The 230,686-nt window shown below is 48.9% G+C and carries 222 protein-coding genes, 2 pseudogenes and 3 riboswitches (2 of these 227 only partly in view); of the genes and pseudogenes, 181 read left to right on the top strand and 43 right to left on the bottom strand.

All coding sequences use genetic code 11. From position 1 onward, the window contains the following. The 3 genes from BJP58_RS07130 to BJP58_RS07120 all read left to right on the top strand — a co-directional run. Positions 1-131, top strand: the 3' portion of a protein-coding gene (locus BJP58_RS07130) for a DUF4183 domain-containing protein (RefSeq protein WP_194543385.1). The gene continues 283 nt to the left of window position 1, outside the view; the window shows 131 of its 414 coding nt (coding positions 284-414); its start codon lies beyond the left edge, outside the window; its stop codon occupies positions 129-131. A 292-nt stretch (positions 132-423) separates the two neighbouring features. After that, positions 424-1,920: an amidase family protein gene (locus tag BJP58_RS07125; RefSeq protein ID WP_194543384.1), complete on the top strand. Its 1,497-nt coding sequence runs from the start codon at positions 424-426 to the stop codon at positions 1,918-1,920. A 20-nt stretch (positions 1,921-1,940) separates the two neighbouring features. Then, on the top strand, positions 1,941-2,477 hold the full coding sequence (locus BJP58_RS07120; protein ID WP_194543383.1) for a hypothetical protein: 537 nt from the start codon (positions 1,941-1,943) through the stop codon (positions 2,475-2,477). A 143-nt stretch (positions 2,478-2,620) separates the two neighbouring features. Here BJP58_RS07120 and BJP58_RS07115 read toward each other — a convergent pair whose 3' ends face one another. Then, entirely contained in the window at positions 2,621-2,902 is a 282-nt protein-coding gene (locus BJP58_RS07115) for a CD3324 family protein (RefSeq protein WP_006211013.1), read from the bottom strand. Positions 2,903-3,343: 441 nt separating this feature from the next. On the opposite strand from BJP58_RS07115, the gene BJP58_RS07110 reads away from it, so the two are divergent. The 11 genes from BJP58_RS07110 to BJP58_RS07060 all read left to right on the top strand — a co-directional run bounded on the left by BJP58_RS07110 (position 3,344) and on the right by BJP58_RS07060 (position 17,088). Next, on the top strand, positions 3,344-5,062 hold the full coding sequence (locus BJP58_RS07110; protein WP_194543382.1) for a GAF domain-containing sensor histidine kinase: 1,719 nt from the start codon (positions 3,344-3,346) through the stop codon (positions 5,060-5,062). Further along, a complete protein-coding gene (locus tag BJP58_RS07105; RefSeq protein WP_071220338.1) occupies positions 5,040-5,705 on the top strand; it encodes a response regulator in 666 nt (221 codons plus the stop codon). Before BJP58_RS07110 ends, BJP58_RS07105 begins: the two co-directional genes overlap by 23 nt. Before the next feature lie 178 nt (positions 5,706-5,883). Next, positions 5,884-6,444 carry an NADPH-dependent FMN reductase gene (locus BJP58_RS07100; protein ID WP_194543381.1) on the top strand — a complete coding sequence of 187 codons (561 nt, stop codon included), beginning with the start codon at positions 5,884-5,886 and terminating at the stop codon, positions 6,442-6,444. Beyond that, positions 6,441-8,153, top strand: a complete 1,713-nt coding sequence (locus tag BJP58_RS07095) for a VOC family protein (RefSeq protein WP_194543380.1) — start codon at positions 6,441-6,443, stop codon at positions 8,151-8,153. The genes BJP58_RS07100 and BJP58_RS07095 overlap by 4 nt, the downstream gene beginning before the upstream one ends. A 105-nt stretch (positions 8,154-8,258) precedes the next feature. Then, positions 8,259-8,801: an NADPH-dependent FMN reductase gene (locus BJP58_RS07090; RefSeq protein ID WP_194543379.1), complete on the top strand. Its 543-nt coding sequence runs from the start codon at positions 8,259-8,261 to the stop codon at positions 8,799-8,801. A 119-nt stretch (positions 8,802-8,920) separates the two neighbouring features. Continuing rightward, positions 8,921-10,540, top strand: coding sequence for a response regulator transcription factor (locus BJP58_RS07085; RefSeq protein ID WP_194543378.1), 1,620 nt, complete (start codon positions 8,921-8,923; stop codon positions 10,538-10,540). Continuing rightward, a complete protein-coding gene (locus BJP58_RS07080; protein WP_194543377.1) occupies positions 10,537-12,333 on the top strand; it encodes a cache domain-containing sensor histidine kinase in 1,797 nt (598 codons plus the stop codon). Before BJP58_RS07085 ends, BJP58_RS07080 begins: the two co-directional genes overlap by 4 nt. Then, positions 12,330-13,310, top strand: coding sequence for a substrate-binding domain-containing protein (locus BJP58_RS07075; RefSeq protein WP_194543376.1), 981 nt, complete (start codon positions 12,330-12,332; stop codon positions 13,308-13,310). Before BJP58_RS07080 ends, BJP58_RS07075 begins: the two co-directional genes overlap by 4 nt. Positions 13,311-13,445: 135 nt before the next feature. Further along, the gene (locus tag BJP58_RS07070; RefSeq protein ID WP_194543375.1) at positions 13,446-14,945 is read left to right on the top strand and encodes a sugar ABC transporter ATP-binding protein; all 1,500 of its coding nucleotides are present in this window, start codon (positions 13,446-13,448) and stop codon (positions 14,943-14,945) included. 34 nt (positions 14,946-14,979) lie between these two features. Further along, entirely contained in the window at positions 14,980-15,948 is a 969-nt protein-coding gene (locus tag BJP58_RS07065; RefSeq protein WP_071220346.1) for an ABC transporter permease, read from the top strand. A gap of 114 nt (positions 15,949-16,062) precedes the next feature. Then, the gene (locus BJP58_RS07060) at positions 16,063-17,088 is read left to right on the top strand and encodes an ABC transporter substrate-binding protein (protein WP_071220498.1); all 1,026 of its coding nucleotides are present in this window, start codon (positions 16,063-16,065) and stop codon (positions 17,086-17,088) included. Between the two features lie 223 nt (positions 17,089-17,311). Here the strand turns inward: BJP58_RS07060 and BJP58_RS07055 are convergent, their stop codons facing one another. Further along, positions 17,312-17,857: an AAA family ATPase gene (locus tag BJP58_RS07055; RefSeq protein ID WP_194543374.1), complete on the bottom strand. Its 546-nt coding sequence runs from the start codon at positions 17,855-17,857 to the stop codon at positions 17,312-17,314. A gap of 392 nt (positions 17,858-18,249) precedes the next feature. Between BJP58_RS07055 and hxlA the strand changes: the two genes are divergently transcribed. The 3 genes from hxlA to BJP58_RS07040 all read left to right on the top strand — a co-directional run bounded on the left by hxlA (position 18,250) and on the right by BJP58_RS07040 (position 19,955). Continuing rightward, on the top strand, positions 18,250-18,882 hold the full coding sequence (gene hxlA / locus BJP58_RS07050; RefSeq protein ID WP_194543373.1) for a 3-hexulose-6-phosphate synthase: 633 nt from the start codon (positions 18,250-18,252) through the stop codon (positions 18,880-18,882). A 6-nt stretch (positions 18,883-18,888) separates the two neighbouring features. After that, a complete protein-coding gene (hxlB, locus tag BJP58_RS07045; RefSeq protein ID WP_194543372.1) occupies positions 18,889-19,452 on the top strand; it encodes a 6-phospho-3-hexuloisomerase in 564 nt (187 codons plus the stop codon). A gap of 83 nt (positions 19,453-19,535) precedes the next feature. Beyond that, a complete protein-coding gene (locus BJP58_RS07040) occupies positions 19,536-19,955 on the top strand; it encodes a winged helix-turn-helix transcriptional regulator (RefSeq protein ID WP_194543371.1) in 420 nt (139 codons plus the stop codon). A 144-nt stretch (positions 19,956-20,099) separates the two neighbouring features. Here the strand turns inward: BJP58_RS07040 and BJP58_RS07035 are convergent, their stop codons facing one another. The 3 genes from BJP58_RS07035 to BJP58_RS07025 are packed head-to-tail and all read right to left on the bottom strand — an operon-like array spanning position 20,100 to position 21,320. Then, on the bottom strand, positions 20,100-20,606 hold the full coding sequence (locus BJP58_RS07035; protein ID WP_194543370.1) for an SRPBCC family protein: 507 nt from the start codon (positions 20,604-20,606) through the stop codon (positions 20,100-20,102). 33 nt (positions 20,607-20,639) lie between these two features. Continuing rightward, positions 20,640-20,957, bottom strand: a complete 318-nt coding sequence (locus BJP58_RS07030; RefSeq protein ID WP_194543369.1) for an ArsR/SmtB family transcription factor — start codon at positions 20,955-20,957, stop codon at positions 20,640-20,642. A gap of 24 nt (positions 20,958-20,981) precedes the next feature. Continuing rightward, the gene (locus BJP58_RS07025) at positions 20,982-21,320 is read right to left on the bottom strand and encodes a DUF1801 domain-containing protein (protein WP_194543368.1); all 339 of its coding nucleotides are present in this window, start codon (positions 21,318-21,320) and stop codon (positions 20,982-20,984) included. A gap of 338 nt (positions 21,321-21,658) precedes the next feature. On the opposite strand from BJP58_RS07025, the gene BJP58_RS07020 reads away from it, so the two are divergent. Next, the gene (locus BJP58_RS07020) at positions 21,659-22,867 is read left to right on the top strand and encodes a GTP-binding protein (RefSeq protein WP_194543367.1); all 1,209 of its coding nucleotides are present in this window, start codon (positions 21,659-21,661) and stop codon (positions 22,865-22,867) included. 196 nt (positions 22,868-23,063) lie between these two features. Here BJP58_RS07020 and BJP58_RS07015 read toward each other — a convergent pair whose 3' ends face one another. The 3 genes from BJP58_RS07015 to BJP58_RS07005 are packed head-to-tail and all read right to left on the bottom strand — an operon-like array spanning position 23,064 to position 24,495. After that, a complete protein-coding gene (locus BJP58_RS07015) occupies positions 23,064-23,360 on the bottom strand; it encodes a putative quinol monooxygenase (RefSeq protein ID WP_194543366.1) in 297 nt (98 codons plus the stop codon). A 10-nt stretch (positions 23,361-23,370) separates the two neighbouring features. Then, complete coding sequence (locus BJP58_RS07010) at positions 23,371-24,009, bottom strand: nitroreductase family protein (protein WP_071220352.1); 639 nt, start codon at positions 24,007-24,009, stop codon at positions 23,371-23,373. A 27-nt stretch (positions 24,010-24,036) separates the two neighbouring features. Next, a complete protein-coding gene (locus tag BJP58_RS07005; RefSeq protein WP_194543365.1) occupies positions 24,037-24,495 on the bottom strand; it encodes a MarR family winged helix-turn-helix transcriptional regulator in 459 nt (152 codons plus the stop codon). Between the two features lie 197 nt (positions 24,496-24,692). Between BJP58_RS07005 and BJP58_RS07000 the strand changes: the two genes are divergently transcribed. Next, positions 24,693-24,944, top strand: a complete 252-nt coding sequence (locus BJP58_RS07000; protein WP_113061102.1) for a YolD-like family protein — start codon at positions 24,693-24,695, stop codon at positions 24,942-24,944. 75 nt (positions 24,945-25,019) lie between these two features. Here the strand turns inward: BJP58_RS07000 and BJP58_RS06995 are convergent, their stop codons facing one another. The 3 genes from BJP58_RS06995 to BJP58_RS06985 all read right to left on the bottom strand — a co-directional run bounded on the left by BJP58_RS06995 (position 25,020) and on the right by BJP58_RS06985 (position 28,211). Continuing rightward, positions 25,020-26,129 carry a CobW family GTP-binding protein gene (locus BJP58_RS06995; protein ID WP_194543364.1) on the bottom strand — a complete coding sequence of 370 codons (1,110 nt, stop codon included), beginning with the start codon at positions 26,127-26,129 and terminating at the stop codon, positions 25,020-25,022. After that, a complete protein-coding gene (locus BJP58_RS06990) occupies positions 26,129-27,103 on the bottom strand; it encodes a TIGR03943 family putative permease subunit (RefSeq protein ID WP_194543363.1) in 975 nt (324 codons plus the stop codon). Before BJP58_RS06990 ends, BJP58_RS06995 begins: the two co-directional genes overlap by 1 nt. Before the next feature lie 97 nt (positions 27,104-27,200). Next, positions 27,201-28,211: a permease gene (locus BJP58_RS06985; RefSeq protein WP_194543362.1), complete on the bottom strand. Its 1,011-nt coding sequence runs from the start codon at positions 28,209-28,211 to the stop codon at positions 27,201-27,203. 158 nt (positions 28,212-28,369) lie between these two features. Next, a riboswitch (ZMP/ZTP riboswitch) is annotated at positions 28,370-28,449 on the top strand. Between the two features lie 64 nt (positions 28,450-28,513). On the opposite strand from BJP58_RS06985, the gene BJP58_RS06980 reads away from it, so the two are divergent. The 8 genes from BJP58_RS06980 (at position 28,514) to BJP58_RS06945 (ending at position 37,278) form a co-directional block, all read left to right on the top strand. After that, positions 28,514-29,362: a bifunctional 5,10-methylenetetrahydrofolate dehydrogenase/5,10-methenyltetrahydrofolate cyclohydrolase gene (locus BJP58_RS06980; RefSeq protein ID WP_194543361.1), complete on the top strand. Its 849-nt coding sequence runs from the start codon at positions 28,514-28,516 to the stop codon at positions 29,360-29,362. A gap of 296 nt (positions 29,363-29,658) precedes the next feature. After that, positions 29,659-30,651, top strand: coding sequence for a LacI family DNA-binding transcriptional regulator (locus tag BJP58_RS06975; protein ID WP_194543360.1), 993 nt, complete (start codon positions 29,659-29,661; stop codon positions 30,649-30,651). Between the two features lie 181 nt (positions 30,652-30,832). Next, positions 30,833-32,335: a glycoside hydrolase family 32 protein gene (locus BJP58_RS06970; RefSeq protein WP_194543359.1), complete on the top strand. Its 1,503-nt coding sequence runs from the start codon at positions 30,833-30,835 to the stop codon at positions 32,333-32,335. Next, positions 32,332-33,753, top strand: a complete 1,422-nt coding sequence (locus BJP58_RS06965; protein ID WP_194543358.1) for a sucrose-specific PTS transporter subunit IIBC — start codon at positions 32,332-32,334, stop codon at positions 33,751-33,753. Before BJP58_RS06970 ends, BJP58_RS06965 begins: the two co-directional genes overlap by 4 nt. Positions 33,754-34,023: 270 nt before the next feature. Further along, positions 34,024-34,824: a Cof-type HAD-IIB family hydrolase gene (locus BJP58_RS06960; RefSeq protein WP_194543357.1), complete on the top strand. Its 801-nt coding sequence runs from the start codon at positions 34,024-34,026 to the stop codon at positions 34,822-34,824. Positions 34,825-35,173: 349 nt separating this feature from the next. Next, positions 35,174-35,521 (top strand): PadR family transcriptional regulator, encoded by a 348-nt coding sequence (locus BJP58_RS06955; RefSeq protein WP_194543356.1) that lies wholly within the window; start codon positions 35,174-35,176, stop codon positions 35,519-35,521. A 2-nt stretch (positions 35,522-35,523) separates the two neighbouring features. Further along, on the top strand, positions 35,524-36,540 hold the full coding sequence (locus BJP58_RS06950) for an HAAS signaling domain-containing protein (RefSeq protein WP_194543355.1): 1,017 nt from the start codon (positions 35,524-35,526) through the stop codon (positions 36,538-36,540). Positions 36,541-36,798: 258 nt separating this feature from the next. Next, complete coding sequence (locus BJP58_RS06945; protein WP_233354996.1) at positions 36,799-37,278, top strand: hypothetical protein; 480 nt, start codon at positions 36,799-36,801, stop codon at positions 37,276-37,278. A gap of 241 nt (positions 37,279-37,519) precedes the next feature. On the opposite strand, the gene BJP58_RS06940 is transcribed toward BJP58_RS06945, so the two are convergent. Continuing rightward, on the bottom strand, positions 37,520-38,563 hold the full coding sequence (locus tag BJP58_RS06940) for a glycine-rich domain-containing protein (RefSeq protein ID WP_194543354.1): 1,044 nt from the start codon (positions 38,561-38,563) through the stop codon (positions 37,520-37,522). Between the two features lie 223 nt (positions 38,564-38,786). Between BJP58_RS06940 and BJP58_RS06935 the strand changes: the two genes are divergently transcribed. From BJP58_RS06935 to BJP58_RS06925, 3 genes are all read left to right on the top strand, one after another. Further along, positions 38,787-38,990, top strand: coding sequence for a hypothetical protein (locus tag BJP58_RS06935; protein WP_194543353.1), 204 nt, complete (start codon positions 38,787-38,789; stop codon positions 38,988-38,990). A 28-nt stretch (positions 38,991-39,018) separates the two neighbouring features. After that, positions 39,019-39,294, top strand: coding sequence for a hypothetical protein (locus BJP58_RS06930; protein ID WP_194543352.1), 276 nt, complete (start codon positions 39,019-39,021; stop codon positions 39,292-39,294). A gap of 125 nt (positions 39,295-39,419) precedes the next feature. Further along, a complete protein-coding gene (locus tag BJP58_RS06925; RefSeq protein ID WP_194543351.1) occupies positions 39,420-40,046 on the top strand; it encodes a DedA family protein in 627 nt (208 codons plus the stop codon). A gap of 19 nt (positions 40,047-40,065) precedes the next feature. On the opposite strand, the gene BJP58_RS06920 is transcribed toward BJP58_RS06925, so the two are convergent. After that, entirely contained in the window at positions 40,066-40,275 is a 210-nt protein-coding gene (locus BJP58_RS06920) for a hypothetical protein (protein WP_194543350.1), read from the bottom strand. 241 nt (positions 40,276-40,516) lie between these two features. Between BJP58_RS06920 and BJP58_RS06915 the strand changes: the two genes are divergently transcribed. From BJP58_RS06915 to BJP58_RS06885, 7 genes are all read left to right on the top strand, one after another. Next, complete coding sequence (locus BJP58_RS06915) at positions 40,517-43,375, top strand: Na+/H+ antiporter subunit A (RefSeq protein ID WP_194543349.1); 2,859 nt, start codon at positions 40,517-40,519, stop codon at positions 43,373-43,375. Positions 43,376-43,377: 2 nt separating this feature from the next. Continuing rightward, positions 43,378-43,716, top strand: coding sequence for a Na(+)/H(+) antiporter subunit C (locus BJP58_RS06910; protein ID WP_071220369.1), 339 nt, complete (start codon positions 43,378-43,380; stop codon positions 43,714-43,716). After that, positions 43,709-45,190, top strand: coding sequence for a Na+/H+ antiporter subunit D (locus tag BJP58_RS06905; RefSeq protein ID WP_194544859.1), 1,482 nt, complete (start codon positions 43,709-43,711; stop codon positions 45,188-45,190). Before BJP58_RS06910 ends, BJP58_RS06905 begins: the two co-directional genes overlap by 8 nt. A gap of 5 nt (positions 45,191-45,195) precedes the next feature. Beyond that, positions 45,196-45,675 carry a Na+/H+ antiporter subunit E gene (locus BJP58_RS06900; RefSeq protein ID WP_071220371.1) on the top strand — a complete coding sequence of 160 codons (480 nt, stop codon included), beginning with the start codon at positions 45,196-45,198 and terminating at the stop codon, positions 45,673-45,675. Next, positions 45,672-45,965: a Na(+)/H(+) antiporter subunit F1 gene (locus BJP58_RS06895; RefSeq protein WP_071220372.1), complete on the top strand. Its 294-nt coding sequence runs from the start codon at positions 45,672-45,674 to the stop codon at positions 45,963-45,965. Before BJP58_RS06900 ends, BJP58_RS06895 begins: the two co-directional genes overlap by 4 nt. After that, a complete protein-coding gene (gene mnhG / locus BJP58_RS06890; protein WP_071220373.1) occupies positions 45,949-46,344 on the top strand; it encodes a monovalent cation/H(+) antiporter subunit G in 396 nt (131 codons plus the stop codon). Before BJP58_RS06895 ends, mnhG begins: the two co-directional genes overlap by 17 nt. Positions 46,345-46,540: 196 nt before the next feature. Next, complete coding sequence (locus BJP58_RS06885; RefSeq protein ID WP_194543348.1) at positions 46,541-47,422, top strand: GNAT family N-acetyltransferase; 882 nt, start codon at positions 46,541-46,543, stop codon at positions 47,420-47,422. Positions 47,423-47,515: 93 nt separating this feature from the next. Here BJP58_RS06885 and BJP58_RS06880 read toward each other — a convergent pair whose 3' ends face one another. Together BJP58_RS06880 and BJP58_RS06875 are read right to left on the bottom strand one after the other, a co-directional pair. Then, a complete protein-coding gene (locus tag BJP58_RS06880) occupies positions 47,516-48,169 on the bottom strand; it encodes a TVP38/TMEM64 family protein (RefSeq protein WP_194543347.1) in 654 nt (217 codons plus the stop codon). Positions 48,170-48,357: 188 nt separating this feature from the next. Further along, a complete protein-coding gene (locus tag BJP58_RS06875; protein WP_308116294.1) occupies positions 48,358-49,191 on the bottom strand; it encodes a CPBP family intramembrane glutamic endopeptidase in 834 nt (277 codons plus the stop codon). A gap of 338 nt (positions 49,192-49,529) precedes the next feature. Here BJP58_RS06875 and BJP58_RS06870 point away from each other — a divergent pair, with 338 nt between their 5' ends. After that, positions 49,530-50,138 (top strand): TetR/AcrR family transcriptional regulator, encoded by a 609-nt coding sequence (locus tag BJP58_RS06870; protein ID WP_194543346.1) that lies wholly within the window; start codon positions 49,530-49,532, stop codon positions 50,136-50,138. A gap of 108 nt (positions 50,139-50,246) precedes the next feature. Beyond that, positions 50,247-51,113 (top strand): YitT family protein, encoded by an 867-nt coding sequence (locus tag BJP58_RS06865; RefSeq protein ID WP_100537804.1) that lies wholly within the window; start codon positions 50,247-50,249, stop codon positions 51,111-51,113. Positions 51,114-51,377: 264 nt separating this feature from the next. Here BJP58_RS06865 and BJP58_RS06860 read toward each other — a convergent pair whose 3' ends face one another. Both BJP58_RS06860 and BJP58_RS06855 read right to left on the bottom strand, forming a co-directional pair. Then, positions 51,378-51,590 (bottom strand): hypothetical protein, encoded by a 213-nt coding sequence (locus BJP58_RS06860; protein WP_194543345.1) that lies wholly within the window; start codon positions 51,588-51,590, stop codon positions 51,378-51,380. 49 nt (positions 51,591-51,639) lie between these two features. Beyond that, on the bottom strand, positions 51,640-52,212 hold the full coding sequence (locus tag BJP58_RS06855; protein WP_194543344.1) for a thymidine kinase: 573 nt from the start codon (positions 52,210-52,212) through the stop codon (positions 51,640-51,642). Positions 52,213-52,552: 340 nt separating this feature from the next. On the opposite strand from BJP58_RS06855, the gene BJP58_RS06850 reads away from it, so the two are divergent. The 6 genes from BJP58_RS06850 to BJP58_RS06825 all read left to right on the top strand — a co-directional run bounded on the left by BJP58_RS06850 (position 52,553) and on the right by BJP58_RS06825 (position 64,833). Next, positions 52,553-54,301 (top strand): RNA polymerase sigma factor, encoded by a 1,749-nt coding sequence (locus BJP58_RS06850; protein WP_194543343.1) that lies wholly within the window; start codon positions 52,553-52,555, stop codon positions 54,299-54,301. Positions 54,302-54,449: 148 nt separating this feature from the next. After that, positions 54,450-55,352, top strand: a complete 903-nt coding sequence (locus BJP58_RS06845) for an EamA family transporter (RefSeq protein ID WP_194543342.1) — start codon at positions 54,450-54,452, stop codon at positions 55,350-55,352. 230 nt (positions 55,353-55,582) lie between these two features. After that, positions 55,583-56,326 carry a GTP pyrophosphokinase gene (locus BJP58_RS06840; RefSeq protein ID WP_100537787.1) on the top strand — a complete coding sequence of 248 codons (744 nt, stop codon included), beginning with the start codon at positions 55,583-55,585 and terminating at the stop codon, positions 56,324-56,326. A gap of 534 nt (positions 56,327-56,860) precedes the next feature. Next, positions 56,861-58,255, top strand: coding sequence for a protoporphyrinogen oxidase (locus BJP58_RS06835; RefSeq protein WP_194543341.1), 1,395 nt, complete (start codon positions 56,861-56,863; stop codon positions 58,253-58,255). After that, complete coding sequence (locus BJP58_RS06830; protein WP_194543340.1) at positions 58,255-58,818, top strand: DUF1697 domain-containing protein; 564 nt, start codon at positions 58,255-58,257, stop codon at positions 58,816-58,818. The genes BJP58_RS06835 and BJP58_RS06830 overlap by 1 nt, the downstream gene beginning before the upstream one ends. Positions 58,819-59,610: 792 nt before the next feature. Next, entirely contained in the window at positions 59,611-64,833 is a 5,223-nt protein-coding gene (locus tag BJP58_RS06825; RefSeq protein WP_194543339.1) for an S-layer homology domain-containing protein, read from the top strand. Positions 64,834-64,935: 102 nt separating this feature from the next. Here the strand turns inward: BJP58_RS06825 and BJP58_RS06820 are convergent, their stop codons facing one another. The 3 genes from BJP58_RS06820 to BJP58_RS06810 all read right to left on the bottom strand — a co-directional run bounded on the left by BJP58_RS06820 (position 64,936) and on the right by BJP58_RS06810 (position 67,907). Continuing rightward, positions 64,936-65,886 carry an arabinan endo-1,5-alpha-L-arabinosidase AbnA gene (locus BJP58_RS06820; RefSeq protein WP_199341210.1) on the bottom strand — a complete coding sequence of 317 codons (951 nt, stop codon included), beginning with the start codon at positions 65,884-65,886 and terminating at the stop codon, positions 64,936-64,938. 293 nt (positions 65,887-66,179) lie between these two features. Continuing rightward, complete coding sequence (locus BJP58_RS06815; protein ID WP_194543337.1) at positions 66,180-67,409, bottom strand: aminopeptidase; 1,230 nt, start codon at positions 67,407-67,409, stop codon at positions 66,180-66,182. Between the two features lie 126 nt (positions 67,410-67,535). Further along, complete coding sequence (locus BJP58_RS06810; RefSeq protein WP_194543336.1) at positions 67,536-67,907, bottom strand: MerR family transcriptional regulator; 372 nt, start codon at positions 67,905-67,907, stop codon at positions 67,536-67,538. Positions 67,908-68,112: 205 nt separating this feature from the next. Here BJP58_RS06810 and BJP58_RS06805 point away from each other — a divergent pair, with 205 nt between their 5' ends. Then, entirely contained in the window at positions 68,113-69,699 is a 1,587-nt protein-coding gene (locus BJP58_RS06805; protein ID WP_194543335.1) for an MDR family MFS transporter, read from the top strand. 110 nt (positions 69,700-69,809) lie between these two features. Here the strand turns inward: BJP58_RS06805 and BJP58_RS06800 are convergent, their stop codons facing one another. The 3 genes from BJP58_RS06800 to BJP58_RS06790 all read right to left on the bottom strand — a co-directional run bounded on the left by BJP58_RS06800 (position 69,810) and on the right by BJP58_RS06790 (position 72,945). Then, a complete protein-coding gene (locus BJP58_RS06800; RefSeq protein WP_113061135.1) occupies positions 69,810-70,631 on the bottom strand; it encodes a carbohydrate ABC transporter permease in 822 nt (273 codons plus the stop codon). Positions 70,632-70,647: 16 nt separating this feature from the next. Further along, positions 70,648-71,607 (bottom strand): carbohydrate ABC transporter permease, encoded by a 960-nt coding sequence (locus BJP58_RS06795; protein WP_194543334.1) that lies wholly within the window; start codon positions 71,605-71,607, stop codon positions 70,648-70,650. Between the two features lie 81 nt (positions 71,608-71,688). Next, the gene (locus BJP58_RS06790) at positions 71,689-72,945 is read right to left on the bottom strand and encodes an ABC transporter substrate-binding protein (RefSeq protein ID WP_194543333.1); all 1,257 of its coding nucleotides are present in this window, start codon (positions 72,943-72,945) and stop codon (positions 71,689-71,691) included. A 438-nt stretch (positions 72,946-73,383) separates the two neighbouring features. On the opposite strand from BJP58_RS06790, the gene yqeK reads away from it, so the two are divergent. From yqeK to BJP58_RS06755, 7 genes are all read left to right on the top strand, one after another. Beyond that, on the top strand, positions 73,384-74,019 hold the full coding sequence (gene yqeK / locus BJP58_RS06785) for a bis(5'-nucleosyl)-tetraphosphatase (symmetrical) YqeK (protein ID WP_194544857.1): 636 nt from the start codon (positions 73,384-73,386) through the stop codon (positions 74,017-74,019). A 22-nt stretch (positions 74,020-74,041) separates the two neighbouring features. Next, positions 74,042-74,773: a metallophosphoesterase family protein gene (locus tag BJP58_RS06780; protein WP_194543332.1), complete on the top strand. Its 732-nt coding sequence runs from the start codon at positions 74,042-74,044 to the stop codon at positions 74,771-74,773. A 286-nt stretch (positions 74,774-75,059) separates the two neighbouring features. Beyond that, a complete protein-coding gene (locus BJP58_RS06775; RefSeq protein WP_194543331.1) occupies positions 75,060-76,490 on the top strand; it encodes an SWIM zinc finger family protein in 1,431 nt (476 codons plus the stop codon). Between the two features lie 26 nt (positions 76,491-76,516). Then, positions 76,517-78,379, top strand: a complete 1,863-nt coding sequence (locus BJP58_RS06770) for a HEAT repeat domain-containing protein (protein ID WP_194543330.1) — start codon at positions 76,517-76,519, stop codon at positions 78,377-78,379. A gap of 15 nt (positions 78,380-78,394) precedes the next feature. After that, positions 78,395-79,498: an ATP-binding protein gene (locus BJP58_RS06765; RefSeq protein ID WP_194543329.1), complete on the top strand. Its 1,104-nt coding sequence runs from the start codon at positions 78,395-78,397 to the stop codon at positions 79,496-79,498. Continuing rightward, positions 79,477-81,849: a DUF5682 family protein gene (locus BJP58_RS06760; protein WP_194543328.1), complete on the top strand. Its 2,373-nt coding sequence runs from the start codon at positions 79,477-79,479 to the stop codon at positions 81,847-81,849. The genes BJP58_RS06765 and BJP58_RS06760 overlap by 22 nt, the downstream gene beginning before the upstream one ends. A 3-nt stretch (positions 81,850-81,852) precedes the next feature. Then, a complete protein-coding gene (locus BJP58_RS06755) occupies positions 81,853-83,061 on the top strand; it encodes a VWA domain-containing protein (RefSeq protein ID WP_194543327.1) in 1,209 nt (402 codons plus the stop codon). 164 nt (positions 83,062-83,225) lie between these two features. Here BJP58_RS06755 and BJP58_RS06750 read toward each other — a convergent pair whose 3' ends face one another. Further along, on the bottom strand, positions 83,226-83,402 hold the full coding sequence (locus tag BJP58_RS06750; RefSeq protein ID WP_181469919.1) for a hypothetical protein: 177 nt from the start codon (positions 83,400-83,402) through the stop codon (positions 83,226-83,228). Between the two features lie 234 nt (positions 83,403-83,636). Between BJP58_RS06750 and pxpB the strand changes: the two genes are divergently transcribed. From pxpB to BJP58_RS06730, 4 genes and pseudogenes are all read left to right on the top strand, one after another. Then, on the top strand, positions 83,637-84,356 hold the full coding sequence (pxpB, locus tag BJP58_RS06745) for a 5-oxoprolinase subunit PxpB (protein WP_194543326.1): 720 nt from the start codon (positions 83,637-83,639) through the stop codon (positions 84,354-84,356). Then, complete coding sequence (locus tag BJP58_RS06740; RefSeq protein WP_194543325.1) at positions 84,353-85,354, top strand: 5-oxoprolinase subunit C family protein; 1,002 nt, start codon at positions 84,353-84,355, stop codon at positions 85,352-85,354. Before pxpB ends, BJP58_RS06740 begins: the two co-directional genes overlap by 4 nt. 6 nt (positions 85,355-85,360) lie before the next feature. Further along, positions 85,361-86,119, top strand: coding sequence for a LamB/YcsF family protein (locus tag BJP58_RS06735; protein ID WP_194543324.1), 759 nt, complete (start codon positions 85,361-85,363; stop codon positions 86,117-86,119). 63 nt (positions 86,120-86,182) lie between these two features. Beyond that, positions 86,183-86,820, top strand: a pseudogene (locus tag BJP58_RS06730) (pyroglutamyl-peptidase I). A 170-nt stretch (positions 86,821-86,990) separates the two neighbouring features. On the opposite strand, the gene BJP58_RS06725 reads toward BJP58_RS06730, so the two are convergent. From BJP58_RS06725 to BJP58_RS06715, 3 genes are all read right to left on the bottom strand, one after another. After that, on the bottom strand, positions 86,991-87,392 hold the full coding sequence (locus BJP58_RS06725) for an immunity 7 family protein (RefSeq protein ID WP_194543323.1): 402 nt from the start codon (positions 87,390-87,392) through the stop codon (positions 86,991-86,993). 19 nt (positions 87,393-87,411) lie between these two features. Beyond that, positions 87,412-89,427 carry a restriction endonuclease fold toxin gene (locus BJP58_RS06720; RefSeq protein WP_233354995.1) on the bottom strand — a complete coding sequence of 672 codons (2,016 nt, stop codon included), beginning with the start codon at positions 89,425-89,427 and terminating at the stop codon, positions 87,412-87,414. Positions 89,428-89,732: 305 nt separating this feature from the next. Beyond that, entirely contained in the window at positions 89,733-90,866 is a 1,134-nt protein-coding gene (locus BJP58_RS06715; protein WP_194543322.1) for a phosphodiester glycosidase family protein, read from the bottom strand. 233 nt (positions 90,867-91,099) lie between these two features. Here BJP58_RS06715 and BJP58_RS06710 point away from each other — a divergent pair, with 233 nt between their 5' ends. From BJP58_RS06710 to BJP58_RS06700, 3 genes are read left to right on the top strand one after another with little or no spacing between them, the layout of a single operon-like run. Next, complete coding sequence (locus tag BJP58_RS06710) at positions 91,100-91,468, top strand: GntR family transcriptional regulator (RefSeq protein WP_009591066.1); 369 nt, start codon at positions 91,100-91,102, stop codon at positions 91,466-91,468. Then, a complete protein-coding gene (locus BJP58_RS06705; protein WP_194543321.1) occupies positions 91,468-92,358 on the top strand; it encodes an ABC transporter ATP-binding protein in 891 nt (296 codons plus the stop codon). Before BJP58_RS06710 ends, BJP58_RS06705 begins: the two co-directional genes overlap by 1 nt. Next, positions 92,355-93,038, top strand: coding sequence for a hypothetical protein (locus tag BJP58_RS06700; RefSeq protein ID WP_194543320.1), 684 nt, complete (start codon positions 92,355-92,357; stop codon positions 93,036-93,038). Before BJP58_RS06705 ends, BJP58_RS06700 begins: the two co-directional genes overlap by 4 nt. Before the next feature lie 17 nt (positions 93,039-93,055). Here the strand turns inward: BJP58_RS06700 and BJP58_RS06695 are convergent, their stop codons facing one another. Next, the gene (locus BJP58_RS06695; protein WP_194543319.1) at positions 93,056-94,381 is read right to left on the bottom strand and encodes a voltage-gated chloride channel family protein; all 1,326 of its coding nucleotides are present in this window, start codon (positions 94,379-94,381) and stop codon (positions 93,056-93,058) included. Between the two features lie 72 nt (positions 94,382-94,453). Next, positions 94,454-94,514, bottom strand: a riboswitch (Fluoride riboswitch). Between the two features lie 235 nt (positions 94,515-94,749). Here BJP58_RS06695 and BJP58_RS06690 point away from each other — a divergent pair. From BJP58_RS06690 to BJP58_RS06675, 4 genes are all read left to right on the top strand, one after another. Next, positions 94,750-95,805, top strand: coding sequence for a FecCD family ABC transporter permease (locus BJP58_RS06690; protein WP_194544855.1), 1,056 nt, complete (start codon positions 94,750-94,752; stop codon positions 95,803-95,805). Next, positions 95,805-96,839 (top strand): FecCD family ABC transporter permease, encoded by a 1,035-nt coding sequence (locus BJP58_RS06685; protein ID WP_194543318.1) that lies wholly within the window; start codon positions 95,805-95,807, stop codon positions 96,837-96,839. The genes BJP58_RS06690 and BJP58_RS06685 overlap by 1 nt, the downstream gene beginning before the upstream one ends. 94 nt (positions 96,840-96,933) lie before the next feature. Then, positions 96,934-98,649 carry an ABC transporter ATP-binding protein gene (locus tag BJP58_RS06680; RefSeq protein WP_194543317.1) on the top strand — a complete coding sequence of 572 codons (1,716 nt, stop codon included), beginning with the start codon at positions 96,934-96,936 and terminating at the stop codon, positions 98,647-98,649. A 33-nt stretch (positions 98,650-98,682) separates the two neighbouring features. Then, a complete protein-coding gene (locus BJP58_RS06675) occupies positions 98,683-99,681 on the top strand; it encodes an ABC transporter substrate-binding protein (RefSeq protein WP_194543316.1) in 999 nt (332 codons plus the stop codon). Positions 99,682-99,850: 169 nt separating this feature from the next. Here the strand turns inward: BJP58_RS06675 and BJP58_RS06670 are convergent, their stop codons facing one another. Next, positions 99,851-100,255, bottom strand: coding sequence for a winged helix-turn-helix transcriptional regulator (locus BJP58_RS06670; protein ID WP_194543315.1), 405 nt, complete (start codon positions 100,253-100,255; stop codon positions 99,851-99,853). 192 nt (positions 100,256-100,447) lie between these two features. Here BJP58_RS06670 and BJP58_RS06665 point away from each other — a divergent pair, with 192 nt between their 5' ends. The 3 genes from BJP58_RS06665 (at position 100,448) to BJP58_RS06655 (ending at position 103,521) form a co-directional block, all read left to right on the top strand. After that, on the top strand, positions 100,448-101,653 hold the full coding sequence (locus tag BJP58_RS06665; protein ID WP_194543314.1) for an MFS transporter: 1,206 nt from the start codon (positions 100,448-100,450) through the stop codon (positions 101,651-101,653). Between the two features lie 109 nt (positions 101,654-101,762). After that, the gene (locus BJP58_RS06660; RefSeq protein ID WP_194543313.1) at positions 101,763-102,608 is read left to right on the top strand and encodes an aldo/keto reductase; all 846 of its coding nucleotides are present in this window, start codon (positions 101,763-101,765) and stop codon (positions 102,606-102,608) included. A 118-nt stretch (positions 102,609-102,726) separates the two neighbouring features. Further along, positions 102,727-103,521 (top strand): SDR family NAD(P)-dependent oxidoreductase, encoded by a 795-nt coding sequence (locus tag BJP58_RS06655; protein ID WP_194543312.1) that lies wholly within the window; start codon positions 102,727-102,729, stop codon positions 103,519-103,521. Positions 103,522-103,547: 26 nt separating this feature from the next. Here the strand turns inward: BJP58_RS06655 and BJP58_RS06650 are convergent, their stop codons facing one another. Further along, on the bottom strand, positions 103,548-104,408 hold the full coding sequence (locus BJP58_RS06650) for an AraC family transcriptional regulator (RefSeq protein WP_194543311.1): 861 nt from the start codon (positions 104,406-104,408) through the stop codon (positions 103,548-103,550). A gap of 194 nt (positions 104,409-104,602) precedes the next feature. On the opposite strand from BJP58_RS06650, the gene BJP58_RS06645 reads away from it, so the two are divergent. Then, positions 104,603-106,483 carry a beta-L-arabinofuranosidase domain-containing protein gene (locus BJP58_RS06645; RefSeq protein ID WP_194543310.1) on the top strand — a complete coding sequence of 627 codons (1,881 nt, stop codon included), beginning with the start codon at positions 104,603-104,605 and terminating at the stop codon, positions 106,481-106,483. Positions 106,484-106,553: 70 nt separating this feature from the next. Here BJP58_RS06645 and BJP58_RS06640 read toward each other — a convergent pair whose 3' ends face one another. Continuing rightward, the gene (locus BJP58_RS06640) at positions 106,554-108,005 is read right to left on the bottom strand and encodes a DHA2 family efflux MFS transporter permease subunit (protein WP_194543309.1); all 1,452 of its coding nucleotides are present in this window, start codon (positions 108,003-108,005) and stop codon (positions 106,554-106,556) included. A 238-nt stretch (positions 108,006-108,243) separates the two neighbouring features. Here BJP58_RS06640 and BJP58_RS06635 point away from each other — a divergent pair, with 238 nt between their 5' ends. From BJP58_RS06635 to BJP58_RS06540, 21 genes are all read left to right on the top strand, one after another. Further along, the gene (locus BJP58_RS06635; protein WP_194543308.1) at positions 108,244-108,621 is read left to right on the top strand and encodes a winged helix-turn-helix transcriptional regulator; all 378 of its coding nucleotides are present in this window, start codon (positions 108,244-108,246) and stop codon (positions 108,619-108,621) included. 134 nt (positions 108,622-108,755) lie between these two features. After that, the gene (locus BJP58_RS06630; protein ID WP_194543307.1) at positions 108,756-108,899 is read left to right on the top strand and encodes a hypothetical protein; all 144 of its coding nucleotides are present in this window, start codon (positions 108,756-108,758) and stop codon (positions 108,897-108,899) included. A gap of 203 nt (positions 108,900-109,102) precedes the next feature. Further along, on the top strand, positions 109,103-109,636 hold the full coding sequence (locus BJP58_RS06625; protein WP_194543306.1) for a hypothetical protein: 534 nt from the start codon (positions 109,103-109,105) through the stop codon (positions 109,634-109,636). Position 109,637: 1 nt separating this feature from the next. Then, the gene (locus BJP58_RS06620) at positions 109,638-110,486 is read left to right on the top strand and encodes an aminoglycoside phosphotransferase family protein (protein ID WP_233354994.1); all 849 of its coding nucleotides are present in this window, start codon (positions 109,638-109,640) and stop codon (positions 110,484-110,486) included. Between the two features lie 324 nt (positions 110,487-110,810). Further along, positions 110,811-111,818, top strand: a complete 1,008-nt coding sequence (locus BJP58_RS06615) for a LacI family DNA-binding transcriptional regulator (protein ID WP_194543304.1) — start codon at positions 110,811-110,813, stop codon at positions 111,816-111,818. A 41-nt stretch (positions 111,819-111,859) separates the two neighbouring features. After that, positions 111,860-113,656 (top strand): L-fucose isomerase, encoded by a 1,797-nt coding sequence (locus BJP58_RS06610; RefSeq protein ID WP_194543303.1) that lies wholly within the window; start codon positions 111,860-111,862, stop codon positions 113,654-113,656. Positions 113,657-113,668: 12 nt separating this feature from the next. After that, the gene (locus tag BJP58_RS06605) at positions 113,669-115,345 is read left to right on the top strand and encodes a ribulokinase (protein WP_194543302.1); all 1,677 of its coding nucleotides are present in this window, start codon (positions 113,669-113,671) and stop codon (positions 115,343-115,345) included. Positions 115,346-115,560: 215 nt separating this feature from the next. Further along, positions 115,561-116,670 carry a glycoside hydrolase family 172 protein gene (locus BJP58_RS06600; RefSeq protein ID WP_194543301.1) on the top strand — a complete coding sequence of 370 codons (1,110 nt, stop codon included), beginning with the start codon at positions 115,561-115,563 and terminating at the stop codon, positions 116,668-116,670. 45 nt (positions 116,671-116,715) lie between these two features. Next, entirely contained in the window at positions 116,716-117,825 is a 1,110-nt protein-coding gene (locus tag BJP58_RS06595) for a glycoside hydrolase family 183 protein (RefSeq protein WP_233355117.1), read from the top strand. A gap of 73 nt (positions 117,826-117,898) precedes the next feature. Next, on the top strand, positions 117,899-119,299 hold the full coding sequence (locus BJP58_RS06590; protein ID WP_233354993.1) for an ABC transporter substrate-binding protein: 1,401 nt from the start codon (positions 117,899-117,901) through the stop codon (positions 119,297-119,299). Between the two features lie 91 nt (positions 119,300-119,390). After that, positions 119,391-120,278, top strand: a complete 888-nt coding sequence (locus tag BJP58_RS06585) for a carbohydrate ABC transporter permease (RefSeq protein WP_071220435.1) — start codon at positions 119,391-119,393, stop codon at positions 120,276-120,278. 21 nt (positions 120,279-120,299) lie between these two features. After that, entirely contained in the window at positions 120,300-120,551 is a 252-nt protein-coding gene (locus tag BJP58_RS33380; protein WP_199341203.1) for an ABC transporter permease family protein, read from the top strand. 2 nt (positions 120,552-120,553) lie between these two features. Next, positions 120,554-121,123, top strand: coding sequence for a carbohydrate ABC transporter permease (locus tag BJP58_RS06580; protein ID WP_199341202.1), 570 nt, complete (start codon positions 120,554-120,556; stop codon positions 121,121-121,123). A gap of 30 nt (positions 121,124-121,153) precedes the next feature. Next, positions 121,154-123,379, top strand: a complete 2,226-nt coding sequence (locus BJP58_RS06575) for a DUF6259 domain-containing protein (RefSeq protein WP_194543299.1) — start codon at positions 121,154-121,156, stop codon at positions 123,377-123,379. Between the two features lie 96 nt (positions 123,380-123,475). Further along, complete coding sequence (locus BJP58_RS06570) at positions 123,476-125,494, top strand: hypothetical protein (protein WP_194543298.1); 2,019 nt, start codon at positions 123,476-123,478, stop codon at positions 125,492-125,494. 15 nt (positions 125,495-125,509) lie between these two features. Next, complete coding sequence (locus tag BJP58_RS06565) at positions 125,510-126,592, top strand: glycoside hydrolase family 172 protein (RefSeq protein WP_194543297.1); 1,083 nt, start codon at positions 125,510-125,512, stop codon at positions 126,590-126,592. Between the two features lie 101 nt (positions 126,593-126,693). Continuing rightward, positions 126,694-127,707: a LacI family DNA-binding transcriptional regulator gene (locus tag BJP58_RS06560; protein WP_071220441.1), complete on the top strand. Its 1,014-nt coding sequence runs from the start codon at positions 126,694-126,696 to the stop codon at positions 127,705-127,707. A gap of 294 nt (positions 127,708-128,001) precedes the next feature. After that, positions 128,002-128,997 (top strand): acetamidase/formamidase family protein, encoded by a 996-nt coding sequence (locus tag BJP58_RS06555; RefSeq protein ID WP_442953964.1) that lies wholly within the window; start codon positions 128,002-128,004, stop codon positions 128,995-128,997. Between the two features lie 41 nt (positions 128,998-129,038). Then, positions 129,039-129,791: an alpha/beta fold hydrolase gene (locus tag BJP58_RS06550; RefSeq protein ID WP_194543295.1), complete on the top strand. Its 753-nt coding sequence runs from the start codon at positions 129,039-129,041 to the stop codon at positions 129,789-129,791. A 15-nt stretch (positions 129,792-129,806) separates the two neighbouring features. Next, positions 129,807-130,853, top strand: coding sequence for an ATP synthase beta subunit C-terminal domain-containing protein (locus BJP58_RS06545; protein WP_194543294.1), 1,047 nt, complete (start codon positions 129,807-129,809; stop codon positions 130,851-130,853). A gap of 225 nt (positions 130,854-131,078) precedes the next feature. After that, a complete protein-coding gene (locus BJP58_RS06540; protein WP_071220445.1) occupies positions 131,079-131,552 on the top strand; it encodes a DUF3574 domain-containing protein in 474 nt (157 codons plus the stop codon). A 95-nt stretch (positions 131,553-131,647) separates the two neighbouring features. Here BJP58_RS06540 and BJP58_RS06535 read toward each other — a convergent pair whose 3' ends face one another. Beyond that, positions 131,648-132,628, bottom strand: coding sequence for a DNA-3-methyladenine glycosylase 2 (locus BJP58_RS06535; protein ID WP_269468912.1), 981 nt, complete (start codon positions 132,626-132,628; stop codon positions 131,648-131,650). Between the two features lie 147 nt (positions 132,629-132,775). On the opposite strand from BJP58_RS06535, the gene BJP58_RS06530 reads away from it, so the two are divergent. The 12 genes from BJP58_RS06530 (at position 132,776) to BJP58_RS06480 (ending at position 141,201) form a co-directional block, all read left to right on the top strand. After that, positions 132,776-133,387, top strand: coding sequence for a bifunctional transcriptional activator/DNA repair enzyme AdaA (locus tag BJP58_RS06530; RefSeq protein WP_194543293.1), 612 nt, complete (start codon positions 132,776-132,778; stop codon positions 133,385-133,387). Continuing rightward, positions 133,359-133,907, top strand: coding sequence for a methylated-DNA--[protein]-cysteine S-methyltransferase (locus BJP58_RS06525; RefSeq protein ID WP_194543292.1), 549 nt, complete (start codon positions 133,359-133,361; stop codon positions 133,905-133,907). Before BJP58_RS06530 ends, BJP58_RS06525 begins: the two co-directional genes overlap by 29 nt. After that, on the top strand, positions 133,900-134,613 hold the full coding sequence (locus BJP58_RS06520) for a 2OG-Fe(II) oxygenase (RefSeq protein ID WP_194543291.1): 714 nt from the start codon (positions 133,900-133,902) through the stop codon (positions 134,611-134,613). Before BJP58_RS06525 ends, BJP58_RS06520 begins: the two co-directional genes overlap by 8 nt. Before the next feature lie 86 nt (positions 134,614-134,699). Then, a complete protein-coding gene (locus tag BJP58_RS06515) occupies positions 134,700-135,518 on the top strand; it encodes an SPL family radical SAM protein (protein WP_194543290.1) in 819 nt (272 codons plus the stop codon). A gap of 177 nt (positions 135,519-135,695) precedes the next feature. Further along, entirely contained in the window at positions 135,696-136,460 is a 765-nt protein-coding gene (locus tag BJP58_RS06510) for an SDR family NAD(P)-dependent oxidoreductase (RefSeq protein WP_194543289.1), read from the top strand. Positions 136,461-136,763: 303 nt separating this feature from the next. Next, on the top strand, positions 136,764-136,859 hold the full coding sequence (gene comI / locus BJP58_RS33560; RefSeq protein WP_220091170.1) for a competence inhibitor ComI: 96 nt from the start codon (positions 136,764-136,766) through the stop codon (positions 136,857-136,859). A gap of 388 nt (positions 136,860-137,247) precedes the next feature. Next, complete coding sequence (locus BJP58_RS06505) at positions 137,248-137,844, top strand: hypothetical protein (RefSeq protein WP_194543288.1); 597 nt, start codon at positions 137,248-137,250, stop codon at positions 137,842-137,844. A gap of 253 nt (positions 137,845-138,097) precedes the next feature. After that, positions 138,098-138,649 carry a hypothetical protein gene (locus BJP58_RS06500; protein ID WP_194543287.1) on the top strand — a complete coding sequence of 184 codons (552 nt, stop codon included), beginning with the start codon at positions 138,098-138,100 and terminating at the stop codon, positions 138,647-138,649. 92 nt (positions 138,650-138,741) lie between these two features. Then, positions 138,742-139,107 (top strand): hypothetical protein, encoded by a 366-nt coding sequence (locus BJP58_RS06495; protein ID WP_233354992.1) that lies wholly within the window; start codon positions 138,742-138,744, stop codon positions 139,105-139,107. 328 nt (positions 139,108-139,435) lie between these two features. After that, entirely contained in the window at positions 139,436-139,912 is a 477-nt protein-coding gene (locus tag BJP58_RS06490) for a GNAT family N-acetyltransferase (RefSeq protein WP_233354991.1), read from the top strand. Between the two features lie 103 nt (positions 139,913-140,015). Beyond that, positions 140,016-140,615, top strand: coding sequence for a transglutaminase-like domain-containing protein (locus BJP58_RS06485; RefSeq protein ID WP_194543286.1), 600 nt, complete (start codon positions 140,016-140,018; stop codon positions 140,613-140,615). 73 nt (positions 140,616-140,688) lie between these two features. Further along, positions 140,689-141,201, top strand: coding sequence for a DUF6886 family protein (locus tag BJP58_RS06480; protein ID WP_194543285.1), 513 nt, complete (start codon positions 140,689-140,691; stop codon positions 141,199-141,201). A 28-nt stretch (positions 141,202-141,229) separates the two neighbouring features. Here BJP58_RS06480 and BJP58_RS34245 read toward each other — a convergent pair whose 3' ends face one another. Further along, positions 141,230-141,337: a fibronectin type III domain-containing protein gene (locus BJP58_RS34245; RefSeq protein WP_426200752.1), complete on the bottom strand. Its 108-nt coding sequence runs from the start codon at positions 141,335-141,337 to the stop codon at positions 141,230-141,232. Positions 141,338-141,410: 73 nt separating this feature from the next. Here BJP58_RS34245 and BJP58_RS06475 point away from each other — a divergent pair. The 8 genes and pseudogenes from BJP58_RS06475 to BJP58_RS06440 all read left to right on the top strand — a co-directional run bounded on the left by BJP58_RS06475 (position 141,411) and on the right by BJP58_RS06440 (position 147,534). Beyond that, positions 141,411-141,992, top strand: a pseudogene (locus tag BJP58_RS06475) (DUF3267 domain-containing protein). Between the two features lie 44 nt (positions 141,993-142,036). Then, a complete protein-coding gene (locus BJP58_RS34240; RefSeq protein ID WP_194543284.1) occupies positions 142,037-142,561 on the top strand; it encodes a 2'-5' RNA ligase family protein in 525 nt (174 codons plus the stop codon). A gap of 78 nt (positions 142,562-142,639) precedes the next feature. After that, positions 142,640-143,167, top strand: coding sequence for a 2-phosphoglycerate kinase (locus BJP58_RS06465; RefSeq protein ID WP_233354990.1), 528 nt, complete (start codon positions 142,640-142,642; stop codon positions 143,165-143,167). Between the two features lie 55 nt (positions 143,168-143,222). Next, complete coding sequence (locus BJP58_RS06460; RefSeq protein ID WP_194543282.1) at positions 143,223-143,645, top strand: hypothetical protein; 423 nt, start codon at positions 143,223-143,225, stop codon at positions 143,643-143,645. A 350-nt stretch (positions 143,646-143,995) separates the two neighbouring features. Further along, on the top strand, positions 143,996-144,223 hold the full coding sequence (locus BJP58_RS33555) for a hypothetical protein (protein ID WP_233354989.1): 228 nt from the start codon (positions 143,996-143,998) through the stop codon (positions 144,221-144,223). A gap of 49 nt (positions 144,224-144,272) precedes the next feature. Continuing rightward, on the top strand, positions 144,273-144,806 hold the full coding sequence (locus BJP58_RS06450) for a GNAT family N-acetyltransferase (protein ID WP_194543281.1): 534 nt from the start codon (positions 144,273-144,275) through the stop codon (positions 144,804-144,806). A 147-nt stretch (positions 144,807-144,953) separates the two neighbouring features. Beyond that, entirely contained in the window at positions 144,954-145,562 is a 609-nt protein-coding gene (locus BJP58_RS06445; protein ID WP_194543280.1) for a YdcF family protein, read from the top strand. Positions 145,563-146,073: 511 nt separating this feature from the next. After that, complete coding sequence (locus tag BJP58_RS06440; protein ID WP_194543279.1) at positions 146,074-147,534, top strand: chitinase; 1,461 nt, start codon at positions 146,074-146,076, stop codon at positions 147,532-147,534. Positions 147,535-147,813: 279 nt separating this feature from the next. Here the strand turns inward: BJP58_RS06440 and BJP58_RS06435 are convergent, their stop codons facing one another. Together BJP58_RS06435 and BJP58_RS06430 are read right to left on the bottom strand one after the other, a co-directional pair. Further along, positions 147,814-150,168, bottom strand: coding sequence for an Ig-like domain-containing protein (locus tag BJP58_RS06435; protein ID WP_233354988.1), 2,355 nt, complete (start codon positions 150,166-150,168; stop codon positions 147,814-147,816). A 200-nt stretch (positions 150,169-150,368) separates the two neighbouring features. Further along, entirely contained in the window at positions 150,369-151,775 is a 1,407-nt protein-coding gene (locus BJP58_RS06430) for a cytochrome P450 (RefSeq protein ID WP_194543277.1), read from the bottom strand. 147 nt (positions 151,776-151,922) lie between these two features. Here BJP58_RS06430 and BJP58_RS06425 point away from each other — a divergent pair, with 147 nt between their 5' ends. The 12 genes from BJP58_RS06425 to BJP58_RS06370 all read left to right on the top strand — a co-directional run bounded on the left by BJP58_RS06425 (position 151,923) and on the right by BJP58_RS06370 (position 162,852). Further along, positions 151,923-152,525: a TetR/AcrR family transcriptional regulator gene (locus BJP58_RS06425; RefSeq protein ID WP_194543276.1), complete on the top strand. Its 603-nt coding sequence runs from the start codon at positions 151,923-151,925 to the stop codon at positions 152,523-152,525. A 185-nt stretch (positions 152,526-152,710) separates the two neighbouring features. Continuing rightward, the gene (locus BJP58_RS06420; protein ID WP_442953954.1) at positions 152,711-153,409 is read left to right on the top strand and encodes a YkoP family protein; all 699 of its coding nucleotides are present in this window, start codon (positions 152,711-152,713) and stop codon (positions 153,407-153,409) included. Positions 153,410-153,494: 85 nt separating this feature from the next. Continuing rightward, positions 153,495-154,766, top strand: a complete 1,272-nt coding sequence (locus tag BJP58_RS06415; RefSeq protein ID WP_194543275.1) for an alcohol acetyltransferase — start codon at positions 153,495-153,497, stop codon at positions 154,764-154,766. Further along, positions 154,763-155,440 carry a DUF6320 domain-containing protein gene (locus BJP58_RS06410; protein ID WP_194543274.1) on the top strand — a complete coding sequence of 226 codons (678 nt, stop codon included), beginning with the start codon at positions 154,763-154,765 and terminating at the stop codon, positions 155,438-155,440. The genes BJP58_RS06415 and BJP58_RS06410 overlap by 4 nt, the downstream gene beginning before the upstream one ends. Before the next feature lie 12 nt (positions 155,441-155,452). Beyond that, positions 155,453-156,055, top strand: a complete 603-nt coding sequence (locus tag BJP58_RS06405; RefSeq protein ID WP_336245446.1) for a GNAT family N-acetyltransferase — start codon at positions 155,453-155,455, stop codon at positions 156,053-156,055. A 211-nt stretch (positions 156,056-156,266) separates the two neighbouring features. Beyond that, positions 156,267-158,006: a sensor histidine kinase gene (locus BJP58_RS06400; RefSeq protein WP_194543273.1), complete on the top strand. Its 1,740-nt coding sequence runs from the start codon at positions 156,267-156,269 to the stop codon at positions 158,004-158,006. Between the two features lie 31 nt (positions 158,007-158,037). Beyond that, complete coding sequence (locus BJP58_RS06395; protein ID WP_194543272.1) at positions 158,038-158,775, top strand: LytR/AlgR family response regulator transcription factor; 738 nt, start codon at positions 158,038-158,040, stop codon at positions 158,773-158,775. Positions 158,776-158,969: 194 nt separating this feature from the next. Further along, entirely contained in the window at positions 158,970-160,421 is a 1,452-nt protein-coding gene (locus BJP58_RS06390; RefSeq protein WP_194543271.1) for a carbon starvation CstA family protein, read from the top strand. Between the two features lie 209 nt (positions 160,422-160,630). Beyond that, entirely contained in the window at positions 160,631-161,266 is a 636-nt protein-coding gene (locus BJP58_RS06385; RefSeq protein WP_233355116.1) for a hypothetical protein, read from the top strand. A 23-nt stretch (positions 161,267-161,289) separates the two neighbouring features. After that, positions 161,290-161,817, top strand: coding sequence for a MauE/DoxX family redox-associated membrane protein (locus BJP58_RS06380; protein ID WP_194543269.1), 528 nt, complete (start codon positions 161,290-161,292; stop codon positions 161,815-161,817). 10 nt (positions 161,818-161,827) lie between these two features. Continuing rightward, positions 161,828-162,367, top strand: coding sequence for a thioredoxin domain-containing protein (locus BJP58_RS06375; protein ID WP_194543268.1), 540 nt, complete (start codon positions 161,828-161,830; stop codon positions 162,365-162,367). Between the two features lie 14 nt (positions 162,368-162,381). Then, on the top strand, positions 162,382-162,852 hold the full coding sequence (locus tag BJP58_RS06370) for a hypothetical protein (RefSeq protein ID WP_194543267.1): 471 nt from the start codon (positions 162,382-162,384) through the stop codon (positions 162,850-162,852). Positions 162,853-162,880: 28 nt separating this feature from the next. Here BJP58_RS06370 and BJP58_RS06365 read toward each other — a convergent pair whose 3' ends face one another. Next, positions 162,881-163,057 (bottom strand): hypothetical protein, encoded by a 177-nt coding sequence (locus BJP58_RS06365; RefSeq protein WP_194543266.1) that lies wholly within the window; start codon positions 163,055-163,057, stop codon positions 162,881-162,883. 37 nt (positions 163,058-163,094) lie between these two features. Here BJP58_RS06365 and BJP58_RS06360 point away from each other — a divergent pair, with 37 nt between their 5' ends. From BJP58_RS06360 to BJP58_RS06270, 21 genes are all read left to right on the top strand, one after another. Continuing rightward, the gene (locus BJP58_RS06360) at positions 163,095-163,499 is read left to right on the top strand and encodes a NusG domain II-containing protein (RefSeq protein ID WP_233354986.1); all 405 of its coding nucleotides are present in this window, start codon (positions 163,095-163,097) and stop codon (positions 163,497-163,499) included. Between the two features lie 207 nt (positions 163,500-163,706). Next, the gene (locus BJP58_RS06355; RefSeq protein WP_194543265.1) at positions 163,707-164,873 is read left to right on the top strand and encodes a purple acid phosphatase family protein; all 1,167 of its coding nucleotides are present in this window, start codon (positions 163,707-163,709) and stop codon (positions 164,871-164,873) included. Positions 164,874-164,927: 54 nt separating this feature from the next. After that, positions 164,928-165,053, top strand: a complete 126-nt coding sequence (locus BJP58_RS33885) for a hypothetical protein (RefSeq protein WP_258394524.1) — start codon at positions 164,928-164,930, stop codon at positions 165,051-165,053. Positions 165,054-165,057: 4 nt separating this feature from the next. Further along, entirely contained in the window at positions 165,058-165,687 is a 630-nt protein-coding gene (locus BJP58_RS06350) for a hypothetical protein (RefSeq protein WP_194543264.1), read from the top strand. 188 nt (positions 165,688-165,875) lie between these two features. Next, on the top strand, positions 165,876-166,421 hold the full coding sequence (locus BJP58_RS06345; protein WP_194543263.1) for a GNAT family N-acetyltransferase: 546 nt from the start codon (positions 165,876-165,878) through the stop codon (positions 166,419-166,421). An 88-nt stretch (positions 166,422-166,509) separates the two neighbouring features. Then, on the top strand, positions 166,510-167,046 hold the full coding sequence (locus tag BJP58_RS06340; RefSeq protein WP_194543262.1) for a ribonuclease FAU-1 family protein: 537 nt from the start codon (positions 166,510-166,512) through the stop codon (positions 167,044-167,046). A gap of 138 nt (positions 167,047-167,184) precedes the next feature. Then, positions 167,185-167,742 carry a GNAT family N-acetyltransferase gene (locus tag BJP58_RS06335; RefSeq protein WP_194543261.1) on the top strand — a complete coding sequence of 186 codons (558 nt, stop codon included), beginning with the start codon at positions 167,185-167,187 and terminating at the stop codon, positions 167,740-167,742. Between the two features lie 130 nt (positions 167,743-167,872). Continuing rightward, a complete protein-coding gene (locus BJP58_RS06330; RefSeq protein WP_194543260.1) occupies positions 167,873-168,619 on the top strand; it encodes a GNAT family N-acetyltransferase in 747 nt (248 codons plus the stop codon). A 200-nt stretch (positions 168,620-168,819) separates the two neighbouring features. Beyond that, positions 168,820-169,542: a class I SAM-dependent DNA methyltransferase gene (locus BJP58_RS06325; RefSeq protein WP_194543259.1), complete on the top strand. Its 723-nt coding sequence runs from the start codon at positions 168,820-168,822 to the stop codon at positions 169,540-169,542. Between the two features lie 15 nt (positions 169,543-169,557). Beyond that, positions 169,558-170,037 carry a GNAT family N-acetyltransferase gene (locus tag BJP58_RS06320; RefSeq protein WP_194543258.1) on the top strand — a complete coding sequence of 160 codons (480 nt, stop codon included), beginning with the start codon at positions 169,558-169,560 and terminating at the stop codon, positions 170,035-170,037. Between the two features lie 121 nt (positions 170,038-170,158). Further along, a complete protein-coding gene (locus BJP58_RS34110) occupies positions 170,159-170,440 on the top strand; it encodes a GNAT family N-acetyltransferase (RefSeq protein WP_336245444.1) in 282 nt (93 codons plus the stop codon). 15 nt (positions 170,441-170,455) lie between these two features. Continuing rightward, positions 170,456-170,743 carry a GNAT family N-acetyltransferase gene (locus BJP58_RS34105; protein WP_336245465.1) on the top strand — a complete coding sequence of 96 codons (288 nt, stop codon included), beginning with the start codon at positions 170,456-170,458 and terminating at the stop codon, positions 170,741-170,743. Positions 170,744-170,858: 115 nt separating this feature from the next. Then, positions 170,859-171,557, top strand: coding sequence for a YjjG family noncanonical pyrimidine nucleotidase (locus BJP58_RS06310; RefSeq protein ID WP_194543257.1), 699 nt, complete (start codon positions 170,859-170,861; stop codon positions 171,555-171,557). A 155-nt stretch (positions 171,558-171,712) separates the two neighbouring features. Next, complete coding sequence (locus tag BJP58_RS06305) at positions 171,713-172,069, top strand: zinc ribbon domain-containing protein (protein WP_233354985.1); 357 nt, start codon at positions 171,713-171,715, stop codon at positions 172,067-172,069. 30 nt (positions 172,070-172,099) lie between these two features. Next, entirely contained in the window at positions 172,100-172,747 is a 648-nt protein-coding gene (locus tag BJP58_RS06300; protein ID WP_194543256.1) for an HAD family hydrolase, read from the top strand. A 332-nt stretch (positions 172,748-173,079) separates the two neighbouring features. Beyond that, positions 173,080-173,697 (top strand): YqaA family protein, encoded by a 618-nt coding sequence (locus tag BJP58_RS06295; protein ID WP_194543255.1) that lies wholly within the window; start codon positions 173,080-173,082, stop codon positions 173,695-173,697. Continuing rightward, entirely contained in the window at positions 173,697-174,233 is a 537-nt protein-coding gene (locus tag BJP58_RS06290; RefSeq protein ID WP_194543254.1) for a phosphatase PAP2 family protein, read from the top strand. Before BJP58_RS06295 ends, BJP58_RS06290 begins: the two co-directional genes overlap by 1 nt. A gap of 22 nt (positions 174,234-174,255) precedes the next feature. After that, positions 174,256-175,497, top strand: a complete 1,242-nt coding sequence (locus BJP58_RS06285) for an MGDG synthase family glycosyltransferase (protein WP_194543253.1) — start codon at positions 174,256-174,258, stop codon at positions 175,495-175,497. Positions 175,498-175,515: 18 nt separating this feature from the next. Then, positions 175,516-176,151, top strand: coding sequence for a DedA family protein (locus BJP58_RS06280; RefSeq protein ID WP_194543252.1), 636 nt, complete (start codon positions 175,516-175,518; stop codon positions 176,149-176,151). A 175-nt stretch (positions 176,152-176,326) separates the two neighbouring features. Then, positions 176,327-176,692, top strand: coding sequence for a glyoxalase superfamily protein (locus BJP58_RS06275; RefSeq protein ID WP_194543251.1), 366 nt, complete (start codon positions 176,327-176,329; stop codon positions 176,690-176,692). After that, entirely contained in the window at positions 176,689-177,597 is a 909-nt protein-coding gene (locus tag BJP58_RS06270) for a hypothetical protein (RefSeq protein WP_194543250.1), read from the top strand. The genes BJP58_RS06275 and BJP58_RS06270 overlap by 4 nt, the downstream gene beginning before the upstream one ends. Positions 177,598-177,713: 116 nt before the next feature. Here the strand turns inward: BJP58_RS06270 and pdxR are convergent, their stop codons facing one another. Continuing rightward, entirely contained in the window at positions 177,714-179,141 is a 1,428-nt protein-coding gene (pdxR, locus tag BJP58_RS06265) for a MocR-like pyridoxine biosynthesis transcription factor PdxR (protein ID WP_194543249.1), read from the bottom strand. 113 nt (positions 179,142-179,254) lie between these two features. On the opposite strand from pdxR, the gene BJP58_RS06260 reads away from it, so the two are divergent. The 9 genes from BJP58_RS06260 to bshB2 all read left to right on the top strand — a co-directional run bounded on the left by BJP58_RS06260 (position 179,255) and on the right by bshB2 (position 186,796). Next, positions 179,255-180,235, top strand: a complete 981-nt coding sequence (locus BJP58_RS06260; RefSeq protein ID WP_194543248.1) for an aldo/keto reductase — start codon at positions 179,255-179,257, stop codon at positions 180,233-180,235. A gap of 60 nt (positions 180,236-180,295) precedes the next feature. After that, positions 180,296-180,820 (top strand): YfiT family bacillithiol transferase, encoded by a 525-nt coding sequence (locus BJP58_RS06255; protein ID WP_194543247.1) that lies wholly within the window; start codon positions 180,296-180,298, stop codon positions 180,818-180,820. A 158-nt stretch (positions 180,821-180,978) separates the two neighbouring features. Next, a complete protein-coding gene (locus BJP58_RS06250) occupies positions 180,979-181,980 on the top strand; it encodes a Gfo/Idh/MocA family protein (RefSeq protein WP_194543246.1) in 1,002 nt (333 codons plus the stop codon). Between the two features lie 30 nt (positions 181,981-182,010). Then, the gene (locus BJP58_RS06245) at positions 182,011-182,958 is read left to right on the top strand and encodes an AraC family transcriptional regulator (RefSeq protein ID WP_194543245.1); all 948 of its coding nucleotides are present in this window, start codon (positions 182,011-182,013) and stop codon (positions 182,956-182,958) included. A gap of 14 nt (positions 182,959-182,972) precedes the next feature. Beyond that, a complete protein-coding gene (locus BJP58_RS06240) occupies positions 182,973-184,061 on the top strand; it encodes a Gfo/Idh/MocA family protein (protein WP_071218625.1) in 1,089 nt (362 codons plus the stop codon). Between the two features lie 188 nt (positions 184,062-184,249). Beyond that, positions 184,250-185,044, top strand: a complete 795-nt coding sequence (locus BJP58_RS06235) for a helix-turn-helix transcriptional regulator (RefSeq protein WP_194543244.1) — start codon at positions 184,250-184,252, stop codon at positions 185,042-185,044. Positions 185,045-185,178: 134 nt separating this feature from the next. Next, complete coding sequence (locus BJP58_RS06230) at positions 185,179-185,670, top strand: 2-thiouracil desulfurase family protein (RefSeq protein ID WP_194543243.1); 492 nt, start codon at positions 185,179-185,181, stop codon at positions 185,668-185,670. A 102-nt stretch (positions 185,671-185,772) separates the two neighbouring features. Continuing rightward, entirely contained in the window at positions 185,773-186,117 is a 345-nt protein-coding gene (locus BJP58_RS06225) for a YojF family protein (protein ID WP_071218620.1), read from the top strand. 22 nt (positions 186,118-186,139) lie between these two features. Beyond that, complete coding sequence (gene bshB2 / locus BJP58_RS06220) at positions 186,140-186,796, top strand: bacillithiol biosynthesis deacetylase BshB2 (protein ID WP_113061801.1); 657 nt, start codon at positions 186,140-186,142, stop codon at positions 186,794-186,796. 160 nt (positions 186,797-186,956) lie between these two features. On the opposite strand, the gene cdaS is transcribed toward bshB2, so the two are convergent. Continuing rightward, positions 186,957-187,574, bottom strand: a complete 618-nt coding sequence (cdaS, locus tag BJP58_RS06215; RefSeq protein WP_194543242.1) for a sporulation-specific diadenylate cyclase CdaS — start codon at positions 187,572-187,574, stop codon at positions 186,957-186,959. A gap of 249 nt (positions 187,575-187,823) precedes the next feature. Between cdaS and BJP58_RS06210 the strand changes: the two genes are divergently transcribed. From BJP58_RS06210 to BJP58_RS06200, 3 genes are all read left to right on the top strand, one after another. Beyond that, complete coding sequence (locus tag BJP58_RS06210) at positions 187,824-189,662, top strand: assimilatory sulfite reductase (NADPH) flavoprotein subunit (RefSeq protein ID WP_194543241.1); 1,839 nt, start codon at positions 187,824-187,826, stop codon at positions 189,660-189,662. Between the two features lie 36 nt (positions 189,663-189,698). Next, positions 189,699-191,423: an assimilatory sulfite reductase (NADPH) hemoprotein subunit gene (gene cysI, locus BJP58_RS06205; protein WP_194543240.1), complete on the top strand. Its 1,725-nt coding sequence runs from the start codon at positions 189,699-189,701 to the stop codon at positions 191,421-191,423. A 78-nt stretch (positions 191,424-191,501) separates the two neighbouring features. Then, a complete protein-coding gene (locus BJP58_RS06200; RefSeq protein ID WP_233354984.1) occupies positions 191,502-191,738 on the top strand; it encodes a sigma factor in 237 nt (78 codons plus the stop codon). A gap of 91 nt (positions 191,739-191,829) precedes the next feature. On the opposite strand, the gene BJP58_RS06195 is transcribed toward BJP58_RS06200, so the two are convergent. Beyond that, positions 191,830-193,035, bottom strand: coding sequence for an MFS transporter (locus BJP58_RS06195; protein ID WP_233354983.1), 1,206 nt, complete (start codon positions 193,033-193,035; stop codon positions 191,830-191,832). Between the two features lie 234 nt (positions 193,036-193,269). Continuing rightward, positions 193,270-194,142, bottom strand: a complete 873-nt coding sequence (locus BJP58_RS06190; RefSeq protein WP_194543238.1) for a LysR family transcriptional regulator — start codon at positions 194,140-194,142, stop codon at positions 193,270-193,272. 177 nt (positions 194,143-194,319) lie between these two features. On the opposite strand from BJP58_RS06190, the gene BJP58_RS06185 reads away from it, so the two are divergent. From BJP58_RS06185 to BJP58_RS06175, 3 genes are all read left to right on the top strand, one after another. Further along, complete coding sequence (locus tag BJP58_RS06185; protein ID WP_194543237.1) at positions 194,320-195,693, top strand: MFS transporter; 1,374 nt, start codon at positions 194,320-194,322, stop codon at positions 195,691-195,693. After that, on the top strand, positions 195,690-196,613 hold the full coding sequence (locus BJP58_RS06180) for an NADP-dependent oxidoreductase (protein WP_194543236.1): 924 nt from the start codon (positions 195,690-195,692) through the stop codon (positions 196,611-196,613). The genes BJP58_RS06185 and BJP58_RS06180 overlap by 4 nt, the downstream gene beginning before the upstream one ends. A 137-nt stretch (positions 196,614-196,750) precedes the next feature. Next, positions 196,751-197,470, top strand: a complete 720-nt coding sequence (locus BJP58_RS06175) for a YebC/PmpR family DNA-binding transcriptional regulator (RefSeq protein WP_071218688.1) — start codon at positions 196,751-196,753, stop codon at positions 197,468-197,470. 117 nt (positions 197,471-197,587) lie between these two features. On the opposite strand, the gene BJP58_RS06170 is transcribed toward BJP58_RS06175, so the two are convergent. After that, positions 197,588-198,796: a peptidase gene (locus tag BJP58_RS06170; RefSeq protein ID WP_194543235.1), complete on the bottom strand. Its 1,209-nt coding sequence runs from the start codon at positions 198,794-198,796 to the stop codon at positions 197,588-197,590. Positions 198,797-199,126: 330 nt separating this feature from the next. Here BJP58_RS06170 and BJP58_RS06165 point away from each other — a divergent pair, with 330 nt between their 5' ends. The 5 genes from BJP58_RS06165 (at position 199,127) to BJP58_RS06145 (ending at position 204,862) form a co-directional block, all read left to right on the top strand. Continuing rightward, entirely contained in the window at positions 199,127-200,041 is a 915-nt protein-coding gene (locus tag BJP58_RS06165; RefSeq protein ID WP_194543234.1) for a LysR family transcriptional regulator, read from the top strand. A gap of 129 nt (positions 200,042-200,170) precedes the next feature. Next, positions 200,171-200,635, top strand: a complete 465-nt coding sequence (locus BJP58_RS06160) for a DinB family protein (protein WP_194543233.1) — start codon at positions 200,171-200,173, stop codon at positions 200,633-200,635. A gap of 256 nt (positions 200,636-200,891) precedes the next feature. Further along, the gene (locus tag BJP58_RS06155) at positions 200,892-201,413 is read left to right on the top strand and encodes a GNAT family N-acetyltransferase (protein WP_194543232.1); all 522 of its coding nucleotides are present in this window, start codon (positions 200,892-200,894) and stop codon (positions 201,411-201,413) included. A 102-nt stretch (positions 201,414-201,515) separates the two neighbouring features. Next, the gene (locus BJP58_RS06150) at positions 201,516-204,062 is read left to right on the top strand and encodes a diguanylate cyclase domain-containing protein (protein WP_194543231.1); all 2,547 of its coding nucleotides are present in this window, start codon (positions 201,516-201,518) and stop codon (positions 204,060-204,062) included. Positions 204,063-204,229: 167 nt separating this feature from the next. Beyond that, positions 204,230-204,862 carry a YdcF family protein gene (locus tag BJP58_RS06145; protein ID WP_194543230.1) on the top strand — a complete coding sequence of 211 codons (633 nt, stop codon included), beginning with the start codon at positions 204,230-204,232 and terminating at the stop codon, positions 204,860-204,862. Positions 204,863-204,872: 10 nt separating this feature from the next. Here BJP58_RS06145 and BJP58_RS06140 read toward each other — a convergent pair whose 3' ends face one another. Next, positions 204,873-206,315: a PAS domain-containing sensor histidine kinase gene (locus tag BJP58_RS06140; protein ID WP_194543229.1), complete on the bottom strand. Its 1,443-nt coding sequence runs from the start codon at positions 206,313-206,315 to the stop codon at positions 204,873-204,875. A gap of 253 nt (positions 206,316-206,568) precedes the next feature. Beyond that, a riboswitch (ZMP/ZTP riboswitch) is annotated at positions 206,569-206,649 on the top strand. An 84-nt stretch (positions 206,650-206,733) separates the two neighbouring features. Here BJP58_RS06140 and purT point away from each other — a divergent pair. From purT to BJP58_RS06080, 12 genes are all read left to right on the top strand, one after another. Further along, complete coding sequence (gene purT / locus BJP58_RS06135) at positions 206,734-207,894, top strand: phosphoribosylglycinamide formyltransferase 2 (protein WP_194543228.1); 1,161 nt, start codon at positions 206,734-206,736, stop codon at positions 207,892-207,894. 321 nt (positions 207,895-208,215) lie between these two features. Beyond that, on the top strand, positions 208,216-209,574 hold the full coding sequence (locus BJP58_RS06130; protein ID WP_194543227.1) for an MATE family efflux transporter: 1,359 nt from the start codon (positions 208,216-208,218) through the stop codon (positions 209,572-209,574). A gap of 198 nt (positions 209,575-209,772) precedes the next feature. Continuing rightward, positions 209,773-211,407, top strand: a complete 1,635-nt coding sequence (locus BJP58_RS06125; RefSeq protein ID WP_194543226.1) for a response regulator — start codon at positions 209,773-209,775, stop codon at positions 211,405-211,407. A gap of 5 nt (positions 211,408-211,412) precedes the next feature. After that, positions 211,413-213,242 carry a cache domain-containing sensor histidine kinase gene (locus BJP58_RS06120; protein ID WP_194543225.1) on the top strand — a complete coding sequence of 610 codons (1,830 nt, stop codon included), beginning with the start codon at positions 211,413-211,415 and terminating at the stop codon, positions 213,240-213,242. Then, positions 213,235-214,236 (top strand): substrate-binding domain-containing protein, encoded by a 1,002-nt coding sequence (locus tag BJP58_RS06115; RefSeq protein WP_194543224.1) that lies wholly within the window; start codon positions 213,235-213,237, stop codon positions 214,234-214,236. Before BJP58_RS06120 ends, BJP58_RS06115 begins: the two co-directional genes overlap by 8 nt. A gap of 171 nt (positions 214,237-214,407) precedes the next feature. Beyond that, a complete protein-coding gene (locus tag BJP58_RS06110; protein ID WP_071218587.1) occupies positions 214,408-215,460 on the top strand; it encodes a galactose ABC transporter substrate-binding protein in 1,053 nt (350 codons plus the stop codon). A 116-nt stretch (positions 215,461-215,576) separates the two neighbouring features. After that, complete coding sequence (locus tag BJP58_RS06105; RefSeq protein ID WP_194544846.1) at positions 215,577-217,109, top strand: sugar ABC transporter ATP-binding protein; 1,533 nt, start codon at positions 215,577-215,579, stop codon at positions 217,107-217,109. Then, entirely contained in the window at positions 217,087-218,106 is a 1,020-nt protein-coding gene (mglC, locus tag BJP58_RS06100; protein ID WP_194543223.1) for a galactose/methyl galactoside ABC transporter permease MglC, read from the top strand. Before BJP58_RS06105 ends, mglC begins: the two co-directional genes overlap by 23 nt. Before the next feature lie 185 nt (positions 218,107-218,291). After that, positions 218,292-219,362, top strand: coding sequence for a Gfo/Idh/MocA family protein (locus BJP58_RS06095; RefSeq protein ID WP_194543222.1), 1,071 nt, complete (start codon positions 218,292-218,294; stop codon positions 219,360-219,362). 3 nt (positions 219,363-219,365) lie between these two features. After that, positions 219,366-220,205 (top strand): sugar phosphate isomerase/epimerase family protein, encoded by an 840-nt coding sequence (locus BJP58_RS06090; RefSeq protein WP_113056623.1) that lies wholly within the window; start codon positions 219,366-219,368, stop codon positions 220,203-220,205. Between the two features lie 159 nt (positions 220,206-220,364). Next, positions 220,365-221,057 carry a response regulator transcription factor gene (locus BJP58_RS06085; protein WP_194543221.1) on the top strand — a complete coding sequence of 231 codons (693 nt, stop codon included), beginning with the start codon at positions 220,365-220,367 and terminating at the stop codon, positions 221,055-221,057. Continuing rightward, entirely contained in the window at positions 221,054-222,136 is a 1,083-nt protein-coding gene (locus tag BJP58_RS06080) for a sensor histidine kinase (RefSeq protein WP_194543220.1), read from the top strand. Before BJP58_RS06085 ends, BJP58_RS06080 begins: the two co-directional genes overlap by 4 nt. A gap of 25 nt (positions 222,137-222,161) precedes the next feature. Here the strand turns inward: BJP58_RS06080 and BJP58_RS06075 are convergent, their stop codons facing one another. Then, on the bottom strand, positions 222,162-223,355 hold the full coding sequence (locus BJP58_RS06075; protein ID WP_194543219.1) for a glycoside hydrolase family 88 protein: 1,194 nt from the start codon (positions 223,353-223,355) through the stop codon (positions 222,162-222,164). A 259-nt stretch (positions 223,356-223,614) separates the two neighbouring features. On the opposite strand from BJP58_RS06075, the gene BJP58_RS06070 reads away from it, so the two are divergent. The 7 genes from BJP58_RS06070 to BJP58_RS06040 all read left to right on the top strand — a co-directional run. Next, positions 223,615-223,797, top strand: a complete 183-nt coding sequence (locus BJP58_RS06070; RefSeq protein WP_071218573.1) for a tautomerase family protein — start codon at positions 223,615-223,617, stop codon at positions 223,795-223,797. A 6-nt stretch (positions 223,798-223,803) separates the two neighbouring features. Continuing rightward, the gene (locus BJP58_RS06065) at positions 223,804-224,769 is read left to right on the top strand and encodes an ABC transporter permease (RefSeq protein WP_194543218.1); all 966 of its coding nucleotides are present in this window, start codon (positions 223,804-223,806) and stop codon (positions 224,767-224,769) included. Between the two features lie 18 nt (positions 224,770-224,787). Then, the gene (locus BJP58_RS06060; protein WP_194544845.1) at positions 224,788-225,660 is read left to right on the top strand and encodes a carbohydrate ABC transporter permease; all 873 of its coding nucleotides are present in this window, start codon (positions 224,788-224,790) and stop codon (positions 225,658-225,660) included. Positions 225,661-225,785: 125 nt separating this feature from the next. Next, a complete protein-coding gene (locus BJP58_RS06055; RefSeq protein ID WP_194543217.1) occupies positions 225,786-227,372 on the top strand; it encodes an extracellular solute-binding protein in 1,587 nt (528 codons plus the stop codon). Positions 227,373-227,482: 110 nt separating this feature from the next. Continuing rightward, positions 227,483-228,532, top strand: a complete 1,050-nt coding sequence (locus tag BJP58_RS06050) for a response regulator transcription factor (protein ID WP_194543216.1) — start codon at positions 227,483-227,485, stop codon at positions 228,530-228,532. After that, positions 228,529-230,400 carry a cache domain-containing sensor histidine kinase gene (locus BJP58_RS06045; RefSeq protein WP_194543215.1) on the top strand — a complete coding sequence of 624 codons (1,872 nt, stop codon included), beginning with the start codon at positions 228,529-228,531 and terminating at the stop codon, positions 230,398-230,400. Before BJP58_RS06050 ends, BJP58_RS06045 begins: the two co-directional genes overlap by 4 nt. Before the next feature lie 15 nt (positions 230,401-230,415). Beyond that, positions 230,416-230,686 carry the 5' end (the start) of an SDR family NAD(P)-dependent oxidoreductase gene (locus BJP58_RS06040; protein WP_194543214.1) on the top strand. Its footprint extends 497 nt past the window's final position, so only the first 271 of its 768 coding nucleotides appear in the window; the start codon lies at positions 230,416-230,418; its stop codon lies beyond the right edge, outside the window.

Below are 230,686 nucleotides of genomic sequence, written 5' to 3'. Positions count from 1 at the left end.
TGGTACTCGATACGACGGATGTTCCGGCGGGGATACCTGTTTTACTAGAAATCGCTAGTTTTACGAACACAGCTTCTGCGATCACGACACAGCCGACAATATCGGCTCCGGTCATTACGATCATCAGTTAAGGAAAGGGGTTGCCCTGATCAATAAGATTAGGGCAATCTTTTTCATTTAAAGAGCGGATCAAGAGGTCATTCTTGATCTGCTTTTGCGTTTTTGTTGGCGATTAGATGAGTGCAAACAGAATCAGGAGAAATGAGCCATTCAGGTGCCGAGCGGGTTTATGCCAATAAGAGGGATTTTGTTCCTATATCCCGAATTACATATAGGAACCTGAAACGTTTGGAGGCTAAAATATGAAACATTAATCCCCACCATCTACCGCAAGTTCAGAAAGATAAGTCTGGGGGACTATATATGATCATGGATAAAAAAGCATGGATTGTGGAAGCAACCATTTCGGATATGCAGCATGCGATGACTGAGGGTTGGATGACTTCAGTAGACCTGGTTCAATTATATTTGGAGCGGATCGGGTTATACGATGGAATTCTCCACTCGGTTCTTGAGGTAAATCCTGAAGCGCTGCAAATTGCCGAGGAGCTGGATCGGGAGCGCAAGGACCAGGGTGCAAGAGGATTGCTTCATGGGATTCCCATCCTGCTTAAGGACAATATCGACACCGGGGATCGGCTGCATACGAGTGCCGGCTCCATCACCCTTGCGGATTCGTTTGCCACCAAAGATTCCTTTGTTGCTGCGAAGCTGCGTAAGGCGGGTGCTGTTATTTTGGGCAAGAGCAACATGACCGAATGGGCGAACTTTATGTCCCCGACCATGTGGGCAGGATATTCATCAAGAAACGGACTTACATTAAACCCATACGGTCCAGGGGAAATGTTTGTTGGAGGTTCAAGCTCAGGCTCCGGTGCTGCGGTGGCGGCGAATTTGGCCGCAGCGGCCATCGGGACGGAAACATCAGGTTCGATTATCAGTCCTTCCAGCCAGAACAGCCTGGTTGGCATTAAGCCGACGATTGGACTGGTAAGCCGTTCAGGTATCATCCCTATCACTCACACACAGGATACGGCAGGTCCAATGACCAGAACGGTGGAAGATGCAGCGATTCTGCTTAGCGCGATCGCGGGAGCTGATGATCTGGACGAAGTGACCCAGATCGATCCTCAAAAAAGGGTGGAGGACTACACGGAGTATCTGGATTCGAGGTATTTGAAGAAAGCACGAATCGGGATTCCCCGATACTACTATAAGCACTTGGATCGGGATAGACTAGATATTGTAGAATCCGCCATTGAAGTGCTGCGGAATCAAGGAGCTACCATAATTGATCCGGTGGAGCTGCCTTGCCAGGATACCAAGTGGGACGCCAATGTCCTTCGCTATGAGTTCAAAAAATATGTCAATGATTATTTGGCGAACGTAGATGCGTCTCTGCCTGTTCATTCGTTGGCCGAGGTTATCGCTTATAATGAGGCACACGCTGAGATTGCCTTGAAATATGGACAGGGCACATTGATCTGGGCCGAGGAAACGAGCGGCACGCTGACCGAAACAGAGTATCTTAAGAGCAAGCAGAAGAATAAAGAAATGGCGGGAGCGAGAGGGATTGACCATGTTTTGCAGGCGTATCAGCTGGACGCCCTGCTGTTTCTGGGTAATGAATATGGACCGGATTTGGCTGCCCGGGCAGGGTATCCATCGGTAACCGTTCCCGGCGGCTATGCCGAGAATGGCGTCATTGCGCCGGGAGGATATATTACGAAGGGGCCACAGGGCATTACGTTCATCGGGACGGCATATAGCGAGCCCGTCCTGATCCAATTAGCCTACGGCTTTGAGCAGGCTACCCAGCATCGCGTACCACCGAGACTTTCATCCCCGTCATCAGAGTAAAAGAGAGGTGAAGTTCCATCATGCCGCGCAATTTGGAGTATGTTCCTTACGGTTACGAGCCCCCAAAGCCGACAACCAAAGGAACCTTAATATTCTACGACCTCTTCGAGCAGGTTCAGGAGGATTTGGAGCAGGCCGCTGCCATTTTAGAAGAACGGTCATTTGTAAAATTGGTGTTGTATCCGCTGCATGAAGAGACAGCGAAGCGGATGTTCAAGGAACCGGTCAGCCCTTATTACAAACGGGAGAAACAGCTTCAGGAATGGATCGAAGATCATGCAGGAGCATCGGTTGTGATTGAACCCTTCGAGTCGAAACGAAAAAAATACACGCCGATCGATACCGCGCTTCGTCATCTGGCAGAGAAATACGGAAGTCCCCATTTTCTTGTTCTGACACCTGAGATGGCAAATGCGTTTGCCTCCTTTTCCTCCTTCGAAGAATGGATTGTGAAGCTGAGGCTAATCCTCTTGTCGGAGCCGCCGTATCTGCACCCGCGATTGGAGAAATTTCGCCATCGTTGGGATGTCGCAGGGGAGAAGCCGGAAAATCGTTAGGGTATAACAAATGCCCGACTGTAGATTCGCCTGCAGTCGGGCATTTTCTGTTATGCAGTATCGTTCATATAAAATGGAAAGGACTGCGCCCCAAGGGAACAGTCCTATGTTAATCCGTGAGCAGACCGTTAAATCTCATCGATTCAGGTCCCTACGCGGGTAAGTTTACTTATGATCTTGCGCACGCTTTCTCCAGACAGGAAGTAGGTCCGTTCCAATTCCTCAATGGACCGTCCTTTGCAATAAGCGCGATACATTTCTTTATTTCGACTTTCGATGCGTTGTTTGGAACCGCTTAACTCTCCCCAGCCGGCTCTTTGCTCGCTCTGTTTCGGTATGTAGAGTAATTCTCCATCTATATACTGTTGAATTTGCTGCAGCAGCTCGGGGGGAAGCACTTCTCTTCCGTTTTTGTAATGGCCCATCGATGCCCTCCTCTTTCTGTATACATATTTAAGCTATCGCTGAGTTTCAAAACAATTGTATTGATCATGCTTGCCCTCCTCCTTTCGTGATATTGGTTTTTTTTGGATTTTTTGAGTTGTTGGATTTAAAAATAGATATAGGGAGCCCGCAGCGGGCTCCCATTTTAACGGATATTCGCTTTACGCGAATACCACCTCACGGATCTGAATCATTGCAATCAGCCTCCTTTCAGCTCATTTCGTCGGCCCCGACTTCTATATTAAGCCATATGTAGGTGGGAATTTGCAAGAGATAAAACAATATTAATTGTTTTTTACCAAAATTCATGGGGTGAATGAATTGAGAAACGTCCGAAGGGTTCCATAGGCATTTTGATGGTACGTGACAGGATTATATAATATAGTTACTTCAGAATGCAAAAAAAGAAGGAGCTTTCGTGTATGTCCAATCACGATCCGCATATTCAGGAGTTAATTACGCTGAAGACGATCGCAGAAACATTGAACGAGTCCAATGAGCTTGGCCCCATGCTGGACGTTGTTATTACCAAGCTGCTGGAGCTGACCGGACTTACGACCGGTTGGCTGTTCCTGGTGGAAGATCGGGGAACGCATGAATTCGTAGCCAGCCGGAATTTGCCGCCTGCCCTGAGCCGGAACGACAACGAACCTATGAGATGCGGCAGCTGCTGGTGCCTGGAGCGTTACGATGACGGACGTCTGAAAAATGCCGTGAACATATTGAATTGCAAACGTCTGGATAACGCCGTTCGTTACCAGTGGGGGGATACGGAAGGCATAACCCACCATGCAACCGTTCCGCTGCGATCCGGCAGCCGCAGGTTCGGCGTACTAAATGTGGCTGCACCCGGGAAACTGCATTTCACCAAAGAGGAACTGGCGCTGCTGGAATCGGTTGCCTACCAAATCGGCAGCGCCATTGAGCGCATGCGGCTATACGCAGCCGAGCAGCGCCGAGCGGATTTGTTTGCCCGGCTTGGGGAATATAGCAGCGCACTCGGTGCTTATGCTTCCCAAGCGGTTAACCGGGCTGAATTAACGAAGCAAGTCATGAGTTTAATGGGCCGTTACTTTGACTGGCCGGTTGCCGCATTGCTGGAGCCTATCGGCAGCGAAGTGACGCTGCGTGCCCTCTACAGCAGAGGGCAGACGACGCTGCCCCATGCCAAATTTCCGCTTGCTGAAGCCGCACGAACCCGTTCTGGCAAGGGAGAGGTCAATTCGCACCCGGTCAGTGCAGAAGACGCACAGCGGCTTGCAGATCTTTTGGTTGAACAGGGATGGATATCCTCCATCTCCCGAGCGGTTGCGGTTCCGCTGGCGGCTGCCGGGGACACCTCATTTGGACTGCTTTTAGTAGGGTTCGATCATTACGGCGATTCGTACCGGGCAGATATCGAGGTGATCGAGGCACTGGCTGAACATATTGGCATGACCCTTCAACGCATCCGTCTGGAGCAAAACCGGCGGGAGCTCGCAAGAATGGATGAACGAAATCGTCTCGCCCGGGACCTGCACGACTCGGTAAGCCAAACCCTGTTCTCGCTGGTCATGATGTCCAAGGGAGTGCGGGGAATGCTTGCCGCAGAGCCGCATGAGCAGACAAGTATGCTGCAGGACACCATCCATGATATACAGGTCCTGTCGCAAAGCGCGCTTAAGGAAATGCGGGAGCTGATCATGCAGCTTCGCCCACCCGGACTTGAAGAAGGGCTTATGACAGGCCTGAAACAATACGGCGAACGATTGAAACTTCATGTAAGCTCACATATCAACGGGATACGGGACCTGCCCCGGATCGTGGAAGAAACATTGTGGAGGATCGGTCAAGAGGCGCTGAATAATGTAAGCAAGCATGCGGATACGAAGGAAGTAACGGTCGTATTAACCCCGCGGGAAAATGAAGTTGAACTCAGGATCGAAGATCATGGCCGCGGGATTTCCAAGCAACGATTGAACGAGCTGACAAGACATTCGATTGGGTTGTCCAGCATGCGGGAACGGGCGGAATCGCTCGGAGGACAATTCCGTCTATACAGTGTGTACAGAGAGGGAACCATTATTGAGGTTTCGCTGCCCTTAAGGGTGAGATCAATAGAGAATAGGGGGATCACCGATGATCCGATTGTTGATCGCTGACGATCATGCCATGGTACGACGGGGATTGCAGGTTTTTCTGGCTACGCAGCCGGATATCGAGATGGTTGGCGAAGCCGCGAATGGCGAGGAAACGTTAGAGAAGGCCAATCAGCTGAATCCCGATGTCGTGTTAATGGATCTGAATATGCCGATTCTCAATGGAATCGATACGACCGCACGGTTAAAAAAAGAACAGCCTCATATTAAAGTCATCGTGCTGACCTCGTTTATCGATTATGACCATGTGCTGCCAGCCATTCGGGCGGGCGCACGCGGCTATCTCCTTAAGGATATTGAGCCTGAGGATCTGGTGGCTGCGATCAGACGCGTGTATGAAGGCCAAGTTGAACTGCATCCGGATGCGGCAGGCCTGCTCATGACGCATGTTACTTCACCGGCGGGGACGGATGAGACCGGCGGGTCCGGCCATCAGGAAGAGACTGCGCAGGTGGATAAACTTACCCGCCGGGAGCAGGAAGTATTACAGCTGATTGCATCGGGCATGAACAACAGGGAAATCAGCGAAGCGCTTTATATTACCGAGAAGACAGTTAAAACCCATGTCAGCCATCTGCTCGATAAGCTGGGGGTTGCGGACCGGACTCAGGCGGCCATTTATGCGCTCAAGCATGGCATCGTATAAGGATTGCTGTATTTGCCGTACATAATGATCATATCTAAGACTATAGTTGTAGAAGCTCTCAGCCGAAGGCATGAGAGCTTTTGCTTGTAAAATCACTCTAAATGTTGACGATTTCCATGGCTTGCCTCCTCTACAATGTACTTAACAAAACTTTGATACCCATAAGGGAGGAAGTACTATGAAAATCGTGATTATAGCTGGCAGCAATCGCAAGGAAGCCACAAGTACCGTTCTGGCCAAAGCCCTCGAAGCGCAAATGAATACGTTGTTCGTGGAAGTGAAGCTGTTTAATCTGTATGAAACACCGCTTCCTTTCTATTCACCAGACGAGATATTCAACCGCCATGATGGCGTGCGCGAGCTGCAGCGTCTGTTGATGGAGGCGGATGGCATTATTTTGACGACACCAGAGTACCACGGAGGGATGAGCGGAGTCTTGAAGAACGCATTGGATCATTTGGGACAGATGCATTTCTCAGGTAAACCGGTTCTTTCGGTAAGCTCTGCGGGAGGGGCGGTCGGCGTGAGTTCACTGCAGCAAATGCAGGCTACCATCCGTAATTTGCACGGGATCAATAGTCCGGAATGGATATCCATTGGCGGTTCTCAGCGAACCATTTACGAATCCGAAGCGGCAAAAGGCAAGATTGTACTGGATTATCGGGCTAAAGAGGCGCTGTCCATCTTTATGGAACTGGTCAAGAAGATCAGCGGTAAAGAGGAGGTTGAGATCTCATGATCACTCATTTTGCCGGTCTGAAATTAAAGACGGTATCCATTCAGGGTGTGAAACAATTCTACCACGGGTTACTTCATTTCCCGGTAGCCAGTGAAAGCGAGGTGGAGATCGTATTTCAGCCTACACCGGATTTCACGCTCGCTTTTGAAGAAGCGTATGAACCTATAGCTCCTGCTCATATCGCGTTTGAAGTGCCTTATTCGCAGTTTGAATCCATGGTCCAGAAGCTTGCAGAGCAGCTACCTTTGTTGAAATGGCCTGACGGTGAAGTGGTTGAGCGCTTTGATTCCGGCGTGAACGTATACTTCAAGGATGGCGATGGGAATTTGCTTGAGTTTATCGCACATGAAGATCTGAAGGAAGGGGTGCTTGCGCCGAACGGCACCTATGGCATCCTGTACTTGCGGGAGGTGGGATTGCCTGTGGAGGATCCGGTAGCCGCAAGATTATGGATGAAGCGGACGCTCGGATTAACAATCGCCAAGGAGTCGGAGCAATTCGCTTTTGCCATTGGAGGAACGGCTCATGCCGTTGTTGTATCAACAAAGCGCAAATGGATTCCGATCGCCATGAATGCGCTGCCACCATCCTTGGAGATCACTTACGGAGTAACGGACGAACGGTTTCTGGACCGGGTTCGCTCCACTCTGGATCGGCGGATGATGGTTTCAGATAACGAGGATGGTTTGCATTTCAGAATGTATGGTTACAGCATCCGAATGAAAATAACAAGCTTGCCCAAAGACATTGCAGCCAGGCTGAATCTGCCGAGTGCAATCGAAGGGAAGGAGGTGAATTCGGTCATTAGTGACCGGTATTTGGAGGATGGTCTTACGGCCTTGAGCCGCGGCGGCGAGGTTGGCTGGTTTGAAGGACATGTTGGCGGGGCGTATTTGGCGGCTTATTACATGCAGAAGGAGTTTGATTTGCCGCAAGATGTACTGCAGGGCCTGGCCGCCAATTGCCTGCATTTGCGTAATCAGCATGAAGATTGGTTTGAACCCTATCCTCCCGAGCCTGCGCAGCCTGAATTAATGAATCAACTCATTGAAGGACTGCTGCCTAACCTGACGAATCTGAGCACCTCCGGACACGGGGTAACCCTGGCCGTCTTGGGACTGAAAGCATTACGGGACCGTCCGGACTTACTGACGCCGTCTATCGTGCGAGGCATTCTTAAGCTGATGGAAGATGCAGCAGTAGAACACAAGCTTGCTAGGTATTATGGCATTGAGGATTATACGCAGCTGGATCTCGCGGAAATCTCACTTTCGGAAATACCGCCGTACCGGAATGCATCCGATTTGGCACGTCGTGCACTTTCCGAGCTGGAACTCGTGCTGCCTGATCAGCACGTTGATGGCAAATATTATTTTTTTGCCGGTGAGCTTGAGCATGGCGTTACCCACGCACACGCACTCATTGAGCTGGAGCGGCTCGGATACGCTCAGCTTGCCAAGCTTGGTCAAAGCAATCACCGTCTGCAGATGAAACTCAACCGTTTAAAGCCACAATTGCTTTCGAATCAGGGAGTTGAAGCTGCCGAAGGTGCGTCGATTACGGATTCAGCCTATTGGAGCAAACGGTATGAAGATCCGCATGCCATCAAAGTGCCTTATGCCGCACTGGCTTTGCTCCAATATGTACCGCCTGAACAGAGAGAAGACATGGAGCGCAATGTGTGTAAACTGCTCTCGTTGATGAAGTAGAACAAACGATATTTTGACATTGGTAAAATATGGTGTTAGGCTGAATATTAGTTGTGAAAAAATGGAATTGAAATGTGCGCAGAAAGCATAGAACTGGAGGGTATTATGAACGTTGCAATCGTTGTAGGAAGCATTAGAAAAGAGTCGTACAATATGAAACTGGCGGAATATTTGAAGCAGCGCTACTCGGATCAGATCACGTTTGAAATTTTGGGGCTGCGCGATCTTCCGTTTTACGATCAAGACATTGAGCTGGACCCTCCTGCGGCCGTCAAGGATTTCAAGGAGCGGATTGCTGCCGCTGATGCGGTGTTGTGGATCACGCCGGAGTATAATTACTCCATACCGGGCGTGCTCAAGAACGCGCTTGATTGGTTATCGCGCGTTGATAAGGTTATGAACGGGAAGCCTTCATGGATCATGGGGGCGTCGATGGGACAGCTTGGAACGGTGAGAGCTCAGGAGCATCTCCGGGATATTCTGTTTTCTGTCGGCATTACTTCGCCGCTGCTCCCTAACAATGAGGTATACATCGGGGCGGTACATGAGAAGCTGGATGAGTCCGGCAAGCTGATTCATGAGCCGACAATCGGTTTTCTCGATATCGTGGTGAACAATTTCATTACGTGGATGAACACCCGTAATTAAATATAAACTCATGGAGCCCTTTGGCAGTTGCCTGCCAAAGGGCTTTTCCTGTATATTGACCTCGTAACACGATATAACCTAAGCAAATGGGAATTGCTTTTGAACGGGGGAGGCTTTGATTGTATACGATTCTTATTGTGGACGACGAACCGATTGTAAGAGAAGGAATCCGAAACCGGATTCAGTGGGCAGATCATGGCTTTGAGTGCATCGGGGATTGCGAGAACGGCAGGGATGCACTGGAGGCTGTAACCCGCCATCAACCCGATGTGGTGTTAACGGATATCAACATGCCGTACATGGATGGCCTGGAGTTGTCACGCCATATTACGGAACGTTTTCCCAAGACAAAGATCATCATCCTTACCGGGTTTGACGATTTCGAATATGCCCAGCAGGCGGTGAAGCTGCAAGTCACGGATTTTATTTTGAAACCGGTTACGTCAGCGGAGTTAAGGGAGATGCTTGGTAAACTCAAGCTGGAAATGGATGAGGAGCGCGGACATACGGAGCACCTGAAAAGGCTCAAGCAACAGTTGAATGAGAGTTTGGTTCTGCTTAAGGAACGATTTCTTGAACGTCTGGCGTCATCGCCGATGAAGCGATCCGAGATCGAGAGCAAGCTTGCATATTTTGATATCCGGCTTCCGGGGCCGCTTTATATCGCGATGGCAGCGGATATGGATGAGCTTCGTACGGATGAACAGCATGTCGATAATGAGCTGTATGCATTTGCTTTATACAATATCATGCAGGAGATTTTGGCAGGTGAGCCCGGTACAGCTATTTTTAGGTACAAGGAGAACAAAGTTATGACCATCCTGTCGGGCTCCGGCGAGGAGGAGCTGCACGCTCGGGCGCAGGAGCTGGCGGAGGACATTCGCGGATCTACAAAGCAGTTCATGAAATTCACGGTCACGCTCGGCATCGGAACGATTTGCCGCGAGCTTCAGGATATCCGTTATTCCTGCAGGGCTTCGGAAGCTGCACTGGAATACCGGCTCCTGATCGGCCGCGATCAGGTGGTTCATATCACGGATCTTGAAAAGCGGGGGGACGCTCCTCTCCAGGATGGGATTGAAACCGAGTCAGCGCTAATCTCCGCAATTCGGGCCGGTACGGACTTAGAGGTAAAGGTGTGCATCCGGCGGCTGATCAGTGAACTTGGAAGCGCTTCAATTTCAATCGAGCTCTGTTACGTGCGGGTTCTTCGGGTCATGCTTGCCGTGCTTCAAACTTTGATGGAAATCGGCAGCAATGGAAACGAGCTGATCGGCAAGGAGAAGAGGCTGCTGTCCGATCTGTATTCTTTTCGGTCCTTGGAGGAGATCGAACGCTGGTTAAACGAGGTGTGCGAGCAGGCGTTAAGGGACGTTGCCAAGGCGAGAAAGGATATTACCCGCACCCAGATGCTGGAGGCGGTCGATTTCATCCAGCAGCATTATGAGGATGCCGAGTTATCGATTAAGACCGTATGCAGCCGGATCTTCATGAGCACGAGTTATTTCAGCGCCTTGTTCAAGTCGCATACCGGGAAGACCTTCGTTGAATACGTAACGGAAGTCCGCATGGAGAAAGCGAAGGAACTTCTGAAGCATTCCTTGTTGAAAACTTATGAAATAGCGGCGAAAACCGGTTATCAGGATCCTCAATATTTTAGCGTGCTGTTTAAGAAACATACCGGAGATACCCCGACGGAGTACCGGAATAAAATGACGTCAGGCGGGGTAAGGCCATGATGGCTCCGCAGCGGATCAAAAGCATTCAGTCCCGCATTGCCAGCTCATTCATGATGCTTGTATTATTTACGGCGCTGCTGTTGATCTTCATCTCCTACCGGCTGTCCGAATCGGCTGTTCGCGAAACGGCGGAGAGTTATACCTCCGAGCTGATCAATCAAGTGAATGCGAATATCCAAACTTACATCACCGGGATGAAGGACATCTCGCTGGCGACGATGAACAACCCGAACGTGAGGGAATACCTCGCCTCGGCAGATGAACTGCAGCCTGCGGAACTGGCTATGTTGAAAGCGAAGATATCGGAATATTTCCACTCGATTCGGGTTTCGCGCAAAGATATTGCGTCGATTAACATTTTTGGAGCCGGCGGCACCTTTATCTCCGATCGGGCGGACGCTGAATTGAATCCTTATATTGTGTTATCGGAGCAGCCCTGGTATCGGCAGGCGAAGGAAAACAAGGGACAGACAGTGATCTCCTCGTCGCATGTACAGCCGGTTATTAAGGGAGAGTACCGCTGGGTTGTATCACTAAGCCGCGAGCTTAGCGGCGTGAACTCTTCTAACGGGCTCGGCATCCTGTTGATCGATCTCAACTTCAAGGTGATTAACGATATGCTCAGCAAGCTCGACCTGGGGAACCGGGGTTACGTGTTTGTGATTGACCGTCAAGGCCGGATTGTGTATCACCCGCAGCAGCAGCTGCTCTACAGCAATTTGAAGACGGAGAGATTAGAGCAGGTGCTTCAGGACAAGCAAGGAGGTTTTGTCGTGAAGGAGGGCGGAGCAAGCCGGATTTACAGCATCAAGGACACGGATTTCGGCTGGAAAATCGTCGGCGTTTTTTACGAGAATGAGCTGGTGGACAATAAGAAGCAGATGCAGCTTTCTTTTGCTATAGCGGGATTGTTATGTCTTGGCGTCGGCGTGCTGTTCTCCGTCGTTATCTCCCGCAACCTCACGCGTCCCATCAAGAAGCTCCAGGAAAAGATGACGGAAGTGGAGAAGGGAAATTTCGATATCCGGGTTCCTGTGGGGCATTCCAGGGAAATCTCCGGCTTGGCCCGCAGCTTCAATGTGATGGTGCTGAAGGTCAAGGAATTGATGGACCAGATCGTGATAGAACAGGAAATTAAGAGGAAAAGCGAATTGAATGCCCTGCAAGCCCAAATCAATCCCCATTTCCTCTACAATACGCTGGATTCCATTATATGGATGGCCGAGAGCAAAAAGCATGATGAGGTGATTCTGATGACATCGGCTCTAGCAAGGCTGTTTCGAGCTTCGCTCAGCAAAGGGAGGGAAATGATCCCGATTGCTACCGAGGTGGAACATATAACGAATTATTTAAAAATACAACAAATGCGATACCAGGATAAAATCCGGTTTACTCTGGATATGGACCGCGAGCTTTATCCTTATCTGACGTTGAAGGTGCTGCTGCAGCCTCTGGTGGAGAATGCCATTTATCATGGCATCAAGAACAAGGAAGGGCCGGGCACGATCACGATTACGGGGAGACTTCAGGATGATCGGATTCGGTTTCAAGTCATGGATGACGGCATCGGCATGGATCGGTCCAAGGTTGAGACATTATTAATCTCTACAGGGAGCCAACATTCGAGAAACAGCGTTGGGATAGCGAATGTCCATCAGCGGATTCAGTTATATTTTGGAGCGGAATATGGTCTTCGCTATACGAGCGAGCCCGGAGCGGGGACAAACGTCACGGTGCTTATTCCGGCCGTTCATCCGGATGAATGGCGGAGCATGGAGGGGGATGTGCCATGAAGTCGTACATGAGACTGCGATATGTTTTACTGCTGCTGATTCCGGTATTCATCCTGGGTTATATCGCCCTTCAGTGGTCCAAGGAAGAACCCGGACCCAAGAGGATCATCGTGGGTGTTAAAGCGCTGGATGAGATTGAATTCTGGCGTGTACTGATTGAAGGGGTGAACACGGCTTCTCGTGAATTCGGTGTGGATGTCTCGGTGGTAGGACCGACTCAGGAAATCGAAGTGGACTTGCAGATTCAATTGCTGGAGGAAGCTATCAAGCAGAAGCCGGATGCGATTGTTATGGCAGCAGGTGATTATAACCGCCTAGTTCCTGTAGCGGAGTCCATTCGCAAGGCTGACATTCCGCTTATCATGATTGATTCCGCGGTGAACGGCGATTACGCGCAGAGCTTGATCGCGACCGACAATGTGAATGCCGGACAGAAGGCAGGCAAGGAGCTTTCTTCGTTGCTCTCCGCAAATGCGGAGGTCGCCATTATCAGTTTCGTACGGGGGGCCTCGACGCAGATCGAAAGGGAACAAGGGGTTCGAAGCATTCTGGAGCAGCGCAGCGGCACGGAAATCGTGGGCACTTACTACAGCGAGGGCAAGGAGGAGCGTGCCTATGACATCACGAAGAAACTGCTGTTGGAAAGGCCTGACCTGAATGGAATCGTGGGGCTGAATGAGCCTTCTACAGTCGGGGCAGGAAGAGCGATCCGAGAACTGGGGCTGGCGGGCAAGGTTAAGCTGGTCGGATTCGACAGCTCGGTGAAGGAAGTCAAGCTGCTCGAAGAGGGGGTTCTTCAATCCACCATTGTTCAGAAGCCCTTCAACATCGGCTATTTGGGCATCAAAACAGCTATATCCATCATCGAAGGAGACAAGGTGTTACGCAACGTGTACACCGATTCCGTTGTCATCAACAAAGACAATATGTATACCGAGGAGAACCAGAAGCTGCTCTTTCCCTTTGTGGAAGAGTAGCTTCTTCCTTTATGGGGGGAGCCTGTTAACAGATCATAGATTATTCAACATGGATCAGAGAATATTCCATTCCTCCATCGGAGACCGATTTGTACAATGATTCATAAATGGTGCCAGCTAGAGAGGTGAGGGTCTTTGAGCGAAGTATTGATACAAATGGAAGGAATCACGAAGGAATTTCCGGGCGTGCTTGCATTAAATCATTGCCGATTCGAGCTGCTGCGCGGTGAAGTCCATGCGCTAATGGGTGAGAACGGCGCCGGCAAGTCAACGATGATGAAAATATTGACCGGCGTATACCAGAAGGACGAAGGTACGATCAGGTACAAAGGGCAGCCCGTTGAGTTAACGAATCCGAAAGCGGCTCAAGACGCCGGGATCAGCATGATCCATCAGGAACTGAACTTGGCGCCTGATCTGACGGTTGCTCAGAACATATTCATCGGGCGGGAGCCGCGCAGAAAGCTCAAGTTGTTTCTGGACAATCAGGCGCTAAATCGGCAGGTGAAGGAACTGTTCGAGCGGATGGGGCTGGACATGGATCCATCCATCAAGGTTTCGGAACTAACGGTTGCCAAGCAGCAGATGGTGGAGATTGCCAAGGCATTGTCTTATAACGCCGACGTGCTGGTCATGGATGAGCCTACTGCAGCTTTAAGCGAAACCGAGATTGAGGATTTGTTCCGCATCATTCGTCAGCTTCGAGAAGGCGGAGTTGGAATCGTTTACATTTCCCATCGGATGGATGAGATCAAGCGAATTACGGATCGCATTACGGTGATGCGTGACGGACAGTATATCGATACGGTTTCAACGGATGAAGTCACCACACAGGACATTATTTCCAAAATGGTTGGCCGTCAGATCTACGAGACCTCGAAACCGAAGAAGAGCGCAGGTGAACGTGAGACGGTATTGGAGGTTAAAGGACTGAATCAAGGCCGAACTTTGAAGGACATTAACTTCACTCTGAAAAAGGGAGAAATCCTTGGCATTGCAGGCCTGGTTGGTGCGGGGCGGACAGAGCTTGCCCGAGCGATCTTTGGTGCCGACCGCATACAATCCGGCGAGATTCATGTTCATGGCCGCAAGATAACGATCAAGGGCCCCCATGATGCGGTGCGCCAAGGGATCGGTTATTTATCCGAGGATCGCAAGCGCTATGGATGTGTCGTCGATCTGGATGTGAAGAGCAATGTGGCTATCGCCTCATACCGTAACTTTCTGGGCCCAGCCGGCTGGATGAATACGACCAGGATTCGCAAGCAGGCGGAGGATATGGTCGAACGATTGAAGGTCAAAACACCGCATGTGGACCAAGAGGTCAAATTCCTCTCCGGCGGTAATCAGCAGAAAGTCGTTATCGGCAAATGGCTGGCCCGCGATTGCGACATTCTGATCTTCGATGAACCGACGCGCGGGATCGATGTAGGGGCCAAGAGCGAAATCTATCGCCTGCTGAACGATCTTACGGCACAGGGTAAATCGATCATTATGATCTCCTCAGAGCTGCCTGAAATTTTACGGATGAGTCATCGGGTTCTCGTGATGTGTGAAGGCCGGATTACGGGCGAGCTGGATCAAGCAGAGGCGACCCAAGAAAGCATTATGCATCTGGCTACAGCAAGGATGTAAGCCGTTATCCATACACGTTAGGAGGAGTAAACAGATGAACATTCAAATCAAATCGGGCGCACTTCAGCAAGTGCTGGCCTTAGCCAGCTTGGTTGTTCTCATACTATTCTTTACATTCTCATCCAGCAATTTCTTTCAATTCTCCAATATCGTGGGCATTCTTCTCTCGACCGCGGTGATCGGCGTTCTTGCCTTAGGATCTACCTTTGTCATCATTACCGGCGGTATTGATCTGTCTGTCGGAACGGTCATGACACTTAGCGGCGTTATGACCGGCGTCTGCATCACCTTCTGGGGATTGCCGGTTCCGGTCGGCATTCTTGGGGGGATATTGACGGGCGCGCTATGCGGGCTTCTATCCGGTACGGCGGTGGCGAAGATGAAGATCCCGCCTTTCATCGCAACGCTGGCGATGATGATGATCGCTAAAGGACTGGCACTGATTATCTCCGGAGCCAAGCCGGTCTATTTCAACGACGCCGAAAGCTTTGCCGAGGTGTCCCAAGGCAGCGTGCTGGGCTGGCTGATACCGGGCCTCGATATTCCGAATGCGGTCGTTATTTTCTTCATCGCGGCGGTTGTGGGCTACCTCATCTTATCGAAGACCATCATCGGCCGGTATAACTTTGCGCTAGGCAGCAACGAAGAGGCGACCCGATTGTCGGGTGTTAATGTGGGATTCTGGAAAATCGTCATTTACACCTTAACCGGCGCCTTTACCGGTTTGGCGGGTGTCATGATGGCATCGAGGCTGAACTCGGCGAACCCGGCGCTGGGGGCCGGTTATGAGCTGGAAGCCATCGCGGCGGTCGTAATCGGGGGGACTTCGCTCAGCGGCGGGAAGGGTACCATCATCGGCACGGTCATCGGCGCATTGATCATGAGCGTGCTGACGAATGGATTACGTATTCTGTCCGTGCCGCAGGAGTGGCAAACCGTTGTCGTAGGATTTGTCATTATACTCGCGGTGTATGCGGATATTTTGCGCAGACGCAAAGCGTAAGTCCTCTGCTAGAACTGCGATCCGCGCTCGGTTAGCCGTGTGCTAGCTTAATCTGGATAGAAGCTTCCTTGGATGGAAGTTCTATAGATGTACTATTTTGATAAACAAGGGGAGATGGAGATTATGAAAAAGCTTTCCGTATTGGCTCTGATTCTCATGCTGACTGCAAGCCTGCTGGCGGCTTGCGGTTCATCGGGCAAGAGCGCTTCAGGAACCGACAGTCCAAGCGAGGGCGGATCCGGCTCAGGCTCCGGTTCGGCTGCCGAAGGGGAAATCTATATTCCGATCATTTCCAAAGGCTTTCAGCATCAGTTCTGGCAGGCGGTAAAAACCGGTGCCGAGCAGGCAGGGGAAGAGCTTGGCGTAAAGATTACCTTTGAAGGACCAGAGACGGAATCCCAGGTGGATAAGCAGATCGAAATGCTGCAGGCAGCACTCGATAAGAAACCAAGCGCGATCGGTTTTGCTGCACTGGATAGCCAGGCCTCCATTCCTTATCTGAAAAAAGCCCAGGAAAACAACATTCCGATCATCGCCTTCGATTCGGGCGTGGAAAGCGACATTCCGGTAACGACGGCATCGACGGACAATATGGCTGCATCCGCGCTTGCGGCGGATAAAATGGCTGAGCTCATCGGGAATGAAGGCAAAATCGCCATGGTGGTCCATGACCAGACCAGCGTGACCGGGGTTAGCCGCCGTGACGGCTTCAAGAAGCAGATCGAAGAGAAGTACCCGAATATCGAAATCGTTGACATCCAGTACGGAGGCGGGGATCACTTGAAGTCGACGGACTTGGCCAAAGCGATGATGCAGGCGCATCCGGATTTGAAAGGGATATTCGGGGCGAATGAGGGTTCGGCCGTCGGGGTCATTAATGCGGTAACGGAGATGAAGAAGGAAGGTCAGATTATCGTGGTCGGGTTCGATTCCGGAAAAGCGCAGATTGACGCAATCAAGAATGGAACGATGGCGGGAGCCATCACGCAGAATCCGGTCGGCATCGGATATGAGACGGTAAAAGCCGCCGTGGCGGCCATCAAAGGGGAGAAGGTTGAACCGCAGATCGATACGGGATTTTACTGGTATGACAAAAATAATATCGATAGCGACGAGATCAAAGCTGTGATCTATGAGTAAAATGAAATGAAGGGGAGCCCTATAGAGGGCTCCCCTTAACGTGACATCCGCTTACGCAGATGTCACCTCCATATTCTGAATCAATTCGTTCAGCCTCCTTTCCGATCATTTGGTCCAGCCGGACATCTATATTAAACCACGGCCGGCTGCAGGACTAAAGTGAATAAACAGGCATAATTGTTTTTTACCAGGAATTCTTGTCATGAATGATACCGGGTTTATGTTAGCGGATCTGCCCCTCGTTCCATATCCGCTTCCAAATCTCTTGGGCGGTCTCTTCCGGAGATAAATCGGAGGTATCCAGCCACATGCCGATTCTCGGCGTTTCGTCGTTCAAACGCCGGTTCAGCTCATGGATGGTCCATACCCCGTAGCCTTTTTTGTTACGAATCTGCTCGCGTGCGCTGATGGCATTCTCAGATGGGTTCAGCACAACGACGTAAACGGGAAGGCCGTTTAGCATTTCGGTTATTTGCAGCAGCGCGGGGCCGAGAATGACGTCCTGGAGGACGACATGAAAACCCGCTTCAGCATAGGTTCTGGCAGTGGAGGCCGATAATCTGTAGCGCAGGGCAAGCTGCCGTTTTGCTTCGTCTGAAGCATCCGGAAGCATTTCTTCCCTGCCCTTGATAATCATTCTCCGAAACGCGTCTCCCCTCAAGTGGACTCCGCGTTCAAATTTCTCGGCCAGCAGCTGGGCTACCGTCGATTTACCGGAAGCCATGACACCAGTGACAATAATAACGGCTGGTTCAGATGTATGTGACATAATCATTTCTCCAATGCTATCGGATTGTAAATGAAAGGGAGCCCTATAACGGGCTCCCCTAAACGTGACACCCGCTTATGCGGATGCCACCTCCATATTCTGAATCAATTCGTTCAGCCTCCTTTCCGATCATTTTGTCCGGCCTGACAACTATATTAAACCACAGCCGAATGCGAGCCGAAAAGTGAATAAATGGGCTTAATTGTTTTTTACCAGCGTCTTGGAGCAGTATGCATTGCTAATTAAACGGAGCCCATAAACCCTTGTCCCGCCGTATTACTTACTTCCACGTAAGTATCTCACTTCTAAGTACGTACTTCCGGAAAGTAAACTATCTGCTCTACAATGGGCGTAGTCATTAACCAATACGTTCATAAGGAGAGAATAACAATATGGAACTTCAATTGGCATTGGATTTAGTAAATATTCCTGAAGCAAAACAAGTGGTGGCTGAGGTAGCCGAGTTTATCGACATCGTGGAGATCGGAACACCGGTTGTCATTAACGAAGGACTTCATGCCGTAAAAGCAATTAAAGAGGCTTTCCCGCAGCTGCGTGTGCTGGCCGATCTGAAAATTATGGATGCGGGCGGTTATGAAGTGGCGAAGGCATCCGAAGCCGGCGCGGACATTATTACGGTGTTAGGTGTATCCGACGATGCTACGATCAAAGGCGCGGTAGCGGAAGCCCTCAAGCAAGGTAAGCAAGTGATGGTCGATATGATCAATGTGAAGGACATTGAGAGTAGAGCAGTGGAGATTGACGCTTTGGGCGTGGATTACATTTGCGTTCATTCCGGCTACGACCACCAAGCGGAAGGCAAGAATTCATTCGAGGAATTGGCTGCGATCAAACGTGTCGTGAAGCACGCCAAGACGGCGGTTGCGGGAGGAATCAAAATGGAGACGCTCCCTGAGGTGATCCAAGCGAATCCTGATCTCGTGATTGTCGGAGGGGGAATCACAGGTCAATCCGATAAAAAAACGGTTGCGGCCCAGATGAACCAGCTTGTTAAGCAGGTCTAAGTTACGATGAGTCAAAAGATATTTCAACATGCAGCGGACATTGCCAAGGAGATATCGGCATCCGTGCAGCAGATCAATGCTGATCAGATTGAGGAATTGATTACACGGATCGTGCAATCCGATGCCATTTTCTTAGCGGGGGGCGGCAGATCCGGTCTAATGATCCGAGCTTTTGCCATGCGATTAATGCAGATGGGGTATAAGGTTCATGTCGTGGGCGATACGGTAACTCCGGCCATCGGCGCGCGGGATTTGCTACTTATCGGTTCAGGCTCCGGAGAAACGCAGAGCTTGGTGTCTATGGCTCAGAAGGCCAAGGGTATAGGCTCTGCCGTAGCGGTGGTCACCGTGAATCCCGAATCACGTATCGGTAAGCTTTCGGATGCGATCGTTCGGCTACCGGGCACAACGAAGGAGCAGAATCAAGGATCTCTTGTCACCGTTCAACCGATGGCCTCTTTATTTGAGCAAACGATGCTGATCGCCTTGGATGCCGTTATCTTGAGATTGATGGAGATGAAGGAACTTCACTCGGAAAATATGTTTGGGCTGCACGCCAATTTGGAATAAGAGGTCAAGGTGTGGGTAAAGTTGCCGCTTTGATGATATAACCGCGACCGTTGTATACTGTAGGGAAGAAGGGGTGATGCATTATGGCAAGTGAAGTCAAACAGCGAATCAATCTGAAGGAAATAAACTGCCATAAGGAGTTAACCCTGGCGGTCATCGGCGGCAAATGGAAGCTGATCATCCTATGGCATCTTGGTTTAGAGGGCGTAAAGCGCTTCGGTGAGCTGAATCGAATGATTCCTCATATCACGCAAAAAATGCTGACCAACCAGCTCCGGGAATTGGAGGAGGATCAGCTCGTTCATCGTGTGGTTTACCCCGAGGTTCCACCTCGTGTCGAATATTCGCTCACGCCTTACGGGGAGAGCCTAATGCCGATCTTGAAGCTGATGTACGATTGGGGAAAAGATTACGGCGAACAGGTCGTCTGGAAAGACGGCGAGCTGCCTGAGCATAAAGATGATGGACAGGCAGCGGAGCAACCAGTCGCACAGAAGCTGTAATATCTCGAACATGCATGCGAATGCATTAGCAAGACGATCGGGCAGGGGGTTTTTCGAGCAAAGGTGCAGGAGTTCTGAAGCATTAAAAAAACGGCGAGCCAATAGGTTCGCCGCCGCTGGTTTGCGCTTCCTTGATTCATGTAATTATTGCTGGCTTTCAAGGTATTGCGCGAGTTGATCAAAAGTTCCGCCAAATCCTTGTTTCACCATCGGAGCCATTCCATCAAATGCTGCTTGTTCTTCTGCAGTTGCGTTGACAGGGCCTCCCTGCATGGTAAGCGTGGTTTTTCCATCGATTTCTTCAAGCGTGATGATATTTATAATTTCAAGCGGCCAGTTTGCGTTAAAAGGTGCACGTATAGTGTTGCCTTCCTCATCAGAGAATGATTGAATGAATACCAGTTTCTCAGGAACGATAACTTCCTGATATACAAATTTCCCCCACATGGTTTGGTTTCCATCCGGAGACTTCTGACAACCTAAGAACATGCCACCAGGACGTACATCCATTGTGATAACTTCTAAGGAATATCCTTGAGGCCCCCACCATTTGCCGAAGTGTTCAGGGTCGATCCAAACTTTAAAAACCAGTTCCCTGGGGGCATTGAAAACACGTGACAGAAGTAAACCTTGTTTGCTTTGCTCGGTCATTTGAATTCCTCCTAAAAAGAAGGGTAGCGGCTGCTACCTTTTCTTTTGTAATTTTTCCAAATAATCCTCAAGCTGATCAAAGCGCTTTTCCCAAATACCGCGGAACGAATCCAACCATTCGTCCATTTCTTGAAGCGGTTCAGATCGTAGTCTATAGATTCGTCGATTAGCCTCCGCCTGAACTTCGACCAGTCCTGCTTCATGCAATATTTTTAAATGTTTGGAAGTCTGAGGTTGCCGGATATGAAGACGTTCAGCAATCTGATTAACGGTTAAAGGACCTTCTCGTAACAGTTCAACAATCTGTAATCGGTTAGGCTCGGCTAGTGCGTTCAACGTTGTCTGTTTCATATGACCTTACCCCCGATCTTGTTACTACAACGAACTTGATGCTTGAACTAATAGATCGGCTAGCAGTTCAAAGTCCGGAGTATCATCTTTTCGAATTTTAAGCCATTTCCGTTCGGGCGGACCTTCGAAATGTTTCGGGACGTCTAGATTAGTTGTGTTCATGATCATAAAGGCAATTGCATCTTTGGATGGCGAAATCACGGCCGCATAATGTCCGTTTTTTAGAAAATGCGGTTTTTTGTACTGAATCCGTTCTTCTACCTCCGGAATGGCTTCAAGGACCATAAGTCGAAGCTTTTTGCTGACTTCTACTTGCCAAGGCAGACTAAGGTTTTCGATGAACGAAATTACTTCTTGGCTCATATCGTATCCCTCCTTATTGAAGATTAACCAACGATTGATTACAATATACCACCATGGGAATATTCCTGTAAAGGGATATTTATGAGATGATTTCATGAATGCGGCATTCTAAACTGCGCATAACAAGGCAAATTGAAGCTTAATCCCATGCTGCACCTGTAGAATGCATTCGCTGTGATCTTAGATCATAAGAGAAACTCCGGTGAATGAATGCTGGGGGATTATTATGTTTATCAGATATTTTTGAATGGAAGCATTGACAATTTAAGTGAGGAGAGATAATATCATACCGTATAAATCGTAATGATTACGATTAAGGAATGGAGGAAGTTCAATAGATGAATAGTAACAATAGGATTCCTGTCACAGTGTTCAGCGGGTACCTCGGATCAGGCAAGACGACGGTCCTAAATCATGTGCTTCATAATCGTGATGGATTGAAGGTTGCGGTCATTGTAAATGACATGAGCGAAGTGAATATTGATGCGGATTTGGTTCGAGGGGAAGGAAGCCTGTCCCGAACGGATGAGAAGCTGGTTGAAATGTCTAACGGCTGCATCTGCTGCACGCTCCGGGAAGATCTGGTACAGGAAGTTCAGAAGCTGGTACAGGAGAACCGGTTTGATTATATTCTCATTGAATCGACGGGGATTAGCGAGCCCGTGCCGGTTGCGCAGACCTTTGTCTATCCGGATGAGGTGTCCGGCGTCCAGTTGTCCGACCTAGCCCGGCTGGATTGTATGGTGACGGTTGTGGATGCGAACCGTTTCTGGAAAGATTTCTCTTCGGGTCAAAGCCTGCTAGATCGGAAGGAAGCGCTGGGCGAAGAGGATACACGGGAAGTCGTGGATCTGTTGATTGACCAGATCGAAATGTGTGATGTACTCCTATTGAACAAATGCGATTTGGTAAGCGAAGACGAATTGGCCAAGGTGGAAGGCATACTTCGTAAGCTTCAGCCCAGCGCAAAAATCATACGTACTGTGAAGGGACAAGTCGCCCCTGCGGAAATTCTGAATACCGGTTTATTCGATTTTGAAAAAGCCAGTCAGTCCCCCGGCTGGATTCAGGAGCTTCAGAAGGAAGAGCATGTGCCGGAAACGGATGAATACGGCATCAGCTCTTTTGTTTATCGGAGAAGAAGACCGTTCCATCCGGAGCGGCTGGCTGATTTCATGAGTGATTGGCCGGAAGAGGTCGTACGCGCGAAAGGGATCGCTTGGCTGGCTGTGCGTGAGGATGTTGCGGCAAGTCTAAGTCAGGCGGGACCTTCCATTCAGTTTGGGCCTGCAGGTTATTGGGTGGCTGCTTTAACCGAGCAGGAGCAGCAGGAGCTGCTTCAGAGTGAGCCGGATGTGCAGCGAAAATGGGATGGCGTCTGGGGAGATCGGATGACCGAGCTTGTGATGATCGGGATACAGATGGAGCAGTCACGAATCGAGCGGGAGCTGGACGAATGTTTGTTGACTGATCAGGAAATGCAGCTGGATTGGTCGACCTTTAACAATCCGCTGCCATGGATGGCTATCGAAGAGCTATCGATGTAAGGTTTAGGATATGTTCTCCTTTGAGTAGACTGTGCAGAAGAAGACGCTACAGACGATACAGTTTACTTAAAGGGGACTTTTTTATGGGAGAGTTTATAAGATAGAATCCGAGGAAAATAGGGATATATCCATTTAATAAAAAAAGCCAAACTCGTCTGAACGAGTTGGCTTTTTAAACGTGACTGCAGTCTGTTCATTATTTGTTTATCGGTTGGCCAGCATATGCTTGGACATTTAGCGGAGCTGTCAGGTATTTTGGAGCTTTAGCTACAAATGCCTGAAAATGGCTGCTCGCATTATGGAGTCCCACAGCTTCCTGGTCTTTCCACTGCTCAACCATGAGATACGTGTTATCCTGCTCCGTATCTTTAAGCAGCTTATACGATTCATTTCCTTGTTCCGCGCGGGATGCCTCGATAAGTTCTTTTACGGAATCCAGAAATTCTGCCTCTAGTTCACGGTTTACTTTCATTTCTGCATGAATAATAATCATCGCTATGACCTCACTTCCACTCTGCAATACGATCAATAGGAAGACGGGTCGTCAAACGCGCTTCTTTGGCAGCTTTACCTACAGAGATGAGCATTACCGGCACATAACGTTCTTTCTCCATACCAAATGCCTCTGCAATTCGGGATTTGTCGTATCCGCCAATGGGGTTCGTGTCATATCCACGGGCACGAGCAGAAAGCATAAGCTGCATGGAAACCAAGCCGCTATCTATAAGGATCATTTCACGGAAAGACTGTGCCGGAATACGTGCGAAGAGATCGGTATAGTTTGCCATCATCTGATCTTTAATCTCTTGTGGCAGATAACCGCGTTCCACGGCGCTACCCATAATTTCATCTGCATTGTCGAATGCGTTCATATCTCCAAATACAGCAATGACAGCGGAGGAAGTTGAAACTTGCGTTTTGTTCCCTGGTGCAAGCTCTTCAAGCGTCGCTTTACCTTCGGGGCTATCAACGACAAGAAATCTCCAAGGCTGAAGATTAACGGATGACGGAGCCAAAGTCGCTTCTTCCAAAATTTCAGTCATTTCTTCACGGCTGATTTTGACCGATGGGTCGTATACCCGCACAGAGCGACGGGAAGTAATAATTTCTTTATAATTATTGTTTAGGGAAGTTACAGTCATGATATTCTCTCCTTTAATCTCTATAAGTTAATTGGTCTTACTTGGTTCTTTCATTAGTTGAATCTGGCTGTTCAGCTTCTGTAGAGTTTGAACAAACGCAAGTCGTTCTGATTCCGTGAGGTCTGCCTGCAGTTCCTCCATAAAGCGATCTTTCTCCGCCTTAAACGCTGCTACTTTACTTTTGCCCACTTCAGTTAGCTGAACCAACGTAATCCGGTTGTCATTCTCACATCTGGTTCGGAGAAGTATTCCTTCCGCTTCCAACTGCTGAACATGACGGGTCACCGCAGCTGGATCAATAGACACGGCCTTCTGCAAATCCGATTGGCTAATTTGGCCCCCCGTCAGTTTGCATAGGAGTTCGAGCCGATTGGGACTAACTCCAGCACAGCGTTCAAACCGGGTCGAAATATGCTTGTTTAAATGCATCAGCAAGTACAGCAGGTCTTCCGTATGGCACGTAGCGATGATAAAGACCCCCTTCAATTCATTGACTCATCAATGTTTGATGGGTCAATCATATACCTTTGTTTTCTGAAAATCAAGTCTTTTGTATAAAAAACTGAATCGGATTTCATGTATAATAGGAAGTAGATTCCTAATTCATAGGTTTGAAGAAAGATTTGTTTTCATGGAGAATGTAATGCTAATGCATGAACAACATAAATCAGGAGGACAAGGTTATGGCAAAAGCAAAAGTTCCAAAGAGACCCACGAGAGATGAGTTTGTACTGGAAGAGCTCGGAAATCAGCTTACGGAAGCTTACCAGGAAGAATCGGTCATCGTACTGACGGTCTGGGGATGGGAAGAGGCAGTCCGCGGACAAATCGATCAAATGGACTCCCGCACAGGGAAGGTGCACATGAAAGAGAATGGCGTCATTACGAAGGTTCCCTTTATGGACATTATGGAAGTGAATTATCCCAGGGACTAATCAGAATGATAACGAAAAAGGAGATCCTGCGAGGATCTCCTTTTCTATATCTCTGTCTGTCAAACCATCCAGCTGTCATTGCACCACGCCACTGAGCAAGCCTTCCCACTCTTGAACCATGCGTTTTTTATCCAGACGATGGCCAATCAGCGTAAGATATCCGCGTTGCAGCTGCAGCGTGCTTGGCTTACATTCAAGCTCTGAACCCGCCCACTGAACTAGAGAGGGCCCCGTCGAGAGATGGATGTAACCTTTGGCCCGAATCAGGCTGGAGCCAAGTGCAGCGAGAAACGTCTCGATCGCGCTCAACTGAAGCGGGAAGGGGGATGGAGCAGATAAGGTCAAGGTATCCATGCCCGTGAAGGATGTGCTGCTGTGTCCGGACTCTTCTCCGTGCAGATGGCTAGAATGGTCATTGGCAGATCTCCCTGGCTGGTGGTGCGCATGCTTGCTGTGATCATTAGTCAACGGTTGGTCTTGCGTAAGATCCGCAAGAGCTCCTGGCTTCCATTGCGAAGTTGGAAACGAATGGCTCGGGTCATTAGAGGGCTCAAGCTGAGGCTGAAGCTGAAGCGTCGAAAACACTTCATTTTCATCCAAACGGCTGTAGTCGGTTACGGACAGACTTGCCGTCGTGTTTATTTTTCTAATGGAGGTCGTGACTTTGTTGATCTGTTTATCGTCGCAGTCCCCCGCCTTGTTAAGGATGATCATATCCGCGAAGCTGATTTGTCCCCGCAGGGTACGCACCAGTTCACGACTGGATGCAAAGAAGCTGTTGTACTCGAGAAATTTCCTGCAGTCGGCCAAGGCAATTTTGCGCTGGATTGAGATTCGGTCAGCCAGGGACGGATCCTGCAGATCCTCAAGAATCTGTTCAGGATTCGCCACGCCGGTCGTTTCGATGAATATGAGATCCGGCTTCTGATCTAACAGGGTTTGCAATGCTTGACCCAGCTCGTCTCGCCTGGTGCAGCAGATGCATCCGTCGAGCAGCTTCTCAATCGGAAGATCGGGGATTTCGCCGGAGACCGTATCGCCATCCACATCTTGTTCGCCCATCTCATTCATAAGCACGGCGGTTCTCCACTGGCGCTTGGCGGCATATTCCAGCAGTCTGAGCAGCAGCGTGGTTTTGCCGCTTCCCAAAAATCCGCTAATCAATACAACGGGTATCTTGTTCATTAATTGATTTCCTCCTTGGTCTTGTTATCATTCGAATACAGCTCGTCAAACTCCGCGACGGAGTCCGGATTCGTGAAAATGTACGGGGATGCCGGCTGCTCGATCGGCTGAATCCGCTTCGCTTGAATTTGCAGCGTCTCTTTACCATTCAAGGTGGCGACCTGGATCGTGCCATCAATCTGGACCCACGTATCATCAGCGAACGACGCAGCATTCGTGCCGCGCACAAGAACCCCGAACGGTACGGCGTCTGCCGTGCAGCACATCACGAGGAATCGGCTAACGGCAAAGGTATCCTCATTCATCTGTCCGTCGCGGAAGACGAACCCTTGCACCGAGATGGTTTTTCCTTGAAAATGCTCTTTGTACATATCCATGGCCCCGACGGTTTCCGAGAAAATGTCCGGTTCCACCTTAATGACGGGCAGCGTATATAAGCGCCTGGCAAGCTCTGCAAACTCCACACTATAGATGTCCTTGGCAACGAATCGTTCGTTCAATGCGATATTTTTTTCTGTTTCTTGATCCATGCCGGGTAATCGCTTATCCGTGCCTGAAAAGGCGGAGGTGTTGCGGTCATCGGTCTTACGCCGTACATCGGGATTCGGATAGGTGTAGATCATTCCTTTTTTGGCTGCCATATCGCTGCCCAGGGCTTGGTCCGGCAGGAGCAGGCCAAACAGCAGCGGCACCGTGAATAACCCGTATACCGTTACGTTTTTGACAAGGCCGGCAGGCAGGGGATGCTCGCAATCACATACCTCTCCGGAATCGCCCGCAAGGGAATGCCACATCATCCCGAATGCAATGAACAACAACGGAACCGGGCAGAGAAGCAGCAGGGTCTGCATATGAGGCGCTAGGTAATATTCGAGCGCATCTGAAGCATTCAGATGCATGATATAAGCGGCGAGAGCCGCAACAAGCAGCGACCGGAGCGTATAGTGAATCCGTATCCTCAAACTGGACTTCATCCTCCCAATCACCTCCAATCTCAAGCGGATACCTGATGATCCTAAACGGTCCCGGTAATCTCGTTTGGTTTTTCGTCAATCTTTCATCCTTAGGCAGCTATCCACCCAAAAGAGCGTTGACGGCTACAGAGCCGATAAAGACAAGGGTCATTACCAGCAGGCTTAAACCGATCACGAATTTAGTCTTGAAGGTAGTCGACAGCATGAGCAAGCTTTTGAAATCCAGCATCGGGCCGAGCACGAGGAAGGATACGAGCGGACCTACGGTAAAGGTGTGCGTGAACGCCGATGCTACAAAGGCATCCGAAGTCGAGCAGAGGGACAGGATGAAAGCAAACCCCATCATGAACAGGTAAGAAGCGGTGGGACCGTTCCCCAATGCCAGCAGCTCTTCTCTAGGAATGAAGGATTGGATGCAGGCTGTCAGGAATGCGCCAAGAACCAGGTATTTGCCCATTTCGATCAATTCGTCTCCGGCGTGGACAAACAGGCTTCTCCAGGTTTTGGGATGCTCGTGCAGCTTGCGTTCACCAACGGCGGAATCTTGTTCGGAAAACTCTTGTAAGGAACGCTTGAGCGGGTTGTTTCTTGAAAAAACATAGACAAGCAAACCTACCGTTATCGCGACTGTAAAAGCCAGTCCCATCCGGCCGATCGTCACTTCGGGATGCGAACGGAAGGCCATGAACGTCGCAGCGAACACAATGGGGTTCAGGATAGGTCCGCTGAGAATAAAGGTTACAGCGATGTAGGCAGGCATCCCCTTAAGCATCAGCCTTCGGACGACCGGGATCATCCCGCATTCACAGATGGGAAACACGATCCCCAGCATGGAAGCGAACAGGACGCCGATGACCGGGTTTTTGGGCGTGATCCGACGCACCCACTGTTCTTTAACGAACAGCTGAAGAAGGGACGACAGCAGCACTCCAAGCAGCACAAAAGGAAGCGCCTCAAGGAAAATGCCCGTAAAAACCGTTTTTACCTGCTGTATGTCACGGCTTGATATTAGACTTGAATCGTTCTGCAGCCATATCGTCAAGACCGGTATCACGAAGACAAGCGGAATCATGAAGGGCAGCATTTTGAAGATTACCGGATATTTCATTCAAGGCCTCCTGGAGCGAATTGTTCTTAGGACATTCTATGCTTGTACCATCGGCAACATACTCGATTCTTGCAAATTAATCAAAAAGATTACGATTTAATAGGTGAACTTCATGACCGGTAGCGCGAAGTCCAAAGTCGTGGTATATTTAAAAAAAGTTATCTGTGTGTTACTGGCGTAGCTTGGGGTACCAAGAGGGAGCACATAGGATCATATGCCGTACGCCTGGGCAAGAGGTAAGGAGACGATTAGTCGCCTTGCCTCTTTATGTTTTTAATACAATGGCGAAGGAGCGGATTAGCATGAGTAAGGAACCCGTAATTTTGGATGGAAAAAAGGTATCCGATGATATTAAGGCAAAGCTGGCGGTGAAGGTACAGGAATTGAAGCAGCACGGAATAACGCCTTGTCTGGCAACGATTCTGGTTGGCGATGATCCTGCTTCGGCGACCTATGTACGGATGAAGGGAAATGCTTGCGAGCGGCTTGGCATCATATCCAAGAAAGTGGTGCTGGAGACCTCGACCTCGACTGAGGAGCTGATCGCCGCGATACAAGAGCTGAACGAGGATCCGAATGTCCACGGTATTCTGCTGCAGCATCCGGTGCCGCATCATATCGATGAACGGGCGGCTTTTGATGCCATAGCCATTGAAAAAGACGTGGATGGAGTAACCACGCTCGGTTTCTCGCAAAATGCGTTTGGTTTTGCCGATTATCCGTCTTGTACGCCTGCCGCGATTATTGCGATTATGGATTATTATGATCTGCCGATCGAAGGGAAGCATGCCGTGGTGGTCGGACGCAGTCCGATTCTGGGTAAGCCGGTATCGATGATGCTGCTCAATCGCAATGCTACCGTTACGATCTGCCACTCGAGAACGAGGAACCTCGGGGAGCTTGTGTCCCAGGCGGATATCGTGGTTGCGGCCGTAGGCAAACCTAATTTCATTCAAGGGAGCTGGATTAAGCCGGGTGCCGTTGTATTGGATGCCGGCTACAATAAAGGGAATATCGGCGACTGCGATTATGAAGCCTGCGCGAAGGTGGCATCTGCGATTACACCGGTACCGGCAGGTGTCGGCCCCGTTACGATTGCTACATTGCTGAAGCATACCGTCGAATCGGCCGAGCGAACCGTGCAAGACTAAAGGAAAGCCACAGACCATTTGTATATGAATTAAGATGCGCCCATGAATAAATCCCCTTCGAATCGGTTCATTCCTAGTAAGAGTCTGGAGCTTGGAAAAGATATGGCTCCTGCCATAATAGGCTTGGAGTCTCCATTTCACGGATGCCTGGACGTCATGGTATAGTTAGGAAAAAGCGAAAACGAAGGGGAGAGATTCATGCACAAACGAAACATGATCCATTGTGCTGCCCAACTAGGAGCTGTGGAGGACCATCTGTTCGTTGCAGCGCCGCAAGCGGCTCCCGGGAGCACCGAATGAAGAACACGATTGCAGATATTGCCAAAAAAGCCGGGGTTGCCAAAAGCACGGTCTCCCGTTTCTTGAACGGAGGTTCCGTCAGCAATGCAACACGCCAAAAAATTGAGCTGGTCATTCAGGAAACCGGTTATATTCCGAATTCGTTTGCACAGAGCTTGAAAGCGAAGAAAACCAGCATGATCGGCACCATTGTACCGCGTCTGGATTCATTCTCAGCATCGCAGACCGTTGCCGGCATGGATGAAGAATTAAGGAAACACGGTTATCAGCTTCTTATTATCAATGCAAGCCAGGACTTATCCAGGGAGATTGAAGCGCTGTATGATCTCGCCAGGCAAAAAATATCTGGCATTATTTTATTTGCGACTCAAGTGACGGATACCCATCTTGCCGCGATTCAAGAGATCGGCATCCCTGTCATCCTGTTAGGACAGCAGCATAAGGATGTTCACAGCATGATTTATAACGACTATGCCGCGGGTTATGACATGGGCCGGTATGTGCTGTCCAAGGGACATCGCCATATTGCCTATATCGGGGTGACGGAACAAGACGTTGCTGTCGGAGTTCAGCGGAAGGAAGGGTTTCTGAAAGCGGTAAGCGAGGATAGTGAGGCGAAAGCGGATCTCTATGAGAGTGGATTTAAGATGTCGGATGGTGTAAAGACCGCATGGTCCATTTTTGAGTCGAACCGAACGCTGCCAACTGCCGTGGTTTGCGCTACTGACAATATCGCGTTAGGCGTTATGAAAGCGGCTCATATGAAGGGCATTCAAATTCCGAACGAACTCTCCGTTACCGGATTTGGCGGATACGACGTAACCGAGGTGATTCATCCTGGATTGACAACGGTTAAATATGGATATTCCCAAGCGGGCCATCTCGCCGCACAGCATATAATGAAGCTGGTCAACGACGAGCCTGTGGATTTCCTGACGGTTATGAGCTGCGATATGATTCATCGCGAAAGCGTTGACAATCTAAAATAGGTATTTTATACTGAAAATAACGGAACCGGTTCCAATACTGCTTTTGCCTGGTATTGGAGCTGAGTTCATTATTTTTACTCCTGATTGGAACCGGTTCCACCACAGGCGAGTTAGGCTGATGTTCACGCATAGCATGATCAGTTTGATTTTTTTAGTAAGCCCATTTATAAGGAGAAGAGATATGGACAGAGAACTGAAATACCGACGCCTGGATCAGGCTTCTCCCGAAGAGCTTTCCTCCTTAAAGGAGAAAGTGAAATTAAGCGAATGGAGGCAGAGGTTTCACATACAGCCCATCATGGGCTTGCTGAATGACCCTAACGGGTTTTCTTATTATAACGGGGAATATCACTTATTTTATCAATGGTTTCCGCTGGGTACGTATCACGGCTTGAAATACTGGTACCATACATCCTCGAAAGACCTCGTGCATTGGCAAAACCAAGGCATCGCCATTGAACCTGGCCACCCGCAGGATGCTTATGGCGCTTACTCGGGCAGCGGAATCGTGAAAGACGACAAACTGTATCTGATGTATACCGGAAATGCCCGGGATGAGGAATGGAACAGGCAATCTTATCAATGCATGGCCGTGATGAACCGCGATGGATCGGTCACGAAGCTCGATAAGCCGCTGATCGACCATGTGCCGGACGGATATACCGAGCATTTTCGGGATCCGAAGGTATGGAAAGACGAAGACATGTACCGGTTCGTTATCGGCGCCCAAAGGGGCGATAAGACAGGAACGGCTGTCGTATATGAATCACCGGATTTGCTGGATTGGACCTGCAAAGGGGAAATCCAAACCCGTCTTGAACATTTCGGCTATATGTGGGAGTGCCCCGATTATTTTGAACTGGAAGGACGGGGCGTGCTGCTGTTTTCGCCGCAGGGGCTGAGTCCGCAAGACGACGAATACCGGAACATTTACCAATCCGGCTACATCTCGGGCAAGCCGCTGGATCGGGGCACGCTGGAGTTTGAACACGGCTCCTTTTACGAGCTGGACAGAGGTTTTGATTTTTACGCACCGCAGACCATGCTGGACGAGCAAGACCGGCGCATCATGGTAGGCTGGATGGGTATGCCGGAGGTCGTCTATCCAACCGACTCGCATGGCTGGGCGCATTGTTTGACTCTTCCGCGTTCGCTCTCGTTCCGTGAGGGCAAGCTGATTCAGCAGCCGGTCCCCGAGTTGGAAGTGCTCCGCGATAAGGCCATGGAAGCAGCGGATACACTTTACAGCGAAGTGAAGAGTTATGCAGGAGTTGAGGGGACCGTATTCGAGATGATATGCGAGTTCCATGCGATCGAAGCGGACGCCGTTGGCATTGAATTTCGAGCAAGCGAAACGGAGCGGACGGTCATCTGGTATGACGCTCTCAGGCAAAAGGTTACACTGGATCGCTCATCATCGGGTGCAACGATTGTGAGTGATTACGGAACGACACGAACCTGCATGCTGCATGCCAAAGCAAACTCGATCAAATTTCATCTTTTTGTGGATATTTCTTCGGCAGAGGTGTTCGTTAATGATGGCGAAGAGGTATTTACGAGTCGGATATTTCCAAAACGGGACAGCCGTCATATACGATTTTTCGCAACAAACGGCAGCGCCGGCTTGAAGGTCAAGAAGTGGGATCTTGCCCAAGCCGTAAAAGATATAGAAGGGGATGAATGAACATGGCAGCGGATAATCGGAAAATTGCAAGGCAGGTAGTGGAAGCCATCGGCGGCAGGGAGAACATCGCTTCCTTTGCTCACTGTGCTACGAGACTGCGAATTATGGTTCACGATCAGAAGAAGATTGACCAGAAGAAGGTCGAAAATATTGATAAGGTCAAAGGCGCTTTTTTCAACTCCGGCCAATATCAGGTCATTTTCGGAACAGGAACCGTCAATCAGATTTTTGAAGCGGTCGAATCCCTGGGAATGGAGAGCACAAGCAAGGAAGAACTGAAATCTCAGGCGAAAAAGTCGGGGAATCCGTTTCAGCGGGCGATTCGTACGTTCGGTGATGTGTTTGTGCCGATTATCCCGGTACTGGTCGCCACTGGCTTGTTCATGGGATTACGGGGACTTCTGACCCAGGACACCGTGCTTGCCTGGTTTGGTGCGACACCGGATGATATCTCGCCTAATTTTCTGCTCTTCACCCAGGTATTGACGGATACGGCTTTCGCTTTCTTGCCGGCCTTGGTGGCTTGGTCCGCATTTAGAGTGTTCGGGGGCAGCCCGGTGCTCGGTATCGTCCTGGGTCTGATGCTGGTGAACCCGGCTCTTCCCAACGCGTACAGCGTGGCGAACGGCTCGGCTGAGGCACTCATGATTTTTGATTTCATTCCGGTCGTAGGGTATCAGGGCTCGGTTCTGCCGGCATTCTTCATTGGACTGCTGGGCGCGAAATTCGAGAGATTTTTGCGAAAACGCATTCCTGAAGCGATTGATTTGATCGTTACGCCGTTTCTAACCTTGCTTGTAATGATTACGCTCGGGCTGTTCGCCATCGGCCCCGTGTTCCACTCCCTGGAAGAGGTGGTTCTGAACGCGACGACTTTCTTGCTGGAGCTGCCATTTGGCATTGCGGGTCTTGTGATCGGCTTCTTCAATCAGATTATTGTGGTCACAGGCGTACATCATATTTTCAATTTCCTTGAAATTCAGCTTCTTGAGAAGACGGGAAGCAATCCGTTTAATGCGATCGTGACTAGCGCCATGGCAGCGCAAGGGGCAGCTTGTCTGGCTGTCGGACTCAAGACGAGAAACAAAAAACTAAAGGCTTTATCGCTGCCGTCCGCATTCTCGGCCATGCTGGGAATTTCGGAGCCGGCGATCTTCGGGGTCAACCTCCGGTACGTCAGACCGTTCGTGATCGCCTTGATCGGCGGTGGCGTGGGCGGTTTCATGGCTTCCCTCTTCCAACTGGAGGCAACGGGCATGGCGATTACGGTGATCCCAGGTACGCTGTTATACTTGAACAGCCAGCTTCCTCTTTACATTTTGTGCAATCTGACCGCGATGGCTCTAACTTTTGTACTGACTTGGCTGTTCGGATTCAATGATAAAATGCTCGATGAGGTTCGATCGGAAGCGAAATAAGCCCTCAGAAGAAGTCCGTCTGCACAAGGCGGACTCTTTTGTTGTCGTTAGATAAGAAAATTACGGCAAATTGCTCTAATGTGTATGTAAATGGTTATCTTGAATTCAACGATATTAAATACCATAGAAACCGTGCTCCTGCGCGGTTTTTTATGTATGATCGGGAAGTGTCCGAAGCGACCTTGCTGAAATTATGGCTTGCTCTGAAATGCTTTTCATCATTTACAATATGGTTACTGGCTAGAATATACGGAAGAGGGGCGAGTTTCATTGAATAAGAAAATCATATTTTTTGATATTGACGGGACGCTGCTGGATCATGACAAGAAAGTTCCGGCTACAACGAAGGAGTCCATTCGGGAGTTAAAGGATGCCGGGCACATCGTCGCTATAGCGACAGGGCGCGCTCCCTATCATTTTGAAGAGCTGCGGGAGGAGCTCGGTATCAATTCCTATGTTTGTATGAACGGTCAGTATGTGGTTCATGAAGGCAAACCGATCTATGGTTATCCATTGGCGCAAGATGCCTTGCAGAAGCTGACGGAGCAGGCCGTTGAGTTTGATCATCCGATCATATATGCCGGCAGTGTAGCCATGAAGATGAACGTAACCGAGCATGTTCATATCGATTCCAGCTGGGGGGAACTGAAACTCACGATCCCTGAATATGATCCGGAATATTACTTGGGCAGAGATATTTATCAGGCCATTGTATTCTGCACGGAGGATGAGGAAGCGGCTTACGTGAACAATTTCGCAGGCCGGTTCGATTTCGTTCGATGGGGTCCTTATGGAATCGATGTGTTGCCGTCCGGGGGATCCAAAGCCGAAGGGATCAAACAATTGATTCAGCTGCTGCACATCGATCTGGAAGATACTATTGCTTTTGGCGATTATCTGAATGATCTGGAGATGCTGTCGTACGTGGGCCACGGTGTGGCGATGGGCAATGCGCCGGAAATCGTCAAGAAGGCGGCCAGGCATATAACCAGGGATGTTGATCAAGACGGTATACAGTACGGCCTCCGTCTGTTGGGTCTACTGGGCAAGGAACCGCAGGAAATCGTGTAGTTATTTTACGATAAAAAGTCATGAGCGTGTCAGTCTCCGTTCCTGAGGGACGATAAGGACTGACATGTTTTCGGTTTGAAGTGCATTTCGAGAAGCGCAGTTTTAACGATGGAACAAAGGAACAACATCGCTGTGAGATGAGAGCATTTAAGAAGGTTATCTTATGACCTGGGACAATCCCGGCCGTAGGATAACCTTTTTTAGATGGAAGTGCAGGTCTTCACGCGGCTTGCTTCCTGGGTTGGCAGACTTACAACAAGTATAATCAAAAAATAATTGTTAATAATTATTAATTGTCTATATACATTAGTGTGTGTCATACAGTATAATCATTACAGGAGTTGATGATATGTCAGAGGATCAAGATATTTTGAACAGTTTGGTGCAGGAGCTTCGACGAGGAACCATCATACTTGGTGTCCTCAGCCAATTGTCGGAACCTCAGTATGGATACTCATTGGTGACCATATTGCAGGAGAAGGGGGTCAGCGTGGAAGCGGGTACCCTGTATCCCTTGCTGCGGCGGTTGGAAAAACAAGGCTTGCTGGATAGCGAGTGGGATACGAATGAAGCTCGTCCGAGGAAATATTACATCATAAGTCAGACAGGGAAAGAAATATATCGCCAGCTTTACCATGAATGGAAGTCTATGATGACAAGTCTTGAAGGGCTTGTTGATGACAAGGGGGACGTATAGTAATGGATCTGATTAGCAGGTATATTTATGCAGTGACGCAGAAGCTGCCCGAATCACAAAGAGCCGATATTGAAAAGGAACTGCACGGACTCATCGAAGATATGCTGGAAGACAGGGGAGCAGGCGTCGGGATTGCAAGCACTGAAGATGTGGAACAGGTGCTGCTCGAGCTCGGGCCACCCGGGGACATGGCAGCTAGATATAGAGGAAGAGAACGGTATCTCATTGGACCCGGTTTAATTGACAGTTATTGGTCTGTCCTGCGGATTGTATTGTACTCGGTCGTCGTCGCTCTTGGCATCGCGTATATGGTTGATTTCTTTACAAGCTCGGACCCTAACGCCGAGAAGCTTCTGGAGTACTTTGTCTCCTTGCTGAGTGTCGCTATTCACGGGTTCGCATGGGTTACCGTTATTTTTGCCTATATCGAATATCGCGGTGCTCGGCAAGTATCTAAGGATGCTTGGAAACCATCGGATTTGCCTGTAATTCCTGAACCAGCTGTTCGGATTAAACCGATCGAGCCGGTGCTGGGCATTCTATTTTCCGTGCTGTTCTTCGTCCTGTTCACGTTTTCCCTTAATCTGATCGGTGTTCATCGATTTGATGAAAACTCGATCGCCATTCCGGTGTTTGAACAGGCTGCCTTTGCCAAGTATTTGCCGCTGATATGGCTTCTTACCGCCTTCAGCATATTCAATGAAGCAAGGAAATTAATCACAAGAAAGTGGACGCCGCAGATTGCCGTCATGCATGTCATATTTAACGTTGCTTCCGTTATCGTTGCGGTGATTCTGTTCTCCGATATGGCGATTTGGAATCCGACTTTCATGGAGCAACTAGCACAGACGGGTTTCGTAACACCGGGAAGTGAATCGTACGACATTGTAAAATCAATTTGGGATCGATCCAGAGATGGTCTTATTTACGTCATCGTGATCATTACCCTTATTGATACCGTGTCCGTTCTGATGAAGAGGTTTCGGCGGAAGGAAGGAAATACAGCGTTAACCAAATAAAGACATAAGTGTTGAAGTAGAGGGTGTCCCAAAAGATCTTGGATCTGGCGGGAGGCTCTTTTTTTTGATATTAGGAGACAATCCGTATACGAATCGTTCCAGGAACGACACGCGTTTGTTGGATAAGCATAGGATAAGGAACGAAGCAAATAATTTTTTTGACAAAAATGTGAATGATATGTGTCAAAATTATGTACAATGGTGTTATAATAAGGTAAGAGTTAAATGAAAACCCTTACAGAATGAACGGAGCTGATTATGATGAAATACGCAATCCACTACTCTACGAGAATGAAAGACGTTATTTTATTTTCCTTTGTCATTAGCATTATCCTGTTTCAGGTAGCTACCTTGACCCAATATTCCTATCCTGTCCTATTCTATATGCAGATGGCGGTGAATGTCGTTGTTGTTGCGGCACTAGCAATTGAAGGGTATGCCCGATTGGTGAAAAGGGAAGTGAATATACAGGAGAATTCGGATACGATTACCATCAATGGCGTGGAGATTCATGCTGATCAGATTCGTGAGATCAAAGTTTCCGGATGCCATAAAGCCGCATTCCAGATAAACCTTAAGAACAAGAACGTGAATCCGATGTATTGCTGCTTTAAATTTGAAGAGAAGAATTGTGAAGGGATTCGGAGTCTTACGCGTTGGGCCGAGCAGAACCAGATTTCCGTGCGTAAGGTAGGACCGCAAACCCGTTCCGGGTTGGTACTCACATCAAACCACTAGTTAGCCTAAATTATATTATGAATAGAAGCATCTGAACCTTGAAGAATGGGTCCAGGTGCTTTTTTGTTGTAGTTGTAGAGGAAAGGGGGGCCGGGCATTTGTACCTATAGGAACTGAAATTTTAACCCATGTTAAGATCCTGTTTCAATGCTGGATAAAACAAAAAGCATGGGCCTGAATTCTCAGGTCCATACTGTTGTTTGATTCATTAATCAGCAGGCGTTCTCGTATAGTTTGTAACTTAGCTGCTGCAGCCGCCGCCACAGCCACTCCCGCAAGAGGATCCGCTGCTGCAGGATGAACCGCTGCTGCAAGAGGATCCAGATCCGTCGCCTGAGGATCCATCACCCGAATCGGATCCGCCGGACCCGCATGCCGAGGCGTAGGTGCATGAGGAGCTGCTGTTATTTTTATGAAGCTCACGCTCATCAGGGATCATGTGGTCACCAAATTGTTCCGGTGTGTTCCAGGCAAAAAAGACGGCCGCTGCCAGGAGCATATCGCTATTTTGGAAATTGACCGACTTCTCTTGTCGCGCCGGCTTCTCTTGGGCGGTTCGAACCCGATCCTGCAGATCCTGGATGATCGCATCAATCGCCGTGCGGGCTGCAGGAATCTTCTCATAGGTCCAGGCATTAAAGCGCTTCTGGCCATGATTCACGGTGAAGTGGCGGGAAGTGACGGCCTCCAGTTCTTCGCGCGGCAGCGGGACGCGGAAGAAAGCCCCCCATAGCTTGGCGCTGTATTCATGCCAGCCGAATAATTGTACATATACCGTATCAAACCACGCACGTTCATCCGGAATAGGCACATGCTCGCTTCCGGTGTTTGGAGCGTGGTGAAGCATTTTGCCAAGAAAGCGTTCCGAGAATTGTTGGTACTCGTATGTATACATCAGCATTTCATGCCATACTTCATCCACATCTTTGCTGAACATCGGGACACGATCCAGCACGGCGCACATGATAAAGAACCGTTTAAGCTCATGCCATCTCCATTCATACTCCTGTTCGGACAGATTCGGATGCTCACTCATCACTCGTTGCTTCAGCATGTTCTGATAGGTGTAGGGCAGCGCAGCCTCGAGTCTGCCGACAAGCTCACTCGCCGGGCTTCCTGCCTTGACGATCGGCGGCAACTCGGGTATTTTCCCGCGTCGGTGCTTATTCCCTTTGGCGAGCTGCTGACTGCTGTGTTTGCGTAACGAGCGTTTCACGAAATAAGAAATAATCCATACATCCACCGCAACAAATAAAATAATCAGTATCCAGGTTGTTGAGTTCATTACATGTTCCTCCTGTCTTTATAGTGTTCGGAGGTCGGCTTATGATTTCTCTCCTGAGTAAATTATGGCAAATGTGATGCGTGTTGGCAATTGAAATTGGAGAAGATCATAACTTGAATTTAGGGGCTTCTTTATGATACATTCCGTGTGTGTCAAGCGAGTGTTTGATCATGGAGCCATGATCTCGAAGGATGGCAATTACGTTTACTTTAGGAGCATACATATGTTAACAGGTTGGAAACTATCCGTATTAGGTATTCTTGTTGTAGGCATTACCGGTATCGTTGCGTCTGTTACCGGTCTGATCGAGCCCGGCCGGGCGATAGCGCTTTTCGTTGTATTCGTACTATTTATAGGGGCGCTGGAGCTGCTGGAACGAATCAAGAGCCGCAGAAAGAAGAAGGGGGAAGTGCGATCTTCCAAATAAAAATGCACAGACAGCAAGGAGGGAGCTTGTGAATTGGGTAGCTGTACAGCCGTACTACAAAATCAACCGAGTGGTGGATGGTATCGAACAACGGACGGAAGAGCAGGGGCGGGAGATGTTCCTGTATGAGGATCGAATCGTAACGAAATACCGGGAGTTCCCGATCAAGCAGGTCTTTGATCTGTCGTATCGGCCTTTGGGAGACGGCGGTGGTTTCTTATATTTGCACACCCAGCAAGGCGTGTATTCGTACACGGTAAAGGATGATCCAGGTTCTTTCATATCGGCATTTAAAAATCTCTAATGGCATGATCCATAAATAAAACTGGTCTCAGGTCCAGTTCATCTCCTCGCCTACAGCACGTTTGCGAAAGCCACGTTGTCATATAAGCTGATACTATATTCTAGGGACGGATTAGGGGGACAGGAGTGGATACGCTATTAGATTTTATTGAACAGATCGGGCACTATGCATTATTCCTCGTATTGTGCCTTGGATTGGTCGGTCTTCCTGTGCCTAATGAAGTTGTGGCAATGACGGGCGGAGCGTTAGCGGCATCCGAGATTTTAACGCCGGTTCCGTCTTTTATCATGACCTTTCTTGGCGTGTGTTCGGGATCGACGGTAGGTTACATGCTTAGCCGCTTTACCGCGAGCAAGCTGTTAAACCGCGCCCAGGAAAAGTCGAAGATACGCCAGTTTCTCGATGTATCCGAACGGTTGACCCGTCAATATGGCAATTACGCCATATGCATCAGCGCTTTTTTGCCCATTCTGCGCAACGTCACTCCTTATGCGGTTGGCATGAAGGGGATGCCGTATCGCAGATTTGCGGTGTATTCGTATTCCGCGTCCTTTGTATGGACCATCGGTTATTTCTCTTTGGGCATGTTTGTCGGAGATCAGGTCGTCGATCATATTGGAGTCCTGATTGACCGGTACGGGTATTATGCGGCGGGAATTGTCGCGGTGCTGGCCATCATTCTGATCATTTCATGGGTAATTCGAAGAAATAAACGAAGCAAGGGGAATAAAGAAATTCAGTTTCACGGATAAATGCCGTATGCCTGTTTCATTAGGGCTCTTCCGGCAGGGGCTCGGGTGACGTTCGAATGATTTTTACGTATTCTCGGGGTAAGAACCATGGGGTTTCTTGAATTTGATAAACTCTGGTTGACGAGTTGTCTTGTTGATAGCCGGGATGCGTACGTATATTCGTTAAGATGGCGGCTGCCAAAATTGCAAGAAAGATGAAAGCGCAAACAGCCGCTTTTTTGATCATCATGGGAATCACTCCTTTACATACAGTGATTTCCCAAAGGTCCTCTTTTCATTCCAAGATACCTTTGACAAAGCTTTGATCTCAAGATATACTGATTTTCAGTGTGATTCGAAAAAATACCATATGGTTTTACCTGGAGGAGCCTGCCATCAACGGGCTCTTTTTGTGTTTTTTTGGAGTTATACCTAAATAATGGGGAAATACTACTAATGAAGGAAAAATCGGACTATAGGAGGAGTAGACTTTGTCTTTGCTGCACATCGCCGTCATGGCACCTTTTATTGTAGCGCTTGTGGTTATGTTGACCTACAAGCTCATTGGCCGTGTCCACACCGGATGGGTCATTTTGCCGGTACCGGTTGTCCTGTTCGCCTATTTTTTAGGACTTATCCCAACCATTCAGGGAGGTGAACAGCTTCAAGCGGTCCTGGAATGGATTCCAAGCGTGGGAATAAACTTTACCGTTTATTTGGATGGATTAAGTTTGATTTTTGCACTTTTAATATCCGGTATTGGTTCACTTGTTGTACTGTACTCCATCTTCTATATGGATAAGAACAAGGAAGCAGTCCACAAATTTTACATTTATCTGCTTCTGTTCATGGGAGCCATGCTTGGTGTCGTACTCTCCGATAACCTGATGGTGCTGTACGGTTTCTGGGAACTGACAAGCATCTCGTCATTCCTGCTGATTGCATTCTGGCATCATCGCGACCGCTCCAGATACGGAGCTTTAAAATCCATGCTGATCACCGTATTCGGCGGACTTGCCATGTTTGCAGGATTTATTCTCCTATATATCATGACAGGCTCCTTTAGCGTGCGGGAGATCGTAGCTAATGTGGGAAGCATTGCGGGAGACGCGCTGTTCATTCCGGCCATGATTCTGATTCTGCTGGGGGCATTCACCAAATCCGCTCAGTTCCCGTTCCATATTTGGCTGCCGGATGCGATGGAGGCACCGACTCCGGTTAGTGCTTATCTGCACTCCGCTACCATGGTTAAGGCCGGTATTTATCTTGTGGCACGTTTTAGCCCGGTGTTTGCCGGTCAAGCCTTCTGGTTCTGGATCATTGCGATTACGGGCTTGACCACGCTGATCTATGCTTCGATCCGAGCGATCAAGCAGACGGACCTGAAAGCGCTGCTGGCATTCTCCACGATCAGCCAACTGGGGCTGATTATGAGCTTGCTCGGTCTTGGCTCTGCCGCAGCTTATTATGGGGGCGGCGTGGATACGCTGCTCTATACGAAAGCAACGACAGCGGCCATCTTTCATCTGATGAATCATGCGATATTTAAGGGCGCTTTGTTTATGGTCGTCGGCATCGTGGATCATGAGACGGGCACCCGCGACCTGCGGAAACTCGGAGGTTTAATGTCGCTCATGCCGATCACATTCACCGTGGCCGTCATAGGCGCATTTTCCATGGCCGGTCTGCCTCCGTTTAACGGATTCCTGAGTAAAGAGATGTTCTTTACGGCGGTCCTTCAAGCGTCTCAGATGAACTTCTGGAATGCCGAGACCTGGGGTGTGCTGATACCGGTCGTTGCCTGGATCGCCAGCGTATTTACGTTCCTGTACAGCATGATCCTGGTTTTCAAAACCTTCACCGGCCGCTACCAGCCTGAAAAGCTGGAGAAGAAGCCGCACGAAGCACCGCTGGGGATGCTGATTCCCCCGGTTATTCTGGCATCGCTGGCCATCGTGTTCGGACTGTTTCCGAACCTGCTGTCTCATGCACTGATTGAACCGGCGCTGGCCGCCATTCATCCGGGGCTGCTCGTGGCAGAGGATCGGTTCCACGTGCATATCGAGATGTGGCACGGCTGGACAATGGAAATTTACATGACCATCGGAATCATTGTTCTCGGTACCGTTCTGTACAAGCTTCATGGCAGAGCGCGTATCTTGAACACAACGCTTATCAAGCGATTTACACTGAACAATCTGTATGACGGGGGATTGCGCGTTCTCGAAAAAGGCGCCAAATCGCTGACCTCAACCTACATGACAGGTTCGCTGCGTCACTATGTGATTTATATCTTTGTGTTTTTCATAGCCGTTCTTGGCGGAGGTCTCCTGCTGGTCGATCATATCGGATTCGATATGACGGACTACGCACCGATGTCCTTCTATGAGGCCGTTGCCATACTCGGCCTGGTCATTCCGGTCATTGTGCTTCCGTTCGTACGGACACGATTGATGGCGATCATATTAACCGGGGCTGCGGGTTATATGGTGACCTTGTTCTTCGTCCTGTTCCGGGCTCCGGATTTGGCGTTGACCCAGATGGTTGTCGAGACCGTTTCCGTCATGCTGTTCCTGCTCTGTTTCTATCATCTGCCGAAGCTGAAGCGGGAGAAGGTGTCAATGAGCCTGAAGTGGAAAAATCTGCTGATATCTATAGGCGTCGGTGCTGTCGTAACCTTGATCGCGCTGGCCGCAAGCAGCGGCAGAACCTTCGACTCCATTGCGGATTACTTCATTAAAGAGAGCTACAACTCGGCTGGCGGTAAAAATATCGTCAATGTCATACTGGTGGACTTCCGCGGATTTGATACCTTGCTGGAAATTATGGTTCTCGGCATTGCGTCCCTCGGAATCTATGCCTTGATAAAAGTTGATTTGGGTGAAGGGGTTATCGGTGAACGGGATCGTTATGAAGGTGCGTATTTGCCTAATAGCAATGATGTTATCCTGCGAACCATATCCAAGGTGGTCGTCTTTATCGTCGTAACGTTCTCGTGGTTCCTGTTCAACTCGGGACACCATGAGCCGGGTGGAGGATTTATCGGGGGGCTGATGACTTCAGCCGCACTGGTTCTGTTATCAATGGCTTTTGGCATGGACATGACCCGCAAAATCGTGCCTTTCGAATTCCGAAAGGTTACGGCTGCAGGACTCGCCATCGCCCTGCTTACAGGGATCGGTTCCTTTGCCTTTGACGCACCGTTCTTAAGTCATTCCTTCGATTATTTCACCCTGCCATTGCTCGGAGAAACCGAGCTGGCTACAGCGGTTCTCTTCGACCTCGGCGTCTATTTAGCCGTCGTTGGCGTGACGATGACCATCATCAATTCGATTGGGAGGGATAACTGACCATGGAACTATATATGTCACTTGCCATCGGAATTATATTCGCGGTTGGGATTTACCAGATCCTATCCAAAAGCTTGCTGCGGATCATTCTCGGTACATCACTGTTAACCCATGGTGTCCATCTGCTGCTGCTCACCATGTCTAGGCTGAAGACCGGTGCTGCTCCGCTGCTTGGCGAGAAGGCTTCATCCTATGTTGACCCCGTTCCGCAAGCATTGATCCTGACATCCATTGTTATCAGTTTTGGCGTCACATCGTTCTTCTTCGTATTGGCGTACAAAGCGTATCAACGCTTGGGCACGGACAACATGGAGGAGCTAAGGGGGATGGATGATGAATAATGTAATTGTTCTGCCTCTCCTTATTCCGTTAGTTACTGCCGTAATTCTTATTTTTTGCTCCAAATACGTTCGTGTTCAGCGCTGGATCAGTGTGGTCAGTGTCATACTGAACCTGCTTGTGGCGTTGTTCATCGTGAATCAGGTAAACAACGAAGGCATCCAAACGCTTCATATGGGCGGATGGCTGCCGCCTTATGGGATCGTGTTTGTAGCCGATATGCTCGCGGCACTGCTGGTGCTCACGACGTTGATTGTGGCAGCTGCCTGTCTGTTCTATTCCTTTCGGAGCATCGGGGAAGAGAGAGAGAAGCATTACTTCTATGCCTTTTTTCAATTTTTGCTGGCCGGTGTGATCGGATCGTTCCTGACAGGGGATCTGTTTAACCTGTTTGTCTGCTTTGAGGTCATGCTGATCGCTTCCTATGCGCTGATTGTGCTGGGGGGCACCAAGCGGCAGCTGAGAGAAACCCTGAAGTACATGCTGATTAATATTATTTCATCCACCTTGTTTGTTGCAGCCGTTGCTTATTTGTACGGCACGGTCGGCACGCTGAATATGGCGCACCTGTCCCTGCGCGTGGCAGAAGTACAGCAGGACGGAATCTTGTCGGTCATCGGCCTGTTGTTCCTGATTGTATTCGCTCTGAAGGCGGGCTTGTTCCTGTTCTTCTGGCTGCCCGGTTCCTACAGTGCACCTCCGGCGGCAGTTTCAGCTTTGTTCGGGGCGCTGCTTACGAAGGTTGGATTATATGCGATTATCCGTACCTTTACGCTGATCTTCCATCACGATACCGGCGGCATCCACGCCGTCATTGGCTGGATGGCCGCGGCAACGATGATTTTGGGAAGTTTGGGCGCGGTTGCGTATAAGGATCTTGGACGAATCCTGAATTATAACATTATTATCAGCGTCGGCTTTATCGCCTTCGGCATAGCGTCGGCATCTTCAGATTCCTTGAACGGTGCTGTATTCTACTTGATGCATGACATGATTGCAAAGGCGCTGCTCTTTATTCTCGGCGGAATCATCATTGCCAGTGCGGGTGCTAACAAGCTGAGTGATATGGGCGGCTTGATGAAGCGCCATCCCTTGGTGGGATGGATGTTCTTTATCGTTGCATTGGCTCTGGTCGGCATCCCGCCCCTTAGCGGATTCCTTGGCAAGGTTCTTATCATCCGCGGTGGTTTGAGCGAAGGGCATTATTGGTTGACGGGACTGGCACTGGCATCAAGCCTGGCGGTATTGTATTCCCTGATCAAGGTATTTATGGGGGCATTCTGGGGCGAATCACCCGGGCATACGGAATCGCAGCCAGTCAGAATCCATCGGACAGCTTATGTGGCAGCTATTGGACTAACGGTTATGGTGATTGTCCTTGGGGTGGGTTCGGAGTGGATTTATTCCTACACCTCTCAAGCAGGCGCCGTATTATCCGATCCATCACTATACATTAACGCTGTACTAAAGGAGTAGTGGATATGGGCCATCAAATCCTGTTAAATATCATCATTGCCGTTGTCTGGATGTTCCTGAACAATAACTGGTCCCCCCAGCACTTGATAGTCGGCTATCTGATCGGTATGTTGCTGATTTATCTGTTGCGCCGCTTTTGGCCAAACGATTTCTATTTGCGTAAGCTGTGGTCTATTCTGATGCTGCTGCTTTTGTTTCTAAGAGAGCTGTTTAAATCAAGTATCACCGTCATCGGTCAGATTATAAGACCGAAGCTGAATGTCCGCCCCGGAATCTTCGCCTACGATACGGAGCTTAAGTCCGACTGGGAGATTACGGTCTTATCGTGCCTGATCTGCTTGACGCCAGGAACGCTTACCCTGGAAGTCTCTCGCGATGGTCAGACGCTGTATATCCATGCGATGGATATCGAAGATGTCGAAGAGCTGTCGAATCAGATCCGCGGTACCTTTGAACGCGCGATCAAGGAGGTGACCCGCACATGATCCATGGCATGCTGATAGCCTCATTGGTGATTTTGTCGCTTGCTATTCTGGGCTGCCTGTACCGATTAATCAAGGGACCTTCCATGAACGACCGGATCATGTCGCTGGATACGATCGGAATTATCCTGTTGTCCATGATCGCTGTCCTGTGCATGCTGTTCCGGACATCCGTGTATTTTGATATCATTCTGCTGATCGGAATTCTTACGTTCATCGGAACAACCGCGCTTGCCAGATATATTGAGAGGGGTGATGTCATTGAACGCACAAACGATGAGTCAGATCGGTGAGTTTCTGATCGCGCTGATGGTGCTGCTCGGCGCTTTGCTGGGTGCATTGAGTGCATTCGGCCTTATTCGTCTGCCGGATGTTTACATGAGGTCCCATGCAGCTACGAAAAGTGCCACGCTGGGCGTCCTCTTGATCCTTGCCGGCGCATTTCTGTATTTCACCTTCTACCTGGAGCATGTCAGTGCCAAACTGCTGCTGGGAATCGTATTCGTATTTATTACGGGGCCGGTAGCCGGTCACTTGAACGGGAGAGCGGCGTATCGATCAGGCGTGTCCATGTGGGAGAACAGCGTTCACGATGACCTCAAGCCTGAGCTGAAGCGCGAACGTGAGCGGATGCGAGCTTCCCGGAAAGGGGAGCATTCCGAGAAGGGATGACCGTCAACCGTAAACAAGGTCCCGATTGAATGATCGAGAAGATGAGATGGGCTTTCCAAGCATATGGGAAGCCCATTTCTTGTTTCATGTTTGGCTCACGGGTATCATCTCGTGGTAAAATTGACCAAAACAGGTTCGAGGAGCCCTCGGAAATCACGCTGGGAAAGCTGATCCTGAACAAGGAGAATGTGTACAGATGGTATTGGATACAGATCAAACGAAATTAAGAGAGCTGTCTTCCTTTCTTGCCCGAATGAATGGGGATCGTCATCATCATGTCGGATATTGCGGCGAACAGGAAGGGGAGGTCTACAGCACGCTGCTGGAAGATTTTTCGGAAAATGGCCGGCTGAGCAGCCAGCGATTTACCGTGATCTATGATCAAGATCAGATGGTGGGCGCATTGGGATTCGATGTGGACGAAGAAGAGGGAACTGCTGAAATATGGGGACCTTTTATCGATGCGGAAGGCGAGCTTTGGCATCGATTGGCGAAGGAGCTATGGGTTGATGGAACAATGAAGCTGAATGGCAGCGTAACACGCTATTTCGGATTTTATAATGTAGCTCATCCGTCCGCTGCGAGGTTTATGGAGGACAAAGGGGGAAGAAAGACAGGTGTGCATCATGTGCTGAAAATCCAAAAATCCACCTTGTTAGCGAATACCGCGCCTGGATTGCAGGATATCACGCCCGAATATTGGGATGAGTTCGAGAATCTGCATGGCACCGCCTTCCCGAATACCTATCTCAGCTCGGAGTCTATTTTGCAGAAGCTGGATGAGTATCACCGGCTCTTCATATTTACGGAAGAAGGCCGTTTCGTCGGGTATGTTTATGTGGAGGGAGACCCGGATTTCCAGGAAGGAAATATTGAATACATCGCGGTATCCGAACAATTCCGGCGCAAAGGCTATGGCGGGCTCCTGCTTGATCAAGCTCTTCATTATTTATTCCAAGTCCTGCAGCTGGAAGAAATCTCGTTATGCGTGGACCAAGACAATGCAGGGGCGCTCCAGCTGTATCATCGTGCGGGCTTTGAGACGGTGCATAAACTGGCGGCTTACGTATTGGAGTGAACATAATGGTTTCCATCACGACCCGTCCATGCATAACAAGACCCGCCCATCCCAGCAACCGGGACCGGCGGGTCTTGTTGTCTTGTTATGCATCTAACGCTTCGTCTTTTTGCTGCTGATCACGACACTTCCCGGCTGATCTTCATGATGGTAACGGTTTTCCATCTTTTTGCCGGCAAGCCACAGCAGCCAGAGGACGATGGCCGCGATAAGAATGCGCCAAGGCTGTTGGACAAAGGCTTGCCAGTCATGTCCAATGAATGCCACCATAAAAATCATCACGGATTTACCTGCCATAACGGCTATCGTGAACGTCGTTGCCGATATCGTGCTGATGCCGGATGCGATATTGATCAGTGAGGAAGGCGTGAAGGGGAAGCAGTACAGGATGAAGATCGGCGTAAAGCCCTTTTCTTCGATCCAATGGAAGAAGCGCTGGGATCCCGGCATTCTTTTTTGGATAAGCAATCCAAGCTTGCCTCCCAGCTTACGAACAATCCAGAACACCGTAACGGATCCAAGGCAAACGCCGATCCACGACAGCAGGAATCCCCACCATAATCCATAGGCCGCGGAGTTCCCCATCACCAGTACGATAAGGGGCAGAAAGGGAAGGAACGCCTCTATAAATGGAAGCAAAATACCCGGGATGGGACCCAGCTGCGAGTACTGCTGAAGCCATTCCTGCACTTGATCCATGTCAATTTCTTTCATATGGGTCCACAAGTTCTGAAGCCATTCCAACATGATGAGTAAATCCTCTCCCTGCCTAGGGTAAAATTATGTATTTTCCGGTCGATCACGGATGAAATATATTATAGCATAACCAGAATCAATATTATAAATTGCAAGTATTGAACCGGGAGGAGGGATACGGGAAAAGCTCAAACTCTCCTAAAGCCATGGTGAGTTTGAGCTATATCCTTTATCGGTTCTTATACAGATTGGGCGGGCAGCGCTTCCTTGGTTTCAGGATTCGAATCCGGCGGGAGATCCGGCTCGATCCCGTTCCAATCGATTCGGTTCTTGCTCCGCAGCGACCAGACGATCAATAGGATGATCCCAATAATGACCGAACCGATCGTTACCATATAATTGCCCCAAACCGAAAGGTATTCAATCTCGATGAATGCATATTGGGAGGGTACCACGGCGTACCGGACCATCTCCAGCCAGGCCAGGTGAAAGCCGATGCTCATCCACAGATTGTGGGATACGATGCGGGACAGCTGCAATACCGTACCAAAAGCAACTAAATTGATGATATACTCCACCGTAATCAAATCCCATGTCCCTATTCCTATGGCCACCATGAATGCCGTTACAGCGATAGGCGCAAGCACGAACATTACGACCTGAAGGACCAAAGCAAGCCAGCGCGGAAAACGGGTGTTTAAGTTCCGGTACACATAACCGCGGAAGGTGATCTCTTCTGGAAAGGCTTCATAAAAAAATGCAATCGGGACGTTGATGAGGATAACGAGCATCGTAACGATTGGGAAGTGGAAATCCACGATCCGGAGCCATCCGGCGGCGCTGCCGATCAGCAAGGCTGCTGCCGTGACCAGGGCAAGGAAACCGATGCCGAGAAGGAAATAACGAAAACCGGAAGGAACAGAGCTAAGACCAAGTCCGCTCCAGGGCCGCTGGTCGACATAACGCCTAAGCAGATAAATCAGCGGCACGGATATGCTTGTTGTTACGACGGCAAGGAGGATTTGGAGCCCGAGGGTAGGGATCTGGTATGAACCCGCTACCGTGGCTATCACAACTGCTAGTCCGAGCCCTGTAACAAAAGCCAGCCACCCAAGGACGACACGCCAGAACAGGTTTAAACGGCTCTCCCGATCACGGAATGCCCGAGAAACACCGTGTTTAGCCTTCGATTCAGTTAATGTGCGAATGATGAACTCGCCCCTCTCTTAAGAACACGCTGCCCGTGTTCCTATTCTTTTTGACATTAATATATATAGTATTGCTTCTATCAAGGTGTTCCATAGAAAGAACCTATTTTTACGAAGGTAGGCATTAAAGAAGCAAATAAAGATGCTGAAATGTTGTTTATGGTACGTTGTATTAAAAAAAACCGGAAGTGTATAATGGGATTATGCCGAAAATCGTAGATCATGATAAACAAAGACAACGGGTCGCTGAGGCTGCCCTGCGGGTGATTCAGAGGGGTGGACTCGAAAAAGCGACGGTACGCAATATCGCCGAAGAGGCGGAGTTATCCGTAGGTTCGCTGAGACACTATTTTACCAGCCAAGCTGAGTTGTTGGCTTTTTGTATGAACCTGATGATCGAGAGGATTGAAGAACGCTTTTTGACTTTGTCCTTGAAGGGACCCGTGTTTGAGGATGTAAAACAAGTATTGATGCAATTTCTGCCGATGGATGAGGATAGGACGATGGAAATGGAGGTGTGGATGTCGTTTGTTGCCAAAGCACTTGTCTATCCCGAGTTAAGAATAATGACCGATCATATGTATGATGGATTAACCAAGGCGTGCCATTATGCGGTGGATACCCTGGTCGCACATAAGCTGGCTAAACCGGAGCTGGATCTTGATTATGAGAAGGAGCGCATATACGCATTGGTGGATGGATTAGCGATTCATCATATCATGAGGCCACAGCAACTTGCCAAAGAAAAGATCGAAAGGATTCTCGAGCAGCATCTGCGTTCCTTATGTCTGGATGACAAGGCAATGGACTAAAAGACCCATGTCACTTAGCGTGTCAACATTGACATGCCATTCCTTTTTTTAATACAATGGTTCTTCGACAGGCACTTCGTGTGAAAAAAGATACAAAAGGAGAATGGCATGGTCAAAAAACACAAAAATCTGACAGTTGGCGAAATTCTGAAACGGTTCATCTTTATTACCATCGGTGCAGTTCTGATGGCCGTGGCGCTAGAAATATTCCTGGTGCCCAACGAAATTATCGACGGGGGTATTACCGGTATTTCCATCGTATTATCATCGATTACGCCCATTAAACTGGGTGTGTTCCTCTTCATTATCAACTTGCCGTTTCTGTTCATCGGTTATAAGCAGATCGGCAAAACGTTCGCATTTTCCACACTGTACGGGATCGTGGTATTGTCGGTGGCGACAACCTTCCTGCATCATGTAGACCCGTTTACGAACGAGAAAATTTTGGCGGTGCTGTTTGGTGGTTTGGTCCTTGGTCTGGGGGTAGGTCTTGTTATCCGTTACGGCGGAGCTCTTGATGGTACGGAGATTGTTGCTATCCTGCTGTCCAAAAAGCTGCGCATGCCGGTCGGGCAGATCATCATGATTATCAACGTGTTTATTTTTATTACGGCAGGGTTTGTATTCGGTGCAGATTCGGCCATGTATTCGATTTTTTCATACTACATAGCGGCAAAAGTGATGGATATTGTGGTAGAGGGCTTGGATGAGTCCAAATCCGTTACGATTATATCCAATGAATATGAAGAAATCTCAAGTGCCATCATGCAGCGTCTGGGCCGCAGCACGACGATGATTTATGCCAAGGGCGGATATTCGAAAGAGGATACGCAGATGATTTATTGCGTCATCACCCGGCTGGAGATTGCGAAGCTGAAGACGGTTGTGCAGGAAATAGATAAGAACGCATTTATTTCGATTCAAAATGTCGCGGATGTGCTGGGTGGGAGTATGGCGAAGTCAGATATTCACTAGGTGCACGTACATGCTATTGATGTAATAGGTTGATTAACGAACGGCGGTTTTTTGCAGATCCTCTTCTGCAGAAGGCCGTCTGTTTATTTAGGAGATAAAAACAAGTAAACCATTAAAGTCTTACCATCCTTATCTCGCAAGTAACTTCGGCTATATGCGGACTGTATACTGAAAAAGCACTGATCGAAGAGAGGGGATTGCCTGAGTGTCTGATCGAAGCTCCATGAAAGCCGTCAATCTAAAAGCGCTCAGGCCATCCATATGTCATTTCCGTACTTCAAAAAATTCGCATTCATCCCGCTTATGATAGCCGAGCGAGCTGACGCTGGATTGCGTAATGACGGTTTCGTCGGTGAATCGGATGACGATACTGCCGGAGTCAATCAGATGATTATCCTTGAAGATGCGTATACGGGTCTGCTGCTCCATAACTTCCTGAAAGTCCTGGTCGGTTAATAGCGGTCTGACTATCGGCATGGGTCATCCTACTCCTTACGTTTTGAATGGTGGATTGTTCGTAAAAGTCCTATGATAAAGGGGGATTGGTATGACATTTGCGGCAAACAGGGAAGTAGGTATCATTCCCTCCGATCAGGATCTGCTCGCCGGCATATACGGGTTTACCGTCAATGACGCGAAGGTTCATGATCGCTTTACGTTCGCAGAACCAGCAGATCGTTTTCATTTCCTCGATTTTATCGGCGTAAATCAGCATCCAGCGGCTGCCTTCAAACAGCTCGTTCCGGAAATCATTCTTCAAGCCGAAGCCCATGACAGGCACGTTAAGCTCATCTACGATCCGAACGAGCTGCAGGATGCTGTCCTTGGAGAGGAACTGGCATTCGTCAACGAGAACGCAGTATGGCTTAGGCTGATGCTCCTTCACAATCCCATAGATATCGGTCGTATCGGTTATAGGTATCGCTTCGCGTCGCAGGCCGATTCGTGAGGACACATACCCAACGGCATCCCGGTCATCGATAGCGGATGTAAAAAGGAGCACCGGTTTGTTCTGTTCTTCGTAGTTATGGGCGACTTTCAAAATTTCGATGGATTTACCACTGTTCATGGAGCCGTACTTAAAAAATAATTGAGCCATGCTTTCGTTCCCTTCCTATAAGTACAATGTTGCTTCTTTTAGTGTAGTGATACAAATTTCGTTATTCTTACGATATAAGATATGACATGCAGAGTATATTGTCGCATTATTGGGCATCTTTTGTCCATTGCCTGTAAGGACTATATTCTGACATATTTAACTTAATCGCGGAATGAAAAAAAGGGACAGGACTTCGCCGCGCAATATGGCGAGGTTATCTTTGTATCATGGCACCAGGCTTAATCAAAAAAAGGTATAATATTTTTCAATTACGTTGTCAGAAATAACGAACTTCTCTGGTCATATAAGTAGTCAACGATACGAAAGAGGGTTTGAGCAATTGGATACGACAGCAGACAGAACGGTCCAGTGGGATGAGATGGAAGATCAGGAGTTGGTGAAACATGCGCAGGCAGGGGAGCGGGAAGCTTTCGGTGAGCTTGTTCGGCGTCATCGGTCCAAGGTTTATGGCTATGCCAGAGCTATAACCCGGGAGTCCTACCTGGCAGAGGACGTTGTACAGGATGCATTGGTCCGGGCATTTTTGCACTTGGGCAAACTGGTCGATACCCGGCGTTTCCTGCCCTGGGTGCAGCGGATCGTACGGAATCAGGCCTATACCCGGCTTAAGGGAAGCTCCGCGATGAAAGAGCAGACATTCACCGAGCTTGAAGGCAGGGGAAGGTATGATAGTGCCGGGAGTGCAGATCAGTGGAATAGTCTGGACAGCATTCTGGGAAGGCTCCATCATTCTTCAGCCGAAGCGGCCGCAGGATTCAACGTACCGGAGGAACGAATCGTCCAGCAAGAGACGCTGCGTGTTTTAACGAACATCATTCAACGCCTGAAGCCACGCGAACGGCTTATTTTCGAATCTCATTTTTTCGATCAGCTGTCCCCGCAAGAAATTGCTGACTTGTTTCAGCTCTCTTCAGCCAATGTGTATCAGATTATTTCGAGATCGCGGAAGAAAGTGATCCAAGAAAAAATTCGCGTAACCGTTGACTCTTATATTAAGACGAGAAGGGACTTGGGAATTATGAATAAGAAGATTCTACAGTACGAAGGATCGTTGAAAGAAATCAAAACTTGGACAACTGCTGCGGATGCCACGTATAAAATGCTGCAATTTACAGATCGGAAGCTATCCCTGCCGATGGTTATGGGGCTGACAGGTCATGCATTCCGAATTAACATCATTCCGGATCAGGTTCACATTGCAGGTCCGACCGCGTATTTTTTTGGTGAAGTATTATCCCGGGGTCTTCATAATATCGGCTTCCATTCCAAATTCATCGACGGCATGTCGGGCGGCATCGGTACCAATGCCAATCTGCTGGATCCATCTGCCTTGGAGAAGAGTGCCATGGGCAAGCGCAGCATTCATCAGGAGCTGCCAAGGGCCCTTGATTTGATTCATAGCTCGCTGGACCGCGGATACCCTGTGCTGGCATGGGATATTTTCTTCCCTGAATTTGGTACGCTGTATGGCTATGACGATGAGACCAGAACCCTCTATGGGGAAGTATGCGGAAAAGCGGATACGCTCCCTTATGAGAATCTCGGAAGGAGTGTAATGGAAGAGCTGTTCGTTCTGGCCATTGAGGGATCGGTCGATTTAACGCTTCAACAGCAGCTTCGACTTGCGCTTGAAACTGCCATCGAACAATATGAGGGGAAAGAAAGCGTGGTTCCGACGGCAGTGAAGGGGATTGCGGCATACGATGCTTGGATCGAATCGCTGCAGGGGCGGAAGATCGAACCGAACGGCCATGCATACAACATCGAGGTATTAAGAGATGCCCGGTATTACGCTGCTGAGTTCTTCAAGGAACTGATAGCAGCATGGCCGGATGCGAATACCGAAGGACCGGAGCTCACGCAGCAGTTTAAAGAAGCCAGCGTGTTATATACGGGAATGTGCGAGAAATTCAGTGTCCTGCATCAGATGTTCCCATTTCCGGTAGGCGGAGAGCCTAATTCGGAGGATCAAGCTATGACTGCGATAACGCTGGTAGAGGATATTAAAGCTCTGGAGATCGAAGCCGTTGCTAAATTGAAAGAGATCTTTGCAAAGTTGTCTTCTTAATTAGTGGTTGGTATTTACAATGTTGAGGTTTTGTCTTAAGATAAGACCATAATTCAATATCAAACAGAGCCAACCCCACTTTTTACTGTTTTCTGGATTCCAAAACAGTGAAAGTGGGGTTTTTTGTTGCGTAAGGGGGAGTTTCACGTTGTTGCATTTGTTGAAAAATTCATTCTTCGTATTTTTGGGAGCCTGCTGTTTCGGAATTCTGTCAACGGTTGTAAAGCTTGCTTACCAGGAAGGGTTCCTATTTCAGGAGGTGATGATCAGCCAATTCGGGACAGGCTGGCTCATTCTGCTGTTGCTGATGCTGTTTTTTGGACGACATAAGGTCACGGGCAAGCAATTCCTAAGGCTAGCCGGGGTTGGGTTATGTACATGCCTTACAGGCGTCACGTATTACCTTGCCCTTCAGAGCATTCCGGCATCGATCGCCGTCGTGCTTCTATTTCAATTCACCTGGATCGGTGTCATTATCGAAGCTGTTGTAAAACGGCAATGGCCGGATAAATCCACCGTCATCTCCGTTATCATCCTGTTCGTCGGGACGATGATGGCTGGGGGGATGTTGGGTGCAGGCGAGATTCAATTGAATTGGAAAGGGGCAATATTGGGACTGACCGCGGCTTTGATGATGGCTTTGTTTGTCTTCTTCAGCGGCCGGGTCGAGACGCAGATGTCACCCATTACCCGGAGCTTTTATACCTCAACGGGTGGGCTTATTCTGCTGACGATCCTGTTCACGCCGAAAGCGTACACGGAGATATCCCTGTTTGACAACGGGTTATGGCTGTTCGGCTTAATCTTAGGCGTATTCGGCGTTGTTCTTCCAGTACTGCTATTCGCACTCGGTGCGCCCAAAATCAGTACGGGATTGGCAACCATCCTTGGTGCCGGAGAGCTGCCCGTTGCCGTTATTGCATCGGTGCTGGTGCTGAGCGAGCAGGTGACTGCGCTGCAATGGATCGGGGTTATCGTGATCCTGCTGGGCATAGCGTATCCGCAGATAGCGGCTCAGAAGCGGGGCGGGGTGCCAGCGGTACAAAGATAGGTGGCACAGCGATATCAAGCAGCACGATGTTGGCATAAGATAAAAGACGTTGCGACCTTCCGGTTGCAGCGTCTTTTTGACGTTACAACACTAAAGTTGCAGTTGCACCTCAATATCAACTACTATTTAAAGAGGGAACAGAACTTCTGGAATGTTAGCAGCGTGTTTTGTTTTTATTTACTACTTGAGTCATCACGGCTCTGAATCACACAATCGAAAGGAAGTATCCCATGAATTCTTTGCAAATCGAACAGCTCAAAATCATTCGGAATGAAATTACCCGATTCATGATGAAATACAAATTCGCTTTAGATGAGATTGAAACCAAAATGGAGATATTAAAAGAGGAGTTCCAGGCTCTTCATGATTATAGCCCGATCGAACATACGAAATCCCGCCTGAAATCGCCGGAGAGCATCATGAAGAAGCTGCTCCGAAAAGGCGGAAACATCTCTCTTAGCTCCATAGAAGATAATATCAAAGACATTGCGGGTCTAAGAATCACCTGCTCATTCATAACCGACATTTACAAAATTAGCGACATGCTGCAGAAGCAGAGCGATTTAACGGTGTTAAACGTCAAGGATTATATCAAGAATCCGAAGCCGAACGGATACCAAAGCCTGCATCTGTTAGTGGAAGTGCCTGTTTTTTTCTCCGATCGGGTGGAGAAGGTATGCGTTGAAGTCCAAATTCGAACCATTGCCATGGATTTCTGGGCGAGTTTGGAGCATAAAATTTTCTACAAATATAATAAGTCCGTTCCTCAGCATCTGCTGGAAGAGCTTAAGAAGGCTGCGGATACGGCTAACGCGCTGGACCGTCAGATGGAGCAATTGCACCACGAGGTGCAGGCCATTAAGGACTCGGAAAGCGATGATTCGCTGCTGGAGGAACTGAAGAGCATTCAGATCAACAACCGCAAGTATGAGCTTCCGGCGGGCTTGCTTGAAGTATTGACCGAGGACAAATAAAGTTCCTGGCGAAGCGAGAAAGATGATAAAACTGTTTCACCATCCATGCACCGGGTATATATATCCTAAGTGGGAAGTGGAAACACACATCAACACCAGACGGATAACAAGACGTTAAGTCGGAATTACCGAAAGGATTTGATACCCATGTACAACATGACGAGGAATAAGGACGACACAATCTGAATGATTCCAAAGTACACCTTAAGCAATGGAACGATTGCGTTAGAATAGAAAAGACCGCTTCCCACGAAAAAAACTCTGCGAGTGATCTCGCGGGGTTTTTTGCTGTCAACAACCCTCCAAGCATGCTCCTGGACCCCGTACGTGCACTAAGGAGCAATACGCCTGTACTAATGGTGGGTTTTCTCGCGGGGCGGGCGGGAAGTCGTAGTAGTGAACGGTTCTGTTCACAATATTGAGGGAATGGCGTCCCTCGGAAGCACGGGCTCTATGATATACTTAGAAATTGGATACAATGGTAACAATCATGATTAAGATGTTATGAACCTACATAATAGAGGTGTATGTACAGTGACAACTACCGTAGTTATCGGCGGCGGCATTACCGGACTTTCGACCTTATACTATCTGCAAAAAGAGTTGAAGCACCTTCAACAGAATATGGAACTGGTGCTTATCGAGGCAAGTGAAACGCTCGGAGGCAAAATCCGCACCGTTCAGAACGGTGAATTTATTATGGAAACCGGAGCGGATTCGATCGTATCCCGGAAAACGAATGTGGCACCACTTCTGGAGGAGCTTCAGTTAACAGACCAGATTGTGTATAACGCCACGGGGACTTCTTTCATATATACGACTGCAGGTTTGAAAAGAATCCCGGATGAGAGCGTATTCGGCATACCGCTTAGCCTGAAATCCTTGGCCGAAAGCGAGCTTGTGTCTGCCGAGGGGAAGGTGGAGGCGCTCAAGGACTATTACACGCCGAATGAAACGTATACCAAGGACGATTCTTTGGGGGAGTTCCTTGAAGCCTTCCTTGGCAAGGAAATCGTTCAGAATCAGATCGCTCCGGTCATATCGGGCGTCTATTCCGGGGAGCTTCATGACCTGACAATTGCGTCAACGTTTCCCTATTTGCTGGAGTACAAAAATACGTACGGCAGCATCATGGGCGGTTTGGCCGAGAATAAACAGAAATTCCTTGGCTCGGGCAATAAGAAATTTCTTTCCTTCAAAGACGGAGTCTCCGTATTGATTGATGCATTGGAACGGACCGTGATCCAAGCAGGCGCGAAGATATACAAAGGCGTTGCCGCAGAGAAGCTGGAGAAAGCAGCCAGCGGCTACGGGGTGACGTTGGCAAATGGCGAAAAGCTTGAAGCTGATTTTGTTGTTTTAAGCACGCTGGGATCCGCCGCGAAGGATTTGCTGCAAGATCCGCTGCTTAATGAGGACTTTGACCAGATGTATACCAAATCGCTCATCAGCGTGTATCTTGCCTATGACATTCAAGACGAAGAGCTTCCCTATGATGGAACGGGATTCATTACGGCCAAGGGAACCCGGTTGAAGTGTGATGCTTGCACCTGGACGAGCCGGAAATGGGAGCATACCTCCGAGAACAAGCGGTTATTGATGCGATTGTTCTACAAGAGCTCCAATCCGCATTATGAGGAGCTGATCCAGTTATCCGATCAAGAATTGAAACAGATCGGGATGGGGGATATCAGCCAAAGCCTTGGCATTAAGGCTGAGCCGATCTCTTGTGAAGTCACCAAATGGCATGACAATATGCCGAATTATCATTTGAAGCACCGGCAAATCGTGGAATCATTAGAACAGAAAATGGATGACCTGTATCCTAACGTTATTTTGGCGGGATGCTCCTATTATGGAGTGGGGATACCGGATTGCATTGCGAACGGGGAGAAGACGGCAGGTCTGATTCTGGAAAGGATGCCCTAATGACAATCTATATTGCGTTGCTTAGAGGGATCAACGTAGGCGGACACAATAAAATCAAGATGGCCGATTTAAGAAAGATGCTTGAATCTAGGGGACTAGCTCGCGTGCAGACCTACATCCAGAGCGGAAACGTGCTCTTTGAATCCGGGGAATCCAAGGAAACGCTGCGCGTTCAAATCGAGCAGGGCATATTTGAAACGTTCGGCTTCCCGATATCGGTGATCCTTAGAACCTCCGAGGAAATCGAGGGGATCGTTCGGAACTGTCCATTTTCGGAAGAAACGCTGCGTCAAGCGGAGGCAGCATCGGAGTTTGAGAGTCTTTATGTTGCCATGCTGACGGAAGCGCCTGCTGTTGAAGATGTGGAGAAATTAAAGCTTTATGTGAACGAAAAGGAAATCTTCGAGGTGATCGGTGAAGAGGTTTACTTGCTGTTCAAGGAAAGCGTTCGGAATTCCAAGCTGGCGGTTCAGTTGTCGAAGCTCGGCGTGCCGATGACGATGCGGAATTGGAAAACGATGAACAAGCTGGTACAACTGTCCCAGACAATGAAGAGTGTGTGAGCAGCCGCAATCATTTAAACAAATAAAGGGGTACATAGCTGATCTCCATATTCAAAGAAAGTTCGGGTCAAAAATGTTTCACTTCCCGAGAACCGGGTAAATATAGAACAAGTGGGAAGTGGTATTGTCAATCGACGGACGGAAGAACATCATGTCATTCCGAAAGGAAGTTGATTCGCCATGAACACTCGTAAAAGGAGAAGGAGAGCGAAGTTTCTTCGATTCTTTTCTGGTAAGGCACCCTAGCAATTGGAAAATTGCTGCATAATGAATAACAAATTCGCTTCCCACTGATAAGGATCCTGCGATATCATTCGCGGGGTCTTTTTTTTGTGCAGAATAAGCACAAACTGCATCCTATGAGAAAGGATGATGAACAATGCTTGCTCAAAGATGAAACGGATAAGAAATGAATAGATCGGAAGTAATGATCTTTAAACGCCATGCCGGTTTCGTTTGTGGATCTTGAGATATGGATGCTTACTTAAGATATAGTGATGAAGGTCTGTTCGGATATTATCCTATTTTACTAGAAGGCTAGCTGATTTCCGGGACTTGCGTATCATTTATCAGATTTTACATAAAGTGGTTTAAAAAACGAAGGGAATATGCAATTATTGATCTTAGGAGGTGACGTGCTAAATGGATCTCTCAAGGGAATAGCCTAAATCTGATAGAGTGAGGGATTTGATATTGAAAGCGCTTTAATTAAAATTTGGAGATCCCATGGAGACCTGGAGAATTGGGAAACTGAATTGATTGTTCAAAAAATCATTTCTAGGAGGTTTTCCATTGTCTAAGATCGTCCTGAATCGATGTATATCCTGCTTCTTGATCCTCTGTATCGTGTTGTCGGCCTCGTTTACCGGTTTCGCAGGACAGGCTTCAGCCCAGTCATCCACCGCGCCTACCAACGTGCCTGAACTCCTGATCACCGAGCTTGTTCCTGATTCCACGAATGTAGGAACCGCCGACGGATATGAATTTATTGAAGTATATAACAATACCGATCAAGACATCGATTTCAGCCATTACAAAATTCGTTATCGTTACTTGGAGAGTGATACCCTTTGGGCTCATGTTCCCGATGAGGTGAAGATTCCATCCAGAGGCACGCTGGTGTTCTGGATCATTAATGCTCAGAACAGCAAATCCACGATTGCTGATTTTAATAAAAACTACGGCACCAATCTGATTGAAAACACCGATGTTGTCAAAATATTCTCAGGCGGCATGTCCAATTCACGCATGCGGGAGCTCGTGGTTGTAACAAATACCGGCCGTCCGATCGTGTCCGCATTTTACAATGACGGGGAGGTTCATAACAAAGCCGATCAGGGGATTTTCTATAAGTATCCCGAAGATGGCAGCCTGAAGATGCAGCGGATCTCCCAGCTGGAGCATAAGGCTACGCCGGGTTCGCTGCAGCATTCCGAGGTGCCTGCGGAGCCGGTACATATTGATGTGACCAAGGAACCGGCGGTCACCAACCGGACGACAACGACCAATGTGGAGCCGGGCGAAAATCTGGAGATTACGGCAGAAGCGCACGATGATCATATGGTTACTTCACTTGCGCTATCTTATCGTGTCGATGGACAGAACGATTACAAGGTTGTACAGCTTCAGGACGGGAAGCAAGGCCTTCGTCATACGATTTCTTATCTGGAGCTGCTGGGACACAACAAGCTGGAGTACTTTTTCACGGTATCCAATACCTTTAAGAAAGTAGAGAGTCCTAAATATGAAGTCGACCTCACGGGGAACGGGGCCAGCGCCAGCCTGAATGTTGACGATCAACAGACCGTCACCGGGATAACGTATATTCGGGGTGCGGCAGACGGGGCAGAGCCTGCGGATCTCGAGCTTCATATCGACGGGCAGCCGGTTCAAGGTTCAGCCGTTATGGAGCATTCCGCTTATTTTGTTTTTGAAGGCGATGGTATTGACGATGGGATCAACACGGTGACCGTAGGCAAGAACGTTCTGTTCAAGACCGAGCCGAATATTGACGGTTATCAAACCATCGTTGTCCCCGTCGAACCGCAATGGCTGACAAGCGGCACAAACGAAATTACCCTGCGGGCCGGCGATAATGAGAAGACCTATTTCGAGGATGACAAGCCGACGGGGAATATGGATGATTTTAATGTCCGCAACGTACGGCTGTTGATAGGAGACGGAACAGAAATCCGGGATCCGCAATTTAGCGATCCTGCGCTTATTCATGACCTAGGGGACGATGGACGGTTTCTGCCATTTGTAACGTTTCAATTTGATATTTCTGCCGATAAGGTAAAAGCCCTCTCTTACGCATGGGATACCACGACGGTTACAGACGGGCAGCACAAGGTTGATTTGCATGTAAAGGGTAAGTCTGAAGCAATGGCCAACATTCAGGTAGATAACAATGGACCCGAAATTAACGTGACTGTTGAAGAGGGCAAGAGCTATAAGGGAAGCATTCCCATTGATGTGACTGCACAGGATAGCGTATCCGGCGTTGAACAGGTGGAGGTACTGCTAGATGGTCGAGCCATCCAGGTGCCATACGATACTTCATCGTCCGAGCTTGAACCAGGCGTCCATAAGCTGGACATTCGGGCAGTGGATAAGATTGGCAACATCTCGGAACGTACGGTAACGTTTAACACCGCACCGGAGCATCCGAATGCACCCGAATTGGTCTCACCAGCAGATATGGAGAGCGGAACCGGGTTATCGCCGGAGCTTAAGGTTCAAGTCAGCGATCCATCGGATGACGAGCTTGAGGTCTCTTTCCACCAGGCATATCCGTATCATGCATTAAGTGGCGATCGGGTAAAGTTATCCAAGTACGCCTCGGATGAAGAGCCTCCTAAGGATAGGTTCCCGGCTGGCGAAACCGCGCTGACCGAAGAGGAATTGAAGCTGGTAGCTGAATCCAACGATCAATATGTCACGGTGGATTCCACGTCCCAGTTCCCGTATATCCGGTTTGAGGTAGAGCTGGAGCATGCCGTGGAGCCGGGTGACCGCGTTGAAGTTACTTGGGAAGGACATACGGTGTCGGGCCGCAAGGTCACGATGTATGCGTGGAACCACAACCTGAATAAGTGGATGGAGATCACCAAACATATTGCGCAGTCTGAAGATGATTTTACCCTTCGAGGCGAACTGTCGGCAGCAGACTACGTACAAAACAGCAAAGTGGATGTCATTGTACAGGATGAAATCCCTTCACGTGGAGATTATGACTACACTTTTGTTTGGGTATCGGATACCCAATTCTTAACGGAGCTGTACCCGCATATTCAGCAGAAGCAATTCAACTGGATTGTCGATTCCATCGATGATATGAACATCAAATATTTGTTCCATACCGGTGATATCGTGAACGACCCGACAGCTGAGTATCAATGGAAACGTGCCGATGATTACATGAAGATGCTGGAGGATGCAAATCTGCCGCATGGCGTGCTCGCCGGAAATCATGATGTGGGAAGCTACGATTGGGACTACACGACCTACAGTCAATATTTCGGGGAGAACCGTTACAAGAATCAGCCATATTACGGAGGTTCCTACAAGGACAATCGCGGACATTATGACCTTGTATCCGTTGAAGGCAACGACTTTATCATGATGTATATGGGATGGGGCGTTGAAGACGAGGACATAAAGTGGATGAACGAGGTTCTCGCAGAATATCCGGACCGTATCGCATTTCTGAATTTCCACGATTACATGCTCGCGAACGGAACTCGTTCCGGTATAGGCAACAAATTGTACAAGGAAGTTGTCGTACCGAATCCCAACGTGGTTGCCGTTCTAAGCGGCCATTACACGGGAGCCAGTCTGCTTAAAAATGAATTGGATGATAATGGTGACGGTACTGCGGACAGAACCGTATATCAGATGCTGGCAGACTATCAAGGACATGCCGATGGCGGGAGTGGTTACTTGAGACTGCTGCATTTTGATAAGGATAGCAATCAGATTTACGTGAATACGTACTCTCCTTATCTGGACAAGTACAATTATTATACGAATGGCTCGGATGAGTTCAAGATGAATCTGGATCTTGAACCGAAATTAAAGCGGGTAGCAACGGATTCGATCCAAGTGAATCATCTGAGAGGAGAGTCCATCGGTACGCCGCAGAACGTAGCTAGCGGCACTGAGGTTGTTCAGCAATGGGCAGGACTGCAATCCGATGGAACTTATTCGTGGTATGTCGTCGCACAAGACAAATTCGGGGGGAGAACCCTTTCGGATGTGTGGACATTCACGACAGATGGAGGGAATCCAGACGCTCCGACCAACCTGAAAGCACTGAATGTGACATCGTCAACGGTTCAAATCGGTTGGGATCCCGTGAGCAGTCCAGACCAACAAGCGATGAATTATAATGTATATCAGGACGGAGAGCGCGTAGCAACGGTCACGGATAGCGTATATGAAGCGACGGGGCTGACCCCGGACACGCTGTATGAATTCAAAGTAACCGCCGTGGACAAGCAAGGCACGGAATCGGCTCCGAGTGAGATATTAACGGTCGTCACTCAAGCCGTAGACATTCCGGGAGCGCCAGTGTGGACAGCCGGGGAGCTTGAATTTTCGAACATCACATCAGACGCTGTATCCATGAGCTGGCCGGAAGCGACCGCAGATGATGGCGTGGATGGATATCGTGTATATCTGAAAGGGCAGAGTGAACCGGTTGTTACCGTGACAAATGATGTGTATTCGCATACCGCTTCCGGTTTGGTTCCTGACACCCGATATCATTTTACCGTGAAAGCCTATAACGCTGCGGGAGAGAGCGCCGGACTTCATAAGTCGGTTACAACGCCGGCAGCAGCAGTAGACAAGAGCGAGTTAATCGGATTAATCGCATCGGCACAGCAAAGGCTTGACGAAACAAAGGAAGGCACATCGCCGGGGCAGTATCCGGCAGAAGCAAGGTCTGCACTCCGTGCTGCCATTGAAAGAGCCAGCGCCATAGCGCAGCAGGATCAGGCAACAGCCAAGGAAGTACAAGCTGCGATCAGCGCTCTGCAAGCCGCGATCCGTACCTATAACGCTTCGGTGGTACCTTCAACGGAGAACCCGCCATCATCGGGATCAGAGTCGGGATCGGGATCCTCTGGAGGCCACGTATTATCTGGAGACAACCGTTTAAAAGGACTCGAAGTGATCATCGGCGGCAAAGCAGCGGAACTCACCCCTGCATTTAATGAGAATACGACAGAGTACCGACTTGAGACGGAAGCCGAATCCGTGCAGCTCCGTGTGGATGCGGCGCATAACAAGGCAACAGTCCTTCTGGGGGAAGAATCCCTGAAGAAGGATCAGGTTATCGAGCTGAAGGAAGGGGATAACCTGTTGAAGCTGATGATTCGGGCTGAGAACGGTACGACCCGAACTTACCAGTTAACCATTCATCGTAAGGCGAAGCCGGGGACCGAAGAACCGAAGCCGGAGCCAAAGCCAGTGATGTTAACCGACATCGCGGGACATTGGGCTTCGTCGGCGATAGAGGAAGCCGTTCAGCTCGGTATTGTGGACGGCTATCCGGATCTTACCTTTAAGCCGGACCGGCAAGTAACACGCGCTGAATTTATGGTGATGATGTTCAAAGCATTGAATGGACAAGGGGATGCTGGGAAGCTGAATTTCAAAGACAGTTCCCTCATCGGAACCTGGGCGCTTAAAGCGATTCAATGGGCTGTATCCGAAGGTATTGTGAAGGGATATCAAGATGGCACATTCAGACCGAATCAACCTGTCAACCGTTCTGAAATGGCTGTCCTGATCACACGTTATCTGGGCCTTTCCTTACCAGAAGCAGAAACGGAATTCCTTGATCAGAAAGCCATTCCGGCTTGGGCAGAGAAGGAAATCGCTGCCGCCACCGCGGCTGGCATCGTGAATGGGCGCTTAGGTAACCGGTTCGCCCCACGGGAATCCGCGACCCGGGCGGAAGCCGTCATGATGATTCTTCGTATGCTGGATATCATGGAGAAGAAGTAAGAAATAAGAACGGAAGAGAGGCTGACACTAGAGCTGGAGCTTTAGTGTCAGCCTTTTTCGGGTGGATGTCTAAGGAAGATTCATATTATGGGTATGGAGCAGTCAATAAGTGGGCCAGCCCTGGGAATCCCAGTTCAAATCATTGATGAGCAGCTTCGGCGTGCCGTTATCGGTTGCGTCATACGCATGTCTAATAATGAGGTTATTATAGACATCCTGATGTCCGGGACCTTTCCACACTGCATTCCCGCTGTCCATAATCGTGCCGCCGCCATTCAACATGCTGGTACCGTTCTTGTCCACGTATGGACCTGTTATGCTGGTGGAACGGCCGTAAGCGATTTTGTAGGTGCTGTTGACCCCTTGGCAGCAGGAATCGAAGGAGGCGAACAGATAATAGTAACCGTTTCTATAAACGATGGTAGGCGCTTCAACGGCCCCTCCGTTGTTCGGGCGTGAGGCAATGGAATACAGGTTTCCGGTCGGTTTCATTGTATTTGCATCAAGCCTGGTCAGCTTGAGTCCGCTCCAGAATGAGCCGTAGGCCAGCCACGGATTGCCGTCCTTATCGATTGTCAGCGTCGGATCAATCGCATTGTAATTATTGGAGGAGGTCGTACGCGTGACGAGACCGTCATCTCGCCAATTGCCGGAGGAGATGCTGGTCGTGGAAGCCAGGCCGATAGCGGATGTGTTGGAACCGAAGGAGGAGATCGAATAATAGAGCCAGTAGCGGCCGTTGAAATATTCAATATCGGGCGCCCATAGATCGTTGGTGCTTTGGTTTGGTACATAGGTTTTCCACCAGGACAGCGGGGAAGCAAATACCTGGTTCGATCTGGACCAGTTCGTGCCGTTGGTCGATTTCAGCAGTTGGATGCCCTGACCGGTAGAGAAAGTGTACCATGTGTTTCCTTCCTTGATGATGGTTGGGTCATGTACAACAATATCGCCGCTCAGGTTCCAGAATGCACCAAAAGCGGACTGCGTGCCTGCTGTGCATAAACTGATGGCAAGCAAAAGCGAGGTAAGCCATTTCCCTTTTTGTTTCATCATTGTTCTCTTCCCTTCATTGTGAAATGGGCATTGCTAATCCGTGCAGCGCCTATCTTTTCCCGGATCACCTCCAACATCTTGCGATATTAATTCATAATTATGTGAAATGTTTTATTTTATATTAAATTATAAAAGCGCTTCCAATATAAGTAAAGTAAAAAAAATCGACTTCGTTTATTTCTTTTTAAATCAGCACAAAGAGTTACGGATATTAGTAAAGCCCCGCGAATTCCCGCAGGGCTTTGTTTCAAGTATACAGCTGTGAATCTGAACACGGATCTAGAGTGTAGTTAAACCCATCGTCCACCGCGAAATACAGGTTCAATCGTGCCGTCAGCCAGCACGCCATCAATGTCCAGCTCGGCCGATCCGATCATGAAATCAACATGCGTCAGACTGACATTGGCTCCGCTAGCTATAAGTTCTTCCTTGCTCATTTTGGTACCGCCCTCGATATTGACAGGGTAGGCGCTGCCCAGCGCAAAATGGCACGACGCATTCTCATCGATACCGGTGTTATAAAAGACACGGTTCAGCTGGGAAATTGGCGAATCATGCGGTACGAGTGCCATTTCTCCCAGATAAGACGCGCCTTCGTCCGTTTCCAGCAGTGTTGTGAGATGCTCCCGCCCGGATTCGGCTTCATACTCGACAACCTTGCCGTCCTTGAACGTGAGCTTCATGCCCTCCACCAAGCGGCCGTTTAGATTAAGCGGCAGCGTACTCGTTACGGTTCCGTTCACGCCTGTACGGTGCGGCATCGTGTAGATTTCTTCGGTCGGCATGTTCGCCACGAAATATACGCCGGCTTCATTCTCGTCGCCGCCGCCGAGCCAGAGATACCCTTCCGGCATGTCCACGCGCAGATCCGTTCCAGGCGCACGATAGTGGAAGCCTTTATAGCGTTTGGCATTCATGTGGTTCTGGCGCAGCTTCAGCTGAGCGATATGATCCCGCCAAGCGGCAACCGGATCTTCGCTGCCCACCCGGTTCATCTGGAATACCGCATCCCACATGGCTTGAATCCGATCCTCTTCGGGAAGATCCGCGAATACCTTATCGGCCCAGGCACGGGTAGGGGCTTTAATGAGCGACCAGCTGATTTTATTGTTGCGCACGTAAACCTGGTATTTCTCGTTGGCTACGGCAGCGGCTTTTACGGCTGTAGATACTTTGGTCGAATCAATGCCGCGGAACAGCTCCGGATCCGGGACCTTAATGCGCAGAATGGCTCCTCCGCCTTCGGCTAGCTGCTGCATGGCGTCGGCCTGCCACTGCGGATAATAACCGAAGGAGTCAGTGGGTGCTTTCTCGTAGCGAATGCGGGTGATTCTCTCATCTTCCCAGTCGACTTGCACATATTTGGCACCTGCATCGTATGCCTTGGCCACGATGCGGCGTGTCAACTCTACGGTTTCGATTGGAGCATTGACGATCAGCACTTGGCCTGGCTGAATGTTTACGCCTACCTTAACGACCAGCTCCGCGTATTTCTCCAAATTTTTCTCGAAATTGTCCATATGTAGATTTCCTCCATTTCAGATGTACACCTTTATTTTAACACGTTAAGGAGGTATGCAGATAACGGATCTCATCATCGAAAAGAACGGCCCCGAGCATCATGACGCTCGGGGCCGCGTATGTCGTTAGACGGGGACCTGGTTCTTTTTCTTCATCGTAAGGGAAATTTGCCGCTCAAGCAGCCTTTTCAACTCATGGAGAGCAGCGATCTGACCATCCACATGACTTAACTTCTCTTGGTAAATGGACAGCATTTCCTCGCAGTACTCGTAATCATCTGGAGAAGAGATTTCCCCTTTGAATAAAGCTCTGATTTGATCCGTCGTTAATCCCAGCTTCAAATACAATTGAATCATTTTAACCCGCTCGATGGCAGATCTGTCGAAATGACGGTAATCGTTCTCAAGCCTGTGGGCTTCAAGCAGGCCTTTTTGTTCATAATGCCGGATGGAGCGTGCACTGACCTGACTGATTTGCGATAATTCACTGATCTTCATTCCACATGAACCTCCTTCATGAGTTGGATATCCCGATTATACGCTACCAGGGATGAGTGCATAAAGTCTCTGGGCTGTATTTATATGTATTTTGAAAAAAAGAGGAATCGGGGATAAAAGTGTGACAGTCACCTGTCATACTTTCTGAATTACAATGACGACAGTAAAGAAGAAGGAAACCTACTTAGAAGGAGTGTATGAGAACTTGAAGACACAATCAACCAACAAATTACCCATCGTGCTTGCCGGCCTGCTGCTCGGCATATTAATGGCCTCCATGGACAATACGATCGTAGCGACCGCTATGGGGAATATCGTCGGGGAGCTAGGAGGACTTGATCATTTTGTATGGGTGACCTCCGCTTATATGGTCGCTGAGCTTGCGGGAATGCCGATCTTCGGCAAGCTGTCCGACATGTATGGGCGCAAAAAGTTTTTTGTATTCGGGATGATTGTATTTATGCTGGGTTCCGTGATGTGCGGTACGGCGAACTCCATTACGGAACTGGCGCTATATCGTGCCGTGCAAGGTATTGGTGGCGGTGCGCTCATCCCGATTGCATTCGCGATTATGTTCGATACGGTTCCCCTCGAAAAGCGGGGTAAGCTTACCGGGTTATTCGGAGCCGTGTTCGGATTATCCAGCATATTCGGACCGCTCGCAGGTGCGTATATTACCGATCAGATTACATGGCAGTGGATATTCTATATTAATTTGCCAATCGGCATCGTGGCTTTCATGATGGTAACGCTGTTCTATAAAGAATCGCATGAACGCTCCAAACAGCCGATTGATTGGATGGGCGCCACTACGCTCCTGACAGGCGTGATCTGTTTCATGTTTGCTTTAGAGCTTGGCGGCAAGCAGTTGGCGTGGAATTCCTGGATTATCCTGACGTTGTTTGCTGCGGCGTTTGTCACGCTGGTCCTCTTCGTGCTTGCGGAGAGAAGGGCGGAAGAACCGATCATTTCGTTTCGTTTGTTCAAGAATAAACTCTATACCTCCAGTGTGCTGTGCGGCTTATTCAGCGGAGGATCCTTCATCGTGGCTTCCGTGTATATTCCAATCTTCATTCAAGGCGTACTTGGCGGAAGCGCAACGAACTCGGGGCTCGTCCTGCTGCCAATGATGGTGGGTTCGGTCATCACGGCTACGGTGAGCGGTTTTCTGATGAGTAAAATATCGTATCGTAACATCATGATCCCGACGCTTGTCCTGTTCACGGGAGGGATGGTGCTTGCTTCGACACTAACGGCGGAATCCAGTAGGTTCATCGTAACCCTGTACATGGTGCTGATCGGGCTTGGCATCGGCGGCTCGTTCTCCGTGCTGAGTACTGCCGTGATGCATGGTTTATCCTATAAGCAGCGTGGAATGGCGAGTTCTACCTTTAACTTTACGCGGTCGCTTGGGATGACGATTGGGATTACGGTGTTCGGGTTGATACAGAGCCGATCCTTTGCCGGTTCCTTATCCTCGGGATCGAGCGTGATGAACACCGAGTCGCTGCCTGAAGGATTCGATCTCAAGGACCCTCACATCTTATTGGCGCCGGAGACGAGGTCGCTGATTCCGGCCGAGCTGCTCAAGCCGATCTCGGACTCGCTTGCTTCCTCCATTGCGGCTACGTTTGCTTGGGCTATCGTTCCTGCAGCGTTAGCGCTTGCGGCAGCAACGGTAATGGGGCGCAAAAAGTTGGATGAAACAGCGGAGTTAAAGCGGGAGACGGTCGTTGGTTCAGAAGAGGAGAGTGAAACTCCGGACCATGAGAAGCTGGCGATGGTGCCGTAATGGTTTCGGTATGGCGGTATGATCTGGGGTAAAATAAAAGAAAAGGCTGCTTTTAACAAATAAGAGGGTATCCCAATAGATCTAAGATCTTTTGGGATACCCTCTTGCCGTTAACTCTTAATGGCACCTGCTGCAATATCGGAAATGAATTGCTTGCTGATGAACAGGAACAAAACGATCAGCGGAATGACGGCGAGCAGCGTACCGGCAATGACCATCGAATAGTCGGTCGTGTATATTCCGTTCAATGAGGAAAGCGCAACCTGCAGGGTGAATTTGTTCTCATCATTTAGAATAATTAGCGGCCACAGGTAGTCATTCCATACGCCGATGAACGTGAAGGCAGCCAGGAACGATAGGGCGGGACGCAGAATCGGCAGCGATATATTCCAGTAGAGGCGGAAGAATCCGCAGCCGTCGATTTTGCCAGCATCCAGCAGCTCCGAGGGCACCGACTCCTGTGCATATTGCCTGATCCAGAAGATCCCGAAGGCGTTTACCATTCCGGGAATGATCAGCGCCTTATAAGTTCCTACCCATCCGAACTCTGCCATAATGACAAAGGAGGGTACCAGGGACAGCTGGGCCGGCGCCATCATGGTAGCCAGCAGCAGCACAAACAGCCATTTTTTGCCCGGGAAATGGAATTTGGCGAACGTGAATCCGGCCAGGGAATCAAAGAATAAGACTAACAGCGTACAAGCGGAAGCCACGAACAGAGTATTCCAGAAGGCGCCGAAGAAATCAATGCTGCTCAGCACCCTCGACACGTTATCAAGCAAGTGAGGACCGAACCATAGTTTCGGAGGAAAGCTGTAAATATCCGAAGTGGTTCGGGTTGCCATGACAAGCAGCCAATAGAAGGGGAAAATCGACAGCAGCAGTCCGGCGATTAACCCGATGTGAAGGAATATGGATTTCCATTTGAACATACGATTCACCCCCATTTCAGTCATTGGACGGACTGCCCTGCACCATTTTCCAGTTCACGATGGAAAAGATCGCTATGAGCAGGAACATTCCCCAGCCGACGGCAGCGCCATATCCGAAATAGTTATTCACGAAGGCTTCACGGTACAGGTAGAGGACGATGGTCATACCGCCGCCGCTGACGCCACCATCATTGCCAACAAGCACCTGCGGTTCGGTGAAGATCTGCATGCCGCCGATGGTCGAGGTAATGACCGTGAAGAGAATGATGGGCCTAAGATTGGGAATGGTGATTTTGAAAAAGGATTGAATGCCGGAGGCTCCGTCGATCTTGGCTGCTTCGTACAGGACGGTCGGGATGCTCTGCAGCCCGGCAAGATAGATAATGGCGTTATACCCTGCCCATCTCCATATGACCATGACCGAAATGGCGAGCTGTATGCCCCATGTCTTATTCAACCACTCGATGGAGTTCAGGCCGAGCAGGGACAGCATATAGTTGAGAAGGCCGTAATTGTTCGAGAATACGGTGCCGAACACGATGGCAACCGCCACGAGTGAGGTGACGTTCGGCAGGAAATAGCCGATCCGGAAGAAGGTGCGGAACCGGACAAATGATGCATTAAGCAGGAAGGCAACGACCAGCGCGATAAACAGCATCGGTATCGTGGAGTAAATCCAGATGAGCAGCGTGTTGCCGACGGCTCTCCAGAATTCCGGATCGGTGAGCATGAATTGGTAGTTGCCCAGCCCGTTATAGGTCATCTCCCCGATGCCGTCCCATTTCTGAAAGGACAGGAACATCGAGAAGGCAATCGGGAAAAGGCCGAATATGGCAAATAGAATGTAAAATGGGGAGATCGCCAAATATTCTTTGCGGTGTTTCCATATCTGTGCAGACAGTCGCTCTTGAGATTTCGGATGTTTAGGAACAGGCTTCTGTTCCACGGGCGTGCGATTCAGCATTGGATTATCCATCGTACTGTACCTCCTGTAGCGGTTGGTATTTAAGTACTCCTAACAATCGGAAAGCCATACCTCGCAAAACAAGAACCTTGGTCAGCGCAGCAGTTCTTTTTTGACTCTGGCCAGCGCGTCTTCCCAGGCTTTATCAGGATTTTTGCCCTGGAGCGCAACGGATGACAGCTCTCGATTGACAATGCCGTTTACATTAGCGAATTTACCACCGAAATAAGCAGGTTTGACGTTACGTGCAGATTCCGAGAACACCTCGCCAGTTGCCTGATTCCCGAAAAATTCCTCGGGCTCCTTCATCACGGGGGCATCCAGCGCGTCTTTGGCGGAAGGGAAGAGGTTGATCTTCTTAAAGGATTGAACCTGATTTTCCGGACTCTGAATATATTTCATCACTTCAAATGCTTCTTGCGGATATTTACTCGTCTTCATAATGGCCAGGAAGGAGCCGCCATTGTTGCCGTCCCCGCCAGGGGCGCGTGCTACTCTCCACTTGCCGCTGGTATCCGGCGCCGCCTGCATCAATATTTCCTTCATCCACACCGCACCGACAAAGGAAGCGACCCGTCCATTGTTCATGGCGGCATTCCATTCGGAGGAGGACGTATTGGCGTTGGCGCTTAGCTTCATCTGGGAAGCCTTCACCGCCGTATCCCACGCCGTTTTCATGGAGGACTCGGGAGTTTCGCCGATAAACGTATTGTCCTCGGCAAAATATATGCGTTCAGACTGAGCATTCATTTGCGTGTAAATGTTGGTGATGTTGTCGAGCATTTTCACTTTTTGATCAAAATGCTCCTGCAGCTTCTGCCCGGCTTCGAAGTATTGATCCCACGTGCCAAGCTGCGCGTGTACCTCTTCCGGTTCGGTTGGCAGCCCGGCTTCCCCGAACAAATCGGCCCTGTAATATAGGGCCGTTGGCCCCGTATCGATCGGAAGGGCAATCATAGTGCCTTCCGGGGTAACGCCAAGCTTCCATTTCCAATCCAGGAAATCCGGCTCAATATCCTTGGCGCCCAGCTCATACAGATCGTAGAAACGGTCCGAGCTCGTAAACAGCTCTGCCACCCAGTCGTTAAAAGCGACGATGTCCGGTCCTCCGGAACCGGCCGCCAGCGTTGTCTTTAGCTTCGATTTGAAGTCGCCACCGATTTTTTGCGCATCGATTCGAATCCCCGGGAATTCCTTTTCAACAGACTTAATCAGCTCATCGTCCAGGCTTCGGTTCCAGTACCAGAGTGTAAGCGTTTTCGTTTTTTCGGTGGAAGCATTTCCCGTGCAACCACTGATGATCATAACAAGAATCAGTAACCCCAAGCTAACCATCCTGCGTGTATTCACTATCGTCAGCCTCCTAACGTGGTGAAGTCGGTGATGCTTAAATCTTATTCAGTTACCAAGCTCGCGTGAGTAAAATATATGATTACGTTAATAAACATTAGACTAAAAATCGAAACATTCCATATTAAGGAATAATAAATGGACAAACCGGGGGCCATATCACGGATCGATCAATTCTTTCCTAATATATCATTGCTTCCTCCTTCCAATAGGTTCGTTATGTCTTACTCAACGTTGATATCCCGCATCATCTGCACGAATGGGTTTGGTCGATGATGCGTAGAATCGGATGACCTCCTTTCTTTGACTTTCTTGTATAATAGCTTCAAACTATTCTCAGTATAAGTTAATATTGTATGGAAAATGAAGTGCTAGATTGGTAAATTCAAGGAATTGGGTGAGGTGAAAAGAGTGAATGACCCGCGTAAGCATCGCTTGATGATCAGCTCCTACCGTGAGCTTGGGGGACACGATCTCACCGGAAATCTTAGAAATGACGTGGTCCGCTTTCTGCAGAAACACCAATGCCTAAAAACAGCAGAGCATGTGCTTAAAGTGGGGGAGGAAACCCGCAGAATTGCAATTCTCTATGGTGCCGATCCGAACGCTGCTGAATATGCCGGGTATCTGCATGATATTAGTGCCGTTTTTCCGAATCATGTCCGCATTCAAGTATCCCGTGAGATCGGTTTGGAAGTATTGCCCGAAGAAGAGTTATTTCCCATGATCGTCCATCAGAAAATATCGGCATATATGGCTGAGGATTTGTTCAAGATTACAGAACCGGAAATATTGAACGCTGTTGGTTGCCATACGACGTTGAGATCCAAGGCTTCTTTGCTAGACAAGGTACTGTTCGTCGCTGACAAATTGGAATGGGATCAAACGGGAATCCCCCCGTATTCAGAGGAGGTTACGGACCAGCTGCAAATCTCGCTGGATCATGCGGCATTCGAATATATTCAATACTTATGGAATCGACGTGAATTGCTGAAGGTAGTCCATCCCTGGCTTCGAGACGCATATGATGAATTAAGGGATTCACTTAGCCATAACCACAGCAATTCGAAATAAACGAAGCTTGGAGGCGGGTTCATTGACGCAAATTGCACTGATCTCCGACATTCACGGAAACATCCCTGCGCTGGAAGCCGTTCTGAAGGATATCAGACAGCGCAGAATCGAAACCATCTACTGCCTGGGCGACTTGATTGGCAAGGGCCCGCACGGAGATATCGCGGTTGATATGGTGAGAACCCATTGCCAGCATGTCATCAAGGGGAATTGGGACGACTTTATAGGTAAGGAAACCGATGATCCGGTCCTCCTATGGCATCAGCATAGACTCGGAAGCGAGAGGCTTCAATATCTTGCCGATCTTCCGTATATCCTTGAGTTCATGATGAGCGGTAAATGGATCCGGTTGTTTCATGCATCGCCCCGCAGCGTGTACGAGCGAATACAACCATGGGATGGCCAGGAGAAGCTTGAAACCTTGTTTCACAGTTCCCCGCTGGGCGGGGATCCGAGAATCGCGGACGTTGCTGGTTACGGGGATATTCATAATGCATATCACCAGCATCTGGACGGGAGAACGCTATTTAATACCGGCAGCGTCGGCAATCCCCTTGAAATGCCTGAGGCCTCCTATGTCATTTTGGATGGAATCTATGACAGCGAAGATCCGGCTCCTCTCAACATTCAATTTATTCGCGTGCCTTACCCTATTGAACAAGCCGTACAGGATGCCCTGGAATCCGGCATGCCTTTCCCTGAAGAATATATTCTCGAGGTTAGAACAGGGCGGTATCAAGTAAGAAAAGATTAATGACGATATCGATTTCTGAAGAGCCGGTTATGCCGGCTCTTTTTTTAGAGATAAGAAAGTATAAACTTCCAAGGCTTAGCATCCTTATCTCGCAAGAAAAACTTCCGCTTAATGTAGTTTCCTTTATTACCCAATAAAGGATTAGGATGGTTGAATGAATAAGAATGAGTGTTCTTAAATAGGTCTTAAGAAGGGTAGGGAGTCTGGCGCGGATTCGATATGATTAAGTTAATGGATAATTTTGCTGTGCATGACCGGCAGCGACTTGATTTAGGAGGGTATGAGTTTGGTTGAGATAACAGAGTCATGGATCGATTCGCAGGCACCGAATAGCGCGGCCATAAAGAATGGGCAGGGTCTTGTCAAAAAAGGACGGTTTCTGCAGCTCCATCATTCGGTGGATCATGCCGTACTTTTTGGCACATGTGCTGGCAGCGGAAGTTCCGATTACCAGCCGTCCGCCGATTTTGCGGTACCGGAGAAGCCGGTTATGCGGTGTACTTGCCCGAGTCGGCAGTTTCCGTGCAAGCATGTGCTTGGTCTGCTCTATGCGTATGCAGGCGGAGCATCGTTTACACCCGCCGAGGTGCCGGGGGATTTGGCCGCCAAACGGGAGAAAGCGGAGAAGCGGGAAGAGCGTAAGCTCAAAGAAACAACCGAAGGGGCAGCGCCCAAACCGAAGAAGGTCAACAAATCGGCATTAAAAAAGAAAATCAATGCGCAGCTGGAGGGCCTGGACGTATTAGAGAGGCTGATCCACTCGTTGATCCGGAACGGATTAGGAACATTGGATAAAAAGGAACAAAAGCTGATCCAGGAACATGTAAAGCAGATGGGCAACTATTATTTATCGGGTGCTCAGTCGGAACTTCGCCGCCTGGCGTTGGTGCTGTCAGATAAAGACCAGGAGAAAGCTTATACATATGCGGTGGGGCAGCTTGCTGTTATGAACGCAATCATTAAAAAAGGCAGACAATACCTGACTTCAAAGCTTGAGGATCCGGATATGGCGCTGGACCATGAGTCGACGATTGAGGAATGGCTGGGGCACGCCTGGCAGCTGACGGAGCTGCAAAGCTTCGGACTCGTAAGTGAAGAGGCGGAGTTGATACAGCTTTCCTTTCTGAGTTATGCCGACGATGCACGGCTGGAGCATGTTGATATCGGATACTGGATTCAGAAGGACAGCGGCGAAATTCACCGAACGATTCAGTACCGTCCCTATAAGGCCGCCAAGCTGATGCGTGAGGAAGACAGCTTTTTCGAAAAAGCCCGAGTCCCAGTGCTTTATCGTTATCCGGGGGATATGAACCGACGAGTCCGCTTTGAAGAGATGGCTTCAATTCCGTTGACAGCGGAGGATTTCGTTTGGATTCACGAATATGCGGCGAACTCTTATGCTGACGCAGTTAAAAAGGTGAAGAACCAGCTGAAAAATCCGCTGGCTGACAGCCATCCCGTGATGCTGCTACATGTTTCCCGGATCAGCCGGAACGACGAAGGTCAGTATGCCATCACGGATGAAGCCGGACAGTCGATTGCCCTTGGCGACGTATTTTTACAGTCGACGGTCCCGATGCTGCGGTATTTGCCGGAGGAGAAGCTGAGCGGCGTCTCCATGCTGGTTATGTTTGAGCACAGCCTGACGACGGGCCGACTCTTGGCGCAGCCGCTGACCCTTGTTACGAATAACGAAATCATCCGGCTGTTGTACTGAGCAGGGATAACGAAGGAGGAACGACCATGAGTACGGCATTACTGCAGGAGCTTAACCAGGAGGTTAGGCGTTTATATATTGCCGGCAGCGAACTCGCAGCCGGCGACTTTCGCCTCAAGAGGCTGCTGCCGCAGTTTCAGCAGCTGGGAGAGCGCGCTCCCGTGTTCAAGAGATTGGGTGAAGGGATCAGCGCTTTAATCGAACCGGAGTCCGGGAAGGAGACTCCATCGGCTCAGCTGCTTCAGGATTTGAACCAGCTGCTGAGCTCCGTGCTGCATACACAAGGAACAACAGCCCCTGAAGGAGAGCTCCATCCGGTAGACCATCATCCGGTTTCACTGTCATCTAATTTATCCTTCCGCAAGCTTTCCGCTGTACAGACAGCGCTGACTACAACGGGCGGCGGCCGTTACGAGATCATAGAAGAAGCATGGAAGGAGGGCTTGTTCCGTGATTTCCGGCTGGTATACCTTGCGATTGAAGCGTTGAATGACCCTTATGTGGAGATTGGCGAGCTAGCGGCCAATGAGATCGTGCCGTCGTATGGATCTGAAATCATTCCATTTCTGATGGAAAGCTTTAATCCCGCGGGCGGAAAGTCGGAGTCGCGCAAGCTGAAGGTGATGGCCCAAACTGGCGGCAAGGAAATAGCGGAGCTGATCCGACAAGCAGCCGAGATCGGCAGCGACGAGGTGAGGTGCATGGCGATCAAATTGCTTGCCCGCTACGAAGAGTATGAAGCTGATCTAATGGAATGGAGTAAGAGTAAGAAGAAAGTCATCCGCGAAGCCGCATACGACGCGCTTGCAGAGAACGGTTCGGAGCAGGCTGTGGAGCGATTGTATGAAGCCGCTCAAGGAAAAGACCAAGAGCTGGTTAACCCTGCCCTTGGCAAATGCCGCTCCGCCTTGTTGACGGATTGGCTTGTACGAGACATGTCCGCCGAGCTTCAAGCGGTTTCCGAATTTCAGGATGACAAGTCAAAGCTGGAGGAGAGCTGGAGCAAGGTGAAGCGCTGCTTGTGGGCACTGCACGATAAACAAAGTTCTGCTCTCGAAGAGCTGTACCGGAACGTGCTTCAGCAGTATTCCTTATATATCAAGTCTTTGGGCTGGGCATACCTTATGAATGAAGCGGTCATTTACATGAATCGTGTAGATTCCGAGGAAGCCAGGGAACTGCTTCGCCAAAACGCGGAGAACGATTTGGAGCAATACAGACATAGCAGCTCATATGTCCGCGAGGTATTCCAAAAAGCCGCGCGCGTGCTGCCGCCGGACCGCGTATATGAACAATACAAGGACGTTCTGCTGCAAGGTTTCGGCTCTTCGTCTCTTGGCAACGCGGCCAAGGAACGAAAAAGGCTTCTGGACACCCTGTCAGATATGGTTATCCATAGGCAGTATAAACCGTATGAGGAAGTTATGCCGTTTACGGGGAAGGAAAGTTACACGTATTACGTGGAAATGCTTCCGCAGGAGCAGCTGCAAGCAAGCTGGGATGACAGATGGCTTGAGCTGTTTATCGAGCAGGATGAGCTTGCGCTGGTAAGCGCGTTCGCCCGCCGGGGACATAACGGAGCCGAGTCGTATTTACTGGCGAAACTGAAGAATTCGCCGGAATTCCGCAACCGTTTTGCCAACTTGATCATTATGGGTCTTGTTCGCTCCGGCATGAAGGATGAGGCGTTATTTGAAGCGATCGTGGTCGCACTGGAGGATAAGCGCAATCAGGACTGCTACATGATTGAACCTTTTATATTCAAGCAGCTTTGCCGATTACCGGCAATGTATTATGATCGCGTTCTTGCGGTGCAAGGCAACTTTCGGGACAACGCCGAGGATCAGCTTCGTTACATCCTCCGGATGATGAAGGAGCAAGAAAATTAAAGGAGTGAATAGCCCATGGCAGCTGGACAAGAGCAATTACAAGATATCATGCGGCAGCCCGCGGAATTACTGTTCCGTCACGAGCTGGAAGCATTGCGTAAGGAGGATTCGGGAAACATTCCAGCCGGATGGCAGATGTCGCCTCAATCCGTACTCAAATTCATTGTTGGCGGCAAGGCAGGCAAAACGGAAATCACGCCTAAATATATCGGGAACAAGCGGCTGATCGAGATGGCGGTCGCTACCTTGGTAACCGACCGTGCTCTATTATTGATCGGGGAACCAGGTACAGCCAAATCCTGGCTGTCCGAAAATTTGGCCGCAGCGATCTACGGGAATTCCGGTCTGGTCGTTCAGGGAACGGCAGGAACGAGTGAAGAGCATGTCCGTTATTCCTGGAACTATGCCATGCTGCTCGCTCAAGGCCCGACTCCCGAAGCGTTGGTGCAGAGTCCGATCATGCGGGCGATGGAAGCTGGAGGGATAGCCCGCTTCGAAGAGATTTCCCGGTGCGCCTCCGAGGTACAGGATGCACTGATCTCCATTTTGTCGGAAAAGACGATATCGGTGCCTGAGCTCGGTAAAGAAATGAACGCGCGGAAAGGCTTCTCTATTATCGCTACCGCAAATACAAGAGACCGCGGGGTCAATGAGATGTCAACTGCGCTCAAGCGCCGTTTTAATATTATCGTCCTTCCCGCACCAGCGGATCTGAATACCGAAATCGAAATCGTAAAGAAGCGGGTGTCGGAGATTGCCTCCTCTTATGATCTGCAGGCTGCTGCTCCCGCAGATGAAGCACTGCTCAAGGTCGTGACGATCTTTCGTGAGCTGCGCAGCGGCATGACGCTGGATAAAAAGGAAAAGGTGAAGTCCCCGGGCGGAGTGATCTCGACGGCTGAAGCGATATCGCTCCTGACGAACAGCATGGCGCTGGCAGCGAGCTTTGGCAGCGGTGAGCTGACGGACGAGGACTTGGCAGCGGGACTTCAAGGAGCGATTGTGAAGGACGATGATAAAGACCGGCTCGTATGGAAGGAATATCTTGATAACATTATGAAAAAACGCGGAGCGGAGTGGCGGGGCTTATATAACGCATGCAAGGAGATCAACCAGTGAATGCTGCCGGCATACATGTTTTTGGAGTTCGGCATTTGTCGCCCGCCGGTGCGAAGCATGTACTGGACTTTCTGGATGTGATCAATCCCACGGCCGTGCTCATCGAAGGGCCGTCGGATGCAAGCGGGGAAATACGGAATCTGACTCAGGCAACAACCAAGCCGCCGGTAGCCATATTGGCGTTTACCGAAGAACTGCCCGTACGAACGATTCTGTGGCCTTTTGCGGTATACTCCCCGGAATATCAGGCCATGAGATGGGCGCAGAAGCACGGAGCTTATGCCGCATTTATCGACCTGCCCTCATCTGCTGCCGTCTGTCTGCAGGATCTGCGCCGCAGCTCGGATGACGAAACGCGCGTGAAAGAACTTGAAGGCGAGGAACTTGGTTCCGACTCGGTACCAGCTGGACCGATGGACGAAAGTCGGCCGGACGAAAAATCCCTATATGAGCGGATTGCCGAGCTTGCCGGTGAATACGATTACGATATGTACTGGGAGCGGAGCTACGAGCATAATTTGAGCGAAGGATCTTACCGGCAATCCATATCGGCTTTTTCCATGGAGATGCGAGAGCTGTCGGAGGAGAAAGAGCGGCGGGAGGATACTGTGGAATACGCCTACAATGCCGTCCGGGAGTCGTATATGCGCCGCCAGATTGTTGAAGCGATTGCGGCCGGGCATGACCCCGAGCGCATCGTAGTCGTGTGCGGGGCTTATCATGTCTCGGCCCTTCGCGATTTGTCCAGCCCGATGAGCGACGAGGAATTGAATCAGCTTCCTTCCCGGATAACCAAGCTGACGCTTATGCCATATTCCTATTATAAGCTGTCGTCCATTTCCGGATATGGTGCCGGGAATATCGCTCCCCATTATTTTGAGATGATGTGGGAACGAATGCAGGAGGGGACTCTAGCGGAATTGCCGAATCATTATTTATCCATGGTGGCGGGCTCGATGAGAAAGAATGGCACCCACCGCTCCACGGCGGAGGTGATCGAAGCCGTCCGGCTGGCGGAGTCGCTGGCAGCGCTCCACGGGGGCGGTCTCCCGACACTTCGGGATTTGCGGGATGCGGCCCAGACGCTGCTTGGGCGCGGCGAACTTGCGGTCGTGGCTGAGGAGCTTGCACGTGTGGAGATCGGCACGGCGATCGGCGAGCTGGCGGAAGGCGTCAGCCAGACCCCGATCCAAGACGACCTGAACCGCCAGCTGAAGAGGCTGAAGCTGGAGAAGTATAAATCGGTTGTAGCCAACGATTTAATATTGGATTTGCGCGAGAACCGGAGGGTAGCTTCAAAAGAGTCCGCGTATCTCGATTTGAACCGGTCCTTTTTGTTTCATCGCCTGAAGCTGCTGGGGATTGAATTTGTTAAGTCCAGACCCAGCGGGCAGGAGCAAGGAGCATGGGCGGAGCACTGGGTTGTGCAATGGACGCCGGAGGTTGAAATTCAGGTCGTTGAATCGACGCTGCTGGGTGAGACGGTAGAGGTGGCTGCCGCTTATATGCTCCAGCAAAAGCTGGCGGGCTGCAGTTCGATTGCCGAAGCCTCTGCGCTGATTCGTATCGCGTATGAATGCGGGATGATTCATCAGATGGAAGCGGGTCGGCAGACCCTGCAAAAGCTTGCTGTGGACAGCCGCGATGTCGTTCAGATTGCGGCAGCTTCCCGGGAGTTATCCGTGCTGATCCGTTATGGCGGGATCAGGCGGATGGATACAGAGCCCCTTGTACCGCTGCTGCAGCAGCTCTTTACGCGCGCTTGCTTGTTTCTGCTCGATGGCAGCCAGTGCAGCGACGAGGTATCCGGCTCAATGATAACCGCCATGAATGAGCTGAACAGCGTCGCCTTGGAGCATGCGGAGCAGGTGGACGAGGAACTTTGGCTGCAAGAGCTCGGGCATTTGTCCGAAAGAGATGACCTGAACGCCCGTTTGTCGGGATATGCATGTGCAGTATTGATGGAGCGGAATGCGATTTCCGCCCGGCAGTGTGCCGAAGAAGTGTCGCGGAGATTATCCCCCGGCATTCCAGCTGATTTGGGGGCAGGATGGTTTGAAGGCTTATCGATGCGGAACCGATATGCTCTTCTCTCGCGGTTAAGTCTGTGGGAGCAGCTGAATGAATACATCCAGTCCCTGGAGGATGATGAATTCACTCGTGCGCTTGTTTTTCTGCGCCGGGCGTTCAGCAGCTTTTCGGCGAAGGAGAAGACGATGATTGCCGAGCTGCTTGGCGAGCTATGGGGTGTGAATGCAGAGCAGGCTGCCGAGATTTTGACCGGCGATCTGAAGGAGGAAGAAGCGAAGATGATTGACGACTTGAATGATTTTGACTTTGAGGACTTTTAGACGATGAGCATACCGGAACCCAACCAAATATCGCGTTGGCGGCTCATTCTGGGCCAGTCGGCCGAACCTCAGCTAGCGGGCTATAACCCCGGGGGAAGCATACAGCTGTCGGAGGAAGAGATGATTATGGACCGTGCGCTGGCCGCGATTTATGATAATACGGACGGCGGGGCGGAAGCCGGAAGTGCGGCCGCGGGGCAGCGGACAGCCGGGCAAGGAAAGTCCGCTCCCCGGCTGGCGCAGTGGCTGGGGGATGTCCGCACCTTTTTCCCCGAAGACGTGGTGTCTATTATCCAGAATGATGCCATGGAACGAAAGGGCTGGAAGCAGCTGTTGTTTGAACCGGAGGTTCTGGCTACGGTCAAGCCGGATATACAGCTGGTTGGCACGCTGCTGTCCCTGAAAGGGAAGATTCCCGAGAAAACCAAGGATACGGCGCGCCTGCTGGTAAAGGCGGTTGTGGATGAACTTGTCCAGCGTCTGCAGGAGGATATTCGCCGGGCTGTGACAGGGGCGTTGAACCGCAGGCAGCATACACCGCTTCCTTCGCTCAGCGGTATTGACTGGAAGCGGACGATACAGCGAAATCTGAAAAATTATGATGCGGACCGCAAGCAGATCGTGCCGGAGCGTTTTTATTATTTTGACAGGGCAAGACGGAGCAAAGAATGGACCGTTATTGTGGATATCGACCAGAGCGGTTCCATGGCGGAATCCGTCATCTGGGCTTCCGTTATCGGATCCATATTTGCAAGCATCCCCTCGCTAGACACCCGTGTGGTCGTGTTCGATACGGAAGTTGTTGACCTGACGGAGCAGTGTGCCAATGATCCGGTGGATATGTTATTCGGCATCCAGCTTGGCGGCGGAACGGATATTCATAAATCGGTCGCTTATTGCGAGCAGTTTATTGAAGAACCGAAAAAAACGCTGTTTATTATCATTTCGGATCTGTATGAAGGCGGCAATCAAGCCGGGCTGATCCGGCGAATGCGTGAACTGCGGGAAGCGGGAGTCAAGACGATGTGTCTCCTCGCATTATCCGACGAGGGAAAACCGTTCTATGATGAGCAGGTAGCCAAGCTGCTGTCCAGGGACGGAACACCTTGCTTTGCATGCACCCCTGCTCTTCTCCCGCAGCTGGTGGAAGGCGCACTGAAAGGGCATGATCTGGCCGAACTAGCGAAGCGGTTAGGCACCAAGGGGATATAAACGGAAGAATACGGGGCTCGGCTGGGTGTCCTTCTCTCATAAATGAAGTCTCGTGGTTGGTTCATTTAAACCACAAACCCGAATGACTTGTAAATAATACACCTAAAAAGACCTCACGGACGATCCTGTGAACAACGGATCTTCCGTGAGGTCTTCTACTTGTATTATTGCTGGTTCTCGGAGCTATGACCAGCGTTTGGCTGCTGCTGTTGAAACACCTCGGCTGCTTCTTCGGCAGAAATCTCAGTGTCGAATTCACCTGGAATCGGCATTTTGTTCAATTTCGTGGTTTGAACTTCTGCTTTTGTCGGTTCGTTACTGTTCTGGTTTTGTGGGCTCATGTTGGTGGCACCTCCTTATCAAAGTACGTCTTCAGTATTTTGCCAACCATTCCCTAAAATTATACAGATATACAGCATGGACGCTTGGCCTGATCCGTCAGAGTCAACTGTTCCTGATTCCATCGACAAATAATAAAATTGCATATTCAACGGATGCCTGTTTCTCTGCTATCATAGGAATAATCATTCAATATTGACGATAATCAGCAGTACATATGGAATGGAGAATGTCCTATGAGCAAGTCTTATTCGTTCTTCCCTTTAGGGGATTCGGCTGTTCACATACAATTCGAAAATATCGTGAGTGAGAAGGTGCATCGCCAGGTCACGGCTATGACGAGACGAATAGAGCAGAACCCTTTTCCAGGCTGGATCGAATGCATCCCTTCGTATACGAGCGTAGCGGTTTACTATGATTATGATAAGATCGGCAAACCGGACGGATTCGATACCGTGTTTGCTTACGTCTGTTCGATGCTCGAGCAGCGGATGGAGGCGGGAGCCGAAGAGAAGAACATCACGAAATATGAGGTTGTTGACATACCGATTTGTTATGGGGGCGACTATGGGCCGGATCTGGAGGAAGTAGCTCAGCAGAACGACCTTACCCCCAGGGATGTCATTCGTATTCATTCCGGGCAGGATTACTTGGTATACGCCATTGGATTCGCGCCCGGCTTCCCCTATGTTGGAGGTGTTCCGGAGCAGATTGCGACACCGAGGAAACAGACTCCCCGGCTGCAAATTCCGGCTGGATCCGTAGGAATTGCCGGCACGCAAACCGGCATATATCCGATCGAAACGCCGGGTGGGTGGCAGATTATCGGCCGGACGCCGCTCGGTTTATTTCGTCCCGAAGCGGAGCCTCCAACGCTGTTGAAGAGCGGGCAATATATCCGGTTTCGGCCTATTCAAGCGGAGGAATACGAACAGTTAAGGGAAGTGGGTCTATGAGTATAACCGTTATAAAGCCGGGACTTCTTGTGACTCTTCAGGATGCGGGAAGACGGGGTTACGGCAGATACGGCATTATCACGGCTGGAGCAATGGATACCTCTGCTTATCGGATCGCCAATCGACTAGTTGGCAATGAGGATGATCAGGCCGTTCTGGAAATTACATGGTCAGGATTTGCGGTTGAATTTCATAGCGATCGGTGGGTTGCCATTACCGGCGGGGATTTATCACCCTCGATAGAAGGAGTGAAGGTTCCGATGTGGCGTCCCGTGCTGATCAAAGCAGGCCGTGTTCTGAGGTTTCAACAGCCGGTATCGGGTTGCCGTTCTTATATGGCGGTGTCGGGCGGATTTGATGTCAACCAGGTAATGGGCAGCAGCAGCACCTATTTAAGGGCCGGAATCGGCGGGTATGAAGGGAGGCCGTTGAAGACGGGGGATACGCTGCATGCCCATCTTTCTATGCTTCCTGTGGTCTCGTCTGAACGATACCTTGATGATTATGGCGGTTTCCTCACCGCAAAATGGGCCGTCTCTGCTGAAAGGTATCCTGGTCCAGGACAGGAGACGTTGATACGTGTGCTGAAAGGGCGTCAATATGATGACTTTGACGACGGCAGCAAGCAGGCGCTGTTCGGAGAACGGTTCACCGTTACTCCGCAATCGGACCGTATGGGCTACAGGTTGTCCGGTCCGCTGCTTCAATTGACCCATGAAAAGGAATATATATCCGAGCCGGTGGCCCTTGGAACGGTACAGGTACCTGCAGATGGCCAGCCCATCATTCTAATGGCGGATCGGCAGACGCTTGGAGGGTACCCTAAAATTGCGCAAGTGGCAACCGTCGATATTTCGCTGATCGCTCAGCTGTCGCCTGGAGCAGCGATTCGCTTTGCGGGCATTTCGTTGGCTGAAGCAGAACAGCTCTATACGGCTCATGTTCGGGAGTTTCGAATGTTGGAGTCCATGATCAAGCTTAAATTAAAGGAGTGGTGAGTCAGCATGGTTCGAGTGGACCTGAACTGTGATATGGGAGAGAGCTACGGTGCTTACAGGTTAGGCAATGATACGGAGCTTCTTCGCAGTATAACTTCGGCCAACATCGCTTGCGGATTTCATGCAGGCGATCCGGCGGTCATGCGGGCAACGGTCCGTCAAGCGATCGAGAGTGGTGCCGCAATCGGCGCGCACCCGGGCTTGCCCGATCTGGCCGGCTTCGGAAGAAGAAGAATGGAGATTACGCCTGCCGAAGCTTATGATATGGTAACCTATCAGATTGGAGCTTTGATGGCTTTTGCGATACAGGAAGGGTCCGGGCTGCAGCATGTAAAACCTCACGGTGCCCTGTATAATATGGCAGCGACATCCAGAGCCCTTGCGGATGCGATTGCATCGGCAATCAAGGATATCGATCCAACACTCATTCTGTATGGGTTGGCAGGCAGCGAGTTAATCGCAGCGGGGGAGAAGGCAGGGCTTCGCACAGCAAGTGAAGTGTTTGCGGATCGTACCTACCAGGATGACGGCACACTCACGCCGAGACATCTGCCGGATGCCATCATAACCGATCCCGGTGCTGCGGTCACGCAAGTAGTCCGAATGGTGAAAAACAAAGTGGTAGTTACCCTGAGCGGCAAGGTGATCCCCATTGCGGCAGATACCGTCTGCATTCATGGAGATGGACCGCATGCAACGCTATTCGCGAGCGCCTTGCGATCACGGCTTGAAGCTGAAGGCGTAAGCGTTCAAGCACTGCTATAATAAAAGCTAGTACGATTTTCGTGACCCGGCAGTTTACATAAACGAGTACAGGAGATATGATACATGCTAAAAATATTAATTTCAGGCTTTGAACCTTTTGGCGGCAGCTCAGTTAATCCAACGGAGAGACTGGTTGAGGACATCAAGCACGATTCCTTCCCCGGTGCAGAGATCAGAACGCTGCTTCTTCCCGTACATTACGATGAGTGTGCGGAGATTCTGCTGCAAGAGATGAAGGCATACGAGCCCGATGCGGTCATTGCCTGCGGCGTAGCGGGTGGGCGGACCGCCATTACACCGGAACGCATCGCCATCAATATCAAGGACATACCGCCGGAATCGACGATTTCGGATAATCGGGGGCAAGACCTCAAGATGAGCCGATAGACGCCGATGGACCGGACGGACTGTTTTCAACCCTTCCCATCCGTTTGATGGTCAACAGGCTGAAGGAAGCGGGAATTCCAGCTGCGGTATCTAATACAGCCGGAACGTATATTTGCAATAATACGATGTATGCGATTTTGAACGATATTCGCCTAAAGCAAAAGTCTGCCATTGGCGGTTTTGTACATTTTCCGGCATCGACGGAGATGGCCGTGGAGAAGCCGTCCTTGCCGACTTTATCCCATGAAACGATGTTGAATGGCCTGCGGATCATCATACAGGCAACGATGGAAGAATTGAACGGACGAGCTTAAGTCACAGTGGCAATCACAATCTATTTGTGCAAAGAGTATGTAGTTACATCATTGAATAGATGATCCATATCCAGATAAACCATAAATCCCGTAACCCGCCATCCATGAGAACATCATGACGTAGCGAGTAACGGGATTTCTTTTATTATCTAACTTTAGTTATCATGTCATTAATCGACTTCGTCTTCGATCACCGGGACGCAAGGGGAGAGAAATGGATCGCTTTGTTCCTTCAACTGCCCGCGTGCCAGCACCTGAACCCGGAATTCGTTATCATAGCCTTCCAGATTCTCATCGTCTCTGGTATACAGAAGACCGTATGAACCGGGCGCGATTTCGCCGATCAATTGGTACAGCGCAACGATCTCGGCAGCCTCGGCTCCCTTGCGGTTCGTAAAACCTCCGACATGAAGGTAATAGGAGCCGTTAGCCGCATTTAAGGATAACAAGCCGCTTCCCCAAGCAAATTCGGTTATCTTAAGCTGTATTTTCTGAATGATCATGTCGAGCTGCCCGGCATCCGCCTCCGCAGGATTCTCCTGAATGGCAGCCCAGCCGTGAAATTCATACATGAATGCTCACTCCTTGTCGTTATAATGGATCGGTATCAATGTGGACTTCTATTCCATATCTTTGGCTGTATTCATGTAATTTGTCAATAACCGATTGGGCTGGCTCCCCTTCAAAATGATAATAGACCTTTCTGCCGGTCTGCTCCGCAGCTTCGAAGGTCGCTTTCATTTGATCGCGGACCTTTTTGTTAACCTGCTGCAGGGCAGGCTTGGTCTGGGCAACATACTCATCGCTAATGGCGTCGAATTCCCTGCCGATCGGGTCGGAATCAAACTTCATTCTCGATTCGCCGCCAAGTCGCTCCGCAAGCGCATCCGCGGCAGCATCCGGCTTGTTAACCTTCTGCAGCTCTCCGGAATATCTCGGTACCTCTTGCGGGGTTCCTTCCGTTTCGTCAGGTTTTTCTTCATCCGGTTTATCATTCGGCTTATTTTCATCCGGCTTTTCGTTGTCAGGCTTATCTTCCTCCGGCTTCCTCGGAGCCTCTTCCGGCTGTTCATTCGTAGTGTCCGGCTTCGGATCCCGAGTTCCGCCAGTGGGAACATCCGGCTCATTGCGCGTTTTCAAACCTAGCTTCTCGGAAAGCGTATCCAGCCACCTTCTCGCAGTGGGACCCAGCTTATTGGACAGCCAAGATACCCCTTTACCTATCGGAATGCGGCTGAGGATGACGGCTAACACGGCAGCTGCCGCATTTTGTGGGGACAGCAGCTTTTTCGGGTCGCGGATGTATCCGGCAATCTCGTGTCCGCCACCCGCAATGCCTGCACCGGTCAAGGCAATGCCAAGAGCAGGCCAGAAGCTGACAAACAGCAGCGAAAGGGCAAAGGCTCCCAGTATGATACCCGCTTGCTCCCAGCCGCTAAGCCGGTCCCACCAGTTCTGGAGTGAGTCGAACAAGCATGCGAAACAGGAGGAGTCAGCAGCAATCATCGAAGTGCCGATAGCGGAGAGAAGCCCTGCAGCAAGCATGAGGATGCCGATAGCTCCCAGAACGGCAGTATACTGTCTAACCTTCTCCTGAATCTGATCCCTTTGGTTTGCTGCTTCAAGATTGCCATATAATAACGAATATCCGAGCTCGCGCCGTTCTCGGTAGAATGCCATCAGGTAACCTAGGCGTTTCCGGTCTGTTAAGAGAGCCCGCGCCATCTGCCAACACTCCGTTAATGGATTGATAAGGCCCTCACCCTTCAGAACCGGGAGACGGTCACGGATTCGATGCAAATCGAAGTAGTCGATGAACAAACCTGCAACCAGCAGGAGCAGGAAGAAGCCTTCGGTTCGGTAGCCTTCACCGGTCCACTCATGAAGAGTCAGTATCCACTCCGGCAGCCGATTCTGCCCATTCCAGGCCGCATGGTTCAGGATCGCCCAGAGGAGAAGGACAGTCGGAAAAGCATAGGTCCAGCGAGAGAGACGCTTGGCGTACCGGAAAGCGATGCCGATTCCAAGGGCGATCATGGCACTATGTACAGGATGCGTAACATTCATCATGGTCGGAATAAAACTTTCCTCGAAGTAGCCCGGAAATAAATCGAAGAACTCCCAATGCAGCGTTTTGCCGCCGAGAAACGACACCCCGTAATTGCTTTGGACCAGGCGCCTCGACAGCTCCTCCATAAATTGAAAGCCAATGCCGGGAGCAGCCCCTAACAATACATAATCGCTAAGGCTTAACGTCGTGGCTCTTCTTGAAAAAAACAAATACAGTCCCAGCGGCAATAGCTTGTAAATTTCCTCAACAACCGGGGTCATGACGGCAAATGACCATGTATCGGTAGTCCGTCCTCCAAAAATCAAATGAAGTCCCTGCATGGTCCCATTGGTCAAGGGAATGACCATAAGAACCCCTGAGAGAACAAACAAGCTGACCTGTTTCCAGGCAACGGTTTTGCTTCGGCTTAGCAGCCAAAATTGCAGCAATACGTAGAAAGACCATAAATATTGAACTAGCATGGTCCGTGATTCTTCGATCAGCACCAGACTAATAACGAGTACAAGTAGGGAAAGCCAGGAAAATAAGTGATACACCTTGGCAATGAAAGGGTATTTCCCAATCCATTCCCTCCAAACCCGATATATCCCCTCGATCGTGTCCCTGATTTTCGTCCGTATGACCGCAATAGACGATGTAATGGAATCCACCCCCCGCTGAATGAACCACAGCCTACGAATCGTTCACAAAAGACAGTTTGCTATATATTTACACAATAGGTGCTCATGGTGAAACATTTTCTTGATCAGCATATGCAGCTCGAAGCGGAGGTAGTGCTGCTTATAAAGAAAACCCCTGATCAGCCGGTAGAAGAACCGGATAAACAGGGGAGAGGAGGTAACTATTTATATTTTACGACAATGGCATTACTAATCTGCCGCCCAGGCGTCGTTAAGTACGATCCATTATAATACAAGCCGCTGGAGGCACCGCCATCCAGGTTCATCGCTTGGTATGCCCCGGCTTGCCTCATGATTTCCGCAAGTTGTGGAATGGTTGCTCCGCCAGTCGTTAACATGATCAGTTTATGATCCTTCGTGATACCTAAAGCGCTCCGTGCGCCGCCGCCTGTTAGAATCTTCGGATCTTTGAAGCCTTCCTTCTTGACGTCCAGGGTCACCTTGCCGTCAGTCAGCAGACGCGGGCCAGCTTGAAGGGCTCCTTCCATATGTCCGGCATCATATACGGATTTGAAATCAAGTCCTGGAATCATGGCGGCCAGACTGTTGTTGTCATAGGCGAAGATCGTTCGATTATCCCCCGAGGCCTTGTGCAAAATATTGCCTTTGCTGACCAAATAGCCGTAAGGCGCTTTGTATGCACCGGAAGTGTAGGCATCAAAGAATGTGCCGTTAATAGCTACTACGGCTTTGCTGCGCTTGGCTATACTGCGCAAATCCTCGACTTTCCCTGCTTTATTGCCTGCCAGAACAACGTCCAGTTCCACCTTCGGATGGAGAAGTGAAACGGTGACCACCTGTGCGCTGAAGGAACGGGAGCCAACCTTAAAGGTTTTTCTAGTCGACGTCACGGGCTTGGTTTGGCTGGATATGAATGTTCCAGATAGAACAGGAAGCGTGTGTGCTACATTCCCGTCCGTAATTTTCAGGGTGGATCTATTATGGCCCCAGGATAGCTTTAAGCCCAGATGTTGACTGACAAATTGCAGGGGTACATAGGTAGAGCCGTTTTCGGAGAACGGAATTGCTTTAGACTGAACCTTCTTGCCATTTACGTATGCATTCCGACTGCCCAGGTATAGGGTGAGAGCAGTATCTTCGCGAGTAATATGGAGTTTTTTTTCAGCGGCTGTATACGCCACTTTTACACCATCATAGGTCTTGAGGACCCCGACCGAAATATAGGACTGGCCGTTTTTGTCCACGTAAGCCAAATTCTTGGCGGCGGATGCGGCATACAGCGGCGTTATTACCGTCAGCATGGCTAGTACAACGATTGCAATGATTCTTTTCATGTTCCTCTCAAGCTCCTTCTTCTCTTTATCTGTAGTGGGCAACGCTGGATTGCGCCTATACTTTATCGGAAGGTAAGGACTATTTGTTTAGGACAAAAGTCTTGTGTTTGCTTGATTTTTGTAAATATATTCCGACAACCCATTGACAAGGGGCTTCGTCTCTTATATGGTTAATTACATGAGTAATTAACCAATGATGCAATGAAGGTTATAAACGAAAGTTGGTGAGGTAAATGGCATTTCAGATTGATGACAGCAGACCGATATTCATGCAAATTGCCGACAAAATCGAAGACGACATCATCGAAGCACGACTGCCTGAGGAGACACAGGTTCCGTCAACGAATCAGTTTGCAGCCTTTTACCAGATCAATCCGGCAACGGCTGCCAAAGGCGTTAATCTGCTGGTGGATCAAGGGATTTTGTACAAGAAACGGGGGATTGGCATGTTTGTAGCCTCAGGGGCTCGTGAATTGCTGATGGAGAAGCGCAAGACGGAGTTTTATGAGCAGTACGTTGTCGCCATGGTTAAGGAAGCGGCGAAGCTTGGGATTACCAAAGATCAATTATCGGAAATGATCCGCAGAGGGGAGCAAGACTGATGAGCCAAACCGTGATTGAAGTCAAGAATTTGAGTAAGAAATATAAGGATACTATGGCCGTCGATAATGTGAGCTTTACGGTAGAAGCCAACAAGATCTACGGATTGCTGGGAAGGAACGGAGCCGGCAAAACGACCATCATGCAGATGATCACAGCGCAACTATTCGCAACCCAGGGTGAGATCCGCGTATTTGGTGAGCATCCTTATGAAAATCTAAAGGTCATCCAGCAGGTATGCTTTATTAAGGAAGGCCAGAAGTATCCGGATCTGTTCACGGTCAGGGATGTGATGGAAACTGCAGCGAGCGTATATCCAAACTGGGATGCGGAATATGCCAAGGAACTGATCGAGGTATTTCGATTGCCCATGAAGCGACTCGTGAAAAGATTGTCCCGCGGTATGCTATCGTCGGTTGGCATCATTGTCGGACTCGCCAGCCGCGCACCCATTACGATCTTTGATGAGCCTTATCTGGGTCTGGATGCCGTGGCCAGAGAGCTGTTCTATGATCAATTGATCGAGGATTACACCGATCATCCGCGTACGATAATTCTGTCCACTCATTTGATCGACGAGGTTAGCAGACTGCTGGAGCATATCATTGTCATTGATGGCGGGAAAATATTGCTGGACGACGCCACGGATGATTTGCGGGGACGCGCTTATACGATCGTCGGTCCCTCCGGGATGGTCGAATCGTTCATCCAGGGGCAGGAAGTGATCCATCGGGAGTCTTTCGCTTCCATGTTGTCCGTTACGTTAATGGGAAGCGCATCAACGAAGTTAAAAAAAGAGGCGGAAGAATTGGGTTTGGAAACAGCCCCCGTCTCCCTTCAGCAGTTAATCGTATATCTGACTAAGCGTGAAAAGGTGGGGGGCCAACTATGAACGGAATTCCTGGCGTACTGCGTATTTATACGAAACAGAAATTATCCTGGATTTACTTGCCTTGGGCAATCACGGCATTCAGTTTTCTGACTAACTATTTTATCAGCCTAATGGTTAATGGAGATTCATTCTATGCCGGTGGCTTGGCTACGATTTTTATCTATGTCTTTGTCGGGGCTTTGGTTTCGGTGCTGCAGCTGTTTCCATTCGCCCTAGGGTTCAGTATTCGAAGAACGGACTTCTTTGCAGGATCTGTTCTTATGTTGGTTTCGTACAGCATCTTTACGTCAATCATTTTATTGATATTAGCTGAAGTTGAACGGTCAACGGGTTCTTGGGGAAATCGGGTATCTTTCTTTAAACTGCCGTATTTAAATGACGGCACGTTGCTAGAACAATTTATGATCTATTTCATAGTACTTGTTTCATTTGCCTTTATCGGGATGGGAATCGGTGTTTTCTATCTTCGGCATCGTGGTATTAAAACCTTTGTCATGCTTGCGGCCTATTTCATTCTATTATCGGGGCTCAGCGTACTGATTACCCAATATGGCCGGTGGGGACATGTGATTGACTGGGTTGTGAAAAACACTGCTTTTGAATTGTCGCTGTGGTTCATTCCGATCACGCTCATCCTTGCTCTATTTAGTTACCGTTCGATTCGCAAAAGCTCGGTGTAAAGGCAAAAGACGTCCGATTACTTGGACGTCTTTTGTTTGTGCTTCTGTTTATTTAACGTTTTTGCACCCGCAAGCGTTGTGCCCAGCGGAAACGAGAGAAGCGGGTGTTTGGATATGCCGATTTGTTGGGAGGTATAGATGCCGGAGTGCCCGGAGAACAGGTAGCTGATAACGCAGGCCATCAACATATACACGGCGCCTTCCCCGCCGAACAGTTCGATTCCCATAATAAAGCAAGCAATCGGGGTGTTCGTCGCTCCGCAGAAGACGGCAATAAATCCTAGTGCAGCCAGGAACGGAGCGTATAATCCGATCCATTCGGATAACGCGTTGCCCAGCGTTGCACCGATGGCAAACAGCGGGGTTACTTCCCCTCCTTGGAAACCTGCTCCGAGCGTCAGCGAGGTAAAGAGGATCTTGCCGAGAAAGGCGAGAGGCGATACCTCGTCTGTGAAGGAGGCTTCAATCAGGGGGAGTCCCAGTCCCAAATATTCGCGTGTCCCAAGCAGATAAACCAGCGCAATGATGATGATGCCCCCGACAGCGCTTTTGATCATCGGATTGTGGAAGAAATAACCGTACCACTGCTTCAAGGAATGGGTTAGCTCACTGAACAGCCGGCTTGTCAGACCAAAGAGAATCGAGGCGAAAATCACCTTTAGGATTACGAGGAAACTCAAAGCCGGAATTTCTCCGATTGGATAATGCAGATGGCTGACGCCCCATAGGGAGGTGGCGATCAGATTCCCGACCAAGCTGGCTACGAATGCAGGGAAAAGGGCTTGATGCGAGATCAGTCCGATGGCAAGCACTTCAAGTCCAAATAGGGTTCCCGCCAGCGGCGTGCCGAAGATGGATCCGAAACCGCCGCTAATTCCGCAGATTAGCAGTATTTTTCGATCCGCCGGCGTTACGCGGATAAGCTTGCCGAACCCCTCCGATAAACTTCCTCCCATCTGAACGGCAGTACCCTCTCGTCCTGCAGATCCCCCAAACAGATGCGTGATCAATGTCCCGATTAGCACTAAAGGCGCCATGCGCAATGGTACGGATTCCGTACCGCCATGGATTTGTTCAAGGATGAGATTATTCCCTTTGGTGCTGCTCTTGCCAAACTTGTAATATAGGAAGCTGACCCCGGCCCCTCCCAAGGGAAGGAAGAACAGCAGCCAAGGATTCTCCATGCGAAGGGAGGTTACATAGTCCAGACTGTAAAGAAAGAAGGCGGAGGCGCTGCCCGTCATCAATCCTACAAAACTTCCCAGAACGATCCATTTGATGAAGTAACCGGACAACAAGGCGTATGGCCATTTTTCGGCAGCGTTAAACCATTTTTTAATCATGCAATTTCACCCGTTTCTATATATTCGCCGCTAACCCTTCAATACACAAACAGACTCCTACCAGGAAAGCGACCTCTGGTAGGAGTCATTAGCTATCGAAGCGGTTATGGCGAACTCCATCGCCTCATTCAATTAGCATTTATTGTAATGGAATAGAGGTTTCCGTGTCAATGGCACAATCCATTAGGAGCGGGGCATTTAGTTAAGCCCAAAGCAGTATCGCTTATATTTGGAAAAAAAAACGCTTGACTTGGGCATGGACTTTTTTCAGGTGAGAAATTCAAGATGTCCATGGACGCAGGAAAGACCTGTATTTTATAGTTACAGTTGATAATGAGAATCAATATCATAGTATTGAGGGGAAAATGATGTCAGCAAACACGTCCAATCCAAGTCTTACAAATTCCAAGATCCACGTTACACTCAAGGGGCGACCATGGGCTGCGACCCTGATTCTTACGGGCGGCGTTGCAGCGCTGGTGCTTGGCATAGCTTTATCGATATCGCTCGGAGCGGCCGATATTGATCTGCGAAATGTTTGGGAAGCGGTGTTCTTCTTTAATCCCGACGTGACGGAGCATCAGATCATACAGGAACTGCGCTTGCCGAGAGTCCTCGGCGGGGCGATGGTGGGCGCCTGCTTTGCCGTATCCGGCGCGATCATGCAGGGGATGACCCGCAATCCGCTCGCTGATTCCGGTTTGCTCGGATTAAATGCGGGAGCGGGTTTTGCCATTGCCCTCTGTTTTTCCTTTTTTCCGGGGCTGCCTTATATGTACCTGATTCTGTTCTCATTCCTTGGAGCAGGATTAGGAGCGGTTCTCGTGTATGGGGTCAGTTCCATGGCAAAAGGAGGCCTAACGCCGGTACGTCTCGTTCTTGCGGGTGCTGCCCTTAGTGCTTTGTTAAGTGCGCTTAGCGAAGGGATTGCATTGTATTTTCAGGTCGGACAGGACATGGCGTTCTGGTATGCCGGCGGAACCGCGGGGATTAAGTGGGTCCACCTGAAGATTATGCTGCCGTGGATCGTCGCTGCTATATTGGGAGCTATTGCATTGTCACGCTCTATTACCATGCTCAGCCTCGGCGATGAGATCGCCCGCGGGCTCGGGCAGCGAACGGGTCTCGTCAAGCTGGCCGGAACGGTGATCGTGCTGGTGCTGGCAGGGGCTGCCGTCTCGGTTGTCGGTGCGGTAGGCTTTGTCGGTCTCATGATTCCGCACGTCACCCGCAAGCTGGTTGGTGTGGATTACCGCCTCATCATTCCTTGCTCGGCCGTTCTTGGGAGCTTGCTGGTCGTCATTGCCGACTTAGCAGCAAGAATGGTGAACCCTCCTTACGAGACACCGGTGGGCGCGATCATCGCACTGATCGGGGTGCCCTTCTTCCTCTACTTGGCACGCAAAGAAAGGAGGGAGCTGTAATGGAGACCATCACGAATACCATGCATGGGCGAAAAGACAAGAAGCGCAAAATTTTCACCCTGTCTGTGCTGGCTGCCCTGATCGTTCTAATATTCCTAATCAGTATGAACACGGGGGTCATTCGTTTGTCGCCGCTTGAGGTCATAAAAACACTGTTTGGCGGCGGGACGGATAAGCAGGAGCTGGTGCTGTTCGAATTCCGCTTGCCGCGTATCGTCATCTCGCTGCTGATTGGGGCAGGCTTAGCGATATCGGGATGTGTGATGCAGGGAATATCCCGTAATGAGCTGGCGGATCCGGGTATCTTGGGGATTAATGCAGGTGCAGGGTTGATGGTGATGCTGTTCATTTCATTTTTTCCAAGTACGACGGCGGCTCCTGTCTATCTATTGCCGGTGCTTGCATTGATTGGGGCAAGTTTAACCGCTGCATTAATATGCGTGCTGGCCTATAAGAAGAATCAGGGCTTTAAGCCGACGGGGCTGCTCTTAACAGGGATTGCCGTTGCGGCTGGCATCAGTGCGGCAATGATTGTGCTAACGCTGCGCTTGAGTCCTGAAAAATATCAGTTTGTTGCCACTTGGCTGGCGGGCAGCATTTGGGGTTCGAGTTGGAAGTATGTATTGGCATTGCTCCCATGGATCCTTGTGCTTCTGCCCTTCGTCATGTATAAAGCGCAGGTGATGAACGTTCTCAATCTTGGAGAACCGATGGCGACCGGACTCGGTGCTTCTGTCACGAGGGAGCAGCTGAAGCTGTTGGCAGCGGCGGTTGGCTTGGCAGCCTCGTGCGTTGCGGTAAGCGGCGGAATTGGATTTGTCGGACTTATCGCACCCCACCTGTCCAGACGCTTGGTCGGTGCGAAGCATCAGCTGCTGCTGCCGGTAACGGCACTGGTTGGTGCACTGCTGGTTATCACAGCCGATACCCTTGGACGTTGGATCATCCAACCATCTGAGATTCCGACGGGGATCGTGGTTGCGGTGATCGGTGCTCCTTATTTCCTGTACCTGTTATCCAGATCGAGGGCATAAAAGGATTAGTTCGTCACGGATCTAAATGGGGCAATTGTTAAAAAGAAAGGACTTGCTCATTTCAATAGCGGAATATCGGATTAAGGAGGTCCTTATGCTGCGTCGATTTTTTTCCTATTACAAGCCTTATAAAGGGCTGTTTATCCTGGATTTTTGCTGCGCTATCTTTGCGGCTTTACTTGAATTGATATTCCCGGTTGCCGTCAACCGCGTGATTGACGACTTGCTGCCAAGCGGCAACTGGAAGTGGATCTTATACGCTTGTCTGGGTCTACTCGGCATTTATGTTGTCAGTTCCTTCTTGCATTACGTCGTCACCTATTGGGGGCATAAACTCGGCATCAACATTGAGACGGATATGCGCAAAAAACTGTTTGATCGGGTTCAGAAGCAATCCTTCCGTTTTTTTGACAACAACAAGACGGGACATCTAGTCTCGCGGATGACAAACGATTTGATGGATATCGGAGAAATTGCCCACCACGGTCCGGAAGATCTGTTCATCGCCGTCATGACGCTTGCCGGAGCTTTGGGCATCATGCTCGGACTTAACTGGGAGCTCGCGGTGATGACGTTTGTGATTGTTCCATTGATGGTCTATCTATCGCTGTATTTCAGCGGGAAAATGTCGGCTGCGTTCAAGCGCATGTTCTCCGATATTGCCGATTACAACGCACGGGTGGAGAACAACGTCAGCGGTATCCGAGTGGTACAAGCCTTCTCGAATGAGGAGCATGAAATGGCTCGTTTCGCGGAGAACAACAACCGCTTCCGCTTAACGAAGCTGGTTGCTTACCGCATCATGGCTTGGAACTCTTCGATCAGCTTTATCCTGATGAAATTCATCTCCCTGTTCGTTTTGGTGTGCGGTACTTGGTTCGTAATCGAAGGGCGGATGACCAACGGGGAATTTATCGCTTTTGTCATGCTGTCCAACGTGTTCCTTGGTCCGATTAAACAGATCAATGCGGTGATTGAGATGTATCCGAAGGGAATCGCCGGTTTTAAGCGGTATTTGGAGCTGCTTGAGAGTGAACCGGACGTTGCGGATTCGCCGGGTGCCAAGCCAGTTAACCATTTGCGGGGAGACATTGCCTTTCACGGGATATCCTTCGGTTACGAGAACAAAGATCAAGTGCTGCAGGATGTTGATTTATCGATTCGAGCTGGTGAAACTGTTGCGCTTGTGGGTCCGTCCGGAGCGGGCAAGACCACCCTGTGTTCTCTGCTGCCGCGTTTCTATGATACTGCTGCTGGCCGGATTACGATTGACGGAATCGATATCCGGGACATGACGCTGCAATCCCTTCGTTCCCATATTGGCATCGTGCAGCAGGATGTATTCCTGTTTGATGGCAGCATTCGCGAAAACATTGCTTATGGCCGACTGGATGCTGCAGATAGCGACATTATGAAAGCCGTGAGCCGTGCCCAGCTTGAGGATCTGGTCGCTTCGCTTCCGGATGGGCTGGACACCTTAATTGGCGAGAGAGGCGTTAAGCTGTCCGGCGGACAGAAACAGCGCCTGTCGATCGCCCGGATGTTCCTCAAGAATCCGCCGATTCTTATTTTGGACGAAGCAACGTCTGCATTGGATGCGGAGACCGAAGCGGCGATTCAGCAGGCGCTGGCCGAACTGTCGGAGGGACGTACGACCCTGGTGATTGCACACCGACTAGCAACGATCAAGAATGCAGACCGCATTGTGGTTGTTGCAGACAAAGGTATCGCCGAACAAGGTATCCATGAAGATCTGCTCGCAGCGCATGGTATATACAGCCGATTGCATCGGGCTCAATTCGGTGCTTGATCCAAGCTTAAACTTTATGAGGAGGATGAAACTATGTTCACATCTAAATTTCGGGTAACTCTCTCCATGCTCATCCTATGTTCGTTCTTGATTTCCGCATGTGGCGGGAATGGAAATACCACCAACGAAGCGGGTTCTTCAGGCGAAACAGCTGCAGGCGCGGACAAGCCCCAGACTGAAGCCGCAGCTCCTACGACTAGAAAGGTGGATACGATTCATGGTCCGATCGAGTATCCCGCCGATCCACAGCGAATTGTAGTCGATGCATATTTACCTACCTTATTGCTGCTCGGAGAAAAGCCGGTCGGCGCGACAGCGACGGATCTCGAGAACGTCCATATCCAAGACAAGATTGAGGGCATAGAAAATACGGGGGAAAGCGCTCCGGAAAAGATAGTGGAACTGAACCCTGACCTGATTATCAGCGCTAACTCCGATCCGGAAGTTTTCGAGAAGCTGTCTAAAATCGCGCCGACGGTCATTTTGCCTTATGAAACCTATCGAAGCGTGCACGAAGAAGTAGAGGGATTGGGTGCTATTCTTGGCAAAGAAGTAGAAGCGAAGGAATGGCTCGCTGAATTTGATAAGAAAATAGAAGAACTGCGCGCGAAAGTGAATGGCGTTATTGAAGAGGGTGAAACTTTTTCCATCTTTGGCGCTTTCGGCAAAACCTTCTACCTGTACGGCGACGGCATTTATCGGGGAGGATTGGCAATATACAAGGAGCTTCAATTAACGCCTCCGGCAACGATTCAAAAAGAATTGATTGATGCCAACGTGACTTACAAAGAGGTTTCCCTGGAAGTTCTGAATGATTACGCAGGCGATTATATCTTCTTTGATGAGTCTAACGGTGCCGAGTTGGATAAGAAGGACAAGGTGTGGACTTCGATTGAGGCCGTCAAACAGGATCGCGTGTTTTATCTCGATGCCAAACGGTTCTGGCCGTTTGATCCCATTGCTGTCCTGGCCCAGGCTGAGGAAGTGACGGAAATGATCGTCAGCCAAAAAGAGAAAGAGAACGCGAAATAGTCAGCGGTCTCGGTGCTTACGCATGGAATGTGCAGGAGGGCATTACATTTCTTTCATTCCCTGAATTGATCTTATGGTTTGATAACATAGAGAGAATATGAAAAGGGCAAGGTCCGTGATCACGGACCTTGCCCTTGCTATTTGTATCAAGAGTGCTTATAAATCAAGTCTAGCGTGCATCTGTGGTTGTGGGCTCGTCCGAGACTTTCAGTTTATCATTCAGGATACTGTCCTCAAGCACGCTGAATTTGTCCCCGTATACCTTCGTAATATGATTTTCGCCCCATGCACAGAGCATATCCAGAATTCCGCTCAAACTCATGCCGTACTCGCTCAGCTCATATTCCACTTTAGGCGGTACTTGATTATGAATAATCCGATTGATCACACCGTCGTCCTCCAGCTCCCGCAGCTGCTGCGTCAACATTTTTTGGGTGATGTGCGGCATGAGACGCTTCAGCTCATTGGTTCTTTTACGGCCATGGGTCAGATGGCAGAGGATCACGCATTTCCATTTACCCCCGATCACTTCCAATGTCGCTTCGACGGCGATGTTGTATTTCTTCGTTTGCATATTCATCCTCCTATTCTTCATAGGCACTAAAAAGTACCTAGGGTACTGTCAGGTACCTACATTACAAAAAAGTACGTTCTTCACACAAGAAATGATATAGATCATAATAGCATTTGCCAGCTGGATTACACCATACTCAATATTTTTACAATATATAAGCAAGAGAATAGGATAGGGGGAAATATCAACATCATGATGATCGATAAAAAAAGAAGTATGCTGGCGCTGCTGGCGCTTGCCGTCAGTGCCTTCGCCATCGGAACTACGGAATTTATCAGCGTAGGGCTGCTGCCGTTGATTGCGGAGGATATGAACATATCCGTCACGACCGCCGGATTGACCGTTTCGATGTATGCGCTTGGCGTTACTTTCGGTGCGCCGATCCTAACGTCGCTGACATCAAGGATGTCCAGGAAGACTTTGCTGCTCTGGATTATGATCATTTTTATTATTGGTAACAGCTTGGCAGCGGGCGCATCTTCCATTGGTATCCTGCTTGCAGCACGTGTATTTTCGGCCTTTTCGCATGGCGTATTTATGTCGATCGGCTCGATCATTGCCGCAAGCGTGGTGCCTGAGAATCGCAGGGCATCCGCGATCTCCATTATGTTTACGGGGCTGACGGTAGCGACGGTTACCGGCGTTCCGCTTGGTACGTTTATAGGTCAACAGTGGGGCTGGAGACTTGCTTTTGTCGCCATTGTCGTGGTCGGTATTGTTGCGTTGATCGCGAACAGTATCCTGGTCCCTTCCGACTTGCCTAAGGGAGAACGCACTTCATTCCGTGACCAGGCTAAATTGCTGACGAATGGAAGACTGCTGCTTATGCTCCTGATTACGGCCCTCGGTTATGGGGGGACCTTCGTTGTCTTCACTTATTTATCCCCATTGCTGCAGGATATAACAGGCTTCAAGGAAAATACGGTGGCCATCATCCTGCTGGTATACGGGATCGCCATTGCAGTCGGTAATGTGATCGGTGGAAAGGCAGCCAATCGCAACCCGCTTCGAGCACTATTCTATATGTTCATCGCCCAAGCGCTGGTGCTGATCACGCTTACGTTTACCGCACCGTTTCAAGTGGCCGGACTGATCACGATTTTTCTCATGGGATTTTTGGCTTTCATGAATGTGCCGGGACTACAGGTTTATGTCGTCATGCTGGCTGAACGGTTTGCACCGGGGGCTGTGAATATGGCTTCCGCGCTGAACATTGCCGCATTTAATGCCGGCATCGCCATTGGCGCTTTTCTGGGCGGCTTAATCACGAATTCCATGGGCCTGATTCATACGGCATGGATCGGGGCGCTGATGGTGCTCGGCGCGGTGGTTCTCACCGGATGGAGCTTGAAGCTGGAACGGAAGGAGACGGATAAGCCGAGTAAGCAAGCGGCCTAAATGATCATTTTATGAAGGGAGGTGATGTCTAAGCGTATTATCGGGGATACTGCAGTATAGGCTAACTTTTTTACAACAAAAACAAAAAAATGTTCGGAGGTTTATCAACATGACAGCACAACACTTACAAGATACAACCACTTTATATAATGGAGTTAACATGCCTTGGTTTGGACTTGGCGTATTTAAAGTAGAAGAAGGACCGGAGCTGGTGAATGCCGTTCGCACGGCCATCCAGCATGGATATCGGAGCATAGACACTGCCGCCATATACGGCAATGAAGAAGGCGTTGGACAAGGCATTCGCGAGGGCTTGGAAGCTGCCGGAATTAAACGGGAAGATCTGTTTGTCACATCTAAAGTATGGAATGCCGATCTCGGTTATGAATCGACATTGAAGGCATACGATGAAAGTCTGCGAAAGCTGGGTCTGGAATATTTGGATTTGTACCTTATACACTGGCCGGTTGAAGGGAAATATATAGATGCGTGGAAGGCGTTAGAAACGTTGTACAAGGAAGGACGCGTTAAAGCCATTGGCGTGAGCAATTTCCAGATCCATCATCTGGAGCGTTTAATGAAGGAAACGGAAATTAAACCGATGGTGAACCAGGTGGAATATCATCCAAGACTAACGCAAAAAAAACTGCAGGCGTACTGCCAGGCGAATGGAATTCAGCTTGAAGCATGGTCTCCATTAATGCAAGGACAGCTGCTGGATCAAGAGGATCTTCAGCACATTGCTGAGAAGTATCATAAATCCATCGCGCAGATTATTCTTCGTTGGGATTTACAAAACGGCGTTGTCACGATTCCGAAATCGACCAAAGAACATCGGATCGCCGAGAATGCGGATATCTTTGATTTTGAATTGTCCGCTGAGGATATGCAGCGCATCGATAGTTTGAATCAAAATCACAGGGTGGGACCGGATCCGGACAATTTTGATTTCTAAGGAATCTGCGTTTAAGTAAGGACAGAAGTTTAATGAATATTGTGGCTCTCCTGAACCTCGGGCGGTAACGACGGGAATCGGGAGAGTCATTCCTACATAACGGAAGGAGAGATGTTTAATGAATTTGGATCTGAAGGGAAAAGTCGCATTGGTAACAGGCTCGACGTCCGGCATCGGCAAAGCGATTGCCATGTCGCTTGCAGCCGAGGGAGCGTCCGTCATTATAAATGGAAGACATGAGGACAAAGTAAAACAGACGATCCATGATATTCACGCTGTGCATCCGGATGCCGAGCTGCGTATTGCCGTGGCGGATCTCGGAACGGAGGAGGGCTGTCATCAGGTCAGGGAAGCTGCTCCGGTCGTTGATATTCTGATCAATAATTTGGGGATATTTGAGCCTGCCGAATTTTTCGATATCCCTGATGCGGATTGGTTCAGGTTCTTCGAGACCAATATCATGAGCGGAGTTCGCTTAACCCGGCACTATTTGAAGAATATGATCAATCGCAATGAAGGTCGAATTATATTTATCGCGAGTGAAGCGGCCATCATGCCGTCCCAGGAGATGGCACATTACAGCGCAACCAAGACGATGCAGCTGTCCCTTTCCCGAAGCTTGGCTGAGCTGACGACAGGGACCCGCGTCACGGTGAATACCGTCATGCCTGGCTCCACGCTTACGGAAGGCGTTGAAACGATGCTGAATACGCTATATCCGGATGAGGATCTTTCGATCGAAGAAGCAGAGCAGCGGTTTATGAAGGAGAATCGGCCGACTTCCATCATTCAGCGATTGATTCGACCGGAGGAGATTGCGGATTTTGTTGCGTATCTCAGCAGTCCCAAATCCTCGGCGATTAACGGTTCAGCGCTTCGAATCGACGGGGGCTTGGTACGAAGCGTATTCTAAGCAACCGAGGTGTTGTGAACGCTTTGTTAGGAACGGTATTTCTGCCTAAAGGATTTGGGTTTGAAGCCTGTATACCGAATAAAGCTGCGAATGAAATACGGAAAAGAACCGAATCCGGATTCTTCGGCAATGCGTCCGATCGGATCGTTGGTGTGGATCAATAGTCGCTTGGCTTGTTCGATCCGATGCCGTGTTAGAAATTCCAGGGGCGTACAGCCGAACGTTTTTTTCATGCAGATCGACAGATAGTTCTGGTGGAAGTGCATGGCCTCGGATAATCTCTGATAGCTAACCGGTTCTTTGTAATGTTGTCTCAAATAGTTGGCGGTTCGTTCGGCTATGGCATATTGAGGATTCTGATGCTGGATCCCGTCCTCTTCGGCTTGAAGCAGCAGGAGCAGCTCATGCAGCAGCTGCTCCTGTTTCCAGCGTGCCGCGGAAGAAGACGATGACTGAAGGTTCTGCAATTGCTCTAACAGGAGTTTCGCCTGCTCTATCGAAGGCAGCTCTCCATACTTGGGTATATAAAAAGAGAAACGCTCGATCTGCACATAAGGCTGATCGGTTTGCGATAAGGCAAAAAGGGTGAGCTCCTCTGTTTCAATCCAAGACCCTAGCGTCTGAAAATGCAGCCAATAAAAGTGGGTTTCCTCCTGACAGGGCTCAAATGTCCGGTGGGCTGCATCCGGTCTAAGAATAAAGTAGCAGCCGGCCTTCACCCTGTAAGCAGCACCGTTCTCCTCCAGGAAAAGCGCCCCTTTTGTCACCAGAATCAGATCAAAGACCCCAATGTTATAGCGATCCGGATGTTTGTCTCCTACCTGATAGGTATCTTCTCCACAAATGATATAGTGGGGCAACGGCGGCGCCATCAACTGGAAGATCATCTGCGACCAGGCCTCCTCCTCAAAACGGACTTTTCTCTATGATAATCGCTTTGCCGGTCCGGATTCAATACGCCAGCATGTTGCAATCGGATAAAAAGATGTTGTTTCTGTGTATAGGGCACCGCCCGGGTAAGATGGTATATTTCTACCAGAGTGTGCACCTACAAGAACAGAAACAAGGAGTGTGGAAGTTGATGCTGCATGAGACTGCGTTTAAGAGTTTGCCGCTTCGAGCGATTAAACCGGCCGGATGGCTAAAGAGTCAGTTGGAGATTCAAGCAAGCGGTTTTACCGGACATTTGGAAGAACAGTGGAAAGACGTAGGGGATGAGAACGGGTGGCTGGGCGGCCAGGGAGAGAGCTGGGAACGGGGACCTTATTATGTTGACGGTTTGCTACCGCTAGCCTATTTGCTCGAAGACGAGTCTTTGATTGCCAAAGCGAATCGCTGGATCGAGTGGTCGCTTGCGAGCCAGCAGGAGAATGGCTTGTTCGGTCCGAATCGCATAACCTCCGTCAATCAGGATATCGATAAGGAGCAGGACTGGTGGCATTACATGATCATGCTGAAAGTGATGATGCAGCATGAAGAAGCAACGGGCGATGAACGGATCATTCCTTTTCTGACGAAGTTTTTTACTTATGTCCATTCGGTTATGGAGGAACAGCCGCTGCGGGGCTGGGCCCAAACCAGGGGTGCGGAGATGCTGCTGTGCATCGTGTGGTTATATCGACGTACGAAGCAGCCTTTTCTGTTAGAGCTTGCCGATATCGTTGCCGGACAAACAACGGACTGGAGCGATATCTTTCATGATTTTCCGTTCTGGCGAAAGGTCGAAGAGTGGGATTGGACGACCCATGTCGTGAATGTAGCGATGGGAATTAAAACGCCGGGCGTATTGTTTGAATTGAGTGGCAATCCGGTGGAGCGGGAAAGCGTGCATCGGGGCATCGATTCCCTAATGACGTATCACGGTCAAGCGCATGGCATGTTCTCCGGAGACGAATGGTTATCCGGCACCCATCCGAGTCAAGGCGTAGAATTATGTGCCGTCGTGGAGTATATGTTCTCGATGGAGCAGCTGACGCGTATTTTCGGGGATGGACGTTTCGGGGATATTTTGGAGAAGGTCGCATTTAATGCGCTGCCCGCCGCCATCTCCCCGGATTGGACCTCGCATCAGTATGATCAGCAAGTCAACCAGATGATCTGCAATGTCGCTCCGCGGGCATGGAGCAACAGTCCGGATGCCAATGTCTTCGGTCTGGAGCCGAATTTCGGATGCTGCACGGCCAATATGCATCAGGGCTGGCCAAAGCTAACGTCGCACCTATGGATGAAGGATCAGGAGGACGGGCTTGTTGCCATTTCCTATGCCCCATGCACGGTGAGAACGACGGTCGGTCGTCAAGGCGTTCCGGCTGTCGTCGAGGTAACCGGGGAATATCCGTTCAAGGATCGCGTTCAGATCCATTTGTCGCTGGAATACGAGGCATCGTTTCCTCTATCGCTGCGCATCCCGGCCTGGTGCGACGATCCTGTCATAACTCTGAATGGGCGCGATTTGCCATTCCAGGTGCAGTCCGGTTATGCACGAATCGTACAGAACTGGCAGAACGGCGACCGATTGGATATTCATTTGCCGATGGAAGTGAAGACTGTTACGCGCAGCATGTACGCTACCAGCATTGAAAGAGGGCCGCTGGTGTATGTGCTGCCCGTGAAGGAGAACTGGCAGATGATCCGGGAGCGCGACATGTTCCACGATTGGGAGATTTACCCTGCATCTCCATGGAAATACGGCCTGGTCGCCGATACGTCATTCGAGGTGCTTGAGCAGGATATGGTCCGCCAGCCGTTCCTGGCAAAGGATGCACCTGTCAGGGTGAAGGTGAAAGGCCAGCTGATTCGGGATTGGAAGATGGAAGGCAACAACGCCGGAAACCCTCCGCTGCATCCGAACACGGACGGACAGCCCATTACGGAATTGGAGTTGGTTCCATACGGAAGCGCCAGGCTTCGGATCGGTGAGTTCCCTCTGATTGGAGAGCGGAAAAGGGCCGCTAAGAAATAAGTGAAAGTAAGCACGCTATAATCGTTTTATAATGCAGAATCCCCCTATTGAGGGGGATTCTTATTCTTGTTTATCCGCCCGTCATCTTATTATGCTGTTGCTGATCGATGGGTTTATCCACTTGTTCCCACGGCTTAAGGAGCAATAACCCCATGACGACCCCAAGAGCGGCCACAGTCATCACAACAAGGAATGTAAACGAGAACGCATCAGCCCAAGCATCGACTTTCGGTACGGAATGAGAAGAGGCCGAAATACGGGTTGTCAACAATGTTGAGAAGACAGCCACGGCAAAGGAGCCCACAACTTGCTGTGAAGCATTGTTTAGGGATGTCACACGGTTGATTAATCCTTGCGGTGCAGCGTTCATAACGAAGGCGTTCAAAGACATAGCATATAATGCATGGCCGGATCCGGCTAAGGTCATGGCGACAAGGATGATTCCCGTTCCTCTGCCAAATGAATCCGTAAAGAGCAAGAATGCTCCCAGACCAAGAAGTGCAGTACCGATAATAACAAGCAGCTTTACACTACGAAACCGATCATACATACGTCCACCAATCTGCATGAGTACGATACTGGCAATAGCAGGTGATATCATGAGAAGCCCAGTATCAAAAGCATTAAGTCCTTTCACCTGCTGGAGATAAACGGGAACCAGAAAGAAGTTTCCATAGAATGCAGCGGCTGTTATCCATAGAATTAACATAGCACTTGTAAAAGACTTGGAGCGGAACACTCGCAACTCAAGGAGCGGCTCGCTATTTCCAAGTTCAATCAGGATGAATAGTAGAAGAGCCGCAACACCAACCGCAAGGCCGATAATGGTCTGTATGGAGCCCCATCCGGCATCGCCCGCTTGATTCACGCCATAGACGAGGGCGGCAAAAGCGATTGGACCAAAAATCATTCCGAGTTTATCCAGCTTAGCTTGAGTCTGACTCTTCAGTTTAGGAAGATAGCGTAGTCCAAACCAGATTCCTAATAAGCCTACAGGTACATTCACCCAGAATAAAAAGGGCCAGCTAACGTTATCCACCAACCACCCGGCAAACACGGGTCCGATGGCTGGTGCAATAAGAATGGGAACGCCCAAGTACGATCCCATTACGGTTCCTACCTTATCAGGAGGACTGATCTGAAAGACAATGGCATAACCAATGGGCATGACTATACCTCCTCCTAAACCTTGAAGTACACGAAATAGTATAAATTGCTCTGCGTTGACCGAGAGTGCGCACAGAATAGAGCAGATTGTAAAAATGAAGATTGCCAGGATAAACATGCGCCTGCTGCCAAAACGATCAGCCAGCCAGCCGGCTACCGGAATGATGGCCGCTTCGGCAAGAATATAACCCGTGGTCGCCCATTGCATAAAAGATAACGAGCTTTGAAAGGAATTCATTAGATTAGGAATGGCTACATTCATGGCTGTCATATTAAGTAGGACCATAAACATGCCAATGATGATAGCGAATAAGGGTGCGCGAATTTCTTTTATGGTAGTAATGGTGGTCGACATGTATTGTCTCCTCCTGTTATATTTTTTTGTTCGAAGTCACATCTCCGGATATGTGACCCCATTCAGAAAGAGAATCGCGCGATTCCAGGTGATACGTGATGCAGTATTCAAGTTTGCACCTTGATCACAGCTATGTGCCAAATTATAATGACTCTAAATCAACAATAACAGTAGGCAATATTTATTGATTAGATCATTTAATATAGACCAACTTACTTTACGTTAGGGTGGTGATGACTTGAGCGATCGTTCAGAGCATCGTGAGGATTATGAGGCATGTACGGAGGTTATCGGCGAGGTTTTAAAAATAGTGGCAGTGAAACGCGCGGTTCACGTAATCGGTGAACTGCATGATGGTCCCCAGCGGTTTAACCGCTTGCGTCGGAGTTTGGGCAATATCAGCACGCAATCATTGACAGTGATTCTGAGGCATCTGGAGCAAAACGGCATCATTAGCCGTCAGGTATTGCCGACTATGCCGGTTACCGTGGAGTATTCATTGACAGACCAAGGTAGAGAATTTGAAGAGGTCCTAAATGTGATACATGATTGGGGAGCATCTAGGAGAATGCATCGGACTCCTTTAGGAAAAGCAAGCTTCTCAGCAGAGAAATAGATAAACGAAACTCATGAAAACCGCGTTGATCGCGGTTTTTTTGTTGTACAGCTATGTGTTCAAGGTTAAGATAAGTGTTTACCAAGCTTTGGAAAACACATAATATGGAGTTATTGGAATATGGAGGTGATCGTATGAGAATAGACAAGAGCATATTTAATATCTCGGCATGGCTGGCTCTGTTTACCATCCTTGTGTTCCCAGGTAAAATATGGGCGGAGGGTGAGGGTGCACCCCGAATCGAATATGGATTTCCGTTTAGATTCTTTATCAAGTAATATCCGGATCACATGGATAGCAGTCCCTGGTTTATTAAGGGCGTTCACATTCAACCGCTGTCTTATTTTTTCAATGTATTGGTGATTTATTGGATACTGCACATGTTGTTGTCGCTAGGAAAAAGTATAAAAAAGAAAGAGTAATGGGATAAGCGATATGGAATGCGCTGGTGAGAAAGGGAAATTTGCCAAAGGAGATTTTCATGAAAATAAGAATGATAGTGGTCCTATTACTCGTATTTGTTATCCTGATAAATGGCAATGCTCAACGAGATTCGATGGATACGCCCCTATATGAAGGTAGAAACCTCGTCATAGGTGTGATCGGAGAAACACCGCAAGTCAGGGAGAAGGGGCATGTGGGTTTTAAAGAAGTTACGTTTCAGCAGCTAGAGGATCTAGACCTTTCCGCGGAGCTTGACGCCATATTCATAACAAAGGAACATTTGATGGAAGCTTCTGAGCCTAAGTATACAGAAGTGTATAATAAGGCTGAAGTTCCCTTTTTCTATATTGAGTCTAAAAAATCTCATGTCCCCTTCACGGTCGAAGAATTGTCTTACGATGAGGTTCCGGATCTTTCATCGGATATGTATGCAACCGGATATTACGGCAAGGATGCGGAGCATTGGGGTTACGGTTTATACAACGGTGTAATGAATGAGACCAATGTCCAGGCTGTTTATTCCCATATTTTCGCAACGATCGAGTCGTTGCATCATGACGGAGGAACGTAATTTGCGGGAAATCATTTGGTTGGAGAAAAGCGAGACGCTTGAGCTATTGTTGGAACATGAACCTGCAATTCAAGTCATCCCGTTAGAGTCCGGTCTGGAAGCAGAGGTGGCGAAGATCGTCACGCCATCGGCAGACTACGTACTAAAGGTTTGGAATAAAACGTCCAAACCCGACGTTCAAATGCAGTATCGAATATTGAATGCATTGTATTCGCATGGAAGGGCCGTATCGAAGCCTGTGGGCTGGGGGACAGACCGGAATAGCAATCCAGTAATGCTGACCAGTTACGACGGCACGCCCGTACAAATAGTCAATCAGTCTAAACTAGTAAAGCTTGCGAAAACGCTAATGGATATACATAAGCTGCCCCTGGATAGCCTGAACGGCTTCGGGCTGCCGAGGTATGATTTCGTCTCTTATTTTTATCCTCGAATGGATGAGTTCCCGGATATCCAACATCCATTGATGGAGCTTGTTGAGTTTGCACATATGAAACAAGAATGTATCATCCATGGCGATTATCACCTTGGCAATATTCTTGAGCATGAAAACAAACTGACCGTGATCGATTGGACGAATGTCCAAATGGGCGATCCCCGATATGATATCGCATGGTCGATTATCTTAATGTGGATATATGTAAGCGAGAAGCAAGCGTCCTTTTACCGTGTTGCATTTTGTGCCGAGAACCGTTACGAAGCCGATGAGCTTGAGCTGTTTGAAGCCATTGCGTGTCTGCGCTGGGTTTTGCTTAGCAGAGTGGACCACCCTCCCATTAGAAAGGATACGATCGCTAGGGTAAGGTCGATATTGACGAGCAACACGTATTTAAATATCAGGGCTCTTTAAGTCTGATCCCAAATGACCAGCCAGGTTCCCAAATACAAGACGGAGATAGATTCGTGAAATATTACAGCTGTACACGGAGCCCCCTGAAGCCACCTTGCATAATGGTAAGGGGCTTTTTTCTATATTAGAAGCAGCGTGATTAAGCCAGCCAATCGCCCAAGAATGAGATAAGTTAGAGCTATGCAAAAAGTCGAGTACAATTCTCTTCTGAAGTTTTATAAAAATAGGGTTGACATAAGCATGTACCTTCTTGTAATCTGTGATTGTAATCGTTTACGTAATCGATTACATAGCGCAATCATGACGTTTTGAGGTGAACAATGTTTGGCAAAAGCAACGATTAAACAAGTAGCAGCGGCAGCAGAAGTATCCACGGCAACCGTTTCAAGAGTGCTGAACGACAGCGATTATGTAAGCGATGAAATTAAAGAGCGAGTGATGGCGGCGGTGAACCAATTGAATTACCGTCCAAGCGCCATCGCCCGCAGTCTGAAGCAGGACCGGACCTATATGATCGGGGTTATTGTTCCTGATATTTCCAACCCTTATTTTATGGGGATCTCCAGAGGTATTGAGGACATTGTAGGCAAAGAAGGCTTTCAGCTTATATTCTGCAGCTCGGATGAGAATCCGGACAAGGAACGACGACTGCTTAAGCTTATGCAGGAAAAGCGCGTGGACGCCGTCGTACTGGCGACGTCGGGCGGCAATGATCCGGCGATCAAGCAGCTGGCGGATTCCAAAATGCCGATTGTTCTCGTAGACCGGAAGCCGGACTCGCCGGAAGCGGGTTTGACTCTCGATCTGGTAGCCGAGGACAATACCGAGGGCGCATCCCGCCTGACCCGGAAGCTGCTTGAGGATGGTCATACGGTTATTGGTGTAGTAAATGGACCGACGAGATCCAGCACAGGAAGGGAACGTCTTGAAGGTGTCCGGAAAGCAATGAAGGAATACGGTTTGAACGAGGAACCCATGGTGTACAATGGAGACTTTTCTACGGAGGATGGAATCCGCGCGATACAGCATTTTCTGGCAGGGGGAAGAAGGCCAACTGCGGTTATATCCCTGAATAACCGCATGAGTCTCGGTGTTTTGCTTGAGATTGTGCGTTGCGGTCTAAAGATTCCGGCCGATATGGCCGTAGCTTCTTTCGGTGAAGTAGAGGCCGGTCCATTACTCAAGGAATCGGGACTCTATTATATGGAGCAGCATCCCTATGACATGGGGATCAAAACCGGCGAGATTCTTCTGCGTCGAATTCGCGATGAGGCCCCGCTGTCTGAACCTGAAATAGCGATTTACAGCAATGAAGTGAAACAGCTGGATTGATTCTACATGCTGCCGCTCTAAAAACAGAGAGGATGAGGACGATGCAATATCAAACTCACAACTGCAATCGATTGCAGAATCAGCTGCCGAAGATTGGTATACGACCTGTTGTAGATGGTCGGAGGGGAGGCATTCGGGAATCGCTGGAGGACGTAACGATGGATATGGCGAAGCGAACGGCGCGTCTGCTTACCGAACGGCTAAGGCATAGCAACGGGCTGCCGGTAGAATGCGTGATGGCTGACACCTGCATTGGAGGCGTAGCCGAAGCCGCACGTACGGAGGAGAAGTTTGCCAGGGAGAATGTCGGTCTTACCATTTCGGTGACTCCCTCCTGGTGTTATCCAACGGAAACGATGGATACGCATCCGACAAGGCCGAAAGCCATTTGGGGATTTAACGGAACGGAGCGCCCCGGTGCCGTGTATCTGGCAGCAGCTCTTGGCGCGCATAATCAGAAGGGACTTCCGGCTTTCTCTATCTATGGTCGGGATGTGCAGGATATCGGGGATACCGAAATTACGGCTGACGTAGAGGAGAAACTTTTGCAATTTGCAAAGGCTGGCCTTGCCGTAGCGACCATGAAGGGGACTTCGTATCTGTCGATGGGCACAGTATCTATGGGAATCGCGGGCTGTATCGTCGACGAGGATTTTTTCCAGAAGTATCTTGGGATGCGCAATGAATATGTGGATATGACGGAATTCGTAAGACGAATCGAGCTGGAAATTTACGATCATGACGAATATGAGCGGGCGCTTTCCTGGATTAAAGAAAACTGCAAGCCTGGGGCGGACGTCAATCCGGAGCATTTGAAGCGAACCGATGAGCAGAAGCAGCAGGATTGGGAGACCGTCGCGAAGATGGCGTTGATCGCGCGCGATTTGATGGTGGGTAATCCGAAGCTGGCGGAAATGGGATACGGAGAGGAAGCGCTCGGGCGAAATGCGCTGGCTGCAGGTTTTCAAGGACAACGTGCCTGGACGGATTATTTTCCGACCGGGGATTTCATGGAGGCTATACTGAACTCATCCTTTGATTGGAATGGTCTGAGAGAGCCCTACATGGTCGCAACGGAGAACGACAATCTGAATGGGATTACGATGCTGTTCGGACATCTTCTCACGGATGCAGCGCAGGTATTTGCGGATGTTCGTACATACTGGAGCCCGGAAGCCGTAAAGCGTGTAACCGGGTATCAGCTTGAGGGAATTGCGGCGCAGGGCGTGATCCACCTGATCAATTCCGGGCCTGCTGCCCTTGACGGGACGGGAAGGCAGACAAAGGACGGCAGACCGGCGATGAAGCCGTTCTGGGAAATCACGCAGGAGGAAGTTCAGGACTGCCTCGATGCGGTCAAATGGTGTCCGGCTATTGATTTCTTCCGCGGGGGTGGCTTCTCAACCGACTTTACGACCCGGGAAGGTATGCCGGTAACGATCGCGAGAATAAATAGGGTTGCGGGTGTTGGACCGGTCCTTCATATTGCCGAGGGGATGACCGTTGAGCTGCCGGACGCGGTACACGATATATTGGATCAGCGAAGTGATCCTACATGGCCGACGACCTGGTTCGTGCCGAATCTGACCGGTCAAGGCCTGTTCAGGGATGTATATACCGTGATGAGCAATTGGGGATCCAACCATGCCGCTATGAGTTATGGGCATATCGGCGGGGAATTGATCACCTTGGCATCAATGATCCGCATTCCGGTATGCATGCACAACGTTCCGGAGGAACGGATATTCCGGCCAAGCGCCTGGACCGCCTTTGGCGGACTGGAACCGGTCTCGGCCGATTACCGGGCATGCGCAGCTTACGGTCCTTTGTACAAATAGGAGGCAGATAACATGAAGCAGTTATACACCATTGGCGTGGATTTTGGTACGGAATCGGGCAGAGCTCTGTTGGTTGATATCACGACCGGGCGAGAAGTTGCTACCCATGTGACGCCATACACGCATGGAGTCATGGACGAGGTGCTGGTCCACTCGGGTTTGAAGCTGGGGCAGGATTGGGCGCTGCAGCATCCAGATGATTACATAGAGGTGCTTCGGCAATCCATCCCGCGCGTGCTCTCGGAGGCTAACGTATCTCCGGATCAAGTCATCGGGATCGGCATCGACTTCACGGCATGCACGATGATGCCGCTGGATGCCGGGGGGACTCCGCTGTGCATGCTCGAGGAATGGAGGGACAATCCGCATAGCTGGGTAAAGCTGTGGAAGCATCACGCGGCTCAGGATGAAGCGAACCTGATTAATGAGGCCGCTAAGCGGCGAGGGGAGAAATTTCTTGCACGCTACGGAGGGAAGCTGTCCTCGGAGTGGATGCTTGCGAAGTCTTTACAGATTCTGAATGAAGCTCCCGAGTTGTATGAGCACGCTGTACTGTTTATGGAGGCTGCCGATTGGGTGGTCATGGAATTGACCGGTCAGCTCGCACGGAGCAGCTGCACCTCAGGTTATAAAGCCAATTGGCATAAACGGGATGGATATCCGTCCAAGGAGTTCCTCCAGTCGCTTGATCCGAGGTTCGGGACCCTTGTGGAGGCGAAGCTGCGAGGCCCGATCAAGCCACTGGGTTCAAAAGCTGGCGGATTAACCGACTCGATGGCAGCTATAACCGGGCTTCTGCCAGGAACCGCGGTAGCCGTAGCCATCATCGATGCCCATGCCATGGTGCCGGCCGTCAGTGTCGTAACTCCGGGTAAACTGGTGCTCGCCATGGGAACCTCTACCTGTCATTTGATATTAAGCGACAAGGAAGTGACGGGAGAAGGGATTTGCGGTGTCGTCGAGGACGGGATCATCCCCGGTTATTACGGGTATGAGGCAGGACAATCGGCCGTTGGCGATATATTTGCCTGGTATGTGGATGAGGCAGTGCCGGAATATGTAAGACGCAAGGCTGCCGAAGATCGCCTCGGCATTCATGAGTGGCTTGAGAGGGGAGCATCACAATATGAGCCTGGCCAAACCGGCCTGCTGGCTCTCGACTGGTGGAATGGAAGCCGTTCCGTACTGATGGATGCCGATCTGAGCGGTGTCATCCTTGGATTGACCCTGCAGACCAAGCCAGAGGAAATATACCGGGCGCTTCTGGAGGCTACCGCCTTCGGAACGCGAGCGATCATCGAAGCCTTTACCGAAAGCGGGGTTGAAGTCCAGGAGCTCTATGCTTGCGGCGGATTGCCGCAGCGAAACCGGCTGCTGATGCAAATCTATGCCGACGTTACCGGCAAGGAAATCAAAGTAGCGGATACCGTCCAGACGGCTGCCTTTGGTGCAGCTATGTTCGGTGCCGTTGCGGCAGGCAAAGAGCGGGGAGGCTTTGAGAGCATCGTAGAGGCAGCAGAAGCCATAGCTCGTGTTCGTGAAGAGACCTTTAAGCCGATTGAGGCCAACGTGCGTGTATATGATCAATTATACAAGGAATATAAAGGACTTCATGATTATTTGGGAAGAGGCGAAAACGGGGTGTTGAAACGCTTGAAAGCATTAAAGAGCGGAAAATTACCGGAATGAATGAAAGATTGAACGCCTAAAAAAAACGCCTAAATAAACGTCTGGCCACGACGAAATATCGCCGGGTAGCATTGGACTCATAAACTGGGAGTGCAGGTTCTGGAAAGATCTGCATTCCGTATTAACTAATTCTGCAATCGATGTCACAATTTGTGAAACGACATTACGAAGTACGTTCAACTATCATCCGCAAGCCAAAAAGGAGCGAATCATTCATGGACCATCAAGCAGCATTATCTTCACTCAGCCTTACCCGAACCGGAAAAAGAAAACGGGAATCCAGCTACGACCGTTCTGGAGGCAATAAAGACTACTTCTCCATCAACCCAGGCGATCTGACCGAAATTTGCAGCATTCCGGGCGCTGGCGCCATCACTCACATCTGGATGACAATGGCCAGCGACGTCCCTGCGGAGGAATTGTATTTGCCGCGAAAAATCGTTCTCCGCATGTACTGGGACCAAGAGACGGAGCCCAGCGTGGAAGCGCCGATTGGCGATTTTTTCGGAATGGGGCACGGGCTCACCAAAAATTATACGTCAGCGGCATTGATGATGAGTCCCGAGGACGGCAAGGCATTCAACAGCTTCTTCCGTATGCCGTATGCGGATGGAGCCCGCATTACGATTGAGAGCGAGGCGGAGCATCCAATCAAATTTTATTTCTATGTGGATTATGAGTCCTACGATAAGCTGCCTGAGGAGGAGCTGAGATTCCATGCCCAGTGGCACCGGGAAAATCCGACCGACGGTATTCCGGACACCGGGGTGGACAACGCCTTCTACGAATTCGGCAGCAAGAATACGACCGGCAGCGGCAACTATGTCATTTTGGACGCGGTCGGAAAGGGCCATTACATCGGCTGCAACTTCAATGTCCACAACCTGCGCGATACGCGGGAATGGAACTGGTACGGCGAAGGCGACGACATGATCTTCATCGATGGGGAACCGTGGCCTCCGACCTTGCACGGAACAGGCATGGAGGATTATTTCAACACGGCTTGGTGTCCGCAGCAGGAGGTGTGCACCCCGTATCATGGCATTATTTTGGGAGGGGGACCGAACTGGAGCGGCAAAATCTCCACGTACCGTTATCATATCCTGGACCCGATCATGTTCGAGAGCAGCATCAAGGTTACGATTGAGCACGGCCATAACAATCATCGTAGCGACGATGTTTCCTCAACGGCGTATTGGTATCAGGCAGAACCGCATCGCCCTTTCCCGAAACTGCCGAAGGTCGATAACCGATTGCCTCTGCCGGATATCAAGCCGCTTAACCCTGCCAGCATGAAACAGATCTTCGGCCATTCTAACCCTTGATATCAAGGGTGGGATATCGAATCGAAAGGGGAGATGAGCTTGAGGGTGAAAACGGCTTTGCTTGCCGGCCTAATCTTACTGCTCTGCGGCTGCACGAACGGCAGCAAGGTGAATCCCCAGCTTGATGGAGCAGATAAGGAGTTTTTATTAAAAGGCATAACCGGCCTGGAACAAATTACGCAATTGACCGGCGAACCATCGCCTAATCGCACGGATCGTTACGCGGTGTACGGGACCGACCTCGGTTCCATGATGAACGACGGGGAACGAACTTACTTCGTGTTCGGGGATACGTTCGGCGAGAGGGAGCCAGGACAGACTGGCGGAGGAGGCAGCTACTGGCGCTCCAATACGATGGCCTATACAACGGATGCGGAGGCGGCTGACGGCATCACATTTGAAGGCATGGTGACGGATGAATTCGGAACGGCCAAGGAACTGCTGCCCTCCGCCAAAATCGACTACGAAGAAATGACGAAAATCCCGACCCACGGCATTGCGGCAGGAGGTGCGTTGTATTTGTACTACATGTCGGTCAAACATTGGGGAGATCCGGGGAAGTGGGACGCCAATTACAGCAGCGTCGCCAAATCGGTTGATAACGGAGAAACCTGGGAGCTGCAGGACCAGCTCCGTTGGCCGGGGGATGGCAATTTCATTCAGGTAAGCCCCTATAAGGTGGAGAATGACGCAGGCGGCTCGAACATTTATTTCTGGGGTATTCCAGCCGGGCGCTTTGGCGGCGTTCAGCTTATGAAGGTGGGGGAGGAGCACATCGAGAAGCAGTCCAAGTACGAGTATTTTAGCGGCGTGGATGCTGACGGCAATCCCCAGTGGAGCACCGATATGGAGGATGCAATAGAAGTGGTGGATGACACGGCAGGCGAGCTTTCGGTTGTATGGAATGCTTATCTGGAACGCTGGCTGATGACATATCTGAAGGAAGGTAGGGGTGTTGTCATACGTGAAGGCATAACGCCATGGGGACCATGGGGCAAGCCTCTGGATTTGGTCCGAGCCGAGGATTATCCGGGACTGTACGGTCCCTATATGAATGAGCGGTATACCGAGAATGACGGGCAAACGATCTACTTTACCTTGTCTTTATGGGATCCATACAACGTCTTCTGGTTTAAAGCCTCGCTGGAAAAATGAAAACGGATTCAATTCATGTTCGGTTTAAATGCGAATCGCATTTAAATAGTTTGATCCATTATAAGGAGGGTTCATGATGCAGAAAACAACCATCAGCTTCAAATCCTGGCGTGTTCCGTTCTCCGTAATTCTGGTTCTCGTACTGTTCATTACAGGCTGCGGCGGACGATCCGGCGGTCCCGGAGGGGGAGCATTAAGCAATCCACCGGAAAATGAAAGCGTAAACAACGGAGGCGGCGCCGGCGACAAAGTAGTGATTGATTTCTGGGCGCAAAAATTCGAGGATACCACCGATGCCTGGTTCAAGAAATGGGTCGGCGAATTTAACAAATCCCAAAGCGAAGTCGAAGTGAAGCTGACGATTGTTCCGGCTGACGCTTGGGACCAGAAGATGAAGGCAGCGCAAGCCGCGGGGAAAGCGCCGGATATCCGAACGATCAACTACGGCAATGTGGCCAACGCGGCAAAGACGGGTCAGCTTATGGCGCTGAACGATTTGATGGATTCTGCGGCATTCGATGATTTGTACGACAACATGAAGGATTTTGTAGCCGTCAACGGTCAGTACTACGCTTACCCGAAGCTCGTTGAACCGTCAGCCGTGATGTTCTATCGGAAAGACATGTTTGAGGCAGCCGGGCTTGACCCGAATCAGCCGCCGACCACGTGGACGGAGCTTCTGGAGACGGCTCAGAAGCTGACCAAGAAAGGCGTGTTCGGATTATCGATCGCGCAAACGGCTCCGGATCTGGGCTGGTCGAGCTGGGGACTGCAGTACAACGCGGCAGGACATCTTGCGGTGACGGAGGACTGGTCCAAAGCGGACGTGAATAATGAAGGATACAAGGCGCTCCTGGATTTTTACCAGAAAGCCTACCAGTCCGGCGTCATGCCGAAGCAGGCTCTGGCCGGATATGCGGATATCAAGCCTTTCGGCGAGGGCAAGATTGCCATCCAGATTTGCGGATCCTGGGCGATCGGACAGCTTCGCAACACCTATAAAGATATGGTTGGTAAAGTAGGGATCGCACCAATGGCATCGATGGACGGCGATTTGACGAAACCGACGGCAACGCTCGGCGGCTGGTCGCTGGCAGTTGACGGGAAATCCAAGCATCCGCAGGAATCGGCCGATTTCATCTCATACCTCCTCGCGGGTGATCCGAACATCATGATTGACTTTTTCAAGACGTCTCAATTCTCCAAGTTCTCCCCGCGCAAATCGGTGGACGAAGCGATGAAGTCTGATCCGGATGCATCGAAGGATGCATGGCGTTCGCTGGTCTCCGAACAGATCATACCATACTCCCAAGCGGAGCCGATCTATCCATGGGACATCAGCTTCGCGCTCGCCACCTCCATTGAGTCCGCCATGAAAGGAACGTCAGTGGACAAAGCGCTGGAGAAAGCGGAGAAGGATATTAACGATTTCATTACCAAAAACAAGCTTGCCGGCACAAATCCGAAAAATTAGCGCTCAGGCGGCCATCGGGGATCAACCCTTCAAATACGGATATCCGATTTCGGATGGCTGCCTCATCCTTAGGTCATGGTGGTGACTCTACATGTTTAAGAAAAATTTCCGGCAGGATAACGGAGTGGCTTATTTGCTTCTCGCACCCATCGTCATCCTGCTAACGATCTTTGTCATCATACCTTTCTTCTATGCCCTGCGAGTGAGCTTCTATAATTGGAGCTTCTACCAGGATTCCACCTTTGTGGGCTTACAGAATTTCTATATGGTGCTGACGGATGACCTCTTTCTCCAGTCCATCTGGGTAGGGCTCAAGTTTGCCCTTATGGTCGTTCCGACGATGCTGATTCTCTCATTTCTGTTCGCCAACATCATTAAGAACCTGGGCTCCGGCTTCGCAAGCGTCGTGAAGACCTCCGTGTACATCCCAACCATCATTTCCGGGATCGTGGCATCGGTTATCTTCGTCTTTATCTTCGATTATGCCGGCGGCTTAGCCAATTATATCATCGGACTGTTCGGATATGAGCCGAAAGCTTGGCTTGCGGATGTGGCTACGGCGCTGCCCAGCATCGCCGCTCCTGCCGTATGGCTGGGCTTCGGTCTCACAACGCTGATCATGCTGGCAGGTCTTCACGATATTCCGAAGAGCTACTATGAGGCTGCGGAACTGGAGGGAGCGGGCACCTTTGTCCGCATGTGGTACATCACGATTCCGCTCATGCGCAATGTGATTCTGTATCTGCTCGTAACCGGATTTACGGCGCAAATCTCACAGTTCGAGCTGTCCCTCGTAATGACGGGTGGCGGACCGCTCAGCGAGACCACAACGCCGAACCTGTATATCTTGAACCATTTCCGCAACGACGTCATGGTCGGCAATTCCATCGCGGCATCGCTGCTGTTGTTCGTGGTTCTGGGCAGCATCTCGGCCATCATCTTCAGAGTATTGAATTCGGAAAAAGCGATCGACGGTTAGGGAAGACAGGAGGATAACTTGATGAAAACGTTCAACGGAGTTCAGAAAACATTGATGACACTTTTGACCGGTCTGGTGACAATTATGGCTCTGTTCCCGCTGCTGTGGGTCATCATCGCCGGGTTCAAAGACAAGGCGGAGGTGCTTGCCACGCCGTTCCGATTCTTCCCCAAGAAGTGGATGGTTCAGAATTATACGGACATTCTCGGCGATTCGGCCTTCATTCAGTCGATGCTCGTCACATTCGGGGGGCGGTATTATTTGCAGCGCTGAGCTTGGCCGTTAATGCTACGGCGGCATACGTCTTCGCCAGGCTCGAATTTCGGTTCAAGACGTTTCTGTGGGTCTACGTCATCATCACCATGTTCATTCCCGGCATGGCGATCCTGCTGACCTCTTTCATCGTGGTGAATGAGATGGGCATGCTCGATACGCTTGCTGTGCTCGTATTGCCCGGGATCGCTTCTGCGGGACATATGTTCTTCATCCGCCAATTCTATCTGAATATCCCTATGGCGCTGGAAGAGGCGGCGCTGATCGACGGAGCGGGCAGGACCAAGATCTTTACCCATATTTTCATTCCCATGTCGTTCCCGGTCTTTGTCATTGTAGGCATCGGCTCCTATTTGGCCTATTGGAATTCCTTCGTATGGCCGACGATGACGGTTACCAACCCGGAGCTGTTTCAGATTATGCAGTATTTGTACACCTTCCGTTCCGAGCGTGCAACGGAAATGGGCATGCTGATGGCCGGATCGGCGCTTTCCTGTTTGCCGACCATTGTCCTGTTCCTCTTCTTCCAGAAGCACATCATTTCAGGAATCAAAATCTCCGGATTGAAATAGCGTTTCAATGCCAAAAAGTGGAGGTGGCGCATGATTATCATTGAGAACGGACACATTCGGGTTGAGATCAGCGAGCATAACGGAACGATCCAAGCCGTACGCGATCGCTTAAAGGGGATCGATTACATCGTGGACTCGGGCCGTGGCCGTACGGATCCGTTTCGACTTGAGACAGACGCGGGGTTTAGCAGTTCTTTTCAAAAGTTTGAATGGAGCCGGGAACGTGCCGCATCCGGGCATAATCAAGTTCGATTATGCTGGCACACGCAGGAAGGCATGATTGTAACCTCGTCCGTAACACTCACGGCGGAAGAGAACGGTATTGAATTCAAATGCGGGGTTGATAACCACTCGGAAGACAGGGTGCTAAGCCTGGAATATCCGATTGTCCCGAACATGGCCACGATTACGGAGGATGGCGAGGAGGATTATATCGCTCATCCCTTCGCGACCGGATTTGAAGTTAACAACCCGATGAAGGTTTTTGAAACGGACGGGATCGGGTTTCGTTTTATGCCGTACCCGGAAAGCTTCTCGGGGGCGACGATGCAGTTCTTTACCTACTACGGCAAGGGCAGGGGCGGGCTGTATTTCGCGGCGCTGGACGGTGAAGGCCATCCGAAATGGCTGAATTTCTACAAGAACGGGAATGGCATGCTGGAAGCCTCCGTGATCCATGGCTGCAGCGATATGGGACCCGGCAAAGGGATACGGCCTCATTACCCGGTACAGGTGTCGCTTCTGTCTGGAGGCGGATGGTACGAAGCTGCTGACCGATACAAGAGCTGGGCCGTAAGGCAGAAGTGGTGTTCACGCGGCAAGCTTTCGGGCAGGGCTGCGAAGGAGGGCAGTCAATGGCTGCATGAGGACATGGGAGCAGCAACCTTCGGAATCAATGCGGGATCGGACCGCACGGCCTGGATTCAGAAATATCATGACAGCATCGGAACGCCGATGTTTCACATTCTGGGCCCCGACTGGACGCATCGGCCGCAGACGTTCGGCAGCGGCGTGCCGGGAGGATATGACGATTGGTTCCCGACCCGGTTCAACCCGGAGAACATCGCTCTGATTCGAAAGCTGGGCCATCGCTTCGCCCCGTTCGAGTTCGATTACCTGTATCATTTTGACGGAGCCGACGGAGAGCTTGGCAAGGAAGCCGAGCAGAAATTTCCCGAGTTGAAAAAAAGCGTGGATGCCTACCGCTTCCCGTTCCTCTGTCCGGCACATCCGTATACCCATGATTTTCATGTGAAACGGGATGCGGCGCTGCAGCGAAGCGACGATATCGATGCGATTTACTATGATATCTCCGCCAACAACATTTTAAAGATCTGCATGGATGAAAACCATGGTCATCCGGTGGGAGCAGGCAGGATCATCGAGGAGGCCTACCGGCGGAACTATGCGGATACGAAGGCGGCCATGTGCGAAATCGCGGAACGTTACATCCCTATGGGCACCGAGATGATCAATGAGACGATGCTCGATCTGATCGACTACTATCAGGCGCGGGCCGGAGGGCAGCCCGCAGCGCCGCTTGAAGGCTGGCCGATCCGGGAGCTGCTTAAGTCAGGCGATGCCCGCCAGATCCCGATGTTCACATACGTGTATCATGAGTACGGAGCGCTGAGATTGGACGGCTGGGGCAAGCTGACAGAGGAAATTGGGGAGCTGTACTATTTTACGGTGGCACGCACGTATCTCTGGGGCGGTGTATACGAATTGAATTACGAATACAGTCCGATGGAGGCGCTGGACGGGATCGAAAATACGGCGGAGGAGCATTACTACCCGTTTGATCCTCGCGGGTATGCCTTTTCGACGAAGCGGGCCGAGTATTTGGCGCTGTATGCACGGCTTCGGACCGGAGCGGCGAAGACGTACTGGTCGTATGGGACCATGCTTCGGCCCCTCTCCTTCGACAGCCCGCAGGCTTCTATGAAATGGTTTCACTATAACCATGGCAAGGAAACGCCGGAATATAACAATGCAGGAGTATTGCTGACCGATTCCGTTATCCATGCGGCATGGCAGAATGAGCAAGGCGATGTTGGCTTGTTCTTTGCGAATGTGAGCGAAGCGGAGCAAACGATACGTATAGATCTACGACCGGAAGACTACGGGAAAACGGCAGTGAGCGGGCGGCTGTACATGCTTACGGGAGAGCAGACCGTAGATTGCGATCCGCAGCAAGATGATCGGCGCTTGCTCTCGCTTCCAGCCCGAAGCATCGCGATGCTGGAGTTGACCTAGCCTTGAACTCGAGAATATAGATAATGGATGAATTTTGGCGTGATAAGATTTGACGGTAAACCAAATAGTCGGATAACGGGGAGAAGGGAGACATCCATGAAACGATTACCGGATTCTTTTGTGAAGCAATGGGTTTACGACGATATCGGGCAAACGGCGCCAGAGGTAAGTCTGTATCAGCTGGATGAAGAGACGATCCACTGCGTGCTGACATTCGAGCTGGAGCAGACGATTCAACAGGATGACTGGCAGATGCGTTTGGAGCCGGCATTCCTGCCTCATTTTCACTGGGCGCCTCATTTAACGCCGACTTCCCGTCATGTGATGGACCAGCATTGCTTTCGTTCGCCCGCGCTCATCGTTCATGACGATACAAGGACGCTCATGCTCATACCGGATCTGGATCTGATCACGAAGGATGCAGACGCTCGTTGGTACATGGACCTGGATGCCCCTAATAACCTGCTTGTCTTGGGAATGAGCCGAACTCGGGTAAGCGAGCATGTGCTGTTTGAGAAGGTGAATGGGGCTTCATATTCTTCAGGAACGATACGCTTCGGTTTTTATTTGAAAATGGCGGATCATGATCAGGCCGGATTGAACCCCTGGCGACCGTTGCTGCAGTTTTTATGGGATCGATGGGGCCATGCCCAGTTCAGTCAATCGATCGATGGGGAGGTCCGCCTAGATAGCTATGTAAAGCATGCTTATGAATGGGCTTTTCGGCATTGGAAAGACACGGTATGGCAGGAATTCGAATGGGACGGACGGAACATAGGGGCACCGGTATTCATTGCCGATGTGAGTCAAAGTCCGAATTATCCGGGCGTGCCCAACGAAAGGGAGAGCCGATCGATCTGGAATCAGGCCTGGTTCAGCTCCCTTCGCTCGGCTCAAGGCATCTACCGATACGGTAAGGAACAGAACGATCCGGAGCTGGTTCGCAAGGCAATGCTTATGAAGGAGCTTGCGCTGGCGGCCCCGCAGCGAGGCGGGTTCTTTCCCGCCGTCATCGCGACGGAGATGAAGCGGGTGATGGTAGATGGACAGCAGGTCAATCGGTCCGGGAGCTGGGCGTTAGCCTTCTGGGGAAATTCCAATCGCAACCCGGTCGATCCTTGGGGGGCGATCGCTGCAGCGCCTTATCATGTGCTGGATATGAGCTGGACGGCGCTGCTCATGCTTCGATGGCATGATGAGCTCGAGCCGGATCCAAGGCTGTTGGAATATGCCGCGCGCTATGCGGATGCGCTCGTGGCCCTCCAGGACGGGAAGGGATATTTTCCAGCCTGGCTGGATCAGGATACGTTAGCACCGCTGGATATCCTTCGGGAGTCCCCGGAAACGTCGCTCTCCGTCACGTTTTTGCTTAAGCTGCACCAATTGCGCCCGGATTCCAAATACATGGAAGCGGCAGAGCAGGCGCTTAAGGTTGTTATCCAGGAGATCGTGCCGACCGGCAGGTGGGAGGATTTCGAGACGTATTGGTCCTGCTGCGGTTATGGGCGCGATGAGCTTCCAGGCAACAAAGTGGCTAGGAATAACATGTTCAAGCAATGTAATTTCTCCATGTTTTGGACGGCGGAAGCGTTATACCATATGTATAAAACAAACGGTGACAAACGATATATGATCGTTGGCCAACGTGTGCTGGATGAAATGCTGATGACGCAGGCTTCCTGGCAGCCGCCCTATCTGTACGTCGACGTAGTGGGCGGATTCGGCGTCATGAACTGCGACGGGGAATGGAATGATGCCCGGCAAAGCCTGTTTGCTGAGCTGATTCTGCAATATGGCGTGGAGTTGGACCGAAAAGAATATATTGAGCGCGGGTTAGCCGCTTTGCAGGCCTCGTTCGTCATGATGTATTGTCCCGAAAACGAAAAAACAAAAGAGCAGTGGGAGCGGGCGTATCCTTTCTTTAACGAGAAGGATTACGGCTTCATGATGGAGAATTACGGTCATGATGGTGTTGTGGACGAGGAGGGGCGAGGCATGGGGACATTCACCATCTTCGATTGGGGGAACGGTGCGGCAGCTGAGGCTTACCTGCGGATTAAGGACCGTCTGGGTCAAACGTTGAAAGAGCGGTACGGATACGATATCACATACTAAAAGGAGCGATAACAGATGATGAACTTTAATGGACTTAATATGCACCTCGGAAATTTATCCCGGCTGTCCAATGCGCAGACGAGATCCATCAGCGCGGAGAATTTTACCGGCGAAAAAGGAAAGGGCGGAATGGCTACCGACGGCACGGGCGCAGCGGCTTCCAGGGACTTGGGCGTGGGCTGGAAGGTCTCTCCTTCCGTGGAGATTTTACCGGGCGAAACGTTTACGATGGGTGACATTCAGGGTCCCGGGGCGATTCAACATATCTGGCTTACGTGCCATCCGACGCTGTGGCGCAATCTGATTATCCGCATGTATTGGGACGATGAGCAGGAACCTTCGGTTGAGGTGCCCGTCGGTGATTTGTTCTGTAACGGATGGGGCGAGCGCAGCGATGTCAATTCAATTCCGGTTGCCGTGAATCCGGCCGGCGGCATGAACAGCTACTGGCAGATGCCCTTCCGCAAGCATGCCCGATTGACGATGGAGAACCGTGCGCCGGAAAAGGCAGTCCTTTACTATCAAATTGACTATACGCTGACGGACATCCCGGAAGATGAGGCATATTTTCACGCGCAGTGGCGGAGAACGAATCCCGTTCCATATAAAGAAGTTTATACCATTCTGGATGGGGTGACTGGACACGGGCACTATGTAGGGACTTACCTCGCCTGGCAGGTGAACAATAACGGCTGGTGGGGTGAAGGCGAGATCAAGTTCTATATGGACGGGGATCAGGATTATCCGACCATATGCGGTACGGGAACGGAAGATTATTTTGGCGGGGCCTGGAATTGGGAGCAGCCGATTGGTACCTACCGAACCTACTCGACGCCATATTTGGGGATGCACCAAGTGCTGAAGCCGGACGGGTTGTATCGAAGTCAGCAGCGCTTTGGCATGTATCGATGGCATGTCATGGATCCAATCCGTTTTCAAAGCGATCTTCGCGTGACCATTCAGGATCTTGGCTGGAGGTCCGGAGGAAGGTATCTTCCGCAGCAGAGCGATATTGCATCGACGGCGTTCTGGTATCAGGCCGAGCCCCATGCGCCATTTCCAGAGCTTCCGGGTAATGATGAGCGGGAGGTTATATAAAGGAGGAGCTATTGCTTACCTGCTGGTAAGGTGATAGTGTGAATCCATGGACCCTTTTGCGGGAGCATATGGCGTATCCATGGTTGTTAATGGAGGATAGGATGGACAAACATACGATTTATACGATTGCTGAACGGGTAGGCGTATCCCCTTCTACGGTGTCCAGAGCCTTGTCGGGAAGAGGTTACTGCAGTCCCAAGACGAAGAGCAAAATTCTGGCGGCTGCGAAGGAAATGAACTATGCGCCCGATCATGCAGCGAAGATGCTGAAAATGAGACAAACCAACAAAATTATTTTTGCCGTGCCCGATATATGCAACCCTTTTTATTTCGATATGATCAACGGAATCAATCAGGTGCTGGAAGAGCATGATTACCTGATGATTCTGTTTTACACCAAGCATAGGCTCCAGGAGGAGATGAAGGCAATTCAAACCCTGCGGGAAAATGTGGCCGATGGCATGATCATGGTGTCTTTTCATTTCGGTGAAGAGAATATCGGGGCCATCAATGCGCTGCAGGCACCGGTCGTGCTCACGAATAAATATGTCTCGCCGGAAGGGAATGACCGCTTCGATTATGTGTATGTGGACACATATGACGGGATCAAGCAAAGCACGGAGCATCTGATCCGTCAAGGCCTGCGTTGCATCGCCTATATGGGCGGCAATCTGAGCGAGCAGACCGGCCATGAGCGGTTCTGCGGGTATCGGGATGCCATGCTGCAAGCGGGGCTCCCCTTGCTGCCGCGTTTTATCGCCGAGTCCGATTATACTGAAAGCGGCGGTTATGCGATGGCAAAAGCGTGGCTTCAAGGGCCCGACCATCCGGAGGGCATTGTCGCCGCAAACGATTTAATGGCAATCGGGGTTATGAAGGCCTGCGAAGAAGCCGGTCTTCGCATTCCCCATGACGTTGCCGTTGTGGGCATGGATAATCTGGACCTTGCCTCCCGCGTATATCCCAAGCTGACGTCCGTTGCCTTGCAGCAGGAGGAAATCGGCCGCAAGGCAGCCCAAATCCTGATGGATCGCATGTTGGGAATACCGAGGGAAGAGCGGGCCGTGAAATTGATGCCGCAGATCGTCGTGCGGGATTCCAGCGTAAGGATTTGAAGAAAGAATCGTGTGTAGTGAGAATGGCCGTGCACATAGTAACCGTTACCATTCCCATGAACGCTCATCGTTAGCTGATATAAAATTTAACTGACATGGAGATGAACCGTCCCTCGCAGTGAATCTGCGCAGTGGACGGTTTTTTGTGTTTCGACGAACAACCATGGTACAACCGGAATTGGGCAATGGTTTGTTTTTGGAGTAATTATTATTACGTTTAGGAGTATATTTTTATTGACTTTAAGAGTAATTTGAAATACCTTATAAAGTAACAGAGTGAATATGAGACATGGAATGGCCACTCTGATTACGGCTGTGAAGGGAGAAAGTTGGATGTCACAGGTTCATATGTTACAACCGGATATTCATACGCTTCATGGATTTTTCAGCAGGGAATTGGAACCCGCCCTATACATACAATCTGGGGATACTGTCGTGTATCAAACCTTAGATGCGGGTTGGGGACTGGAGAAACGTGCTGCCCCAGGCGCGGCGAGAATGAAGTTTACGAAGCGCAAGCCGGAGCGGCAGGAGAAGCAATTCGGGCATGCGTTATTGGGTCCCGTCCATATTCAAGGGGCTAAACCCGGGCTTACATTGGAGATTCAGATCAACGAGATCGTTCCCGGATCATGGGGATGGACCTCTGCCGGAGGTTATCCGAGCTATTGGAACGAGAAGCTGGGCATGGCCCACGCCAAGGAAGTGACGCTGGACTTTGAATTGGATCTCAAGACCATGACAGGCAGAAGCCAGTTCGGAAATTTCAAGTATAGCGTCGGCCTGAAGCCGTTTATGGGAATCATGGGCATGCCGCCGAATGAAAAAGGTCAGCATACGACTTTTGCACCGCGCCCTTATGGAGGAAATCTTGATTGCAAAGAATTAACGGCCGGCAGCACCTTGTATCTGCCGATCCCGGTGGATGGCGGGCTGTTCTCAACAGGGGATGGACATGCGGCTCAGGGAGACGGCGAAGTTAGCGGTCCCGCCCTGGAATGCCCCATGGAGAAGGCGAGTCTAACCTTTCATGTCCGAGACGACATGCCCATAACGATGCCCAGGGCCAAGACAAGTACCGGCTGGCTTACGATGGGGTTTCACGAGGACCTGGACGAAGCCATGTGGATGGCATTAAGCGGGATGCTTGATCTCATGACCGAGCTTTACTCTATTTCAAGAACGGAGGCATATGCCTATGCCACCTTGACGGTCGATATAAGGGTAACCCAGATCGTGAACACATGTAAGGGCGTGCACGCATTTTTACCTTTTGGGGCATTGAGGTAACACTTCATAGATAAATGAAAATTTTTAAGGAGGTCTAATGCATGCAGTTATACGAGACCATGGTCAATAACCAAGGGGTACATATTCATGTGACGGAGGTACATCGGGATCTTAGGAACGAACAAACCTCACTGGTCGTCATCCCGGGACTGTCCGAGTCGGCTGAGGATTATATCGCCATTATGGAAAAGCTGTCGCCCAGGCATATTGTTATCATCACGCTTCGCGGCCGGGGCCGAAGTGACTCGCCTGCTTCGGGTTATACGCTCGAAGACCATATCAGCGACATTGATGCGGCGATTCGTCATCTTGAACTTGAGCATTTCGTACTCATGGGATATTCTCGAGGGGTGTCCTATCAATTAGGCTACGCCGTTCAGAATCCGGAACGCATTCAAGGTTTGATCATCGGGGACTATCCTGCGGTTCATACCGAGCTGCCTGCGGGATGGGTGGAGTTCTTCACGTCGCTGCCCCCTTGGAGAGGAAAGAAGCTGTCTGACCGAATGAAAATATCGGCTTTACAGGCACTGCAGCAGGAATCGGCTAAGGTCGAAATGTGGAACGACCTAACTAGACTGACTTGCCCGGTCCTTATTATCCGTGGCGTAAAACCACATCCCGGGTTATCATTAGAAGCAGTGGAACAATATAAGCTTGCGTTGCCTCAGGCAATCATTGTAGCGTTCGAGGAGCACGATCACAATATTTTTGAACCGGATGTGGATTTGTTTGTCCGCACCGCAGACTCTTTTCTGAAAAAGATTAGGAAGAACCATCAATCAATCACTTAAAAAGGGTGTACGCACTTGGACAATCTGAAGCTGAATGTATCACTTTTACGACAAAGAGTTCCGAACCTGACCAGCGCAGCCAAATCCGTGGGATTACGGCCGGCCACGGTCTCCAACCTATGTACAGGGAAAATTCCCGTTGGTCGGGCGGAAGTCCGCACCATTGCCGCATTGGCATCTCTGGCAAAATGCAGTCTGGATGAACTGATTCTGCGTGGAGAAAGTGTGGAGATGATTGAAACCGGCATCAAACCGCTTGATCTATTTGCTCCTTTGGCAAAAGGGGGTACCGTAGGTCTGGTCGCCCGTCCCGGAATGGGCCAACTGGTGCTGCTTGGTGAGTTGTTTCATCACTTCAAGCAGGAAGGGTATATGACGATTTTGCTAAAGCCGGAAGGCGAATATCCAGAGCTGCAGGACATGCTGAATGACGTAGAACGGGTAGCTTATTCTATAGAAGAAACCTATTCCATTGTGGCGAATGCGAATACCGATCATGAGATTGTGTTTGCAGCGGACAGGGAGCACGTCTTGACCGGCAAAATCTATGATCTTCAGGAACGTTTTCAAGAAGAGGGCATACAGCACATCACGACGTTTCTTGTGGACCTCAAAGGTGCGGCTGTGGATGAAGACATGCCTTACGGCCCGCTGGAGACACTGTGGTATTTCGATGCCGATCTGGCGGCAAGACATATGTTTCCTGCCGTAAACCCGTTATACTCTACCTCTTCCGTATCGGAAGGCGTGCACCTGGAGCAGGTTCATTTAGCGGTCCAACAGCGGGCCCAGAAGCTGCTGCGCCGTTATCGCGAGCTGCGTTCACTGGTTCAAGTACGAGGATTGCAGGCCATTCCGGCATCCGAGACAGAGGTTTATGAGCGGGGAGCACGGCTTGAGGCGTATCTGACGCAGCCTTTTTACGTTGCGGAGGCTTATACCGGTTTACCGGGCGAGCGGGTGCATTTGCAGGATACGCTGCATGATGTTCAAGCTATTTTGAATGGAAGTATGGATCATCGATCAGTGGAGAGTTTATCTTGGATCGGGACGCTAAAATAGCGATGTATTCATTAAAAGTCGAATTCTCGTAGTTTGTTTATCGGGAATATCGGCTTTTTTGCATGATTCCGCATAATATAATCCGTATGTCCCATAGCTGATAAGAAAAGGCCAGTATATAATATGTGCTAGTCTGTATCGTGCGGATGGCAGGAAGGTTGCACTGGACAACAGAAATGCCATGCTTGTACGGGACACGAGACCATACATAAAGGAGAAATGGGCATGAAGAGAAAAGGTTGGCTTATCGCATTCGCAGCGGCATTATTGTTAACACTTATCGTAGTACCGGTTCAGCAGTCTTTCAGCGCAGAGGGCAATCCAACGGCAACCGCCATTACACAGAGCGCGCTGAACGATCAGTTCCACTTGGATCATGTCGTTAAGATTTACGTGCCTTCAACGGTAAAGGGTGACATTCCGATTACGGATGCAGCTCATCAGAAGTTTGTCGACCAAACGCTGACGAAGCTGTCCGGCTGGTTTGGCGGGGCAACTGCGATTCCGGGCGAAGGGGCATGGGTGGACAATAACAAAACCCTGATCAAGGAAAAAGTAACGATCGTGTACGCGTTTGCCGAGAAGCTTGATAAGGACTCGCTTAATCAAGTGGTGGACTATGCGAAGAAGCTTAAGGACGATTTGTCGCAATCCGCGATCTCACTCGAGGTTGACGGCAAATTGTATTTCATCGAGTAGTTGATTCTCGAATCAGCGATGTGCTAATCAGAGGAGGTCTTCCTGCTGTCTGTCATGGCAGAAGTGGGAGACCTCCTCTTTATTCGTTTGGACTATTAATAAAGAAACCTCCACAGATAAAAGGTGGCGTAGGATTCCCAGTTCGCCCATGCTGCCGATAGCTGCAGTATTTCCTTCTTCGTCGGTTTCGCCTCCAAGCCGAGCAGATGTTTGATGGCATTGTGCAGACCGACATCATCGATAGGAAATGCAGCCGGCATTCGCAAACAGCGCATCAGCACATAGTTGGCCGTCCACGGTCCGATCCCGCGGATGCTGACTAATTGTTTCTCCGCTTGTTTCAAGCTGCCTGCTTCAAGCAGCTGCTCCTTCGTCAATTTCCCTTCGACCATAAGCTGAGCGACTCCAATAAGATACTCGCCTTTTTTTACGGTCATACGAAGCCCGTCCAGGTCTTCAACAAACAGATGTGCTATGTCCTCAGGTCTCGGGAAGATCCAATAAACCTCTCCTTCACACTCCACGCGGCGGCCGAAGGCTTCAACGAAACGTCTTTTTAACGTATAGGCATAGGCCAGGTTAATCTGCTGCCCCAGGATGCCCCAGCACAAAGCTTCGAACAGATCGGGAATGCCCATGTTGCGAAGTCCATAGAAGGATTGAACGGCTTGACTGAGCAATGGATCTGCTTCCGCCATGTTATAGAACGGTACGAGATCGGTATTCAGATCGAACCAGTCCCGGACATAACCCGCTACTTCCGCCCGCTTGCAGGGATCGGAGGGGGCCGTATTCCCCAAAAACCGAACAAGGATGGCTTGCGCCTTAGGCTCCGCGCTGACTTCAATCACAGCGATGTCACCCTCAAGTGGGATAGCCCGGTAGATGCTGTCATTCCGGATATGATAAAGACATTCGTTCGGCGATCTTTGCAAATAATTGAGGTTCTCCGTAAAACTGAACTCCTTCGGTACGAACAGCCTGATGGCTCCGGCATGATCTTCCCAGCTGGCCCGGGGGAGATGATTCTCCATTGTATATGGCTTATCGTCATGGTTGTGGTTTGGCTCCTGCATCTTCATCGTTTCCTTTCGCGCTTGAACTCTTCTATACTAGTTGTACCATAAACGCAGACCGTATAATTTTGTTATCTTGCTCTTCTATTCCAAAAAGCGTACAACAGGATTATCCTGTGGTTATAATGTTAGCGGAGGTGAGGAAACGTGGCAAACCGAATACAACCGACCGAAGCCCAGTGGAAGGCCATTATCAACAACGACAAGGATAGTGACGGCAAGTTTTTCTATGCAGTGCAGACAACGAAAATTTTCTGCAGGCCATCCTGTAAATCCAGACCCCCGAAGTTTGAAAATGTGCGCGTGTTTCAATCGGCGGATGAAGCGAAAGCCGAGCGCTTCCGGCCATGCAAAAGGTGCAAGCCGACGGGCGAGCGTTTACCGGACCATGAATGGATTGAACTTGTCACCGAGTATATCGATAAACACTATATAGATCATTTGTCGCTTGATGTCTTGGCCGATGTGAGCCACGGCAGTCCGTACCATCTGCACCGGATATTTAAGCGCGTCAAAGGTCAGACCCCGATGGAATACATTCAGGATTACCGGATCGGCAAGGCCAAGGAGCTCCTGACAAATTCCAGCTTGGCCATTTCGGATATCGGCCATAAGGTGGGCATGGAGAATACGGCTTATTTTATCACGTTGTTTAAGAAGAAGACGGGGATGACGCCCCTTAGTTATCGCGCGCAATATTTAAAAAATACAAATGCGGAGGTGCAAGATCATGAAATCCAATCATTCGATTACCATTAACTGGACCCAACTGTGTCATGATAACTGGAACGTATACATCGCGGCGACGGAGCAAGGCTTATGTTACGTCGGATCACCGGATAAACCTTTAACAGAGCTGGAGAACTGGGTACAGGCGAAATTCCCTGGCTGTGAACTCGTGCAGAACGATGAAGCCATGCAGCCGTATGCTGCCGAGTTGGTGGAGTATTTTCAGGGGAAACGCGCTCGGTTTGAGGTGGCTATGGATTATAAGGGGACCGCGTTTCAAATGGCGGTATGGAATGCGCTGTGCCAGATCCCGTATGGACAAACCTTCACGTATTCGGACATCGCCAACCAGATTGGAAAGCCGGCAGCTGTTCGAGCTGTAGGAGCGGCTATAGGCGCTAATCCGCTGCTGATAACCGTGCCTTGTCATCGGGTAATTGGAAAAAGCGGTGCATTGACGGGGTATCGCGGTGGGCTTGCCATGAAGACCCGGCTGCTGGAGCTTGAGGGTGAGCGATCCAGGATGAGGGAGAAGGTGAATAATGCCTAATTCATTGCCGCAACGAATAGCAGGGCTCGATTGGACGGGGATACAAGGAGCTTTGGATGAGCAGGGATATGCGGTTGTTCCAAAGGTGCTGCTGCCTGACGAGTGTGCGGAGATTATCAACACGTATTCGGAAGAGGAGCGGTTTCGCAGCACGATCAATATGGCTAGGCACCGGTTTGGGCTAGGAGAGTACAAGTATTATCAAGCTCCGCTGCCAGAACCACTGCAGCAGCTTCGGGAAGGCTTTTATCCTGAGCTAGCGTTGACCGCTAACCGCTGGTTGACGCAGCTTGGACATGAGGAGAGGTATCCGGTGAGCTTGGATGAGTTTCTTGGCATGTGCCATGCGCAGGGGCAAGAGCGTTCGACGCCGTTGATTTTGAAATATGAAGAGGGCGGCTATAATTGCTTGCATCAGGATTTGTACGGAGATGAATTTTTCCCGTTTCAAGTAGTGTTTGTTCTGAATGAGAAGGAAGTCGATTACACGGGAGGAGAGTTTCTGCTCATCGAGCAGCGGCCGCGGGCACAGAGCCGGGGACATGTGATCACGTTGGAACAAGGAGCGGGTCTAATCTTTCCGACCAACCATCGTCCTGTTCAGGGAACGCGAGGGTATTACCGGACCACGCTCCGGCATGGCGTCGGCACCATTACGTCGGGGACCCGATACAGCCTCGGGATTATTTTTCATGATGCCAAGTAGAGGGGCGCGTGTGTCCACTCATTCATTATGGGATGTGAGGAGAGAAATAGTATAATAGAAGAAAGTGTAGGAATGGGGTGTCCCAGGTGAAACAAGAAGTGCTCTACAAAACGCCGAAGACCCTGCTCAATAAAGGAACGGGATTCCTGAATGGATACAGCCATACCTTGAATCCGTATACGGGCTGCACCTTCGCTTGTTCTTATTGCTATGTCCGGCAAATGCCGGTATCGATATTCCGCAATCAGGAATGGGGAAGCTGGGTTGACGTTAAGGTTGAATCTGCTGCTATCCTCCGAAAAGAACTGAAGCGTGCCAAGTCCAAGGGACCTGTCACGATTTTCATGTCTTCCAGCACCGATCCTTACCAGCCGGTTGAGGCCAAGGAAGAAGTGACACGCGCATTGCTTGAGGTGATGGTCAGCGAACCCCCGGATTTTCTGCTCGTACAGACGCGCAGTCCGTTGGTCCGGCGGGATGTTGATCTGCTGCAGCAGTTGGGAGAACGCGTGCGGGTAAGCATGACGGTCGAGACGGACCGCGAGGAGATACGCAAGCATTTTACGCCGTCAGCGCCGCCGATCCAAGCGAGACTGAAAACCCTCGAGCTGCTGAGGGACGCGGGGATTCCCGCTCAGGCAGCTATTGCCCCCGTGCTTCCGAGCACGGAGGCTTTCCCGCAGATCCTGCGGCCGCTCGTTCATCGCGTGTGCATCGACGATTATTTCATGGGGGATGGCAGTGGCGGGAAACGTACGAAAAGACTGCCTGTTCAGGCTCTGTACGAGGAGCTTGGGGAGCAGGAATGGTACGACCCCGCTGCTTATCGAACGGTCTACTATCGATTTAGCCGGGAGTTTCCGGAGGAGCAGTTGTTTGTGAGCCAGAAGGGTTTTGAACCTTAAGGTTTAGGTTGGCAAGTTTAGAAGAGGATCCGTGATCCGTGGATTAGATAGATTATGATAGGTTTAGGCAGAGGACCAGGAGTTCGATTCTGGTCTTTTTTTGTCATGTCTGGCGGTAGGTGATTATGGTATGATAGGCGAAAATAACCAGTCAAACGGTAGAGGAGCGAATGAACAATGAAGATGGATTTGACGGATAAAATTGCGTTAATTACGGGAGCCGCAGGCCAATTAGGGCGTGTCATGGTCAGAACCTTGGCGGAATGCGGCGCGGATGTGGTTATCCATTACCGGGGGAGCCAAGCCAAGGCAGAAGAGCTTCAGCGCGAAGTAGAGTCGATGGGAAGACGGGCTTTCCCGGTGCAAGCCGATGTGACGGATCAAGCTTCCGTGAATGCCATGCGGGATGCGGTGCTTGCACACTTCGGCGTGCTGCCCCATATCATTGTTGCCAATGCCGTCGAATCCTATCAATGGACATCCGTCTTGCAGCAAGCGCCGGAAGATTATGAGAGTCAGTTCCAATCCTGTGTCATGCAAAGCGTCTACCTGGCGAAAGCTTTTGTTCCTGCCATGATCGAGCGTCAAGGCGGCCGGTTCATCGGGATCAATACCGAATGTTCGATCCAAAACTTCCCGAGCCAATCGGCTTATGTTGCGGGAAAACGCGGCATGGACGGTGTCTACCGCGTGCTCGCCAAAGAGATCGGCGAGCACGGGATCACCGTCAACCAGGTCGCGCCGGGCTGGACGATCAGCGACCGCGATCGGGAGAACGGAACCGAGCACAGCGCCTCCTATGAGGCCTCCGTTCCATTGAAGCGCCGCGGAACGGACCAGGAGATTGCCAATGCCGTGGCATTCCTGGCTTCGGACTTGTCGTCGTTTATTACCGGGGCATATATTCCAGTGTGTGGCGGGAATGTGATGGTGGGAATCTAGAGTTTCGGTAAATGGAGTGAGCTCAGTAGTGTCTATGAACTTCGTGGATTCTCATTGCGATGGCGATTTGCGAAGTTCGTGGATATGGAGTTATCGGAAATTCATGCCGCACAATAGTCGCATTCGCTCCTTTAAGCCTTTCGGGTTCGTGAATACTTACAACGTTAGATGAAATCAACGGATGTAAGATTGAGTAAAAAAACCGAACAATCGTTCTTCATCTCATTGGTAGATGATGGTATAATAAGGAAAGACAATTGAATCTTGGGTGGGCATGGTTTCCCTTCGAAAGGAGGTGAAGCCATGGAAATTAAAGATGCGTTGACGATCATGTTTCTGTTTGGATCGTTTATCCTTGCACTTTTAACATACATCAATTCGAACAACAAGAGAAAGTAAAAACCCACCCCAAGGTTAGCGCCGAAGGTGGGTCTTTATTCTGATCGCTTAGAAGGGAATAAACCATCCAAGCCAATTGTTCAGCCGAGTGTTCCCGCACTCGGCTTCTTTGTAAATTATGATAACACAATTGGAAAAAGAAGTGAACCTGGAAAGAGTATTTTGGGTATTTGAAAACCTTAAATAAAGAATAGTGGATTATTGAAGGGGTATATCGCAAGTGGGCGGGACGAAGCTTTGAAGAAGCAGATGTAATTATCTTTTTATCACCTAAGAAAAACTGATTGTAGTAAAGAGTAATAAGGAAATGATTTTGAGAGTAGCATATGAATGTGACATTCGATTACATACAAGAACGTTATGAGAACTCTATGCAAAGGAGAATAACATGGGATCTAGAATCATGCATTATTGTATTTCTGCCCGTCTTGCTAAAGAATTAAAGATTGATGATGATCAATTTTTCTTAGGTGGCATTGCTCCTGATGTGAATAAAAATATGAAAACCCCTAAAACTATTTCTCATTTCGTAAGGACCAATAATGAAGGACAAATATTTGCCGATTATTTGGGATTTCATGAGAAATATCTGAGATATATGAGAGAACCATTTTATCTAGGTTACTTTTTTCATTTAATATCTGATGTTATATGGGTTGAAGAAATTTATTACAAGAAAATAAAGTGGTTGCCTCAACCGGATAAAAAAGAAGCGCAGTTAAAGTATTATAGAGATTTTTGGAGACTCAATGGAAAATTGATTGATTATTATTCCATTGAATATAGACCGATGGAAGTCAAGTCCATCGAGATAGAAGAGATTGATTATAGATACCTGCCAGAATTAGTAAAGGATATAGAAAATGACTTTGCAATGAAAGATGAGGCGAAAGAACAAGAGTTGGAAATTCTTGAATTTGAAGAAGTCATTGATATTCTTGAAAGAACAGTAAAGGAATGTGTTGAAATTTCGATGAGGACATAGACTTCCGATAACGTAATATTCACGCTGGCCTCGGCTGAGGGCCGAGCTTTGACCGCTAGGGGGCTACTGGTCTGGAAACAGAATCAGGAAAATACAATCTATTCCCGGAAGACCATGAGTGTATATCATCCCACAACTTAACAGCTTCAAAGATTCCGATTAATTACAAGAAAATTTTGATCACATTATGACTAGTCGAGTGGGTACTTAGTTGGATTATAGATCTCCGAGAAGTTGTGTACGCCATAAAGAGGTGAACGATCTGAAGATTAAGGTAAGTGTATTTATAATTCTTATTTTATTGATAGCATTGATATTTATTTTTCAAAAGGATAGACCAAATGACTACACATCAATAGAAGAAGCGATGATTAATTCAAACATTGTTTATGATGAAATATATTATATTACTGAGAATAGAGGATACAGCATTGTTTTTTACGGTAAAGAAGATATTTTGTCGGTTGGCATAGCAACTAAGAAAAGATCAAAATATCAGTGGATTTATGGGTTTGGTAGTAAACAATTTAATGAAACCGAGCATATCCTTACAAGAGCATTCACAAACTTACCAACTAAGATATCTGGAAATGATGAACTTGTTTCGCTAACGTTTGGTGTAATAAATGATAGGGATATTGAAAATTTAAAAATCCAATACAAGGGTCAGGCAGTAAGAGATGCGACTATACTTCCAACATCAAAAGCTCCAATATGGTTTTGTTTTTCAGATACTCCAGTTAATTACGACCCGGATGTAGTAAGAATTTATAAACATGGAGAGACAAAGACCGGATGGTATTAAAATGAAGATTAATAGGTTTTTGGGGTAGAAGGGGTAGCAGCTAGCAACTTATCATTCGTAGATATAAATCCATACCTATGGGGGGTGATTATGTGATTATCATGATTAATGGTACATTCGGCTCTGGCAAGACTTCGGCAGCTAACATGCTTCAATCCTTAATCTCAAATAGCATGATTTATGATCCTGAAGAAATCGGATACATGTTAAGAAAAATCATTAACGAAGAAACAAGATGTGAAGAAGAACGAACTGATGATTTTCAGGATCTGGAATTATGGAGAATCCTCACTGTTAATACAGCTCATGAATTGATGAATAAGTATAAGAAACATCTTATTGTTCCGATGACGATTTATAAAGCTGATCATTTCGAATACATATTAAATGGATTTAAAAGCTTTGATCTTTCATTTTTGTCTCATTGCGTCAGGAGAAACAATCAAAAAGCGAATTGAAGGACGTGGTGACCATTTTGGAACTTGGTATCAGACACATACAGAGGCTGGTTTACTTGCATTTAAGGATAGCAGATTTCTAGAACATATTGAAACGGACCGTATAGGAACTGAAGAAGTTGTTAGACTAATCCTAAAAAAACTTGTTAAGAGCAATGTGTGAAGAGTTTAATGGAGGTTACTGGCCACACATAACACGTTATGCGCCTTTTGGTCCGCCTCAAGACCTGGATCGAGCAGGAGGTGATGCGGGCGGACACGCCCGTACCATCTAACCCATCACGGCCGCTCACTTACGTTCGCTTAAAGTTGGGTTGACGTCGTAAACATGGAAACTTTATATGAAATCAGCTTAAGAAAGGAAAGGAGAAAAACAATGATTCGAGAAGCGGAACCAAAAGATGCAGAACAAATTGAGGAATTATATAAGGAGTTATTACCTAGCAACACTGAAATATATGTGTCAAATGAAAGAATAAGTGAAGTCCAAAATAATCCGAATAGCTTCTTATTCGTCTACGAACTAGAGCAAAAGATTGTGGGAACTGCTCATTTGCATCTCTGCTTGGACGCATTAGTGGGGTCCAGGCCGTTTGGTGTTGTAGAAAGAGTTATTATTTCAAGAGCACAACAAGGAAAGGGATATGGTTCAGAATTAATGAAATATATCGAAGGTTTATGCGCCCAGAAGAACTGTTTAAAGATATTTCTTACAAGTGGAAGTTCAAGGACTGAGGCTCATGAATTTTACGATAGGTTGGGATATGACGGTAATTCAAGTAGAGCATTCAAAAAATATCTGTAATAAAAAGGAATGCCTGTCGATACGAAGTTTGAGCTTCTTGAATGTCGTGAATACGATAGAAGATAGGCAGGGAAATTCTGTTATACGACTAGGGGGAGAAATAATGAAGCAGTTAGCACAATTGGAAGCCTATTTGCAGGCATCTGAGTATATTGATTATTTTGATGCTCAAATACAAGCTGTGATCCTATCTTTTACAGAAGAGACTGAAATCGAAAGAATACAGGCAGCATTTGAATTTGTGCGCGATCAGATTGATCATTCTTTTGATATTAAAAACGAAGAAGTAACAAGGAAGGCCTCTGAAGTATTGAACAAAGGACATGGCATATGCTATGCGAAATCTCATTTGTTGACAGGAATACTGCGAGGAATGGGTATACCTTCAGGCATTTGTTACCAAAGGTTAACCCTATTCGATAAACCCGAGGATGGGTACTGTTTGCATGCTTTGAATACTGTGTATTTGAGGGAGCATGACAGGTGGATACGTTTAGACGCAAGAGGAAATAAGGAAGGCATTAATGCGCAGTTTTCAATAGATAAGGAGAGATTAGCCTTTCCTGTTAGGGAAGAATATGGTGAGAAGGATTATAAGATTAATTACGCACAGCCCCATCCAGTCATTATTCAAACACTAGAAACCTATTCGAATGCTACGGAGATGTACCTAGGTGGATTGCCTGAAGACCTGAGTCAGTGAAACTGTGACGCGTTTAGTAAGTGATTAAAGTATACGAAATTAATGAAATACATATATAAAATGAGGTGCATGAATGCTTTTTCATTTTAGCGAAGAGGCTGATATTGAAATCTTCATCCCACGAGAAAAACAGAACCGACCGGACTTTCCGGCAGTGGTGTGGGCAATAGATGCGGAACATGAATTCTCATATTACTTCCCAAGGGATTGTCCGCGAATTGTATGTAGAAGAACAGAGGATATCAGTGAGAGAAACAATGAGTTGTTTTTTAACAACACGTTGGCTGACATTATCGTAACTGTAGAAAATGGTTGGTACGCAAGAATCAATCAACAAACGTTGTACAAGTACCAATTTGAAGACGAGGGGTTTGAAGTTTTTGATAAAACTGCAGGCTATTATATTTCCTATCAAACCGTAAAGCCAGTGGGGATAGTGAAGGTTGATAGACTGGTTGAGAGACTTTTAAGCAAGGGAATTGAATTAAGGTTTACACCCAATTTATGTCCAATTAGGGAATCAATAGTTTCTTCAGATTTTAAGGGATTTGGAATACATAGATTTAATAATGCCAACAGACTATAGGGGGATTTAACAACTGCATTCACGCAGCTTAGAAATATCCCTGCTGTCTCTTGGCCATTACTGTGAAATTATATGTGGTATTCGGGGTTAAGCTGGTAAAGGTATAGGATGTATTCGTTAAATACGCTTGTGCCACCGCATTTTTTTATACACGTCATAATCCTGCACGCTGACATCACGGTTGGATTGGACAAGGGGGAATGTAACACATGATTTTATGGTTTAAAAACCTTCCTGCAACAGATATTGATTTTTCTTCATGGGTTCCTTTTATTCGAAATTCTTGGTTCCGAACACATTATATGAAATTTGTATATTTGTTAATGATAAGTATTGCATTAGCACCTGGCCTTGTTCTTGGCCAAGATATAATCTCACAATTGATCACGGCAACCAATCAAGTAAATATCAGTAGCAGTAGTGTTGGATTTTATATAACATTAATCCTATTTAGTGCTTGTATATTCATGATACACGAGTTCTTTCACATTATAGTTATTTATAGGCTTGGTGATATAAGTTTGACTTTTAGCGGCATATTTTTTTGGCTCAATACAAATGCTCCCCTATCTAAAAAGAGGTTTTGGTTATTCATGAGTCTTCCCCTTATCATGTTGTCTATAGTTCCAGCTATGGCTTCACTTTATATGAGTGGATTTATGAGATCACTCATGTTATAAATTTGTTGGTTTAACACGATCATATCATCGTCTGATATCATAAATTCTTTTTTAATTCTTATTAAACCTAAGAATAGTATATTTTGTAGAGGATATTACCATTTGCAATAATATCATCTTGGACCCCAATAGCTAAAAAGCGAGGTGCCCTTCTATTGGAGTATTACTTCGGAATTGTCCCACCTTTGGATATTTACGGTAAAATTATGAGATTAAGAGACAAGTATAATGGTCATCAAAGTTCCGGACCCCACATTACGGTAAAAGCATCATGTGGACTCACGGAAGATATAGGGTGGCTACCGCCGTGTCAAAAGGTGATTTCTGAATTTGGCGAATTCCCAATACGGGTAGGAGACCCGAGTTATTTCGGGAATATGGATGTTCTTTATTTAGAAGTGAGTTCCCATGAATTAATAGAACTACATAAGAGACTCGTATCCATATTTAACCCCAATCAGGAACAACTCATGAGATGTTTTGAGTTAGAACTATACAAACCGCATATCACGATTGCTCGAAAATCCGTAGTTTCTGACTCCATCATTGAAATGAAGAAGGAAATGGAGTCGTATGTTAACTCAGTACAAGAATTTCAAGCAACCCATATCAGCTTGTTCTATAGAACGAATAAAAAAGAGAAGTATAAAAAAAGAGCTGATTTTTGCCTAATGAATTGATGCCTCTGCCTTTAAAGGAGAACTATAACGAATATGATCATATTAATCAGCGGGAACAGCTGCACGGGTAAGACTTATATGGCTCAACAATTGCTCGAGAGGTATCACGTTCCATATCTTTCGATCGATCATTTGAAAATGGGCTTATACAGAGCGGATATGAACTGCGGTTTCACCCCCCTGGATTCAGCAGAGTTTATCGGTGAAAAATTATGGCCGATCCTCAAAGAGATCATCAAGACGAACATAGAGAATAACCAGAATCTAATCATTGAAGGCTGCTACATCCTGCCTCACCATCTTCAAGATATCGAGCCATCCTACTCAGCCCACATCATACCGGTATTCTTGGGTTTTTCAACCACCTACATCCAGCAAAACTTCCAATCCAACATCATTCAACATCGCAATGCAATCGAAACACGTACCTATCCTGAAGAAAGAACCATTTCTGATTATATACTGGAGCATGATGAATTCCGTGAAAAGTGTTTAGCATCAGATGTCCCTTATTTTGAAATTAAAGAGAACTACGAAGATGAGATTTCAAAAGTATATGACTACATCGAGGGTGAAAAGGAGAGAATCGCGAGTGAAAATCGTTAAATCACAAGTCGTGTTATACGAAAGAAGTTCCCTATTTAATAATGTGGAGTAGCCTATGAAAAAACAATTATTACTTATCCTTGTTGTCGTCCTTTCCGTGTTTTTATTATTTCATGTTAATCAATGGATGAAGAATGAATATGTAATATGGACGGCTATTGAAAATCGGGAGTGGGAGGCAAGGGGGACGGGGGTGTATTTTTATGAAGAAAACAATCAAAAATATGGTCTCTACATGATTTATGGAAGTGGAGTTCCTGTTATTTCTTCTCATAAATCCAAGGTCAGAATAATAAATGATGTTGAGATTGAGATGGAGATTCCAGATCATTCTATAAATTTGCAGTCAACAGATCAACAAGTACAAGTATCCAGATTAAAATGGAATCAGGGTAAGTTGACCATGGACGGGCTGATATTTGAAGTCTCGGAGACTTCGGAGAAACATAAGTGGGGTTTAAATCTACGAGCGAAATAATATCGCTGTAATCGAGGAAAGGAAGAAGCCGTGGAATTATTCTTATATCATTATTATGATGCAGCAACCGGTCCCTTTCGAAATCTGTCTGCACTATCTATCGAAGAAGCGAAGCAAGTACAGAGAAGGCTCCAACAAAATAATAATATGTTTGCGAGTAAACGCGGGGATGATTATATCGTAATCCGACGCGGATTAGAATCGCGTGCCAGAGATCTATTTATAGCCAAGGGTGGACGGCCGACAAATAAATATCCACATTACATGACACTTGGCCCTTGCGAATGGATTAAGCAGTGGTATCAGAGCGGGAGGGAAGTTAAGATCCCCTCGATGATGTTGATCCCGAGATGATTAGTTTTACTTATGGTGACTTATTTCCCACGATGCGCTTTAAAGACGACAAGCCTTACAGAGGGAAGGTCTACTTAAAGAACGAAATTCTCCGATTGGTAGACGAATATGGTTGGCCGCAAGAATGGAATAAAGACGGGGATCAAGGACCAGAACGATATATAGAAGTACAGGTATGGGACGATCGTGTGATTGGTCTTTTTTTGAATAATATTATGGAATGAGATGAATTTTAAAATCTAAAGAAGGATGTGAGTACTTACATTGATCATAATGGATTTGTTAGAAAAGGATACTGATAAGATAAATCAAACAGCGAGATTACTGCAAGAGAGTTTTGAGGCATGGCCCTCAATAGAATCTGCCATACGTGAAGTTTTCGAATCAATTAGTGATGATTCTATTAGTAGAGTATTAGTTAATGTAGATAATGAAGTTATCGGGTGGATTGGAGGTAGAAGCCAATATGACGGTAATGTGTGGGAACTTCATCCGTTAGTTATTAGAAAAGATAGTAGAATACGAGGTCTTGGCAAGCTATTAGTAATCGATTTTGAACGTCAGGTCTACCAACGTGGAGGTATAACCATCATATTGGGTACGGATGATGAGTATAATCAAACCAGTCTATCTAACGTGAATTTGTATCATGATACTCCGGCACACCTATCCAATTTTGAAAGTTTAGATCATCCAGCGAACTTTTATAGAAAGTTAGGTTTTGCAATCGTCGGTGTTATACCAGATGCGAACGGAATAGGAAAACCGGATATTATCATGGCAAAGCGTGTTAAACCTGTAGATTAAAGATTAAGTATAGAGTTTCCTAACGGATGCGGCTGCCGTTCACATGGAGGACTCCAGACGCTGCAAAGCTATTGCAGTTTTATCGATATGAAGTCGCCAGGCATTGCTTGGGTTTTGATGAACATGAGACAACGGGAGGGTTCTTTATTGCTGATCTCACAGATGAATCCAGAGATATTGACGAGAGAACAGATCACAACGGTGGTGTTCGGAGCGGAAACGGAAGTTGATGATGGTACGCAGTCTGGTGATTGTATCTTTGTGTTTGGCGGAAAAAACCTGGACCGGGTATGGAAAGCGGTTGAATTATACACAGCCGGACGCGCCCCGTATCTATTATTCACGGGTGGAGATCGATTTGGCGAGTGGGAGCAGCCCGAGGCGGTTATGATGCGGGATGAAGCCATAAAAATGGGCATTCTGCCAGAATCCATTTTTATTGAAACGATGTCCAACCATACGAAGGAAAACATTATGGCCTCCCTAACCGTGCTTGATCGGGCATTGGGGTTACAACGAATCCATCGACTCTTGCTCGTCAGTGCACCTGGACATATGCGCCGATGCCAACTGATGCTCAGGACCTTTATGCCCCCTTGGTATGAGTATGTATGGTGTCCGGACCATCGCTCTCTTGGGAGACGGGACAATTGGTGGACCGATCCAGAGGAAGAGAAGCGGGTACTGGGCGAGCTGAAAAAAGTGATCGGCGGGGTAAAGGGGCGATATTTTGTTGATGCGGATATTGAAATTTGAAAATAATCGCAAGGCAGGCTTTACAATGTGAATACAACACTGAACTGACTGTTTACCTGATGGCGAAGAGGTCAAATGCTGGTGCGTGGTACATGCCTTCCAAATTCCAACGGAGAAGGCGGAAGCATGATCGCATGCGTAGTGCAGCTTCTCGAGGAGTTGGGTCAGTACAACATTACATACAATGATCAAAGCGGCCGTTCTCCTGAACACATTACAAGGAGGACGGTTGTTTTTGTGTTGCCTAGTCTTAGGCATATCTTGTTTGAAAATCTTCTTACATACACAGATTGATCCTTCCGAGCTATTGATAATAATTAACATATAAAGTAAATTTTTTACATATAAATCAACTTACGAAATATGTAAATGAATCATAATTGAGTAAGTGAAATACATCGATCTGGATTTAAAGAATTAACAAGAAGATTTCATAAGGGAGGTGATGTCGTCTTACGCAAGTTAGGCTGAAGCTGAATGATCAATTTATTTTTTGAGGAGGGATTAATGGATGAAAAAGGGTTTATTCAGAGTGCTGGACAAATCGAGAGTGATGATGTTGCCTTTATTGGTTGTCGTGTCTATGGTGTTGAACTTTTTTCCACTTGAGGTGTCTGCAGCAGACCGGGGCGCTTGGGCACCCAATGTATCTTATGCCGTTAACGACAACGTAACGTACGATGGGAAAGCATATAAGGCTATTCAAGCTCATACCTCATTACCCGGATGGGAACCGCCCAATGTGCCTGCATTGTGGCAGTTTGTTCAAGGTGGTGGAGGTAATGATACTGCAGCCCCGACAACGCCTACGAATGTAATTGTAAGCGCAGTCACTTCTTCAAGCGTTACTTTATCCTGGCAGGCATCTACGGACAATGTAGGCGTGACAGGATATGATGTATACCAAGGCACATCCATTGCCGTTTCTGTTGCCGGTACGACAGCGACAATAACGGGTCTTTCACCGAACACGACATATTCTTTTAAGGTCATTGCTAAGGATGCTGCCGGCAACCTTTCGCCTGCCAGTGCGATCGTGAATGCAACCACTTCAGAGGGAACAGGAGGTCCCCAGCCGACGAAGCATATATTGACAGGGTACTGGCAGAACTTTGTTAATGGTGCGAGCAAGTTAAAAGTGAGAGATATACCTGATCAGTACGACATCATTGTGTTAGCGTTTGCCGAGATGGATCCTGCTAACCCTGGTGGTGTCACTTTCACTGTAGATTCTGCGCTATCCGCAGCCCTTGGCGGGTACACGAATGCCGAACTGATTGCGGATATTCAGGCCAAACGCGCTCAAGGCAAGAAGGTCATCATATCCATTGGAGGGGAATTGGGGAACATTAATTTGAATAATCCATCCCCGAATGTAACGAACTTTGTGAACAGCATGTACGGCATCATCACTCAATTTGGGCTTGATGGGATAGACATCGATCTGGAGCATGGCATGAATGTACCTAATTTAACCAATGCGATCCGCCAACTGAAGCAAAAAGTAGGAAATGATTTTGTTCTGACGATGGCTCCCCAAACGATAGACATGCAGAATCCAAATACCTCCTATATGCAGCTTTATAACAATCTGAAGGATATAACAACGGTAATTAACGTCCAGTATTATAATTCTGGATGCATGCTAGGCCGTGACGGTAAATGCTATTCCCAAGGCACGGTTGATTTCCTGACGGCACTTTCGGACTTAACGCTGCAGTGGGTATCACCTTCCCAATTGGGATTAGGAGTACCTGCTACCTCAGCAGCAGCTGGAGGCGGATATGTTTCTCCAACCGTCGTAAATAATGCCCTAAATTGTCTAGCAACCGGAAACAGCTGTGGAAGTTATAAACCGGTTGCTAAATACCCCGATATACGGGGAGCGATGACTTGGTCCATTAACTGGGATACGACCACGAATTACACGCTTGCCAAAACAGTGAAACCATTCTTGAACACGCTGCCTTAACATGAATGATATTTGTACAACTTAAGTAGATTTTTTATAAAACAAGAAAACCTCTCTTTGATATGTGGCGGTATACACCTTCATTATTAAGAGAGGTTTTTGTCTGGTTTCCTTTCTCCAACGGAGAAGGCGGAATCATGCTGTAGAAGCAAAGCGGTCCCCTTTGTCCCCTGATTTCAACCTTGTCATAGGATCTTAAGAAATCTGGGGGCAACAGGGATCTCGGAGGCATGATCTGCATACGTATTGCTGTATTCTGAATCGCTGTATATCTGAATCTCAAGGCTCCCATATCACCGTCGGGTACGGGAGTTGGTCATAAGCACTGGCCCAGTAATAGGAGTCGGCCATGATGCGCCGTGGCAGGAAGCCGATCTCGCCTTGGGATACGGAGATGAGCTCAGACTGCGATTGGAACACGCCGTCCGCAGTTGTCGCGGCATTAACATATTTGCCTGCCATATGGGTGAACCGTCCGCTGATTTTGGCTGAAACAGGAAGACTTGTTTCCTTATCGACCATCTGCATGGTTACTCTGGCGATACCGGCAGAATAGGTGATGGTCATCTGATCAATGACCATCGGTTTCATTGTGGATGGCGCTGTTGTTGCTGAGGCACCCGCGCTGGGAGCTCCTTCATTGCCGCTGATATCGACCGCCGTGATTTTATAATAATAGGTGGTGTTCGGCAGCAGCCCGGTATCTTTATATGAAAGTCCTTTAGAGATTCCGGCGTAAGTAGCGGGCCCGATCTCAAAGTCGGCTTCGGTACCGCGGTAGATCCGATATGCATTTACTGCGGTGTTGTCCATCGCCATATTGTAAGTAATATTAATCCGTTGAAAATCAAACGTGGCCGCTGTTGCTCCACTGACTGTGCTTGGCGGTTCATGGTCAGCAGGAGGCTGCCATGCGTAGCCGCCAGGTCCCCATTCGCTTGGAAAATCAACGATCGAGGAGTAGTGATGGAGAGCAATGCCTCCAAACGCTGAATCGTTCAGAAAAGCATCATAAACCTTGTTTAACTCCTGCTCCATATAAGTTCGACCTTCTTCATGGAAGCTGATGGTTTCCGGATCCCCGCCATCGGCGATGTCCTTCGTCTCGACTCCGATCACAACCGACTTCGGTTTGCCGATCGTATTTGCATAAGCCAGCTCGTTTAGCGCTTGTGCGATAATGCCGGCGCTGCCATCGGCTTGATCGCGGTAATTCATGATCGAGATATAATCGGCCGTGTCCTGAATATGCTCAGACAGCCATTTCGTCTTTCCGTTCCATGAGATATTGCTGGCGTCAGCAGAAGTATCGTACCATCTTGGAATTGCCGCGCCGACGGACAAGGTAAGGCCCGATGCCTGTTTACGTTCCATCAGAAGCTGCAGCATATCCAGGTACTGAATCTGAACAGAAGGCTTTGCTGTTTTGAAATCCGGCAGGATATACGGTTCGGTATCCAGGTTCACGCCATCAAAGCGAGCCGTTTCGCCGGAAGCCAAATTGTAATTCAAGATTTGCTCAAATTCTCTTACGGCTTGAGTCTGATACCGACTATAGGCTCCGAAGTAAGGTGGGGAGGTGCCGCCGGCGATCAACGCTTGAACATAGAAACCTTGAGAGTGAGCCCACTCGATGAATTGTTGAACCTCACTTCGATGATCCTCCAGCATTTTTGCTCCGTCATATTGCCCTACAGCCAAATAAAGCGTTGTAATCGGACGTTGATTAAAGGTGGTTGTATCCTTCGCCATGGAAGAGAGGGTCGCTCGGGAATTTGGATTCAGTACTAGTGGGTAGGAAGCATTTTCCCAGATCCAGATCGCACGATCCTGATCCGGCAGCGGGTCCGGGTCATAGGCGTTGCTGGTCACCGTTTCAGGATTCGTCGCGGAGGGATCGTATACATCATTTATTACGTTAACGGGAGTTGAGTTGGCAAGATCCATATAGACAGCATCCGTAACCGTCGCGGGATGTTTGCCTTGGTTAGCCGGAGGCCTCCCCCCTGTTCTTGCATAGACCGTAAGGCTATAGCCTGTATTGCCGTAAGAATCGGTTGCTCTTGCCTCCAGGCTGTGAACCTGGTGAGGGGATTGACGCGAATCGAATGTATATTTATATCCGTTTTTGGCAGGGGAGACCTGCAGCCAATCGCCTCCGTTGATGCGGAGCTCAACTTGGGCTATCGGATTTTTACCCGCTGCAGATATGTGAATATCCATTTTGTTGCGCTGCAACGTATGCTCGCTTGGGCTGGTAATCTGCACTTCCGGGATATGAGCTGCAGGATTATCGATATTAAGGTGAATCCAAGGGGACCAGATACCATAACGCGTAACCGCATCATTTCCTTTAAGGACCATTTCGACGGGACCGTCCAACTGACTTGTATCCAGTTTGTAGGACCAAGATCCACTGTCATCGCCATTCGGGTCATCCATCTGAACATCCGTCACAAATGCACCGTTAACGATGAGCTGAAGTTCATACACGCCGGAGTAGGTTCCGGATAACTCAGCCACACCCGGTTGAAGCGTTTGTCCGTCCTGATGAGAATCAATAGTAATTAACGCTGCTGCCTTAACGTGGGGAGGCGGGATACAGATTGTAGAAATCAGAACTGCCGCCAGCAACAAAAGCCCGCACCTACGTAAATGTGAAAGCATTTTTGTAGTCACATCCTTGTCAGTATGATGTAAACCTAATGGACTCTACGGCAGTTACAATGGCTTGCTTATCCTGTGAGCAAACATTTTGCGTCAATATGAAGCGCTTACTTTTTAATATTACGAAAAAAATCGATTAGAACCGATGTCAGAGACGTGGCAGGTTATTATTTTTGAAGGGGAGCAGGATCTACTCCATATTCGATAAGCCGATGAATGGTACCACGTACGTCAACCCGTTCAAATTTGCCGTTCTTCAAAGTTATACGTAGAGGCATGCCGTGAACGGGTCGCATCATCAGATTCGGTGTGATTTTGGCATTATGGACTAATGAAAATTGATATCGTTGAAGAAGAACAGCAAGGACAATCTTAAGTTCTTGCATGGCGAAGTGCCAGCCTATACACATATGAGGCCCTGCGCTGAATGGTAAGAATTCGTATGCGGAAGGTTTAATGGTCTCCCATCGATGCGGTTTGAATTGATTCGGACTCTCGTAAAGCTCCGGGAGACGATGGGTAATGAATTGACTAAAAAAGATATTCGTTCCCGCCGGAAGGGCATAACCATTCAACTCACAAGGCGCAGCCGTAATGCGGGTGCCGATGCTTGCTGGAGGAAGTAAACGAAGACTCTCTTTAACCACATGGTCCAGCAGGGAGAGTCGGCTCAGTTCCTCCCGAGTCGGATGGTTTCCACTCATCACGGCGTTTAATTCCTCCATTACGTTCGCATAAATGTCCGGGTGCTGTATCAGCAGAAAAAATGTCCAAGTCAACGCATTTGCAGTGGTTTCATGACCAGCTGTATAGATTGAGAATGCATGCCCGACTAATTCCTCATCCGATAATGCAAAATCATCCTCATCATGTCCTCTAATTAGTGCGGCTAGCACATCCGTTGCATCTGACTCCTGCCGCTTCTCATGGATCATGGACCGAATTTGAGTATTAAGCTGTTGTGCAATACGAAGAGATCGACGATATGGTGTGAAGGGAAGATTAATGGGAGCGAGGGTGGTAAGCAAAAAAGACTTCGTAAACCGATTGATCAGCATCCCCATGGAGTCCATCATTTCAGTATGATGAACACCGAATAATGTCTTAAGGGCGATGCGCTGCGTTAACTTTTTCATTTCGGTGTTGATGTCAATCCGGGTACGTCCTCTCCATTCGTCTGCCAATAGTTCCGTTATGGATGCCATGTCCTGACCGTATTTTTCAATTTGCCCATGCAGAAAGGCGGGCTGGATCAGGCGACGGTGCTGTTTGTGCTTTTCGCCGCTCATCAATAGAAGATTATGATAGAATAAATCCCCCATTACGGTGTCTTTGGGTATTTTGACAAGAGCCGTGCTCATCTCGAAAAAGTTCGGATTGGATAGGATTTGACGGTTCAGATCGGGTCCAAACGCAAAGACAGATGAAGGCTTGTGGCTTTTCCCCAGGGCAGCGAGCTTACCATACTGTTCAAATAATGTTTGCTGAAATGCGAACGGACTGCGGATGAAATGAAACATATTGATCCTCCAGCCAAGGGCGGAGTCGGGTCCAGGAATACGAATACGGTTCATAATCACACTTCCTTTGTATGATTTGTAATAAAATCACTCATATATTTCATAATATTCCTTCAAGAATAAATGATCAAGATATTTTTGAAATATATGAATTGCATTATTACAAAACATTCCGTATAGTTTTATCCGAGAGGTGAGTATATGAACGGTTATCAACTCCGCACAGTGAAGAAAAAAGAACAGATTATGAAGGCAACTTTCGATTTGATCAGGAAATACGGAGCTGAAAAGACAAGCATTGCAGAAATCTCCAAACACGCCCGCGTGTCCCCCGTCTCCATATATAATTATTTTGGCAGCAAGGAAGAGCTTATCCGGATGACGTATATCGATTATATGAGTAATATCATGAACGAGTATGAGCAGCTGCTCGATAAGCCCATCCCTTTTCAGGAGAAATTGGAGTTGTTGCTGAGGGGACGAATGAATAGCATGGATCAGATTAACTCGGATTTTATTCAAATCAGCAATGAACCGTCTGTTCAAGAGTATATCGAGGCATTTTACAAGGAGAGAACGATTCCCTTTTTTGTGAAATTGATTGAGCAAGGCAAGCAGGAGGGTTTTATTGATCCAGAAATTTCGATAGATGCGGCATTGTTTTATATTCAAGTGTTTAAGGAGGCGCTGGCACGACCGGGATTCATTACACAAGCGAGCCCTACCATGCTTCGTGATATCGATCGCTTGTTTTATTATGGATTGATAGGGAAAGCGGAGCACTCTGGGACAGAGAGAGGCTAATGAGTTGATGATATAAGCGTTAAGGCAGAACAACCTTTGGTGCAGACCAAAGGTTGTTCTGATTTGCATACAAAGTCACTAGCCAGCAACTGTTTTGACCCGCATTTCCGTCTTGAGACCGAGAGCAACTCTGTACCTGAGACGGTGTGAACTTGTGCAGATCTTCTTTATGATGAAATTAACGGATGATTACTGGAGAATCATGGAATGACATTTTCAAACTAAAAAATAGTGAGGTGTTCCATCTGCTGCGAAAATTACTTAAAACCGTCATGCAAAGCTCCTGGATGATGTGGGAACGTATCTTCAGCTTCATTTCCAGGTTCCGCAGCTCGCATATCTCGCGATTTGGCATATGCACAGTCATGATTAAGAAGCATCGAGGAGAGCGCATCGTCTGCGAGGACTCAACGGTCATTCAGAATGGAGATTTGGTAGGCGAGCTGCATTTGGACAATGAAACGATTCTCAAATTAATCCGATCGGAAGGGCCGGATCGTGCGGCTTTGAAAATAGCAAGACTTGCAAGAAAGTCCATGCTGCAGATTAGCCGTGCATATGAAGATCGGTCCGAGTTCAGCGAGGTCAGCGCATTGGTTGGGATTACTTTGCTGCACCGTGGATTAACGCACGGTCTTGGTTTTGAGCATCAAGCGATGAAACCGGACTTGTTCCAGAAGCTGACCACGTCCTATCTGCGAATGCTGTTATCCGTGATGCACCCGGATGGCAAGAACCGGATTGATCGAAGAACGGAATTACTCGTTCCCATGATGTTAATACATACCCGCTCATCGTTGATGAAGCGATTTTCAATGGCGGATAAGCGGCCTTTACATGAAGAGGGGCATGCCATCTTGGTATCGGCTGCGGTTGAAGCTTGAGTGAAAGTGGCGTTGCCACGTACATAAGGTAAACCTGTTAATTGCAGCTGAGTGGGAGTTCTAATAGAAATGAGGAGAGCAACAGATGGAAGAATGGTATAAACTTGACCACGCCGGGAAGCTGTTTCCCGCCGTTGCAGGAAGGGAGAACTCATCAACCTACCGGTTGTCCATGATGCTGACAAGTGATGTGGAGCCATCGGTGTTGCAGCAGGCGCTCGATAGCGTAATGAAGAGATTCCCGCTATTAAACGTCGAGCTTAGAAATGGCCTGTTCTGGAAATTTCTGCGGGAGAAGGAGACGCGTTTGATGGTGGAACCGGAATCCACCTATCCTTGTGCACCTGCAGCTCTCTCGACTGAGGGCGGAAGCTTGGTGAGGGTTTTATATCATGGCAACAAGATTAGCGTGGAGATTTTTCATGCGCTAACAGACGGGGGTGGGGCACTGGAGTTTCTCAAAACCTTGGTGTTCCAGTATTTATATCTGCTCGGCGAAAACGTAGAGGACAAGGAAGGTCTGATTTTGCCGCCAGCTTCATTTGCTCGCTATGCCGAGGCACAAGACAGCTTTAAAGCTCATTATACATCGGCCACGGCCGATTCCAGAATGCCGGAGGCCCTGCAAATTCCCGGTACCCGATTCTCGCCGTATGGACACAACGTCATCCACGGCATGATTCACGCCTCGCGGCTGAATGGGGCGGCCAAGCAGAAGGGAGTAACGCTCACCGCTTACCTGACAGCGATTTTGATTATGGCGGTTTATGAGACGACGTTGCCCTTCAACAACGATAACCGGCCGATTGTGATCAGCATGCCGGTGAACCTGCGTAAAATATTTCCTTCGAGCAGCCTGCGCAACTTTTTTGCGGTCATTAACATTGGCGTACAGATGAAGGAAGGCATGACATTGGATGAGGTACAAGGTATCGTGCATGCACAGATGAAAGAGAAAACGACGAAGTCTAATCTAACCCAAGCGATGGCCGGCAGCATGAAATACGAGAAAAACCTGATATCCCGATTCACGCCGCTGAAATTGAAGGATCTGGCGATTCGTTATGGGTTCGACCATTACGGTGAAGAAGCCAAAACGCTTACGCTTACCAATCTGGGCCGAGTCGATATCCCAGCGAGTATGGCTGCGCATATCGAATCAATGGAAACCACGATGTATCCTACGGCCAAGAGTCCAATGAACTGTGCCGTCAGTTCGATCAATGACCAGCTTACCATCACCTTTGCCAGGAATATCGTCGAGAGTGATGTGATCAGGCACTTTTTTCGCCAGCTTGCCAGCCTAAGCGGGTTGGATATAAGGATTGTCAGCAATGATTGGGGGATGGGCGCATGAGATGCGAGAGCTGTGGGGTATCCGTAGACCCGGCGCACGCAGCATGTCCCTTATGCCGGAGAAATTTACATGGTAAGGGCGATGCACCATCAACAGGGAATTCCTGGTACCCCATCTATGAGGCTGTAGAGGAGCAGCGTGCGAGCAGTCTGTTATCCAAGTGGCTTACTTTCATTGCAGTGTCTGTCATCGGTTTATCTTTACTTATAAATATTCTGGGAGATCACGAAGTATGGTGGAGTCTGTACCTCATGCCCTGCGTGCTCTATGCATGGCTGTTCATCAGACATACCTTGATGTCCAAGTCGCACCTCGGCGGCAAAATCGTCGTACAGCTGCTCGGGCTGTCCGGCATGCTGCTATGGCTTAACGTGGCAGCGGGTACGAATTACTGGTCGACCGGTTACGTCATTCCGTTCCTGATGATGGCGGCAACCCTTCTGATTACCGTTATATGCTGCACCAGAAAAATGCGCTGGCGTGAGTTCGCAGGTTACTTGTTAACCCTGATCTTGCTTGGGTTTGTGCCCTTATTACTATATGCCGTCGGCATGTCGCACATATTATGGACAGCCGTTGCGACGGCCGTATATGCCTTATTAACGTTCGGCGGGATGTGTCTGATTGCAGATAAGGGATTCCGAAAGGATATGAAGCGCAGATTACATTTTTGACAGGAGGAGAACATGATGTACTCCATTACGATTAGAAGAATGGCAGATTATGAACGAGACGTTCGCGAGGAAGTGGCGGAAGTGTTTGTTGATGGGTATTATAACGAACTGTCCTATTTCACCGAGGATCGAAGCACGTTAAAGAAAGCCTTCCGGAGTCTGTTCAGTCCTGAGGTGTTTTATGTGGCTGAGGTCCAGGGCGTCATTATCGGGATTTTAGCCTGTTCCCATCATAGGCAGCGGGCCATGCCGGTCGAGTTAGCTCCGCTTCAGGAGGCTTTTGGAGACAAGACAGGGGAGCTTGCATATAACGTCATGAAGAACGAATTTAACCCGGCACTGCCTTATGATGAGGAAACGGGTTATATCGAATGTGTGGCAACTACTACGAAAGTACGAGGCAAAGGCGTTTCCACCGCTTTAATAAAGCATGTCAAAGAGGAGCTGCCATACAAGCGTTATGTTCTGGAAGTGACCGACAGCAACCACGTCGCGCTATCGTTATATCAGAAATTAGGATTCGTGGAGATTGAACGCAAATCCGAGATAGATGCAGAGGAAAAAGGGTTCAGCGATCGTATATACATGGAATGGAGAAAGCCGGTCTTCAGGTGATATCCATATAAACGAGAGACGCTCAAACGAATAGGACGGTATGGAGTTTAACAACCTCCGCTTTAGAACGAATTGAAGCGGGAGGTTTTTTGTTGTTTTTTGAGCCTCTGCCATGATAATTTAGTATGTATTGCCAGGTTTACGGTAATCTTCTTAAGGAATCTATTGTGTGACGATTTACTGATTCAAAGTCAGATTGCGGGGTGACGCCATGTTTGAACTGCTGATTACAATGACCGAGCGGATTGGAATAATTGTGACGATTGCATTTATCGTAACCCGGTTGAGGTTCTTCCGATCGATGATAAGTCAGGACAAGCTGACGTCTGTACAACAGATTCAGGCCGTATTAGTCTTCGGGATTTTAGGGATTATCGGGACGTATACCGGAATTACGGTGAACACCGAATCCCTTGAAGTCAACAAATGGATGATGCAAGTTTCCGGAGACGAAGCGATTGCGAATTCAAGGGTTGTCGGTGTTGTTATGGCCGGATTGTTCGGAGGCTACAGAATCGGGCTTGGTGCAGGACTGATTGCAGGGCTTCACCGTTTTACATTAGGTGGGTTTACGAGTTTGGCCTGTGGGCTCGCGACCATACTTGCAGGTCTTCTGGCCAGCCTGTTTCATAAAAAGAATGAGCAGGTTCGTTTCTCAGCTGCGCTTCTAATGGGGGCATTGGCAGAGTCCCTTCAGATGCTGATCATCCTGCTTTTGTCCAGACCATTCGAACAGGCGATGTCCTTGGTCGGTTATATTGGAGTACCAATGATTGTAGCAAACGGAATCGGTTGTGCATTGTTTCTGCTCATAATCCGATCCGTATTGAATGAAGAGGAGAAGGTAGCGGCTCAGCAGGCACAAGCTTCTCTTCGGATTGCCCGCAGAACCATTGGGTATATGCGTCAGGGGATGAATGCGCAATCCGCGGAAGCGGTATGCCAGATTCTTTACGAGGAAGTCAATGCCAGTGCGATTGCGATTACGAATGATCGGATGATTCTGGCCCATGTCGGAACGGGGGATGATCATCATGCGGCAGGTCGTCCGCTGCAGACGGAAGTGACGCGCCGGGTCATTGAACAAGGGGAGCAGCTGATCGCGGATCGGGCGCATATTCAGTGCCAGAAGCCGGATTGTCCGCTGGGAGCCGCTGTCATCGGACCTTTGAAACAGGGCGGTCAGACCGTGGGCACACTAAAGTTCTATTTTCGAAGTCCGAAGGATATTACCCACGTTACAACAGAATTGATGTCAGGTCTTACGATGCTGTTAAGCTACCAGTTGGAGGCTGCTCAATTGGAGGAAACCAAGGAACTTGCCAGAGAAGCTGAGATCAAGACGCTTCAAGCACAAATTCATCCGCACTTTTTGTTTAATGCATTAAACACGATACTCTCTCTAACACGGATTGATGCGGAGAAAGCAAGAAAGCTGCTGCGGAGTCTATCGGACTATATCCGCCAGAATTTGACCGCCGCAACCACCGAGAAGGCCACGCTTCAGGATGAACTGCAGCATATACGATCTTATATGAGCATTGAACAAACCAGATTCGAGGATAAGCTGCAAATTCAATATGAAGTAGAGGATTCCGCGTTGCAGGCGCTTGTACCGCCGCTGACCTTGCAGCCATTAATAGAGAACAGCATACGCCACGGTTTCAGGAACAAAACAGACGATTGTGTCATACTTATCCGCATTCAGGGTGATCCGGCTAACGGTGTATTCGTTACGATCAAGGACAATGGAACGGGGATTACGCCGGAACGGCTTCGGTTATTGGGGCGCCAAATGCTCGATTCTTCATCGGGTACGGGAATGGCTGTGTATAACGTGAACAGAAGATTGGGCTTGATGTATGGGCCCCATGCATCATTAAACATCCAAAGTGATGAAGCGGTCGGGACTGAAATTCAATTCCAGATTCCCGCAGCCGCTAACGTATAACTCTACTCATGAAGGCAGGGATTTCTTACACATGATCGAACGCATTCGAACACTCATCGTGGATGATGAACGGTACAGCCGTGAAGAACTGAACTATTTACTGAAGCAGCATCCTACACTCGAGATCGTTGGAGAAGCGGATTCCGGGGAACAGGCGGTGTTAAAGACCATGCAGTTGAAGCCGGAAGCCGTGTTTCTGGATATTGAAATGCCCTTAATGAACGGGCTTGAAACGGCTAGAGCCTTGAACGAATTGAAGCTCCCTCCAAAAATCGTATTTGCCACGGCGTACCCTCAATTCGGTGTAGAGGCCTTCAGGTTCGAAGCGCTGGACTATTTGTTAAAGCCTATAGACGAAGAAAGACTGGCGGAGACGGTAAGGCGCCTTGAGCAATCATTACGAAGGGAAGACCCGACAGCACCCGCTCATTCCAAATCATCGGGCAAGCTGTCGTTGGATGTGGATGGGGAAATTATGTTCATAGACCCGAAAGATATTATTTATATCTCACGGGAGGAGGCATACTCCAAGATCGTCACAGTCGATAAGCAATATCATGTTAAAACGCCACTCAAGGAGCTGGAAACGAAGCTTCGGCAGTATCCGTTCTTCCGGATTCATAAAAGCTATGTGGTACATCTTGATTATGTTAAAAGCCTGGTTCCTTGGTTTAACGGCGCATTCCAGCTTGAGCTGAAGGGGTGCAGCGACAAACTAGCCGTAAGCCGTAATTATGCCAAGGCATTTCGAGAGGCTTTGGAGCTTTAATGAAACGTGGATGTGTTAAGGATGGAACGCTCATGTTGTGAATGAAGACTGCATGAGAGCCCTTTAATGTGCATAATAACCTTAAATTTGAACATCTTAATGCGTCTAGACGACATGTTATTTCAAAATCGCCCTCTGATCTCGATAATTTCTTATAATCAATGTAAGCGATTTCAGTAAAAGGGGGCGAAGGCATGTATACCTTCATCATATCGATCATTCTGCTGGTTATTGGATATTTCACTTATGGAAAATACATTGAAAAAATGTTCGGAGTTAAAGAAGAACGGGCAACACCTGCTTATGTCAATCAGGACGGCGTTGATTATCTACCCATGGGTTCGAACAAAAACTCGCTGATTCAGCTACTCAATATAGCCGGTGTGGGCCCCATCTTCGGACCCATTATGGGCGCGCTCTATGGACCGGTTGCTTTTATTTGGATTGTCCTGGGGTGTATTTTTGCCGGGGCTGTCCATGATTACCTGACAGGTATGATTTCTATCCGCAATCGAGGAGCACATCTGCCGGAGCTTGCCGGCAAGTTTCTGGGCAAAGTGATGAAGCATGTTGTGAACGCTTTCGCGATTCTGCTGCTGGTCTTGGTAGGTACCGTCTTTGTGACCTCACCGGCCAGCCTGCTTCACAATCTGATGAACGGCAAAGTCAGTTTGTGGATCATCACCCTGTTTATTTTCGGCTATTACATTCTGGCTACACTGCTGCCTATCGATAAAATCATTGGCCGCTTCTATCCGATATTCGGCGCGCTGTTACTCATAGCATCTCTTGGTGTCGGCGGGATGCTAATTGTACAGCAGGTACCGATACCGGAATTGACATTAGCCAATTTGCATCCGGATAACATGCCAATATTTCCACTGTTGTTTTTAACAATTACGTGCGGTGCTTTATCCGGATTCCATGCTACCCAGACACCGATTATTTCCCGGACTACACAGACCGAGAAGCAGGGACGTAAAATTTTCTATGGGATGATGATTGCCGAGGGGATTATTGCCATGGTATGGGCCGCAGCGGCGATGAGTTTGTTCCAGGGGTCCAACGGCTTGAACGAGCTTCTGGCAACCGGCGGAACGGGTCTTGTCGTAAGCGAGGTTGCGAAGGTGACGTTAGGGGCCGTTATAGGCACATTGGCTGTGCTGGGCGTGATCGTGCTGCCGATTACGTCGGGGGATACCGCATTCCGGAGCGCGCGCATGATCATTGCCGATTATATCAAGCTGCCGCAATTCAGCATGAAGCGGCGCCTTGTCATTGCCATTCCTTTGTTTGTCATTTCCATTGCCTTAACGCAAATTGATTTCAACATTCTCTGGAGATATTTCTCCTGGGCCAATCAGGCCACCGCAGTGATTGCCCTGTTTGTCGGTGCGATGTACCTGTTCATTGCCCGAAAAAATTACTGGGTAGCCCTCATTCCGGGTGCTTTCATGCTCTACACAACGACAGTGTATATTCTGAATGCGCAGATCGGGTTCAGGCAGTCCATGAATGTTTCATATATCGTGGGTGCTGTCATCAGTGTTATCTTGGTTATCGTATTTTTTAAAGCGGCCCAAAAAGCGCGCGCAGCCGAAATGCCGCTTGAGGTTGATATCTCGGATTATCATAAAGTCGCATAACCAAATCATCGAGCATGCTTCCATAAATCAAAACCGTCTTTGGAGATTATCCTTGGACGGTTTCTTTTATTCTCAATGAAATAGCCATGTAGGGGCATACCCAACGGATCGGATATTTGTATAAATAATCGACAGGCTGTCACACATATGATGAAGGAGTGAAGGGTTCATGTCTAGGGATGATAGGGAGGTGGCATGACTTGCTGTCGATGTTGCTCTTTATATTTGCCGTCGGTGCCGCGGTAGCGAGTGTCGACACCACCTGTGGGCTGAATGTGTTAGGCAGTCTGGAGGGTACGAAGGTCAGTAAATCCAAATATGCGCTGGTGTACATCGTGTCTTGTACCCTGGGCGGCGCTATGACCGGACTGGCGATCGGATTCATCAATTTTTTGCTGAAATTAACCCCTGTTGGTTTATATCAAAACTCTATTATTGTGGTGCTGTTTGCGATACTCCTGGGCTTGGAGCTCATTCATAAAACGGGGATTCTTCCATCCGGCAATTTCATCGTTCCCTCCGAATGGATCAAGCATGCAGGGTACCGTTCGGCGGCATTATGGGGCCAGATTCTGGGCTTGGGTTTCATCACATTGCAGGTGGGCGTCCTCTTTCACGCTTATATCCTGCTCTCCTTATTCGCGGCTCCATGGTGGCTTAGCTTGCTGGCAGGGGCAACGTTTGGAGTCGTTCGCGGCACCGTGTTCAGTCTCCCGCTGATCCGATCCATCGTGTACCGTATGCTTGAAAAAAGGGTGCGCAACCTCACGCTGCTCTCGGCCGTGCGGCAAACGGTCTCCATGCTGCTGATCATCGGTTCCATCATCTGGATCATCAGCTACTGAAGAGAAAGGAGCATATGGGGCCCATGTACGATTTGCTCGCAATATCCGTTACGCTGCCCATGCTGTTGTCCGTGGTGAGCTTTGGCTGGAGCCGTGCATTCGGTGATCCGGATCGGTTCCCTGGAAGTGCCCAATTGCATGCTCTGCTCATCCTCCTGCAGGTCTTGTCAGTGACCATGGTATATGGTTTTCCATCGCGGTACAGTTTCCTGGGCATCTCTTTTCTTTATTTTGTTCAGGGTGTGGGCGTCGCTTATTTCATCCGAAAAAAAGGGAGGGTGGACTGCGGCTGTCTCGGGCCTCAGATCAGCTCCAAGCTTGGATTTCCATTAATTGGATTCAATCTGGCGATGGGACTTATGGGGTTGGCCTACAGCCATCCTGTCTGGTTTGCGCATCGTCACTCTTTTGATGTAACCGGCCTGCTTATGGAGGGGATGCTGCTGCTGCTATCGCTCTTTATCATCATAGGGGTCCCGGATGCCCTGCATACGATCCGAATATACCGCGAGATTGCCGCAACTCATATTTCCAAAATAAAAAGGTTGTAAGGGGGCTGCGATGAACACGTTCTTCTGGATCTCATATGCCATACTGTGGATTCTGGTTGTACCGTTGGTCATTCTGAACCTGGTCCTGTTTCGGCAGTTGGGGATTATGGTGATGGGTAGCGCGAGAGGCGTGAATCAGTCCGGCATTCCGGTCGGCCATAAAATCCCCGGGGCCACAACGACAACCCTGCGGGGGGCCGAGTGGTCCACAAGCGAGCTGATTGGCACACCTTCCATCATGCTGTTTGGATCGCCGACGTGTAAAGAATGCGCTGATATTTTGCCGGATTTTAAGCGGATCACCAGGATGAATAACGTGAGACCCATCCTTTTGCTATTCTCGTCCGTGGATTTGGCATCGGAGTATGTCCGAAAAATAGGTTATGACGATGAGGTGCTGATCGTAAGTTCGGAGTTTGCGAATCATCTCGATGTGCAGGTCACCCCTTATGCCTACGCGGTGGATATGGACGGTGTCATCAGGCATAAAGGATTGGTCAACAGTCGGGAACAGCTTGAAGCGTACGCGAAAGCATCAAGGGCTTCTTAAGATGAGGTGAGAGTATGTGGCGGAAGCCGGAGAACAAGGACGAAGAGACGCAGGTGATGATCAGCCGGGTTACCCGGAAGATGAATCGGAAGTCGCTGCTGAATAAATTTGCGCAAAAAACGGCCGAGACGCTTGCCAAAGTATTAGTCCGTCCCGATGATAACGATATCGTCAAAATTTCGTTTGCTGCGGGGCCCTGCCGGCCTCCGCATGGACAATATTGCTCAGGCTGCGGCGCAGATGCCTCCTGTCCGTCGGATTATATTATTTGCACCCCCAAGACGGTGATCGACGATTGTAAAGGTTTATGCCCTTATCCTTCCGGCTGGTGGTATACGAGTGATCCTGCGGGACAACGGGCCAAGTGTCAGGATTGCATCTCGCGTTATGTACATCCGTATGTCGGAAGGAATTGGTGCTATCAGGGAGCACGGGTCTATGGGCGGTATGTAATCTGTGCATGCAGGTCAACGGAGTTGTATTGATAGAAAAGAGGGAAGTGATTCAAGCCATTCATGGTGAAATCACTGCCTCCAACACATGATCGAGTCCGTTCCGGGCAGCCGGCAGGTTGCCCCATAGCGAGAGCTGCATCAAGGCTTTCGCGGCTTGCTCCTTCGGTTGTACAAGCTGTTCACATGGATATCGAATGTGACAAAATTCATTTCGGTGGTTTTGCACATCGTTCATACTGGGGTTCCAAAGACTGTGCATGGGAGGAGGGAGCATGTTGTCCAGAATAAGACGCGGAGATATGATCCTGTTTGCCTTGATCCTGATCCTTGGCTCCTTCACGGGACTGCAGTGGTGGAAGCATAGCCATGTAGATTTCCAGCAGGGAGAACTCAAGGCTTTGATTACGGTGAACGGCAAAGAATACGAGACTGTCCCGCTGACCGGGGACGAACGTATCATTGATATTAAAACCAAGTTTGGACACAACACACTGAAAGTGTATGACTACGGGATCCAGATGATATACTCGGATGCTCCGAAGCGAATTGCACTGGATATGGGATTTATCTCGGAACCCTATCAGCAGATCATCTGCGTACCGACTAGAGTCGTGGTTGAGGTGTTAGTTCCCGAACATGAACAGCGTGAGACGGAACTGGATGCCGTGGTAGGCTAAGATCAAGGTACAAGAGCGTATGACTACCATAAATTTTACTGAGAACCGGGGGTTAATGCCGGTTCTTTTCGTTATGTAGGACAATGGTGTGAATGTAAGGTTAGCGTAACTTTTTAGCTGAAAGAATAGTTATAATTAGAGAGGAAACGAAGTCAGATAACCGATAACCATCATTTTCCGATGAATAGATCCGAAGGAGGCTGTTACATGCTTTCCATTGTGAAGGGACCATACCTGCAAAACCCGACCGGGCACAGCATGACCGTGATGTGGGAAACGTCGCTCCCTGCAACTTCCAGGGTGGACGTCTTGCATGCTGAGAGAATACATAGCGGACATCAAGGAAACTACAAGCAGCCAGTTCACCTATTCGGTACTTTTGCCGATGGGTCTCCAACACGGATACACCAAATCAACGTGGAGGGCCTCGAGCCCGGAACCACTTATTATTACAAGGTCTACTCCCAGCATGAATCGGATGAGATTGAGTCTGACTTTTATATGTTGAAGACGGCAGCAGGACAAGGTGAGCCATTCTCTTTTACGGTGACCAGTGAAACCGGAGGTTATAGCGGGTTCGATTCGTCGGGAGGACGTATTAATAGTAGAATTTTCAGCCGAATGAAGCAGTATCGACCCGATATCGCTTTGTTTGTAGGAGATGTCGTCCATGACGGAAAGAACGCTGAGGATTGGGACAAGTATTTCTTTGGACCAGGGCGTGATTTTTTTGTGGATACACCTTTTTACAGCTGCCTGGGAAATCATGAGGACAACGCGTCATGGTATTACGATCTGTTTGCATTTCCGGAACCGAAGAATTTCTACGCATTTTATTACGGAGACGTTCACTTCATCTGCTTGGACAGCACGGATTTGATCAGAAAAGAAGATTATCCTCGCAGCTCCGGCGTGATGAGTCCGGGAAATGCGCAGTACGATTTCTTGGAACGTGAGCTCTCAACAAGTAGTGGTAGGTGGAAAGTAGTATATTTTCACTACCCGCCATATGTTTCAGGCGGATATCAAGTCGAGGATTTACGACAGCTTTCCACGGTCTTTGAACGGTATGGGGTGGATCTGGTTATCAACTCGCATACAATTGTATATGAGCGAAGCCACCCATTGACGAAAGGGACCGTGGATTATGACAATGGCATCGTGTACATCGTAGCAGGCGGCGCCGGAGCCATGCCGGGCTGGTTACTGCCCAAGAGGGAATGGCATACCTCGCAGTCCTTGGCGGTGCCTCATTTTCTGCAAGTCGTTGTAACGATGGACCGCTTGGAAGTGCGTGCCATCGATGATGAAGGGCGATTGTTTGATACGATGCGGATTCGAAAAAGCGCTGAGGGCAAGAGGGATTATACATAGAAGAGTTATGGTCGATTGGAGGTCTCCAGTCAGAGCAGCAAAGGTGGAGAGATTATGGGTATGATCGCATTGATATTGATTGTAGGCTTTTTATTCGTTGTGGTATATTTGCGGGCGATTTGGAACGTATTGCTGGACATTCGAAACGAGTTAAGAAAAGATAACGACAGAGGGGCATGATTAGATGATGAACGAGAAAAAAGACTACTCCCACGTATACTGGATCGGAGGTTCCCCATGTTCAGGCAAATCCACGATTGCCGAAATGATCACGAAAGATTACGGCTACACCTATTATCAATGTGACCTGTTCAACGAGAAGCATGTACACTCATGCAATCCGTCGGAGCATCCCACCATGTTCCGTTTGAAGGATATGAACTGGAATACATTATGGTCACGACCGGTTCAGCAGCAGATTGATGAGGAGCTGGAGTTTTATCGCGAGGAGTTTCCGATGATCGTGGATGATGTATCGGCTTTGCCGGCTTCAACCCCCATCATTGTGGAGGGAGCAGCGCTTTTACCTGAAAAAGTAGCACAGCTGGTATCCAGCCCCCATCAGGCAATATGGATCGTACCGGTTCCGGATTTCCAGAAGGAGCATTATGCGAAGCGCGCATGGATCCATGATATTCTGAATCAATGCGATGATCCCGATAACGCGTTTCAAAATTGGATGGGACGAGATATCGGTTTTGCAGCATATGTGGCCAAGGACGCCATGAATCGGGGGTTCAAGGTTATATTCGTGGACGGAAGCAAAAGCATTCAGGAGAACTACGAAGAGGTTAAGCGGCATTTTAATCTATGAAAATATTAGGGAAATAAAATGAAGAAACTCAAAATTACAATTTTGATTTTATTGGTGTTCGTGCTTGCCGATTGACTCCAGAGGGGGAAGCCCCTGGAATTACCCGCTCGGAGCTAAAACATTAATTTCCCAGGGACGGATAGGTTATTGTCTAGATTTTAGTTAAAGTAGTTCAAGGGGGGCGTCGCATGACCATAACGATACAAACTTCTCGTCTGCAATTGAAGACGATTGATCGGGATCGGGCAGCGGATGTGGTGGATTTTATCGTTAAGAACGATGAGCATTGGAAGGTATGGGAGCCAGCTAGAGAAGCTGAGTTCTATACTTTCGATAAGCAGGCGGAGATTCTGGAAGCGGAGAGCCGAAGCATAGCAGACGGAACTCTGTTTAAAGTGTGGCTGCATAAAGATGATGAAATTATCGGTTCGATTGCGATCAGCAATATCGTTCGGGGCGTCTTTCAATCGGCCCATGTGGGATACAAGCTGGCAAAGGCTCATACGGGGCAAGGGTATATGACCGAAGCGCTAAGGGCCGTGGTCGACTATTGCTTTGATACGATGGGGCTGCACCGGCTGGAAGCTAACATTATGCCAAGAAACATAGTTTCGTTGAATGTAGTGAGAAGATTAGGCTTCTACGAAGAAGGACTGGCCATCAAATATTTGAAGATTAACGGCGTCTGGGAAGACCACCTACATATGGTAATCCGCAATGAACGCATGGAATAACGCATGAGAATGACCTGAGATGGGAGCTTTTGGCTGCCGAATTGAACACGTTATTGATCATCGGTAAATCATGTGCGTGGAGGTTAAGGTGAAAAGAAAATATGCTGACAGGCTGGATTGGCGAAGAGTTATAAGCAGAGATTTCAAATGTGTATTGATTGAGGAACAGGATTTCAAGGGATATGTTACTTTACTTAGCCTCCATCAGGTAGAGCGCAAGTTATTTGTTCAATATCAAGACAAAGAATTGTGCCTCGCAGCTGAAGGATACTTTTGGCTTCAGCAGTTTCCATTAGATTCCAATTTCTGTGTGACTACGATGTTGAACCAAAACCGTGAAGTGATCCAAAGGTATATCGATATTTCTAGGGTGAATGGAGTTAGTGACGAAGGGATCCCTTATTGGGATGATCTCTATCTGGATGTTATTGTGCTTCCAGACGGAAGCCTCTTCATTCAAGATGAAGATGAGCTAGAGGAAGCCTTACGCCAAGGGCATATTGAGTTTCAAGATTACAAGCTGGCTAAAGAAACGGCGGCAAAGATCATTTTGGAAGTCTCGTCTGGAGAAAACAAGGTGATCAACAATAGTATGAGGCACTTTTGGCAATTGATCAACCTCTAACCATCCACATCCCTGACGATCATGCTTGGAAACCTGTCCGGTTAACCGATGAACAAAAGGATGAGGTTAAAGCCGATGTTATGAAACACACCAAAGATCTGTGAGACTATTGTAATTGAAGCTACAAGGAGGTCTAACATGCTTCAAGTAGAAGTCAGGCGACCAAATCGCGGCGATATAAAAGCTATGGAGCATTTTTTCAGGTTCGTAATTACCGATACTTTTGCCAAAGAAGGCTTGGTAGATTTACTGGAGGATATTGAACAGGAGATTGACAGCAAAAATAGGTACCTGAACGCAGATTTTGAAACGAACGGAGAGCAAAGATATTTTCTCATCGGACTGCTAGATAACAGCATTGTGAGCTGCATCGAGTATGGACCATCTAATGCATTGATCCGGGAAGCTACCGATGGGAGATTGCGTGATGTGGTTGAAATCGGAACGGTATTTGTTCATCCGGATTGCCAACAGCAAGGGATCGGAAATCTAATGTTAAATATCATGTATCTTACGCTTCTCAATAAAGGATTGACGGAATTTTGTTTGGATAGCGGATACTCTCGTGCACAGAAGATATGGAAGAAGAAGCTGGGTAAACCCGATTATGTCCTACAGGACCATTGGGGGAGTGGAGTTGACCATATGATATGGAAACGAAGACTCGCAGATGTTCCAGTTATATTCAGTTTATAAGGCGCTTATTTCCACTAACGAAACCGGGTGAACGGTCTGGTTCAGAGTAAGGAATAATACATTTTATTTATTGAATAAAAATGCATATTAACGTATATTTATTCCTAACATATTTGTAGGAGTGATTTACGTGCATAAGAGAATCGAGGAGTTTACCTTAAACGCTTGGCCAGCGCTCCAAACCTTGACACAACAGGGATGGTTGTTACGATTTGCAGACGGCTATACCAAGAGATCCAACTCAATTCAAGCTCTCTATACGGAGTCTTCGATCGACCTTAATAGCCAGATTGAACAATGTGAGCGTTTATATGTTAAGGCCGGACTTGACGTCGTATTTAAAATCACACCATTCAATCCGCAGGAACTCGATCCTATTTTAGAATCCAGGGGTTATACCCTATTGGATCCTACCAGTCTTCGAGTATTGGCTCACCTGGATGATATGGAGTCGCCATCCCATAAGGAAGTTCAGATCGAAGACAAGCTGACCGATGAATGGCTGGATGTGCTTGCGGACTTAACCGGAATATCTGAGAAGAACAAGGCTGTAAAAAGAAAGCTGTTTAACTATTCCGTGATACAATATGGATTCTTCATCCTATATGATCGTACTGAACCTGTAGCATGCGGAATTGGTGCATTGGAGCAGGGTTATGTAGGAATATATGATTTGGTTACCGCTCCGGCCTGTCGAAATCGTGGGTACGGCAAACAGTTAATGTTACATATTCTGCATTGGGCCAAGAAACATGGAGCTACAAGCAGCTATTTACAGGTGGTACAGAATAATTTTGCCGCAAGCCGATTGTACGATCGTCTTCAGTACAAAGAGATCTATTCCTATTGGTACAGGTACAAGCATATCGAAGGATAAGCAGATACAGCCATAATCATGGATGTTCATAAGTCTGCTGCTTACTTGAACAAAGGGTTACTCAATCTGAGGAACGGTTGTATAATCATGGAAGATGACTGAGCGGATGCCCCGACTTTAGATGATGTTATCTAAGTAGGGGTCTTTATAGCTTACGAACTCTTATTTGGCTGCAGATAAAGACATGAAGGTTACTTATTATGCGAAAAGTTGGTGTATCCATGTTTGATTTATCGTCGAAATATTATGACGTGATTTACAGCTTTAAGGATTATGAGCAGGAGGCGCAGCAGGTCCGGCAATATATTAGAAGACAGGGTAAGGATTACCGGACCGTACTCGACGTTGCCTGTGGAACCGCGGAACACGCCTTTTTCTTAAAGCAGCACTATACGATCGATGGTATCGATTTAAATCCGGAATTCGTTTCGATCGCGAAGTCGAAAAATCCGGATGGTCATTATTCGGTTGCCGACATGACCCGTTTTCGCTTGGACCGGAAATATGATGTGATCCTCTGTCTGTTCAGCTCCATCGGATACGTGAAAACGTTGGAAATGTTGGTGCAGACCCTAACGCAGTTTAAGGAGCATCTGAACGAGGAGGGTGTCATTCTGGTTGAGCCGTGGCTGACACCGGATGTCTGGACCACCGGAAGAGTGGACACGATCATGACCGAGCATCGCGGGATCCATATGAGCAGGATGTCCCATTCGGACCGCGAAGGCGATATTTCGATCATGAAAATGGAGTATTTGTTTGGAAGCGAGCATGGTATCGAGCATTATACGGAGGAGCATCGCTTGGGGCTCTTTACCGTGAAAGAGATGATCGAGGCATTCCAGGAAGCGGGCCTTCGCGTGGAGCACGATCCGGAAGGCATGATTGGAAGAGGCATGTATATTGCACAAAATGTGAAGTAAGGAGGACCTTGTATTATGTACATCCATAGGCCGCTGGCAGACGAGGATCTATCAACGATATGCAGCTTTCCTCAGACGCCGGAGGAGCTGTTTTATGTTAGTCCCAGATCGGAGTTCCCTTGGACGCCGGAGCAAGTCTTGAGTTTGCTGGAAAATCGATATGATCCCACGGTTATTGTTGAAGAATCTAGTGGGCAGGTAGTGGCTTACGCAAATTTTTATGAGGATATTGATCAATCTCTGTGGCTTGGCAATGTTATTGTTGCTCCGTCGCATAGGGGAATGGGAGCCGCACAGAAGCTGTTACAGACCATGATGGATATAGCCAAAGAGAAATATGGAATGACTCGCTTTTTTCTTAGCTGCCATAATACCAATTCCAGAGGGCTTGTTTTTTATCATAAACTTGGTTTTGAGCCCTACGATGTCCGTATTACGACGTTAGATGATCACCGGAAGATGATTACCATTCAGATGAGGCTGAATTTGGTCTGAGCTGGAAGGAATATTCAAAGCCGCTCAACTGTTGAGCCTGACGATACTTATACTCGGGCCGGTCAATTGATGCCATCGTCATGGGCCAGGGAACATATGCGAATCAATACAGGAGGCTAAATTGAACCACAAGATAAATATCGATGCTCAAGAAATACCCTTTACAATTGAATGTGAGGACATCCTACTCAGGGAATATATGGTGGAAGATGTTGATGCGATCTTTAAGATCACGCATGAACCGGAGATCAGACAGTTCCTGCCCGGTTGGGATGTACCCAGGGAACAGCGGCTTGAATGGTTAACCAACTATGAAATTGTGGAGAATCGGCAGTTCTTGCAGGCTGTTCAAAACGGCGGGGATGTGGGACAGCTTCGTCTGCGACTAGCCATGGTCTTGTAAGCAACAGACGAATGTATCGGCTGGTGCAATACAGGTCCTAAAGAGGAGCTGCCCCAGCCCAATCGAGAAATTATGTACGGAATCTCGAATCAGCATTACAATAAGGGATATACCACCCAAGCTGTAAGGGCATTAATCCAGTTTTTGTTCCAAAATACAAGCGAGCGCGAGCTGAGTGCATTAGCCGTTCTTCATAATCATGCCTCCACTAAAGTGATCCAAAAATGCGGGTTTAAGTATGTGGGCGAAATTGAGCTTGAGCAGGAGCGGCATCATCTCTATAAACTCCGAAGAGAGAGTTAAGGAGGTATTATGAAACAGCTTGCTTTGGGTGCAGGAATTTTCATTTTGGAAAGATTCGGGAATTGAATCAACAATCCAGATTGAAATAAGTAAGCCGCATGTAAGGAGGGCAACCGTGCGTTACAACGTTATTTTATTTGATGCAGATGAAACCTTATACGACTATGCCAAGTCGGAGGCTTTTGCGTTATCCGGCGTATTTGGCGAAATTGGTCAGGAGTGCACGGATGCCATCGTAGACAGCTACAGACGCATTAATCAGCAGTTGTGGAGTGATTTTGAGCAGGGGAAGGTTACACAGCGTGAATTGCGTACAGCCAGATTTGAGCGTCTGTTGGCAGAACACGGCATTACGTGCGCCTTGGATGCCGATGCCTTTAGCGATGTTTACATAAAATATTTAGGGCAAGGCTCCTTCCTAATGGAAGGGGCGGAAGAGCTGTGCAGACAACTGACCGAGCGCGGTCAACGGATGGCGATCATTACGAACGGAATTAAGCAGGTGCAGTATATCCGAATTAGCCGGTCGCCGTTATGCGATTCCTTTGAATGCATCATTGTTTCAGAGGATGCAGGGTCCCAAAAGCCTCACGAAGGCATATTCGATTATGCCTTCGATAAGTTGAACCATCCCGACAAGAGCGAGGTTCTTATTGTTGGTGATTCATTAACTTCCGATATACAAGGAGGTATTCGTTACGGGATCGACACCTGCTGGTATAACCCGCTGCGCAAGGCAAACCCGACAGCCATTCAACCTAAATATGAGATTCATTCCCTTATGGAGCTGCACGATATCATTTCATTTGAGTGATATCTTTGAATTATTGGATGAAGTATTATAGGCAAGGAAATATGGTCCATAATTGAATTGAATTATAACGCTAAGGGATTCTCGTAGGTTCCACTTAAACAGGGAGGAAGGTGCTGGGGGTGGTTCAATGTCCATGGTGCGCACACGAGGTAACTTTGAGTGATAATATGTGTCCGGAATGCAAGCATGAGGTACTGCCTGAGCATCTGATCTCAGAGACGAATGAACAAACGGCTGAGCATTATGATTCAACAGTGGAAATGGACTACCTAAGCATTGAAGAATTAATGGCTAGCAAATTCAATTGCCGCCGCTGTGGCCACCTTGAATGCATGACGCAGGAAGTCAGCATGAGCGGCACCGGTGTGAGCAAAATTTTCGATATCGATTATCATCATTATCTTTTTGTATCCTGCACCCGCTGCGGCTTCGTCGAAGTATTCAATCCCGATGTCCTCAGAGGCCATAAATCCGGAGTGCTGGGAACGGTACTCGATATAATCTGGCGTTAACTAAAAACATTTCATCAAAGGAGTTTGAACATGATACAGGCATTTATTTTTGACATGGATGGGGTCATTATTGACAGTGAACCGCTTCACTTTGAAGTCGATATTCAGGTGATGAACTACTACGGATCGGCGATAACCCATGAACAGCTGGAGCAGTATGTAGGTATGACCAATCCGGAGATGTGGGCAGCCATTAAGGATGAACATCAGCTTACCCAATCCGTTTCGGAAATCATTGAATACCAATTGTCCAATAAAATTGAAATGCTTACTTCCCGGAAAATGGAGCCTATTGATGGCATACGGGAGCTCCTTGCGGAGCTTAAAGCACGTAATATACCGGCGGCTATAGCATCTTCATCGCCACCTGTATTTATTTCAGCCGTTTTGCGTAAGTTTGATCTCCTGGATCATTTTCAATGCGTTGTGAGCGGTGAAGAAGTGGAGAAGGGAAAACCGGCGCCGGATGTATATCTGAAGGCGGCTGAATTGCTCGGTGTGGATCCGGAGCATTGCATGGTGCTTGAGGATGCAAGGCACGGCGTTGCTGCAGCGAAGGCGGCTGGCATGAAATGCATCGGCTTCGTGAACCCGAATTCGGGGAATCAGGACTTATCGCAGGCCGATCATGTGGTGAACTCGGTCCGAGAAGTCCCGCAAATTTGTCAATTTGAATAGCACATGGTCTTAGAACTTGGCAGCCTGGCCGCGCATTGCGGCTAAGCTGTTTTTTTTGTTTTTGGTCCAAATGGTTATAAACTCAACTTATTGATCATAAAACTCGTTTATACTATATCTACTATATTATATCTACTATTAGTATCTAGACCTAAGTCTAGGTTCATTATCGTCTGAAGACGGAAGTCATCCTTTCCCAATCATGATATCCTTTCATTAACATGATTTCGGAGAGGAATGTGAACGGATGAATTTGATTTTAAATGTAACCAACGATATCGCACAGCATACGGGCTGCCAAGTAGGAAGCCTAGCAGAGGAGACAAGGCCAGATGGATTTTTTACGTAATTTAGGCGATATCGGATTATTTATTCATGCTATGATCGATGCGATTATTTTTCCGATTCCGGCTCTTTTCTCGCAATTGTCTTTAAGTGCATTGAGTCCAGACCGTGCGATCTGGCTTGCCACGATCGGATTTGTCGGCTGCCTGATCGGAACGCCGATTGGTTATGGAATCGGCAAGGTTTCCGGAAATTTGGTTTTAACCAAGATCATGAAGAAAAAATGGTACGATTCGGCCACCACATTGTTCACCAAGCATGGAGAAGCCGCTATTCTTGTCGGTGCGTTTACGCCGATTCCGTTCAAAATCTTCACCATCCTCTCCGGTTGTATGAGTTATCCTTTATGGAAACTACTCAGTTACGCAGCCCTCGGGCGTGCCGTGAAGTTCTATACCGTAGGTATCCTGTTCTACGTGTACGGGCGTGCTGCAGAGCATATGGTGGACGGTGTACTTACGATCATTCTACTGTCTGTAGGTGCTCTGATAGGAGGGATCTGGCTGACAGTGCGTCTTATCAAGAACCGCAAGAAGAAACGTGCGGAAGTCCCTGTTGTGCAGGGTCCGCCAGAATCGACGGATGTAACGGCAGGTGAAGAGTAATGATAGAACGATTGCGGAGATTCGATCATCGGGTATTCGTCTGGTGTAACCAGACCATCAGCAACAGAGCTTTTGATCGGTTGTTCGGAGGTATCACCCATCTCGGTGGAGCCACCTTCACGATCCTGAGTGCACTGCTCATCGCCTGGGCAGCATTTGAAGCATGGGACATAACGGCATATCAGAGTGCCATTGCCTTAACCGTTAGCCATCTGATTGTTGTCCTCATCAAGAAGATCGTCAGAAGAGATCGCCCATTCCGGGTTCTGGAGCAGGTGAAGATTGGAAATTTCCCATTGAAGGACTATTCATTCCCGTCAGGACATACCACAGCGATCTTTGCCGTGATTACACCACTGCTCTTTCTGGTATCACCGCTGCCGACGATACTGCTGCTTATCCTGGCTGTGCTGGTCGGTCTATCCCGTATTTATTGGGGATATCATTACCCGACGGATTGTCTCGCAGGCAGTCTGATTGGATTCGGTTCAGGATGGCTGGTCGTTTACCTGATGCATGTCATTGGAATCACATAACGTTAGATAAGGAGTAATATTCATGAGATCCATATATGAGCAAAAAATCATCATATTAACCGGAAGTCTGGGAGAGGGTCACAACCAGGCATCAAAGGCCATTGTGGAATCAGCAAAAAGAAACTACCCTCATCTGCGCGTTAAAGTCATTGATTATATGGAGTTAACCCATCCGCGGCTGCATGTGGCCGGTCAGTTTTTCTTTATGCAGTGGATGAAACATTTCCCATCCGTTTACGGCTATTTATTCCAAAAAACGCGCGAGGAAAACACGCTAATCCATATGCTGAAACGCTTCAGCACCTTCAGTCTTCACAAGCTCAGCACGATGCTGGAAACGGAAAATCCGGCTATCGTGGTCAGCACGTTTCCGCCGGCAGCAGCAGGGATGTCTCTGCTGAAAGGGATGGGCTTTACCAATGTACCGACGGCAACCGTCATGACGGACCATACGGATCACAGCTACTGGATACACGCTCATACGGATTATTACATGGTTGGTTCCGATGTGGTACAGATTGCGTTGGAGCGCAAAGGCGTGCCAAGCGAAAAGATATCTGTAACCGGCATCCCCGTCAATCCGCTGTATAGTCAGCCAATGGATCCCGGACGGCTTCGAGCTCATTATGACTTGCGTCCATCCGAGCAGGTTGTGTTGATCATGGGCGGCGGAGAAGGGATGATCGATAAAGAAATTATCGAGCTCTTGAAATCAAGGGCATACCCAAAGGATGTTCGGTTTATGGTCGTGTGCGGCCGTAATATGAAGTTATATCAAGCACTGCTGGAGGAGTTTGCTGGTCATCCGCAAATCACTGTTATGGGTTATGTGGATCGCATGCATGAATTGATGGCGATAGCGGACCTGATGGTGACAAAACCGGGAGGACTCACGATTTCCGAGGCGTTAACGATGGAGCGGCCGATGCTGTTAGTAAAACCCTTGCCAGGCCAAGAGCAGGATAATGCGGATTATCTGGTTGGAATAGGCGTGGCACGGCAGGCCATGGCCGGTGAATTGAAGCATCAACTGCTGACATTAATTAAGAGTCCGTCCTTGTTGCGAGAGATGAAACGACAGGCCGCCTTGAACACGCATAAAGATTCGGCTTTGCTGGTCCTGACAAGACTGATGGATATACAGCAGAATCAGCACTTTTCCCGTGAATGGTCTGAAGAGGTGAATCCGGTGCCCTACGCGGTCCTGAACAGAGAAGTTTATGTGAATGAAACGCTACAACACTACTATGACAGTTATCGGTAAGATGAAGGAGTTTTCCCCATGAATTTGTTTGAATTGGTTGAGCAGTTATTTGAACAATATGGTTATCTAGTGTTATTGATTGGGCTCCCCCTTGATTTTATTGCTCTTCCAATTCCTCCTGGAAACAGCACATTGACCTATACCGGTTTTTTAACCTATAAAGGAATTATCGATATGGTTCCTGCAATTGGATCTGCTTTTATGGGAGCGGCCATGGGGTTAACCATTACCTATATCCTGGGATACAAACTCGGGATGCCGCTTATCGAGCGATATGGAAAATGGCTGTTTATCAAGCCGTCCCTTGTAGAGAAGACGCAGGCCTATTACAACAAATATGGAAATAAGCTGCTCATTATTTGTTTTTTCATACCCGGGGTCAGGCAGTTTATCGGGTATTTTATCGGCATGATTCGGGTTCCCTATCGGACGGTGTGGCTGTATGGATATACGGGCGTGGCTGCATGGGTATTGGCTTTTTTCAGCATTGGTTTTATATTCGGCGAGCAGTGGCAGTACATTCTGAACGTGGTGGAGCATTATTTGAAAGTGATCTTCATTTGCCTGGCCAGTTCATTTGTCGTTTTGCTGGTGTGGAGTCGTATAAAACGCGAGAAGGCCAAGAAGTTAGCCAAAGTGACCAGAAATGAATAATGATAAATAAAATGAATACTTGCAAAAGATGGCCCAGCATTTTGGATGTATGGATCTGTGCTGGGTTTTTAGATTTAGGACGAGCCTGGCGGAATTTATGATATATTCTAAATAAGTCAACGGCAGCGCATACATAACGAGTTAGAAAAAATACGGGTGTAGTTAGGGGCAGACCATGAGCAAAGTCATACCTTTATTCAGAGTGTTCGATGAACCGAAGGCAAGGGAATTCTATATTCACTATCTTGGTTTTACTTTGGATTGGGAACACCGCTTTGATGAAACGGCACCGCTTTACATGCAAATATCAAAGGAATCGGTAACGATTCATTTGACGGAGCATTACGGTGACTGTTCCCCGGGAGCAGCCATTCGCGTGGAGATGGCGGGGATTGAGGGGTTTCACGAACAGCTGTTAAACCAGAACTATCCGTATTCCAGACCCGGGATAGAGATTGCGCCATGGAACAGCAAAGAGCTATGTGTCACAGATCCATTCGGCAACCGAATCACTTTCTACGAGGAGTTGGAACCCAAGTGAAGAAGCTAAACAGGATGCGATTTGAACAAGCCAGGCAATATATGCTGCACCGGGCCAGGGATCTTGAACGGTCATTGTTCCGGTATGATTTCGAGAACGGGTCGTTTACGGACGTGTTGACTGAGTTGGATAGCTATCAGAATGAGGACGGTGGATATGGTCATGGACTTGAGCCTGATCTTCGGTGCAGAGAGTCATCTGCTCTGGCAACAACCAGAGCGCTGGAGATTCTTCGCTTGAATCCAGATCATCCGGAGCGGAACGAACGGGTGATATCCGCTTTAAAGTATCTCGAGCATTCCTATGTGCCAGAACGGTCAGGGTGGGATATCATCCCTAAGGAAGCCGAGCAGTCTCCAAGGGCGATATGGTGGCAGTATGGTGCCTTCAAAGATCATTGGGGAAATCCGAATGCGGATATTATCGCCTATTTTATCGACGAGCGGGAGTTATACCCTTTGGAGTTTTTGGAATCAAGGATTGATTATGCTGTGAACTACCTGAAACAATCCAGCGATCTTCATGAAATGCATGAATTGTTTTGTTATTTGCGTTTGAACGAAAGATTGTCAACAGAACAGGCGTCCGAGATCGGAGAAACACTTGAGGTCTTCATGGATCATTGCATAAGCAGGGATCCTGGCAGCCGCGAGGGATACGGAGCAACGCCCCTCAGTATTATGGATTCGCCGGATTCGCCCTATTTTGCCAAATACCGCGAGCTTCTTCCGCTGGAACTGGATGAGCTTATAGGGAATCAAGGGGAAGATGGTGCCTGGGAGCCCAATTGGAGCTGGTACCAGTACGAAGAGGTATGGCCGTTGGCCAAGGAGGAATGGAAGGGCGTTCTGACATGGAATGCACTTCGGACGCTGCGTAATTTTGAACGGATTGAGGGAGTTTGACATCGAATCCCTGGATAAAACAGAGATGGCTCGGTTCCCATACAGCGGACGAGCCATTTTTTTAATATAGTTGTTGAAAGCATGAATCCATATAAAATCCATATCATGTCAAATATTCAAGTGAGTGTCTTGCAAGAGGAAGCAAACAAGTAAAGTCGGCGTAATCCTTCCTCGATTTCTTCGGATGACAGGTTTCCATATCCTAACACGATACCGGTTGTACGGAGGGGGCTAGAGGATGAGATTCTGTAATTCGATACAGGCTCAACACGGAACCCGTAAGAAGCCGTGTCATTCCATGGAAGAAGGGCGTAGGGCTGTGGATGGAAAATAATCTGTAGATGCATTCCCGCATCATCGCCGAGAACGGAAATATCTGCTCCGAATAAGTGCTGAAGCTGCTCCGTCATGACATTGCGCCGTTTCTTGTACATTTTCTTCATCGTATGGATATGCCGTTCCAGATACCCATCCAACATGAATTGGCTTAATGCTTTTTGAATGATGTACGGAGTATGTAAATTCAATTTATCTTTCATTTCGGCAATGGTATCGGTTAGACTCGGTGGTACAATCATAAATCCGATCCGAAGGCTGGGCGACAGCGTTTTGCTGAATGTTCCTACATAGATAACCCTTGAAGGCGACAGCGTCTGTAGAGGAGGCACAGGGATCCCTCGAAGCCGGAACTCGCTGTCATAATCATCCTCGATAGCGAAAGAGTCGGCTTCCTCCAGCATCCCTATGATCTGATGTCTCCGCTGAATGGATAATACGCTGCCGGTTGGAAACTGATGTGATGGCGTTAATAAAACCAGATGACCTGGAGCGATACTCGACAAGGCGTCGACGCGCATTCCGCTATGATCAACCTCGACCGGAACAAGATTATAGTTCATCGTCTGAAAAATATCCCGGGTAATATCGATTGTTGGGTCTTCGATATAGATGGAATGAAACTTGGAAGATAACGATTTGGCAAGGAGAAGGAACCCTTCAGTGGCACCGGACACAATCACAATTTGTTCGGGTGAGCATTGGATGCCTTTAGCCCGGAATACATAGTCGCAGATGGCAGAGCGCAGCGTCGAATCCCCTTTGATGTGACCGTAATCATGGTCTTCATATTCGGAAGATTCAGAGGCTGCTTTCAAATACTTGGCCCAGATGTGTCGTGGAAACATGTTGCGATCGGGAACGCCCGTGGCAAAATCAATGACGTGTTCATGCTGAGTGGTTGTCTGCCCCTGGAACGGCTGCTTGCTCGAAGAGGGAGCGGTACGCGGATTGGGAACGGGGATGATACCTTCCGCTACGTAGGTGCCGGAGCCTACACGCCCCTCCAGATATCCTTCAGCCGTCAGCTGCTCATATACCTCAATGACGACATTGCGCGCAATCCCCCATTCTTTTGCCAGAACGCGCGTAGGAAGCAGACGAGTTCCGGCTGTCAGTTGTCCCGATTCGATGATCCTTCGCAGCTGCTGACATATCTGACGGGTTACCGTCAGTTTAGATTCACGATCGATCTGAATGCCGTACACCGTATCCCTCCTCTAATTGGTTCCTCCAAATTCGTTATCATTGGATCTCATCAGAGACCATTCTCCTTATTATAATGATGACGAACTGATTCGAAAAGGGAGGAAATATAACAATGAAACGAATGTTAGGCAGATCGCAAATATCGGTAAGTCCGCTCGGTCTGGGCTGCTGGGCCATAGGCGGGAAATTTACATTGGACGGCTTGGCGGATGGATGGGGAGAGGTGAATGAACGCGAATCCATAGCGGGGATTCACGCTGCGTTGGAACGGGGCGTTAACTTTTTTGATACTGCAGATGTATACGGAACGGGCCATAGTGAACGGGTCCTGGGCCAAGCGTTAAAGGGAAGGCGGCAGGATGCGGTGATTGCCACCAAATTCGGTTTTACGTATGATGAGTCAACAAAGGAGGTTTTCACTCGTCACAATGTTTCAGCGGATTATGTCCGCAGCGCTTGCGAGCGATCACTTCAACGCCTGGACACTGATTATATCGATGTCTATCAAATTCATGTAGGCGGATTAAGTCTTGGCGAGGTGGAGTCGGTGATTGATACCTTGAACGGTCTTCGTCAAGATGGGCTGATCCGAACATATGGCTGGAGTACATGGGATGTGGCCAATGCCGAATGGTTTGCTCGAAAATCGGAAGCCGCGGCAATTCAACATGTGCTGAATGTTCTCAGTGACGACAAGGAGATGCTTGCCCTCTGTGAGCGTTACGGTTTAGCAAGCATCAATAATACACCTTTGGCTATGGGGCTCTTAAGCGGGAAATTTAACCATGACTCCAGGTTCAGTGATCAAGATGTAAGGGGGAGCGGTCACGATTGGGTTTCCTATTTCAAGGATGGTAAACCGGTACCATCGTTTCTGGCTAAACTTGAGGCGGTTCGAGAGATTTTAACCAGTGAAGATCGGACTTTGGTGCAAGGGGCGCTGGCATGGATTTGGGGGAGAAGCCACGTCGCGATCCCGATTCCGGGTTTTAAAACGAGGAAGCAAGTGGAGGAATTGACTGGGGCCGCTCTTTTCGGACCACTATCGGACGGTCAAATAAACGAAATTGAAGATATAATGGGCTCGTTGTAAAATGCTATTATCATTACTGTACGAATGATTCAAAAAATGATGGTCAAGGAGTGAGGGAACATGGACTTGAGATACCCGATAGGACAATTTGAATGGGAAGGGCCATCGACGCCTGAACAGAGGGAGCTCTGGATTCAAGAGATTAAGAGCCTGCCGGAGAAACTGAGGGCTGCCGTGCAGGGGCTAAGCCAGGAACAGCTGGATTTATCATATCGAGATGGAGGCTGGAGCATCCGACAGGTCGTTCACCATCTGGCCGACAGTCATATGAACAGCTATATCCGGTTCAAACTTGCTTTGACGGAAGACAACCCAACGATTAAGCCTTATGACGAGCAGAAGTGGGCAGCCCTTGAGGATTCAATGACGGCGGATGTTGATGCTTCACTCGTTTTGATTGATGGCATACACGCCAGATGGGTCGCTTTATTAAACATCATGAATACCGAGGACTATCTCAGAACGTTCTATCACCCCGAGAACCAGCGAAAAACGAGCCTGGAATACGCAACGGGCATGTACGCCTGGCACGGTAAACATCATACTGCACATATCACAACTGCAAGAGAACGCTTGAAACTGTGAGTTTTCAGATGATTCTGCTCCGTCAACTGGCGGAGTTTTTGTTTGCCATCATGTCGTGATATCTAACTTGATTGTCGCAATTTTACACTGTGAATCGGGCGGTTCGTGTGATAGATTAATGGCATGATGTCTTAATATTAGATACTGAGGTGACGAGAATGATTAGAATCGGAAAAATTAGTTATTGGCATGTACACGCGTGGGATTATACGAAACAAGCGCAGGAGCATCCGGATGCTCAAATCGTAGCGGTATGGGATGAGAACCCGGGGCGCGGAAGAGAAGCTGCAGAGAAGCAAGGCGTACCTTTTTATGAGTCCCTGGACGACATGCTGCAAAGTGACGATATCGATGCCGTGATCGTGGATGCTCCGACATCCATGCACAGAGAAGTCATGTTGAAAGCTGCGGCGGCAGGCAAACACATATTCACGGAAAAAGTAATTGCGGCCACCCTGCAAGAGGTCAACGATATCATCAATGCCGTGAATGAGCACCAGGTCAAATTAACGGTATCGCTACCGCGGCTGAATGACGGCTATACCTTGGCGATCCGCGAGGTATTGCAGCAAGAGCTGCTTGGCACCGTAACACTCGTTCGTGTACGCTTGTCTCATAATGGCGCGACTGCCGGTTGGCTGCCTGAGCATTTCTACAGCCTGGAGGAGTGCCGTGGAGGCGCATTAATCGATCTGGGATGCCATCCGATGTATTTGACACGCTTGTTCCTCGGTGAAGAAGCGGTTGATGTCCATGCGAATTTCGGATACATCACGGGTAAAGAGGTGGAAGACAACGCCGTTGCTACGCTTTCTACGGCTACGGGAGCTGTCGGTGTGGTTGAAGCCGGATTTGTAAACAACTTCTCGCCATTTACAATTGAAATTCATGGTACGGACGGAACGATTCTGTACGGAACGCCTGACGACAAACTTCTTATTCGTTCAACGAAAAAAGAAGAGTACAAGGATGCCTGGGTAGAGCTGCCGGTGCCTGCGAATCGTGCAAGTGCATTTGAGCAATGGATTTCCCATATTCAAGAAGATACCATTGCAGAGGAAAATATCGCATATGCGGTTGAATTAACCAAACTGATGGAAGCCTCCAACCGTTCGGCCAAAGAGCATCGCGCCATTCGTTTGGATGAACTGCAAGCATAAGAGCATAAGATACAGGGATGATGCATCAGGATGAATAACCATTTTCCATACGAATTGATGAAAGATCGTCAGGATGCCTTGGAGCGACTTGACCTGAGAGTTTATTGGGGACGTTATGAGATCCGTGTTCTTCGGTTTCATCTCACCACCTTTCCGCCAGGAAAGATTGTCTCTTTCCATAAGCATGCGGAGTATGAATTTCATTTCATACCCCGCGGCAAGGGGAGCGTTATTATGGAAGAAGAGCCTTATGCGCTGCGGGAAGGCATGTTTTATCTAACAGGTCCGAATGTGCTTCATTATCAGGAGGCGGATGCAGCGGAGCCGATGGATGAATTATGTCTGCACGTGGACATTATTCCGCGCGATGAGGTATCCGATCATGAGAGTCCGGCACTGCCTCCTTCGGATCCATGGGAAATGGCGGAAGCCGATGACTGCATGGAGAAGCTGAGAGGATTACCGTTGAAGCCAACGATGGATATCCATCGTGCGATGCCTTATTTTCTTGAGGCTTATCAGGCTTCTCAAGAGAAGTATTCGGGTCTGTATACAACGATTAAGCAGTGCATTATTCAGATACTGCTGCGCGCTGTACGCGCATATGAATCCGAGCCATCGGAAGCGGAACTGCCTTCACGGGATATGAAGGCTTACCGCTATCAATTGGCACTGGAGTATATTCATGCGAACTCTTCGGGAGAGGTTGTATTGGATGACGTCGCGGAGAAGCTGCATATCAGCTCAAGACAGCTGCAGCGAATATTCAAGGAGCAAGCGGAAGGGCAGTCCTTCAGCGAAATACTGGAGCATGTCCGCCTTGAAGCCGTATGCAGGAAGCTGATCGATACCAATTGGTCGATTGATAAAATCGCAATACACGAAGGCTTCTCAAGCGGAAGTTATTTGCATACCGTATTTCGAAAGAGATATGGATATACGCCATCAACATATCGGGCAATGAATGTGAAATTGTAGGGGGAGTATCAGCCATGAGCAAAACCATTCGAATTGGAATTATTGGAAGCGGCGGCATTGCGGGGGAGCATGCAAAATATTATAAACAAATCGACGATGTGCAGATTGTCGCTGTAGCTGATATTTTACCCGGCAGAGCCGATCAATTTATTGAGCGCTGGGGGCTTCAGGGAGCGATCGGATTTGATGATCACCGCAGATTGTTGGATCTCGACCTGGATGGCGTGAGCATCTGTACGCCAAACGTTGCGCATTATAGCACCACGGTTGATGCGCTGTCAGCGGGCAAACACGTAATGCTCGAGAAACCGATGTCGGTCACGTTGGATGAAGCCATCGAGATGGTTCAGATTTCGAAAAAAACCGGAAATATGCTCAACGTCGGCTTCCAGCCGCGTTATGATCCGAATATGGGCATCATTAAGAATCTGATTCAAAAGGGCGAGCTAGGAAAAGTGTATTATGTGGAAACCGGAGGCGGCCGCCGCCGTGGAATGCCGGGTGGAACGTTTGTCCGGCAGGAGATTTCAGGGGCAGGCGCCATGGCGGACATTGGCTGTTATTCCTTGGACATGGCCCTGAACGCGCTTGGATATCCCAAGCCGTTAACGGTATCCGCGTATACATCGAATTATTTTGGAACAAATCCCAAATACCACTCCGAATCCAGTGCGTTTAATGTTGAGGATTTCGGCGTAGCGATGATTCGATTCGAAGGAGACCTTGTGCTTAACTTCAAAACGTCATGGGCTATGCATATGGATACCCTGGGGGCGACGATGTTCCTGGGCACGGATGCGGGCATGAAGATTACCCCGGCAGGTTCAGGCCCTTGGAGCGGTGTGTGGGACGGGAAGGTAGGATCAATCTCCATGTTCCATGATATCCAAGGTCATCATACCGAAAGCGCCATACCGCTGGTCCATCATGAGCTTAACGTATTCCAGGAGAAAATCAAGGATTTCGTAAGCGCTGTGCGTGAAGGCAAGCCGGCGCCGATCCCGGGAGAGCAGGTGCTTCGGAATCAAGCGATTCTGGACGGTATTTTGCGTTCTTCCCAGAGCAAAAAAGAGGTTGAGATTCATATTCCGGACTTGGATTGATAGTGAGAAAGCCGCGCTTGCAGCGCGGCTTTTTTATGTGCATGATTATACATGCGAGGTGATATTTTTAACATATAAAGCTTCCATTTTTTAGATGGATATGATAGTATGAATGCGAACAATTGTTCCTCGAACGTTTTGGAATGGCCCCATACATAATATCCGGAATGAAGGATGGTGCAGACCTGATGACTGATCGATATGCTGAAATCGATGAGGTAATCGCGTATATTCACAACAATATTTATGAGCCCCTTCCGTTATCAACACTGGCGAATTACATAGGATACAGCCAATATCATTTTTCACGTATATTTAAGGATCGAATCGGACTGCCACCATTATATTACGTGTCCTCGCTTCGTTTGGAGAAGGCGAAGGATTTGCTATTACATACACATCTGAGTATCCGGGATATCGCCATGGAGATCGGTCAGCAGAGTCTGGGCACATTTACGACACGCTTCACGGAAAGAGTAGGCGTGACCCCTTCCCAGTTTCGAAACTCGAAGGAAGAGGCGGACGAGCATTTGTCATCCCTGCAGAAACTGAACAGCTGGCGTGACTCCATACCGGTCGAGAATCCCAATCTGACAGTAGAAGGCACGATAGAGGCAATGGCTCCATTTCAGGGCGTGATCTTGATCGGGCTGTTTGCCAAGCCGATTCCCGAAGGGCTTCCGTTATACGGAACTTTGTTATCTTCCGTCGGCTCGTTTCGGTTCGGCGACGTCAGTCCCGGAACGTATTATCTGATGGCTACTTCGGTACCATGGGGCATGCAGGCGGTCGATTTTTTGCTTCCGAAGTCTACCACACTGCGTACCCGTTCGAAGGAACCTATTATCGTTACCCCAAACGCTAAGACTCCGCATCTTCATGTAACTTTGCATGTTCCCCGGCTGGATGATCCGCCGATATTGATTTCTTTGCCATTATTAATGAATCACTTCCTCAAAAGGGTTGCTCCCATGATCCGTTAGATGAGGGATATGATCGGTGCCCTATGCATTTCGTTGACATTTGAGTTCCGATTCCTGATACTAAAATAAGTGCAAACGGCTTAGGCAGTAGTAGGTAGTAAAAAGGTAAGAACGAGAGATTTGAGGTGGCCTTTGTGATTGTTGTAAGCTCATGTTTAGCCGGTTTGAAGGTTCGTTATAACGCTACGGACAGCCTGGATACGAATATTCAGCAGCTGGTTGAAGCAAAGAAAGCCGTGGCCGTATGTCCCGAACTGCTTGGCGGATTCTCAACTCCACGGGAGCCGGCGGAGATCGTTGGAGGAAACGGAGATGATGTATTGGCAGGGCATGCTAGAGTGGTTGAGCTATCCGGGAAAGACGTGACCGAGATGTATATAAAAGGTGCATACCAAACGCTTCGAATGGCGCAAGAGCTCGGAGCTTTGCTGATCGTATTAAAAGAGAGCAGTCCTTCCTGCGGAAGCTCCATGATTTATAATGGAGAATTTGCCAATGAGAAAACAGCCGGTTATGGCGTGACAACGGCTCTGCTGCGCAAGGAAGGCTATACGGTTATTTCGGAGCATGAGCTTAATGCATATGCAGTACAACCGGAATACGCCACGCTTTTTACTGCGAGATAAATCATGCGTCTTGGTTTATGTATTTTCGTCCTGCTCTAAAATTATGATAGAATGATCCTATCGACTGCTTGCATGTTGTGATTCTTTATATTGGAGGGAACTATGGAACTCATAAATCAAACCGAAGTACAACAAATGATTGATAAATTGAAGGACCAGGATTTATATATTCATCTTGAGATGACGACAGGCGCTTATGCTGCCCATTATGACAGCACGAAGCATCCCGCGGCTAACTTTATTACGAATGCAATCATTCGTTACAGCCACGGTTCGATATCCGGCAATGGACCCTATCGGGTTGGATTGAAAATGAGTCAGGGCTGGGTATATACCGAAGGACTCACCCATTTCGAACAGACGGATACCGATCGGCTGATTATGGCAGGTCATGACAGTCAGGGCAAACTGGTTGTCGCTTTGCAGTTGAGCCGGGAGCCTTTTTAATAGAGAGAGGAGACGAGGATTGATGGAGCAAAACATACTGGTCGTATTGCCGCACCCGGATGATGAAGCATTTGGTTTGTCCGGTACGCTGGCTAAATATATTATGGAAGGCGCTCATGTTACCTATGCCTGCTTAACGCTTGGAGAGATGGGCCGTAATATGGGCATTCCACCGTTTGCGAACCGTATCACCCTTCCAACCATTCGCAAAGCAGAGCTGGAGGAATCCTGCAAAGCTATAGGCATACAGGATTTGAGATTGCTTGGTTTCCATGATAAAACGATTGAATTCGAGGATCAAAATAAGCTGGATAGCGTGATTGCCTCTCTGCTTCAGGAGATAAAGCCATCGCTGGTGTTCACGTTTTACCCTGGATATAGCGTCCACCCTGACCATGACGCAACGGGCGCGGCCGTAATCCGCACGATTCAGCGGATGCCGGCAGGAGATAGACCTGTCGTTCAATGTCTGGCATTCTCCAACAATTGTGAGCAAGAATTGGGTAAACCGGATGTTTATCAAGATGTATCCATGTTCATGGTACAGAAGCTGAACTCCATTCAAGCCCATCGCTCTCAATTCCAGGCAGCAGAGCTGCTGGGCAAGAAACAGATGAAGGCCAAGGAAGTGGAACAGCGCTTCGGTACGGAACGTTTCTGGACCTATACATTTGCATAAAATTCCCACCATGGGATGATCCATAAAAAGAGCCGCAGAATCAGCATCTGCGGCTCTTTTGCATGGTTTGGAATCGAGTGCTTTGTTTGAAGATGACAGCCTTCAGGGAAGATTTCACTTCATTTGCTATCTAGGAGGCTCTACGATTAAGCATTAGATATTAGGGGCTGCTGATGGATAAAGGATAGAGGGTGCCCTTCATGCAGAAGGAGGTCTTGCCCGTCTCCTCCGATACAACGAGGACCAAGGCATCACTGATCTCGGACAAGCCAATGGCTGCACGGTGACGCGTGCCGAGCTTACGATCCCCATACGTTTTGGCTGTTAAAGGCAACACGTTCGCGGCGGAAATAATCATCTCTTTACGTACAAGCACGGCTCCATCGTGCAGCGGGCTGTCTGGAACGAAGATGGATTCAAGCAGGGGACTTGTGATTTCTGCGGACAAGGGAATCCCTGGCGTCATTAACGAATCAAGTCCATCTTCCCGTTGAATCACAATGAGCGCACCCCGTTTTTTTTGACTGAGATGATATATGGATTTCGCGATTTCTTGATATTTGCTGGTGAAGGGGAAGAGAAAACAATTGAGATAATACGTAGAAGAAATCGATTCGGCTTCTAAAAATTTTGTTCTGACATGATCCAGCTCTCCCAGCAGACATGAACTGTCCTGGTCCAAATTGAGAATGATATGCTGTAATTGTCTTGTGATATCTGTGAGCTGTTCCTTCAATTTGTTTTTCAGCGGCGTAAAATTGCAATCATGATTTAACATCCGAAATCTTCCTCCTTATGATTGGTATCATTGCCATTCGGAGATATCGATATTCTCTATCGTAAACAGGGTCGGGTTTCGCTTGTAGTAAAGCCCGGAAAATCGATTTATTAGTAAAACTGATAAATGCTATAAGAACATTGTAATTGACCGGTTCAGGTAAGCTGTGATAGGTTCAGAGGAGTAATAAAATTAATTGTATCGTAATAGTAGGAATTAATAATGTGCGCTTTTGAGAGGTGGATATTGTTGGAACTTCAAGTAATGAACAGTCCTTTTAATCAGGAGCAGGTGGAACTGCTGAACCGCCTACTGCCTACACTGACGGAATCCCAGCGGACCTGGCTCAGCGGATTCATCGCTGCGTTACAGGGAACGGAAGCCGCAGCAGCAGTTGCGGCAGCACCACAAGCGAACACGTTAGCTGCTGTATCGGCACCGGTGGCGACGGCTACTAAAGAAGTCACAGTCCTGTACGGATCACAGACAGGCAATGGTCATGGATTATCGAAAAAGCTATCCAAGAAGCTCGAAGAGGTTGGCCTGCAGGTCACGATGTCTTCTATGAGCGATTTTAAACCCAATAATCTGAAGAAGCTGCAGAATCTCCTGATAATCGTCAGTACGCATGGAGAGGGAGAGCCGCCGGATAATGCTATACCATTCTATGAATTTCTGCACAGCAAGCGGGCACCTCAGGTAGACCATCTTCAATATTCCGTACTGGCGCTGGGGGATACCTCGTATGAATTTTTCTGCCAAACGGGTAAAGATTTCGACAAACGGCTCGAGGAATTGGGCGGCAAGCGGCTGACGCCAAGAGTCGATTGCGATGTGGACTTTGATGAGTCGGCTGCAGAATGGATGAATCAGGTTCTTCTATCGTTGAATGAAGCTGGAGCGGGATCATCCGTTGTCGAAAATGGGAGTGCGGTAGCCCTGAGCGATAGTACGGAATCGGAATTTTCGAGAAGCAATCCATTTCAAGCGGAAATTCTCGAGAACCTGAATTTGAACGGAAGAGGATCCGACCGTGAAACTCGTCATATCGAAATTTCTCTTGAAGGATCGAATCTGCAGTATGAGCCGGGCGACAGCTTAGGAGTCTATCCGGAAAACCATCCGCAGCTGGTGGATGACCTCATCGCTGCAATGGGATGGAATGCGGATGAAGTGGTCGTTATTAATAAACAAGGTGAAGCGCGAGCTCTTCGGGATGCCTTGCTCCGTCACTACGAGATTACCGTTCTCACGAAACCACTGATCGAGCAAGTGGTTAAAATGTCAGGGAATGAAGGTCTTCGGACATTGCTGGAGCCAGGTCATGAGCAAGAATTGCGCACTTATATCGAGGAACGGGATTTGCTTGATCTGGTACAGGATTATGGCCTGCAGCAAGTGGCGGCAAGCGATTTTGTATCCATACTGCGCAAAATTCCTGCTCGATTGTACTCGATTGCCAGCAGCTCCAAAGCCTTCCCTGATGAAGTTCATGTTACCGTTCGAACGGTGCGTTATGAAGCACATGGCCGCCGCCGCTACGGCGTATGCTCCGTGCAATTGGCGGAACGTCTGAAAGCGGGCGATACGCTGCCTGTATACATTCAGCATAATCCGAACTTTAAGCTGCCCGAGAATCCGGACACCCCGATCATTATGATCGGACCCGGTACAGGCGTGGCACCTTTCAGAGCCTTTCTGGGAGAACGGGAAGAGACGGGGGCAGAAGGAAAATCATGGCTGTTCTACGGAGACCAGCATTTCTCGACGGACTTCCTCTATCAGATTGAATGGCAGCGTTGGTTGAAGGATGGAGTATTGACGCGCATGGATGTTGCTTTCTCACGGGATACGGACAAAAAAGTATACGTACAGCACCGCATGCTGGAGAAGAGCAAGGATCTATATCAGTGGCTCCAAGAAGGAGCTTGCGTCTATGTCTGCGGCGATGAGAAGAAGATGGCTCATGATGTGCATTCTGCGTTGGGGTCTATTCTCGAACAAGAAGGCCGGATGAGTCCGGAAGAAGCTGCGGAATATTTGACGCTCATGCAGCAACAGAAACGTTATCAGCGGGATGTGTATTAAGATCACCCCTGTGGTTGCGAGAGGAGAAAAATGAACATGTCTGATAATAATCTAGTATCACCCCATAGTGCGCCGCATAGTGATGTTGAGGACATCAAGCGTCGAAGCAATTATCTGCGTGGCAGTCTTGTAGAGACCTTAGAGGATCGCATAACGGGGTCGATTCCGGAAGACGATAACCGGCTGATGAAATTTCACGGCAGTTATATGCAGGATGACCGGGATTTGCGTAACGAACGGCATAAGCAAAAGCTGGAACCCGCATACCAGTTCATGCTGCGTGTTCGCGCCGCTGGCGGCGTCGTGACTCCGGAGCAATGGCTGATGATGGACCGTGTAGCCCAAAAGTATGCCAACGGGACGATTCGCTTGACCACCCGCCAATCCTTTCAGCTTCATGGCGTATTGAAGTGGAATATGAAGAGCACCATTCAAGAAGTGAATGAAGCCATGCTTAGCACATTGGCTGCTTGCGGCGACGTCAACCGGAACGTGATGTGCAACCCGAACCCCTATCAATCCGAAATTCATTCGGAGGTATACGAATGGGCACGAATGCTTAGCAGTCATCTCGATCCGCGCTCGCGTGCTTATCATGAGATTTGGCTGGACGGCGAGAAGATTGTAGACAGCCTGCAAGAGGGAGAGGAGCAGGAGCCGATCTATGGCCCGGTGTACCTGCCGCGGAAATTTAAGATCGGTATGGCCGTGCCGCCATCCAATGATGTTGATGTATTTTCCCAAGATCTTGGCTTCATTGCCATCATTGAGGATGGACAATTGAAAGGCTTTAACGTTTCGGTAGGCGGTGGCATGGGGATGACGCATGGTGATTCGTTAACCTATCCTCAAGTGGCGAAAGTCATTGGTTTCTGCAAACCCGAGCAGATCGTTGACTTGGCCGAGAAGACGGTAATGATTCAACGTGATTACGGAGACCGCGCGGTGCGCAAGCATGCTCGTTTCAAATATACGATTGATGATCGCGGTATCGACTGGTTTGTCAACGAGCTGACCAGCCGTCTGGGCTGGAAGCTGGAGGAGGCAAAACCATATCATTTTGATCATAACGGAGACCGCTACGGCTGGGTTAAAGGCAGCAATGGCAAATGGCATTTTACACTGTTCATCCAAAACGGACGTGTGAAAGACGAATCCGATTACCTGCTGATGACAGGGCTGCGCGAAATCGCTCAAATCCATAATGGAGACTTCCGTCTGACGGCCAATCAGAATCTGATCATCGCCAATGTCAGCAGCCATAAGAAGAAAAAGATTGAAGACCTCATCAAGCGTTACGGACTTACGGACGGTAATCATTATTCTGCCCTGAGACGAAATTCCATGGCATGCGTAGCTTTACCGACATGTGGATTGGCTATGGCCGAATCCGAGCGATATCTGCCGACGTTATTGGATAAAATCGATGTGATCCTGGAAGAGAACGGACTTCGCGAAGAGGATATCGTCATTCGAATGACTGGGTGCCCGAATGGGTGCGCCAGACCGATGCTGGCTGAAATCGCATTTATCGGAAAGGCGCCTGGCAAATATAACATGTACCTGGGTGGCGGTTTCTCCGGACACCGGCTGAACAAGCTGTATAAGGAAAACATCGGAGAGGCCGAGATTTTGGATTCCCTTCGTCCCCTCATGAAGCAATATGCACAAGAACGCGAGCAGGGCGAGCATTTCGGTGACTTTGTGATCCGGGCCGGCTATGTGAAGGAAGTGTTGGACGGACAACAATTTCACGCATAATGATACTCAATTATCAACAAACCGGAGTTCTTCTTGAGAAGAGCTTCGGTTTTATTGTTTATAGCACTTTAGGAGATCATGATGGGCTCCCAAGCAGAGATGAAAAAGGTGGCACTGACGAAAACGGATGATGAGACCGATTTTTACCAGGCCATTATGGAACACAAGGAAACACTGATCCATATAGCTTACAGTTACTTGCGGAACCGATATGATGCGCTGGAAGCGGTTCAGGAGATGACGTGCAGAGCATGGGTCAAGCGTTCAACGCTAAAAGAAGGGAAGGCATTCAAAGCCTGGATCATCCGAGCCTGAAACAATAAGACGACATGACCGCCAGTTGCTACACGGTCTCTAGTTAAGTAAGAGCCGCCTCTTGAAATGTGAGGCGGCTCTTTTTTGTTGTTCATTGCTCCAATACGCCGGCCGTGCTCTTTCTCTTTTTAAATAATGGAAGCAGCAGAGCCGAACCAGTCAGGAACAAGAGTGTGCTAGCCGCATAAACGACGAACAGGGACAGCTGGTCTTTGAACAATCCCCCGATCGACATGCCCAGCACCATCATTCCCATATAAATCGGGGTTAGGGCGCCGCCGACCCGACCAATATATGGCCCTTCCGTATTGTTTAGGATCATGGTGTTGATTCCAATGTGGATGGTGGGATAAAAGAATCCGTTAATCACTAGAAGGAGCATCGTAAAGATGACGCTGGTTGACCAGCCAATACCAAGGGTCCCGACGGCACTAACGCTCAGACCGAGTGCTAGTAAGGTTTGAGGGGGGATTTTCTTGGCAAATGCCATGACGAAGCCTCCTCCGACGAGCATCGCCGCTCCATTGACCGTTAACAGCCATTGCAAGAATGACTTATCCCGACCGAGGTTCTCAATCGTCACAAATATCGCGAGCGGCTGAATAAGTCCCGCTGCCAAGCCAGCCGCGGCGAAGGTCGCGGCAAGGGTTCGGAGCGTATGATTACTCCATACATAGCGAAGGCCTTCGATAAGCTCTTGTTTCAGGTTCTGCTGCTTGGATTGTGTCTCTTTCTGCATATCACGGGGCAGCAAAGTCAGAATCAATCCAGAACCCAGGAATAACGCTCCTGTTGCGACCAGCGATACTTCAATGCCGAACGTTTGATATACAAATGCACCGGCGATTGGGCCGATCACCGTAAAGAAGGCAACCATCGATTGAAACATGGCCATCACGGATTGCAGCTGTTCAGCGGGGACATGCTGTTTAAACAGCTTCATCGCTGAAGGCTGAGAGAATTGGGACAGGACGGCTGAGAAGAACGTAAGTACCAGTAATGCCTGCCACGACCCGTTATGAACGGCGATCAGCACGAGAAATACCGATATCGCAGACAATGCATCAGAACTGACCATGGTACGCTTAGGCCGCCAGCGGTCCGCGAAAGTACCTCCGATGAAGGCAAACAAGAAAATCGGCGCAAATTCGGCTACGGATATGAGGGATACATACATAGGATTATTGTCCGTCAAGTCGGTAACGTATAGAAGAATGGCAAAGTTACGAACCCAAATGCCAAGATTCAAGAGAACGCGTGACAAGACAATCGTTCGAACATAGGGGTTGTTAAGCAAAATAAAAGAGTCTCCTTTCGAGGTCTGTACTTTACAGATCGGATAGCGTAAAAACAAACGAATGCGCATTTCGTTGTTTTATACATAGACATAATAATATTTTGTCTATTAATAATCAATCATTTTTTTGTTTCATCTACATTTCTCTCGCAAAAAAACACCTCCTGCATTTGTTCATGAGCAGGAAGTGCCTTCAATAATCGAAATTGTATATGATTGGAATCTTGCTGTGTATTACGATTTTTCCGAAAAGTAATGAATGACGTCATCACGAAACTGACGAGCCGCTAAGGATAAATAGTGCTTCTCATGCCAGATAAGCCGATAGTGCCGTTTGCATTCGGGCTTCGCAATGGGCAGAAGCTTAAGCTTGGCGTCTTGGACATGAGAACATCCGAAGAGGGCAACACCAAGACCGGCACGAACCAGACTTGCAATAGCCGGAGGTTCGTCAACCCGGCATACATATCTGGGCGTAATTCCAGCCTCCTGAAAGAATGTATCGTTCATTTGCTGGAATATAAAATCTTCCTTGTAGCCGATAAAAGCTTCCTCCTTCAGTTCATCCAAGTTAATGGACGTACGGTCAGCGAGCCTGTGCGCTTGGGGTACAGCCAAATACACATCCTCGCGAAGCACGGTCACTTGAGATAACAGGGGTTGCTCCATCGCCATCGAAGTAAAGCATAAATCGACCTGCCCCATTTCCATCATCTTCATCATGTCCTCCGTTCCGACCTGGGATATTTGAAAATTAACGTCAGGGTGCTCCGCCAGAAACTGACTCAGCGGTTCGGATAACGGATCCAGGGTTGAGGTTGCCAGATGAATACTGCCATGCTGAAGTCCTGCAAGTTCATTGATTTCTTTCTGGCCCTCCTCCAGCAAATGAAGTGCACGTTCAACTTTATCCAAATAGAGCTTCCCAAATGTATTCAATCGGATTCTCCCGCCATGACGATCAAACAACGGAACTCCGACATCCGCTTCCAGCCTGGATATGGTTTTGCTTAAAGCAGGCTGTGCAATATGAAGCTCTTGAGCTGCTTTCGTCATGTGTTCCGTTCGGGCTACGGTTTGAAAATAACGCAGCTGCAGAAGTTCCATTCTTCATCCCCCTATATACCCCAGTATATGATCTACATAGCATATTATATATTTTTGTTTATTTCGAACCCATTATAAAATAAACAACGAGAGGAAAACAATCCCTTTTAAGATTTGTACATCGGTACACAAACGTAATAGGGTATCCCTTTTAAAATTCGGAAGGAAGGGGCTTTTATGGGAATCGGGAAAAGAAAGTCATCAAGCGAAGCATTAATCAGCGTTCTGGCATTTACTCTTGCCATATCGGTTATGAATGCAACGATGTTTAATATCGTGCTCCCAGAAATCAGGCGAGAGTTTGGGCTGAGCATGGCCGAAGTCAGCTGGGTAACGACATCGTATTTGCTTGTATTTGCTATGGGAAGTGTTATCTACGGAAAGCTTGCCGATCGTTACAAGCTGAAAATCTTGATTTCCATCGGGTTTATCACCTTTATAGTCGGTTCGGTTATCGGGATGCTGTCTCAGGTTTACGGAATGCTCATCTTCGGAAGGATGCTGCAGGCTGCAGGATCAGCCGTCATACCGGCGATATCCGGCATCATCCCCGTGCGCTATTTTCCTCCGAAGCATAGGGGAAGAGCTTTAGGGATATCGATGACAGGCGGCGCTATCGGCAGTGCAGCTGGTCCAGCCGTAGCGGCAATGCTTGTAAGCATTGTCCATTGGCGCGTGTTATTTTGCATGCCGTTACTCATTCTGTTGACATTGCCTTTCTACTACAAATATTTACATGATGAAAGAGTTGGCACAGCCCAAATGGATTGGCCCGGTTGCGGTCTGCTAGCCGGAGCTGTAGCTAGCCTGCTGCTCTCTATTACGAATCCAACAGCATTGACCCTGATCAGTTTTGTCCTGCTATTGACTTGTTTCATCTGGAGAATCCGGAAAGCGGCAGCTCCTTTTATAAACCCGGGGGTATTCAAAAACGTTCGTTACACGCTTGGCTTGGTAATTGCTTTCGCAGCAACAGGAATAGGATATTCTCTTGTGTTCCTGACGCCGACGCTGTTAACGCAAGTTCACCAATTGAGGCTGGGTTTGACGGGATATGTTATGGTGCCAGCAGCAATCGCTACCGCATTACTCAGCAAATTCGGAGGCACGATGGCGGACCGTAAAGGCACTTCATATCTGTTCCACATCGCCGTAAGCTTATTTCTGTTCTGTTTTCTATTATTATCGTCATTTACGGGGGCCTCGCCTGTATGGATTGCCTTGTTCCTGATTCTCGGTGGTGTCGGGCAAGCCTTTATGTCGATTGCGCTGTCCAAATCCATTTCATTGACGCTGCCGCATGAACAAAGTGGAGTGGGAATGGGTATATTGTCGATGTTGAATTTCATGGCAGGAGCGATATTTGCCAGCCTTTACGGAACCATGGTGGATCTGGAAGCCGCTAAGGCTTGGAACCCGTTGATCCACGATCTGAGCGCGTATGTCTTTAGCAATATATACTTCATGCTGATGATCATGATTGCAGTTGTAGCGGCGCTTTTTATTTCATTTTTTAATAAGCATTACGAAAAGAGGAGATGTTGCAGATGAAAGCTATGGCCATTACTTCATTCGGTCCACCTGAGGTCTTAAAATTAACGGAAATGAAGCAGCCGCAGGCAGGACCGGGTACTGTGCGAGTCCGCGTGAAGGCAGCTGGCGTGCTGCCCTTTGATTGCGGGGTTCGCAACGGAACCATAGGCTATGTCCCTCAACAGCGTTTCCCGATGATACCGGGCAATGAGTTCGCTGGCGTGATCGATCAGGTCGGGGAAGGCGTCGATCAATTCGCAGTGGGCATGGAGGTACTTGGGTTCTCACTGCTCCATTGTTACGCTGAATATGTCGTGGTGGATGCGGATCAGATTGTAATCAAACCCGAGCGCATGCCATGGGAAATAGCTGGAGGTTTCTCCGGTAATGGCCAGGGGGCACATATGGCATTGAAATCTGTTGGAATTGAGGAAGGAGACACCGTGCTCATCCATGCCGCGGCAGGCGGGTTTGGTACCTTTGCATGCCAGTTGGCAAAAGCCTGGGGCGCAGCAGCTGTCATTGGAACCGCAAGTGAGCGCAATCATGAATATTTGCGGTCCATCGGCGTTATACCGGTTGCATATGGCGCTGGGCTTGTGGAAAGGGTCCGCAGAATCGCGCCGCAAGGAATCGATGCTGCAGTTGATGCTGCCGGCCCCGAGGCATTAAGGGCTTCTGCCCAGCTTGTGCACAACAAGGAGCGTATCCGCACGATGGTGTCGGACGAGACTGCTGTGGAGTTGGGTATACCCGTGCTAAGCGGCACGAGAACGGCAGCTAGACTGCAGGAGCTGGTGGATTTATATATGGAGAGTTATATTCGCATTCATATTCGAGAGGTGTTTCCGCTGCACGAGGCGCCGGAAGCGCATCGCATTGTTGAAACGGGTCATGGCAGGGGAAAGGTGATCTTACTTGTCGGTGAACAGCGCTGATTGATGGTTACGGGTATTTGTCTATTTTCCGGATATAAGCTCTTAACCTTGTTCAAGGGACTTAATAGATATATAATGGACGAGGGTATTTATTGAATACCGGCTACAGATTCAATAATGAAAGTGAGCGGAAATATATGGGCCGTAAATGGAATAATATTAAAGAGAAAAAAGCATCCAAGGATGCAAATACAAGTCGCGTATATGCGAAATTTGGTGTCGAAATTTATGTGGCAGCCAAGAAGGGGGAACCGGATCCCGAGTCCAACCGTGCGCTGAAGGTTGTTCTTGAGCGCGCCAAAACATACAATGTGCCGAAAGCCATTATTGACCGCGCCTTGGATAAAGCCAAGGGCAGCGGGGATGAGAATTATGAAGAGCTTCGCTATGAAGGTTTTGGTCCGAACGGTTCGATGATCATTGTTGACGCTTTAACCAACAACGTCAATCGTACGGCGCCTGCTGTACGTTCTGCCTTTAATAAGAACGGCGGCAATATGGGCGTCAGCGGTTCAGTGTCTTATATGTTTGATCCAACCGCAGTCATCGGCGTCGAAGGTAAGTCGGCTGAGGAAGTCATGGATCTGCTGCTCGAAGCCGACCTGGATGTCCGTGACATCCTGGAAGAGGAAGAAGCAGTGATCGTCTATGCTGAACCCGACCAGTTCCATGCGGTTCAGGAAGCATTCAAAGCCGCTGGTATTACGGAATTTACCGTTGCCGAGCTTACCATGCTGGCTCAGAATTTTGTCACCTTACCGGAAGATGGCGTTGCCCAGTTTGAGAAGCTGATCGATGCTCTTGAAGATCTCGAGGATGTTCAGCAGGTGTATCACAACGTGGAATTTGAGGAATAGTTCGTAACGATTAATATCTTACTACATTAAAACACCATCGTATTCAGGAATCCTGAGTACGATGGTGTTTTTTTGTGATTTATTTTAGCAGCGGCGGTAAGCAGCCAGAGCAACAGCTTAGTTGTCGGCTTGAACCATAATCACTTCAGCGGATGTGATTGCCGGAATGGACATGGTCATGATAGGCGAGTGGAAGACCACGATGTTCATGCCGGGTTCCAGCTTCTCGTCGGGATTCAGTCCAATCACTTGAGTATCCTTGGAGATGTTGATGACGATGTCGTTGTCGTTGGATTGATCTGAACCTACATTGATATACACTTGATCCTTTGACGTGCGTTCGGATGTAGTTATCGTGCCCTCGACTTTGGGCGCTGAGGTGTCGGAGACCACGATCTTATCTGCATGCAGCAGGGCAGGGTAAATCACGGACACGTATTCAGCTTCGATTCGCAGACCCGATTTTAAGACTTCAGCCGTTAACGATTTGCCCCCGGCATCTACAATCTTTGTGTCGCCATCAACAGCGAGCACAACGTATTCGAGGTCACCTGCTTTAGCTGGTTTACCGGAAACGCTTATTCTTCCATCCTTCATTTCTGTAAGGATGCCGTCAATGCCGGCAGCTTGCTCCTGATCGTTATTCTCGGCATTCGTGTTGACCCGTATATAATTCGTTGAGGATTGAGGCGGCATGCTTAACGCCACGTAAGGTCCATAGAAAGCGCGAATACTCATGCCGGCTTCCAGGTCGCTTGCTTTCAGTGCGCTGCCGTTTTGATCGATGATTTTTGCTTTTGGATCCAGATGAAGCAGCATGGTTTCTTCACTGTCGTTGTACAGATTGGTTCCTTCCACCAGAATGCCTTGTTTGGTTACCTCCGAGATGGTTCCATCAATACCGGCGAGGTCGTTATCCTGTACAATGATCGTAAGAGCCGAACCTTGAGCGGGTAGGCTCTTCGTTATGTTTGGGTTATAGAAAGCTTTTATCGCTTTGTTTTTATCCACGATCGTTTGGAGCTGGACTTGGTTGCCTTTGGCATCAATGATTTTAGTATCTTTGGATATCGAGAGCTTGATTTCTTGTTGATCGGTTGCTGCCAAGCCGCGGCCGGTTACGATAATCCATGTGCCTGATTTGTCATTGACGAAGTCCGTTATGTAACCCATCGTTCCAGGAACGCTTTTCTTCACCTGATTTGTGATGTTGCCTTGTCCCTTATGGGCTGCAGCAGGAGGGACGGCCTGTGCATTCGCTGCTATTGGCAGTGCGGCCATCGCGAGAACCGTAGCGGTTGCTAGTACTTTGTAGATTTTTTTCATGGTAGGTATCCTCCAAATGTAGATTATCCTAGAACGCTAGGATTCAGCTAAGTCGTATCATGAATTGGTAAAATGTACTTGCTGCACCACTATAGACGGGAGAAATGTTAAAAGGTTGCAGGACCATGAAAATTCATGAAAACGGATCATCATGCTGATTACGAACTCGGATCACCAAGAAGTCAGAGCTCCTTATATTCAGAGCACTCCCCTCGATGTGTCCTATATTCGATTCAGCAGTTTACAAATGGACTTCATTTAGGATATAAACGATCTAAATGATCACAACAGATTGACCAGGTGAATAGATCAAGAATCGAGGGATGACCTATGAATCTTCATGCACTACGCATTTTTAATGATGTCTCCAAGACGGGAAGCATTACGAGATCGGCCGGCAATTTGCTGTTAAGTCAACCAGCCGTTACGGCCCAAATCCGCAATTTGGAGCGGGAGCTCGGCATGAAATTGATTGAGGCTAACGGACGCAATATTCAATTGACTGAAGCAGGCATTGCCTTGGCCAGGCATTCCCAACGGTTATTTGCGATGGAAGCCGAGATGGAAGAGATGATGGAGGCCATCAAATCCGGTCAGCAGGGAAGTTTGCGAATATGTGCAACCGAGCTGCCCGAGAGCGCTTTGCTGCCCGGATGGCTGGTTGGGTATAAGCAGGAGCATCCAAGGATGGAGGTGCAGCTGCTGAAAGGAAATTCCCGAACTGCGCTGCAGCGGTTACAGGACAATTCGGTGCATATCTCCATCGTATGCGGCAGCTGGTCCATTGAAGCGGAAGATATCGAGTCCTTTACAATAATGGAAGATGAATTAATTTTTGCTGTGCCTGCCCTTCATCGACTAGCCGATAAAGAAGTGACATTCCTTGAGCTTATGGAGGAACCCTTTGTGTTGAGGGAAGAAGGAAGTTACACGCGAAAACGGTTATGGTCGTTGATAGAGTCATCGGATGCACGCGAACCTCGCTGTTCCATAACGATAGAGGGGTTGAAGGAATCCATTGAAGCGGTAAAAGCGGGATACGGGGCTGCGTTAGTTCCTGCTCTTTCTATCAAGAAAGAACTGGTTTCGGGCGAACTTGGCAAGGTTAAAGTGTCTGGCGTAACTTTCCCGCACCCTATTCGGGTATGCATCAAGAGACAAGAAGCGAGACCTGCGCAAGTCCATTCGTTTATTTCTTATATTCAAGCGGATATCCGCGAAAAAAACCAGTATATCCATGGATGATGAAGGCTTGCCCTTGATTCATCCATTTTTTTTATGAAACGGAGTGAAAACAATATTATTTCTTTATCCGCATATGGAGTACACTCGGTTAAAGCGGACGCTGGATATTAATGAGAAGGAGTGGGCTGCATGAGAGCATACCTGTTTGAACATTTGGAATTTGTGCGTGCACAAACGTTGAATCTTGTAAGGGATCTCCCGGATGATATAGCGGAGTTGATTCCGAGTGGAATGAATAACCACGTGAAATGGAATATGGGACATGTTTTATTCATAGCGGAAAGGTTTGCGTTCGGCGTGAACGGAGAACCTATAACCCTTCCCTCTGAATATACCGAGCTGTTCCGATCGGGTTCAAAGCCAAGGGAGATTAGCGAAGCATGGCCATCCATACACGAGCTTGTCGAACTGCTTGAGGGTCAGGTCCACCGAATCGAACGCAGGTACAACGGGCATTTGCACGATACGGTTTTATCCCCCTATACAACCTCCAAAGGTTTAAAGTTAACCCGGGTCGAAGAATTCTTAAGCTTTTGCTTGTATCATGAAGGCATGCATTTTGATAAAATGAAATCGATTCTCAGCCAAGTCTAAGTTGTAATGAAATGAAACACAAAGAAACAATTTGAGATGAGAGCGATAAGCGGAAAAATAACCAGAAATTTGACATATTATGAAGGAATGTCACTCTTTTGATCGAATCTTTAATGAGAGTAAGTTGAAAAGTGAAAGAGGGTGACCCGGCGTAATTAAGAAAGATCTGTATATACGGCGAATCGCATTTGCCTCTGTATTGAAGTGTGCGGTATGAAGAGGACACTTGAATACATTTTGAAGAGGAGTCGGGCAAATGGATATCGTAACGGAAAGATTAATAATTCGCGAGTTTGAACCAGAAGACTGGCAGGATGTTCTGCAATATACATCCGATCCGGTGGTGATGCATTACATGCCTGAGCCTGTGCATACGGAAGAAACAGTAAAACAATTTCTTGCTCAGAACAAGGGCGATAAAGCTCATCATTATGCCGTCTGCCTGCAAAAGGAACAACGGGTGATAGGACATGTGGTGTTTCATCCATGGTTCGGCGAACATACCTATGAAATCGGCTGGGTGTTTAATTCAACCTATCACCGTAGGGGGTATGCCACGGAAGCTGCCAGAGCTTTGCTTCAGCACGGTTTCGAAGTAATGGGGTTGCATCGGATCATTGCGACATGCCAGCCTGAGAATACACCTTCGTATCGGGTGATGGAGAAGCTGGGTATGAGGAGAGAAGGCTATTTTCAACAGTGTATTCCTCGTGGCGATATCTGGTGGGATGAGTATTACTATGCTATGCTGAAGACTGAATGGCGTACAATCTCATAGTTCTATTGTTATAATATGCTGTGCCCAATGGATCTCTTATAACAATGAGATGCATTGGGCTTATTTGATATTAAATCTGTGAATAAGGGAAGTTGATAAGCAATGACGGAACAGGATCCACTAAATCGAGAGCTGCTGACGGAGGGCGATTATGTAACGGATGGACCGATCGACCTGACGAATTGCGAGAAAGAACCTATTCACATTCCAGGATTTATTCAGCCCCATGGCGTACTGCTTGCCATTAACCCTATTGATGACTATAGGATCGCCCAATGCAGCCGAAATACGGATCAGTTCTTAGGCATTAGCGCAGAAGCACTTCTGGGACAGCATTTGGAAGCACTTATTGGAAAGGCCCAATTTGAGCTGATGATTCATCGGGATCTTCAGGCGATCGCCACGCCCGATTTACAGTATATCAATTTAACGATTCCGGTTGGGGATGATCCGGTTGCGTTTTTCGGAATTGTCCACGAAAGCGAAGGGTTGATACTGCTTGAATTGGAGCTGGTATCGGAAGATACCGTAGCCTTTACGGATGATTTTGAAAGGATACAGACGTTCTTCAGTCGCATGAAACGAACCGAGAATCGTGTGGAGGCGAGTCAAGTGGCTTGCGAGCTCGTGAAGGATATTCTCGGATATGACCGCGTGATGCTCTATGAGTTTGATGATCACTGGAACGGAAAAGTGGTTGCCGAAGCTAAAGAGCAGGAGCTGGAGCCTTTTTTGGGACACCATTATCCGGCATCGGATATTCCTAGGCAAGCCCGTGAACTGTATCTAAGAAATTGGCTGCGGACGATTGTTGATGTGAGTTATACGCCGGTCGAGATTATTCCTACGGTACAACCATTGACTGGCAAGCCATTGAATCTCAGTTTATCTGCGCTGCGGAGTGTCTCTCCGCTTCATATCGAATACCTTCATAATATGGGGGTTGGCGCGACAACCACGATTTCCCTTATCCATGACAACCAATTGTGGGGTTTGATTACTTGTCATCACTATAGTAGAAAATATGTATCCCACCGGACCCGCAACCTATGCAACTTTCTGGGCTCCTTTTTCTCCAACGAGCTGTATCAACGACAGCAGCTCGACGATTATCAAACAGAGTTGAGGCTCAGAATTTTATCCGCCCGCATTACCGAAATTTTCATCGGCCAAACCGATGTATTCCATGTTATCGAACAGCTTGACAACGAGGAGCAGACCTTGCTCGATTTAATGAGCGCTACCGGGGCTGTCGTTTATTATCAAGATAATTTGATGCTGTACGGTACGACACCAACTTCGAAGCAAGTCATGGAGCTTGCCGGCTGGTTATCTGCCCAGGCCGAAGATTATACGTACCACAGTTCTAAACTCAGTGCCGAATATGAACCCGCTAAAGCTTATAAGGATATCGCATCAGGTGTATTGTATCTCGCTTTGTCACCAGGCCAACAAAATTATGTCATGTGGTTCAGGCCCGGGGTTGTTCAAATTGTGGATTGGGCCGGCGATCCGGCCAAAGCCGTTATCCAAGAGGAGGATAAGGTCCGTTTATCTCCGCGTAAATCATTCGAAAAATGGAGACAGGTGGTTGAGGGGACCTCATATTCTTGGAAGTCACAGGAGTTAAGCGTTCTCCCGCAATTGAAGTCGATCGTTCGCAAGCAGACGGATGATCAATTAAGGCAAGCAAAAGAACAGGCCATACAGAATGCGAGAATTTTCAGAGAGAACGAAGAACGGTACCTGCAGCTCATGGGCCTGTCGCCTGTCGCTTTCTTGTCACTGACAACGGCAGGTACCATTATGTATTGCAATGTGCAGGCCGAATCGCTGTTCGGTGCAAAGAAACCCGAAGAGCTGCTGCAGCTTGAGATATATAAGTTGGCTAGAGAAGATTCGCGACTTGATCTGAGAGAGCAGATCAAACGGATGGAGCAGAATCAAACCCAGTTAGTATCCGGCAGCGGCAGGTTTGTTACGCTGGAGGGCAACGGGATCGAGCTTGAATTTATGCTGGCTGCTATTCATCAAGGGCGTAAATCCTCCATTATGGTGATTCTGAGAGAAGGTACGGCGGAAGATGGCCCGGATCGGGTATACTCCGATGTGCTGGATCAGCTTCAAAATTATGTGACAACAGACCCGCTGACCGAACTGCCCAATCCGCTGACTTTTGAAAAAGAACTGTCGATGGACTGGGAGGAATGTGTTCAGAATAAGCTGCCTTTAGCCTTGATGATGGTCGATATTGACGACTTCCGGGTATATAATACCCTTCATGGTTTATATGGCGGTGATTTATGTTTGCAATGGATAGCCGATGCCCTGAAAATTATTGGCGAACCCTACGGAGCGTCCATATCACGCTACGGTGGCGGGACCTTTATCCTGAAGCTGAAAAACGAAAGCCCCGAACGTACCTATGAATTGGCTGAGAAGATACGCCTTGGCGTGCTTGCACTCAGCATTCCCAAGGATCGCTCGGCAGAGGATGGGTTTATGACCGTTAGCGTGGGGGCGGCCTGCCTTACACCAGCATCCATGTTAAAGTTCACGGATTTGATCGCGGAGACGGAGAAAGCGATGCATATTGCCAAGAGCAAAGGGAAGAACAGAGTCACGCTGTATGGATATGATGCGGATTAAACGGTAGATTCGAGTTTGTGTTACTCTCGGTAGTGCTAGAATAAAAAAACGATAGTTGACAGCAAAGAAAGCCTGACGCTCTCAATAAGGGAGCAGCAGGCTTTTTTTGCTGAAAATGATAGAATGGACACTAAGGGTAGATTAAGTTTGGGCGCTGGGGGTGCAGCATGACACGAAATATGCCGGCAAGGGAAGCTCGGGGCAGAAGAAAGCGTACCGTGATTTATGTGTTGGGGGTATTCATTGGAATCCTGTTAATTTATACGCTGTATGTGGGCATCACCATTTGGAATTATGCGCAAAGAACAGCCAATATCCCGTCTGATGCAGCCATCGTGCTGGGGGCTGCTGTATGGGAAGGGAAGCCATCGCCTGTTTTTCAGGGACGCATTGATCATGCGCTATGGCTGTATGACCGGCAGTACGTAGACAAGCTGATATTTACAGGGGGACGCAGTTCGGAGGATGAACTTGCCGAATCGGAAGTTGCCAGGCAGTATGCCATCGAGCATGGTGTTCCGGAGAGTGACATCCTTGTCGAGACGGCTTCGACGATCACGGAGCAGAATCTGTACTTTGCCAATAAGGTAGGAGATTCAGCAGGACTGTCCTCTTACCTCATTGTAAGTGACCCGCTGCATATGAAGCGGGCGATGATGATGGTGGAAGATATGGGATTGGAAGCCAATCCTTCGCCCGCAGCCCGGAGCGCGTATCAGAGCCTGAGAAGCAAAGTTCCTTTTCTAATCAGAGAAGTCTTTTATTACATCGGTTATCAACTGGCTTCACCATTCCGATAATATGTATGCGTTATAAAGCCGGTAAATGGATCGTAAAGGTTGTCCCATGATTGGGTATGCTCTCTACATTCATCGTACCGCCATGATTATGAATAATGTTCTTGGTAATCATCAGTCCGAGTCCCGTCCCGGTGTCTTTGGTCGTAACAAAGGGCTGCCCCAGGGATTGGATTTGTTCCTGCGTCATGCCAATCCCTTCGTCCTGCACGATGATTCGAACCTCTTGAGCGTTGTGCAAAATGTCCAAGGTAATGGTTCCCCCTTGATTCATCGCTTCCATGGCATTTTTCAGCAGATTGATGAACACTTGCTTGAGCTGGTTTACTTCACCCTGAACGAAGACCGGTGCCATCGGATAATGAGGGATGATCTCGATATTTTTGAGGGCTGCTTGAACCTTCATAAGGGTAATGATCTGTTCCATAATGGCAAACACGTCGATGGGTCCGCTGACATGAACGCTCTGCGGTTTCGAGAGCACCAGGAGTTCATTGACAATGAGTTCGATGCGTTTGAGCTCCGATTCAATGATTTCAAAATAGAGCTCGTTGCTTCGTTCCGCAGATCGCAGCAATTTTACGAATCCGTTAATCGAAGTTAAGGGATTCCGAATTTCATGGGCAATGCCGGCGGCCAACTGGCCGGCGGTGGTCAGCTTCTCGGATTGCATCACGCGATCTTCTTCCATCTGCTGCTCTGTGATGTCTTTAAAGATCCCGACGGCCGCTTTCTCGCCTTCATAATTTATGATCAACGTGAATCCCGTGACCATTTTCTCCTGCCCGTCCAGACAGCGTATCCGATAATCGACGCTTCCGATCTCTTCACTCTCGGCATATTTTGCCCTGCGTTTCATCAGTTTGTTATGGTGCGATGCGTCGACTACCACGTCGGTTGAAATCCCGAGGACGTCACGGGGATGCGCAGCATTAACAAGTCTGAGCGCGGCAGGATTAACATAGTGGACAATGCCTTTTTTTGTTATGAGTACGGATAAGGGGAGTCCTTCCAACAGCTGCAAAAACGAATTTTCCTTCTCGTTTAGCTTCTGTTCCTTCAGCTCCAGCTGCTTCATAAGTTGTCTCAGCAAGGTTCGATCTTCAAACTGTACCAAGCAGCCACGGAAATTCTGCGCCAGCTCCTCCTTAACGCTGATACGTACACTGAGGTATACTTCACGATCGGATGGATGATGGTAAACATATTCAAACTGGGTTATGGATTGCTGCTGATTTTGAGCGGCTCTTGCGTTCCAAACCACTTGATTCAATAAGGCGCGGATGCTGCTATCTTCTTGTGGCGCCCCGGCAGTTAACTCCTGCTGTGAATATCCCAATAGATCACTTAGTGCCGAATTGACCTTAAGAATCGAACCATCAAGCGATATCATTGCCATTCCGATTACGGCTTGTTCAAAGGCAAAATCATGATTGGGGTTGGAATAGGGCAGCACAGCAAGTCTCCTTTCAAATATCTGACAGGAATGAATTTATCCATATTATATGTTGGACCCTATCATTCATCAATCCTTTAAAGCGATAGATCAATAACGAAATTTCTCGTTTTGGCGATAAATCCACCCTAAGAAGTGGCTTTCGCAATCGCTGAAGGATGCCATCGATATGCTGAAGTCTAAATCCTAATGTCGCCTTACGGTGATATTGCAATTAACGGGAAGATTAAGTATGATTTAAATAACAATGTATAGGTTTATGTGTAACTGGCGTAGCATGGGGGACCATGAGGGAGCACATAGATGACGACGGCCGTACGCCTGGGCAGAGGTAAGGGAAGCTTATTTCCCTTACCTCTTTATTATTTTCTGCTTTTTTTATAAGTCTCTGAAACTACGAAAAGGGGATAAAACAACGATGTTAAAAACGAAGAAAATACTGCTGCTAGGTTCGGGAGAACTCGGAAAAGAAGTCGTGATTGAGGCCCAGAGACTGGGTGTTGAAACCGTAGCGGTCGATCGTTATGCTGACGCTCCTGCCATGCATGTTGCCGATCACAGCCATGTCCTCGATATGCTGGATGGGGAGAAATTACGCGCAATCATCGAGCTGGAGAAGCCGGACCTGATCGTACCCGAAATCGAGGCGCTCGCTACTTCGGAGCTGGTTAGACTGGAGGAAGAGGGGTACCGGGTTATTCCTACTGCCAGAGCTGCGAAGCTTACGATGGATCGTGAAGGGATTCGCCGGTTGGCTTCCGAGGAGTTGGGACTGCCTACTGCAGGCTATCGATTTGCCGATACTTATGAGGAATTTAAACAGGCTGTCCTGGATATGGGCTTTCCGTGCGTGATAAAACCGCTGATGAGTTCCTCAGGCAAAGGCCAGAGTGTATGCCGCTGCGAAGGGGATATCGAGTCCTGCTGGAACATGGCGATGGAAGGCGGCCGCGTGCAGAACGGCAGAGTGATCATTGAGGAATTCATTACGTTCCAGTCAGAGATCACGCTTTTGACCGTTCGCTCCGTCAATGGAACAAGCTTCTGTGCGCCAATCGGTCATATTCAGGAGAGCGGGGACTATATCGAATCCTGGCAGCCGCACAACATGTCCGATGAGCAAATGGAGGAAGCTAAATATATTGCAAGGACGATTACCGACGAGCTTGGCGGATATGGATTGTTTGGTGTTGAATTGTTCCTTGCTGCGGATAAAGTGTATTTTAGCGAGGTGTCTCCGCGACCGCATGATACCGGCTTGGTTACGCTGGTGACGCAAAATTTATCTGAATTCGCGCTTCACGTCCGTGCCATTCTTGGTTTTCCAATCCCGGAGATCGAATTGATAACGCCGGGAGCCAGTCGTCCGCTGAAAGCTGCGCGAGAGCTGGAGGACTACACAATTACCGGTGCCGAGCAAGCACTGGCTGTTCCGAATACGCAGCTGCGCATTTTTGGGAAACCGGTGACCAAGGTTGGAAGACGGGTCGCAGTTGCGTTGTCAACCGCCGGCACATTAGAGGAAGCGCGTTCGCGTGCGAAGCAGGCTTTGGATGAGCTTGCTATTGAGGAAGCCTAATCATTACCGATTCTTAGGGTGGTGCATCCATAATCTTCTGAAAAAAGGTCAACCGATTTACCGGTTGATCTTTTTTTCATTGAAATGATTTCGCGGATCAAAATCCGGTATGAACCGTTCTGACCATAGTGACTTAGTTTTGTTAGTCGTTTTGATGATAAATATGCAGAAATTTATGTTCTTTCATGATAAGATACACAAGAATACAAACGACCCTCACCCATTATAATGTTTTCAAGGCGCTGCTCTATAGGCTTTATAGCGTTATATTATCTAATAAATATATAGAGGAACGTTTAGTGACGGCATAGGAGAATCTACATGAGAGACATGACGCAAGGAAGTCCGATCAAGCTGATCATCATGTTTACGATCCCGCTTTTAATCGGAAATATTTTTCAACAATTTTATAATATGGCGGATACCCTGATCGTTGGGCGCACCATTGGTGTGAACGCACTTGCGGCCGTTGGCTCGACCGGCAGTATTTTGTTTTTTGTCATTGGCTTTGCCCAAGGCTTGACGGCAGGTTTATCCATCATAACGGCGCAGCGTTTTGGCGCCAAGGATATCGCGGGCGTTCGCAAAAGCGTGGGAACGAGTATATGGATTAGCCTTGTATTCACGGTTTTCCTGACCATTGTGAGTGTCATATTCACGAGGCCTGTCCTCGTCATGATGAACACGCCGGCAGAAATCCTGGATGATGCTTATTCGTACTTAATCGTCATAAATTGGGGTGTTGGGGCAGCCGTCCTGTTCAACCTGCTGGCGAACTTGCTCAGAGCGCTTGGGGACAGCCGGACACCGCTTCTATTCTTGGTGGTCGCAAGCATTCTGAATATCGTACTCGATCTGTTATTTATTCTCGTATTCAAGATGGGAGTAGCCGGAGCAGGGCTTGCCACGGTGGTATCGCAGCTGTTCTCCTGCCTGCTCTGCTTGTTATACATTCATAAAAAGGTTCCGCTTCTGCAATTCAAGAATGCTGATTGGTCCATCGATAGGACATTTATACGCCGGCATATGTGGGTCGGTTTCCCGATGGGCTTCCAAGCCTCCATCATTGCAATCGGTGCCATCATTCTTCAGATTACGCTTAACGGTCTTGGGGCAACAGCCGTAGCCGCATATACTGCTGCTCAGAAGATTGACATGCTCGCTACGCAGCCCATGAGTTCCTTTGGCATTACGATGGCGACTTTTGCGGCCCAGAACTTCGGTGCGAATCGCATAGACCGAATCAAGCTTGGAGTTAAACAATGTATATGGGTCTCGGGATCTTTCAGCATCGCCGTGGGGTTGCTGGTTATATTCGCGGGTCCTGCAGCCGTCAGCCTCTTTGTCGGTCATGGACAGGGAGAATTGCTGTCCCTTAGCAGGCTGTATTTCTTATCGAACGGAAGCACCTATTTGCTTCTGTCGCTGTTGTTCATCTACCGCTTCACGCTGCAGGGACTGGGACAGAGCTTTATCCCAACCGTAGCCGGCATCATGGAACTGATCATGCGGGTATTGGCTGCCATCTTCCTGACCGCGCAGATCGGGTTCCTCGGCGCAAGCCTGGCGAACCCGCTGGCTTGGCTCGGAGCCGTCATCCCGCTCGGCATTGCCTACTACCTGAGCATCAAAAGGTTAGGCACGCCTGCTAATCCCGTCTCCATACCGGCCCAGGCGTAAGGATTTTATACAATCGAGTTCAGGACGAATCATGACTTAACGAACAGAAATCACTCTGTTGTTCAAGAGCCATGCATTCGTTCTTTTTTTTGCCTCAAGCAGCGTGAAAATGATGCATTCCAAATTTGGATGGGCCGCGGTAAGATCACATTAGATTCTTTTAACTAAATTTGACAGATTAGAACAGGAGGGGTTGCCTTGTACAAAGTGCTGTTAGTGGACGATGAAGCCGACGTAAGAGAGGGACTCGTGCAGGAAATCCAGTGGGAAGCCTGCGGATTCACGATCGAGGGAACGGCGGAGAACGGGAGAGAGGCTGTGGAGCTTGCGGAGCGATTGGAGCCGGAAGTTGTCATTACCGATATCAGTATGCCGTTTCAGGATGGGCTCCAGCTGGCCTCATGGCTCAGAGAGTTTCAGCCGCTGTGCAAAATCGTGATCTTAACCGGATACGATGAATTTGATTATGCCCGTCAAGCGATTACGCTCAGCGTGGACGAGTATTTGCTTAAACCTTTCTCAGCCGAAAGCTTTATGGAGCTATTGAGGAAGATCAAGGACAAGATCGATTTGGAGGTTGCAGAGCGCGAGGATGTGCGTCAGTTGAAGGAGCATTACCGCACGAGCCTGCCATTGCTTCGGGAATCGTTTCTTGCGTCGCTGCTCACCCGGAAATTACCCCGCTCGATTGTTGAGGAGAAGATTCGAAATTACGAATTATCTTTGAATGGAGGTTGTTACCTTGCTGCGGTTATGGCCTTATATCCCGCTTCTGTTGATAAGGAGCAAACGTCCTCAGCCTCCCTACGCCATTCTGGAGACTTGGATTTAATGCTGCATGCCATGCTGAACATCGCGAAGGAGCTTCTGGATCCCTCATCTCTTGTAAGCGCATTCATATATCAGGACAGCATTGTGCTGCTGATTGCGAATGATGAGAGGGAGGAAGAAGCGTGGTTTAGCGAGCTGCAGTTGACACTTGACCGTTTATTAAAAAGCATTCTTCATTATTTGAAGCTGCCGGTTACGATTGGAGTGGGCTCACAGGTGGGGAATCTAACAGACCTGAAGCTTTCATATCAGGGTGCGCTGCTGGCGCTCGACTACCGGTTGATTCTGGGTGCCGAGAAAGTCATTTTCATCGATGATGTCGAGCGTCCGAGACCGGAGGGGGTTCGTCTGGATGAATTAAAGGAGCAAGCGCTGATCCGCAGTCTAAAGCTCGGAACCGAAGAGGAATTGACCGAAGCCATTTCGCATATATTCGATGAACTCATTGGCGCCTCATGTACCATTCAGGACGTTCAGGTATACCTTCTGGAGGTTGTAACGGCCGTCTTGCGATCGGCCAAAGAATCCGGGGTTGAGATCGAGGCGTTGTTCGGCGCAGGATTTCAGCTGCATGCGGAGATCTTTAAGTTTTCCGGCTTACAGGAGGCTAAAGCCTGGCTGCAGGACATTAGTTTGACCATACGAAAGCATATTGCCAGCTCCAGGCAGCATGCGTACAAAGACATTGTGGAGAAGGCACTCCAATATACACGGGAGCATTACATTGATTCGGAATTATCTCTGCAGAAGCTGTGCATGCAGCTTCATATTAGTACAGGCTATTTTAGCGCTGTGTTTAAAAGAGAAGTCAAAATGACCTACGTGCAGTATTTGATGCAGCTTCGGATGGAAACGGCTAAGGAGCTTCTTCGATCATCGGATCTTAGAGCCTTCGAAATCGCGGAGCGTGTCGGATTTGCCGATCCGAATTATTTCAGCTTCTGCTTCAAGAAGTTGGTCGGCATCTCGCCCAAGGAATACCGGACACAAGCGAGGGGGTAGATCTGGTGAAAATCGCGTATGCCAAGCGGAACTCGATTAAACCAACCATTCAGCGATGGATTAGGCGATTTTGCGCACACAGCATTCAATCGATCATCATGTGGTCCTTTTCGGCATTTATTCTGCTGATCGTGATCGTGGTAGCCGTTCTGTTGTTCAATAAATTCTCCCGATCGGCGGAGCAAAGCGTGTTTCTGAATGCCCAGCAAATCGTGGATCAAGTAAGCTATAATCTCGAGGATTATGTGGACGGGATGGCACAGCTGTATCGGGCCATTGAGGAAAACATGCTAGCTGACGGGCAATGGGACGATGAGCAGGTTACTCAACAGCTGAACACCATCATGCGAAGCCGGGATGACATCGTCTCCATCGCGTTATTTAATGAACAGGGCGATATGCTGAGGAACCATCCGGCTATGCCGGTTAAGGCCAGCGCGCGGGTGACGGAACAAAGCTGGTTTCACTCGGCCATGAGAGTCTCCAACCATCTGAGCTTCTCACTGCCGCATGTGCAGAATTTGTACGACCATACATTTAAATGGGTTGTCACGATGAGCAAAGGAATTACGGTTGTTCATAACGGGGAGCCAACATATGTCATTCTGCTGGTAGATATCAACTTCAAGAAAATCGATGAGCTAAGCAGCCGCATTAGCTTGGGTAAGCGGGGGTATGCGTATATCATCGATGAAGGAGCGGGAAACATCGTGTATCATCCCCAGCAGCAATTAATTTACATGGGGCTTCGAAACGAGAGTGTTGAGCGGGCACTTACTTCCTCTGACAGCTACATTGATGAATCGGATGGAGTCAAGCGGCTGAACACGGTGAAATCAGTCGTTAATATAGGATGGAAAATCGTTGGGGTTTCCTATTTGGATGAAATCATGACCACAAGAGAAGAGGTCAATCGTTATCTGGTTCAGGTCGTGGCGATGGTTCTGGTGCTTGCCATCGCAGTTTCCCTGATTCTCTCGGCTATGCTGACCCGCCCCATCCGCCGGATGGGCAGAACGATGAAGGCGGTGGAACGTGGCGATTTCAACGTGGAGCTCCCGATGCAGGGGCCACTGGAAGTGGTACAGCTGTCCAGTCGGTTCAATCTGATGCTGGATAAGATCAGGCAGCTCATGAAACAGATTGTGAAAGAGCAGGAATCGAAGCGCAGATACGAGCTGGAAGCCTTGCAGGCTCAGATCAACCCGCATTTTTTATATAACACCTTGAATTCGGTTGTCCGCATGGTGGGCATGAGCAAGAAGGAGGAAGTCATTACGATGATCACTTCCTTGTCGAAGCTGTTTCGTTTGAGCTTGAGCAAAGGGAAGACCTCCATAAGCGTCCGTGAGGAGCTGGAGCATGCAAGGCATTATTTGACCATCCAACAGATGAGATATAAACAGAAATTCGATTTTTTGATCGAAGCGGATGAGGCAGCGCAGTCCTGCTACACGCTAAAGCTTGTGCTTCAGCCCTTAATCGAGAATGCCATCGTACATGGCATTGAATATATGGTGGATCAAGGACATATTCACATAACGGCTGCTATACAAGGCGATCTATTGGAGATGACGGTTAGGGACAATGGGGTCGGAATGTCTCCCGAGATGCTTGAAAGGATATTAGAGGTTGAAACGCTGCGACAACATCCGGCTCCATTTATCAATACGGCAGGCTCCGGCGTGGCCGTTCGAAATGTTCATGACCGGATCCAATTATATTATGGGCACCGTTACGGTCTGGAATATGAGAGCGAGCTTGAAGAGGGCACGACCGTTCGCATACGGATACCGATTATTCACGAGTCAGGGGAGGAGCGGGAGCATGATTAGCATGAAGCGTGTGTTATGGATACCGATTGTACAGAAAGGCCGTCTTGTTGTACTCATTCTATCCTTGATCTTCTTAACATCGTGTTCATCAGACGCAACCATAGATGAGAATGAGCCCAAACTCCGGCACATTGCACTCGTGGCTCCCATACACGCCGAAGAGCAGGGGGATGCCATCCGATTAGGCGCCGAGGCGGCTGCCAAGGTATACGGAATGGTGCTTGATTATATCCCGCTGGAGCCTAGTGACGATGAAGCGGAGCAACTGCAAGCTGCATTGAAGGTGCTGGAGAAAGGTTCCTCCGCGATTCTGATCGATCCGGCATCCGAAGCCGTACTGTTGAAATTAGGTGATCAGGCATCAGCAGCTGATGTCCCCATCATTGCTTTGAATGATGAGCGAATGACCACAGGTGTCCTGTCCGCCATCGCAATCCATAATGAGGCGGCCGGACGCAAGGCGGGTGAACAGCTGGCCGACTTACTTGGCGATCGGGGAGTTGTCGCCATACTTCGATCCGACAGGGAGGATCCCGACCTCATTGCCCGCGAAGAGGGAGCCAAAAGCGTATTGTCGGGAATTAGCGGGATTCAGATAGCGGACGGGGCAGCATGCGGCAAACGTGAAGATGCATGCTGGCAGGCGGCCAAGCAGCTGCTGGACCGGGAATCGGTTGACGGGATACTGGCACTCGATATTCAGGCCTCCTTGGGAGCGGCAAAAGAAGTCGCAAGACGGAACGTTCAGGGGAAGATCAAGATTGTCACCTTCGGAAGCGACCTGGAGCAGCTTCAACTTCTGCAGGATGGCATCCTTCATAAACTCATTGTGCAGAACGGGTTCAGCACGGGATATCTGGGAGTAGAACAGGCTGTGAAGGTATTGGATGGTTCGAAATATGATAAGCCGATTGTGCTTGAGACCAAGGTGATTGATGCGGACAACATGTTCTGGATGGATAATCAGAAGGTTCTGTTTCCATTTGTGAAGTAAAGAAATCGCGAAAATTAGAGGCAAAGTGATGAGAATTTTGCTAGAAAGCATGAGGATTTTGAATTCGAATGTCAGGAGCATTGCGGCATAATGGCGGTAGACAGTAAGATATGGCGCAGGAACGCCGTATCCGTCACTGAAAATTCGAATGAAACAGGGAGGTCAACCCAGGTGAAGAAAAAATGGCTGTTAATCCTTATAGCCGGCATGATGCTGACCACGGCGGCATGCAATAACGGCGGGAGCAGTTCAACCGGCAGCGAAAGCAAGCAAGATGAGGCGGCAGGCGGCAGCACACCTCAAGTCGGGGTGGCAATTTACAAGTTCGACGACACGTTCATGACAGGCGTTCGGAACGCGATGTCCGATGCAGCGAATGGCGTAGCCAAACTGGATATCGTGGATAGCCAAAATGCGCAGCCAACCCAAAATGAGAAAATCGATCTGTTCATTTCGAAGAAATACAGCTCTATGATCATCAACCCGGTGGATCGGACGGCCGCCGGCGTCATTATCGATAAGGCAAAAACTGCGAATACGCCAGTGGTATTCTTGAACCGGGAGCCGATCGCGGAAGACATGAACAAGTGGGATAAGGTGTATTACGTAGGGGCAAAAGCGGAGGAATCCGGAACGATTTCGGGTCAGCTTATCGTCGATTATTGGAAGGCCAATCCCAAGGCGGACAAGAACGGGGATGGCAAGCTGCAGTATGTATTGCTGCAGGGTGAGCCGGGGCATCAGGATGCCGAGCTGAGGACCAAATTCTCCGTTCAGGCGATTCAAGATGCCGGGATCGAAGTCGAAGCGCTAGCGGTGGATACCGCCATGTGGGACCGCGTGAAGGGACAGGAAAAGATGCAAGCCTTCCTTGCATCCCATGGCGACAAGATTGAAGCGGTTCTGGCCAACAATGACGATATGGCGCTCGGTGCCATTGAAGCATTGAAAGCGGCGGGTTACTTCAGCGGCGACAAGTATATGCCGGTCGTGGGTGTAGATGCGACAGCTCCGGCCATTCAGGCGCTGGAAGACGGCACGCTTCTCGGCACCGTGCTTAATGACGCCAAGAGCCAGGGTAAAGCTTCCGTTGCGATTGCCGCAGCGCTATCCAAAGGAGAAACGCCGAACAAGGACAACACCGGATTTGATATTACCGACGGCAAATATGTATGGATCGCTTACAAAAAAATAACGAAAGACAATATCGCCGACGCGAAATAATAGCAGGGTTATGGGAAGGGGCAGCAGCTATTCGTAGCGTTGTCCCTTTATATTGGGTTCTTTTCACCCGGCCTGCGAAGGAGGTATTCAAGGTGGCGGAATCGTATGTGCTGGAGATGCGGAATATATCGAAGGCGTTTCCAGGCGTTCAGGCATTAAGCGACGTAACGTTCAAGGTGAGACCCGGAACCGTGCATGCGCTTATGGGCGAGAACGGGGCCGGCAAATCAACGCTGATGAAATGTTTATTCGGCATCTACAAGCCTGATGAAGGCGACATTTATTTAAACGGCAGCAAGGTAACCATCAACAGCTCCAGGGACGCATTGAATCACGGAATATCCATGATTCATCAGGAGCTTCATCCCGTGCCGCACCGCAACGTGATGGAGAATATATGGCTGGGAAGATTTCCGATGACGGGTTTCTGGCCTTTGAAATTCGTGAACGAGAAACAGATGGCAGAAGATACGCTCCGCCTGTTCCGCGAGCTCGATATCGATATCGATCCCAGGGCAAGAACAGGAGCGCTGTCTGTATCCAAGATCCAATCGCTTGAGATTGTCAAAGCGGTGTCTTTTCACTCCAAGGTGATTGTAATGGATGAACCGACCTCATCGCTCACCGGAAATGAAGTGGAGCATCTGTTCAACATCATGAATAGGCTCCGTTCGCAAGGGGTGTCGATCGTCTACATTTCGCACAAAATGGAAGAAATCCTGCGCATATCCGATGACGTGACGATTATGCGCGATGGTAAATATGTGGGGACTTGGCAGGCCGGCGAGCTGACAACCGATTTGATTATCACCCGCATGGTGGGACGGGATTTGACGGAGCGCTATCCGGAACGGGTGAACGTTCCCGGCGAAACCCGGATGCAGGTTCGCCAATTAAGCTCCACGAATCCGAAATCGTTTCAGAATGTATCCTTCGAGCTAAGACGGGGGGAGATATTGGGCATCGGAGGCCTTGTCGGCGCACAGCGAACGGAATTAATTGAAGCAATATTCGGACTTCGTCCGGTGGCTTCCGGAACTATATCGATCAACGGGAAGCCGGTAAAGATCAAATCACCATCGGACGCCAAGAAAAATAACATGGCGCTGCTGACGGAAGAGCGCAGGGTTACCGGCATATTCCCGGTGCTCTCGGTCTATGAGAATACCGTCATTGCCAATCTTCGCAGGTATCAGAATTGGGCGTTTCTGTTAAATGAACGCAGAGGAATCCAGGATGCGCGTATGAACGTGGAGCAGCTTAGAACGAAAACGCCCTCGGTCCATACCCAGATTCGCAATCTGTCGGGCGGGAACCAGCAGAAGGTGCTGCTGGCAAGATGGCTTCTGACCGAGCCTGAGATCCTTCTGCTGGATGAGCCGACTCGTGGCATTGATGTTGGCGCGAAGTTCGAGATTTATTCCATCATTACGCAGCTAGCCAAGCAAGGAAAGAGCATTATTATGATTTCCTCCGAAATGCCCGAACTGCTTGGTATGTCCGACCGAATCATGGTGATGAGTGAAGGGCGGTTGACGGGAATTCTGGCAGGGCAGGAAGCAAGCGAAGAGGAAATCATGCGGCTTGCCGCACAGCAGCGGTCAGCCGATTCGGGAGGGGAAGTCGATGAATACGCAAACCATCGGTAAGGTTAAAGATTATTTGGCGCAGCGTGCCATATTCGTAGTATTAATATTGCTCGTTATCGGGATTGCCGTTGCAGATCCCAACTTTCTGGCCTTCTCCACGCTCCGGGATATTTTGCAGCAATCCTCCACCCGATTAATTATCGCGCTTGGCGCGGCGTTCATTCTGATCACCGGCGGGGTTGACCTCTCCGCAGGACGCGTTGTCGGATTAACGGCGGTCGTATCGGCTTCCATGCTGCAAACGGATGTATACGCAAATCGCTTCTTCCCGGACCTGCCTCAAGTATCGGTTGTATTGCCGATCCTTATCGGTATTGCAGCGGGACTTATCGTTGGGTTCATCAATGGTTTCATCGTAGCTAAACTGCATGTGCCGCCGTTCATAGCGACACTCGGTACGATGGTCGGCATATATGGCGTCAACTCCATCTATTTTGATATGGAGCCGAACCAATCCCAGCCGATCGGCGGCTTAAGACCGGACTTTACCGTGTGGGGCAGCGGCTACATCGACTTCGGGGGTGGGTATTCTCTCCCTTACATCGTCATTATCGCCGTCTTCGTTGCACTTATCTGCTGGGTCATATTCAACAAGACCCGTCTCGGCAAAAATATGTATGCGATCGGCGGCAACGTGCAAGCGGCGCATGTATCGGGGATCAATGTAGCCCGTAATCTGATAGCGATCTACGCTATTTCCGGTGCGTTGTACGGCATCGCCGGCGTACTGGAGGCTGCGAGAACCGGGGGCGCGACGAATAACTACGGCAATATGTATGAACTGGATGCGATTGCCGCATGCGTGGTTGGAGGGGTATCCACTGCAGGAGGCATCGGCACGGTGCCGGGCGTGATGGCCGGGGTTCTTATCTTCGGCGTCATCAATTACGGATTAACCTTTATCGGTGTCAGCCCATACTGGCAATTGATCATTAAAGGGCTTATTATCGTAGCAGCGGTCGCATTTGATATTCGCAAATACATGGCAAAAAAATAATAGCAAAAGAAGCCGCTGGAATATATCCTGCGGCTTTTGTAAAGATATCAGAAAGTATAAACTACGAAGCACGGGCATTCCTGATATCGCAAGAAAAACATCCTCTAAACGCGGTCTGTCTTCCGAGAAAGTACGTCGATAGACGTTTTTCTTTATAATCATCCATTACAGGAGGTGCTGATTTGATGATGGATAAGATGGAATTAAATATCGGGGTTCTTGGCTGTGGCCCCATATCGCAGTACGGACATTTCGAGGCTTGCCGGAGAGCGCGCAATGCCAGGCTATACGCGATATGCGATGTCGCGGAGGATTTGCTGAGCCGCATGGCCGAAATCCACCAGCCAGCCAAGATCTACAGCGATTATGATAAAATGCTTGCCGATCCCGATGTGGAGGCTGTTATCATTGGCATCGCGGATCAATTTCATGTGGAAGCTGCCCTTAAAGCCATTGCAGCGGGCAAGCACGTCCTAGTGGAAAAGCCTCTGGGCGTCAGCGTCGAAGAGTGTGAGGAATTGCAGCAGAAGGCCGGGGCTACCGGATGTATTGTCCAAATCGGAAATATGAAGCGCTTTGACCCCGGCATCGCGTATGCCAAGCAGTTTATTGATCAAGAAATGGGTGAGATGCTGGCGCTGAAAGCATGGTACTGCGACTCAACTTATCGATATACGGTCACCGACAACGTGCAGCCGATGGTGCAGCATAGTCCGAATGCTTTAAAGCCGGAAGGCAATCCGAAGCTGGATAAGCTGCGTTACTTCATGCTGACGCATGGCAGTCATCTGGTGGATACGGCTCGTTTTTTAGGCGGAGAGATGGAAAGCGTTACGGCGTGGAACACGCAGAAGTTCGGAGCGTACAACTGGTTTGTCACGGTGCAGTATGCCTCGGGCGCTGTAGGACATCTGGATCTTACGGTTGCCGTGCGGATGGACTGGCATGAGGGTTTTCAGATCTACGGCGAACACGGAAGCATTATTGGCAAGACCTATAATCCTTGGCTTTTTAAGTCCAGCGACGTAGAAGTCTTCTCGGCACGGGATGGTTGTTATCATCGACCGCTCGGGGAAGATGCCCATTTCTTCAAGCTGCAGGTTGAAAGCTTTGCGGATACGGTTTTGAATCAGGTTGCCATGAAAGGGGCCAATCTGGAGGATGGAGTGGCTGCTATGCGTGCCATGGCGGCGATTGCACGATCGGTGGAGAGCGGGGATACGGTGAGGCTGGCTGACGTAACGGGAGGTGTATGAAGCATGAGGCTGGGCATTTTCTCCAAGACTTTTGAGAGGCCGACACTGGAGGGGAATTTGGACGCAGTGAAAGCAACCGGGCTGAGTGTCATTCAATTCAATCTTTCCTGTGCGGGTCTCCCATCACTGCCGCACGAGATCGATCTGGAAACCGCGGTGTATATAAGAGAAGAATGTGAGAAACGGCATCTACATATAGCCGCAGTATCCGGGACCTTCAATATGATTCACCCGGACCGTCAGAGATTGCGGGATGACATCCGACGATTTCGCCACTTGGCAGCCATGTGCCATTCGATGGGAACGTCGGTCATTACCCTGTGTACCGGCACAAGGGATAAGGACAATATGTGGAGGGCACATCCGGACAACAATTCACCGGAAGCATGGGATGACCTGCTTACGTCCATGCGTGAATTAGTGAATATCGCTGCCGAGTACGAGCTGGAGCTGGCTGTCGAACCTGAGCCCGCCAATGTGATCAGCGATGCGGTCAAAGCCAGAAGGCTGCTGGATACGATGGATTCTCCCCGGTTAAAAATAGTTCTGGACGCAGCGAATTTGTTCCACCCGAACGAAGGGATGCCTTTAACAGAGGTAATTGAACAAGCGCTGTTGCTGCTCAGTGAACATGTCATTATAGCCCATGCCAAAGATTATTCGACTATGGAAGGATTACAGTATAGGGCAGCCGGAACCGGTGAACTGGACTACGAAGCATACATGAAGCTCCTGCACGCTTCCCATTTCAGTGGACCGCTGATTCTTCATGGCTTGCATGAACGTGAAGTGCCGCAAAGCATCTCTTATTTGAAGTCCCGGATCGAAGCGGCCAAGTTATGACGAGCTTCAGACCTATAGACAACAGCTGCACCTATGAATGTCATGGGCTAAGGGGTTTCTTGGTTCATCCTCATCGAATCTTCACAAGTTTCAGTTACAATGGAGTCTTATGTTAAAGTTGACTTGTATTGATGAAGGATACTATAAGGAGAAACCGGAATGAAGACCATATTAATCGTGGATGATGAACCGAATATTCGAGAAGTTCTTGTATCCTACCTGAACAAAGAACATTATCTGACGCTGGAAGCGGCCAACGGTGCCGAAGCGTTCGATTTCCTGCGAGAGCAATCCGTGGATCTTGTTATATTGGACCTCATGCTCCCGGATATGGATGGCGAGCGGATATGCCAGGAGATTCGAACGTTCAGCCCGGTACCCATTATCATGTTAACGGCAAAGATGGCCCAGAGCAGCCGGATTGGCGGGTTTGCCATCGGAGCCGATGATTATATCGTGAAGCCGTTCGACCCTCGGGAAGTTGTAGCAAGAGTCAAGGCCGTTCTGAGAAGAGGAGATGACAGCAAGCTCCTGGCGGACGTAATTGTGTATCACCAAGGCGCGCTGGCCATTCATTCGATGAAACACGAAGTTACCTGCCATGGACAGGTTGTAAACTTGACGCCAAGCGAATACAAATTGCTGCTTCTGTTGGCCAAGTACCCCCAGCGCAATTTCTCGCGCGAAGAACTGGTTGATCGCGTGTTAGGCTATGACTTTATCGGCGACATCCGAATTATTGATCAGCATATCAAGAATCTGAGGCAAAAGATTGAATCCGACCCTAGGCAGCCCCAATATATCATCACCGTATACGGATTCGGATACCGCTTTGGAGGTGATAGGGCTTGAAGCATCGTCTGGACCTGAGGCTTGCCGCTATCATCATCAGTATCACGGCAGGGATATTGATCGTGTTTACCGTAATCAATATTGTGACCAACCATTATCATATCGCCATGTTCCAGCAGCAATCATCCGTGCATGATGGAATGGCTGAGCTGAATTACCATTTGGAGCAAGCGCAGATGCAATCCATCATATTGACATGTCTCCTATCGATTGCCATTGCTTCCGTGATCGGCATATACGTTGCGAAGAGAATATCGGCTCCCCTCGTCCAGATGAAACGAGCGGCTGAGATGATGACGCGGGGGAATTGGGACATCCGTGTGACAACCAAAGGGTACGATGAAATCGCGGGACTTGGTTCTTCACTGAACGAACTGGCTGTGCAGTTACAGAAGCAGGAGCTGCTGCGCAGGAATATGACCCAAGATATCGCACATGAATTGCGAACGCCGTTAACCACATTAAAGAGTCACACCCGTGCACTTGAGGATGGGATCTGGGAGCCGACCGCAGATCGGTTTCAAACGTGTCTTGAAGAGATTGATCGATTGATTCAGCTTGTAACGGAGCTTGAGGATCTGCATGACATGGAATCACCCGAGTTTCAGCTATCCCGATCCAAGCAGGATCTTGGCTATATTATGGAGAGGGCCATCACCTTGGCGACTGCAATGTATTATGAAAAAAAGGTGGACCTGCAATATGTCGGCGGTTCGACGATTCTAGCCGAGGTGGATGCCGACCGAATGCTCCAGGTTCTGATCAACATGTTAAGCAATGCCGTGCACTACACGCCAGCTGGAGGAACGGTACAAGCCGAGCTCGTGGACGAAGGGGCACATGCCCTGATTCGAATACAGGATTCAGGTCAGGGGATCTCTTCCTCCGATCTGCCGTATATTTTCGAAAGGCTGTATCGGGGCGATAAATCAAGGAATCGGTCAAGTGGCGGGAGCGGTATGGGGCTTGCCATCGTCAAGCAGCTGGTATCTGCACATGGCGGTCAGGTATGGGCTGAGAGCGGAGGGAAGCATGCGGGCGGCAGCTGTTTCTATATCCGGATACCTAAAGAAGAGTAGATGGATGGACACGCAAAAAACCGGATCAGAAGATCCGGTTTTTCCATCCCATTAACTTGGCAGCGGTCTCAACATAATAGTAATCTCCATAGATCAGCGAAACGTTTATATTTTGTCCGGCAGGCAGATGTCCTGTGGCTTCCTTCAGTATGCCTTCATAAGCGGGGTCATCCCATTCGGCGTAATGGGCCGTTAAGGAGTTGATGATACGCAAGGCACTTTCACGGTACAGAGAACTTTCGGTTATAGGCACCAGGTCCGCGAGTTCAAGTAGACCGGAAGCGGCGCAGGATGCTGCTGACGTATCCCGGGGCTCGGTAGTCTTCGGGGATGCTTCCGTCTCTTCATGAGCGGATGGTTCCATCTCCTTGCGCTCCGTACGGAAATCCCAGCGGGGTATGGAATCCTCCTCAAGAGAAGCTATGAAGAAATGGGCAACCCGCTTGGCGGCTTCAAGGTACTGAATATCGCGGGTATAGCGATAGGTGTTAGCCATGCCATGCAATGCCCAGGCCGCTCCCCGGCTCCAAGCAGATTCCGGACCATAGCCTTGTCCTCCCAACGCTTCGATAAATTCTCCCGTTAACGGATCAAATCGGCAGATGTGCCGAACGGAGCCGTCCGATCTTATGAAAAACTCGGCAACCGTATTCGCTTGGGCTCTGGCGATATGAGCGAATCTCGGGTCACCGCTCTCCTCGGAAGCCCAGAATAGGAGGGAGAGGTTCATGGTGGAGTCGATAATGGACCAGCCTTCATTCCCATGGTTCCATGAAGTGGGTTTCACCTGATTCCAAGCACGTATGAATCTCCCGACCGGGTTATACCTCCCTGCCAGCAGGGTAGCGGCCAACAATCCTCTCCGCCTGGCATCCACATCGCCGGTCAGCTTATATTTGATGACGGCAGTCGGCAGAAATTGAAAGCCGACATCGTGGTGGAAATTACTGTCTCCGATAAGCGCGTGTTCAAGCTGAATATCCCATTCCCAAGCCCACTCCTTATACTGCGGCTGTTTGGTCATCTCATACATGATCCAGAGCATTCCCGGCCAAAAACCGGAGGTCCACCAGTCGATCCGGGTGGAATCATAGATTCCGTTCTTTGTTGCATGAGGAACTTTGCCTTGAAGCTGTCCGGTCATTCGCGACAGTTTCCTTTCCAATTGCCCCCATAATAGCGAATAGGGCGATATCGTTTCCTGTTGTTGTCCGTTCATCGCTAACCTCCCAAAACTGATGTCATCGTTTGGCTCATTGTCGCAACTGCTTTGATCCATTGTTCCATAGAATGCTGGCAAATTCTACATATACAGCTTAAGAACTATTGAAATAACAAGTCGATCTTAAAAAAACACAAGCGGCCGATCCACCTAAAAAAAACACAAAGGAACCGATCTTCTTCCATTGCTGCCCGGTCATGAAAACTTATAGGATAAGGATATTCATCACATCATCATTCCTAAGGAGGCGAAAGCGATGCCGCAAATTACGATTAAATTGTATGAAGGACGCACGGATGAGCAGAAGAACGAAATCGTTGATGTTTTTACAAAGGAGCTGTCACGGATCATTGATCGTGAGCCTGAATTTATCAGCATTCAGTTTGACGAAATTCCGATTGATGACAACGCACCGGCCAATTTGAGAAACAAGAGGTGAAGACAGATGGCCGAGCCAAGCAAAGCAGCAGCAGTTAGCCCAAGGCTGGAGGGAAAGATCGATAATCGCAGAAGAATACTCGGCTTCATGTGGAAATACAGAGCGCTGTATTTCATATCGCTGCCGGGACTGCTGTTCTTCGGATTATTCAAGTATGTTCCGTTAATGGGCTCCGTGATCGCATTTCAGAACTACAATCTGTTTGCAGGCGTGACGGGAAGTCCCTGGGTGGGGCTTGAGCACTTTCAACGAATGTTCCAGCACTATGATTTTTTGAAAATTCTGCGGAATACGCTTCTGCTGGGTACATATGACATTCTGTTTGCTTTTACTGCCCCCATCGTTTTGGCTTTATTACTCAATGAGGTGCGCCAGGTCGTTTACAAGAAAATTGTCCAGACGATTTTCTATGCGCCGCATTTTCTGTCGTGGGTCATTGTAAGCGGTATCTTTGTGGGGATCCTTTCTCCATCATCGGGGATCGTGAACGTAATGCTCGGTTGGTTCGGTATCGATCCAATCTATTTCCTAGGCGAAGATTCTTACATTCGAACGGTATTGGTGGGCTCAGGACTATGGAGAGATGTCGGATGGGGGACCATCATTTATCTGGCGGCGCTCGCAGGCATTAATCCGGACCTCTACGAAGCCTCCGAAATCGATGGAGCGGGGAGATGGCGCCAGACGCTCAGCATCACCCTGCCGGCGCTGCTTCCCGTGATAACGATCCTGTTCCTGCTCAAAATCGGGGACTTCATGGATTATGGGTTTGAACGCGTATTCGTGTTTCAGAACCCGCTCAACATTCAGTCCAGCGAAATCTTGGACACGTACATATACAAAGCCGGCTTGCAGCAGCTTCAGTACAGTTATGCAACCGCCATCGGGGTGTTCAAATCGGTTGTCGGCTTGTTCCTGATTTCCATTGCAAACACCATCAGCAAGAAAGCGACCGGCGAGTCGCTGTATTAGAGGGGAGTGACAACCAACGTGAAATATGACAGTGCAGGCAGAAAACTGTTTCTCGTCGTGAACTATATCATCCTTACCTTTCTTGCACTCACCATGCTGCTCCCTTTTCTTAATGTCATTGCCCAGTCGTTCAGCAGCCCGGGCGCTATCGATCGCGGAGAAGTGATGTTCTGGCCGGTGGAGTTTACCTTTGCCTACTACCAGCATGTGTTCAACGATATCTCCATTTGGAGGGCATTCGGGATCAGCGTCTACATTACGCTATTCGGAACCTTCATCAATCTGGCAGCAACCGCTTCGCTGGCGTATCCGCTCTCCAGGCCCGAATACGTGGGCAGAAAAACGATCATGATTATCATCCTGATGACCATGATTTTCACAGCACCGCTGATCCCGCAATTCATTCTGATGCGCGAGCTGAATCTCGTCAACACGTTATGGTCTTTGATGCTGCCATCGGCGATCAGCGCATTCAATCTGTTTGTGCTTCGAACCTTCTTCACCCAAATTCCGAGCGAATTGATCGATTCGTCCCGAATTGACGGGTGCAGCGAGATCCGTACGCTATGGAGCATCGTGCTTCCATTATCCAAACCAGCGCTGGCGACAGTAGGGATATTCTACTCCGTAACCAATTGGAACAAATACATGGACGCCCTCTACTATATCAATGATCGCGCCAAGTATCCGCTGCAGGTCAAATTAAGGGAGCTTCTGGTGAACGAGGGCCTGACCGATACGGGGAACCTTGCATTCGAGGCAAGTTCCCAGTCCGTACAAGGCATACAAATGGCGGTTATTCTGGTAGCCACAGTGCCCATCATTCTCTTGTATCCGTTTCTGCAGCGCTTCTTCATTCATGGGATGATGATTGGATCGATCAAAGAGTAATCCTAAAAAAACGACAAACCGAGCCAAAGACATTCCTTGTTCCCGCCCAGACGGCTCTCTATACTGATATTAAGTTTGAAAGCGCTATTATGAGCGACTATATTAGCTTGAAAAGAGGGGTATTCATGAGAAAAAGTTGGACACGTATGCTTACGTCAGGTCTCGTACTGGCCTTGCTCGTTGGCTGTTCGGGCAATAATGGCGGAGGCGGGGGAGCCAATGCCGGCGGAGGTGACAGCAACGGGCAAGGCGGAAGTGAAGCAGGGCCAACGAAATTCTCCATTTCGATGCGGACGCTTAACGTATCCTACGTCGAGAAGAATCCGGATATCAACAAGGATAAGTACGTGCTGGAGCTAGAGAAAAGGACGAACACGGATCTGGATATCCGCCTGATTCCGCATAACGAATATCAGGATAAAATGGTGCAAATGTTTGCGACAAACGACATTCCGGATGTGGTGCAGGGCACTGGCGGAATCAGCGGTCCCGAGCTGGCGGGTGCCGTGGAGAACGGAGTCTTTCTCCCGCTGAACGACCTCCTGCAGGAGCATGGGCAGGACCTGCTCAAGTTTATACCCGAGGAAGCCTGGAAGCGGATGACGGATTCCAAGACGGGCAATATCTACGGGATTCCCGAAATCTTGTCCAATCCGTCCAGACGAGCCACATGGATTCGGACCGACCTGCTTGAGAAAGTAGGCAAGGAGATCCCGACAACGGTGGAAGAGACGATGGATGTGCTGCGCGCGTTCAAAGAAGCCGGGGTGGAGCAGCCTTATGCCGGACGCCAGAATTTCAAATACGCGGATACCTTCTTCGGTGCCTATGACGTGCTGGGTTACCTGAACCAATTCAAGGTGTTCCCGGACGGCAAAGTAAAGCCAACCTTCTTCGATGAAGAAAATATGAAGCAAGCTATTCAGATTTATAAGACGATGCACGAGGAAGGATTGATCAGCAAGGAATTCGCGACGATTGAAAGCGCGGACTTCAAATCCATCGTCACGAGCGGCAAAGCCGGCATGTGGTCCATGAACGCGAATGAGCTTCCGATTTGGGGCACCCAGCTGAAGGAGAATGTCCCGGACGCGACAGTAGCGTTGATTCCTTCGCCGGTAGGGCCTGACGGCAAAGGGGGATATGCTCATTACAATCCGGTGACGCGCTCCTTCTTCATCAATGCGAAGGCGAAGGATAAAGCCGAGGATATCGTGAAGTTCTTCAATTGGATGGTCAGCGAAGATGCAGAATTGTTCTTCAGCTTCGGCATTGAAGGCGAGGATTACCAGGTAACCGACGGCAAGCCGGTCTTCGAGGTTCCGACGGACGCGGCAGGTGCCGATAAGATGCGTTATCTGAACTACTGGCTGTGGCTGGTGCAGGATACAACCTATAACAAACGCGTATCCGAGTTGTCCGATTCCGGCAAAGAGCTGATAGATGCTTTTGATAACATGCTTTCGAACGAGGGTCGCCGCGGCATTGAATTCGATCCGCGACTGGAGGCGATGGTGAAATATCCGGAGCTGAATCCGAAGTCGGATGAACTGCCGCCGCTGATTCTGGAGCATGTGCTCCGCATGGTATACGGCAGGGAGCCTATTGATAACTACGGCAAGGTGCTCGAGGAGTATCTGTCCAAAGGGGGCAACGAGATTATTGAGGAGGCTACGAAACGATATAACGAGAAAGAAAACGCTTTCGAATAGGCAGAGCATGTTTTAGTATAGTGTTGAAGAATGACTCCTCTGCTTGCCTAAGCAGAGGAGTATCTTGCTAAAGCTAGACTACTCTCGCTGTCTTGAAAGGGGAATGGGTAATGTACCGCATTCTGGTCGTTGATGATGAACCTATGATAAGGACGGGCTTGGCGAAACTGATCACGCAGACGGATCCAGCCATGATTCAAGCTGCAACGGCCGGCAACGGCATGGAAGCATTGGAAGCGATTCAGACGGCACGACCGGACTTCATTTTTACGGATATTAAAATGCCCAAGATGGACGGCCTGGAGCTAAGCAAGCAGCTTTATGAAGCATACGCCGATATCACGGTCGTTGTCATCTCCGGTTACGGTGATTTCGAATACGCCCAGAAATGCATGTCGTATGGAGTTAAGGAGTATCTGCTCAAGCCTGTGACCAAATCGGTGGTACATAACACCATGAATAAATTGATGGCGGATCGAAAGTCCATGCAGGAGAAGCAGCGGATTTATTTTCCACTCTCCAAGCTGGAGGATTGGCTGGAGCAGCTGGAACTGGCCGTATGGCATTTACAAATGAACGATATCCAGCACAAGCTGCAAGAAATCGAGGATTACTGCAACGAGCGCAGGCTTGAATCGATTCAGCTTCAGGAACTGCTGGAAGAACTGTATGCGAAACTGATCAAGCAGTTAAACGGCCGGGATGTGTATTCGTTCGAACGTATGACAGGCATCACGGGGTCTGCGCCCGGAGGGAACCATCATTATTTCGAGAGATTTCGTCAAGCCGTGGATCAGACGGTGAAGCTCATACGCGACAAGCGGAAAGGAAATGCCAAAGAGCCTGTAGAAGAAGCGAAGGCATATATCGAGCGCAACTTATCCCGTGATCTCTCACTCGATGAGGTTGCCGATATGCTTGGGCTCAACCCGTCCTATTTCAGTCAGTTGTTTAAACAGATGACGGATGAGACCTTTGTCCATTACCGGATCAAGAAACGAATGGAGAAAGCGAAGAAGCTCCTCGCCCTTCCGCATTATAAAATTACGGATATTTCGTTCGAAGTAGGGTACGCGGATCATCCCCATTTTACAAAGACCTTCAAGAAGGTCACCGGTTACACCCCTTCCGAATACCGGGAGCTGCTGGGGATCGAATGATGCGCAAGAGCCTGTCTCGTCAAATCTTCTTGTACTTCTTTATCGTTATATTGTTCTCGCTTTCTACGGTTGGCGTATTCTTCTATATCAAATCATCCGAAGCGATTGATGAACAGGTCGAGAAGTATATGACCACTGTTATCACGAACGCGGCAAGGCAAACGGATAACCAGTTGCAGATATTCGAGCGGATCAGCAATACGATTTTGCTGCAGGATTCGGTCAAACGCTTTTTGGATATGGACCCAAGCGACAGCTATGAACATTATCGATTTACCAATCTTATCCGTAAGGATGTCTTTCAGAAGATCTTTATACAATATCCGACGCAGACTCACATGATGTATATACTCGGGTTTCATGGCAGGGCGATTTTTGATCAAAATCAGAGCTTCTCCGCCATGTCGATTGATCCGTCAGGCCGCCTTCGCGAACTCACGGAGAAGACGCCGGAGAACGGGGAGATTGTCATATTGAAGACCAGCTTGCTGGAGAAGGATCGGGACAATGTCATTACGGTAGCGCGCAAAATCCGGGGAATGAACTCGTACGACGTGAAAGGCGTGCTTGCGGTTGAGTTCAATGAAGACCAGCTGTCGAGTTTATGGAACGGCGTTGATCTCGGGGAGCAGGGCTTCTTCATTATCCTGGATCGCGAAGGCGAAGTTGTCTATGCACCTGAGCACGTGGATATGGACGCGATTACTTCGACCGACCTGCCGGAGCGTATTATCGCCAGGAGCGATCATCGATTCATAGAACCGGTGCTTGGCGACAAAACGATGATCATTACGCGCCAGTCGGAGTATTCGGGCTGGAGCCTCGTCATTATGATGCCGCTGGATGAGCTTCGGGCACCGATTTCGGGTATCCGGTCCACTACGATTATCGTAGGCTTCGTTACACTGATCATTGCGCTCATTCTCGCCTATCGATTCGGCAAATCGATTGTCAATCCGATCCGCAATCTGAAGAACGGCATGAGGCAGACGGAGAAGGGGAACTGGACGCATATCACCGACGTGAAACCGCGGGAGGACGAGATCGGGGGATTGATCCACAGCTACAATCTCATGGTCAGCCGTTTGTCCGATATGATCGAGCAGGTTTATGACACGGAGCTCCACAATCAGAAAACGCAGCTGGAGCTGCAGGACATCCAGCTGGAGCGCCAGCGGGCAGAGTTTCAGGCGCTCCAATTACAGATCAATCCGCATTTTCTGTACAACACGCTGGAAACGATCAATTGTTATGCGATCGTTCAGGATTCCGACGAGATCTCGGACATGGTGGAGGCGATGGCTTTCATGCTTCGATACTCCATCCAGACGAACCTGGAGGAGATCACCATTGCCAACGAGCTCAATCATGTACGGCATTACATGATGATATTGAAGCATCGCATCGGGCGCGATTTCGAGATCGAGGTGGCGACGCCGCCCGAGCTCCTATTGGAGAAGATGGTCAGGCTCTCCTTGCAGCCGATTGTCGAGAATATTTTTCAGCATGCTTTTCCGGAAGGGATCGAAGTTTGGCATTACATTCGGATTGACACGAGAATAGAACAGGACAATTTGCTGGTTATGGTAGAGGACAACGGAGCAGGAATAGCGGACCATAAGCTTCTTAAGCTGCGTAAGAGGCTCGAGGAAAACCGTCTGGTGGACGATGACGACGGAATGCATGTCCGGCGCAAGGGCGGAATCGGCATCGTTAATGTCCATCGGCGAATTCAGATGGTTTACGGCGAAGAGTACGGAATTACAGTTCATAGTTCGCCGGATCAAGGTACAAAAATCATCATGACAATGCCGCGAATGGAAAGAGTGCGTGATCAAGAATGCAGACTGAAACAGCTGCAAACCTAATCAGGAGGGATTAATATGCATATTAACTTATCGGGTAACATCGCTTTAGTCACAGGTTCGAGTGGAGGGATCGGTCGTGCGGTAGCATTAAGGCTGGCAAGAAGCGGAGCCAAGGTCGCGCTGAATTACCTGAACAGCAAGGAAGCCGCCGAAGAAGCCGTGGCGGAGATTCGAAGTTTTGGCGGCGAGGCGTATGCTTTTCGTGCAGACGTTACGCATGTGGAGCAGGCAGAGGCGCTTGTAGCTGATGTGGAGAAGGCATTTGGCGGACCGGTTACGATCCTGG

Source organism: Paenibacillus sp. JZ16, from assembly GCF_015326965.1.
In the GTDB taxonomy this organism is placed as follows: domain Bacteria; phylum Bacillota; class Bacilli; order Paenibacillales; family Paenibacillaceae; genus Paenibacillus_AQ.
The sequence above is the reverse complement of the archived record's forward strand: the minus strand, read 5'-3'. Positions and strand labels throughout refer to the sequence as shown.

Excerpts from the sequence above, each read along its gene's own strand:
- BJP58_RS06260 (WP_194543248.1), top strand. The coding sequence starts at position 179,255 with ATGAAACGAATGTTAGGCAGATCGCAAATATCGGTAAGTCCGCTCGGT.
- BJP58_RS06295 (WP_194543255.1), top strand. The coding sequence starts at position 173,080 with ATGGATTTTTTACGTAATTTAGGCGATATCGGATTATTTATTCATGCT.
- BJP58_RS06995 (WP_194543364.1), bottom strand. The coding sequence starts at position 26,129 with ATGAACAAGATACCCGTTGTATTGATTAGCGGATTTTTGGGAAGCGGC.
- BJP58_RS06440 (WP_194543279.1), top strand. The coding sequence starts at position 146,074 with ATGAAAAAGGGTTTATTCAGAGTGCTGGACAAATCGAGAGTGATGATG.
- BJP58_RS06765 (WP_194543329.1), top strand. The coding sequence starts at position 78,395 with ATGGCAGCTGGACAAGAGCAATTACAAGATATCATGCGGCAGCCCGCG.
- BJP58_RS07015 (WP_194543366.1), bottom strand. The coding sequence starts at position 23,360 with ATGATTATTATTCATGCAGAAATGAAAGTAAACCGTGAACTAGAGGCA.
- BJP58_RS06565 (WP_194543297.1), top strand. The coding sequence starts at position 125,510 with ATGATGAACTTTAATGGACTTAATATGCACCTCGGAAATTTATCCCGG.
- BJP58_RS06165 (WP_194543234.1), top strand. The coding sequence starts at position 199,127 with ATGAATCTTCATGCACTACGCATTTTTAATGATGTCTCCAAGACGGGA.
- BJP58_RS06940 (WP_194543354.1), bottom strand. The coding sequence starts at position 38,563 with ATGAACTCAACAACCTGGATACTGATTATTTTATTTGTTGCGGTGGAT.
- BJP58_RS06510 (WP_194543289.1), top strand. The coding sequence starts at position 135,696 with ATGAAGATGGATTTGACGGATAAAATTGCGTTAATTACGGGAGCCGCA.
- BJP58_RS06555 (WP_442953964.1), top strand. The coding sequence starts at position 128,002 with ATGGCCACTCTGATTACGGCTGTGAAGGGAGAAAGTTGGATGTCACAG.
- BJP58_RS06525 (WP_194543292.1), top strand. The coding sequence starts at position 133,359 with ATGAAATCCAATCATTCGATTACCATTAACTGGACCCAACTGTGTCAT.
- BJP58_RS07120 (WP_194543383.1), top strand. The coding sequence starts at position 1,941 with ATGCCGCGCAATTTGGAGTATGTTCCTTACGGTTACGAGCCCCCAAAG.
- BJP58_RS06335 (WP_194543261.1), top strand. The coding sequence starts at position 167,185 with ATGCTTCAAGTAGAAGTCAGGCGACCAAATCGCGGCGATATAAAAGCT.
- BJP58_RS06345 (WP_194543263.1), top strand. The coding sequence starts at position 165,876 with ATGACCATAACGATACAAACTTCTCGTCTGCAATTGAAGACGATTGAT.
- BJP58_RS06770 (WP_194543330.1), top strand. The coding sequence starts at position 76,517 with ATGAGTACGGCATTACTGCAGGAGCTTAACCAGGAGGTTAGGCGTTTA.
- BJP58_RS06090 (WP_113056623.1), top strand. The coding sequence starts at position 219,366 with ATGAGGCTGGGCATTTTCTCCAAGACTTTTGAGAGGCCGACACTGGAG.
- BJP58_RS06240 (WP_071218625.1), top strand. The coding sequence starts at position 182,973 with ATGAGCAAAACCATTCGAATTGGAATTATTGGAAGCGGCGGCATTGCG.
- BJP58_RS06685 (WP_194543318.1), top strand. The coding sequence starts at position 95,805 with ATGGAGACCATCACGAATACCATGCATGGGCGAAAAGACAAGAAGCGC.
- purT (WP_194543228.1), top strand. The coding sequence starts at position 206,734 with ATGTTAAAAACGAAGAAAATACTGCTGCTAGGTTCGGGAGAACTCGGA.
- BJP58_RS06160 (WP_194543233.1), top strand. The coding sequence starts at position 200,171 with ATGAGAGCATACCTGTTTGAACATTTGGAATTTGTGCGTGCACAAACG.
- BJP58_RS06420 (WP_442953954.1), top strand. The coding sequence starts at position 152,711 with ATGATTACTGGAGAATCATGGAATGACATTTTCAAACTAAAAAATAGT.
- BJP58_RS06490 (WP_233354991.1), top strand. The coding sequence starts at position 139,436 with ATGGAAACTTTATATGAAATCAGCTTAAGAAAGGAAAGGAGAAAAACA.
- BJP58_RS06325 (WP_194543259.1), top strand. The coding sequence starts at position 168,820 with ATGCGAAAAGTTGGTGTATCCATGTTTGATTTATCGTCGAAATATTAT.
- BJP58_RS06155 (WP_194543232.1), top strand. The coding sequence starts at position 200,892 with ATGGATATCGTAACGGAAAGATTAATAATTCGCGAGTTTGAACCAGAA.
- BJP58_RS06415 (WP_194543275.1), top strand. The coding sequence starts at position 153,495 with ATGGAAGAATGGTATAAACTTGACCACGCCGGGAAGCTGTTTCCCGCC.
- BJP58_RS06350 (WP_194543264.1), top strand. The coding sequence starts at position 165,058 with ATGATGAACGAGAAAAAAGACTACTCCCACGTATACTGGATCGGAGGT.
- BJP58_RS06750 (WP_181469919.1), bottom strand. The coding sequence starts at position 83,402 with ATGAGCCCACAAAACCAGAACAGTAACGAACCGACAAAAGCAGAAGTT.
- BJP58_RS06605 (WP_194543302.1), top strand. The coding sequence starts at position 113,669 with ATGAAGCAGTTATACACCATTGGCGTGGATTTTGGTACGGAATCGGGC.
- BJP58_RS06715 (WP_194543322.1), bottom strand. The coding sequence starts at position 90,866 with ATGAAAAGAATCATTGCAATCGTTGTACTAGCCATGCTGACGGTAATA.
- mglC (WP_194543223.1), top strand. The coding sequence starts at position 217,087 with ATGAATACGCAAACCATCGGTAAGGTTAAAGATTATTTGGCGCAGCGT.
- BJP58_RS06585 (WP_071220435.1), top strand. The coding sequence starts at position 119,391 with ATGTTTAAGAAAAATTTCCGGCAGGATAACGGAGTGGCTTATTTGCTT.
- BJP58_RS06670 (WP_194543315.1), bottom strand. The coding sequence starts at position 100,255 with ATGCAAACGAAGAAATACAACATCGCCGTCGAAGCGACATTGGAAGTG.
- BJP58_RS06870 (WP_194543346.1), top strand. The coding sequence starts at position 49,530 with ATGCCGAAAATCGTAGATCATGATAAACAAAGACAACGGGTCGCTGAG.
- BJP58_RS07075 (WP_194543376.1), top strand. The coding sequence starts at position 12,330 with ATGAAGTCGTACATGAGACTGCGATATGTTTTACTGCTGCTGATTCCG.
- BJP58_RS06830 (WP_194543340.1), top strand. The coding sequence starts at position 58,255 with ATGACAATCTATATTGCGTTGCTTAGAGGGATCAACGTAGGCGGACAC.
- BJP58_RS06145 (WP_194543230.1), top strand. The coding sequence starts at position 204,230 with ATGACACGAAATATGCCGGCAAGGGAAGCTCGGGGCAGAAGAAAGCGT.
- BJP58_RS06630 (WP_194543307.1), top strand. The coding sequence starts at position 108,756 with ATGAGAATAGACAAGAGCATATTTAATATCTCGGCATGGCTGGCTCTG.
- yqeK (WP_194544857.1), top strand. The coding sequence starts at position 73,384 with ATGATCAGCTCCTACCGTGAGCTTGGGGGACACGATCTCACCGGAAAT.
- BJP58_RS06690 (WP_194544855.1), top strand. The coding sequence starts at position 94,750 with ATGTCAGCAAACACGTCCAATCCAAGTCTTACAAATTCCAAGATCCAC.
- BJP58_RS07105 (WP_071220338.1), top strand. The coding sequence starts at position 5,040 with ATGATCCGATTGTTGATCGCTGACGATCATGCCATGGTACGACGGGGA.
- BJP58_RS06400 (WP_194543273.1), top strand. The coding sequence starts at position 156,267 with ATGTTTGAACTGCTGATTACAATGACCGAGCGGATTGGAATAATTGTG.
- BJP58_RS06910 (WP_071220369.1), top strand. The coding sequence starts at position 43,378 with ATGGAACTATATATGTCACTTGCCATCGGAATTATATTCGCGGTTGGG.
- BJP58_RS06610 (WP_194543303.1), top strand. The coding sequence starts at position 111,860 with ATGCAATATCAAACTCACAACTGCAATCGATTGCAGAATCAGCTGCCG.
- BJP58_RS06255 (WP_194543247.1), top strand. The coding sequence starts at position 180,296 with ATGGACTTGAGATACCCGATAGGACAATTTGAATGGGAAGGGCCATCG.
- BJP58_RS07025 (WP_194543368.1), bottom strand. The coding sequence starts at position 21,320 with ATGAGCCAAGAAGTAATTTCGTTCATCGAAAACCTTAGTCTGCCTTGG.
- BJP58_RS06645 (WP_194543310.1), top strand. The coding sequence starts at position 104,603 with ATGCTGCATGAGACTGCGTTTAAGAGTTTGCCGCTTCGAGCGATTAAA.
- BJP58_RS07060 (WP_071220498.1), top strand. The coding sequence starts at position 16,063 with ATGGAGATTATGAAAAAGCTTTCCGTATTGGCTCTGATTCTCATGCTG.
- BJP58_RS07095 (WP_194543380.1), top strand. The coding sequence starts at position 6,441 with ATGATCACTCATTTTGCCGGTCTGAAATTAAAGACGGTATCCATTCAG.
- bshB2 (WP_113061801.1), top strand. The coding sequence starts at position 186,140 with ATGGAGCAAAACATACTGGTCGTATTGCCGCACCCGGATGATGAAGCA.
- BJP58_RS06250 (WP_194543246.1), top strand. The coding sequence starts at position 180,979 with ATGATTAGAATCGGAAAAATTAGTTATTGGCATGTACACGCGTGGGAT.
- BJP58_RS06980 (WP_194543361.1), top strand. The coding sequence starts at position 28,514 with ATGAGTAAGGAACCCGTAATTTTGGATGGAAAAAAGGTATCCGATGAT.
- BJP58_RS06085 (WP_194543221.1), top strand. The coding sequence starts at position 220,365 with ATGAAGACCATATTAATCGTGGATGATGAACCGAATATTCGAGAAGTT.
- BJP58_RS06905 (WP_194544859.1), top strand. The coding sequence starts at position 43,709 with ATGAATAATGTAATTGTTCTGCCTCTCCTTATTCCGTTAGTTACTGCC.
- BJP58_RS06385 (WP_233355116.1), top strand. The coding sequence starts at position 160,631 with ATGTTGCTCTTTATATTTGCCGTCGGTGCCGCGGTAGCGAGTGTCGAC.
- BJP58_RS06175 (WP_071218688.1), top strand. The coding sequence starts at position 196,751 with ATGGGCCGTAAATGGAATAATATTAAAGAGAAAAAAGCATCCAAGGAT.
- BJP58_RS07115 (WP_006211013.1), bottom strand. The coding sequence starts at position 2,902 with ATGGGCCATTACAAAAACGGAAGAGAAGTGCTTCCCCCCGAGCTGCTG.
- BJP58_RS06355 (WP_194543265.1), top strand. The coding sequence starts at position 163,707 with ATGCTTTCCATTGTGAAGGGACCATACCTGCAAAACCCGACCGGGCAC.
- BJP58_RS06070 (WP_071218573.1), top strand. The coding sequence starts at position 223,615 with ATGCCGCAAATTACGATTAAATTGTATGAAGGACGCACGGATGAGCAG.
- BJP58_RS07110 (WP_194543382.1), top strand. The coding sequence starts at position 3,344 with ATGTCCAATCACGATCCGCATATTCAGGAGTTAATTACGCTGAAGACG.
- BJP58_RS06840 (WP_100537787.1), top strand. The coding sequence starts at position 55,583 with ATGAATTCTTTGCAAATCGAACAGCTCAAAATCATTCGGAATGAAATT.
- cysI (WP_194543240.1), top strand. The coding sequence starts at position 189,699 with ATGTCTGATAATAATCTAGTATCACCCCATAGTGCGCCGCATAGTGAT.
- BJP58_RS06285 (WP_194543253.1), top strand. The coding sequence starts at position 174,256 with ATGAGATCCATATATGAGCAAAAAATCATCATATTAACCGGAAGTCTG.
- BJP58_RS33380 (WP_199341203.1), top strand. The coding sequence starts at position 120,300 with ATGAAAACGTTCAACGGAGTTCAGAAAACATTGATGACACTTTTGACC.
- BJP58_RS07065 (WP_071220346.1), top strand. The coding sequence starts at position 14,980 with ATGAACATTCAAATCAAATCGGGCGCACTTCAGCAAGTGCTGGCCTTA.
- BJP58_RS06505 (WP_194543288.1), top strand. The coding sequence starts at position 137,248 with ATGGGATCTAGAATCATGCATTATTGTATTTCTGCCCGTCTTGCTAAA.
- BJP58_RS06725 (WP_194543323.1), bottom strand. The coding sequence starts at position 87,392 with ATGTATGAATTTCACGGCTGGGCTGCCATTCAGGAGAATCCTGCGGAG.
- BJP58_RS06055 (WP_194543217.1), top strand. The coding sequence starts at position 225,786 with ATGAGAAAAAGTTGGACACGTATGCTTACGTCAGGTCTCGTACTGGCC.
- BJP58_RS06880 (WP_194543347.1), bottom strand. The coding sequence starts at position 48,169 with ATGTTGGAATGGCTTCAGAACTTGTGGACCCATATGAAAGAAATTGAC.
- BJP58_RS06955 (WP_194543356.1), top strand. The coding sequence starts at position 35,174 with ATGTCAGAGGATCAAGATATTTTGAACAGTTTGGTGCAGGAGCTTCGA.
- BJP58_RS06150 (WP_194543231.1), top strand. The coding sequence starts at position 201,516 with ATGACGGAACAGGATCCACTAAATCGAGAGCTGCTGACGGAGGGCGAT.
- BJP58_RS06735 (WP_194543324.1), top strand. The coding sequence starts at position 85,361 with ATGGTTCGAGTGGACCTGAACTGTGATATGGGAGAGAGCTACGGTGCT.
- BJP58_RS06660 (WP_194543313.1), top strand. The coding sequence starts at position 101,763 with ATGACAGCACAACACTTACAAGATACAACCACTTTATATAATGGAGTT.
- BJP58_RS06990 (WP_194543363.1), bottom strand. The coding sequence starts at position 27,103 with ATGAAGTCCAGTTTGAGGATACGGATTCACTATACGCTCCGGTCGCTG.
- BJP58_RS06920 (WP_194543350.1), bottom strand. The coding sequence starts at position 40,275 with ATGATGATCAAAAAAGCGGCTGTTTGCGCTTTCATCTTTCTTGCAATT.
- BJP58_RS06300 (WP_194543256.1), top strand. The coding sequence starts at position 172,100 with ATGATACAGGCATTTATTTTTGACATGGATGGGGTCATTATTGACAGT.
- BJP58_RS07000 (WP_113061102.1), top strand. The coding sequence starts at position 24,693 with ATGGCAAAAGCAAAAGTTCCAAAGAGACCCACGAGAGATGAGTTTGTA.
- BJP58_RS06590 (WP_233354993.1), top strand. The coding sequence starts at position 117,899 with ATGATGCAGAAAACAACCATCAGCTTCAAATCCTGGCGTGTTCCGTTC.
- BJP58_RS06680 (WP_194543317.1), top strand. The coding sequence starts at position 96,934 with ATGCTGCGTCGATTTTTTTCCTATTACAAGCCTTATAAAGGGCTGTTT.
- BJP58_RS06760 (WP_194543328.1), top strand. The coding sequence starts at position 79,477 with ATGCAAGGAGATCAACCAGTGAATGCTGCCGGCATACATGTTTTTGGA.
- BJP58_RS06465 (WP_233354990.1), top strand. The coding sequence starts at position 142,640 with ATGGCTCAACAATTGCTCGAGAGGTATCACGTTCCATATCTTTCGATC.
- BJP58_RS06050 (WP_194543216.1), top strand. The coding sequence starts at position 227,483 with ATGTACCGCATTCTGGTCGTTGATGATGAACCTATGATAAGGACGGGC.
- BJP58_RS06965 (WP_194543358.1), top strand. The coding sequence starts at position 32,332 with ATGAACATGGCAGCGGATAATCGGAAAATTGCAAGGCAGGTAGTGGAA.
- BJP58_RS06900 (WP_071220371.1), top strand. The coding sequence starts at position 45,196 with ATGGGCCATCAAATCCTGTTAAATATCATCATTGCCGTTGTCTGGATG.
- BJP58_RS06405 (WP_336245446.1), top strand. The coding sequence starts at position 155,453 with ATGATGTACTCCATTACGATTAGAAGAATGGCAGATTATGAACGAGAC.
- BJP58_RS06950 (WP_194543355.1), top strand. The coding sequence starts at position 35,524 with ATGGATCTGATTAGCAGGTATATTTATGCAGTGACGCAGAAGCTGCCC.
- BJP58_RS06935 (WP_194543353.1), top strand. The coding sequence starts at position 38,787 with ATGTTAACAGGTTGGAAACTATCCGTATTAGGTATTCTTGTTGTAGGC.
- BJP58_RS06970 (WP_194543359.1), top strand. The coding sequence starts at position 30,833 with ATGGACAGAGAACTGAAATACCGACGCCTGGATCAGGCTTCTCCCGAA.
- BJP58_RS06985 (WP_194543362.1), bottom strand. The coding sequence starts at position 28,211 with ATGAAATATCCGGTAATCTTCAAAATGCTGCCCTTCATGATTCCGCTT.
- BJP58_RS06700 (WP_194543320.1), top strand. The coding sequence starts at position 92,355 with ATGAACGGAATTCCTGGCGTACTGCGTATTTATACGAAACAGAAATTA.
- BJP58_RS06535 (WP_269468912.1), bottom strand. The coding sequence starts at position 132,628 with ATGCAGGAGCCAAACCACAACCATGACGATAAGCCATATACAATGGAG.
- BJP58_RS06755 (WP_194543327.1), top strand. The coding sequence starts at position 81,853 with ATGAGCATACCGGAACCCAACCAAATATCGCGTTGGCGGCTCATTCTG.
- BJP58_RS06425 (WP_194543276.1), top strand. The coding sequence starts at position 151,923 with ATGAACGGTTATCAACTCCGCACAGTGAAGAAAAAAGAACAGATTATG.
- BJP58_RS06390 (WP_194543271.1), top strand. The coding sequence starts at position 158,970 with ATGTATACCTTCATCATATCGATCATTCTGCTGGTTATTGGATATTTC.
- BJP58_RS06885 (WP_194543348.1), top strand. The coding sequence starts at position 46,541 with ATGGTATTGGATACAGATCAAACGAAATTAAGAGAGCTGTCTTCCTTT.
- BJP58_RS06200 (WP_233354984.1), top strand. The coding sequence starts at position 191,502 with ATGATGGGCTCCCAAGCAGAGATGAAAAAGGTGGCACTGACGAAAACG.
- BJP58_RS06975 (WP_194543360.1), top strand. The coding sequence starts at position 29,659 with ATGAAGAACACGATTGCAGATATTGCCAAAAAAGCCGGGGTTGCCAAA.
- BJP58_RS06810 (WP_194543336.1), bottom strand. The coding sequence starts at position 67,907 with ATGAAGATCAGTGAATTATCGCAAATCAGTCAGGTCAGTGCACGCTCC.
- BJP58_RS06450 (WP_194543281.1), top strand. The coding sequence starts at position 144,273 with ATGGATTTGTTAGAAAAGGATACTGATAAGATAAATCAAACAGCGAGA.
- BJP58_RS06380 (WP_194543269.1), top strand. The coding sequence starts at position 161,290 with ATGTACGATTTGCTCGCAATATCCGTTACGCTGCCCATGCTGTTGTCC.
- BJP58_RS06705 (WP_194543321.1), top strand. The coding sequence starts at position 91,468 with ATGAGCCAAACCGTGATTGAAGTCAAGAATTTGAGTAAGAAATATAAG.
- BJP58_RS07035 (WP_194543370.1), bottom strand. The coding sequence starts at position 20,606 with ATGACCGAGCAAAGCAAACAAGGTTTACTTCTGTCACGTGTTTTCAAT.
- BJP58_RS06185 (WP_194543237.1), top strand. The coding sequence starts at position 194,320 with ATGGGAATCGGGAAAAGAAAGTCATCAAGCGAAGCATTAATCAGCGTT.
- BJP58_RS06520 (WP_194543291.1), top strand. The coding sequence starts at position 133,900 with ATGCCTAATTCATTGCCGCAACGAATAGCAGGGCTCGATTGGACGGGG.
- BJP58_RS06190 (WP_194543238.1), bottom strand. The coding sequence starts at position 194,142 with ATGGAACTTCTGCAGCTGCGTTATTTTCAAACCGTAGCCCGAACGGAA.
- mnhG (WP_071220373.1), top strand. The coding sequence starts at position 45,949 with ATGAGTCAGATCGGTGAGTTTCTGATCGCGCTGATGGTGCTGCTCGGC.
- BJP58_RS06245 (WP_194543245.1), top strand. The coding sequence starts at position 182,011 with ATGAATAACCATTTTCCATACGAATTGATGAAAGATCGTCAGGATGCC.
- BJP58_RS06115 (WP_194543224.1), top strand. The coding sequence starts at position 213,235 with ATGATTAGCATGAAGCGTGTGTTATGGATACCGATTGTACAGAAAGGC.
- BJP58_RS06065 (WP_194543218.1), top strand. The coding sequence starts at position 223,804 with ATGGCCGAGCCAAGCAAAGCAGCAGCAGTTAGCCCAAGGCTGGAGGGA.
- BJP58_RS33885 (WP_258394524.1), top strand. The coding sequence starts at position 164,928 with ATGGGTATGATCGCATTGATATTGATTGTAGGCTTTTTATTCGTTGTG.
- BJP58_RS07125 (WP_194543384.1), top strand. The coding sequence starts at position 424 with ATGATCATGGATAAAAAAGCATGGATTGTGGAAGCAACCATTTCGGAT.
- BJP58_RS06570 (WP_194543298.1), top strand. The coding sequence starts at position 123,476 with ATGAAACGATTACCGGATTCTTTTGTGAAGCAATGGGTTTACGACGAT.
- BJP58_RS06130 (WP_194543227.1), top strand. The coding sequence starts at position 208,216 with ATGAGAGACATGACGCAAGGAAGTCCGATCAAGCTGATCATCATGTTT.
- BJP58_RS33555 (WP_233354989.1), top strand. The coding sequence starts at position 143,996 with ATGATTAGTTTTACTTATGGTGACTTATTTCCCACGATGCGCTTTAAA.
- BJP58_RS07030 (WP_194543369.1), bottom strand. The coding sequence starts at position 20,957 with ATGAAACAGACAACGTTGAACGCACTAGCCGAGCCTAACCGATTACAG.
- BJP58_RS06365 (WP_194543266.1), bottom strand. The coding sequence starts at position 163,057 with ATGAACGATGTGCAAAACCACCGAAATGAATTTTGTCACATTCGATAT.
- BJP58_RS06095 (WP_194543222.1), top strand. The coding sequence starts at position 218,292 with ATGATGGATAAGATGGAATTAAATATCGGGGTTCTTGGCTGTGGCCCC.
- BJP58_RS06860 (WP_194543345.1), bottom strand. The coding sequence starts at position 51,590 with ATGCCGATAGTCAGACCGCTATTAACCGACCAGGACTTTCAGGAAGTT.
- BJP58_RS07090 (WP_194543379.1), top strand. The coding sequence starts at position 8,259 with ATGAACGTTGCAATCGTTGTAGGAAGCATTAGAAAAGAGTCGTACAAT.
- BJP58_RS06320 (WP_194543258.1), top strand. The coding sequence starts at position 169,558 with ATGTACATCCATAGGCCGCTGGCAGACGAGGATCTATCAACGATATGC.
- BJP58_RS06575 (WP_194543299.1), top strand. The coding sequence starts at position 121,154 with ATGATTATCATTGAGAACGGACACATTCGGGTTGAGATCAGCGAGCAT.
- BJP58_RS07055 (WP_194543374.1), bottom strand. The coding sequence starts at position 17,857 with ATGTCACATACATCTGAACCAGCCGTTATTATTGTCACTGGTGTCATG.
- BJP58_RS06865 (WP_100537804.1), top strand. The coding sequence starts at position 50,247 with ATGGTCAAAAAACACAAAAATCTGACAGTTGGCGAAATTCTGAAACGG.
- BJP58_RS06640 (WP_194543309.1), bottom strand. The coding sequence starts at position 108,005 with ATGTCGACCACCATTACTACCATAAAAGAAATTCGCGCACCCTTATTC.
- BJP58_RS06625 (WP_194543306.1), top strand. The coding sequence starts at position 109,103 with ATGAAAATAAGAATGATAGTGGTCCTATTACTCGTATTTGTTATCCTG.
- BJP58_RS06695 (WP_194543319.1), bottom strand. The coding sequence starts at position 94,381 with ATGATTAAAAAATGGTTTAACGCTGCCGAAAAATGGCCATACGCCTTG.
- BJP58_RS07040 (WP_194543371.1), top strand. The coding sequence starts at position 19,536 with ATGGCAAGTGAAGTCAAACAGCGAATCAATCTGAAGGAAATAAACTGC.
- BJP58_RS06540 (WP_071220445.1), top strand. The coding sequence starts at position 131,079 with ATGAAGAGAAAAGGTTGGCTTATCGCATTCGCAGCGGCATTATTGTTA.
- BJP58_RS06225 (WP_071218620.1), top strand. The coding sequence starts at position 185,773 with ATGGAACTCATAAATCAAACCGAAGTACAACAAATGATTGATAAATTG.
- BJP58_RS06655 (WP_194543312.1), top strand. The coding sequence starts at position 102,727 with ATGAATTTGGATCTGAAGGGAAAAGTCGCATTGGTAACAGGCTCGACG.
- hxlA (WP_194543373.1), top strand. The coding sequence starts at position 18,250 with ATGGAACTTCAATTGGCATTGGATTTAGTAAATATTCCTGAAGCAAAA.
- BJP58_RS07080 (WP_194543377.1), top strand. The coding sequence starts at position 10,537 with ATGATGGCTCCGCAGCGGATCAAAAGCATTCAGTCCCGCATTGCCAGC.
- BJP58_RS06430 (WP_194543277.1), bottom strand. The coding sequence starts at position 151,775 with ATGAACCGTATTCGTATTCCTGGACCCGACTCCGCCCTTGGCTGGAGG.
- pxpB (WP_194543326.1), top strand. The coding sequence starts at position 83,637 with ATGAGCAAGTCTTATTCGTTCTTCCCTTTAGGGGATTCGGCTGTTCAC.
- cdaS (WP_194543242.1), bottom strand. The coding sequence starts at position 187,574 with ATGTTAAATCATGATTGCAATTTTACGCCGCTGAAAAACAAATTGAAG.
- BJP58_RS06180 (WP_194543236.1), top strand. The coding sequence starts at position 195,690 with ATGAAAGCTATGGCCATTACTTCATTCGGTCCACCTGAGGTCTTAAAA.
- comI (WP_220091170.1), top strand. The coding sequence starts at position 136,764 with ATGGAAATTAAAGATGCGTTGACGATCATGTTTCTGTTTGGATCGTTT.
- BJP58_RS06045 (WP_194543215.1), top strand. The coding sequence starts at position 228,529 with ATGATGCGCAAGAGCCTGTCTCGTCAAATCTTCTTGTACTTCTTTATC.
- BJP58_RS06800 (WP_113061135.1), bottom strand. The coding sequence starts at position 70,631 with ATGTTCAAATGGAAATCCATATTCCTTCACATCGGGTTAATCGCCGGA.
- BJP58_RS07020 (WP_194543367.1), top strand. The coding sequence starts at position 21,659 with ATGAATAGTAACAATAGGATTCCTGTCACAGTGTTCAGCGGGTACCTC.
- BJP58_RS06895 (WP_071220372.1), top strand. The coding sequence starts at position 45,672 with ATGATCCATGGCATGCTGATAGCCTCATTGGTGATTTTGTCGCTTGCT.
- BJP58_RS07010 (WP_071220352.1), bottom strand. The coding sequence starts at position 24,009 with ATGACTGTAACTTCCCTAAACAATAATTATAAAGAAATTATTACTTCC.
- BJP58_RS06235 (WP_194543244.1), top strand. The coding sequence starts at position 184,250 with ATGACTGATCGATATGCTGAAATCGATGAGGTAATCGCGTATATTCAC.
- BJP58_RS06105 (WP_194544846.1), top strand. The coding sequence starts at position 215,577 with ATGCGGAATATATCGAAGGCGTTTCCAGGCGTTCAGGCATTAAGCGAC.
- BJP58_RS06460 (WP_194543282.1), top strand. The coding sequence starts at position 143,223 with ATGAAAAAACAATTATTACTTATCCTTGTTGTCGTCCTTTCCGTGTTT.
- BJP58_RS06410 (WP_194543274.1), top strand. The coding sequence starts at position 154,763 with ATGAGATGCGAGAGCTGTGGGGTATCCGTAGACCCGGCGCACGCAGCA.
- BJP58_RS06395 (WP_194543272.1), top strand. The coding sequence starts at position 158,038 with ATGATCGAACGCATTCGAACACTCATCGTGGATGATGAACGGTACAGC.
- BJP58_RS06480 (WP_194543285.1), top strand. The coding sequence starts at position 140,689 with ATGCTTTTTCATTTTAGCGAAGAGGCTGATATTGAAATCTTCATCCCA.
- BJP58_RS06855 (WP_194543344.1), bottom strand. The coding sequence starts at position 52,212 with ATGGCTCAATTATTTTTTAAGTACGGCTCCATGAACAGTGGTAAATCC.
- BJP58_RS06795 (WP_194543334.1), bottom strand. The coding sequence starts at position 71,607 with ATGGATAATCCAATGCTGAATCGCACGCCCGTGGAACAGAAGCCTGTT.
- BJP58_RS06675 (WP_194543316.1), top strand. The coding sequence starts at position 98,683 with ATGTTCACATCTAAATTTCGGGTAACTCTCTCCATGCTCATCCTATGT.
- BJP58_RS06560 (WP_071220441.1), top strand. The coding sequence starts at position 126,694 with ATGGACAAACATACGATTTATACGATTGCTGAACGGGTAGGCGTATCC.
- BJP58_RS06710 (WP_009591066.1), top strand. The coding sequence starts at position 91,100 with ATGGCATTTCAGATTGATGACAGCAGACCGATATTCATGCAAATTGCC.
- BJP58_RS06550 (WP_194543295.1), top strand. The coding sequence starts at position 129,039 with ATGCAGTTATACGAGACCATGGTCAATAACCAAGGGGTACATATTCAT.
- BJP58_RS06280 (WP_194543252.1), top strand. The coding sequence starts at position 175,516 with ATGAATTTGTTTGAATTGGTTGAGCAGTTATTTGAACAATATGGTTAT.
- BJP58_RS07100 (WP_194543381.1), top strand. The coding sequence starts at position 5,884 with ATGAAAATCGTGATTATAGCTGGCAGCAATCGCAAGGAAGCCACAAGT.
- BJP58_RS06370 (WP_194543267.1), top strand. The coding sequence starts at position 162,382 with ATGTGGCGGAAGCCGGAGAACAAGGACGAAGAGACGCAGGTGATGATC.
- BJP58_RS06485 (WP_194543286.1), top strand. The coding sequence starts at position 140,016 with ATGAAGCAGTTAGCACAATTGGAAGCCTATTTGCAGGCATCTGAGTAT.
- BJP58_RS06360 (WP_233354986.1), top strand. The coding sequence starts at position 163,095 with ATGTTGTCCAGAATAAGACGCGGAGATATGATCCTGTTTGCCTTGATC.
- BJP58_RS06815 (WP_194543337.1), bottom strand. The coding sequence starts at position 67,409 with ATGGACAATTTCGAGAAAAATTTGGAGAAATACGCGGAGCTGGTCGTT.
- BJP58_RS06275 (WP_194543251.1), top strand. The coding sequence starts at position 176,327 with ATGAGCAAAGTCATACCTTTATTCAGAGTGTTCGATGAACCGAAGGCA.
- BJP58_RS06600 (WP_194543301.1), top strand. The coding sequence starts at position 115,561 with ATGGACCATCAAGCAGCATTATCTTCACTCAGCCTTACCCGAACCGGA.
- BJP58_RS06290 (WP_194543254.1), top strand. The coding sequence starts at position 173,697 with ATGATAGAACGATTGCGGAGATTCGATCATCGGGTATTCGTCTGGTGT.
- BJP58_RS06820 (WP_199341210.1), bottom strand. The coding sequence starts at position 65,886 with ATGAAACAAAAAGGGAAATGGCTTACCTCGCTTTTGCTTGCCATCAGT.
- BJP58_RS06665 (WP_194543314.1), top strand. The coding sequence starts at position 100,448 with ATGATGATCGATAAAAAAAGAAGTATGCTGGCGCTGCTGGCGCTTGCC.
- BJP58_RS06075 (WP_194543219.1), bottom strand. The coding sequence starts at position 223,355 with ATGAACGGACAACAACAGGAAACGATATCGCCCTATTCGCTATTATGG.
- hxlB (WP_194543372.1), top strand. The coding sequence starts at position 18,889 with ATGAGTCAAAAGATATTTCAACATGCAGCGGACATTGCCAAGGAGATA.
- BJP58_RS06945 (WP_233354996.1), top strand. The coding sequence starts at position 36,799 with ATGATGAAATACGCAATCCACTACTCTACGAGAATGAAAGACGTTATT.
- BJP58_RS06170 (WP_194543235.1), bottom strand. The coding sequence starts at position 198,796 with ATGAAAAAAATCTACAAAGTACTAGCAACCGCTACGGTTCTCGCGATG.
- BJP58_RS06375 (WP_194543268.1), top strand. The coding sequence starts at position 161,828 with ATGAACACGTTCTTCTGGATCTCATATGCCATACTGTGGATTCTGGTT.
- BJP58_RS06740 (WP_194543325.1), top strand. The coding sequence starts at position 84,353 with ATGAGTATAACCGTTATAAAGCCGGGACTTCTTGTGACTCTTCAGGAT.
- BJP58_RS06650 (WP_194543311.1), bottom strand. The coding sequence starts at position 104,408 with ATGATCTTCCAGTTGATGGCGCCGCCGTTGCCCCACTATATCATTTGT.